234 protein-coding genes, 1 pseudogene, 1 riboswitch and 1 other annotated feature (2 of these 237 running past the window's edge) are annotated in these 230,686 nt (G+C 36.3%); of the genes and pseudogenes, 40 read left to right on the top strand and 195 right to left on the bottom strand.

Going from position 1 to position 230,686, the window contains the following annotated elements:
* From ACQVV1_RS06130 to ACQVV1_RS05835, 60 genes are all read right to left on the bottom strand, one after another.
* A protein-coding gene (locus tag ACQVV1_RS06130) for a ribonuclease J (RefSeq protein WP_063221064.1) crosses the window boundary here: on the bottom strand, positions 1-699 show its 5' end (the start). It extends 972 nt beyond the left edge of the window; only the first 699 of its 1,671 coding nucleotides appear in the window; it begins with the start codon at positions 697-699; the stop codon falls past the left edge of the window.
* 775 nt (positions 700-1,474) lie between these two features.
* Positions 1,475-2,353 carry a 4-hydroxy-tetrahydrodipicolinate synthase gene (gene dapA / locus ACQVV1_RS06125; protein WP_000564761.1) on the bottom strand — a complete coding sequence of 293 codons (879 nt, stop codon included), beginning with the start codon at positions 2,351-2,353 and terminating at the stop codon, positions 1,475-1,477.
* Between the two features lie 11 nt (positions 2,354-2,364).
* Entirely contained in the window at positions 2,365-3,597 is a 1,233-nt protein-coding gene (gene dapG, locus ACQVV1_RS06120; RefSeq protein WP_063221065.1) for an aspartate kinase, read from the bottom strand.
* 23 nt (positions 3,598-3,620) lie between these two features.
* A complete protein-coding gene (asd, locus tag ACQVV1_RS06115; RefSeq protein ID WP_063221066.1) occupies positions 3,621-4,667 on the bottom strand; it encodes an aspartate-semialdehyde dehydrogenase in 1,047 nt (348 codons plus the stop codon).
* 150 nt (positions 4,668-4,817) lie between these two features.
* Entirely contained in the window at positions 4,818-5,417 is a 600-nt protein-coding gene (gene dpaB, locus ACQVV1_RS06110) for a dipicolinate synthase subunit B (RefSeq protein ID WP_098555003.1), read from the bottom strand.
* Positions 5,414-6,316 (bottom strand): dipicolinic acid synthetase subunit A, encoded by a 903-nt coding sequence (gene dpaA / locus ACQVV1_RS06105; RefSeq protein WP_063221113.1) that lies wholly within the window; start codon positions 6,314-6,316, stop codon positions 5,414-5,416. The genes dpaB and dpaA overlap by 4 nt, the downstream gene beginning before the upstream one ends.
* A gap of 274 nt (positions 6,317-6,590) precedes the next feature.
* Positions 6,591-6,842 (bottom strand): YlmC/YmxH family sporulation protein, encoded by a 252-nt coding sequence (locus ACQVV1_RS06100; protein ID WP_063221114.1) that lies wholly within the window; start codon positions 6,840-6,842, stop codon positions 6,591-6,593.
* A 126-nt stretch (positions 6,843-6,968) separates the two neighbouring features.
* Positions 6,969-8,210 carry a M16 family metallopeptidase gene (locus ACQVV1_RS06095; RefSeq protein WP_063221115.1) on the bottom strand — a complete coding sequence of 414 codons (1,242 nt, stop codon included), beginning with the start codon at positions 8,208-8,210 and terminating at the stop codon, positions 6,969-6,971.
* 86 nt (positions 8,211-8,296) lie between these two features.
* On the bottom strand, positions 8,297-9,196 hold the full coding sequence (locus ACQVV1_RS06090) for a polysaccharide deacetylase family protein (protein ID WP_063221116.1): 900 nt from the start codon (positions 9,194-9,196) through the stop codon (positions 8,297-8,299).
* Between the two features lie 150 nt (positions 9,197-9,346).
* Positions 9,347-11,485, bottom strand: a complete 2,139-nt coding sequence (gene pnp, locus ACQVV1_RS06085) for a polyribonucleotide nucleotidyltransferase (protein ID WP_063221117.1) — start codon at positions 11,483-11,485, stop codon at positions 9,347-9,349.
* A gap of 160 nt (positions 11,486-11,645) precedes the next feature.
* Entirely contained in the window at positions 11,646-11,915 is a 270-nt protein-coding gene (gene rpsO / locus ACQVV1_RS06080; protein ID WP_001229392.1) for a 30S ribosomal protein S15, read from the bottom strand.
* 100 nt (positions 11,916-12,015) lie between these two features.
* A complete protein-coding gene (ribF, locus tag ACQVV1_RS06075; RefSeq protein ID WP_242252009.1) occupies positions 12,016-12,987 on the bottom strand; it encodes a bifunctional riboflavin kinase/FAD synthetase in 972 nt (323 codons plus the stop codon).
* Between the two features lie 43 nt (positions 12,988-13,030).
* The gene (gene truB / locus ACQVV1_RS06070; protein WP_242252011.1) at positions 13,031-13,954 is read right to left on the bottom strand and encodes a tRNA pseudouridine(55) synthase TruB; all 924 of its coding nucleotides are present in this window, start codon (positions 13,952-13,954) and stop codon (positions 13,031-13,033) included.
* Positions 13,955-14,040: 86 nt separating this feature from the next.
* A complete protein-coding gene (gene rbfA, locus ACQVV1_RS06065; protein WP_000776443.1) occupies positions 14,041-14,397 on the bottom strand; it encodes a 30S ribosome-binding factor RbfA in 357 nt (118 codons plus the stop codon).
* A 15-nt stretch (positions 14,398-14,412) separates the two neighbouring features.
* Positions 14,413-14,694 (bottom strand): DUF503 domain-containing protein, encoded by a 282-nt coding sequence (locus tag ACQVV1_RS06060; protein WP_000582364.1) that lies wholly within the window; start codon positions 14,692-14,694, stop codon positions 14,413-14,415.
* Positions 14,691-16,751 carry a translation initiation factor IF-2 gene (gene infB, locus ACQVV1_RS06055; protein ID WP_063221120.1) on the bottom strand — a complete coding sequence of 687 codons (2,061 nt, stop codon included), beginning with the start codon at positions 16,749-16,751 and terminating at the stop codon, positions 14,691-14,693. Before infB ends, ACQVV1_RS06060 begins: the two co-directional genes overlap by 4 nt.
* Positions 16,752-16,755: 4 nt before the next feature.
* Positions 16,756-17,067, bottom strand: a complete 312-nt coding sequence (locus tag ACQVV1_RS06050) for a YlxQ family RNA-binding protein (protein WP_001286522.1) — start codon at positions 17,065-17,067, stop codon at positions 16,756-16,758.
* Positions 17,068-17,340 (bottom strand): RNase P modulator RnpM, encoded by a 273-nt coding sequence (rnpM, locus tag ACQVV1_RS06045; protein ID WP_000071125.1) that lies wholly within the window; start codon positions 17,338-17,340, stop codon positions 17,068-17,070.
* 11 nt (positions 17,341-17,351) lie between these two features.
* Positions 17,352-18,458: a transcription termination factor NusA gene (nusA, locus tag ACQVV1_RS06040; protein WP_000102598.1), complete on the bottom strand. Its 1,107-nt coding sequence runs from the start codon at positions 18,456-18,458 to the stop codon at positions 17,352-17,354.
* 17 nt (positions 18,459-18,475) lie between these two features.
* Positions 18,476-18,946 carry a ribosome maturation factor RimP gene (gene rimP, locus ACQVV1_RS06035; protein ID WP_000359096.1) on the bottom strand — a complete coding sequence of 157 codons (471 nt, stop codon included), beginning with the start codon at positions 18,944-18,946 and terminating at the stop codon, positions 18,476-18,478.
* Between the two features lie 333 nt (positions 18,947-19,279).
* Positions 19,280-23,581 (bottom strand): PolC-type DNA polymerase III, encoded by a 4,302-nt coding sequence (locus tag ACQVV1_RS06030; protein ID WP_431168690.1) that lies wholly within the window; start codon positions 23,579-23,581, stop codon positions 19,280-19,282.
* 124 nt (positions 23,582-23,705) lie between these two features.
* Entirely contained in the window at positions 23,706-25,406 is a 1,701-nt protein-coding gene (locus ACQVV1_RS06025) for a proline--tRNA ligase (protein ID WP_309259249.1), read from the bottom strand.
* A gap of 109 nt (positions 25,407-25,515) precedes the next feature.
* Positions 25,516-26,772 (bottom strand): RIP metalloprotease RseP, encoded by a 1,257-nt coding sequence (gene rseP, locus ACQVV1_RS06020; protein ID WP_063221123.1) that lies wholly within the window; start codon positions 26,770-26,772, stop codon positions 25,516-25,518.
* Between the two features lie 17 nt (positions 26,773-26,789).
* A complete protein-coding gene (gene dxr, locus ACQVV1_RS06015) occupies positions 26,790-27,932 on the bottom strand; it encodes a 1-deoxy-D-xylulose-5-phosphate reductoisomerase (protein ID WP_431168689.1) in 1,143 nt (380 codons plus the stop codon).
* Positions 27,933-27,955: 23 nt separating this feature from the next.
* Complete coding sequence (gene cdsA, locus ACQVV1_RS06010; RefSeq protein WP_060631981.1) at positions 27,956-28,747, bottom strand: phosphatidate cytidylyltransferase; 792 nt, start codon at positions 28,745-28,747, stop codon at positions 27,956-27,958.
* Positions 28,748-28,764: 17 nt separating this feature from the next.
* Positions 28,765-29,541, bottom strand: a complete 777-nt coding sequence (gene uppS, locus ACQVV1_RS06005; protein WP_060631982.1) for an undecaprenyl pyrophosphate synthase — start codon at positions 29,539-29,541, stop codon at positions 28,765-28,767.
* An 85-nt stretch (positions 29,542-29,626) separates the two neighbouring features.
* Positions 29,627-30,184, bottom strand: a complete 558-nt coding sequence (gene frr / locus ACQVV1_RS06000; protein WP_000531504.1) for a ribosome recycling factor — start codon at positions 30,182-30,184, stop codon at positions 29,627-29,629.
* Positions 30,185-30,186: 2 nt separating this feature from the next.
* Positions 30,187-30,909, bottom strand: coding sequence for a UMP kinase (gene pyrH / locus ACQVV1_RS05995; protein WP_000042667.1), 723 nt, complete (start codon positions 30,907-30,909; stop codon positions 30,187-30,189).
* Between the two features lie 66 nt (positions 30,910-30,975).
* Positions 30,976-31,863, bottom strand: a complete 888-nt coding sequence (tsf, locus tag ACQVV1_RS05990) for a translation elongation factor Ts (RefSeq protein ID WP_001018584.1) — start codon at positions 31,861-31,863, stop codon at positions 30,976-30,978.
* A gap of 103 nt (positions 31,864-31,966) precedes the next feature.
* Positions 31,967-32,668, bottom strand: coding sequence for a 30S ribosomal protein S2 (rpsB, locus tag ACQVV1_RS05985; RefSeq protein WP_000111485.1), 702 nt, complete (start codon positions 32,666-32,668; stop codon positions 31,967-31,969).
* A gap of 346 nt (positions 32,669-33,014) precedes the next feature.
* Positions 33,015-33,794: a GTP-sensing pleiotropic transcriptional regulator CodY gene (gene codY, locus ACQVV1_RS05980; RefSeq protein ID WP_000421290.1), complete on the bottom strand. Its 780-nt coding sequence runs from the start codon at positions 33,792-33,794 to the stop codon at positions 33,015-33,017.
* 77 nt (positions 33,795-33,871) lie between these two features.
* Positions 33,872-35,263 carry an ATP-dependent protease ATPase subunit HslU gene (hslU, locus tag ACQVV1_RS05975; protein ID WP_242252015.1) on the bottom strand — a complete coding sequence of 464 codons (1,392 nt, stop codon included), beginning with the start codon at positions 35,261-35,263 and terminating at the stop codon, positions 33,872-33,874.
* Between the two features lie 22 nt (positions 35,264-35,285).
* Positions 35,286-35,828, bottom strand: coding sequence for an ATP-dependent protease proteolytic subunit HslV (gene hslV, locus ACQVV1_RS05970; protein ID WP_000526271.1), 543 nt, complete (start codon positions 35,826-35,828; stop codon positions 35,286-35,288).
* 42 nt (positions 35,829-35,870) lie between these two features.
* The gene (xerC, locus tag ACQVV1_RS05965) at positions 35,871-36,770 is read right to left on the bottom strand and encodes a tyrosine recombinase XerC (RefSeq protein ID WP_063221128.1); all 900 of its coding nucleotides are present in this window, start codon (positions 36,768-36,770) and stop codon (positions 35,871-35,873) included.
* A 65-nt stretch (positions 36,771-36,835) separates the two neighbouring features.
* Entirely contained in the window at positions 36,836-38,140 is a 1,305-nt protein-coding gene (trmFO, locus tag ACQVV1_RS05960) for an FADH(2)-oxidizing methylenetetrahydrofolate--tRNA-(uracil(54)-C(5))-methyltransferase TrmFO (protein ID WP_060631987.1), read from the bottom strand.
* Between the two features lie 50 nt (positions 38,141-38,190).
* A complete protein-coding gene (topA, locus tag ACQVV1_RS05955; RefSeq protein ID WP_060631988.1) occupies positions 38,191-40,275 on the bottom strand; it encodes a type I DNA topoisomerase in 2,085 nt (694 codons plus the stop codon).
* 144 nt (positions 40,276-40,419) lie between these two features.
* Positions 40,420-41,289 carry a DNA-processing protein DprA gene (dprA, locus tag ACQVV1_RS05950; RefSeq protein WP_063221129.1) on the bottom strand — a complete coding sequence of 290 codons (870 nt, stop codon included), beginning with the start codon at positions 41,287-41,289 and terminating at the stop codon, positions 40,420-40,422.
* An 87-nt stretch (positions 41,290-41,376) separates the two neighbouring features.
* Positions 41,377-42,279, bottom strand: coding sequence for a succinate--CoA ligase subunit alpha (gene sucD, locus ACQVV1_RS05945; RefSeq protein WP_000115179.1), 903 nt, complete (start codon positions 42,277-42,279; stop codon positions 41,377-41,379).
* A 19-nt stretch (positions 42,280-42,298) separates the two neighbouring features.
* A complete protein-coding gene (gene sucC / locus ACQVV1_RS05940) occupies positions 42,299-43,459 on the bottom strand; it encodes an ADP-forming succinate--CoA ligase subunit beta (RefSeq protein WP_001020788.1) in 1,161 nt (386 codons plus the stop codon).
* Positions 43,460-43,652: 193 nt separating this feature from the next.
* On the bottom strand, positions 43,653-44,426 hold the full coding sequence (gene rnhB / locus ACQVV1_RS05935; RefSeq protein ID WP_431168688.1) for a ribonuclease HII: 774 nt from the start codon (positions 44,424-44,426) through the stop codon (positions 43,653-43,655).
* Positions 44,427-44,477: 51 nt separating this feature from the next.
* On the bottom strand, positions 44,478-45,368 hold the full coding sequence (gene ylqF, locus ACQVV1_RS05930; protein WP_063221131.1) for a ribosome biogenesis GTPase YlqF: 891 nt from the start codon (positions 45,366-45,368) through the stop codon (positions 44,478-44,480).
* 20 nt (positions 45,369-45,388) lie between these two features.
* Positions 45,389-45,940 carry a signal peptidase I gene (lepB, locus tag ACQVV1_RS05925; RefSeq protein WP_060631992.1) on the bottom strand — a complete coding sequence of 184 codons (552 nt, stop codon included), beginning with the start codon at positions 45,938-45,940 and terminating at the stop codon, positions 45,389-45,391.
* A gap of 101 nt (positions 45,941-46,041) precedes the next feature.
* Positions 46,042-46,386 (bottom strand): 50S ribosomal protein L19, encoded by a 345-nt coding sequence (rplS, locus tag ACQVV1_RS05920; RefSeq protein ID WP_001186516.1) that lies wholly within the window; start codon positions 46,384-46,386, stop codon positions 46,042-46,044.
* 146 nt (positions 46,387-46,532) lie between these two features.
* Complete coding sequence (gene trmD / locus ACQVV1_RS05915; protein ID WP_242252017.1) at positions 46,533-47,267, bottom strand: tRNA (guanosine(37)-N1)-methyltransferase TrmD; 735 nt, start codon at positions 47,265-47,267, stop codon at positions 46,533-46,535.
* Positions 47,267-47,782, bottom strand: a complete 516-nt coding sequence (gene rimM, locus ACQVV1_RS05910; protein WP_242252018.1) for a ribosome maturation factor RimM — start codon at positions 47,780-47,782, stop codon at positions 47,267-47,269. Before rimM ends, trmD begins: the two co-directional genes overlap by 1 nt.
* Before the next feature lie 121 nt (positions 47,783-47,903).
* Positions 47,904-48,131: a KH domain-containing protein gene (locus ACQVV1_RS05905; RefSeq protein WP_060631995.1), complete on the bottom strand. Its 228-nt coding sequence runs from the start codon at positions 48,129-48,131 to the stop codon at positions 47,904-47,906.
* A gap of 14 nt (positions 48,132-48,145) precedes the next feature.
* Positions 48,146-48,418, bottom strand: coding sequence for a 30S ribosomal protein S16 (rpsP, locus tag ACQVV1_RS05900; protein ID WP_000268750.1), 273 nt, complete (start codon positions 48,416-48,418; stop codon positions 48,146-48,148).
* 101 nt (positions 48,419-48,519) lie between these two features.
* The gene (gene ffh / locus ACQVV1_RS05895) at positions 48,520-49,869 is read right to left on the bottom strand and encodes a signal recognition particle protein (RefSeq protein ID WP_000863460.1); all 1,350 of its coding nucleotides are present in this window, start codon (positions 49,867-49,869) and stop codon (positions 48,520-48,522) included.
* A gap of 12 nt (positions 49,870-49,881) precedes the next feature.
* Complete coding sequence (locus ACQVV1_RS05890) at positions 49,882-50,214, bottom strand: putative DNA-binding protein (protein ID WP_000891061.1); 333 nt, start codon at positions 50,212-50,214, stop codon at positions 49,882-49,884.
* A 133-nt stretch (positions 50,215-50,347) separates the two neighbouring features.
* Complete coding sequence (ftsY, locus tag ACQVV1_RS05885; protein WP_063221134.1) at positions 50,348-51,337, bottom strand: signal recognition particle-docking protein FtsY; 990 nt, start codon at positions 51,335-51,337, stop codon at positions 50,348-50,350.
* A gap of 15 nt (positions 51,338-51,352) precedes the next feature.
* Complete coding sequence (gene smc / locus ACQVV1_RS05880) at positions 51,353-54,922, bottom strand: chromosome segregation protein SMC (protein WP_431168687.1); 3,570 nt, start codon at positions 54,920-54,922, stop codon at positions 51,353-51,355.
* Between the two features lie 147 nt (positions 54,923-55,069).
* Complete coding sequence (gene rncS / locus ACQVV1_RS05875; RefSeq protein ID WP_060631998.1) at positions 55,070-55,807, bottom strand: ribonuclease III; 738 nt, start codon at positions 55,805-55,807, stop codon at positions 55,070-55,072.
* 58 nt (positions 55,808-55,865) lie between these two features.
* Positions 55,866-56,099, bottom strand: a complete 234-nt coding sequence (gene acpP / locus ACQVV1_RS05870) for an acyl carrier protein (RefSeq protein WP_000786062.1) — start codon at positions 56,097-56,099, stop codon at positions 55,866-55,868.
* Positions 56,100-56,168: 69 nt separating this feature from the next.
* Entirely contained in the window at positions 56,169-56,909 is a 741-nt protein-coding gene (gene fabG, locus ACQVV1_RS05865) for a 3-oxoacyl-[acyl-carrier-protein] reductase (RefSeq protein ID WP_063221136.1), read from the bottom strand.
* Complete coding sequence (gene fabD / locus ACQVV1_RS05860) at positions 56,909-57,853, bottom strand: ACP S-malonyltransferase (RefSeq protein ID WP_242252020.1); 945 nt, start codon at positions 57,851-57,853, stop codon at positions 56,909-56,911. Before fabD ends, fabG begins: the two co-directional genes overlap by 1 nt.
* A gap of 14 nt (positions 57,854-57,867) precedes the next feature.
* Positions 57,868-58,860 carry a phosphate acyltransferase PlsX gene (gene plsX / locus ACQVV1_RS05855; RefSeq protein ID WP_063221138.1) on the bottom strand — a complete coding sequence of 331 codons (993 nt, stop codon included), beginning with the start codon at positions 58,858-58,860 and terminating at the stop codon, positions 57,868-57,870.
* Complete coding sequence (fapR, locus tag ACQVV1_RS05850) at positions 58,857-59,450, bottom strand: transcription factor FapR (protein WP_431168695.1); 594 nt, start codon at positions 59,448-59,450, stop codon at positions 58,857-58,859. The genes plsX and fapR overlap by 4 nt, the downstream gene beginning before the upstream one ends.
* 88 nt (positions 59,451-59,538) lie before the next feature.
* Positions 59,539-61,587, bottom strand: coding sequence for an ATP-dependent DNA helicase RecG (gene recG / locus ACQVV1_RS05845; RefSeq protein ID WP_063221139.1), 2,049 nt, complete (start codon positions 61,585-61,587; stop codon positions 59,539-59,541).
* Positions 61,588-61,886: 299 nt separating this feature from the next.
* Positions 61,887-63,563, bottom strand: a complete 1,677-nt coding sequence (locus ACQVV1_RS05840; RefSeq protein ID WP_431168686.1) for a DAK2 domain-containing protein — start codon at positions 63,561-63,563, stop codon at positions 61,887-61,889.
* A 22-nt stretch (positions 63,564-63,585) separates the two neighbouring features.
* Positions 63,586-63,948, bottom strand: coding sequence for an Asp23/Gls24 family envelope stress response protein (locus ACQVV1_RS05835; protein WP_000021109.1), 363 nt, complete (start codon positions 63,946-63,948; stop codon positions 63,586-63,588).
* Between the two features lie 375 nt (positions 63,949-64,323).
* On the opposite strand from ACQVV1_RS05835, the gene rpmB reads away from it, so the two are divergent.
* A complete protein-coding gene (rpmB, locus tag ACQVV1_RS05830; protein ID WP_000124776.1) occupies positions 64,324-64,512 on the top strand; it encodes a 50S ribosomal protein L28 in 189 nt (62 codons plus the stop codon).
* A 73-nt stretch (positions 64,513-64,585) separates the two neighbouring features.
* Here the strand turns inward: rpmB and spoVM are convergent, their stop codons facing one another.
* From spoVM to ACQVV1_RS05745, 17 genes are all read right to left on the bottom strand, one after another.
* A complete protein-coding gene (spoVM, locus tag ACQVV1_RS05825) occupies positions 64,586-64,666 on the bottom strand; it encodes a stage V sporulation protein SpoVM (RefSeq protein ID WP_001213599.1) in 81 nt (26 codons plus the stop codon).
* A 66-nt stretch (positions 64,667-64,732) separates the two neighbouring features.
* Positions 64,733-65,413 carry a thiamine diphosphokinase gene (locus tag ACQVV1_RS05820; RefSeq protein ID WP_142332664.1) on the bottom strand — a complete coding sequence of 227 codons (681 nt, stop codon included), beginning with the start codon at positions 65,411-65,413 and terminating at the stop codon, positions 64,733-64,735.
* A gap of 100 nt (positions 65,414-65,513) precedes the next feature.
* Positions 65,514-66,158, bottom strand: coding sequence for a ribulose-phosphate 3-epimerase (gene rpe, locus ACQVV1_RS05815; protein ID WP_060632004.1), 645 nt, complete (start codon positions 66,156-66,158; stop codon positions 65,514-65,516).
* Positions 66,159-66,160: 2 nt separating this feature from the next.
* A complete protein-coding gene (gene rsgA / locus ACQVV1_RS05810; protein WP_063221142.1) occupies positions 66,161-67,042 on the bottom strand; it encodes a ribosome small subunit-dependent GTPase A in 882 nt (293 codons plus the stop codon).
* A gap of 280 nt (positions 67,043-67,322) precedes the next feature.
* Positions 67,323-69,296: a serine/threonine protein kinase PrkC gene (gene prkC, locus ACQVV1_RS05805; RefSeq protein ID WP_242252022.1), complete on the bottom strand. Its 1,974-nt coding sequence runs from the start codon at positions 69,294-69,296 to the stop codon at positions 67,323-67,325.
* A gap of 8 nt (positions 69,297-69,304) precedes the next feature.
* Entirely contained in the window at positions 69,305-70,057 is a 753-nt protein-coding gene (locus ACQVV1_RS05800) for a Stp1/IreP family PP2C-type Ser/Thr phosphatase (RefSeq protein WP_000648696.1), read from the bottom strand.
* 4 nt (positions 70,058-70,061) lie between these two features.
* Positions 70,062-71,150: a dual-specificity RNA methyltransferase RlmN gene (rlmN, locus tag ACQVV1_RS05795; protein WP_063221144.1), complete on the bottom strand. Its 1,089-nt coding sequence runs from the start codon at positions 71,148-71,150 to the stop codon at positions 70,062-70,064.
* A 4-nt stretch (positions 71,151-71,154) separates the two neighbouring features.
* The gene (gene rsmB, locus ACQVV1_RS05790) at positions 71,155-72,489 is read right to left on the bottom strand and encodes a 16S rRNA (cytosine(967)-C(5))-methyltransferase RsmB (RefSeq protein ID WP_431168685.1); all 1,335 of its coding nucleotides are present in this window, start codon (positions 72,487-72,489) and stop codon (positions 71,155-71,157) included.
* Complete coding sequence (fmt, locus tag ACQVV1_RS05785) at positions 72,486-73,430, bottom strand: methionyl-tRNA formyltransferase (RefSeq protein WP_242252026.1); 945 nt, start codon at positions 73,428-73,430, stop codon at positions 72,486-72,488. Before fmt ends, rsmB begins: the two co-directional genes overlap by 4 nt.
* 23 nt (positions 73,431-73,453) lie before the next feature.
* Positions 73,454-73,924 carry a peptide deformylase gene (def, locus tag ACQVV1_RS05780; protein ID WP_060632009.1) on the bottom strand — a complete coding sequence of 157 codons (471 nt, stop codon included), beginning with the start codon at positions 73,922-73,924 and terminating at the stop codon, positions 73,454-73,456.
* Positions 73,925-73,935: 11 nt separating this feature from the next.
* Positions 73,936-76,341: a primosomal protein N' gene (gene priA / locus ACQVV1_RS05775; protein WP_063221147.1), complete on the bottom strand. Its 2,406-nt coding sequence runs from the start codon at positions 76,339-76,341 to the stop codon at positions 73,936-73,938.
* Positions 76,338-77,543 (bottom strand): bifunctional phosphopantothenoylcysteine decarboxylase/phosphopantothenate--cysteine ligase CoaBC, encoded by a 1,206-nt coding sequence (coaBC, locus tag ACQVV1_RS05770; protein ID WP_242252027.1) that lies wholly within the window; start codon positions 77,541-77,543, stop codon positions 76,338-76,340. The genes priA and coaBC overlap by 4 nt, the downstream gene beginning before the upstream one ends.
* 172 nt (positions 77,544-77,715) lie before the next feature.
* On the bottom strand, positions 77,716-77,928 hold the full coding sequence (gene rpoZ, locus ACQVV1_RS05765; RefSeq protein ID WP_060632012.1) for a DNA-directed RNA polymerase subunit omega: 213 nt from the start codon (positions 77,926-77,928) through the stop codon (positions 77,716-77,718).
* Positions 77,929-77,930: 2 nt separating this feature from the next.
* The gene (gmk, locus tag ACQVV1_RS05760; protein WP_001257740.1) at positions 77,931-78,548 is read right to left on the bottom strand and encodes a guanylate kinase; all 618 of its coding nucleotides are present in this window, start codon (positions 78,546-78,548) and stop codon (positions 77,931-77,933) included.
* A gap of 13 nt (positions 78,549-78,561) precedes the next feature.
* Positions 78,562-78,825: an extracellular matrix/biofilm regulator RemA gene (gene remA, locus ACQVV1_RS05755; protein WP_001251456.1), complete on the bottom strand. Its 264-nt coding sequence runs from the start codon at positions 78,823-78,825 to the stop codon at positions 78,562-78,564.
* 67 nt (positions 78,826-78,892) lie between these two features.
* Positions 78,893-79,768, bottom strand: a complete 876-nt coding sequence (locus ACQVV1_RS05750) for a YicC/YloC family endoribonuclease (RefSeq protein WP_098555016.1) — start codon at positions 79,766-79,768, stop codon at positions 78,893-78,895.
* 99 nt (positions 79,769-79,867) lie between these two features.
* Positions 79,868-82,591 carry a calcium-translocating P-type ATPase, SERCA-type gene (locus ACQVV1_RS05745; RefSeq protein WP_063221151.1) on the bottom strand — a complete coding sequence of 908 codons (2,724 nt, stop codon included), beginning with the start codon at positions 82,589-82,591 and terminating at the stop codon, positions 79,868-79,870.
* 103 nt (positions 82,592-82,694) lie between these two features.
* Between ACQVV1_RS05745 and ACQVV1_RS05740 the strand changes: the two genes are divergently transcribed.
* The 3 genes from ACQVV1_RS05740 to ACQVV1_RS05730 all read left to right on the top strand — a co-directional run bounded on the left by ACQVV1_RS05740 (position 82,695) and on the right by ACQVV1_RS05730 (position 86,417).
* Positions 82,695-84,404: an Rqc2 family fibronectin-binding protein gene (locus ACQVV1_RS05740; RefSeq protein WP_242252028.1), complete on the top strand. Its 1,710-nt coding sequence runs from the start codon at positions 82,695-82,697 to the stop codon at positions 84,402-84,404.
* Between the two features lie 342 nt (positions 84,405-84,746).
* Positions 84,747-85,817, top strand: coding sequence for a M24 family metallopeptidase (locus tag ACQVV1_RS05735; protein ID WP_242252029.1), 1,071 nt, complete (start codon positions 84,747-84,749; stop codon positions 85,815-85,817).
* A gap of 135 nt (positions 85,818-85,952) precedes the next feature.
* On the top strand, positions 85,953-86,417 hold the full coding sequence (locus ACQVV1_RS05730) for a DinB family protein (RefSeq protein ID WP_242252030.1): 465 nt from the start codon (positions 85,953-85,955) through the stop codon (positions 86,415-86,417).
* Positions 86,418-86,449: 32 nt separating this feature from the next.
* On the opposite strand, the gene ACQVV1_RS05725 is transcribed toward ACQVV1_RS05730, so the two are convergent.
* Both ACQVV1_RS05725 and ACQVV1_RS05720 read right to left on the bottom strand, forming a co-directional pair.
* Positions 86,450-86,818, bottom strand: coding sequence for a YoqO family protein (locus tag ACQVV1_RS05725; protein WP_242252031.1), 369 nt, complete (start codon positions 86,816-86,818; stop codon positions 86,450-86,452).
* Positions 86,819-86,836: 18 nt separating this feature from the next.
* Entirely contained in the window at positions 86,837-87,202 is a 366-nt protein-coding gene (locus ACQVV1_RS05720) for a YoqO family protein (RefSeq protein WP_242252032.1), read from the bottom strand.
* 165 nt (positions 87,203-87,367) lie between these two features.
* Here ACQVV1_RS05720 and ACQVV1_RS05715 point away from each other — a divergent pair, with 165 nt between their 5' ends.
* The 3 genes from ACQVV1_RS05715 to ACQVV1_RS05705 all read left to right on the top strand — a co-directional run bounded on the left by ACQVV1_RS05715 (position 87,368) and on the right by ACQVV1_RS05705 (position 89,873).
* On the top strand, positions 87,368-88,753 hold the full coding sequence (locus ACQVV1_RS05715; protein WP_431168684.1) for a hypothetical protein: 1,386 nt from the start codon (positions 87,368-87,370) through the stop codon (positions 88,751-88,753).
* 165 nt (positions 88,754-88,918) lie between these two features.
* The gene (locus ACQVV1_RS05710) at positions 88,919-89,173 is read left to right on the top strand and encodes a YbeF family protein (protein WP_242252034.1); all 255 of its coding nucleotides are present in this window, start codon (positions 88,919-88,921) and stop codon (positions 89,171-89,173) included.
* 22 nt (positions 89,174-89,195) lie between these two features.
* Positions 89,196-89,873: an HAD family hydrolase gene (locus ACQVV1_RS05705; RefSeq protein ID WP_242252036.1), complete on the top strand. Its 678-nt coding sequence runs from the start codon at positions 89,196-89,198 to the stop codon at positions 89,871-89,873.
* A gap of 39 nt (positions 89,874-89,912) precedes the next feature.
* Here ACQVV1_RS05705 and pyrE read toward each other — a convergent pair whose 3' ends face one another.
* From pyrE to panE, 39 genes are all read right to left on the bottom strand, one after another.
* Positions 89,913-90,545, bottom strand: a complete 633-nt coding sequence (gene pyrE / locus ACQVV1_RS05700) for an orotate phosphoribosyltransferase (protein ID WP_000711449.1) — start codon at positions 90,543-90,545, stop codon at positions 89,913-89,915.
* Positions 90,542-91,258: an orotidine-5'-phosphate decarboxylase gene (gene pyrF, locus ACQVV1_RS05695; RefSeq protein ID WP_000083496.1), complete on the bottom strand. Its 717-nt coding sequence runs from the start codon at positions 91,256-91,258 to the stop codon at positions 90,542-90,544. Before pyrF ends, pyrE begins: the two co-directional genes overlap by 4 nt.
* Positions 91,243-92,172, bottom strand: coding sequence for a dihydroorotate oxidase B catalytic subunit (gene pyrD, locus ACQVV1_RS05690; protein WP_242252037.1), 930 nt, complete (start codon positions 92,170-92,172; stop codon positions 91,243-91,245). Before pyrD ends, pyrF begins: the two co-directional genes overlap by 16 nt.
* Positions 92,169-92,948, bottom strand: a complete 780-nt coding sequence (gene pyrK / locus ACQVV1_RS05685; protein WP_000983359.1) for a dihydroorotate oxidase B electron transfer subunit — start codon at positions 92,946-92,948, stop codon at positions 92,169-92,171. Before pyrK ends, pyrD begins: the two co-directional genes overlap by 4 nt.
* A complete protein-coding gene (carB, locus tag ACQVV1_RS05680) occupies positions 92,945-96,163 on the bottom strand; it encodes a carbamoyl-phosphate synthase large subunit (RefSeq protein ID WP_063221163.1) in 3,219 nt (1,072 codons plus the stop codon). Before carB ends, pyrK begins: the two co-directional genes overlap by 4 nt.
* Positions 96,148-97,245 (bottom strand): carbamoyl phosphate synthase small subunit, encoded by a 1,098-nt coding sequence (locus ACQVV1_RS05675; RefSeq protein WP_242252038.1) that lies wholly within the window; start codon positions 97,243-97,245, stop codon positions 96,148-96,150. Before ACQVV1_RS05675 ends, carB begins: the two co-directional genes overlap by 16 nt.
* Positions 97,242-98,528: a dihydroorotase gene (pyrC, locus tag ACQVV1_RS05670; protein WP_242252039.1), complete on the bottom strand. Its 1,287-nt coding sequence runs from the start codon at positions 98,526-98,528 to the stop codon at positions 97,242-97,244. The genes ACQVV1_RS05675 and pyrC overlap by 4 nt, the downstream gene beginning before the upstream one ends.
* Entirely contained in the window at positions 98,512-99,426 is a 915-nt protein-coding gene (gene pyrB, locus ACQVV1_RS05665) for an aspartate carbamoyltransferase (protein WP_242252040.1), read from the bottom strand. Before pyrB ends, pyrC begins: the two co-directional genes overlap by 17 nt.
* A gap of 148 nt (positions 99,427-99,574) precedes the next feature.
* Positions 99,575-100,858, bottom strand: coding sequence for a uracil permease (gene uraA / locus ACQVV1_RS05660; RefSeq protein WP_242252041.1), 1,284 nt, complete (start codon positions 100,856-100,858; stop codon positions 99,575-99,577).
* A 146-nt stretch (positions 100,859-101,004) separates the two neighbouring features.
* Positions 101,005-101,547 (bottom strand): bifunctional pyrimidine operon transcriptional regulator/uracil phosphoribosyltransferase, encoded by a 543-nt coding sequence (gene pyrR / locus ACQVV1_RS05655; RefSeq protein WP_001156490.1) that lies wholly within the window; start codon positions 101,545-101,547, stop codon positions 101,005-101,007.
* A gap of 204 nt (positions 101,548-101,751) precedes the next feature.
* Positions 101,752-102,660, bottom strand: a complete 909-nt coding sequence (locus ACQVV1_RS05650; RefSeq protein ID WP_431168683.1) for an RluA family pseudouridine synthase — start codon at positions 102,658-102,660, stop codon at positions 101,752-101,754.
* 4 nt (positions 102,661-102,664) lie between these two features.
* A complete protein-coding gene (gene lspA, locus ACQVV1_RS05645) occupies positions 102,665-103,123 on the bottom strand; it encodes a lipoprotein signal peptidase LspA (protein ID WP_063221166.1) in 459 nt (152 codons plus the stop codon).
* A 124-nt stretch (positions 103,124-103,247) separates the two neighbouring features.
* Positions 103,248-103,577, bottom strand: a complete 330-nt coding sequence (locus tag ACQVV1_RS05640; protein WP_001004659.1) for a TraR/DksA C4-type zinc finger protein — start codon at positions 103,575-103,577, stop codon at positions 103,248-103,250.
* A 154-nt stretch (positions 103,578-103,731) separates the two neighbouring features.
* The gene (gene ileS2 / locus ACQVV1_RS05635; protein ID WP_060632027.1) at positions 103,732-106,497 is read right to left on the bottom strand and encodes an isoleucine--tRNA ligase; all 2,766 of its coding nucleotides are present in this window, start codon (positions 106,495-106,497) and stop codon (positions 103,732-103,734) included.
* Between the two features lie 71 nt (positions 106,498-106,568).
* Positions 106,569-106,793: a binding site (T-box leader), on the bottom strand.
* A 51-nt stretch (positions 106,794-106,844) separates the two neighbouring features.
* Complete coding sequence (divIVA, locus tag ACQVV1_RS05630) at positions 106,845-107,351, bottom strand: septum site-determining protein DivIVA (RefSeq protein ID WP_001131611.1); 507 nt, start codon at positions 107,349-107,351, stop codon at positions 106,845-106,847.
* A gap of 89 nt (positions 107,352-107,440) precedes the next feature.
* Positions 107,441-108,208, bottom strand: coding sequence for a YlmH family RNA-binding protein (locus ACQVV1_RS05625; RefSeq protein ID WP_098555024.1), 768 nt, complete (start codon positions 108,206-108,208; stop codon positions 107,441-107,443).
* A gap of 15 nt (positions 108,209-108,223) precedes the next feature.
* Entirely contained in the window at positions 108,224-108,487 is a 264-nt protein-coding gene (locus ACQVV1_RS05620) for a YggT family protein (RefSeq protein WP_060632029.1), read from the bottom strand.
* A gap of 6 nt (positions 108,488-108,493) precedes the next feature.
* Positions 108,494-108,964: a cell division protein SepF gene (locus ACQVV1_RS05615; RefSeq protein ID WP_000119136.1), complete on the bottom strand. Its 471-nt coding sequence runs from the start codon at positions 108,962-108,964 to the stop codon at positions 108,494-108,496.
* Positions 108,965-108,983: 19 nt separating this feature from the next.
* The gene (locus ACQVV1_RS05610) at positions 108,984-109,658 is read right to left on the bottom strand and encodes a YggS family pyridoxal phosphate-dependent enzyme (protein ID WP_431168682.1); all 675 of its coding nucleotides are present in this window, start codon (positions 109,656-109,658) and stop codon (positions 108,984-108,986) included.
* On the bottom strand, positions 109,655-110,473 hold the full coding sequence (gene pgeF, locus ACQVV1_RS05605) for a peptidoglycan editing factor PgeF (protein ID WP_431168681.1): 819 nt from the start codon (positions 110,471-110,473) through the stop codon (positions 109,655-109,657). The genes ACQVV1_RS05610 and pgeF overlap by 4 nt, the downstream gene beginning before the upstream one ends.
* A 117-nt stretch (positions 110,474-110,590) precedes the next feature.
* Complete coding sequence (locus tag ACQVV1_RS05600) at positions 110,591-110,875, bottom strand: YlmC/YmxH family sporulation protein (protein ID WP_097950731.1); 285 nt, start codon at positions 110,873-110,875, stop codon at positions 110,591-110,593.
* A gap of 165 nt (positions 110,876-111,040) precedes the next feature.
* Positions 111,041-111,820, bottom strand: coding sequence for an RNA polymerase sporulation sigma factor SigG (sigG, locus tag ACQVV1_RS05595; RefSeq protein WP_000197753.1), 780 nt, complete (start codon positions 111,818-111,820; stop codon positions 111,041-111,043).
* Between the two features lie 157 nt (positions 111,821-111,977).
* Positions 111,978-112,697, bottom strand: coding sequence for an RNA polymerase sporulation sigma factor SigE (gene sigE / locus ACQVV1_RS05590; protein ID WP_000976948.1), 720 nt, complete (start codon positions 112,695-112,697; stop codon positions 111,978-111,980).
* Between the two features lie 19 nt (positions 112,698-112,716).
* The gene (gene spoIIGA, locus ACQVV1_RS05585) at positions 112,717-113,634 is read right to left on the bottom strand and encodes a sigma-E processing peptidase SpoIIGA (RefSeq protein WP_242252043.1); all 918 of its coding nucleotides are present in this window, start codon (positions 113,632-113,634) and stop codon (positions 112,717-112,719) included.
* Positions 113,635-113,913: 279 nt separating this feature from the next.
* The gene (gene ftsZ, locus ACQVV1_RS05580; protein WP_000888984.1) at positions 113,914-115,068 is read right to left on the bottom strand and encodes a cell division protein FtsZ; all 1,155 of its coding nucleotides are present in this window, start codon (positions 115,066-115,068) and stop codon (positions 113,914-113,916) included.
* Positions 115,069-115,107: 39 nt separating this feature from the next.
* Positions 115,108-116,415: a cell division protein FtsA gene (ftsA, locus tag ACQVV1_RS05575; RefSeq protein WP_001087553.1), complete on the bottom strand. Its 1,308-nt coding sequence runs from the start codon at positions 116,413-116,415 to the stop codon at positions 115,108-115,110.
* Between the two features lie 400 nt (positions 116,416-116,815).
* On the bottom strand, positions 116,816-117,586 hold the full coding sequence (gene divIB / locus ACQVV1_RS05570; protein WP_063221172.1) for a cell division protein DivIB: 771 nt from the start codon (positions 117,584-117,586) through the stop codon (positions 116,816-116,818).
* Positions 117,587-117,684: 98 nt separating this feature from the next.
* Positions 117,685-118,590: a UDP-N-acetylmuramate dehydrogenase gene (murB, locus tag ACQVV1_RS05565; protein ID WP_431168680.1), complete on the bottom strand. Its 906-nt coding sequence runs from the start codon at positions 118,588-118,590 to the stop codon at positions 117,685-117,687.
* Between the two features lie 61 nt (positions 118,591-118,651).
* Positions 118,652-119,746, bottom strand: a complete 1,095-nt coding sequence (gene murG / locus ACQVV1_RS05560) for an undecaprenyldiphospho-muramoylpentapeptide beta-N-acetylglucosaminyltransferase (RefSeq protein ID WP_016086554.1) — start codon at positions 119,744-119,746, stop codon at positions 118,652-118,654.
* A gap of 104 nt (positions 119,747-119,850) precedes the next feature.
* The gene (spoVE, locus tag ACQVV1_RS05555; RefSeq protein ID WP_060632038.1) at positions 119,851-120,942 is read right to left on the bottom strand and encodes a stage V sporulation protein E; all 1,092 of its coding nucleotides are present in this window, start codon (positions 120,940-120,942) and stop codon (positions 119,851-119,853) included.
* A gap of 90 nt (positions 120,943-121,032) precedes the next feature.
* Positions 121,033-122,385 carry a UDP-N-acetylmuramoyl-L-alanine--D-glutamate ligase gene (murD, locus tag ACQVV1_RS05550; RefSeq protein WP_431168679.1) on the bottom strand — a complete coding sequence of 451 codons (1,353 nt, stop codon included), beginning with the start codon at positions 122,383-122,385 and terminating at the stop codon, positions 121,033-121,035.
* Positions 122,386-123,360: a phospho-N-acetylmuramoyl-pentapeptide-transferase gene (gene mraY / locus ACQVV1_RS05545; protein ID WP_327799302.1), complete on the bottom strand. Its 975-nt coding sequence runs from the start codon at positions 123,358-123,360 to the stop codon at positions 122,386-122,388.
* A 22-nt stretch (positions 123,361-123,382) separates the two neighbouring features.
* Positions 123,383-124,858 (bottom strand): UDP-N-acetylmuramoyl-L-alanyl-D-glutamate--2,6-diaminopimelate ligase, encoded by a 1,476-nt coding sequence (murE, locus tag ACQVV1_RS05540; RefSeq protein ID WP_242252047.1) that lies wholly within the window; start codon positions 124,856-124,858, stop codon positions 123,383-123,385.
* Positions 124,859-125,066: 208 nt separating this feature from the next.
* Positions 125,067-126,983, bottom strand: coding sequence for a stage V sporulation protein D (locus ACQVV1_RS05535; RefSeq protein WP_063221176.1), 1,917 nt, complete (start codon positions 126,981-126,983; stop codon positions 125,067-125,069).
* Between the two features lie 82 nt (positions 126,984-127,065).
* Complete coding sequence (locus ACQVV1_RS05530; RefSeq protein ID WP_435817075.1) at positions 127,066-129,216, bottom strand: penicillin-binding protein; 2,151 nt, start codon at positions 129,214-129,216, stop codon at positions 127,066-127,068.
* 21 nt (positions 129,217-129,237) lie between these two features.
* Entirely contained in the window at positions 129,238-129,600 is a 363-nt protein-coding gene (ftsL, locus tag ACQVV1_RS05525; protein ID WP_063221178.1) for a cell division protein FtsL, read from the bottom strand.
* Between the two features lie 15 nt (positions 129,601-129,615).
* Positions 129,616-130,548, bottom strand: a complete 933-nt coding sequence (gene rsmH / locus ACQVV1_RS05520) for a 16S rRNA (cytosine(1402)-N(4))-methyltransferase RsmH (protein ID WP_063221179.1) — start codon at positions 130,546-130,548, stop codon at positions 129,616-129,618.
* 368 nt (positions 130,549-130,916) lie between these two features.
* Positions 130,917-132,533, bottom strand: coding sequence for a bacillithiol biosynthesis cysteine-adding enzyme BshC (bshC, locus tag ACQVV1_RS05515; protein ID WP_098555028.1), 1,617 nt, complete (start codon positions 132,531-132,533; stop codon positions 130,917-130,919).
* 79 nt (positions 132,534-132,612) lie between these two features.
* Positions 132,613-133,503, bottom strand: a complete 891-nt coding sequence (gene panE / locus ACQVV1_RS05510) for a 2-dehydropantoate 2-reductase (protein WP_242252048.1) — start codon at positions 133,501-133,503, stop codon at positions 132,613-132,615.
* Between the two features lie 375 nt (positions 133,504-133,878).
* Here panE and ACQVV1_RS05505 point away from each other — a divergent pair, with 375 nt between their 5' ends.
* Positions 133,879-134,352 carry an N-acetyltransferase gene (locus ACQVV1_RS05505; RefSeq protein WP_063221181.1) on the top strand — a complete coding sequence of 158 codons (474 nt, stop codon included), beginning with the start codon at positions 133,879-133,881 and terminating at the stop codon, positions 134,350-134,352.
* Positions 134,353-134,386: 34 nt separating this feature from the next.
* On the opposite strand, the gene ACQVV1_RS05500 is transcribed toward ACQVV1_RS05505, so the two are convergent.
* The 3 genes from ACQVV1_RS05500 to ACQVV1_RS05490 form a co-directional block, all read right to left on the bottom strand.
* A complete protein-coding gene (locus ACQVV1_RS05500; protein ID WP_242252049.1) occupies positions 134,387-134,893 on the bottom strand; it encodes an RsfA family transcriptional regulator in 507 nt (168 codons plus the stop codon).
* 129 nt (positions 134,894-135,022) lie between these two features.
* Positions 135,023-135,196 (bottom strand): 50S ribosomal protein L32, encoded by a 174-nt coding sequence (gene rpmF / locus ACQVV1_RS05495; protein WP_001984764.1) that lies wholly within the window; start codon positions 135,194-135,196, stop codon positions 135,023-135,025.
* Positions 135,197-135,257: 61 nt separating this feature from the next.
* Positions 135,258-135,758, bottom strand: coding sequence for a YceD family protein (locus tag ACQVV1_RS05490; RefSeq protein ID WP_000872144.1), 501 nt, complete (start codon positions 135,756-135,758; stop codon positions 135,258-135,260).
* Between the two features lie 153 nt (positions 135,759-135,911).
* Here ACQVV1_RS05490 and ACQVV1_RS05485 point away from each other — a divergent pair, with 153 nt between their 5' ends.
* Positions 135,912-137,153 carry a nucleotidyltransferase gene (locus ACQVV1_RS05485; RefSeq protein WP_286676875.1) on the top strand — a complete coding sequence of 414 codons (1,242 nt, stop codon included), beginning with the start codon at positions 135,912-135,914 and terminating at the stop codon, positions 137,151-137,153.
* A 25-nt stretch (positions 137,154-137,178) separates the two neighbouring features.
* On the opposite strand, the gene ACQVV1_RS05480 is transcribed toward ACQVV1_RS05485, so the two are convergent.
* Entirely contained in the window at positions 137,179-138,204 is a 1,026-nt protein-coding gene (locus tag ACQVV1_RS05480; protein WP_242252051.1) for a SepM family pheromone-processing serine protease, read from the bottom strand.
* The gene (locus ACQVV1_RS05475) at positions 138,197-138,988 is read right to left on the bottom strand and encodes a patatin-like phospholipase family protein (RefSeq protein WP_063221185.1); all 792 of its coding nucleotides are present in this window, start codon (positions 138,986-138,988) and stop codon (positions 138,197-138,199) included. Before ACQVV1_RS05475 ends, ACQVV1_RS05480 begins: the two co-directional genes overlap by 8 nt.
* Positions 138,989-139,101: 113 nt before the next feature.
* Between ACQVV1_RS05475 and ylbJ the strand changes: the two genes are divergently transcribed.
* Entirely contained in the window at positions 139,102-140,331 is a 1,230-nt protein-coding gene (gene ylbJ / locus ACQVV1_RS05470) for a sporulation integral membrane protein YlbJ (RefSeq protein ID WP_309259261.1), read from the top strand.
* Here ylbJ and coaD read toward each other — a convergent pair.
* Together coaD and rsmD are read right to left on the bottom strand one after the other, a co-directional pair.
* Entirely contained in the window at positions 140,323-140,814 is a 492-nt protein-coding gene (coaD, locus tag ACQVV1_RS05465; RefSeq protein WP_000200598.1) for a pantetheine-phosphate adenylyltransferase, read from the bottom strand. The genes ylbJ and coaD overlap by 9 nt on opposite strands.
* On the bottom strand, positions 140,811-141,377 hold the full coding sequence (gene rsmD, locus ACQVV1_RS05460; RefSeq protein ID WP_309259262.1) for a 16S rRNA (guanine(966)-N(2))-methyltransferase RsmD: 567 nt from the start codon (positions 141,375-141,377) through the stop codon (positions 140,811-140,813). The genes coaD and rsmD overlap by 4 nt, the downstream gene beginning before the upstream one ends.
* Before the next feature lie 586 nt (positions 141,378-141,963).
* Between rsmD and ACQVV1_RS05455 the strand changes: the two genes are divergently transcribed.
* Complete coding sequence (locus ACQVV1_RS05455) at positions 141,964-142,353, top strand: DUF7147 family protein (protein WP_001972633.1); 390 nt, start codon at positions 141,964-141,966, stop codon at positions 142,351-142,353.
* Between the two features lie 54 nt (positions 142,354-142,407).
* Here the strand turns inward: ACQVV1_RS05455 and ACQVV1_RS05450 are convergent, their stop codons facing one another.
* The 6 genes from ACQVV1_RS05450 to ACQVV1_RS05425 all read right to left on the bottom strand — a co-directional run bounded on the left by ACQVV1_RS05450 (position 142,408) and on the right by ACQVV1_RS05425 (position 145,952).
* Positions 142,408-142,674: a YlbG family protein gene (locus ACQVV1_RS05450; protein ID WP_002080814.1), complete on the bottom strand. Its 267-nt coding sequence runs from the start codon at positions 142,672-142,674 to the stop codon at positions 142,408-142,410.
* Between the two features lie 126 nt (positions 142,675-142,800).
* Complete coding sequence (locus ACQVV1_RS05445; RefSeq protein ID WP_000634353.1) at positions 142,801-143,253, bottom strand: YlbF/YmcA family competence regulator; 453 nt, start codon at positions 143,251-143,253, stop codon at positions 142,801-142,803.
* Between the two features lie 116 nt (positions 143,254-143,369).
* Positions 143,370-143,942, bottom strand: a complete 573-nt coding sequence (locus ACQVV1_RS05440; protein WP_060633175.1) for a histidine phosphatase family protein — start codon at positions 143,940-143,942, stop codon at positions 143,370-143,372.
* Positions 143,943-144,024: 82 nt separating this feature from the next.
* Positions 144,025-144,270, bottom strand: coding sequence for a YlbE-like family protein (locus ACQVV1_RS05435; protein WP_001200991.1), 246 nt, complete (start codon positions 144,268-144,270; stop codon positions 144,025-144,027).
* Positions 144,271-144,281: 11 nt separating this feature from the next.
* Positions 144,282-144,731 carry a YlbD family protein gene (locus ACQVV1_RS05430; RefSeq protein ID WP_309259263.1) on the bottom strand — a complete coding sequence of 150 codons (450 nt, stop codon included), beginning with the start codon at positions 144,729-144,731 and terminating at the stop codon, positions 144,282-144,284.
* A 186-nt stretch (positions 144,732-144,917) separates the two neighbouring features.
* Positions 144,918-145,952, bottom strand: a complete 1,035-nt coding sequence (locus tag ACQVV1_RS05425) for a CAP domain-containing protein (protein ID WP_242252056.1) — start codon at positions 145,950-145,952, stop codon at positions 144,918-144,920.
* 206 nt (positions 145,953-146,158) lie between these two features.
* Here ACQVV1_RS05425 and ACQVV1_RS05420 point away from each other — a divergent pair, with 206 nt between their 5' ends.
* The gene (locus ACQVV1_RS05420; RefSeq protein WP_063221190.1) at positions 146,159-146,524 is read left to right on the top strand and encodes a YugN family protein; all 366 of its coding nucleotides are present in this window, start codon (positions 146,159-146,161) and stop codon (positions 146,522-146,524) included.
* Positions 146,525-146,560: 36 nt separating this feature from the next.
* Here the strand turns inward: ACQVV1_RS05420 and ctaG are convergent, their stop codons facing one another.
* From ctaG to ctaB, 6 genes are all read right to left on the bottom strand, one after another.
* A complete protein-coding gene (gene ctaG / locus ACQVV1_RS05415) occupies positions 146,561-147,466 on the bottom strand; it encodes a cytochrome c oxidase assembly factor CtaG (RefSeq protein WP_431168678.1) in 906 nt (301 codons plus the stop codon).
* Between the two features lie 85 nt (positions 147,467-147,551).
* Positions 147,552-147,884, bottom strand: a complete 333-nt coding sequence (gene ctaF, locus ACQVV1_RS05410; protein ID WP_000985703.1) for a cytochrome c oxidase subunit IVB — start codon at positions 147,882-147,884, stop codon at positions 147,552-147,554.
* A 4-nt stretch (positions 147,885-147,888) separates the two neighbouring features.
* Positions 147,889-148,512 carry a cytochrome c oxidase subunit III gene (gene ctaE / locus ACQVV1_RS05405; RefSeq protein ID WP_242252058.1) on the bottom strand — a complete coding sequence of 208 codons (624 nt, stop codon included), beginning with the start codon at positions 148,510-148,512 and terminating at the stop codon, positions 147,889-147,891.
* Complete coding sequence (ctaD, locus tag ACQVV1_RS05400; RefSeq protein WP_179958627.1) at positions 148,512-150,347, bottom strand: cytochrome c oxidase subunit I; 1,836 nt, start codon at positions 150,345-150,347, stop codon at positions 148,512-148,514. Before ctaD ends, ctaE begins: the two co-directional genes overlap by 1 nt.
* Positions 150,348-150,407: 60 nt before the next feature.
* Positions 150,408-151,457 carry a cytochrome c oxidase subunit II gene (gene coxB / locus ACQVV1_RS05395; protein ID WP_000745271.1) on the bottom strand — a complete coding sequence of 350 codons (1,050 nt, stop codon included), beginning with the start codon at positions 151,455-151,457 and terminating at the stop codon, positions 150,408-150,410.
* A 93-nt stretch (positions 151,458-151,550) separates the two neighbouring features.
* Complete coding sequence (ctaB, locus tag ACQVV1_RS05390; protein WP_063221193.1) at positions 151,551-152,474, bottom strand: protoheme IX farnesyltransferase; 924 nt, start codon at positions 152,472-152,474, stop codon at positions 151,551-151,553.
* A gap of 498 nt (positions 152,475-152,972) precedes the next feature.
* Here ctaB and ctaA point away from each other — a divergent pair, with 498 nt between their 5' ends.
* On the top strand, positions 152,973-153,908 hold the full coding sequence (ctaA, locus tag ACQVV1_RS05385; protein ID WP_063221194.1) for a heme A synthase: 936 nt from the start codon (positions 152,973-152,975) through the stop codon (positions 153,906-153,908).
* Between the two features lie 80 nt (positions 153,909-153,988).
* On the opposite strand, the gene pyc is transcribed toward ctaA, so the two are convergent.
* The 3 genes from pyc to ACQVV1_RS05370 all read right to left on the bottom strand — a co-directional run bounded on the left by pyc (position 153,989) and on the right by ACQVV1_RS05370 (position 159,363).
* Positions 153,989-157,435 (bottom strand): pyruvate carboxylase, encoded by a 3,447-nt coding sequence (gene pyc, locus ACQVV1_RS05380; RefSeq protein ID WP_098555035.1) that lies wholly within the window; start codon positions 157,433-157,435, stop codon positions 153,989-153,991.
* Positions 157,436-157,768: 333 nt separating this feature from the next.
* Positions 157,769-158,950: a putative lipid II flippase FtsW gene (gene ftsW, locus ACQVV1_RS05375; protein ID WP_242252059.1), complete on the bottom strand. Its 1,182-nt coding sequence runs from the start codon at positions 158,948-158,950 to the stop codon at positions 157,769-157,771.
* A gap of 125 nt (positions 158,951-159,075) precedes the next feature.
* Positions 159,076-159,363 (bottom strand): Fpa/YlaN family protein, encoded by a 288-nt coding sequence (locus ACQVV1_RS05370; RefSeq protein ID WP_000135695.1) that lies wholly within the window; start codon positions 159,361-159,363, stop codon positions 159,076-159,078.
* 150 nt (positions 159,364-159,513) lie between these two features.
* On the opposite strand from ACQVV1_RS05370, the gene ACQVV1_RS05365 reads away from it, so the two are divergent.
* Complete coding sequence (locus ACQVV1_RS05365; protein ID WP_242252060.1) at positions 159,514-160,011, top strand: molybdopterin-binding protein; 498 nt, start codon at positions 159,514-159,516, stop codon at positions 160,009-160,011.
* A 47-nt stretch (positions 160,012-160,058) separates the two neighbouring features.
* On the opposite strand, the gene ACQVV1_RS05360 is transcribed toward ACQVV1_RS05365, so the two are convergent.
* On the bottom strand, positions 160,059-161,387 hold the full coding sequence (locus tag ACQVV1_RS05360) for a PhoH family protein (RefSeq protein WP_000358079.1): 1,329 nt from the start codon (positions 161,385-161,387) through the stop codon (positions 160,059-160,061).
* A gap of 246 nt (positions 161,388-161,633) precedes the next feature.
* Positions 161,634-162,089, bottom strand: coding sequence for a pyridoxamine 5'-phosphate oxidase family protein (locus ACQVV1_RS05355; RefSeq protein ID WP_063223161.1), 456 nt, complete (start codon positions 162,087-162,089; stop codon positions 161,634-161,636).
* A gap of 145 nt (positions 162,090-162,234) precedes the next feature.
* Between ACQVV1_RS05355 and ACQVV1_RS05350 the strand changes: the two genes are divergently transcribed.
* Entirely contained in the window at positions 162,235-162,435 is a 201-nt protein-coding gene (locus ACQVV1_RS05350; RefSeq protein ID WP_060632065.1) for a YlaI family protein, read from the top strand.
* 35 nt (positions 162,436-162,470) lie between these two features.
* On the opposite strand, the gene ACQVV1_RS05345 is transcribed toward ACQVV1_RS05350, so the two are convergent.
* The 3 genes from ACQVV1_RS05345 to typA form a co-directional block, all read right to left on the bottom strand.
* Positions 162,471-162,746 (bottom strand): hypothetical protein, encoded by a 276-nt coding sequence (locus tag ACQVV1_RS05345; protein ID WP_063223160.1) that lies wholly within the window; start codon positions 162,744-162,746, stop codon positions 162,471-162,473.
* Between the two features lie 14 nt (positions 162,747-162,760).
* Entirely contained in the window at positions 162,761-163,063 is a 303-nt protein-coding gene (locus ACQVV1_RS05340; RefSeq protein WP_063223159.1) for a YlaH-like family protein, read from the bottom strand.
* A 151-nt stretch (positions 163,064-163,214) separates the two neighbouring features.
* Positions 163,215-165,059: a translational GTPase TypA gene (typA, locus tag ACQVV1_RS05335; protein WP_063223158.1), complete on the bottom strand. Its 1,845-nt coding sequence runs from the start codon at positions 165,057-165,059 to the stop codon at positions 163,215-163,217.
* Between the two features lie 140 nt (positions 165,060-165,199).
* On the opposite strand from typA, the gene ACQVV1_RS05330 reads away from it, so the two are divergent.
* Positions 165,200-165,379, top strand: coding sequence for a DUF5325 family protein (locus ACQVV1_RS05330; RefSeq protein WP_000400129.1), 180 nt, complete (start codon positions 165,200-165,202; stop codon positions 165,377-165,379).
* Positions 165,380-165,423: 44 nt separating this feature from the next.
* Here ACQVV1_RS05330 and ACQVV1_RS05325 read toward each other — a convergent pair whose 3' ends face one another.
* Both ACQVV1_RS05325 and ACQVV1_RS05320 read right to left on the bottom strand, forming a co-directional pair.
* Positions 165,424-166,215, bottom strand: a complete 792-nt coding sequence (locus ACQVV1_RS05325) for an inositol monophosphatase family protein (protein WP_242252062.1) — start codon at positions 166,213-166,215, stop codon at positions 165,424-165,426.
* An 88-nt stretch (positions 166,216-166,303) separates the two neighbouring features.
* Entirely contained in the window at positions 166,304-166,492 is a 189-nt protein-coding gene (locus tag ACQVV1_RS05320; protein WP_001250168.1) for a hypothetical protein, read from the bottom strand.
* A gap of 206 nt (positions 166,493-166,698) precedes the next feature.
* Between ACQVV1_RS05320 and ACQVV1_RS05315 the strand changes: the two genes are divergently transcribed.
* Positions 166,699-167,325, top strand: a complete 627-nt coding sequence (locus ACQVV1_RS05315; RefSeq protein ID WP_431168677.1) for a YktB family protein — start codon at positions 166,699-166,701, stop codon at positions 167,323-167,325.
* Between the two features lie 80 nt (positions 167,326-167,405).
* Here the strand turns inward: ACQVV1_RS05315 and ACQVV1_RS05310 are convergent, their stop codons facing one another.
* Positions 167,406-167,675: a UPF0223 family protein gene (locus ACQVV1_RS05310; RefSeq protein ID WP_063223155.1), complete on the bottom strand. Its 270-nt coding sequence runs from the start codon at positions 167,673-167,675 to the stop codon at positions 167,406-167,408.
* 365 nt (positions 167,676-168,040) lie between these two features.
* Here ACQVV1_RS05310 and speA point away from each other — a divergent pair, with 365 nt between their 5' ends.
* Together speA and ACQVV1_RS05300 are read left to right on the top strand one after the other, a co-directional pair.
* The gene (speA, locus tag ACQVV1_RS05305) at positions 168,041-169,513 is read left to right on the top strand and encodes an arginine decarboxylase (RefSeq protein WP_242252064.1); all 1,473 of its coding nucleotides are present in this window, start codon (positions 168,041-168,043) and stop codon (positions 169,511-169,513) included.
* 75 nt (positions 169,514-169,588) lie between these two features.
* Positions 169,589-170,419 (top strand): protein-glutamine gamma-glutamyltransferase, encoded by an 831-nt coding sequence (locus ACQVV1_RS05300; protein ID WP_242252066.1) that lies wholly within the window; start codon positions 169,589-169,591, stop codon positions 170,417-170,419.
* 39 nt (positions 170,420-170,458) lie between these two features.
* On the opposite strand, the gene ACQVV1_RS05295 is transcribed toward ACQVV1_RS05300, so the two are convergent.
* The 4 genes from ACQVV1_RS05295 to ACQVV1_RS05280 form a co-directional block, all read right to left on the bottom strand.
* Positions 170,459-170,587 (bottom strand): GapA-binding peptide SR1P, encoded by a 129-nt coding sequence (locus ACQVV1_RS05295; RefSeq protein WP_063223152.1) that lies wholly within the window; start codon positions 170,585-170,587, stop codon positions 170,459-170,461.
* Positions 170,588-170,632: 45 nt separating this feature from the next.
* The gene (locus tag ACQVV1_RS05290; RefSeq protein ID WP_060632074.1) at positions 170,633-170,761 is read right to left on the bottom strand and encodes a GapA-binding peptide SR1P; all 129 of its coding nucleotides are present in this window, start codon (positions 170,759-170,761) and stop codon (positions 170,633-170,635) included.
* Between the two features lie 59 nt (positions 170,762-170,820).
* On the bottom strand, positions 170,821-170,949 hold the full coding sequence (locus ACQVV1_RS05285) for a GapA-binding peptide SR1P (protein ID WP_060632075.1): 129 nt from the start codon (positions 170,947-170,949) through the stop codon (positions 170,821-170,823).
* A 194-nt stretch (positions 170,950-171,143) separates the two neighbouring features.
* Complete coding sequence (locus ACQVV1_RS05280; RefSeq protein WP_060632076.1) at positions 171,144-171,440, bottom strand: DUF3055 domain-containing protein; 297 nt, start codon at positions 171,438-171,440, stop codon at positions 171,144-171,146.
* 127 nt (positions 171,441-171,567) lie between these two features.
* On the opposite strand from ACQVV1_RS05280, the gene ACQVV1_RS05275 reads away from it, so the two are divergent.
* Entirely contained in the window at positions 171,568-171,960 is a 393-nt protein-coding gene (locus tag ACQVV1_RS05275) for a DUF1885 family protein (RefSeq protein ID WP_097950712.1), read from the top strand.
* A 1-nt stretch (position 171,961) separates the two neighbouring features.
* On the opposite strand, the gene ACQVV1_RS05270 is transcribed toward ACQVV1_RS05275, so the two are convergent.
* The 5 genes from ACQVV1_RS05270 to pdhA all read right to left on the bottom strand — a co-directional run bounded on the left by ACQVV1_RS05270 (position 171,962) and on the right by pdhA (position 177,323).
* Positions 171,962-172,189, bottom strand: a complete 228-nt coding sequence (locus ACQVV1_RS05270) for a hypothetical protein (RefSeq protein ID WP_063223150.1) — start codon at positions 172,187-172,189, stop codon at positions 171,962-171,964.
* Positions 172,190-172,425: 236 nt separating this feature from the next.
* Positions 172,426-173,838 carry a dihydrolipoyl dehydrogenase gene (gene lpdA / locus ACQVV1_RS05265; RefSeq protein ID WP_063223149.1) on the bottom strand — a complete coding sequence of 471 codons (1,413 nt, stop codon included), beginning with the start codon at positions 173,836-173,838 and terminating at the stop codon, positions 172,426-172,428.
* A gap of 5 nt (positions 173,839-173,843) precedes the next feature.
* Entirely contained in the window at positions 173,844-175,133 is a 1,290-nt protein-coding gene (pdhC, locus tag ACQVV1_RS05260; RefSeq protein WP_242252069.1) for a pyruvate dehydrogenase complex dihydrolipoyllysine-residue acetyltransferase, read from the bottom strand.
* A gap of 93 nt (positions 175,134-175,226) precedes the next feature.
* On the bottom strand, positions 175,227-176,204 hold the full coding sequence (pdhB, locus tag ACQVV1_RS05255) for a pyruvate dehydrogenase complex E1 component subunit beta (RefSeq protein WP_000068166.1): 978 nt from the start codon (positions 176,202-176,204) through the stop codon (positions 175,227-175,229).
* 3 nt (positions 176,205-176,207) lie between these two features.
* Complete coding sequence (pdhA, locus tag ACQVV1_RS05250; RefSeq protein WP_000536893.1) at positions 176,208-177,323, bottom strand: pyruvate dehydrogenase E1 component subunit alpha; 1,116 nt, start codon at positions 177,321-177,323, stop codon at positions 176,208-176,210.
* 513 nt (positions 177,324-177,836) lie between these two features.
* Between pdhA and ACQVV1_RS05245 the strand changes: the two genes are divergently transcribed.
* Positions 177,837-177,983 carry a YjcZ family sporulation protein gene (locus tag ACQVV1_RS05245; protein WP_000274562.1) on the top strand — a complete coding sequence of 49 codons (147 nt, stop codon included), beginning with the start codon at positions 177,837-177,839 and terminating at the stop codon, positions 177,981-177,983.
* A 163-nt stretch (positions 177,984-178,146) separates the two neighbouring features.
* Complete coding sequence (gene def / locus ACQVV1_RS05240; RefSeq protein ID WP_063223147.1) at positions 178,147-178,701, top strand: peptide deformylase; 555 nt, start codon at positions 178,147-178,149, stop codon at positions 178,699-178,701.
* A gap of 59 nt (positions 178,702-178,760) precedes the next feature.
* On the opposite strand, the gene ACQVV1_RS05235 is transcribed toward def (ACQVV1_RS05240), so the two are convergent.
* Complete coding sequence (locus tag ACQVV1_RS05235) at positions 178,761-179,534, bottom strand: Cof-type HAD-IIB family hydrolase (protein WP_063223146.1); 774 nt, start codon at positions 179,532-179,534, stop codon at positions 178,761-178,763.
* 547 nt (positions 179,535-180,081) lie between these two features.
* Between ACQVV1_RS05235 and ACQVV1_RS05230 the strand changes: the two genes are divergently transcribed.
* On the top strand, positions 180,082-180,294 hold the full coding sequence (locus ACQVV1_RS05230; protein WP_060632082.1) for a DNA-dependent RNA polymerase subunit epsilon: 213 nt from the start codon (positions 180,082-180,084) through the stop codon (positions 180,292-180,294).
* 4 nt (positions 180,295-180,298) lie between these two features.
* The gene (gene rnjA / locus ACQVV1_RS05225) at positions 180,299-181,966 is read left to right on the top strand and encodes a ribonuclease J1 (RefSeq protein WP_060632083.1); all 1,668 of its coding nucleotides are present in this window, start codon (positions 180,299-180,301) and stop codon (positions 181,964-181,966) included.
* 38 nt (positions 181,967-182,004) lie between these two features.
* On the opposite strand, the gene ACQVV1_RS05220 is transcribed toward rnjA, so the two are convergent.
* From ACQVV1_RS05220 to ACQVV1_RS05175, 10 genes are all read right to left on the bottom strand, one after another.
* Positions 182,005-182,670, bottom strand: coding sequence for a potassium channel family protein (locus tag ACQVV1_RS05220; RefSeq protein ID WP_000504032.1), 666 nt, complete (start codon positions 182,668-182,670; stop codon positions 182,005-182,007).
* A gap of 83 nt (positions 182,671-182,753) precedes the next feature.
* On the bottom strand, positions 182,754-183,620 hold the full coding sequence (locus tag ACQVV1_RS05215) for a hypothetical protein (RefSeq protein WP_063223145.1): 867 nt from the start codon (positions 183,618-183,620) through the stop codon (positions 182,754-182,756).
* Positions 183,621-183,874: 254 nt separating this feature from the next.
* The gene (locus ACQVV1_RS05210; protein WP_063223144.1) at positions 183,875-185,005 is read right to left on the bottom strand and encodes an N-acetyldiaminopimelate deacetylase; all 1,131 of its coding nucleotides are present in this window, start codon (positions 185,003-185,005) and stop codon (positions 183,875-183,877) included.
* Positions 185,006-185,066: 61 nt separating this feature from the next.
* Complete coding sequence (dapD, locus tag ACQVV1_RS05205; protein ID WP_060632086.1) at positions 185,067-185,789, bottom strand: 2,3,4,5-tetrahydropyridine-2,6-dicarboxylate N-acetyltransferase; 723 nt, start codon at positions 185,787-185,789, stop codon at positions 185,067-185,069.
* A 71-nt stretch (positions 185,790-185,860) separates the two neighbouring features.
* A complete protein-coding gene (gene ccpC, locus ACQVV1_RS05200; protein WP_242252070.1) occupies positions 185,861-186,745 on the bottom strand; it encodes a transcriptional regulator CcpC in 885 nt (294 codons plus the stop codon).
* A 141-nt stretch (positions 186,746-186,886) separates the two neighbouring features.
* Positions 186,887-187,330, bottom strand: a complete 444-nt coding sequence (gene cbpB / locus ACQVV1_RS05195) for a cyclic-di-AMP-binding protein CbpB (RefSeq protein ID WP_063223143.1) — start codon at positions 187,328-187,330, stop codon at positions 186,887-186,889.
* A 169-nt stretch (positions 187,331-187,499) separates the two neighbouring features.
* On the bottom strand, positions 187,500-187,691 hold the full coding sequence (gene abbA, locus ACQVV1_RS05190) for an antirepressor AbbA (protein WP_063223142.1): 192 nt from the start codon (positions 187,689-187,691) through the stop codon (positions 187,500-187,502).
* A gap of 107 nt (positions 187,692-187,798) precedes the next feature.
* On the bottom strand, positions 187,799-188,317 hold the full coding sequence (locus ACQVV1_RS05185; protein ID WP_063223141.1) for a ribonuclease H-like YkuK family protein: 519 nt from the start codon (positions 188,315-188,317) through the stop codon (positions 187,799-187,801).
* A gap of 74 nt (positions 188,318-188,391) precedes the next feature.
* Positions 188,392-188,541 carry a hypothetical protein gene (locus tag ACQVV1_RS05180; RefSeq protein ID WP_063223140.1) on the bottom strand — a complete coding sequence of 50 codons (150 nt, stop codon included), beginning with the start codon at positions 188,539-188,541 and terminating at the stop codon, positions 188,392-188,394.
* Positions 188,542-188,747: 206 nt separating this feature from the next.
* A complete protein-coding gene (locus tag ACQVV1_RS05175) occupies positions 188,748-188,984 on the bottom strand; it encodes a YkuJ family protein (RefSeq protein WP_000055151.1) in 237 nt (78 codons plus the stop codon).
* A 234-nt stretch (positions 188,985-189,218) separates the two neighbouring features.
* On the opposite strand from ACQVV1_RS05175, the gene ACQVV1_RS05170 reads away from it, so the two are divergent.
* Positions 189,219-189,455, top strand: coding sequence for a glutaredoxin family protein (locus tag ACQVV1_RS05170; protein WP_000717880.1), 237 nt, complete (start codon positions 189,219-189,221; stop codon positions 189,453-189,455).
* A gap of 115 nt (positions 189,456-189,570) precedes the next feature.
* Here the strand turns inward: ACQVV1_RS05170 and ACQVV1_RS05165 are convergent, their stop codons facing one another.
* The 3 genes from ACQVV1_RS05165 to fadH form a co-directional block, all read right to left on the bottom strand.
* Positions 189,571-190,059: a DUF3993 domain-containing protein gene (locus ACQVV1_RS05165; protein WP_242252072.1), complete on the bottom strand. Its 489-nt coding sequence runs from the start codon at positions 190,057-190,059 to the stop codon at positions 189,571-189,573.
* Positions 190,060-190,241: 182 nt separating this feature from the next.
* Positions 190,242-191,459 carry an EAL domain-containing protein gene (locus ACQVV1_RS05160; RefSeq protein ID WP_000564300.1) on the bottom strand — a complete coding sequence of 406 codons (1,218 nt, stop codon included), beginning with the start codon at positions 191,457-191,459 and terminating at the stop codon, positions 190,242-190,244.
* 255 nt (positions 191,460-191,714) lie between these two features.
* A complete protein-coding gene (fadH, locus tag ACQVV1_RS05155) occupies positions 191,715-192,479 on the bottom strand; it encodes a 2,4-dienoyl-CoA reductase (protein WP_060632088.1) in 765 nt (254 codons plus the stop codon).
* Between the two features lie 244 nt (positions 192,480-192,723).
* On the opposite strand from fadH, the gene ACQVV1_RS05150 reads away from it, so the two are divergent.
* Both ACQVV1_RS05150 and ACQVV1_RS05145 read left to right on the top strand, forming a co-directional pair.
* The gene (locus tag ACQVV1_RS05150) at positions 192,724-193,581 is read left to right on the top strand and encodes a metallophosphoesterase (RefSeq protein ID WP_242252074.1); all 858 of its coding nucleotides are present in this window, start codon (positions 192,724-192,726) and stop codon (positions 193,579-193,581) included.
* A 97-nt stretch (positions 193,582-193,678) separates the two neighbouring features.
* Positions 193,679-193,915 carry a hypothetical protein gene (locus ACQVV1_RS05145; RefSeq protein WP_000283743.1) on the top strand — a complete coding sequence of 79 codons (237 nt, stop codon included), beginning with the start codon at positions 193,679-193,681 and terminating at the stop codon, positions 193,913-193,915.
* Positions 193,916-194,088: 173 nt separating this feature from the next.
* On the opposite strand, the gene ACQVV1_RS05140 is transcribed toward ACQVV1_RS05145, so the two are convergent.
* Together ACQVV1_RS05140 and ppx are read right to left on the bottom strand one after the other, a co-directional pair.
* On the bottom strand, positions 194,089-196,197 hold the full coding sequence (locus ACQVV1_RS05140) for a polyphosphate kinase (protein WP_063223138.1): 2,109 nt from the start codon (positions 196,195-196,197) through the stop codon (positions 194,089-194,091).
* Positions 196,198-196,305: 108 nt separating this feature from the next.
* The gene (ppx, locus tag ACQVV1_RS05135; RefSeq protein WP_242252075.1) at positions 196,306-197,844 is read right to left on the bottom strand and encodes an exopolyphosphatase; all 1,539 of its coding nucleotides are present in this window, start codon (positions 197,842-197,844) and stop codon (positions 196,306-196,308) included.
* 177 nt (positions 197,845-198,021) lie between these two features.
* Between ppx and ACQVV1_RS05130 the strand changes: the two genes are divergently transcribed.
* Complete coding sequence (locus tag ACQVV1_RS05130) at positions 198,022-198,480, top strand: YkyB family protein (protein WP_000804864.1); 459 nt, start codon at positions 198,022-198,024, stop codon at positions 198,478-198,480.
* Positions 198,481-198,511: 31 nt separating this feature from the next.
* On the opposite strand, the gene ACQVV1_RS05125 is transcribed toward ACQVV1_RS05130, so the two are convergent.
* Both ACQVV1_RS05125 and ACQVV1_RS05120 read right to left on the bottom strand, forming a co-directional pair.
* Positions 198,512-199,174: a YkyA family protein gene (locus tag ACQVV1_RS05125; protein WP_063223136.1), complete on the bottom strand. Its 663-nt coding sequence runs from the start codon at positions 199,172-199,174 to the stop codon at positions 198,512-198,514.
* Between the two features lie 649 nt (positions 199,175-199,823).
* The gene (locus ACQVV1_RS05120; protein WP_242252076.1) at positions 199,824-200,465 is read right to left on the bottom strand and encodes a diguanylate cyclase domain-containing protein; all 642 of its coding nucleotides are present in this window, start codon (positions 200,463-200,465) and stop codon (positions 199,824-199,826) included.
* 164 nt (positions 200,466-200,629) lie between these two features.
* On the opposite strand from ACQVV1_RS05120, the gene ACQVV1_RS05115 reads away from it, so the two are divergent.
* Entirely contained in the window at positions 200,630-200,863 is a 234-nt protein-coding gene (locus ACQVV1_RS05115) for an SPP1 phage holin family protein (protein ID WP_063223134.1), read from the top strand.
* Between the two features lie 31 nt (positions 200,864-200,894).
* On the opposite strand, the gene ACQVV1_RS05110 is transcribed toward ACQVV1_RS05115, so the two are convergent.
* Positions 200,895-201,395 carry a hypothetical protein gene (locus tag ACQVV1_RS05110; protein WP_242252077.1) on the bottom strand — a complete coding sequence of 167 codons (501 nt, stop codon included), beginning with the start codon at positions 201,393-201,395 and terminating at the stop codon, positions 200,895-200,897.
* 527 nt (positions 201,396-201,922) lie between these two features.
* Here ACQVV1_RS05110 and ACQVV1_RS05105 point away from each other — a divergent pair.
* The 3 genes from ACQVV1_RS05105 (at position 201,923) to metE (ending at position 207,142) form a co-directional block, all read left to right on the top strand.
* Positions 201,923-203,464 carry an MDR family MFS transporter gene (locus tag ACQVV1_RS05105; protein ID WP_000445746.1) on the top strand — a complete coding sequence of 514 codons (1,542 nt, stop codon included), beginning with the start codon at positions 201,923-201,925 and terminating at the stop codon, positions 203,462-203,464.
* Between the two features lie 151 nt (positions 203,465-203,615).
* Positions 203,616-204,197, top strand: a complete 582-nt coding sequence (locus ACQVV1_RS05100) for a PadR family transcriptional regulator (RefSeq protein ID WP_063223131.1) — start codon at positions 203,616-203,618, stop codon at positions 204,195-204,197.
* Positions 204,198-204,536: 339 nt separating this feature from the next.
* Positions 204,537-204,725, top strand: a riboswitch (cobalamin riboswitch).
* 128 nt (positions 204,726-204,853) lie between these two features.
* Complete coding sequence (gene metE / locus ACQVV1_RS05095) at positions 204,854-207,142, top strand: 5-methyltetrahydropteroyltriglutamate--homocysteine S-methyltransferase (RefSeq protein WP_063223130.1); 2,289 nt, start codon at positions 204,854-204,856, stop codon at positions 207,140-207,142.
* Between the two features lie 37 nt (positions 207,143-207,179).
* On the opposite strand, the gene comJ is transcribed toward metE, so the two are convergent.
* Together comJ and nucA are read right to left on the bottom strand one after the other, a co-directional pair.
* Positions 207,180-207,569: a competence protein ComJ gene (gene comJ / locus ACQVV1_RS05090; protein WP_060632097.1), complete on the bottom strand. Its 390-nt coding sequence runs from the start codon at positions 207,567-207,569 to the stop codon at positions 207,180-207,182.
* 36 nt (positions 207,570-207,605) lie between these two features.
* Positions 207,606-208,040, bottom strand: a complete 435-nt coding sequence (gene nucA / locus ACQVV1_RS05085) for a DNA-entry nuclease (RefSeq protein ID WP_063223129.1) — start codon at positions 208,038-208,040, stop codon at positions 207,606-207,608.
* A 236-nt stretch (positions 208,041-208,276) separates the two neighbouring features.
* On the opposite strand from nucA, the gene ACQVV1_RS05080 reads away from it, so the two are divergent.
* Positions 208,277-209,026: a DUF3967 domain-containing protein gene (locus ACQVV1_RS05080; protein WP_098555055.1), complete on the top strand. Its 750-nt coding sequence runs from the start codon at positions 208,277-208,279 to the stop codon at positions 209,024-209,026.
* Positions 209,027-209,064: 38 nt separating this feature from the next.
* On the opposite strand, the gene kinB is transcribed toward ACQVV1_RS05080, so the two are convergent.
* Positions 209,065-210,339, bottom strand: a complete 1,275-nt coding sequence (gene kinB, locus ACQVV1_RS05075) for a sporulation sensor histidine kinase KinB (protein ID WP_063223127.1) — start codon at positions 210,337-210,339, stop codon at positions 209,065-209,067.
* A 309-nt stretch (positions 210,340-210,648) separates the two neighbouring features.
* Between kinB and ACQVV1_RS05070 the strand changes: the two genes are divergently transcribed.
* Together ACQVV1_RS05070 and ACQVV1_RS05065 are read left to right on the top strand one after the other, a co-directional pair.
* Positions 210,649-210,849 (top strand): hypothetical protein, encoded by a 201-nt coding sequence (locus ACQVV1_RS05070; protein WP_000929285.1) that lies wholly within the window; start codon positions 210,649-210,651, stop codon positions 210,847-210,849.
* Between the two features lie 123 nt (positions 210,850-210,972).
* On the top strand, positions 210,973-212,136 hold the full coding sequence (locus tag ACQVV1_RS05065; RefSeq protein WP_063223126.1) for an aminotransferase A: 1,164 nt from the start codon (positions 210,973-210,975) through the stop codon (positions 212,134-212,136).
* Between the two features lie 13 nt (positions 212,137-212,149).
* On the opposite strand, the gene malR is transcribed toward ACQVV1_RS05065, so the two are convergent.
* The 4 genes from malR to ACQVV1_RS05045 form a co-directional block, all read right to left on the bottom strand.
* The gene (gene malR / locus ACQVV1_RS05060; RefSeq protein ID WP_063223125.1) at positions 212,150-213,172 is read right to left on the bottom strand and encodes a maltose operon transcriptional repressor MalR; all 1,023 of its coding nucleotides are present in this window, start codon (positions 213,170-213,172) and stop codon (positions 212,150-212,152) included.
* A gap of 282 nt (positions 213,173-213,454) precedes the next feature.
* Positions 213,455-214,297, bottom strand: a complete 843-nt coding sequence (gene malD, locus ACQVV1_RS05055) for a maltosaccharide ABC transporter permease MalD (RefSeq protein ID WP_001022595.1) — start codon at positions 214,295-214,297, stop codon at positions 213,455-213,457.
* Positions 214,298-215,599, bottom strand: coding sequence for a maltosaccharide ABC transporter permease MalC (gene malC, locus ACQVV1_RS05050; RefSeq protein WP_063223124.1), 1,302 nt, complete (start codon positions 215,597-215,599; stop codon positions 214,298-214,300).
* 64 nt (positions 215,600-215,663) lie between these two features.
* Positions 215,664-216,923: an extracellular solute-binding protein gene (locus tag ACQVV1_RS05045; RefSeq protein WP_063223123.1), complete on the bottom strand. Its 1,260-nt coding sequence runs from the start codon at positions 216,921-216,923 to the stop codon at positions 215,664-215,666.
* Positions 216,924-217,247: 324 nt separating this feature from the next.
* Between ACQVV1_RS05045 and ACQVV1_RS05040 the strand changes: the two genes are divergently transcribed.
* Positions 217,248-219,008 (top strand): alpha-glycosidase, encoded by a 1,761-nt coding sequence (locus ACQVV1_RS05040; protein WP_431168676.1) that lies wholly within the window; start codon positions 217,248-217,250, stop codon positions 219,006-219,008.
* Positions 219,009-219,047: 39 nt separating this feature from the next.
* Here ACQVV1_RS05040 and malL read toward each other — a convergent pair whose 3' ends face one another.
* Positions 219,048-220,724, bottom strand: a complete 1,677-nt coding sequence (gene malL, locus ACQVV1_RS05035) for an oligo-1,6-glucosidase (protein ID WP_199677476.1) — start codon at positions 220,722-220,724, stop codon at positions 219,048-219,050.
* 262 nt (positions 220,725-220,986) lie between these two features.
* On the opposite strand from malL, the gene ACQVV1_RS05030 reads away from it, so the two are divergent.
* The gene (locus tag ACQVV1_RS05030) at positions 220,987-222,087 is read left to right on the top strand and encodes an ABC transporter ATP-binding protein (protein ID WP_063223120.1); all 1,101 of its coding nucleotides are present in this window, start codon (positions 220,987-220,989) and stop codon (positions 222,085-222,087) included.
* 69 nt (positions 222,088-222,156) lie between these two features.
* Here ACQVV1_RS05030 and ACQVV1_RS05025 read toward each other — a convergent pair whose 3' ends face one another.
* The 3 genes from ACQVV1_RS05025 to ACQVV1_RS05015 form a co-directional block, all read right to left on the bottom strand.
* Positions 222,157-222,666 (bottom strand): SDR family NAD(P)-dependent oxidoreductase, encoded by a 510-nt coding sequence (locus ACQVV1_RS05025; protein ID WP_060632108.1) that lies wholly within the window; start codon positions 222,664-222,666, stop codon positions 222,157-222,159.
* A gap of 64 nt (positions 222,667-222,730) precedes the next feature.
* Positions 222,731-222,829: a flagellar motor protein gene (locus ACQVV1_RS05020; RefSeq protein WP_097950693.1), complete on the bottom strand. Its 99-nt coding sequence runs from the start codon at positions 222,827-222,829 to the stop codon at positions 222,731-222,733.
* 182 nt (positions 222,830-223,011) lie between these two features.
* Positions 223,012-223,467, bottom strand: a complete 456-nt coding sequence (locus tag ACQVV1_RS05015; RefSeq protein ID WP_063223117.1) for an RDD family protein — start codon at positions 223,465-223,467, stop codon at positions 223,012-223,014.
* 132 nt (positions 223,468-223,599) lie between these two features.
* Here ACQVV1_RS05015 and ACQVV1_RS05010 point away from each other — a divergent pair, with 132 nt between their 5' ends.
* Positions 223,600-224,031, top strand: a complete 432-nt coding sequence (locus ACQVV1_RS05010; protein WP_063223116.1) for a DUF3997 domain-containing protein — start codon at positions 223,600-223,602, stop codon at positions 224,029-224,031.
* A gap of 46 nt (positions 224,032-224,077) precedes the next feature.
* Here the strand turns inward: ACQVV1_RS05010 and ACQVV1_RS05005 are convergent, their stop codons facing one another.
* Both ACQVV1_RS05005 and ACQVV1_RS05000 read right to left on the bottom strand, forming a co-directional pair.
* The gene (locus ACQVV1_RS05005) at positions 224,078-224,842 is read right to left on the bottom strand and encodes a DUF5068 domain-containing protein (protein ID WP_431168675.1); all 765 of its coding nucleotides are present in this window, start codon (positions 224,840-224,842) and stop codon (positions 224,078-224,080) included.
* 37 nt (positions 224,843-224,879) lie between these two features.
* Complete coding sequence (locus ACQVV1_RS05000; RefSeq protein ID WP_242252081.1) at positions 224,880-225,608, bottom strand: DUF4184 family protein; 729 nt, start codon at positions 225,606-225,608, stop codon at positions 224,880-224,882.
* 328 nt (positions 225,609-225,936) lie between these two features.
* Between ACQVV1_RS05000 and ACQVV1_RS04995 the strand changes: the two genes are divergently transcribed.
* Positions 225,937-226,689, top strand: a complete 753-nt coding sequence (locus ACQVV1_RS04995) for an AAA family ATPase (protein ID WP_431168674.1) — start codon at positions 225,937-225,939, stop codon at positions 226,687-226,689.
* 30 nt (positions 226,690-226,719) lie between these two features.
* On the opposite strand, the gene ACQVV1_RS04990 is transcribed toward ACQVV1_RS04995, so the two are convergent.
* The 3 genes from ACQVV1_RS04990 to ACQVV1_RS04980 form a co-directional block, all read right to left on the bottom strand.
* Complete coding sequence (locus tag ACQVV1_RS04990; RefSeq protein WP_063223112.1) at positions 226,720-227,895, bottom strand: acetyl-CoA C-acetyltransferase; 1,176 nt, start codon at positions 227,893-227,895, stop codon at positions 226,720-226,722.
* 139 nt (positions 227,896-228,034) lie between these two features.
* On the bottom strand, positions 228,035-228,484 hold the full coding sequence (locus tag ACQVV1_RS04985) for an NUDIX hydrolase (RefSeq protein WP_063223111.1): 450 nt from the start codon (positions 228,482-228,484) through the stop codon (positions 228,035-228,037).
* Between the two features lie 107 nt (positions 228,485-228,591).
* Positions 228,592-228,885 (bottom strand): DUF3928 family protein, encoded by a 294-nt coding sequence (locus ACQVV1_RS04980; RefSeq protein WP_431168673.1) that lies wholly within the window; start codon positions 228,883-228,885, stop codon positions 228,592-228,594.
* Between the two features lie 177 nt (positions 228,886-229,062).
* On the opposite strand from ACQVV1_RS04980, the gene ACQVV1_RS04975 reads away from it, so the two are divergent.
* Positions 229,063-229,680: an ImmA/IrrE family metallo-endopeptidase gene (locus ACQVV1_RS04975; protein WP_431168672.1), complete on the top strand. Its 618-nt coding sequence runs from the start codon at positions 229,063-229,065 to the stop codon at positions 229,678-229,680.
* Positions 229,681-229,722: 42 nt separating this feature from the next.
* On the opposite strand, the pseudogene ACQVV1_RS04970 reads toward ACQVV1_RS04975, so the two are convergent.
* The 3 genes and pseudogenes from ACQVV1_RS04970 to ACQVV1_RS04960 form a co-directional block, all read right to left on the bottom strand.
* Positions 229,723-229,840: pseudogene (locus ACQVV1_RS04970) on the bottom strand (DNA-binding protein); the annotation flags it as partial.
* A 12-nt stretch (positions 229,841-229,852) separates the two neighbouring features.
* Positions 229,853-230,614 carry a DUF1129 domain-containing protein gene (locus tag ACQVV1_RS04965; RefSeq protein ID WP_431168671.1) on the bottom strand — a complete coding sequence of 254 codons (762 nt, stop codon included), beginning with the start codon at positions 230,612-230,614 and terminating at the stop codon, positions 229,853-229,855.
* A gap of 13 nt (positions 230,615-230,627) precedes the next feature.
* Positions 230,628-230,686 carry the 3' end of a DUF1129 domain-containing protein gene (locus ACQVV1_RS04960; RefSeq protein WP_431168670.1) on the bottom strand. The gene runs 709 nt beyond the window's last position, so only the last 59 of its 768 coding nucleotides appear in the window; its start codon lies off the right edge, out of view — the gene reads right to left on this strand; it ends in the stop codon at positions 230,628-230,630.

The following is a 230,686-nucleotide window of genomic DNA, read 5'->3' as shown; positions in this document are numbered from 1 at the left end:
TGCAAATGAAGCAACAATAATACGTCCTTCTGCTCCGTAGAACACTTTAGAAATTTCTACACCAACTTCTTTTTCAGAACCTGTATAGCCTGGACGCTCAGCATTTGTACTATCAGATAGTAAGCATAGTACGCCTTCATTTCCGATTTGCGCCATTTTTCCAAGGTCCGCTCCATTATTTCCAATTGGAGTTTGATCGAATTTAAAGTCTCCCGTATATACGATAGCACCTTTTGATGTATGGAAACAAACACCAACAGAATCTGGAATACTATGTGTCGTTCCAAAGAATGACACCGTTGTAGTATTAAACTCTACTGTTGAATTTGAATCGATTGTTTTTAAGTCTACGCGGCCTAACATACCCGCTTCGCCAAGTTTTTCTTGTATAAGCCCTACTGTTAATTTCGTTGCATACACTGGAATAGATAATTTACGAAGTACGTAAACAATACCACCAATATGATCTTCATGACCGTGAGTAATAAATAAACCTTTTACTCGCTCTTGATTTTCCACTAAATATGTAATATCAGGAATAACGATATCAATTCCAAACATTTCATCTCCCGGGAACATTAATCCTGCATCTACAATAAAGATTTCAGAATCAATTTCAACACAGTACATGTTTTTCCCGATTTCACCTACTCCACCAAGAGCAAATACTTTAACAGACTCATTCTCTTTTCTCTTCATGTTGTTGCCTGGTTTAAAAATCTTTCAAACACTGATTTCACTAAAATTGCAGAGACACCAGGGGAAACTCTACAACCACCATATATTCACCGTCCAAGACGAATGTCCTTACCGTTATGCGATATCATGTCCTTGTTTATTTTTTAAACCAGGTTTCACCTCTCTTTCATTATATAAATCAAATATCTTATTCGATATGATATGAAAATGTAATCAAATTATAATTTTTTACCAATTTTGCTAAGCATACCCGTACTAAGCTACTTAGCCATATTATACCTGATACAAGAAATAGAACACAAGTTAAATCGTGCGAAAGAAAAAGTAAAAGAACGGAATTACAACAAAAGTATCAAACATATTTCCTTTATGTTTACTTCGATTTTATACTTCATATTATTTTGAAGAAATATCCATAAATACTAAATTAATTTCATAATATGGATTTTCAAGACTTATTTTTCTAGAATCGAACAAAAACACTTACAAAATGTAGTTTTTGTTCGATTCCCGTCACATTTGAGGCAATTTCTGCAATAAACAAAATCGATAGTTTATTACGTTTATACAAATGTTTATTCTAAAATAACTATGATTTTTTGCTTCCTTTAAAGGGGTACGATTATTTTCTTATACATGTTGCAATACATAATGAAGAAGCGGCTAAACAGGTGCATAATATAGATTTTATAAGAAGACATATAGATGAGAATAGAGAGGAAAAGATTTTCATACCAATAAAAAATGACCTAGTTCTACACTAGGTCATTTTTTATTAACGAGGGATAGATTGCATAACAGATTGTAACGTTACTCTTTCTTCTTCTGTTAATGGAAGAAGCGGTAAACGTACAGAACCTACATCTAATCCAACCATTTGTAACGCTGTTTTTACTGGAGTTGGGCTTGGCGCCATAAATAATGAATCCGTTACTCTTACAAGTAATTGATGTAATTTTTGCGCCTTCTTAAATTCTCCTGCTTGGAATGCCGCAATCATTTCTTGCATTTCATTTCCGATAACATGAGATGCTACAGAAACGATACCTTTCGCTCCAACTGCCATAGCTGGTAACGTTAAACCATCATCACCGCTGTATACTGCAAAGTCGTCCGCTGTTTTTTCAATGATTTCTGTCATTGTTAACACATCGCCGCCTGCATCCTTAATCGCAACAATGTTTTCTATTTCTGATAAACGAACAACTGTATCAACGGAGATTTGTACAATAGATCGTCCTGGAACGTTATATAGCATAACCGGAAGCGGCGTGCTTTCAGCAATTGCTTTAAAGTGCTGATACATTCCTTCTTGGCTCGGTTTGTTATAATACGGTGCTACTAGCATTACTGCATCAACACCAACCTCTGTTGCCTTTTTAGTTAAGTCAATAGAAGCATGCGTATTATTGCTACCTGTTCCAGCGATTACGGGCACCCTTTTATCGACAACAGATACGACATGGCGATATAACGCTACTTTTTCTTCTGAAGTTAATGTAGGAGATTCTCCTGTCGTTCCTCCTACCACGATTGCTGTTGTACCGTTATCTATTAAATAATTTACCAATTTCGTTGTCTTTGCAAAATCGATATTTCCGTTTATATCAAACGGTGTTACCATCGCGGTTGCAATTGTCCCAAAATCTATCATGGTCTCACTCCTTATTGTTCCAGTTGCTTTTCTTTTGAAAGCTCAAACGCACTATGTAATGCATTTACAGCTTCCACTAAATCAGTTTCTTTTACAAGAACCCAAATTGTCGTATGGCTATCTGCAGATTGCAGAATTTGAACACCTTTTTCCGCTAAAGCTGTAACGATTTTCGCAGTAACCCCTGGGTATCCTGCCATTCCAGCTCCTACAATAGATACTTTTGCACAATGCTCTGTCACAATTGGCTCATATCCAAGGTTCTGTAATAATTCAACTGCACGATTTGATACATTATCACTCACCGTATAAGCTACCCCAGTAGGTGAAATGTTAATTAAATCGACACTTATTCCTTCATTCGCCATTTCTTTAAACACATGCTGCTGCAAATCAAATGCTGTTTCTTTTGCAAGCACTTTAATTTGCGTTACGTTTGATACGTGAGCAATACCTGTAACAGGGCGTTCTTCTACATCACGGCCTTTTGTAGCACCGTCAGATGCTGAAATAAGCGTACCTTCACTATCAGAATACGTAGAACGTACACGAAGCGGTACTTTAGCATGCATCGCAATTTCCACTGCCCGTGGATGAACAACTTTTGCACCTTGATATGCCATGTTACAGATTTCGTTATACGTTACTGTTTGAAGATGACGTGCATCTTTTACGATACGAGGATCCGCAGTCATAACACCTTCTACATCTGTAAAGATATCGATATATTCAGCATGAAGCGCAACACCTAAAGCTGAAGCTGAAGTATCGCTACCACCGCGTCCAAGTGTTGTCGTATCACCTTTTTTCGTTTGCCCTTGGAATCCTGTAACGACGATTACATCTACATTTTCTAACTCTTCATGTATACGATCGCAATTCATTTCAATAATCTTAGCATTCGTAAAATCAGCATTTGTTACAAAACCAGCTTGTGCACCATTGAACGCTGCCGCTTTTATACCGTTCTCATTTAACATATTAGAGAAGACGATTGCTGAGATTAATTCTCCGCATGATAATAATAAATCTTGCTCACGATTAGAAATGTGAGATTCCTCTTGATTTACAAGACTTAACAAAGTATCAGTTGCATATGGTTCACCTTTACGGCCCATAGCAGATACGACAGTAACTACTTTATAACCCGCATCTAGCGATTTTTTTATATGATGAAGCGCATGCTTACGTCCATTTTCATCACGTACGGATGTGCCACCAAATTTTTGAACAATAATTTTCATATTTTGCACCTTCTCTTAGCCGTTTACACTAATTGTAATTTTACTAAGCGCTCTGCAATTTGAACAGAATTCCATGCAGCGCCTTTTAATAAGTTATCAGATACGACCCAAAGATGGAATCCTTTATCGTTATTTAAATCTTTACGGATTCTTCCAACGAATACTTCGTTTTTACCTACTGCAGTAGCTGGCATTGGATATAACTGCTCTGCTGGGTTATCTTGCAGAACGATACCTTCCGCATTTGCAAGTAAGCTCTTTAATTCTTCTACTGTTACGCCTTCTTTTTCTACTTCGATGTAAACAGACTCAGAGTGACCTGATACAACTGGTAAACGTACACATGTTGCCGCTACTTCTAATTCAGGCATATGCATAATTTTTTTCGTTTCATTAATCATTTTCATTTCTTCAAACGTAAATCCATTATCTTGGAACTTATCAATCTGCGGAATCGCGTTGAAAGCAATTTGGAAATGTTTCTTATCACCTGATACAGGTAAAACATTCGCCTTCACTTCTTCGCCATTTAAGATTGCTTGTGATTGTTCATGAAGTTCTTCAATCGCTGCCGCACCAGCACCTGATACAGCTTGATATGTGGAAACGATTACTCGTTTTAAACCATATTGCTGACGAACTGGCTCAAGAGCTACTACCATTTGAATTGTAGAACAGTTTGGATTTGCAATGATACCATTATGTTCTTTTAAGTCGTTTTCATTTACTTCAGGTACAACAAGTGGCACGTTTTCTGTCATACGGAATGCACTTGTATTATCAACAACAATCGCACCGCGCTTTGCTGCTTCTGGCGCTAATTGTTTTGATACAGATCCACCAGCACTAAATAGTGCGATATCTACTCCTTCAAAACTTTCAGGAGTTGCCTCTTGAACTGTAAATTCTTCGCCTTTAAATACAAGTTTCTTACCTGCAGATCGTTTAGATGAAAGTAACGTTAACTTCCCGATTGGAAATTCTCGTTTCTCTAAAGTATTTAACATTTGTTCACCAACTGCGCCGGTTGCTCCAACTACAGCGACATGAAAAGTTTTTTGCTTTTCCATCACTATGCCCCTTTCTAGATACCAATCCTTCTATAACTTAGAATTAGAAGGAGTATAGAATACCCCTTCTAATCTTAATAACGTTAATTTTATCATATTCTACAGTAAGAATGATGGTTTCATCAAAAATTGTCCGTTTTTTTTCGTTTTTTAATTCATATATCTGAATTTTTCTACGACAACCGGTTGCAATTGCTTACCTTGCAGCGCTTCTAATACTGTATCTTCCAGTAACTCCATACGAGCTACCATCGAGTTTGGTTTTTTCTCTGGTGCATCTTGACCGAATGGGACGAAATAGATGTTTTTTGTCGCCATTAGGCGCATCAGATTTACTCCATTAAGTCCTAAAGCATCATTCGTCGAAACAGCCAATACGACAGGCTTGCCATTTCTTAGCGTCGCTTTCGCTGCCATTAATACCGGAGAGTCTGTCATTGCATTTGCAAATTTACTCATAGAATTTCCTGTTAATGGTGCAATTACCATACAATCTAGTGGGATTTTAGGTCCTAATGGTTCCGCACCAACGATTGAATTAATCGCTTTAAATCCTGTTACTTCTTCAATCTTTTTAATCCACTCTGCTCCCTCACCAAATCTCGTATTTGTTGATTGAACAGTGTAAGAAACAATGGGACGTACTTCTGCTCCCTCAGCAATTAATTTTTCTAAATGAGGCATTACTTCTTCGTACGTACAATGTGAACCCGTAAAACCAAATCCTATTCTTTTCCCTTTTAAATTCATTCCCCATTCTCCTTTCTTGCTATTACTTCTTCTGCCAGTAACTGAGAAAGAACGTTCGCTAAAATTTGTCCTGCTGTTTTTGGTGCAACAATACCGGGTAATCCTGGTGCTAATAGCGCTTTGACTCCTCTTTTTTCCGCATATCTAAAGTCGGTACCGCCTGGTTTAGAAGCTAAATCAATTACTAACGTATGAGCTGGCATTTTTGAAATGACATTCGCTGTCACAACGAGATGCGGAATTGTATTAATGACAATATCGATAGTCCCTACTTCTTTCTCAATGTCCTGCATATGAAAAGGAGAAAACATCATTTCTGTAATACGTGCAATATGTTCCGATCGTCTTGCTCCAACTTTGACATGGGCTCCTAATGATTGAAACGCTCTGGCAACACTCATCCCTGTTCTACCAAACCCTAAAACCATTACATTGGAACCATGAATTGTATAGTCGGTATGTTGAATTACCATCATTAATGTACCTTCTACAGTTGGAATAGAATTGTAGATTGCCACATCATCACGATCAAATAATTTAATAAGTTTGCGGTTTGTAGTAGATACGAGATTTTCCAAGTAAGGCGTACCAATACCTGAATATATAGTAAAATGTTCTGGTGTATTTTCAATTTGTTCTTTCGTTATAGAAACTTTTTCGTTTGAAAAAATAGTATCTACTTCTCCCTTGGCATTTGTACCTGCAACTGGCAAAATAATTGCATCTAAAGAAGTGAAATCTAAATTTTGTATACTTTCTTTTGCTGCCCCTGTGAAGCCATGATCTAACTGATCAAACCCTATCAATGAAAGTTTCGCATCCAATTCAACTAGCTTACGGATTACTTCTAGCTGTCTTGCATCTCCTCCTATGACAGCAATATGCATCTCAGTCAACATTCCCTAATTCACCTTCTTTTTCTTTCATTTATAAGAAAAGTGCCTACTTTTTCTTTTTCCTCCACATCATATGTAATGTACGAGTTTTAGGTGATTGAAAAACAAAAAGCACCCATCATTTATCCCGCTATTTGTATGCAGGAAGGCCCCCACCTCAAAATTCGATATATGAGAGAACTTTATGCTGGATTTTGATTTCCAGGAAAACATCGATTCATGCATGCTTTTACTCAGTGTAAAATGAACAAAAAAAGATGACCAAAATGGCCATCTTTCACTTCGAATTTAGACGATCTGTAATATCACAAAGGATCATATCATGCCCGACTTTCTTAATTTGGCTCCACGCTACTCTTACTTCTTGTGGTTCCTTTTTAAAACCTCCCCATTTCCCAGCAGGTATGATAAGAGCCTCTATTTGACCATCCTTCTCATCAATCTCTAAATCCACATAACCTAAAACTCCCATTTTTTCTGCTCTTTCTAGATTTACAATCTCTTTACCACTTAATTCACTTAATCGCATATACTCTCCCCCTACCGAAATTATTCATTTAAGTTATCCATAATTAGTACCTATTCTGTATATCCCCAAAAAATAACCGTATCTCATTTAAAAGAGATACGGTTATTTTTACATCATACAAAGCAATTATAGTTTTATTCCTTTTGGAAGTTTTCCATCTGGACTAATTAATGCTGCAGAGAATTCATCTGTAAACATGTTACGAATTAGCTCATCTACATTTTCTTTTGTTACAGTGTTTACACTTTCAATAATCTCATCAAGTGAACGATGCTTACGAAGTAGCAATTCATTTTTACCATTACGGCTCATGCGACTATTTGTACTTTCTAAACTTAACATTAAGTTTCCTTTTAATTGCTCTTTACTATTAACAAGCTCTTTTTCTGTAATACCTGTATTTTTCAATGTTTCTAGTGTTTCTTGCATTGTTTCATACAGTGTATCTAATTGTTGGCTACCTGTTCCACCATACAGTGTTAACATACCTGTATCTTCATAAGAAGAATGGTAAGAAAATACTGAGTAGGCTAACCCGCGTTGCTCACGTACTTCTTGGAATAAACGACTACTCATACTGCCGCCTAAAACGTTATTTAATACAATTAAGTTATAAATATCTTCGTGTCCCATTTGTAAGCCTTTATATCCTAAACATAAATGAGCTTGTTCTGTTTCCTTTTTACGTGCTACCTTATTAAAATGGAAAATTGGGCTATGTACTTGTTCACGGTTTGTTGTTCCTTCGTAACTACCGAAATATTGCTCTACCGTTTGTAAGAAGGCTTCATCAATATTTCCTGCAACTGAAACAACTACATTTTCAGGTGTGTAATGATCTTTTATATATTGGCGTAGCGTATCACCTGTAAACGTATTAAGCGTTTCTTCTGTTCCTAAAATAGGATATCCAAGCGGATGCGTTTCATATGTTGCTTTCGTTAACATATCATGCACAATATCATCTGGAGCATCTTCGTACATTTTAATTTCTTCACATACGACATTCTTTTCTTTTTTCAGTTCTTCCTCATCAAATGTTGAATTAAAGAACATATCTGCTAATACATCTAAAGCATATTTAGCATGCTCATCTAGCACTTTTGCATAGTAACAAGTATATTCTTTTGAAGTAAAAGCATTCACTTGCCCACCAATGCTATCAAATGATTCTGCAATTTCGCGTGCACTACGTGTTTCCGTCCCTTTAAAGAACATATGCTCTAAAAAGTGAGAAATCCCGTTATTTTTTTCATTTTCATTTCTTGATCCCGCATGGATCCAAATACCAATCGCAACCGATCTTACAGTTGGTATATTCTCCATAACTATTCTTACACCATTTTTACAAGTATATTTTTTAATCAAAAACTTTCCTCCTACTGCCAGTTTCTCTAAATAAATGCTATTATTTAATGATAACAAGTTTAAGGATGAATGTCATGCAAATGTATTTAATCCACACGTTTTTCATCCAGTAATTCTGTTATATTCCCTACTTTATATCCTTGTTCCTTCAATTTTGTAATCATTGTATCTAATGCTTCTGATGTAGATGACGTAGGATGCATTAATACGATAGCACCTGGATGTATTTTTCTCATTACTCTCTGCAATAGTACATCTGGCTCTGGTCGCTTCCAATCGATTGTATCGACAGTCCACATAATCGTTCCCATTTGGTAATCATCTGCAATTTTCACGACTTCATCCCGAAAACTTCCACTCGGCGGTGCAAACCATCTCACCTTTTGATTCGTAGCTGCTTCGATCATCCGATTTGTTTTTTGTAACTGATCTCGTATTTCATCAGACGATAGCGTTTTCATATTCGGATGTGTGTAAGAATGATTTCCGACTTCTTGCTTTGCATCGACAATCATTTTTGCGAATCGCAAATTTTCTTTCACCCAACGTCCTTCCAAAAAGAACGTCGCCTTCACATCATGTTTTTTCAATATCTCTAATATACGAGGCAAATACTCGTTTCCCCATGCCACATTGATTGTTAATCCTACCATTTTTTTATTTGGATGTCCCCTATAAATTGGTGCTGGTGCTAAATCTTCTAAGTGGACACTCGGTGATACTTCCTTGAATTCAAGATGTTTTTGATTAAATCCCTTTAGTTTCTTCATATTATTATAGGATGCTTCAATATCAACTTGTCTCCCATTATATCCCGGTGTTGCTTTCCATATCTTATCAATCATCGCATTTTGAGGTGCAATCTCATATTGTTTTGCATGCTTTTGAATTTCTTCATACAAGTTATCTTGTGCAAAAACGGAATAAGAGCCTACACTAATATATAAAAAGAATATACATATGTATGCCAATATACGAGCTTTCATATAAACCCTCCCATTAACTATATAAAAACATTTTTCTTCTTATCTTTGTTAATTTGAGCGTTATAATGAAAACTATACCTATACTGACATAAAAATATATATAAATCATATTTTTTACATAACAAAAAAGCCAGTTAAACTGGCTTTTACTTATTGCTGCTCTTGTTTGTTTTCTTCTTTAGCAGCTTCTTTTTCTTGCTCTTCTTTTAGCAATACTTTTCTAGATAGATTCACACGACCTTGCTTGTCAATCTCGATAACTTTAACTGTAATCACATCACCGATTTTCACAACGTCTTCTACTTTACCTACACGCTCTAGTGCAAGTTCAGAAATGTGAACTAATCCATCTTTACCGCTGAATAATTCAACGAAAGCACCGAATTTCTCAACACGTTTCACTTTTCCTTCGTAGATTTCACCTACTTGTACTTCGCGAACGATATCTTCGATAATTTTCTTAGCTTTGTCATTCATTTCTTGATTTATTGAAGAAATGAATACTGTACCATCTTGCTCGATGTCAATTTTAACGCCAGTTTCTTCAATAATTTTATTGATTTGTTTACCGCTCGGTCCGATAACGTCACGGATTTTATCTGGATTAATTGTCATTGTAATAATCTTTGGAGCGTACGCTGATAATTCAGTACGTGGCTCTCCAATAACAGATAACATATGATTTAGAATGTGCACACGACCAACTTTCGCTTGTTGTAATGCCTCTTCTAAAATTTCACGAGATAGACCATCGATTTTAATGTCCATTTGTAGTGCAGTTACACCTTGCGCTGTACCTGCTACTTTAAAGTCCATATCACCTAGATGATCTTCCATACCTTGAATATCAGATAAAATTGTGTAATGCTCACCAGTTTTAACTAGACCCATTGCAATACCTGCAACTGGAGCTTTAAGTGGAACACCAGCATCCATCATTGCTAAAGTACTACCACAAATACTTGCTTGTGAAGTAGAACCATTTGATTCTAAAACTTCAGATACAAGACGTACTGTATATGGGAAATCTTTTTCAGATGGAATTACAGGCTCAAGAGCACGTTCTCCTAGTGCACCGTGACCAATTTCACGACGACCTGGTCCACGCATCGGTCTTGTTTCACCAACACTAAATGATGGGAAATTGTAATGGTGCATAAAGCGTTTTGATTCTTCCACACCAAGACCATCTAAAATTTGCACATCGCCTAATGCACCTAATGTACAAATACTTAATGCTTGTGTTTGTCCACGAGTGAATAGACCAGAACCGTGAGTACGAGATAAAATGCCAACCTCTGATGCTAATGGACGAATTTCGTCACCTTTACGGCCATCTGGGCGGATTTTTTCAACTGTAATAAGACGACGTACTTCTTCTTTTACAATTTTATATAAAATCTCACTTACTTGTCCTAATGTATCAGCGTCAGCTTCCTGCGCTTCGTAATGCTCAATTACACGCTTTTTCACTTCATTAATTGCATTTTCACGTGCATGTTTCTCATGTACTTGAATTGCAGAATGCATATCCTTCTCAGCCATTTCACGTACAGCTTGGTTAAGATCAGCGTCAACTTCATAAAGTTTCACTTCTGATTTCTCTTTACCTACAGCTTGTACAATCTCTTCTTGGAATGCAATTAGACGTTTAATTTCGTCATGACCAAACATAATTGCTTCTAACATTGTTTCTTCAGGCACTTGATCTGCTCCTGCTTCAACCATGTTAATTGCATCTTTCGTACCAGCTACAACAAGGTGAATATCACTTTGTTCTTGCTGTTCTACCGTTGGGTTGATAACGAATTCGCCGTTAATACGACCAACTGTTGCACCCGCGATTGGACCTTCAAATGGAATATCTGAAATCGATAACGCTAATGAAGAACCAAGCATTGCTGCCATTTCAGAAGAACAATCTTGATCAACACTCATTACAATGCTGACAACTTGTACTTCGTTACGGAAACCATCTGCGAAAAGTGGACGAATTGGACGGTCGATTAAACGACTTGCCAAAATTGCTTTTTCACTTGGACGACCTTCACGTTTAATGAAACCGCCAGGAATTTTTCCGACTGCATATAAACGCTCTTCATAGTTTACTGTAAGTGGGAAGAAATCTACATTTTTTGCTTCTTTTGATGCAGTTGCTGTAGATAGAACCGCTGTATCGCCATATCTTACTAATACTGCTCCGTTTGCTTGCTTCGCAAGCTGACCTGTTTCAACTGTTAGCTGACGACCAGCTAAATCTATCGAGAAGACTTGCTTTTCTTGACTCATTTAAGTACCCCTCTCAATTTAAAGTATTCAATTCTTCTATGTAAATGGATAGTATATCACAATATTCTACCTCTAGTATTACCGAAAATGAAGTAAGCTATAAAGAGTAGAAGATATATTTTTACCTAACAAAAAAGCGGGAATATTCCCGCTTCTTTGACTATCGACGTAAGCCAAGCTTTGTGATTAATTCACGGTAACGTGTGATATCGCTATTACGAAGGTAAGTTAGTAAGTTACGACGTTTACCAACCATCTTTAATAGACCACGACGTGAATGATGATCTTTCTTGTGAGTACGTAAGTGCTCGTTTAGAGTGTTAATTTGCTCCGTTAGGACAGCAATTTGAACCTCTGGAGAACCAGTATCAGTCTCATGAGTTCTAAATTGTGCAATGATTTCATTTTTACGCTCTTGTGTTAAAGCCATCCTATTTCACCTCCTATTAATTAAACCCCCAATTACCTAGCAAGCGTCGGTGAGTCGCAATGCCAAGCAATGGTTGTCATAAAGTACATAACATAGAATACTACTTTTCATTTGAAAAAGCAAGTATATTCTTTTCGTTCGCAAAATATTCTTGTGCTGTTTTCTTATCTTTTGCGATTTGTTCAACTAACTCATCAATGCCATTGAATTTCTTCTCTTCTCTTATACGCATATGCCACTCTACCGTAACATTTTGATCATATATGTCGTTGTTAAATTCAAATAAATGCACCTCAATAGATAATTGACGCTCATCTTCTTTAAACGTTGGTTTATATCCAATATTACATACACCGTCGTACCATTCACCGTGAACTTTTAATCTCACTGCATAAACACCTACAGGTGGTAATAGATACTCATCACTTAAACCTACATTAGCTGTCGGAAAACCAATTTGACGTCCACGTTTATCACCGTGTACAACCGTTCCCCCTACTGTATATGCTCTACCTAAAATAGATGGAATTTGTTCCATTTCGCCATTTCGAATTAATTTTCGTAATGCTGTAGAACTTACTTTCTCTTCTTGAAATTCAACTTTTTCAATCACAGTCTGTGTAAACTCCCCTCTTGCATGAAATGGTAAAGTCTCCATCTTTCCTTTTCCTAAACGTCCATATGAATAATCAAATCCTGCTACTACATGCTTTACATTTAAACCAATAATATAATCATCTACAAATTGTTGTGGCAATAAGCCTGCAAATGATTCTTCAAATTTAACAACATATAATATATCGATACCTAGGTTTTCGACTATTTTTTCTTTATCACACATTGGTGTAATATACTCGGCATGCGCTTCTTTTTTACCTAAAACAACAGATGGATGCGGGTAAAATGTCATAACTGCACTTTTATATCCTCGTTCATCCGCTATTTTTTTCGCAGTTCGAATCACACATTGATGCCCTAAATGAATGCCATCAAAAAATCCCAATGCCATTACAGTAGGTGGCAATTCTAATTTATTTTGTTCATGTGGATGAGTTAAATGAATAAGTTTCACGCTTGAATTCACCTTTTTCTGTAATAATCCTTCCAATAATTCATTATAGCTTTAGTTCTTGATTATTCACAAGTACTTTCATCGGCTTTAGCATACCAGGGTGTTTTGGATGGTGCTCATAAATTGCAAGACAGCGATCATTTTTATCAAACACTGTTATAAATGGCGCTGTTATTTGCAATTCATTTTTTAAAAACATACCATTCTTTATTTTCTCTGCTTGCTTTTCATCTACAACCATTTTCGGGAACTTACTTAATGCTTCATCAATTGAAATGAAGATAGACTCTACTGTTCCATTTTGCACGTTTTCTTCAATTTCTTCAAATGATATGCAATCTTCTAATATAAATTCACCAGAAGCCGTTCTTACAAGGTGAGACATATGTGATGGAAAACCAAGTTTTTCACCAATCATTACTGCTAGCGTTCTTACATATGTTCCTTTACTACACGTTACACGGAAACGGAATGAAATATTTTCTCCTTCAAATACTTCTCTATCGTCTAATAATACAAATTCATGAATTGTAATTGTACGAACTGGACGTTCAACCTCTTGTCCTGCTCTTGCATATTCATATAATTTTTTTCCGTTAACTTTTACAGCCGAAAACATCGGAGGCATTTGCTCAATCGTACCTGTTAATGCCGCAAGAACCTCTTCCACTTCCTTACGAGTAATAACACGATCTATATGTTTCGTTTCCACAACTTCACCAGAAGCATCTTCAGTTGTTGTTGAAAAACCTAATGTCACTTCGCCTTCATATGTTTTCGTTTCACTTGTTAAAAATTGTGCAATTTTCGTTGCTCGTCCAACACAAATAGGTAATACTCCTGTTACATCTGGATCTAATGTTCCTGTATGACCAATTCGTTTCTCACGCAATATCTTTCTTAGTTTAAATACACAATCATGTGATGTCATGCCTTTTGGTTTATGTAATAATACTACACCTTCCATATATGTTCACCTCATCATATTTCTTTCATAATAAATATCCAAAACTTATTTTGCATTGAAAAAATGGATAGACAATTGTCTATCCATTATTCTTCACGTTTACCTTCTTTATTAATTTCATGTAAAAGTGTATCAATTCGATGACCGTACCCAATAGACTCATCAAATTCAAAGGAAATTTCTGGTGTTTTACGAAGACGAATACGTTGGCCAATTTCTGAACGAATGAAGCCTTTTGCCTTCGCTAAACCTTTTAATGTACTTTCTTTCTGTTCTTCGTCACCTAAAACAGAAATATATACTGTAGCAATTTGTAAATCTCCACTCACTTGTACATCTGTTACTGTAACAAATCCAACACGTGGATCTTTAATTTTACGACTGATAATGTCGCCTAATTCTTTTTTCATTTGCTCGCCTACACGGTTTGCACGTAATTTCATAACTCTTCACCTCATTCAGTACCATTCCAATTGTGTTATCGTACGTTCAATTTCAGGAAATGAATCGATGTACTCAAGTACACGATTCATTTCTTTTTCACAAATAACACGATTTGAGGATACGGAAACAATTGCAATTTCTGTACGTTGCCATACATCTTGATGCCCTACTTCTGAAACAGCAACGTTATAACGTTGCTTCACACGAGTTAGCACCCTTTGCAAAATTGCTCGTTTCTCTTTTAAAGAATGCACATCGTAAATCATACACTCGAATGAGAGTGAAGCGATAATCATCGCTTCACTTCTTCCATAATGTACGCTTCAATGATGTCCCCTTCTTTAAGATCATTATATCTCTCAATTGTAATACCACACTCATAGTTTTGTGCAACTTCTTTTACGTCGTCTTTGAAACGTTTTAACGTATCAAGTTGACCTTCGAAAATTACTATACCATCACGGATAATACGAACGCCACTATCACGTGTAATTTTACCGTCTATTACGTAACAACCTGCGATTGTTCCCACTTTTGTTACCTTGAATGTTTGACGAACTTCCGCTTGACCGATTACTTTTTCTTCGAATTCTGGATCAAGCATACCTTGCATTGCTAATTCAATTTCTTCGATTACTTTATAGATAATGCGGTGTAAGCGAACATCAACGTTCTCTAATTCAGCTGTACGCTTCGCGTTCACATCTGGACGTACGTTAAATCCAATTACAATTGCATTAGATGCAGAAGCTAAAATAATATCAGATTCTGTAATCGCACCTACACCAGTGTGAATGATTTTAACTTTTACGCCTTCAACATCAATTTTACGAAGTGATGCTGCCATCGCTTCAACAGAACCTTGTACATCTGCTTTTACAATTAAGTTGATTTCTTTTACATCGCTCTCTTGGATTTGTTGGAATAAATCTTCAAGGCTTAATTTAGATTTCTCACCACGTTGTGCAACTAACGCTTCTTGTGCACGTGATTCACCGATTTGACGAGCTTTCTTCTCATCAGCGAATGCCATGAAACGATCTCCAGCCTGTGGTACTTCATTTAAACCTGTAATTTCAACAGGAGTTGATGGACCAGCAACTTTTACACGACGACCAATATCACTTACCATTGCACGAACACGTCCGAATGAAGTTCCAACAACAATTGGATCTCCAACTCGAAGTGTACCGTTTTGAACAAGTAACGTCGCGATAGTTCCTTTACCTTTATCAAGTTGTGCTTCAATTACAGTACCAGTTGCATAGCGATTTGGATTTGCTTTATATTCTTCTACTTCACTTACAAGAAGAATCATTTCTAGTAAGTTGTCAATTCCTTCACCTTGAATTGCAGAAATTGGTACGAAGATTGTATCTCCACCCCATGCTTCTGGAACTAATTCATATTCTGTTAATTCTTGCATTACGCGATCAGGATTTGCCGCTGGTTTATCCATTTTATTCACAGCAACAATAATTGGTACTCCCGCTGCTTTCGCATGGCTAATCGCTTCAACTGTTTGTGGCATAACGCCGTCATCAGCTGCAACAACAAGGATTGTAATATCCGTTACTTGCGCACCACGAGCACGCATCGTTGTAAATGCCGCGTGACCAGGTGTATCTAAGAATGTAATCTTCTTATCATTTACTTCAACTTGGTATGCACCAATATGCTGAGTAATTCCACCTGCTTCGCCTGCAGTTACTTTTGAGTTACGGATAGAGTCAAGTAATGTTGTTTTACCATGGTCAACGTGTCCCATGATTGTAACTACAGCTGGACGTTCTTTTAAGTTCTCTTCATCATCTTGCTCATCGATGAATGTTTCAAATTCAGTTTCACTTACAACTACTTCTTCTTCTACTTCAATACCGTAATCAGTAGCAATTAACTCAATTGTATCTTTATCTAAATCTTGGTTAATTGTTGCCATAATTCCAAGCATGAAGAGCTTCTTAATAATTTCAGATGGCTCTTTGCTTAATTTTTTAGCAAGCTCGCCTACAGTAAGGCTTCCAGAGAAAGTAATTTTATCTGGTGTTTCTACTATTTGCGTTTGTTGTCTTCCAGCAAAGTTATCCTGACGTTTGTCTTCATTTCCTTTGCCTTTTTTCTTTTTCTTATTGCTGTTCTTTTTACTACGAACAACTTTTTCTTCTACTTCAAACTCATCTGCAACAGAAGGTTTTTCAGTTTGGTATTCATTATCTAATTTGTTTACTACTTCATCTTCTAACATTGTCATATGATTCGAAACCTCGATATTCATCTCTTTAAGTTTTGTCATAAGATCTTTACTTGAGATATTATTTTTTTTTGCATATTCATGTACTCGAATTTTACTCATACCTTCACCCCCGGTAATTTGTATCGAGCATGCTACGTAGCTTTTTCGCAAAGCCTTCATCTAACACAGCTACAACGACTCGCTCGTCTCTCCCAATCGCATGCCCTAATTGTTGTCGATTTTCGACTTTTTTCATTGGTACATTGTAGTACGTCGTTTTATCAGTGATACGTTTAGTAGTGTTCGCTGACGCATCTTCAGAAAGCAATACGAGCTTTGCTTTACCACTTCGTACTTCTTTTAAAACGAGTTCTTCACCCGAAATGATTTTTCGAGCGCGATTTGCTAGTCCTAAAAACGATTTCCAATCGGACACTTATTTCGACTCCTTCTCAACAAGCTCGAGAAGCTCTTCGTACAGAGAACTGTCGATTTTCGCTTTTAGATGATGTTCCAAAATGTTTTTCTTTTGGGCTTGCATAATGCATTCTTTATCTTTTGACAAATATGCACCTCGTCCTGATTTTTTTCCAGATAAATCAATAGACACTTCGCCTTCTTTGGAACGAACAATGCGAACGAGCTCTCGTTTTGATTTCATCTCTTGCGTCGCAATACATTTTCGTAACGGAACTTTTCGATTGCTCATACTCATCACCTCTATTCGATTTCGTCTTCAACTGAATCGAATCCGAATGCGATTACGCTATCTTCTTCTGTCACAATTCCAAGTTGTTTCGCATCAGACTCACTTTTAATATCAATTTTCCAACCTGTTAATTTAGCTGCAAGACGCGCATTTTGTCCACGCTTACCAATTGCTAATGACAGCTGGTGGTCTGGAACAACAACAGTTGTTGCTTTTTCATCTTCATCTACAAGTACTTTAACAACTTGTGATGGGCTTAAAGCATTTGCAACATATTCAACTGGATCATTTGACCAGCGAACGATGTCAATCTTTTCACCTTTTAGTTCATCTACAACGCGTTGTACACGTTGTCCTTTCGGTCCTACACAAGAACCCACTGGATCAACATCAATGTTTTCTGCATGCACAGAGATTTTAGAACGATCTCCTGCTTCGCGCGCTACAGAGCGGATTTCTACAGTTCCATCATAAATTTCTGGAACTTCCATTTCGAATAAACGTTTTAAAAGACCAGGATGTGTACGTGATACGTAAATTTGTGGTCCTTTTGTTGTCTTTTCTACTTTTGTAATAAATACGCGAATACGATCATGTGGCTTATATTGCTCATTCGGCATTTGCTCACTCACAGGTAATAAAGCTTCTACTTTGCCTAAGCTTACGTAGATGAAACGAGCATCTTGGCGTTGTACAATACCAACCATAATGTCTTCTTCACGATCACTAAATTCTGAGTAAATAACACCACGTTCTGCTTCACGAACTCGTTGTGTTACAACTTGTTTTGCAGTTTGCGCTGCAATACGACCAAAATCTTTTGGCGTTACTTCAATTTCTAGTACGTCGCCATCTTGGTAGTTTGGATTAATTTGTCTTGCCTCTTCTACAGAGATTTCAAGACGTGGATCAAACACATTATCAACAACGTCCTTACGTGCTAAAACTTGGATTGTTCCCACTTCTGGGTTAAAGCTCACACGAACGTTTTGTGCTTGGTTAAAATTGCGTTTATAAGCAGAGATTAACGCTGCTTCAATCGCATCAATAATAATATCTTTGCTAATTCCTTTTTCTGACTCTAATACGAGCAAGGCATCTAACAACTCAGTGCTCATGAAGATCCCCCTTCTAACTAAAACGTAACAGCAAGTCGCGCATTTGCAACTTTGTCCATTGAAATTTGGATTTCTTTTTTACGTGTTTTAATTGTTAATAATAGTGTAATTGTAGTACCATCGTAGGAAAGTAGCTTTCCTTCAAACATCTTTTCACCATCAATCGGCTCATATGTTTTAATTGCCACTTGTTTTCCTACCGCTTGCTGGAAGTCTTTCTCTTTCTTTAATGGGCGTTCCGCTCCAGGAGATGATACATCCAAAAAGTAAAGATGAGGAATTGGATCCTCTTTATCTAAAGCTTCGCTTAAACGTTCACTTACCGCACCGCATTCTTCAATGTCGACTCCCTTTTCAGAATCGATGAATACGCGTAAGAACCAGTCTTGTCCTTCTTTCACATACTCTACATCTACAAGTTCAAGATTTAACTCTTCAACGATTGGCTGTGCAAATGCTTCTACAACTTCTGTGACTTTCTTATCCATAAACAGCCTCCTTCCTGCCGCCATGTACCATTTACAAGAAAAGACCCCGTCCACAGAACGGTCTATCTTATTCTTTCTCGTTAGCTAACAAAAGCCCCTGCCGGTTAAGCAGGGAATATCTGTCTTAGTATTACCAAATTTAAGAAGTAAAACTTGTAACAAAATATGTATATACGACAGAAATTTCTTACCTCTCTACATCAATAAAATGTAGATAGTAACACGAAAGAGTGGGTTTCCCCACTCTTTTTTTCACACAATATACATGACATGGTTATCTCGGTTAATAGTATACCATAGCAAATATTGATTTGCAAAGACTTTTCCTACCTATTAGAACAGGGATAACTGGTTTTGATCCGGCAAATCTCCTAAACAACCTTGACTATCTAAATACTCAATAATTGTTTTCGAAACCTTACTGCGCTGCTGCAAGTCTTCTTTTGATAAGAAGTCTCCATTTTTGCGCGCTTCTACAATGCTTAAAGCTGCGTTTGTACCAAGACCAGGCACGGCATTAAATGGCGGTATTAATGAGTCTCCATCAATAATAAAGTCTGTTGCATGCGAGCGATACAAATCAACCTTTTGGAATGAGTATCCACGCTCACACATTTCAAGTGTCATTTCTAGTACCGTTAATAAACTCTTCTCTTTCGGCGCTGCATCCAAACCTTTTTGCGCAATTTCATCAATTCTTACACGTATAGATGCTGAACCTTTCGCCATTGCCTCCACGTCAAAGTCATCTGCACGAACCGTAAAGTATGCCGCATAGAACAGAAGCGCGAAATGCACTTTAAAGTATGCGATACGTACGGCCATAAGTACGTAAGCAGCCGCATGGGCTTTAGGGAACATGTACTTGATTTTCTTACATGAATCAATATACCAACCTGGGACGTTATTACTTTTCATGTCCTCTTCCCATTCTTCTGGTACACCTTTACCTTTACGTACCGATTCCATGATTTTGAAGGCTAATGATGGATCTAAACCTTGATAGATTAAATAAACCATGATGTCATCACGACAACCGATAACTTCACTCAGCGTACATGTACCGTTATAAATTAACTCGTTTGCATTACCAAGCCATACGTCCGTACCATGTGATAATCCAGAAATTTGGACTAACTCTGAGAATGTCGTAGGTTTCGTCTCTTCTAACATCTGCCTTACGAATTTCGTACCAAACTCCGGTATACCAAGTGTACCTGTTTTACAGTTAATTTGTTCTTCCGTTACACCTAACGATTCTGGTCCGGAGAAAATTTTCATTACTTCTGGATCGTCCGTTGGGATTGTTTTCGGATCAATACCACTTAAATCTTGTAACATGCGAATAACAGTCGGATCATCGTGTCCTAGTATATCAAGTTTCAATAAATTATCATGAATCGAGTGGAAATCAAAGTGTGTTGTTCTCCACTCAGCTCCTATTGAATCTGCTGGAAACTGTATTGGTGAAAAATCAAAGATGTCCATGTAATCTGGCACAACGATAATACCACCTGGATGCTGTCCAGTTGTACGTTTTACACCTGTACATCCTGCTACTAAGCGGTCAATCTCTGCATTTCGAATCGTTAAATTATGATCATTTGCATAACCTTTTACATATCCATAAGCAGTTTTTTCCGCAACTGTACCAATCGTCCCAGCACGATATACATAATCTTCACCGAACAGTACTTTCGTATAGTTATGGGCACGTGGTTGGTATTCCCCGGAGAAGTTCAAATCGATATCGGGTACCTTATCTCCTTTAAATCCAAGGAACGTTTCGAACGGAATATCATGTCCGTCTTTCACATACGGAATATTACATGTCGGACATTCTTTGTCTGGTAAGTCGAAACCAGAACCTACCGAACCGTCATTAAAGAACTCGGATTGCTTACAATTCGGACATACATAATGTGGTGGTAATGGATTTACTTCTGTAATTTCCATCATCGTTGCAACGAATGATGAACCTACCGATCCACGCGAACCTACTAGATAACCGTCTACTAATGATTTTTTTACGAGTTTATGTGAAATTAAATAAATTACGGCAAATCCATGCCCAATAATACTTTTCAATTCTTTTTCTAAACGCGCTTCTACAATTTCAGGTAACTCTTCACCATAAATGCTACGGGCCATTTTATAACTCATATCACGTGTTTCATCATCCGCACCTTCAATTTTCGGTGTATATAGATCATCTTTTACTGGATGAACATCGCCAATTAATGATGCAACCTTTTGCGTATTCGTTACAACAATTTCTTTCGCTGTATCTTCACCTAAAAATGAGAAACACTCTAGCATTTCATCCGTTGTACGAAAATGTACAGGCGGTAATGAATGTCGGTTTAACGGGTTTGCTCCGCCCTGTGAACTAACTAAAATTTTACGATACATTGCATCTTCTGGATCTAAGTAATGCACGTTCCCTGTAGCGACAACTGGTTTATCTAACGTCTCACCTAATTTTACTAAGTTAGAGATAATTGTTTTTAATTGCCCCTCATCTCGAACAAGTTCACGCTCTACTAAATGACGCAACACCTCTGGAGGCATTACTTCAATGTAATCATAGAACTGTGCAATTTCTTCTACCTCTTCAGGAGCTTTTTGCATCATCGCCTCAAACACTTCACCTTTATCACAAGCCGTTCCTACTAAAATTCCTTCACGATATTTTTTTAATAGTGATCTCGGTACACGTGGTACACGGTAAAAGTAATTCAGGTGAGAATATGAAACAAGTTTATATAAATTTTTCAATCCAACATCTGATGTAGCAAGTAATGTCATATGACTTGGACGTCCGCGCTTATACGCATCTCCTTGTCCCATGCTATCGTTTAATTGATCATGGTATTCAAATCCTTTTTCAATTACATCTTTTAACATTTTCACTAGTAAATATCCCGTTGCTTCTGTATCATAAATCGCACGGTGATGCTGCGTTAATTCAATATCAAGCTTTTTACACATCGTATTTAATCGATGATTTTTCATTTCCGGGAATAAGAATCGTGCAAGTTCTAACGTATCAATAACTGGGTTATTCGTTTTTTCTAGTCCAGCCTTTTTAAAACCTACGTTAATAAAGCCCATATCAAAGCTCGCGTTATGGGCAACAAGTGTATGGTCGCCCATCCATTCTTCAAACTTTTTAAACACTTCGTCTACTTCTGGTGCATCCGTTAACATATCATCTGTAATACCCGTTAATTCAATAATCGTCGCTGATAATGGTTGATGTGGATTTGCGAAAGATTCAAAGCGATCAATGATTTCGCCACCCTTTACTTTTACGGCAGCCAACTCAATGACTGTATCGTATACAGCTGATAAACCTGTCGTCTCAACGTCGAAAACAACATACGTTTCCTCTGCAAGTAAACGATGCGCTTCGTTATACGCTATTGGTACACCGTCATTAACTAAATTCGCTTCTACACCGTATATAACTTTAACTCCAGCCTTTTTCCCCGCAGAATATGCTTCCGGGAACGACTGAGCCACAGCATGGTCTGTAATCGCAATAGCCTCATGTCCCCATTTACCTGCTTGGGCAACAAGTCTAGAAACAGGAGTAACAGCATCCATTTGGCTCATCGGAGTATGAAGATGAAGTTCTACTCGTTTTTCACCTTCTGGCGCTTTATCTTTACGAGACGGTCCTGTTATTTCATTAATATCATTTGCAATCATTACTAAATCTCGAACGAATGTATCATTTTGGACAGAACCACGAGCCTTCACCCACATTCCTTTTTTCAAGGATTGTAGCATTGGAATATCTTCTTTATCACGTGAGAACATTTTAATCATAATAGAATCTGTATAATCCGTTATTTTTAAAGTTAATAACGTACGCCCACTACGAAGCTCTTTTGTCTCCACATGGAAGACATATCCTTGAACCGTTTTTCTTCTTTCTTCATCTTGAATTTCTCGCATCGGTGTAATCTCTTCATCTGGCTTAATAAGATAGCCGAGTGTGATCGGTCCTTCATGCACAACGCTGCTTTCTTCAGCTTGCTTCTTCGCCATTTCTTCCATAGCTTGTATAACACGCTCACGGTCTTCTTGCTGCGTTTGCTCACGAAACTTTTGCATTTCTTCTGTATTTTGCTGTATATGTGTGTCTAACTGGAAACGCGGGAATCCAAAAGCTTCGTATTGATCCCCTACTGGTTTCGCAACGTTTTTCTTTAAAGCAGTAGATTCTAGATCATTATTCACATTTATTAGCAACTTCACTCCATTCACCTGTGGAAGCTGTTTCTTTAAGTAAGCAAACATAGGTGAAAATGTAATTCGTTCCGTACAAAGCGGCCAATACGCCCTCACTTCTTCTTCTGTAAATTGTTTATTCTCTGTTTCTAATGCAAATGTTGTGCTTGCAATATGAGAAAATGATTGCTTAATCTTTGTTTCTAGCAATTCATATAATTCTGTAGGCAAAATACGTGGCACTTGTAAATCAAAATGCCAACTTTTATTCGTTTTATCGATAACGAGCCTTTCAATACCACCGCCTTGTAAATATTGATTTATAAGGTCGTCTGGTATTTGCAACTGCTGGAGCAAAATTTGAAATCGCTCTTGTTGTTCATTTGTTAAAGACATAAGCACTCTCCTTCCATTTGCTATTATAAATTGAAACGTACTACAAAGAAAGATTTCTCCCTTCTTCTTTTACAAAATACGTTTACAAAGAAAGAGAAGGTACCCCATTACGAGGTACCTCTTCTTATTTTAAAATATTAGCAATATATGTTTGAAGTTCTTCTACTTTTACTTCTTCAGACTCGCCTGTAGCACGTACTTTCACTTCTACAATACCTTCGTCTGCTTTTTTACCAACTGTAACGCGAACTGGAAGGCCGAATAAATCTGCATCTGCAAATTTAACACCTGCACGTTCTGCACGATCATCTAGTAATACTTCATATCCTTGCTCTTGTAATGAGTTATAGATGTTTTCACCCATTTCACGTTGTGCATCAGATTTCATATTTACTGGAATTACATGCACATGGAACGGTGCAACAGCTTTCGGCCAAACTAAACCGTTCTCATCGTTAAACTGCTCTGCAATTGCTGCCACTGTACGAGATACACCAATGCCGTAACAACCCATAATAAGTGGTTGTGTTTTTCCATTTTCATCTAGGAATGTTGCGTTCATTGCTTCACTATAACGAGTTCCTAATTTGAATACATGACCAACTTCAATTCCACGTGCGAAAAGAATTGTTCCGTTTCCGTCTGGAGATTGGTCTCCTTCTTGAATGAAGCGTAAATCTGTATATTGACTTACTTTAAAGTCACGTTCTGGATTTACATTTACATAATGGAATCCTTCTTCGTTCGCTCCTGAACATCCGTTAACAATTGATGCTACAGCGTGATCAGCAATAATTTCGATATCACCTGCTACACCAATCGGTCCTAATGAACCAACTTCACAATTTAATAATTCTTTTACTTCTTCATGAGAAGCAAGCTCAACAACTGAAGCGCCGTATACATTTTTCACTTTCACATCGTTTACTTCGTGATCACCACGAACAAGTACAACTACTAATTTCTCATCTACTTTAAATACCATAGACTTAATGCACTTGTCAGCTGCAATGTTTAAGAATGTAGATACTTCTTCAATTGCTTTTTGGTCTGGTGTCGCTACTTTTTCAAGTGCTTTCTCTTCTTCGTCACTCTTCGTATACGTAGCTACAACAGGAGCCATTTCGATGTTCGCTGCATAATTAGATGTATCAGAGTATGCAATTGTATCTTCACCAACATCAGATAATACCATAAATTCATGTGTATCTTTTCCGCCCATTGCTCCAGAATCAGCAATAACCGCACGGAAATTCAAACCACAACGAGCAAAAATGTTAGAGTATGCTTTGTATAAGCGATCGTATACTTCATCTAAGCTCTCTTGTGTAGCATGGAAAGAGTATGCATCTTTCATTAGAAACTCTCTTCCACGTAATAAACCGAAACGAGGTCTTTGCTCATCACGGAATTTTGTTTGAATTTGGTATAATGTTAACGGCAATTTTTTATATGATTTCACTTCATCACGCACAAGATCCGTAATTACTTCCTCATGTGTCGCCCCTAATGCGAATTCACGAGCGTTACGATCTTTCATACGCATTAATTCAGATCCGTAAGAATACCAACGACCTGACTCTTGCCATAATTCTGCAGCTTGCATTGCTGGCATTAATAATTCTACCGCGCCTGCGCGTTCCATTTCTTCTCGCACGATTCGTTCTACTTTGTGTAGTACTTTTAATCCAAATGGTAGAAAACTATAAATACCAGAAGCATTTTGACGCATAAAACCTGCGCGAAGTAATAACTGATGACTCTTAATCTCCGCATCAGCTGGAACTTCACGTAATGTAGGACTGAATACCATACTTTGTTTCATTTATTCGCACCTCTTCATTTTACTCTTACACGCAGTAAAACCCCTCACCTCGAGTTAGGTGAGGGATTTTATTCTACGGGCTTTATTTCATTATAAGTTTCACTTTATTTTACAAGAAAAACTTACGAATGTCATTCCAAGTTACAACTAACATAAGTAACATTAATAATGCAAAACCAATAAAGTGAACCATTCCTTCTTTTTGACGGTCAATTGGTTTCCCGCGCAATGCTTCAATTAAGAAGAAGAACAAACGTCCACCGTCTAAAGCTGGAACTGGTAATAAATTAAATAAACCAAGGTTAATACTTAATACTGCTGCTAAACTTAATACACGCGTAAATCCATAATCTACAACTTGATCTGTTAGATTATAAATTCCTACTGGACCTGACAACTCATTAATAGAAAATTGACCAGTTACTAATTTCACAAGAGACTCAAAAATTAGTTTCGTCCATTGGTATGTTTGTTCAAAACCTGATTTAATAGAACCCATTACTGTTTTCTCTACTGGAGAGTAAACACCAATTCTACCAACTTCTTCTTTACCTTCTTTATCGAGCGTTGGCGTTACTTTCACATTAAACTGTTCACTATCACGCTTTACTTGTAATGTAATCTCTTTATTCGGGTTTTCACGTACAATGGTAACAACATCTTTCCATGTGCTTGTGTTTTTCCCATCAATTGCTTGAATTGTATCATTTTCTTTTAATCCAGCTTGCTCTGCAGCACTATTCTCCATTACTTTTCCGACCATTGGCTTGTCAATAGGAACCCCTTGTACAAATCCAAGAATCACAAAAATAACAAAAGCTAAAATGAAGTTCATTGCAGGACCCGCAAAGATCGTTAAAGCACGTTGACCCAATTTCTTAGAGCCAAACTGCCTATTATACGGAGCAATTTGAATTTCTTCACCAGCAGTAATGATACGAGCCTTTTCATTCACTCGGAATGTTTGCAACTCTTCCTCATACTCTTCATAGCCCGAAATTGTTAGATTATGTTCTAAATCAGCTTGTTCGACTTCAATGACACGAACATTTGGATACTTTTCATATCCATCAAAAACTAATTTTGCAACTTCGTCTTTTTCATTTAATACAAGGCCAACCTTTTTCCCTGGCTTTAACTCCACTGTGTCTGCATCCTCGCCAGCCATTCTTACATAGCCACCAAGAGGCAGTAATCGAATCGTATACACCGTTTCATTCTTTTCAAATGAGAATATTTTCGGACCAAAACCAATCGCAAACTCGCGGCATAAAATACCTGCTCTTTTTGCGAAATATAGATGCCCTAGCTCATGGAAAAATACGAGTGCACCGAAAATTAATATAAAGGCAATCGCTGTATTCAATTCCATAACCACCTTTGCTAAATTTGTTCCATCACAAACTGTCTTGTGGCTGCATCAATTTCCAGAATTTCCTCTAGGCTCGGACGTGCAATGACATTGTGATGGTTCATTGCTTTTTCAATGAGGTCTTCCACTGTTAAGAAACCAATTCTCTTTTGTAAAAAAGCTTCAACAGCTACTTCATTCGCTGCATTCATTACAGCCGGCATACTTCCACCTGCTTTTCCAGCTTCATACGCAAAACGCAGGCAGCGGAAACGTTCTTGGTTCATTTTCTCAAAATGCAATGTGCCGATTTCCCATAAATTTAACTGCTTTGTGTCAGAAAGCGGTAATCGATCAGGATATGTAAGCGCGTATTGAATTGGTACTCGCATATCAGGTGAGCCAAGCTGTGCCATCACACTACGATCTTCAAATTCAACCATAGAATGAATAATACTTTCTTTATGTAAAACAACATCGATTTGCTCATAAGGGATACCAAAAAGCCAATGTGCTTCAATTACTTCTAGTCCCTTATTCATCATTGTAGCAGAATCAATTGTAATTTTCGAACCCATTGACCAGTTTGGATGTCGAAGCGCATCTTCTACGGTCACATGATGCAATTCATCTCTCGTTTTATCACGAAAACTTCCACCAGAAGCCGTAATAATTAATCGAGAAATTCTTTTTTCATTTTCACCATTCAAGCATTGAAAAATAGCTGAATGTTCACTATCTACTGGAAGTAACGAAACATTATGTTTTCGCGCTGCTTCCATTACAAGATGCCCTGCAGTCACTAACGTTTCTTTGTTTGCAATTCCAATTGTTTTTTTCGCCTCAATTGCACGTAGTGTTGGTAACAACCCTACGCTACCTACAACAGCGTTTACTACAATCCCCGCATCTGGATGTAATGCTACTTCTAAAAGTCCTTCACTACCATATACAATTTTTGTATTACCAGAAACAGCTTGTAGTTTTAGAACATCTTCCTCTCTTTGCACAGAGACGATTTGCGGAGAAAATTCTTGAATTACCTTTACTGCGTAGTCAATATTTTTCCCTACAGAAAAAGCAACGAGACGGAATTGGTCTGGGTGCGAGCGTAATACATCTATAGTTTGTGTACCAATTGATCCGCTTGCACCTAATAAACTAATGTTTTTCATTACTCCAACCCCTCGTTCATTCATTAATTATATTGTAATAAGAAGTAGAGAATTGGTAAAACGAATAACCAACTATCTGTTCGATCTAATATACCACCATGGCCAGGTAAAATTGTACCTGAATCTTTTACACCATAATGACGTTTAAATGCGGATTGTACTAAATCACCAATTTGTCCAAAAATAGAAATGATAATTGTCAACACAATTAAAATTCCTACATTAGCCTCAACTGGGAAGAAAATATTGTAAACAAGTGCCACAACAATTCCACAAACGATGCCGCCTAATGAGCCTTCAATCGTTTTATTCGGACTAATTTCTGGCCATAATTTTCTTTTTCCTAATGCTTTTCCTATGAAATATGCGCCTGAATCAGTAGCCCATATAACAAATAATGCGCAAAACACATATTTAATTCCTAATATTCTCGTTTCATTCAAATATAGGAATCCCATTGCAACATATGTTGTTGCCATTAGTAAAAATGAAGCATTGTCAAAAGTAAATGTATTCTTAGAAAGGACTGTATATGATAAAAGTAATAAAACAATCACAAATGTGATTTCTAATTTACCTAATCCAATCCAAGTAAACAGTTCTGATGCACTACTTGGAATTAAAATAACCCATAATAATACTGCAGCTAAAACTGTTGGTACTGAAATAAGCGTAAGCTTATTCATACGAATTAATTCATATAAACCTATAGAAGCCAGTGCATACACTAAAACCGTAAAAGGCACGCCACCGTAAATTACGATGGGAATGAATAGCGCGGCAGCAACCACTCCAGTAATAATTCTCTGTTTCACTACCAAACCCTCTCTTTCTACACGCCTCCGAATCTGCGCCCTCTATGTTGAAAGTCTGTGATCGCATTTAGCAGATGTTCTTCCGTAAAGTCTGGCCAATACACATCTGTAAACCAAAATTCCGAATATGCAATTTGCCATAACATGAAATTACTAATACGTAACTCTCCACTTGTACGGATCAACAACTCAGGATCAGGTAACGAGCTCGTCATTAAGTAGGAAGAAAGCATTTCTTCACTTACATCTTCAATACGAACCTTTCCTTCCTCACTATCTTTCATCATATGTTGCACAGCAGAAACGATTTCATCTCGACTTCCATAGTTTAACGCGAAATTAAGAATTAATCCCGTATTCTCTTTCGTATCTTCCATGGCCTTCTCCATCGCTCTGCGTGTATGCGTAGGAAGACGATCTTGTTGCCCTATTACTCGGACTTGTACGTTCTCTTCAATCAATTCTGGTAAAAATGTACCTAGAAATTCTTCTGGAAGTCTCATTAAATAGTCAACTTCCTTTTTCGGTCTTTTCCAGTTCTCAGTTGAAAAAGCATAAAGAGTTAATACTTTCACATTAAGTTTGCTTGCAAATTTTGTGATTTTCTTTACAACTTGCATGCCTTCATGATGTCCCGCAATACGAGGCATCGCTCTCCTCTTTGCCCATCTTCCATTACCATCCATAATAATGGCAATATGTTCTGGGATATATCCTTTTTTCACTTCTTCAACGAGATGATCAAACGATGCGACCTTTTTACTTTTAAAAAAAGGAAAGTTTTTAAACATCATTCATACCCTCCAGCAAGCAGACATATGCCTAAAAGTGTAAAAAGACCCCCTTAAGAAGAGGGTCATATTTGCGAAAGTATCGCTATTACACTTCCATGATTTCTTTTTCTTTGTTTTTTGCGATTTCGTCAACTTTTGCAATATATTTATCTGTTTCTTTTTGGATATCTTCAGTATATCCTCTTAAATCATCTTCTGTAATATCGCCAGCTTTTTCAAGCTTCTTAAGATCATCATTACCGTCACGACGTACGTTACGAACAGCAACTTTTGCTTCTTCAGCATATTTTTTCACAACTTTTACAAGATCACGACGACGCTCTTCTGTTAATGCAGGGAATGCAATACGAATTACAGTTCCATCATTAGAAGGATTTAAGCCTAAATCTGCTTTTAAGATTGCTTTTTCAATATCACCGATAGAAGTTTTATCATAAGGTTGAATTACAAGTAAACGTGCTTCTGGAACTGTAATGTTCGCTAATTGCACAACAGGTGTTGGTGCACCATAGTAATCAACTTGTACCTTATCTAATACAGACGAGCTTGCACGACCTGCGCGAACTGTTGCTAATTCACGAGAGTAAGCAGCAACTGCTTTTTCCATTTTTTCATTTGAAGACTTCAATACTTGTTGTCCCATATTTATTTCCCCCTTACAACTGTTCCAATATTTTCGCCTAAAACGGCACGTTTAATGTTACCTTTTTCCATAACCGAGAATACAATTAATGGAATATCATTGTCCATACATAAAGAAGAAGCTGTTGAATCCATTACACCTAAACCTTCTTTTAATACATCTAAGTAAGTAAGTGTTTCGTATTTCGTAGCTGTTGGATCAAGAGATGGATCTGCATTATATACGCCATCTACATTGTTTTTCGCCATTAAGATAACGTCTGCTTCGATTTCCGCTGCACGTAATGCTGCCGTTGTATCTGTAGAGAAATATGGGTTACCTGTACCTGCTGCAAAGATAACAACACGTTTCTTCTCTAAGTGACGAACTGCTTTACGACGAATGTAAGGCTCTGCTACTTGACGCATTTCGATTGAAGTTTGAACGCGAGTTTGAATTCCAATGTTCTCTAAGCTATCTTGAAGAGCTAATGAGTTCATAACTGTTGCTAACATACCCATGTAATCTGCTCCAGCACGATCCATTCCCATTTCACTTCCGATTTTTCCACGCCAAATGTTTCCGCCACCAACAACAACAGCAACTTCTACATCAAGTTCTGCAATTTCTTTCACTTGTTCCGCAACTGATTTTATAACAGATGGGTTAATTCCAAATCCTTGTTCCCCAGCTAACGCTTCTCCGCTTAGCTTTAATACGACACGATTATATTTCGGTTTACTCATAATGAACCTCCAATTGCTTACATCTTTATTTTAAAAAAGGGAACACAATGTGTTCCCTAATCTTTATTAGTTGCTACCTTTTACTTGGTTCATTACTTCTTCAGCAAAGTTGTCTTCGCGTTTTTCGATACCTTCACCAACAGCGTAGCGAACGAATCCTTTTAATGTTCCGCCTTTAGACTCAACGAACTGACGAACTTTCATATCAGGGTTTTTAACGAATGCTTGGTCAAGTAAGCAAATCTCTTCGAAGAATTTACCTAGACGGCCTTCAACCATTTTTGCAACGATTTTTTCAGGCTTGCCTTCGTTTAAAGCTTGTTGTGTTAATACTTGACGCTCATGCTCAACTTCTTCAGCAGTTACAGCATCGCGGTCGATGTATTTAGGGTTAACTGCTGCGATGTGCATTGCTACATCTTTAGCAGCAGCTTCGTCAGTAGAACCTTCAAGAACTGTTAATACACCAATACGTCCACCCATGTGTAGGTAAGCGCCGAATGCATCAGCATCAGTTTTTGATACGATTTCGAAACGACGAAGTGTAAGTTTTTCACCAATTTTAGCGATTGCTTCATTGATGTGCTCTTCTACTGTTTTGCCGCCTTCGATTGTTTGAGCCATAGCTTCTTCAATGTTAGCTGGTTTGTTAGCTAATAAGTGAGCAGCTAATTCTTTAATTAACGCTTGGAAACCTTCGTTTTTCGCAACGAAATCAGTTTCAGAGTTTAATTCTAAGATTAAACCTTCGTTACCGTTTGTTTCGATGAAAGTTAAACCTTCAGCAGCGATGCGGTCTGCTTTTTTAGCAGCTTTTGCAATACCTTTTTCACGTAAGAAGTCAATTGCTTTCTCCATGTCGCCATTAGTTTCAGTTAAAGCTTTTTTGCAGTCCATCATACCTGCGCCTGTTTTTTCACGAAGTTCTTTTACCATTTGTGCAGTGATTGCCATATTTTTCATCCTCCTAAAATATGTATTTATACCTTTTATAAAGGTGTTTATACCTTAAAAAAGGTGATAAAAGGCCGAACCCCTTATCACCTTTCCAAATTTGTTACGCAGTAACAGTTTCTTCACCTTGTTTTGCTTCAAGGATCGCGTCTGCCATTTTAGATGTAAGAAGTTTTACAGCACGAATTGCATCATCGTTTGCTGGGATAACGTGATCGATTTCGTCTGGATCACAGTTTGTATCAACGATACCGATGATTGGAATGTGTAATTTGCGTGCTTCAGCAACTGCAATACGCTCTTTACGAGGGTCTACTACGAATAATGCACTTGGAAGACCTTTCATATCTTTAATACCGCCTAAGAATTTCTCAAGACGCTCTAACTCTTTTTTAAGTTGAACAACTTCTTTCTTAGGAAGTACTTCGAAAGTACCATCTTCTTGCATTCTTTCGATGTCTTTAAGACGCTTGATACGCTTTTGGATTGTTTGGAAGTTTGTTAAAGTTCCACCTAACCAACGTTGGTTAACGAAGTACATACCAGCACGAGTTGCTTCTTCTTTAATAGCTTCTTGTGCTTGTTTTTTAGTACCTACGAATAAGATGTCTCCACCTTCAGCAGCGATGTCACGCATCGTTCTGTAAGCTTCCTCAACTTTTTTCACAGTTTTTTGTAAGTCGATGATGTAGATACCGTTACGCTCTGTGAAAATGTAACGCTTCATTTTTGGGTTCCAACGACGAGTTTGATGTCCGAAATGAACACCAGCTTCAAGCAATTGCTTCATAGAAATTACTGACATAATATAGTTCCTCCTAAATGGTTTTTGATATCCTCCGTTTACTTCATCTCTAAGCGAAACTACAAACGTAGCACCAACACTTAAATCAGTAAACGTGTGTACTTTGTACTGACACCACTGCTTACTATATCATACTGAAATATTACAATCAAGTCGAAAATGCGAACAATGTAAAACTTTCTTTATTCACACTCGAATTCTAGTATTACCAACCTGTATTTCTTTTAAGCAAAAAAGTGAAATTCAAATAATAGTTTCTAAAAAACATGATTATGGCGCTGTTCACAAACAACATCAACCTCTTATATACAAAAAACTCTCCTCAAGAGAGGAGAGTTTTTATAAATTAGTTTGTTTTTAATTTAGCAAGTTCTTGTAGAAACTTGTCGTTTAGCACTTTAATGTATGTTCCTTTCATACCTAAAGAGCGCGACTCAATAACACCAGCACTTTCTAATTTACGTAGTGCATTTACGATTACAGAACGAGTAATTCCTACGCGATCAGCAATTTTACTTGCAACAAGTAATCCTTCTGTTCCATTTAATTCTTCGAAGATATGCTCGATTGCTTCTAACTCACTGTAAGACAATGAACTAATCGCCATTTGAACAACAGCTTTACTACGTGCTTCCTCTTCAATTTCTTCTGCTTTTTCACGTAAGATTTCCATACCTACTACAGTTGAACTGTATTCAGCAAGGATTAAATCATCGTCTAAGAACTCTTGACCAAGACGAGCTAACACTAATGTGCCTAGACGCTCACCGCCACCAACGATTGGTACGATTGTAGTTAAACCTTGACCGAATAATTCTCTATTTTCTACCGGGAATGCTGTGTAAGCACTGTTTACATCTAAGTTAGAAGATGTTTCTGTAATGTTGAATAAGCTTTGTGTGTATTCTTCCGGGAATTGACGCTCTGCAAGCATTTGTTTCATACGCTCATTCTCAATTTGTTGGTGAATTGCATAACCTAGTAATTTACCACGACGGCTTACTACGAATACGTTCGCTTCGATTACTTCACACATTGTGTCAGACATTTCTCTAAAGTTTACAGGCTTTCCTGCTGCGCTCTGTAATAACGCATTTAATTTTCTTGTTTTTGCTAATAATTCCATTTCAAAAGTTCCTCCTACATGTTACTCACATATTTTTTCATCACTTGGAAACTAGGGCGAGTCACCTGATGACACAATTACAAAATAAACTGGCTCACATCTTTATTTTTAGCAATCGTTGCTAATTTCTCCTCAACGTATTGAGGTGTTATCGTTATTTTCTCTAACGTAATTTCAGATGCTTCAAACGATAAATCTTCAAGGAGCTTCTCCATAATCGTATGAAGTCTTCTTGCTCCAATATTATCTGTATCCTGATTAACTTGATAAGCAATCTCAGCAATCTTACGAATAGCTTCGTCTGAAAATTCAATTTCTATACCTTCAGTCGCTAATAAAGCCATATATTGTTTAATTAACGCATTGTCAGGCTCGATTAATATTTTAACAAAATCATCTGTAGATAATTTTGTTAATTCTACTCGAATCGGAAATCTCCCTTGCAGTTCCGGAATTAAATCCGACGGTTTAGACATATGAAACGCTCCAGCTGCAACGAATAAAATATAATCCGTTTTTACTGATCCGTATTTTGTCGCAACATTCGACCCTTCTACAATTGGTAAAATGTCACGTTGCACACCTTCACGTGATACATCTACGCTATTCGACTGCTTACCAGCAATTTTGTCAATTTCATCGATAAAAATAATCCCGAGCTGTTCAGCACGATAAACAGCCTCTTGTGTAACTTCATCCATATCAATTAAGCGCTGTGCTTCCTCATTTGTCAAGAGTTTTCTTGCTTCTTTCACAGAAAGTTTACGTTTTTTTGTTTTTTTCGGCATAAAACTTCCTAATGCATCTTGGAAATTCATTCCCATTTGTTCCATGCCAGTTCCTTGTAACATATCGAACATGGAAGACTGTTGCTCAGTCACTTCAATCGATACAATCTCATCTTCAAGAAGTCCTGCAGCAAGCTTTCTTTCTACATCTTGACGTTTCTTTTCAATTTCAACATCTTCCTGTTCATCAGATGTTTGATTCGAATTTTGAGCACCGCCAAATAGCATTTCTAATGGGTTTTTAAATCCAGATTGTTTCTCCTGACTCGGCACTAAAATTTCAACAAGACGTTGGTTCGCTTGCTCTTCTGCTTTGTCTTGTACTTTAATTACCATTTCTTCTTTCACGATACGAACTGACGTTTCTACAAGGTCACGTACCATCGATTCTACATCTCTACCTACATATCCAACTTCTGTAAACTTCGTAGCTTCAACCTTAATAAAAGGTGCTCCAACGAGTTTTGCCATTCGTCGTGCGACCTCCGTTTTACCAACACCTGTCGGTCCAATCATTAAAATATTTTTAGGTGCAATTTCATCACGTAGATTTTCAGCTAATTTACTTCGGCGGTAACGATTTCTTAAAGCTACAGCAACCGCTTTCTTCGCATCTTTTTGACCGATAATGTATTGATCTAATTTTTCCACAATTTGACGCGGAGTAAAATGTAAATGCATATAAAATGCCTCCCTTACGATTCTACAATTCTTCCACAATTATATTGTGGTTTGTATAAACACAAATATCGCCAGCAATGTCTAAACTCGCTTTCGCAATTTGCTTCGCTGTTAAATGTTCACTTGCATATTGCTTTAAAGCACGACCTGCAGAAAGCGCATAATTCCCGCCAGATCCAATTGCTAAAATACCATCATCTGGTTCAATCACTTCTCCTGTACCTGAAACAAGAAGCATAGTTGTTTTATCCATGACAATGAGCATCGCTTCTAGCTGACGTAACATTTTGTCGCCACGCCATTGTTTTGCCATCTCAACTGCAGCACGCTGCAAGTTCCCATTGTACTCTTCTAATTTCCCTTCAAACATTTCAAAAAGAGTAAATGCGTCAGCAACGGAACCTGCAAAACCAGCTAAAACTTTCCCTTGGAAAAGTTTACGGACTTTACGAGCTGTATGTTTCATTACAACCGCATTTCCCATTGTCACCTGGCCATCTCCAGCCATTGCACATTCTCCATTATGATGAACTGCAAATATCGTTGTAGCGTGGAAATTCCCCATAGAAAAAACTCCTTTATATGTTTTTATAGCTTTAAAAGCAATTTATGCCCGTGGGTGATGCTTCATGTAGACAGAACGCAATCTTTCTTTAGAGACATGCGTATAAATTTGTGTCGTCGACAAATTCTCATGACCGAGTAGCTCCTGTACAGTACGTAAATCTGCCCCTTCATCTAACATGTGTGTAGCAAATGTATGCCTTAACATATGGGGACTTATCCGCATTGTCAGTGAAGCCTTCTTAATGAGTTCATTTAATACATAACGTACCCCTCGACTTGTCAGCGGCGTGCCTTTCGCATTTAAAAATACCATATGAGAGTGTTCTTCAGTTTTTTGAGCTAACTGTTTTCTCCCGTTCTCTATATAAGTAATTAAAGCATCGTGTGCATAACTCCCGAACGGAATATATCTTTGTTTTTTTCCTTTTCCCATTACTAAAATTGTTCCCACCGCGAAGTCAATATCGGTAAGTTGTAAATTGACACATTCACTCACACGGATCCCAGTCGCATACATCAACTCTAATAAAGCTTGATTCCTTTGACCTAGCGGCGTTTCCGTGTCAGAAACTTCAAATAATTCCTCTAATTCTTCAGCATATAAAAACTTTGGGATTGACAATTCTTTTTTGGGGAGTGACGCAAGTGCAAACGGATTATCTTTCCGATAACCTTCACGCATCAAAAAACGATATAAACTTCGTAAGCTTGATACTTTTCTTGCGACAGATTTACGGGCTAACTTTTCATCATGCAACGTCGTTAAGTACAAACGAACATCCGCGTATGTAATATCTAAAAAAGAGGATATGCCTTCTCGCTCCATAAATTGCACAAAATGTTCTAAATCATTTTGATAACTTGCAATTGTATATTTTGAATAATTTCTTTCAATTTGTAAATATCCAACGAATAATTGTAACAATTTCTTCACATTCACACAATTCACCTCAATAAAGGCTACTAAATCGTATCACAACTTAGTAGCCTTTGCAAGAAATTTAACTAAATATTTACAAAATTTTGAATCGTTTCTAAAGCGCGTGTTGCATAGGCTTCATTACGTTCTGCTTTCCTTTTAATTTTCTTCTCTAACGGTGCAAACAGACCGAAGTTTGCATTCATTGGTTGGAAGTTTTTCGCGTTTGTCGCAGTAATATAATTCGCCATACTTCCCATTGCAGTTACAGGCGGTAATACAACTGGCTCTTCACCTTTCACAAGTCGAGCAGCATTAATACCTGCTAGTAATCCTGACGCCGCCGATTCAACATATCCCTCTACTCCAGTCATTTGACCAGCGAAGAATAAATCATCACGTTGTTTATATTGATATGTTGGACGAAGCAAGTTAGGTGAATTAATAAACGTATTGCGATGCATTACACCATAACGTACAATCTCTGCGTTTTCCAGCCCTGGAATCAACTGTAACACTTCTTTTTGTGGTCCCCACTTTAAATGCGTTTGGAAACCTACGATATTGTATAGCGTTCCCGCTGCATCATCTTGACGTAACTGAACGACAGCATATGGTGTTTTCCCTGTTTTCGGATCTTCTAGTCCAACAGGTTTCATCGGTCCAAATACTAGTGTCTGTCTTCCTCTACTTGCCATAACTTCTACCGGCATACAACCTTCAAAGAAAATTTCTTTTTCAAATTCTTTTAAAGGTACTGTTTCAGCAGCGATTAAAGCCTCGTAAAAACGGTCAAATTCCTCTTCTGTCATCGGGCAGTTTAAATATGCCGCTTCACCTTTATCATAACGAGATTTTAAATACACTTTATTCATATCAATGCTGTCTTTCTCAACAATCGGTGCTGCAGCATCATAGAAATAAAAATAGTCTTCACCTGTTAATTCTTTTAATTGCGCAGCAAGATCAGGAGATGTAAGTGGACCTGTCGCGATAACAGTAGGCCCTTCTGGAATTTCAGTGATTTCTTCATTCATCACAGTTACATTCGGATGGTTTTTCACATATTCCGTTACTTTTGCCGCAAATTCATGACGATCTACAGCTAAAGCCCCTCCTGCTGGTACAGAGCACTCATCAGCTGCACGAATAATAACAGAATCCATTAAGCGCATTTCTTCTTTAATAACACCAACAGCGTTAGTTAACGTGTTCGCTCGAAGCGAGTTACTACATACTAACTCTGCAAATTTATCTGTGTGATGAGCTGGTGTTTGCCTTACCGGTCTCATTTCGTATAATCTTACTTGGACACCACGTTTTGCAATTTGGTAAGCTGCTTCACTTCCTGCAAGACCTGCGCCAATGACGTTTACTACTTGTGTTGTCATATATATATCACCTTTCCTTTTCTTCCCGAAAAAAATGTGAGCAGTTACGCTCACATTTGTTGTTCTTCTTCATAATCACACGAAATACATTGTACTTGCACGCCTTTTTTCAACTTCTTCTCTACAAGCATACCTTCGCACTTCGGACATTTACGGCCAATCGGCTTATCCCAAGATACAAAGTCACATTCTGGATACGTACCGCACCCATAGAAAAGACGTTTCTTTTTATTACTACGACGTTCAATAATTTGACCTTTATCACATTTCGGACAAGTAACACCGATTTCTTTCACAATCGGTTTTGTATTACGACAATCCGGGAAATTCGAGCAAGCCATAAATTTCCCGTATTTACCCATTTTAAAGACCATTGGGTGATCACATAATTCACAGTCTTCCCCAGCTGGTTCATCTTTAATTTCCACTTCACGCATTTCTTTTTCCGCTTTTTCTAAACGCGGTTCAAAGCCTACGTAGAAATCATCAACAATTTTTACCCAATTCGCATTTCCTTCTTCTACTTCATCAAGACTTTGCTCCATGTTAGCAGTAAATTCAATGTTAATAATTTCTGGGAAAAACTCTAAAATAAGTTCAATTACTATTTCACCAAGTTCAGTTGGAACGAAGCGTTTATTATCCAAACCTACGTATCCACGTTTTTGAATCGTTTCAAGTGTCGGTACGTAAGTCGACGGTCTCCCAATTCCAAGCTCTTCAAGTGTTCTTACTAGACGAGCCTCTGTATAGCGCGGCGGAGGTTGTGTAAAGTGTTGTTTCGGTTCTAAATCCTTAGAAAATACTGTTTCCCCTACTTCTAAAGGTGGTAACATCTTATCCTTTTCTTCAGCCCCGTCATCTTTCGATTCTACATACACTTTCATAAACCCTGGGAACTTTACAACTGATCCACTTGCACGGAACTGAACATTATTATTAATGAGTCTCGCTGTCACAGTATCCATTATAGCAGACGCCATTTGACTTGCAACAAATCGCTCCCAAATCAATTTATACAACCTAAGTTGGTCACGACCTAAGAAACTCTTTAGTTCCTCTGGCTTTCTCATTACCGAAGTAGGACGAATCGCCTCATGCGCATCTTGTGCATTTGATTTTTTCGTTTCTTTCTTCTTTTCTGTTCCTGTTCCTATGTATTCCGTACCATACGCCTCAGTAATGTAAGTACGAGCCTCTGTTTGAGCCGTTTCTGAGATACGAGTTGAATCGGTTCTCATATACGTAATAAGACCTACAGTTCCTTGTTTTCCAAGATCAATTCCTTCATACAGTTGCTGCGCAAGCATCATTGTTTTCTTTGCTCGCATGTTTAACTTACGCGCTGCCTCTTGTTGCAAGGAAGATGTTGTAAATGGTAATGCAGGATTACGTTTTCGCTCTTTTCGCGTTACATTTTCAACTGAAAACGCATTTTCTTTCAACTGTTCAATTATTTCATTCACTTGCGTTTCATTCGTTAATTGAACTTTTTCTCCATCTACACCGTAAAAGCTTGCTTCAAATGTGTCTTTCCCTTTTACAAATTCTGTCTTAATTGTCCAGAATTCTTCAGGTTCAAAGCTTTGAATTTCTCTTTCACGTTCGATAATTAAACGAACTGCTACAGATTGTACGCGTCCTGCACTTAATCCTTTTTTTACTTTCTTCCATAATAAAGGACTAATATTGTAACCAACAAGACGATCTAGTATACGTCTTGCTTGTTGTGCATCTACTAAATCCATATTAATCGCACGAGGATGTTTAAATGATTCTTTTATTGCATCTTTTGTAATCTCATTAAACACAACTCGACAATCTGATTCAACGTCCACATTTAACGTATTTGCTAAATGCCAAGCAATTGCTTCCCCTTCGCGGTCTGGATCGGCCGCGAGATAGACTTTCTTTGCTTTTTTTGCCGCTGATTTTAAGTCTTTTAAGACGGGACCTTTACCACGAATGGTAATATATTTCGGGGTGAAGTTGTTCTTTACTTCTATCCCCATTTGGCTTTTAGGTAAATCGCGAACGTGTCCCATAGACGCGACAACTTTGTATTTTTTCCCTAAATATTTCTCAATGGTCTTCGCCTTAGAAGGCGACTCCACGATTACGAGGTAATCTGACATGCTAGTGCCTCCTTAAGAGGTGGATTCAAGTCTTCATTAATCTTATTGATTTCTCTTGTTTTTGTCAATCAAGAATGAATATACCATACAGCGCCTATCTACCATTTGTCAATAATTGTTTAATAAAAACATAAAAATATAAGGTTAATTTAACATCTCTTCTAGGATATCTTCTGCATTTCTTACTAGTTTCGCTCCTTGTTGAATTAGATGATTCGTTCCTGATGCACTCTCTATAAATATAGGTCCAGGAAGTGCAAATACCTCTCTATTTTGCTCTAAAGCAAGGTCCGCAGTAATAAGTGTTCCACTTCTTGATTTCGCTTCTACAACTAAAACCCCTTTACTTATACCACTAATAATTCGGTTCCTTTTTGGAAAATACCATTTTTTCGGTGCATAGTGTGGAGGATACTCTGTTAATAACAATATATATTCATTCCACGCCTCATATAAATATCGATTCTCTTTTGGATATATATACGATAATCCATGTCCTAGTATCGCAATAGTTGGGCAATGTAGTCTTACTGTAATCTCATGAGACATCGTATCTATCCCTCTTGCAAAACCACTTACAATAAGCCATCCTCTTTCTAATAATGGGTGTAAAATAAATTCTAAACTCTCCTGTCCATATAAAGTCGGTTCTCTCGTTCCAACAACCGCTAATTTATTCGATTTATTGAGAAAATCCTTCTTTCCTTTTCCATATAACACAAAGGGGGGATCTTGTATTTCACGTAAAAGTTGTGGATAATCTTCATCCCATATAGTCATATAAAAGATTCGATTTTTCTTTAAATAAGATATATATTGTGGGAGACTTGAACTTTGAAGAAAATTTACTAATTCTGAAGATTTTTGCGAGGATATTCCAGTATAATATTCAATTTGTTTTGCATTAAAAGCGTATATCCCTTTCAATTCTGGATCGACATATAATATTCTTTCCATCACCTTCCAATGATCTGCTAGCAAGTAATGAAGATGTAATAATCGTTCTCTTTTCATCTCAAATCTCCTTACCCATAATTTTTATTATGTAAACAATAATTGTGTAAAAAGACACCTTCAAGCAAGAAGGTGTCTTTCAAAAGATTAATAGTTTTTACAAGTCTCAAATAGACCTTTTTCTTTTAAGACAGAGATTAGTGTTTCACCCATAACCGCTGGAGTTTCCGCTACTTTAATACCACAAGCTTCCATTGTTTTAATCTTTTCTGCAGCAGTTCCTTTACCCCCAGAAATGATTGCCCCAGCATGACCCATACGTTTGCCTTCAGGCGCAGTTTGACCACCAATGAAGCCTACAACAGGTTTTGTCATATTAGCTTTTACCCATTCAGCTGCTTCTTCTTCCGCTGTACCACCGATTTCACCAATCATAATTACAGCATGTGTTTCTTCATCTTCATTAAATGCTTTTAACGCATCAATAAAGTCTGTACCGTTAACAGGGTCCCCGCCGATACCTACAGCAGTAGATTGGCCAATACCTTCTTGTGTTAACTGATGTACAGCCTCATACGTTAATGTACCAGAGCGAGATACGATACCTACATGGCCTTTTTTATGAATGTATCCTGGCATAATACCGATTTTACATTCATCAGGCGTAATAACACCCGGGCAGTTTGGTCCAAGTAAACGTGTATGTTTACCCGCCATATATCTCTTTACGTTTACCATATCTAATACAGGAATTCCTTCAGTAATACATACTACTAAATCAATTTCTGCATCAACTGCTTCCATAATTGCATCAGCCGCAAAAGCGGGTGGAACGTATACAACTGAAGCGTTTGCGCCTGTTGCCTTCACTGCATCTTCTACTGTATCAAATACTGGTACACCTTCAATATCAGTACCACCTTTACCTGGTGTTACACCACCGACAATTTTCGTACCGTATTCAATCATTTGCTTTGTGTGGAATAACCCTTGAGAACCTGTAATACCTTGAACAATAACTTTTGTATCTTTATTAACTAATACGCTCATTTTTCTCCCCCGCTTTCTATTAGCCCACTAGTGAAACAATTTTTTGTGCACCGTCTGCCATAGATTCTGCTGCAACAATATTTAAGCCAGACTCATTTAAAATTTTCTTACCTAACTCTACGTTTGTACCTTCAAGACGTACAACTAAAGGCAACTCAAGGCCAACTTGCTTTGTCGCTTCAATAACACCTTCTGCGATAACATCGCACTTCATGATGCCACCAAAAATGTTAACGAAGATACCTTTTACATTTTTGTCAGAAAGGATAATTTTGAATGCTTCTGTAACTTTTTCAGCTGTCGCACCGCCACCAACATCTAAGAAGTTAGCTGGATCACCATGGTAATGTTTAATGATATCCATTGTAGCCATCGCTAAACCTGCACCATTAACCATACAACCGATATTTCCATCTAAAGGAATGTAGTTTAAGTCATATTTAGAAGCTTCAATTTCTTTTGCATCTTCTTCTTCAAGATCGCGAAGTTCTAAAATGTCTTTATGGCGATATAATGCATTAGAATCAAAGTTTAATTTCGCATCTAATGCCATAACTTTACCGTCACCTGTTGTAACAAGTGGATTAATCTCAGCGATAGAGCAATCTTTTTCGATAAACGCACGGTATAAGCCCATCATAAACTTCACAGCTTGTCCTACAAGCTCTTTTGGAATATTGATGTTAAATGCGATTCGGCGCGCTTGGAAGCCTTGTAAGCCTACTGCTGGATCAATATATTCTTTAAAGATTTTTTCAGGTGTTTTTTCTGCTACTTCCTCAATTTCTGTTCCGCCTTCTTCAGACGCCATTAAAACAACTTGAGAAGTTGCACGATCTAACACAAGACCTACATAATATTCTTTTTTAATATCGCAACCTTCTTCGATAAGTAAGCGTTTTACTTCCTTACCTTCAGGACCTGTTTGATGTGTCACAAGTGTAGTTCCTAAAATGCTCTCTGCATATGTACGAACTTCATCTAAATTTTTTGCAACTTTTACTCCGCCAGCTTTGCCGCGTCCACCAGCGTGAATTTGTGCTTTTACTACACATACATCCGTTCCTAATTCTTTCGCTGCTTCTACAGCTTCTTCTACTGTAAATGCAACCTTCCCGTTCGGAACGCTAACCCCATAGCTTCTAAGGACTGCCTTACCTTGGTACTCATGGATATTCATGGTCCCATCCTCCCCTGTTTTCCTGTTTTACTCGAAAAGTTTTTTAATGTTTAAAAAACATTACATTGCCATTGTATAAGATGATTGGCACGCTGTCTACAATAAAGTGTCAGAAAACTGAAATCGCTTTATTCTTTTTTGAAAATAGTAATGTTTATATGTCAAAATAAAAAATAAGCTGCAAAAATACAGCTTATTTTTGAATCATATCTTTAATTGGTGCAAACGATTTCCGATGTTCTTCTAATACTCCATGCACTTCAATCGCTTCTAAATGTTGTTTCGTGCCATATCCCATATGTTGTTCAAATCCATATGCAGGATACTTTTCTCCAAGCTCTTTCATCATACGATCTCTCGTTACTTTCGCAATAATAGATGCAGCTGAAATAGAAATACTTTTCGCATCACCTTTAATGATGGATGTTTGCGGAATTGGTGTAGAAAGTTTCATCGCATCAATTAATAGATGTTCTGGTGTACAGGATAAATTCGCAACAGCATCTAACATCGCTTGTTTCGTCGCTTGATAAATATTTATCTCATCAATAACTTGTGGTGATACAATTCCAACTCCAATCGCAATTGCTTGTGCTTTGATTTCATCATAAAAACGCTCTCGCTTTACCTCACTTAGCTTTTTCGAATCATTTAACCCTGGAATATAAAAATCTTCCGGGAGGACAACAGCTGCCGTCACAACAGGCCCAGCTAGTGGTCCACGACCTACTTCATCTATACCTGCAATATATGCGAGGCCTTTTTCACGTAACGCATTTTCATACTTAGACATTTCTAGAAATTTTTCTTTTTCCTTTTGTGCTAACTCTTTTTGTTTATACCACCTCAAAATGAGTTTTTGTACCCCTTTTCGCTCATCCTTCATTAATACTTGAAAGCGGTCGTCCTCTTCACTCATAATTTCTTGCAGTAAATATTCCGCTTCTTGAATCGTCACTTTTTGCATTTATGCCACTCCCTGTATATACAAAAAAGAAAAGACGTACAAACGCACGTCTTATACTTCTTCTACTTTTTCTGCATCTTCTGTCTGCTCTGCAAACTCCTCTGGTGTTTCAAACGTCATTTTTCCAAGTTTGCCACCACGAAGCTCACGAAGTACAAGTTCAGATGTTTTATCATAATCAATCATTCCGCCGCCCATTAAGCAACCTCTGTTTTTTCCAATCGCATCAAATAACTCTACAATCTCTTCTGGAATGTCATTTAAATTATAGCGCTCTTTCAAACGTTCCGGATAATGTTTCTCCATAAAACGTAACGCATAAATAGCTACATCTTGCAGATTTAAAATAGAATCTTTAATTGCACCCGTTGTCGCTAAACGAAGACCCACTAATTGATCTTCAAATTTAGGCCATAAAATACCGGGTGTATCCAATAATTCCATTTCCTTCCCAACTTTAATCCATTGCTGAGCTGTTGTCACACCAGGGCGATCTCCTGTTTTAGCAATATTTTTCTTCGCCAATTTATTAATCAACGTGGATTTACCAACATTCGGTATACCTACAATTAATGCACGAATCGCTCTTGGTCTAATACCTTTTGCAACCATTTTATCAAATTTTTCTTTCACCAACACTTTACAAGCTGCTGCAATTTCCTTCATACCTTGTCCAGCTTGTGCGTTAATTGAAATTGCCATATGGCCTTTTTCTTTAAAATATGCGATCCATTGCTTCGTTAAATGATCATCTGCCATATCCGCTTTATTTAAAACAACAAGCCTCGGTTTATGTGTAATAATCTCATCGATCATTGGATTTCGAGAAGATAAAGGTAATCGAGCATCTACAAGCTCAATTACAACATCAATTAACTTTAATTTTTCTGTTACTTGGCGTCTAGCCTTTGCCATATGTCCCGGGAACCATTGAATTACCATGCTGCCACCTTCTTTTTCTTTTATTTCACAATACGTGCATCTTTTAACGGCCAATATAGTATATTTGCTTTTCCAATTACTTGGTCCATTGAAATTGTACCAATTGAACGACTATCTTTACTAAAACGACGATTATCGCCTAAAACAAATAATTGACCTTCTGGAACAGTTTTCTTCCCTGTCATTTCTTCAAGAGTAAAATCATATGTAAGCGGTCCGTCAGCAATTTGTTTTTTCTGCTTGTCTAAATACGGCTCCTCATAAGGCTTTCCGTTAACATATAGTTTATCATTACGATACTCTATTTCATCGCCTGGCAGGCCGATAATGCGTTTAATATAATCTTTATCTTCCGTTGCCCGGAATACAATAATATCAAATCGTTTCGGATCTCCTATGTGATAACCAATTTTATTGACAATCATTCGATCGCGATCATGTAAAGTAGACGCCATCGATACCCCATCTACGAGAATTGGCGCAAAGAAAAACTGTCTAATAACACCCGCTAATACAACAGCAATTAAAATTGCCTTGATCCATTCCCAAAGTGAACTCTTTTCTTTCTTCATGCATTTCCCCTCCACGATTATGTAAGCTGCTCGTATTATATCAAAATTTTATATAGATTGGAAAAAGGGAGCTTGTGCATTTACAAGCTCCCATACATGTCTTATCGAATTTCTTTAATACGTGCTTTTTTACCGCGAAGGTTACGTAAGTAGTATAACTTAGCACGACGTACTTTACCACGGCGAAGTACTTCGATTTTCGCGATTCTTGGCGTGTGAACTGGGAATGTACGCTCAACACCTACACCGTAAGAAATCTTACGAACTGTGAATGTTTCACTGATTCCGCCACCACGACGTTTGATTACAACACCTTCGAAAAGCTGAATTCTTTCACGAGTTCCCTCAACTACTTTTACGTGTACACGTAAAGTGTCTCCAGGACGGAATGAAGGAAGGTCAGTTTTTAATTGGCCTTTTGTAATTTCTGCGATTAATTGTTGCATATTAAATTCTCTCCTTTAAACAGATGCTCTTATAAAGTCTAAATAAATTACAGCGGAACATCGTTAATACGGCTACTGATTTCAGCAGCACAAGTGTTATAATAGCATATTGCTAGAACTGTTGCAATAGCAAATATATCAAGTCCTTATTTGCCTTCTTTAATCTGTTCTAACCATTTCTCTTCTTGCTTAGACAACTCTCGTTCTTCCAATAAATCCGGTCTACGCGTGTACGTACGACGTAGTGATTCTTTATGTCGCCATTCATCAATATTTTTATGATTTCCCGACATTAATACATCCGGCACCTTCATACCACGAAAATCAGCTGGACGTGTATAATGAGGATGCTCTAATAAACCTGTACTAAACGAATCCTCGACTTGCGAAGCATGATTCCCTAGTACTCCTGGCAGGAGACGTACAACACTATCAGTAATAACCATAGAAGCTAACTCTCCACCGGTTAATACATAGTCACCAATAGAAATTTCATCTGTTACGAGATGTTCACGAATTCGTTCGTCATATCCTTCATAATGCCCACATACAAAGATTAAATGTTCTTCCTCTGCAAGCTCTTCCGCTTTCTTCTGAGTGAATCTTTCACCCTGCGGACACATTAAGACAACTCTCGGCTTACGCTCTGTCTCTTTTGTTAAATCTTCTACAGCATCAAAAATAGGCTGAGGGGTCAATACCATCCCAGCGCCACCGCCATACGGATAATCATCTACGCTATTATGCTTACTCGTTGTATAATCGCGGAAATTGACAACACGAAGCTCTACCGCTTCTTTTTCTTGTGCTTTCTTTAAAATTGAAGATCCAAACACACCTGTAAACATATCTGGAAACAATGTTAAAATGTCAATTTTCATTATAGCAACCCTTCCATTACATGAATGGTTACTAATTTATTCTCAATGTTAACTTGAAGTACAACATCATCAATATAGGGAATTAACAGATCTTGACCTTTTGGACGTTTAATTACCCAAACATCATTCGCACCAGGTGATAAGATTTCTTTGATCGTTCCTAATGCCTCTCCCTCTTCTGTTACAACGTTACAACCAATAATTTCATGATAGTAGTATTCACCTTCAGCTAGTTCACCTAACTGCTCTTCTGGTACTTTTATTAAAGAACCTTTAAATTTCTCTACTTCATCTACATTTTTGTATCCTTCAAATGTTAATAAATCAAATGTCTTATGTTGACGATGAGAAGTTACTTTCACCGGAAGGTAATCTGTACTTTTCTCATTCGATATGTATAAAGTGTTTCCTACTTTATATCGCTCTTCCGGAAAATCAGTACGAGAAATCACACGAATTTCTCCTCTTACGCCATGAGTATTTACAATTTTTCCTACATTAAACCATTTTGTCATAAATAGTATGTCACCCCTGGTTTCCATATAAATTAAGCATCTCCATTTCACACATGGAACATGCAATTTCTCTTTAAATGTTAAAAAAGGGAGAGGATATAACTCCTCGCCCTTTTTACGTTTATTGAATTTCCAGTGTTACTTTTTCATCATTATGATGTCCCACTGAATACAAGAGCATTCGAATTGCTTTCGCAACTGTCCCTTGCTTTCCAATGACTTTTCCAACATCCTCAGGATGTACAGTTAATCGATACTTTATCTCTCCGTTGTAAAGTTCCTGTGTAACTTTTACATCTTCAGGATGATCGACAAGAGGCTTGACAATCGTCTCGACTAACTTCTTCATAGTCATTGCCTCAATTACTTACCTTGTTTAGATAAGTGGAATTTCTCCATGATACCTTGGTTAGAGAATAAGTTACGAACTGTATCAGATGGTTTAGCACCATTTCCTAACCATTTTAATGCTGCTTCTTCGTTGATCTTAACTTCAGCTGGTTGAGCAACCGGATTGTAAGTACCGATTTCCTCAATGAAACGTCCGTCACGAGGAGAACGAGAATCTGCAACAACTACACGATAGAAAGGAGTTTTTTTAGCTCCCATACGTTTTAAACGAATTTTAACTGCCATTTATAAAGCACCTCCGAATTTATTTCACACAGATAATTATATTAGCAAAAAGACTATTGCTTTGTAAAGTATTTTTTCTTAACAGAGCCATCTTTTTTTCCTTACATGAATGGAAACTTCAATCCACCTAGTCCCTTTTTCTTACCTTTTTGCATTCCCGTCATCGTCTTCATCATTTTTTTCATATCATCAAATTGCTTGATTAGACGATTGATTTCTTGTACCGTTGTACCGCTACCTTTGGCAATGCGCTTTTTGCGACTAGCATTGATTATTTCCGGTTGTTCTCGCTCTAATTTAGTCATAGAACGAATAATCGCCTCAATATGCCCAATTTGTTTTTCATCAACTTGTGCATTTTTCAGCCCTTTAATTTTATTTGCACCAGGAAGCATTCCTAACAATTCGTCAAGCGGTCCAAGTTGACGTACTTGTCCAAGTTGTTCTAGGAAATCGTCAAGCGTAAACGAAAGCGTACGCATTTTTTGCTCAAGTTCTTTTGCTTTCTCTTCATCAACTGTAGCTTGCGCTTTTTCAATTAATGTTAAGACGTCTCCCATCCCTAAAATACGGGATGCCATACGTTCTGGATGGAACGCTTCAATTGCATCTAGTTTTTCACCCATACCAGCAAATTTAATAGGTGTGTTTGTTACAGCCTTAATAGATAATGCCGCACCACCGCGCGTATCACCATCTAATTTCGTTAATACAACACCAGTTAAACCTAACTGCTCATGGAAACTTTGTGCTACATTTACCGCGTCTTGTCCCGTCATCGCATCGACAACTAGGAAAATTTCATCCGGTTTCGCAACTTCTTTCACTTTCGCTAATTCATCCATTAGTTCTTCATCAATATGCAGACGACCTGCTGTATCAATTAAAACATAATCGTGATGATCTTCTTTTGCTTTTGCAATCGCTTGTTTCGCAATTTCAACTGGACTAACTTGATCTCCTAAAGAGAAAACAGGCATGTCCAATTGCTTCCCTAATGTTTCAAGCTGTTTAATCGCTGCTGGACGGTAAATATCCGCTGCAACAAGCATTGGTTTACGATTATGCTTTTTACGCAGTAAATTCGCAAGTTTACCTGTTGTTGTCGTTTTACCTGCACCTTGCAGACCAACCATCATTATAACAGTCGGTGGCTTATTAGCAACAGCAATTTTACTTTGCTCTCCGCCCATAAGTTCTGTAAGTTCTTCCTGTACAACTTTAATTACTTGTTGTCCAGGTGTCAAACTTTTCATTACATCTTGTCCGACAGCACGTTCAGACACACGCTTTACAAAATCTTTTACTACTTTAAAGTTAACGTCCGCTTCTAAAAGAGCTAGACGAACTTCTCTCATCATTTCTTTCACATCGGCTTCAGAAACTTTTCCTTTGCCGCGGATTTTTTGCATTGTCTGTTGAAGTCGGTCGGCTAATCCTTCAAATGCCATATTGCCGCCCTCCTAATCTAATTTTTCGATAGCTTCAACAACTTGTTTCATTTCTTCATTCACATGCTCTTCTTCGCTGATTAGCTGTTTTAGCTTTGCAACAAGTCGCTGTCGCTCTTGAAACTTTTGAAGTAATACTAATTTATCTTCATATTCTTCAAGCATCGCTTCAGTCCGTTTAATGTTATCATACACGGCTTGGCGACTTACATCAAATTCTTCCGCAATTTCACCAAGAGATAAATCATCTAGATAATAAAGCGACATATAACTTCTCTGTTTTTGCGTTAACAACGATTGATAAAAATCAAATAAATAGTTCATTCTCGTTGTTTTTTCGAGCATGTTGGATCATCCTTTGTTAAGTGATTTCCCTTTACATCAATTAGTTTACATGGAGTACAAAAGAGTGTCAAGTTTTTTTCTTAACATCACATATTTTTATAGAAAAAGAAGCGGGAAATACCGCTTCTTTCACTTATACTTCTTCTGTTTCTACTAAGTTCGCAAATAAACCATACACATATTGTTCGGGATCAAACTGTTGCAGATCATCCATTTGCTCCCCTAATCCAACAAATTTCACCGGTACGTCCATTTCGTTTCGAATCGCTAATACAATACCACCTTTAGCAGTACCATCTAACTTCGTTAAAACAATACCAGTAACATTCGTTGCTTCACGGAATGTTTTCGCTTGACTTAAACCGTTTTGTCCTGTTGTAGCATCAATTACAAGTAATACCTCATGAGGAGCTCCTGGTACTTCGCGCTCAATTACACGCTTTACTTTCTCTAACTCTTTCATTAAGTTCACTTTATTTTGTAAACGTCCTGCTGTATCACATAGTAATACGTCTACTTTACGTGCTTTTGCAGCTTGTACAGCATCATACATAACCGCTGCTGGATCAGACCCTGATCCTTGTTTAATCACTTCTACACCAACGCGATCGCCCCATACTTCTAATTGTTCAATCGCTCCAGCACGGAATGTATCTCCTGCCGCCAATAGGACAGATTTACCTTCCGATTTAAATTTATGTGCTAGTTTACCAATTGTCGTCGTTTTTCCTACACCGTTAACACCGACAAATAAAACAACTGTTAATTGATCCTCTTGCATATTAATTTCGTTACTAAAGTCACTGTCACCTTTATAAATTCCTACTAACTTTTCTGAAATAACAGCTTGTACTTCTTTTGGATCTTGAATGTTACGACGTTGCACTTCTTCTTTCAATTGATCAATCAATTCCATTACTGTCGAAACGCCAACATCCGCACCGATTAAGATTTCTTCTAATTCTTCGAAAAAATCTTCATCTACTTTACGGTAACGAAACACTAAATCATTTACTTTATCTGCAAACGAATTTCTCGTTTTTTCTAATCCGTTTTTAAACTTCTCTGTTACCGTATCTGTTTGTTTTGAAATTTTTTCTTTTAACTTTTTAAAAAAGCTCATACTGTCCCATCCTTCCTATTTGCTTGCAACTAGTTCTTCTCCATCATCTAAACGAACCGAAACAAGTTTAGATACCCCTGACTCTTGCATTGTTACACCGTACAATACGTCAGACTCTTCCATTGTACCTTTTCTATGTGTAATTACAATAAACTGTGTCTCATCACTAAATTTCTTTAAATACTGGGCAAAACGGGCAACATTGGCCTCATCAAGAGCCGCCTCTACCTCATCTAGTACACAGAATGGGACTGGGCGCACTTTTAAAATACCAAATAACAGCGCAATTGCTGTTAAAGCACGCTCTCCACCTGACAATAAACCTAAGTTTTGCAGTTTCTTCCCTGGTGGTTGCGCTACAATATCAATACCCGTATTTAATAAGTCTTCTGGATTCGTCATGACTAAATCCGCTCTACCGCCTCCAAATAATTCAGAGAATACCGATTGAAACTCCATTCGAATTCCTTCAAACGTAGTAGAAAAGCGTTTTTTCATTTCTTCATCCATTTCAGTAATTAGTTGGTGCAATGTCGCTTTCGCTTCTTCTAGGTCATCTTTTTGCTCTAATAAGAATGTATGACGCTCTGCTACACGCTCATACTCTTCAATTGCTCCTATGTTTACTGTTCCTAGCTCTTCGATGGATAGTTTAATTAGTTTCACCTTTTTACGTGCATCCTCAGCAGGCATCGTCATTGTATACTTCAGTTTTGCTGCTTCAAATGAAATCGTATATGTTTCACGTAAATGTTGTAATCTATTTTCTAATTCTACATCAAGTCGGTTTATTTTTACTTCTTGATCTTTCAACATCTCAAGAATGTATTTATGTTTACCTGTTGTTTCTTTCAGATTACGCTCTAAATGTTCTACTCTCTCTTGTAAAGATACACGTTGTTCACGACGAGAGCGAATTAACTCTGAAGTTTGATTACGATCATATGCTTTCTTCTCAATCATATTCGTAATTTGTTCTTCACCACTTGAATTCGATGTCATTTCTTGTTTTAAGAATGCTAAATCCTCTTTCGTTTTGACAAGCGTTGCATCCGTTTCTTCTTTTTCCTTCGTCAATCGTTCAACTTTTTCTTTCTGATTAGATAAGCGTTGTTGCTTTTCAGCCGCCAACACTTTTAATTCAGTCATTTCTTTTTGAACTTTCTCTTTCGAAGAATGCTGCTCACTTTTTTGTTTTGTTAAAGCTGCGATTTTGCTATCTAATTCTGTAATCTCTGCTTGAAGAGTCGCTAAAATCTTTTCTAGCTCTTCTTTACGCCCTTGTATTTTCACTTGGTCTTGTAAGAAGCCTTCAATCTCTAAATCGTAAATAGATAAGCGATCATTAATACGGTGTTCTTCTAATTCTAAACGATTAATTTCTTCTCTTAATTTCTGTTCATCTATACGCTCTGCTTCTACACTTTGCCTTAGTTCGCGTATTTGCACTTCTTTTTCTTGAATCTCTTGTTTTACGGCTTTAACAAAGTTCTCTAACTTCGTTGTTTTTTCTTCCATATCAGTTAACTTTTTCGTCCACTCTTCTAGTTCACGTTGACGTCCTAATAAAGAAGATTTCGCCTGTTTTACCGCTCCACCTGTCATAGAACCACCAGGGTTCACTACATCACCTTCGATTGTTACAATGCGATAACGATATTGCAGTTGTTTCGCCAACTCATTTGCACCACGTAAATCTTTTGCAACAATAACAGTACCTAATAAATTTGAAACTACACTTTCATATTTATTGTTATATTGCACAAGTTCTGCCGCCACACCTACAAACGATGAGTGTTGATTTACAATACGTAATTGCTCAAATGATAACGATCTACTTTTAATAACAGCTTGCGGTAAAAACGTTGCTCGTCCATGTTTATTTTGTTTTAAAAACGCAATTGCATTACGAGCATGTTCTTCTTTTTGTACAACAATATGCTGCATCGCTGCACCTAGAGCAATTTCCATTGCAATTTCATATTCTTTCGGTACCGTTAGCAGTTCTGCAACAGCCCCCTCGATACCTTGCAACTTATTTTCTCTAGCTTTTAATACTTCACGTACCCCTTGATAGAAACCGGAGTAGTCTTCTTGCATCTCTTCTAACATTTCTTTTCGAGAACGTGCCTGTTGTACAAATTGATACGCTTGGTACAGTTTTGTTTCATTTTCACTATACTGCGCCTTGCATTTCCCAAGTGCCGCTTCTGTCTTTTGTATATTCGAAAGGATACCAGCTACCTTTCCTTTCACTTGTTCATAACTTTCCACAAGTTTCGTCTTTTTCGCTGTAATTTCCATACGTATTTCTACATATTTCGCATTTTCTTCATCAAGGCGTTCATTTTTAGAGTTTTGTTGTTTAGATTGTTCTTCAATCATAGATAATTCATTACGATGACTAGCTTGTTGATTTAAAAGTTCAATATAGTCACCTTTTAAATTCTCAATTTGTTCCTCTAAATTGTCAGCAAAAGTTGCAAGTAATCGCTCATTATCATGCAATTTTGTCTCCAAATCTTTCACTTGATTTACAAATTGCATCAACACTTCTGTACTTGATTCAATTTCACCATCATAACTTGTAGCTTTCTCTGTCAATTCAACAATTAACTGTTCGAGTTGCGCACAATGCGTCGTTGCATTTTGCTTTCTCTCTTTTAATAGCTCACGCTGTCCCTCTAACTTTTCTAGTTCTTTACTAGAAAGAAGAAGTACTTCTTGTAAGGAATCTACAGACTCATCTACCGCTTGTAATTGTCCTCGTAATTCCTCAAGCTCTTCTTCACCTTTTTGTAAATCCGTTGACATTTTAGCTGCTTCGTTTTTATTATGCCCAAACTGATTTCGAAGCGCTTCCCATTTCTCATGTAATTCTTCAATTTCATGTACAATAAGCGCCGCTTCTACTTTCTCTAATTCTTCTTTTTTCTCGAGATAATCTTTCGCAATAGAAGCTTGTCTTTCTAAAGGTTCTACTTGGCTACTTAATTCGTGAATTATATCTTGTACACGATTTAAGTTTTCTTGTGTGTCTGCTAATTTTCCTTCAGCTTTCTTTTTACGAAGTTTGTATTTCAGTACTCCCGCAGCTTCTTCAAATACACCACGACGTTCTTCTGATTTACTACTTAAAATCTCTTCAACTTTACCCTGGCTAATAATCGAAAAAGCTTCTCTTCCCATACCAGAGTCCATAAATAAATCAATAATATCTTTCAATCTACATGATTGTTTATTAATATAAAAATCACTATCACCAGAACGAGATACACGACGTGTTACACACACCTCATTATATTCAATCGGTAAACGTTGATCTTCATTATTTAAAGTTATTGTTACTTCAGCAACATTAACTGCTCTTCTCGTATCACTGCCTGCAAAAATAATATCTTCCATTTTTGCACCACGTAATGATTTTGCAGATTGTTCACCAAGTACCCAGCGAATGGCATCAGTAATATTACTTTTCCCGCTTCCATTAGGTCCTACTACAGACGTTACACCTGGGACAAAATCAACAGATACACGCTCAGCAAAAGACTTAAATCCTGCTATTTCTAATCTTTTTAAAAACACGAAAGGCCTTCCTCCTATTCTCCATTACTATAAATGTTGTTTATACAAAAACAAGCTATTATACGGATTCACTTTCCTTTCATTTACAAATGAAAGGAAAGTTTCATTCTATACACAAGGAATCCCCCTCATTCAAAGGGGGATTCCTTATCGTTGCTCTTTTAACTTTTTCAACGCTTCTGCAGCAGCTTGTTGCTCTGCTTCTTTTTTCGACTTGCCACTACCAAGACCTAAAGCCACGTTATTTAACGTAACACGTGACACAAATTCTCGATTGTGGGCCGGTCCTTTTTCTTGCAAAATTTGATACTCAATATTGCCACTACCATCACGCTGAATCAACTCTTGTAATTGACTCTTATAATCCATCACATGAGAAAAAGCACCTTCATTAATTTTAGGGTATACAATTTCTTTTAAGAATCCCCATACTGTTTCTAGCCCTTGATCAAGATAAAGGGCACCAATAAACGCTTCAAAGACATCCGCTAATAAAGCTGGTCGTTCACGTCCACCTGTCATTTCCTCACCTTTTCCTAATAAAACAAGGCTACCAAATGACAACTCATTTGCAAAACGAACAAGAGATGGTTCACATACAATAGCTGCACGTAGTTTTGTTAACTCTCCTTCGCTCATTGTCGGATATTTTTGAAACAGATACTGCGATACAGTAAGTTCCAATACTGCATCTCCAAGAAATTCGAGACGCTCATTGTCTTCATGCGGTTTTTTTCGATGCTCATTCACATACGATGAATGCGTAAATGCTTGAGTCAATAATTTTTCATCTGTAAACGTAATACCTATCTTTTCTTGAAATACTTTAAACGCTTCACGATATTTTGTTTCGTATTTTTTTTCTCTATATTTTCGGTACGGCATAGGTCCCTCCAGATATAAGCCGAGAAGCCCCGCTAAAAAACGGGACTTCATTCAAGCATTATAGATGACTCTCTATGTAAGTCACAGCATCGCCAACAGTAGCAATCTTTTCAGCATCTTCATCAGAAATTTCCATTTCGAATTCGTCTTCTAATTGCATTACAAGTTCTACTACATCTAGGGAGTCTGCTCCTAAATCTTCCTTGAAGCTTGCAGCTGGTACTACTTCAGTCTCTTCTACTCCTAAACGATCAACGATGATTTTTGTTACACGCTCTAAAACATCTGCCATTCCATTCACCTCCCCTCAAATATTATATTAAATATTATCCAAAAAAACTAGCTGAAATCGATTCTTTTATTACATTACCATACCGCCATCAACATTTAACGTTTGACCTGTAATATATTTGCTTTGATCAGAAGCAAAAAACGTTACAGCATTTGCGATATCTTGTGCTTCACCAAACTGAGCTGCTGGAATTAATTTTAACATCTCAGCTTTTATATTTTCATCCAATACATCTGTCATATCTGTCGCAATAAACCCAGGAGCAAGTGCATTTACAGTAATATTACGGCTCGCTAACTCTTTTGCTGATGTTTTTGTTAATCCAATTACACCCGCTTTAGCAGCAACATAGTTTGCTTGTCCTGGATTACCTGTTACTCCAACAACAGAAGCGATATTAATAATACGTCCATGACGTTGACGCATCATATATCGAGATACTGCCTTCGTACATAAGAATACACCTTTTAGGTTTGTATTAATAACTGTATCCCATTCTTCTTCTTTCATACGCATTAATAAATTATCTTTCGTTACACCTGCATTATTTACAAGAATATCAACTTGTCCAAATACATCTACAGTTTGTTTCACCATATTTGTAACGTCTTCAGCATTTGCAACATCTGCTCTTACTGCAATTGCATCCGAACCTAATTTCTTTATTTCATCAACTACTTCATTTGCCTTTTGCTCATTACCAGCATAATTTACTACAACATTTGCCCCTTGTTTCGCTAAATCAATCGCAATCGCACGGCCAATTCCACGTGAAGCACCGGTTACTAATGCTACTTTCCCTTTTAACATCAGTTTTCTCCTCTCAAATTTGAAATGGTATCTTTTAATGTCTCTTCATCGTATATCGCATATGCTTTCACTGATGAATCAATCGACTTCATAAGTCCAGCAAGCACTTTCCCAGGTCCAATCTCAATAAATGTGTCCACCCCTTGATTCACCATGTATTCAATGGATGGGTACCATAAGACAGGCGAATAGAGCTGTTCGATTAGCTTTTCTTGAATATGTGCACCACTTGTAATTACGTCTGCTGTTACATTTGCAATAACCGGAATATTCGTATCTTGAATTGTAATTTCATTTAAGACACTTTGGAATTTCTCCGCCGCTGGCTTCATTAACGAAGAGTGGAACGGTCCACTTACCTTAAGCGGAATTGCTCTCTTTGCACCATTTTCTTTCGCTCTTTGAGAAGCAATCTCTACTCCTTGTTTTGTTCCAGAAATCACAATTTGCTTCGTGCTATTCATATTAGCGATTTGTACTGCATATCCTTCACTTGTTACTTCTTCTGTAACTTGTTTCAGCATATGTGGATCAGCACCTAAAATAGCCGCCATTGCACCTTCTCCGCCAGGAACAGCTTCTTCCATATATTCCCCACGTTTCCTTACAGCATATACAGCGTCTTCAAAAGTTAATGCCCCCGCTGCTACAAGAGCGCTATATTCACCTAAACTATGCCCTGCGACAAAGTCTGGTGTAATATCATACTCTTTTAAAGCTGTCAAAATAGCAAAACTCGTTGTTAATAAGGCTGGCTGCGCGTTCGTCGTTAACGTAAGCTTCTCCTGTGGTCCTTCAAAAATCACTTCTGAAAGTGAATCTTGCAACACCTCATCTGCTTTTGCAAACACATTTGCAACCTCTTTATTATTCTCTGCTAACTGTTTACCCATTCCAACTGCCTGTGAACCTTGGCCCGGAAAAAGAAATGCTATTTTTCCCATTTCAAATCCTCCTCTTATTGGAGTGGCTCTTTCTCCATTACGCTTGAAATAGTAGGAATAACTTCTTTCGCTACCATTTCTCTCGTTTGACGAATCGCACTAAATATCGATTGTTCATTGGAAGAACCGTGAGCCTTAATGACAGGGGCTTTCAACCCAAATAATGCCGCTCCTCCATACTCCGAATAATCCATTTTATCTTTTAATACCATAAGTTTTGGCTTTAATACCGCTGCTGCTAATTTGCTCGTAAACGAACTCATTAACTGCTCTTTTAACATAGAGAATAATGCGAGCGCTGTTCCTTCTAATGATTTCAGCGCTACATTCCCCGTAAAACCATCACATACAACAACATCTGCTACACCTTGTAATAAATCTCTTGATTCAACGTTCCCAACGAAATTAATTGGGGCATCCTTAAGCATTGTAAAGACTTGTTTGGAAAGCTCGTTCCCTTTTCCATCCTCTGTTCCAACGTTTAAAAGGCCAACGCGAGGATTTTTAATTCCCCTTACTTTCTCAGCGTATACAGATCCCATTACTGCATATTGATATAAATGAATTGGTTTTGCATCAACGTTTGCTCCAACATCTAACATAACAAAACCTTCTCCATCAACGGTTGGCATTGTAGGGGATAAAGCTGGTCGCTCAATTCCTTCCATACGACCTACAACAAACAATCCTGCCGCCATTAAAGCTCCTGTACTACCAGCTGATATACAAGCATCCGCTACGCCGTCTTTCACTTGCTGCGCTGCTAGTACCATTGAAGCTTGTTTTTTTCGACGAACCGCTCTTACTGGTTCATCTGTCGATTCAATTTTTTCATCTGTATGAAGTATAGTAATTCGTTCTTCACTCGTTAAGTATTGACGAATTTCCTCTTCTTTCCCTACTAACGTAATATGTAAATCAGAGTATTCCTTAATAGCTTTCATTGCTCCTAATACGACCGCCTTTGGAGCATGATCGCCGCCCATTGCATCTATTGCGATTTTCATAAGTTGTTACCTTCCTCACTGTAATTACTAGATCGATACATTTCAAAAGTGCCTGTAAAAACAAGTTCTTCTCCAACGAAGCTACGCACTTTGACAACCGTCCGTCCTTTATCATTCTCTACATCTTCAACGAGCACTTTTGCAACAACACGCTCTCCTAATTTTACAGGACGAATGTATCGAATGATAGACTTTGCAGTTAAAGCTAATTCTTCATCAATAACCGCAACAGCTAGTGAGTTTGCTTGGGCAAACAAGTGATGCCCACGGGCAATTTGATTTCTTTTAAATACGTGTTCTATCTTCACTTCAAAGATAGAAATCGCGTGTCTATCTAATTCTATATCAATAATTTCTCCGACAACCTCTTCTAACGGTAAAGATTTCACATCTTCTTCATGTTGCTTTGTAGCTACATGTTTAATTCTTTCTCTTAATTCAGGAATAGATAATTCCATACGATCAAGACGTACGGTTTGTATACTCACTTGAAATTTTTCTGCTAAATCTTCATCCGTAATAAAAGGATTCGTTTCTATAGTTTGTTGTAATAATTCTTGTCTTTCTTTTTTACTTCTTCTTTTTTTCATACCGCACCATCCATTTTTATGACTAGGTACTAACAGTAGTATATAATCAATAAAAGTAGAATGCAACAAAAACTTTTGTTGCCTCCCTTTAATCGAGCTTCTCTCCCTGGAACACACCTGTCCCGTCAAGATACGTACGCAGCGAAGCATATTGATCATTATGCCAAAATGCTTCTGAATCTACTAGTAACGCCGCATCTTGTCTAGCTGTTTCTAACGCTCGATAATCATGTACCATATCAGCAACCTTAAATTCTGGTAAACCACTTTGCTTACTTCCAAAGAAATCTCCAGGACCTCTTAACTCTAAATCTTTTTCTGACAATACAAATCCATCATTCGTTTCGGTCATAATACGCATTCGTTCTTTTCCCGTTTCCGATTTTGGATCCGCGATTAATAAACAATATGATTGTTCACTACCACGCCCAACACGCCCCCTAAGCTGATGGAGCTGCGATAAACCGAAACGCTCTGCGTCATAAATAACCATTACAGTCGCATTCGGTACGTTCACACCTACTTCAACAACTGTTGTCGACACAAGAATTTGCACTTTATTTTCACTAAATTGTCCCATTATCTCTTCTTTTTCTTGAGATGATAATCTTCCATGCATTAATCCGACTTGACATTTCCCTTGATAATGATGAGTCAGCATACTATGTAAATCGATAGCATTTTGTACATCAAGTTTCTCAGATTCTTCAATAAGGGGACAAATTACATATGCTTGTCTTCCTTTTTTTATCTCCTTCTCCACAAAACCGAGAACACGGTCTAACATATCATGTTTTGCCCAGTATGTTTCAATTACCTTTCTACCAGCTGGCATCTCATCGATTATAGAAACATCCATCTCTCCAAATGCAGTAATTGCTAACGTACGCGGAATTGGGGTCGCCGTCATAAATAATACGTCTGGACTTTCACCTTTCTCCCTTAAAACTCGTCGCTGTGCTACACCAAATCGATGTTGTTCATCAGTAATAACGAGACCTAACCTATGAAAGATAACTTCATCTTGAATTAAAGCATGTGTTCCAACAAGGATATCTATTTCTCCTTGTTCTAATTTCGCCAAAATTTCCCGACGTCTCGCGCCTTTAACAGAACTTGTTAACAATTCAACCTTCATACCAAAATGCGAGAACGTCTCTGCGAGCGATTGATAATGTTGTTCTGCTAAAATTTCTGTAGGAACCATTAAAGCACCTTGATAATGTGCTAATTTTGCTGCATAAAGGCCAATGGCTGCAACAACTGTTTTCCCGGAACCTACATCACCTTGCAACAGACGATTCATCCGATAAGGAGATGTCATATCGTTCATAATTTCATCTACAACCCGGCGTTGCGCGCCAGTTAATGGAAACGGAAGTGCATCGATAAACTCTTGCAATTCTGCTAAAGGGATTTCTTTTTTCGTCCCTTTCGAATTTTCCCTCTCCATTTTCCGTAATGTTTGCATTTTCAGCTGAAATAAGAAAAACTCCTCATATACAAAACGGCGACGTGCTTGTTTCAAATCTTCCTGTCCTGCCGGAAAATGCAACGCCCGAAGCGCTTCATAACGCGGCAATAATTTATATCGACTTAGCAATCCATCAGGTAACACTTCAACTATAGAGTCTCCATACTCCTTAAACGCTTGTGCAATAAAACGGCGCATCTGTTTTACTGTAAGTTTCCCTTTCACTGAGTATACAGGCTCTACTTCTTGTTGACGTACTACTGGTCCAAAATGAAGCTCTGATACCGCAATCGTTTGACGGTGCTGATCCCATTTACCAGTAATCGTTACCGTTTCATCTAAATTTAACTTCTGCTTATAATACGGCCTATTAAAACATACAGCTGTAATTAAATAACGACCGACGAGAACACGAACCGTAAGACGCGACTTCTTCTTCCCATAATATTGCAGCAAAGGAGCACTATGAACTTTCCCCTCAACCGTTACACGTTCATCATGCTTTACTTCAGCAAGATCTTTCATCGCATAATCTTCATAACGGTACGGAAAATGTTCTAATAGATGAGAAACTGTATAAATTCCCATCTCGTGTAGTAATTCAGATGTTTCTCCTCCGATTCCCTTTACATCCGTAACAGGAACTTGTACAACTTCATTCAAGATTCTCACGCTCCTTCACATTATTTTCTTTGATTCATTCCATTCATTATCCATTAACATGATTGGCATCTGTAATCGCTCTCTTTCACCCTATATATTCTATCATAGGCATTCTAAGAGAAACTACTCAAATCCCTCATAAGCAACACGAAAGAAAAGAGCCTCACTTTTAGCAGCAAGGCTCTTTTTTATCTTCAATATGCTAGCCTTTTGAATAAAAACTAGTAATAAACTTCATATTACTACTTCTTATCCATTAGCAAATAAGTAATCCATTTATTTTCAAAACGAATTTTTTCTTATTCTACAGAGAAGATGAAAGAATACACCGGTTGGTTTCCAGCATGTACTTCTACTTCTGCATCTTCAAAATTCTCTTCTACAAATTCAACTAGCGTAGCTACTTCTTCGTCAGTTGCATCTTCACCTTGTAGAATCGTTACGATTTCAGAATCTTCATCAATAAGTGCTTCTAGTAATTGCTTCGCAGCTCCTACTTTTTCAGCATTTGTTGATACGATTTTTCCATCTGCGATACACATGAAATCATCTTTTTGAATTGCTACACCATCAATTTCCGTATCACGTACAGCATACGTAATTTGACCGGTTTTCACATGAGATAAAGCTTCTTTCATGTTTTCTTCATTCTCTTCTAACGTTCCAACTGGATTAAATGCTAACATTGCAGCCATACCTTGAGGAACTGTTTTTGAACGAATTACAATCACTTCTTGATCCACAACTGATGCCGCTTGTTCTGCTGCCATCACAATATTTCCGTTGTTCGGTAAAATAATGATTTTTTCAGCATTCGCTTCTTCAATCGCCTTCACAATATCCTCTGTACTTGGATTCATCGTTTGGCCACCTTCGATAACTTTCGTCGCGCCAATGCTCTCAAATAAAGTTTTGATACCAGATCCCATAGCTACAGTTACGATCCCGTACGGTTGTTTCTCTTTAGACTGGCTAGTTGGTTCAGGCATCATAGCAGGCTCATCTAATAAAGCAGTATGCTGTTCACGCATATTTTCTACTTTAATTTTAATTAAACTACCATAGCGTTGTCCGTAGTTCATAGGATCTCCAGGATGTTCCGCATGAATATGAACCTTAACAACCTCATCATCTGATACAACAAGTAGTGAATCTCCGTATACACTAATATCTTCACGGAATTTTTGTTCAGAGAAATTATGTTCCTTCATTTTTTCAGGCTCTAATTTCACCATGAATTCCGTACAATATCCATACTTTATATCTTCTGTACTCAATTGGCTTTGTACACTACGGTGATGTTCTGCGCGTACCATGTCATTCATTGATGGTTGGGCAGACACATTAGAAGAAATCGTTTCTCCTTTTAAGTCAGCTAAAAATCCTTCATATACAACAACAAGACCTTTACCACCGCTATCTACAACGCCAACTTGTTTTAATACAGGTAATAAATCTGGCGTACGATTTAACGATGCATTCGCTTCTTTCACAACGTCTTCCATAAACAAAACAAAGTCGCGCTGTTTTTTCGCAACTGTCACTGCATATTTCCCCGTTTCTCTTGCAACCGTTAAAATCGTTCCTTCAATCGGTTTCATAACCGCTTTGTAAGCCGCTTCTACCCCAGCATCTAAAGCTGCAGCAAAATCAACTGTTGTTAATTCTTCTTTTTGTTCAATGGATTTAGAGAAACCACGGAATAACTGAGATAAAATAACACCAGAGTTACCACGAGCTCCCATTAATAATCCTTTGGCTAAACTTACACCAACTTTACCAGCGTGCTGTGAAGGATTTGCTTTCACTTCACGTGCGCCTGAAGTCATGGATAAGTTCATGTTTGTACCGGTATCGCCATCTGGAACTGGAAATACGTTTAATGCATCAACAAGCTGAACATTATTTGTTAAATTATTCGCTCCTTGCATGATCATTTGTGATAAACGTTTCCCATCAATTTTTTGAATTGACACAGATTTTCCTCCTTAATGCACATTACAAGTTTATTACTTTAACTCCTTGTACGTAGATGTTTACAGAATCTACTGCTAGTCCTACAGTTTGATCTAATGTATATTTCACTTTCGTCTGCACGTTATGTGCTACTTCTGAAATTTTCGTACCATAGCTCACAATAATATACATATCAATATGTACTTCATCTTCATCTTTACGAACAATAACACCTCTAGTGAAGTTTTCTTTTCGTAAAATGTCTGTTAAACCATCTTTTAACTGATTTTTTGATGCCATACCTACGATACCGTAGCAATCTACTGCGGCACCTCCAGCAATTGTTGCAATTACATCTGTACTAATATCAATTTGACCATACTTCGTTTTAATTTCAATTGACATCTCGTTTCCCCCTTCATAAATGGTGAAAGTGAGCTAGACTACTTTAGTTACTATCATATAATCTTTTTAAAGAAAATTCCATCGTTCTTTCTTTTCACTCTCATATTTTATGTTTTAAATCACATTTTTTATGATGAGCAAAATAGTCCATTGTTATTATACAACATGTACCACTATAATATGTCAAGCAATTTTTCTTGATTTCAACTTTTCATCATCAACATATAGTGTCAAGTAATTTTTCTTGATTTCTTTTTTCTACGGTGTTGCATTCTCTTTTTAGTTGTGTTAAATTATAGTAGTGTTTTTAGCATCGCAAAAAAGACTAACATTGAAAAATTACGTATGGTAAGGTATCAAGGGAGGGAAATATAAATGGCTCGTGTTTGTGCTATCACTGGAAGAAAAGCTCGTTCTGGTAACTCTCGTTCTCACGCAATGAACGCTACAAAACGTAAATGGGGCGCTAACCTTCAAAAAGTTCGCGTACGCATCGACGGAAAAGTTCAACGTGTTTACGTTTCTGCTAGAGCATTAAAATCTGGCAAAATCGAACGTGTTTAATAATAAAAAAAAGAGCCGCTAGGCTCTTTTTTTACTATGACAATGGAAAAAGCACCGGTAATAGGTGCTTTTTTTAATCTTTTTTGAAGGTATTTAACATGGCACGAACAATTCCACCAAGAAATTTAGGTAACTTAATTGTATAAAATCTCATGGTTTCCCTCCTAATCCCCATTACTCCACTTGTTCACTATATGATGTAAGGAGCAAAATTGTTTCTTCAATCAGTGCTTCTTATCACCATTAATATGCCAGAAGTAAATGAAAAAGTACCTTTTTCCTTAACGAGTTCATTACTAATACAAAGTGTTGATCCCCATTCTATTGTTTTATTAGTTAGAGGATACTTAAAACCAAGTAACGTAATCCCTTCCACTATTTCAGTAACCGGTACAAAAGATACATAAGGGAAATCTTTATTTTCTTCAATTATATGTGTACCTACTTTTTTCACGCTTATTTCATTTTTATTGTCTACAATACACATTTCTATCCCTACTTCTAACCCTTTTAAAAGCATCTGGATATTCGCTAAACCGTGATCCAGCCTTCCGCCAGTAGCACCAAAAATACGAATCAATGTTGGATTTTGTTCTAAGGCCCAGTTAATCGCAATTTCTAAATCTGTTTGATCTTTTTCACGAGGAACAATATGTAAGTCATTTGTTTGCTGTCCCATCCATACTAATTCCTCTTCAGTAACCGAATCGTAATCTCCAAACGCAACAGTTGGAGTAATTCCTCCTTTTAATAAACGATATACACCTCTATCAACTGCAGCCCACACTACTTTCTCATTTTCATATCGAGAAAAATCTGCACAATATTCCGCAGGTCCACCCGCTAAAATATGAATAATCATGTTTCCTTCCCCTTCTATTGTAAAAAGGCAATCTGCCATTCGGTAGATTGCCTTTTTACATATTTTTTCTCTATCCTTTATAAATTAGTGAAAACTTACTACACTAGAAGATTCACTGGGATAAAGACTCGTTCATTCATTATCCACGAATGACACGAATTGCTTCACCGCGATCTTTTTGATTGTATACTGCTGATCCAGCTACAAGTACATTTGCTCCTGCTTCAACACAAAGTCGTGCTGTTTCAGCGTTTACACCACCATCAACTTCAATTTCTACTTCTAGATTGCGCTCTTTAACCATTTCTGCAACTTGTTTAATTTTCGGTAATACAGAATGGATAAATTTCTGTCCACCAAATCCAGGGTTTACTGTCATAAGTAATACCATATCGATATCTTCTAATACATGCTCAATCGTTGAAACTGGCGTATGCGGATTTAATACAACTCCCGCTTTAATGCCATGAGATTTAATTAACTGAATTGTACGATGCAGATGAGGGCATGCCTCTACATGAACAGTAATAATATCCGCTCCCGCTTTTGCGAAAGTCGGGATATAGTTATCAGGATTTTGAATCATTAAATGCACATCTAATGGTAACGATGTAATCGGACGGATTGCTTCTACAATTAATGGTCCAATCGTAATGTTCGGTACGAAATGTCCATCCATTACATCGACGTGAATGTAATCCGCTCCGCCTTTCTCTACATCTTTAATCTCTTCCCCTAATTTTGAAAAATCTGCTGATAAGATCGATGGTGCAATTTTAATCATAACTAATACCTCGGCTTTCTCTCTCTAATTTCTTCTACGAATTGTTTGTAATTCTTATAACGATATTCTGTAATCTTCCCTTCTTCAATCGCTGCCTTCACAGCACATTTCGGTTCAGAAAGATGTGTACACCCTCTAAATTTACAGTATTGGCTCGCTTCTTTCAACTCTGGAAAACAATATGTAAGATCTTCTACTTCTATATCTATGAAATCAAGTGAACTAAAACCAGGTGTATCTGCAACTAGTCCGCTTCCAATCGCAATTAATTCCACGTGTCTTGTCGTATGTTTCCCGCGCCCTAAATGCGAGGAAATATCATTCGTTTTCAGTTCTAACTCTGGACGTAAAACGTTAAGCATAGAAGATTTTCCAACACCAGATTGCCCTGCAACGACAGAAACACAACCTTCTAAGAATGGTTTTAAAATATCAATACTTTCCGATGTATTTATAGAAGTAAATAATACATCATATCCCATCTCACGATAATCATTTGCATAAGATTCAACAGTCTCTCTCATTTTTTCATCCACTAAATCCATCTTACTAATGCAAATAATCGGCTTAATGTTATGATATTCAATCAGCACTAAAAATCGATCTAACAGTCCCGGATTAAAATCTGGTTCTACTGCAGAGAAAACAAGAATTGCTTGATCAACATTAGCAATAGGAGGCCTAACAAGTTCATTTTTTCGATCGAATACTTCAAGCACATATCCTTCACTTGGATTATCAGCTTGAAAGACAACTTGGTCTCCTACCAGTGGTGTAATTTTATTTTTTCTAAACACACCACGCCCGCGACATTGTGTAATCCCTTCTTCATGCTGTACATAATAAAACCCGCTTAGAGCTTTTACAATTTTTCCTTCTGGCATATAATTCTCCTTTATTTTGTATAAAGTGAAGCTGTAATTAATATGGGATGTAATATGGAATGGATTAGAATTCTTTAAATAATGATTTCAAAACCCGTCATATATACAAGGTAATATATTTAATCTACCATCAAATTTAAAATATTATTTATAACAGTATCACTTTTATAGCTTTTTGAATCATATATTTTTGCCTGTTATACAGTCCACTATATGTAGAGAGCATAACAGGCAAGAGTAATACATTCCATCCTCTCTAAAAAGAAAATGGAATTCATTATTATTGAGTTGGGTATGGTACTTCTTTGTCGATAATCGTTACACCATCTCGTACAATTTTATAGTGTCCTTTTGTACCTTCTTGAATTACAAATTCTAATGAAATAGTTGCCGACTCTGAAATTGTTCTAGTTTCAATTGGTCTATCCATTTTTTGTTGCATATCTTCTTTATAAATTTCTATCGTTTGCGGTTTTTTCTCACCTATTATAGAAGACTCATACGGAATAGAAATATTATCTACTTTCACAGTTTTCGTTACTTTCGGCTTAGGACCCTCTGAGATGATAATCGTCACTTTATCTCCTTCTTTTAACGGCGTTCCTGGTTTTGGAGATTGCGAAATTACAAGTCCTTTATCAACAGTATCGGAATACTCTCGTTTTATATCTGGAGTTAGTTTTCTCTCATTCAAATAACCATTTACACTATTTTCAGTCCATCCTGAAAAATCACCTGGTCTAATTTGATAAGGACCTTTACTTACCCAAATTTTCAGTTCTTGTTCCGCTTCTACTACCATTTGATCCGGCGTCGGAATTTGCTCAACGATTTCACCTTTTGGTCTATCATTTTCAATATAGTTTATTGTAACTTGTTTATATTTTTCTTCTAATTCAGATCTTATGCTCTCAAAATCTTTTCCTGTGAAATCACTCATCTTACTTTTCTTTTTTCCACCTGATTGATAGATAGTAATTTTAGAGTTTTCTTTCACGACTCTTCCTGCCACAGGGTCTGTTTTTATCACATCACCGGTTTCAACATCATCAGTATATACAATATTAGGTTCCGTAACCTCAAAACCCTTTTCAACTAATGTATTTACTGCTGTCGTATATTTCATACCAGCCACATCAGGAACCTTCACATCTTTTGGAATAAAGAATCCCGGAATAACAGTAAGCGCTAACGTTATTCCAATCGCTAAAAGTAAAAATGTCGTAATTAAAACTTTAAGCCATTTATTACTTCGTTTTTTCTTCTTATTTAAATCAGTTTCTTCTTTTCTTTTCTGTTCATCCACTTTACTTCCTTTTAAAACAATTGTTTCATCAGTTACATTTTCGAATAATTGTTCCTGTTGAATAATCGGAATCGCTTTTGTCGCTTCCATATCTTCCGGTATGTAAAATGGCTGCTCATTTATCCTCTCTGGATATAGCGCAGTTTCAATATCTCGTTTCATCGCATTAGCAGATTGATATCGATGAAACGGATCTTTCGCAGTTGCCTTTAATATAATATTCTCGACACTTTGCGGAATATTTTCATTCCATCTTTTTGGTGACGGAATTTCACTTTGTAAATGTTTTAAAGCTATAGCAACAGCAGATTCGCCAGAAAACGGTTGTCTTCCTGTTAACAATTCAAACATAACAATCCCTAGGGAATAAATATCTGATTGTTTATTTGCTATCCCGCCGCGTGCTTGTTCTGGTGATAAGTAATGCACCGAACCGAGTACCGAATTTGTATGTGTAATTGTTGTTGCACTTGTAGCTGTCGCAATTCCAAAATCTGTTACTTTTATTACTCCATCAGCTCGAATTAAAATATTGTGCGGTTTAATATCACGATGCACAATTTCAAAATGATGGGCGTGTGCCATGGCGGATGTTAACTGCTCCATTATATCAAGAGCTTCTCCTATCGGTAACATCCCTCGCTCAATTATGTATTGCTTCAATGTTTGTCCTGGTACATACTCCATTACAAGATAATATATACCATCTTCTTCTCCGACATCATACATATTCACAATATTTGGATGCGACAACGTTGTAACAGACTGCGCTTCTCGATGGAAACGTTTAATAAACTCTTCGTTATTTGAATAGTCGAGTCTTAATATTTTTACCGCTACATCCCGGCCCAGTATATCATCATGAGCTAAATACACATTGGCCATTCCACCGCCACCTATCATTTTCAGCAGCTTATAACGGTCATTTAAGCGTTTTCCAATCAGCACGTTGCACTTCACCTACTTTCGTTTGTCGAACCCGCATAATCAATAAGAACAAGGGTGATATTATCTTCCCCGCCACGATCATTCGCCAATTGAATGAGACGTTGTCCCTTAGTTTCAAGCTGTTCATTTAACTGTAAAACTTGTTGCATATCAGCGATAGAAACTTTATTAGATAATCCATCAGAGCAAAGAAGTAACTGATCATCTTCCTCAAGCACCAATGTTTTAACATCTAATCCGACTTTTTCTTCTGTTCCTAATGCTCTTAACAAAACATTCTTTTTTGGGTGATATTCTGCGTCTTCTTTTGAAATTTCACCATGTCTCACAAGTTCATTCACAAGTGAGTGATCTTCCGTTACAAGCGAGATTTCCCCTTCTGATACCATATAACAACGACTATCTCCTATATGACCTATTGTCACAAAATTCGGCGTACAAATCGCTATTATAAGTGTTGTTCCCATGCCATTACATTCTACATGTTGCTTGGAGTACTCATATATACGCTCATTAATAATCCCAACACTAGTATGTAACCACTCTTCTACTTTTTTTGGCTCATTCATATTATGCGTTTGCTTCCAATAATCATGGAATAATTGAATGGTCATCGAGCTAGCTACATCACCAGCTCGATGACCTCCCATTCCATCTGCTACTACCGCTAAAATATTTCCATCTAAATTGTGAAAAACTCCTGCACTATCTTCATTATGTTGACGAACTTTTCCTTTATCTGATAGAAACACGGCCTTCATCTCGTCACCTCGTCTCTTCTTTACGCTCCTTCGCACGCAACTGACCGCAGGCTGCATCAATATCATGACCTTGTTCACGGCGAATTGTTACATTCACTCCACGATCTTTTAACGTTTTTTCAAACAAGAAAATTTGTTCACGTGGCGTACGTACATAATCACGTTCAGGTACGTAGTTTACCGGAATTAAGTTCACATGACATTTTACACCTTTTAAGAGTACAGCAAGCTCTTCAGCATGCTCAACTTGGTCATTTTCGCCTCCAAATAGTCCATATTCAAAAGTAATACGACGCCCTGTTCTATTTACATAGTATTTAATAGCTTCCATTAAATCAGGCAGCTTATAAGCACGGTTAATCGGCATTAATTTTGAACGTAATTCTGAGTTTGGAGCATGCAATGAAATCGCAAAATTAATTTGTAAGTCTTCTTCAGCGAACTTATAAATTTTCGGGATAATTCCACTCGTCGAAACTGTCATATGTCTTGCACCAATATGAAGTCCTTTCTCATGGTTAATGATGCGTAAGAATCCCATTAAATTATCGTAGTTATCAAATGGTTCTCCAATTCCCATAACAACAAGAGAACTTACACGTTCTTCTGATTCATCAAGTGCACGCTGCACTTCAACTACTTGTGCTACAATTTCTCCAGCTTCTAGGTTTCGCTTTAAACCGCCAAGCGTCGAAGCACAGAACGTACAACCAATACGACAACCCACTTGCGTTGTTACACAAATGGAATTTCCATACTCATGTCGCATTAATACCGTTTCAATAGAATATCCATCATATAATTGGAATAAGAATTTAATTGTTCCATCCGAAGACGTTTGTTTTACTAACGTGTTTAAAGTAGTAATATCAAAGGAATTCGACAATTTATCACGCAATCCTTTAGAAAGGTTTGACATATCCTCATAATTTTTTACACGTTTTTTATATAACCAATCAAAAATTTGTCCAGCACGGAATTTTGGTTCTCCTTGTTCCTTTAACCAATCTTGCATTTCATGGAGTTGTAAAGAGTAAATTGATGGTTTTTTCGTTTCTAAATTTTTCTTTTGTTTTCTCACAGTCGTTTCCACGATGCTACACCTTCTTCCTTAAACAAGCAATATAAAAGCCATCTGTTGCAAAATAATGCGGTAAAATTTGTACTTGACCTTCATCAATATACTGACTTAACTTTTCTGGCATACGCTCTTTTATCGTAGTATCCCACTCAAATTCAGGATGCTCTTGTAAAAATCGTTCTATTACTTGTTCATTTTCTATTTTCTCAATTGTGCACGTACTATAAACAAGGCGACCACCTTGTTTTAATAACGGTGCTATTTTTTCTAGTATTGCAAGTTGAATCGTCGATAATCTTTCACTATCGCCTTTATCTTTACCTAATTTAATATCAGGCTTACGTCTAATTACACCAAATCCAGAACATGGTGCATCTACTAATATTTTATCAAACGTTTCATTCGCAAAGTGTTCTTGCACTTTTCTAGCATCTAGTGCTTTTGTTTCGACATTTTCTAGACCAAGTCGCTCTGCTTGTTGTTTAATTAAACGTACTTTGTGCGCATGTAAATCAAGAGACATAACTTTACCAGTTCCTTTTAATCGCTCTGCGATGTGCGTTGTTTTTCCGCCCGGAGCAGCACAGCTATCAAGAACTACATCTCCCTCATTCGGTTCTAAAGCGCGTGCTACCAGCATAGAACTTTCATCTTGAATAGAAAGAAAACCTTTTTTGAACGCATCTGTATGCGCTACATTCCCTCTTTCAATTTGAATTGCATCATCTGACAAATCGCCACGCTTCGCTTCTATACCTTCACTAGCCAGCAACTCAATTGCTTCTTCTACTGTTATTTTATCAACATTTACACGTGCTGTTGGTACAGGTGGTAACATGTTCACTTCACACATTTTCTCTGCAGTTTCTAAACCAAATTCTGAAGTCCACTCTTGGACAAGCCAAACTGGATGACTTGTTGCAATTGCCAGACGTTCTACTGGATCCTTGATTTCATCTACAGAAGGTACCCCTTCTCTCTGAATCGAACGTAGTACACCATTTACCATACCAGCAATTCCTTTATGCCCGCGACGCTTTGCAATCTCAACCGCTTCATGAATAGCCGCTCTTTCGGGCACTCTATCTAAATAAATCATTTGATATAAAGATAAGCGAAGCAATACTCTTACCCACGCCTCAACCTTCTTTTTTAAAAAGGGCTGTAAATAATAATCTAATGTGTCACGGCGTTGAATCGTTCCATATACAATTTCAGTTAATAAACCAATATCTTTTCTATCAATTTCATTTTTTTCAATTAGATTATTTAAAAGTAAGTTACTGTATGCACCACTTTTTTCTACTTGAATTAAACCATCAAGAGCTAATTCACGAACATTTTTTCTCATGCATTTTCTCCTAACTTCGTTCCAATTTCAGGTTTTGTACCACGTAAAAATTGCGAACAACTCATACGCTTTTTACCAGAAGGTTGCAATTCAGTAATTTTAACACCTGTTTCATTACCAGTTGCTACAACAAAGCCATCTTCTTCGATCGCAACAATCGTACCAGCTTCAGCCGCTTTCGTTACAGGTACTTTTTCTCCCCACCATACTTTCACAACTTGTCCTGCTAAAGTTGTATAAGCAACTGGCCATGGATTCAATCCGCGAATGTGATTGTATACTTCTTCACCTGTTTTTGTCCAATCAATTTTCTCTTGCTCACGTTTTATATTATATGCAAACGTTACTTCTTCTTCATTTTGTTTAATTGGTTCTAACTTACCTTGAATTAATAAAGGTACTGTTTTGGATAGAAGGTGTGCTCCTGCTTCACTTAACTTATCGAATAACGAGCCTGTCGTTTCACGCTCTTCAATTTCCACTTCTACTTGCGTTAAGATATCACCAGCATCCAATTTTTCTACCATATACATAATTGTAATACCCGTTTTTTCTTTACCTTCCATAATTGCATAATGGATTGGTGCACCACCACGAAGTTCTGGAAGTAAAGAAGCGTGGACATTTATACATCCGTACTTCGGTGCTTCTAAAATTTCATTTGGTACAATCTGACCGAACGCAGCTGTTACAATTAAATCTGGCTCTAATGCCAATACTTTTTCATATTCATCTTTTTCACGAATTCTTAGCGGTTGTAACACTGGAATACCGTGTTTTTCTGCTTCAACTTTAACAGGTGTTGATGTTAATACTTTTTTTCTCCCTACTGGACGATCTGGTTGCGTCACAACACCTATTACATCATAGCCATCTTCAATAAGACGACGAAGCACCGGCACTGAAAAGTCCGGTGTTCCCATAAATACTACTTTTATCATTTAAAAACCGCTCCTTTTAACACCTATTCTAATTCGTTTTCCTCATAGTATCTTGTCACTTTCGATGTAAATAACACACCGTGTAAATGATCGATTTCATGTTGAATTGCACGCGCTAAAAACCCTTCTGCTTCTAGTAAAAACACTTTACCTCGGCGATTTTGTGCACGTACTTTAATATAATCCGCACGTTCCACTTCACCATAAAGTCCCGGGAAGCTTAAACAGCCTTCGGGACCTACTTGTTCACCACGTTTTTCTAATATCGACGGATTGATTAACTCAATCTTTCCAGTATCATCACCGATATCAACTACCGCAACTTGCAAGCTTACACCTACTTGAGGCGCAGCTAAACCGACTCCGTCCGCAATTAACATTGTTTCATGCATATCTTTCAACAATTTCACTAACTTTTTATCAAAGTTAATTACTCTTTCACACGGTGCTTCTAACACTTCATTTGGATGCTTTACTATTTCTAAAACTGCCATATTTCCCTCCGCTACATTAACATTGTTGGATTAAAATCAATTGAGATTTGTAGCTCTTTTTGCATTTCTGCTTGATAATGTTCATTTACCATTTTGAGCACGTTCTTTAAGTTTGGTTCCCGTTTGTATTTTATCATGCATTGATAACGATATCTATCTTTTATCCTTGGAATTGCTGAAGCAACCGGTCCTAACACCATTGTTTGCTCTGTGCAGTGTGACCGTAAATGACCGACAATTTTTTCCGTCACTTGTACTGCCTTTAATAATTCCGGGTGAGATACCGTCACAAGTACAACATAGTAATAAGGTGGATATTGTCTCGTTCGTCTCATCTGCATTTCTTGGTCAAAAAACACATCATATTGTTGGTTCTTTGCTAACTCTATACTGTAATGTTCTGGCGTATACGTTTGAATTATAACTTCCCCTGGTAATTCATGTCTGCCTGCTCGTCCACTTACTTGCGTCAACAACTGATAAGTCTTTTCACTCGCCCGAAAATCTGGTAAGTGAAGCATCGTATCTGCAGTTAAAACTCCGACGAGTGTTACTTTAGGAAAATCTAATCCTTTCGCAATCATTTGCGTTCCAAGTAATATATCTGCTTTTTCTTCCCCGAACGCCTTTAATAATTTTTCATGCATTCCTTTGCGACTTGTCGTATCTACATCCATCCGAATGACTCGTGCTTCTGGAAATAGTTTTGTAATTTCTTCTTCTACCTTTTGTGTACCTGTACCAAAGAAACGAATATATGTACTTTGACAAGCAGGACACGCAGTCGGCATATTCTCTTCGTAACTGCAATAATGACATTTTAAACGATGGTTCATTTTATGATATGTGAGCGAGATATCACAATGCGGACATTGTACAACATACCCGCAATCCCGGCACATAACAAATGTAGAATGACCTCTTCTATTTAAAAAGAGCACCATTTGTTCTTTCTTTTCTAATCGATCTGCTATTTTTTCATGCAGTGCCTTCGAAAACATGGAACGATTCCCGTCACGAAGTTCTTCACGCATATCAACAATTTCTACTGTCGGTAAGGCTTGTTCGTTCATACGCTTTTCCATCGTTAGTAATTCGTACACACCTTTTTTCGCTCTTGCAAACGATTCAAGTGTCGGTGTCGCACTACCAAGAACGATAGGACATTTATGATACTGTCCCCTCCACACAGCTACATCCCTTGCATGATACCTCGGATTATCTTCCTGCTTATAGCTCGATTCATGCTCCTCATCAATAATAATAATCCCTAAATTTTCAAAAGGAGCAAATACAGCTGAACGTGCACCAACTACGACTTTCACTTCTTTTCTTAAAATCTTACGCCATTCATCATATTTTTCTCCAACAGACAGCGCACTATGAAGAACCGCAACTTGCGAGCCAAATCTACCTTTGAAACGATCTACCATCTGAGGTGTTAGTGCAATTTCAGGAACAAGCACAATCGCTTCTTTTCCTTTCTCGAGCACCTCTGCTATAGATTGTAAATATACTTCTGTCTTTCCGCTTCCTGTAACACCATATAGTAAAAATGGATTGTAAGTTTCATTTGCAATTGATGATAAAATTGGTGCAATAACTCGCTCTTGTTCCTCCGTAAGTGGGAATGGTTTCGTTTGTTCAAAATCATCATCGTCATATGGATTCCGATATACTTCCACATACTTTTCTGAGATTAGCCCCTTTTTAACAAGTGCTTTAATTGGAGCATCTGTTATTTGCAACTCTTCTGTTATCACTTTCAACGGCACACTTTTATAATTTTCCACAAAATAATAGAGTACATCTTGTTGTTTTTTACTTTTCAGTTCAAATGCTGCTAATTCTAATTTATCTTCTGGCAACTCCGGTTGAACAACTCTTTGTTTCTTCTTTTGCACTTTATCTTTTACCTGATAAACAACTTCAATCGTACCATTTTTAATTTCTTGTTGAATTGTGCGGTATAGATGCGGCTGCGTCTCAATCGCTTCCCATTCTATCGCCTCTTTATTCTGAAATAAAAACAGTAGTTCAGGCGCTACTTCTTCTTGTTTACGAAGTTGTAGACGCTTTTTATATGTTGCTTTTATCGCTGTTGGAAGCATGACTTGAAAAGCTGAAATCATATAACATAACGTTTCACTTGTAAGCCAATATCCAAGTTTTAATAATTCCTCGTTCAAAACCGGCGTTACATCTAATATTTCATGGATTGTCTTTAACTTCTTGCTTTCTACTTCAGCCGAATCTTTGATCCCAATAATAAAACCTTGCAATTTCCTTGGGCCAAATGGAACTACTACACGCATGCCTGTCTGGACAATATCTTCCCATTTTTTAGGGATAATATAATCAAATGGTCGATCTGTCTGACGTGCAGGTACATCAACAATTACACTTGCAAATTTCATAGACGACCATCTTCTAACATCATTTCAATTTGCTTTAATATTTCACGCGCAACTTCTTTCTTCGTTAAAAGTGGTAACTCGATAATCTCTCCATCTTTTCTATACATTGTTACAATATTCGTATCTGTACCAAATCCAGCTCCTTGCGCTTTTACATCATTCGCAACAATCATATTTGCATTTTTTTCACGCAATTTTCTCGTTGCGTATTCTTCTACATTTGTCGTTTCAGCCGCAAAACCGATAAGTAACTGTTGGTCTTTCTTTTCACCTAACGTTTTTAAAATATCTACTGTTCTCTCTAGTTCAATTACAGCATCACCATTTTTCTTTTTCATTTTATTATCATGAACATATTTCGGGCGATAATCTGCAACTGCTGCTGTTTTAATGACAACATCTACGTTCTGATAATGTTGAAGTACTGCCTCTAACATATCTTGTGCAGATTCCACTTGCACTGTCGTTACATGTACTGGTGGATTTAATGCTGTCGGTCCCGAAACGAGTATGACATCAGCACCTAAGTTCGCTGCCACTTCTGCAAGCGCATATCCCATTTTTCCAGAAGAAAAATTGGTCATAAAACGAACTGGATCAATCTTTTCACGAGTTGGACCAGCAGTTATTAATATCTTTTTTCCTTGCAATGGTTTTTTTTCTGAAAAGGCCTCTTCTAACTCTGCAATAATCGCTTCTGGTTCTTCTAATCTTCCCTTCGCTACATAACCACAAGCTAAAAAACCTTCTCCAGGCTCAATAAATGTATATCCTAACGTTTTTAACGTCATCATATTTTTTTGAACAATTTTATTTTCATACATATGCACATTCATAGCAGGTGCAATCCACACTGGGGCTGTAGTAGCTAACAAAGTAGTTGTAATCATATCATCTGCAATACCGTTAGCTAACTTTCCAATACAATTAGCTGTAGCTGGTGCAACAAGTACAACATCTGCCCAATCTGCTAAATCGATATGAGCAATAACAGCTGAGTCTTTCTCATCGAATGTATCCGTATATACATCATGGCGAGAAAGCGCTTGGAATGTAAGAGGTGTAACAAACTTCATTGCTGACTCACTCATCATTACTTTTACAATAGCACCAGCTTGTGTCAATTTACTCGTTAATGCAGCCCCTTTAAAGACTGCAATGCCTCCTGTTACACATAAAAGTATCTTTTTCCCTTTTAGCATATGGCTCGTCCTCTTTCTTTTTCAAACTTATAATACTGAAACAAAATTCTCAGCTCGTCAGTACCAATATTTCTTTCCTACCGTAAAAAAATAACAACCTACTTGTAAATAGGTTGTTACCGTTACATAGAAAATTATAAAGTCTATGTTTTAATTTGTCGAAAAGAAGGTCTTAATCAATTATTTTGCCTTCACTTGGTACATATTTTAATACTTCTGCATCGATTTCTTCTAATGATTTACCCACACATTTATGAGAAACAGGCTTTTCAATAACACAATTGTCCGCAAGTTGCATTTCACGTGCACGCTTTGCAGCTACTGTTACAAGTGTATATTTAGAATCGATTTTTGTTAATAATGAATCAATTGATGGATTTAACATAATTATAGACCCTCCGTCATTTCTTTATAATATTTTGCTACTCTTTCGCGGCGGCAATGTTCACCAACCACAATTGCTTTAATTCTTTCACAAGCTAATTCAACTTGATCGTTTTCTACAACATAGTCGTAAGCGTCCATCATTTCGATTTCTTCTTTCGCTACCGTTAAACGATTTTCAATAACATCTTCAGTTTCTGTACCACGGCCGACAATACGGTTCTTTAGTTCAGATAAACTTGGGGGTGCTAAGAAAATAAATACACCTTCTGGGAAAGCTTTCTTAACTTGAATTGCTCCTTGCACTTCAATTTCTAAGAATACATCTTTTCCTTCTTGTAATGTTTTTTCAACATAGTCAATCGGTGTTCCGTAATAATTACCTACGAACTCAGCCCACTCAAGTAATTTTTCATTACGAATCATTTCCTCAAATTCTTCTCTCTCTTTAAAGAAATAATCCACACCATCCACTTCACCTTCACGTGGCTTACGTGTCGTTACTGAAATGGAGTACTGAAAACGTGTATCCTCATGACTAAACAGCTCTTTTCGAACCGTTCCTTTACCAACCCCAGAAGGTCCTGAAAGAACGATGAGCAATCCTCTTCTACTTCTCATAAATATGTAAAACCTACCCTTCCTCACTTAAATCTTCTTTATTATTCAAACGATGTGCAATCGTCTCTGGCTGAATTGGACTTAATACAACATGCCCATCATCCATAACAATAACCGCCCTTGTTTTTCTCCCATACGTAGCATCAAGTAAAGCATTATGTTCGCGTGCTTCCTGTACTGTTCGTTTAATAGGAGCTGACTCCGGACTTACAATAGCAATAATTCGATGAGCAGATACAATATTTCCGTATCCAATATTTAAAAACCGCATGGCCATAGTTTGCGCCTCCTAGTAAGTCTATCCGATTTCTCCACCACGTATAACTTTATATATTTTTTGAAAGCTACTCAATATTTTGTACTTGTTCACGAATTTTTTCAAGGTTATTTTTCATTTCTACAACATATTTTGAAATTGTTAAGTCATTTGCCTTAGAACCAATTGTATTAATTTCTCTATGCATCTCTTGCACGATGAAATCCATTTTTCTTCCAACAGGTTCTTCAATCTGCAGTGTTTCACGAAATTGCTCTAAATGACTTTGCAAACGAACTAACTCTTCGTGAATATCACAACGTTCTGCAAAGATTGCGACTTCTGTTAACAATCTTTGTTCATCTAGATCTTGATTATGTAATTCTTTTAAGCGATTTTCTAATCGTTCACGATATTTTTGTGTAACAATCGGTGCATGCGGAATAACTGCATTTACACAATTGTGAATCTCTTGTAAACGATACGCTATATCTTTATGTAATCGTTCTCCTTCGCCATCTCTCATCGTTTTTAACATATGAGCAGCTTGGCGAACAGCCTCATATAAACTGTTCTCAAATTGTTCATTTACATTTTCAGCTTCTTCAATCGCTGTTACTTCTGGCATTGCCATTAATTGCCCGAGTGTAATAGAATCTTGTAATTGAAATTTTCCTTTTATATCTTCCATAATCGATTGGTACTGCTCAAGAAGCGACCAATTCACACTTAATTTTCTTTCAACAAGCCCTTCACCCGTTATACTAATAGACACTTCAATGCGTCCACGTCGAACTTGCTGTGCAATTATTTTACGAATTTTGTCTTCAAATACCATCATTTGCTTCGGAAGTCGAATACTCATCTCTAGAAAACGGTGGTTCACTGATTTCATTTCTACTGTAATTTGAAAAGTACCATTTTCCACTTTCGACCTTCCAAATCCTGTCATACTACAAATCATTTTTATCACATCCAAGCCATGAAATAACTCAATGAAAAAGGTAATAGAGACAAGGCTCTACTACCTTCTGTAAATTATATCACATTTTCATATCATTGACTATTTCAAGTTTAATCCCTTCTTATATAATACTGGCTTTTCTTTCTTCCCCTTTTTCCCTGTTAATAAAGAACCTACTAATAAGAAGGTCGGAATTGATGACAAACCTCCAATTAACAACCAATCTCTTGCTTGTATTGGCATCGTGCTAAAAATCGGTTGTAACGGTGGGTAATATATAACGACGAGCATGAGTAGTAATGAAATGATAACCGCCCCTACTAAATACACATTTCCAAATGGATTGCGGTGAAAAACAGAATGCTCACTTCGGCAATCAAATACATGAATAAGCTGAGCAAGTACCAACGTCGCGAATGCTACAGTTTGTGCATATTTCAGTTCATTTGGATGTTGATTATATGCAATAATAAACGCCACTAACGTCACTGCTCCAATTAGAAAGCCACGGCTTAAAATTTTCCATGCAAGCCCTCTAGCAAATACCCCTTCTTTCGGATGACGCGGCGTTCTCTTCATCACGTCTCCTTCAGCCTTATCCAAACCTAGTGCCATCGCCGGTAAACCGTCAGTAACTAAGTTCACCCATAAAATTTGGATTGGAACCATCGGCAGCGGCAATGCAAGTAACATCGCAAATAACATGACTAAAATTTCTCCTACGTTCGATGCTAATAAATAACGAATAAACTTACGTATATTCTCGTATATATTTCTACCTTCTTTAATTGCTGATTTAATCGTAGCAAAATTATCGTCCAGCAAGACAAGAGATGATGCTTCTTTCGCAACGTCTGTCCCTGTAATTCCCATCGCAATCCCAATATCCGCTGTTTTTATAGCTGGAGCATCGTTCACCCCATCACCTGTCATCGCTACTATATGTCCTTTATTTTGCAAAGCCTTAACAATTTTCAATTTATGTTCTGGTGATACACGAGCAAATACATACGTATCTTCTACAACATTTTCTAGTTCTTCTACATCCATATTTGCGAGTTCTACTCCTTCAACAACGCGTCCACCTTGTGGTAAAACCCCTAATTGTTCCGCAATCGCCATTGCTGTCACTTTATGATCACCTGTAATCATCACTGTTCGAATACCAGCTTCTCTGCACTCTTTTACAGCCTGCTCTACTTCTGGTCTTGGTGGATCAATCATACCTTGTATCCCAACTAACATAAAATCCTTTTCAACGTCTCTTTCATGTTCGGTAGAATCTGTTACTTTTAATGGTTTAAATGCAACTGCAATTGTTCGCAGCGCTTGACTACCTAAACTATGAATAGCCGCCTGTACTTCTTTTCTATACAATTCACTTATTGGTTGCTGCTTATCTCCCCATAAAATCGTTTGACTCATTTGCAGAAGGACATCTGGTGCTCCCTTCGTAACGACAAACTTTTTCCCTTCTCTATCTCGTACAATCACACTCATCATTTTTCGAGTTGAATCAAACGGAAATTCACGAATGATTTCAAATTTCCCTTTCAGTGCCTCACGCGTTATCCCCGCTTTCATTGCTGCAGCTACAAGCGCCCCCTCTGTTGGATCTCCATCTAATACATACGCCTTTTTCTTTTGAATAATATTTGCATTGTTACATAGTGAACCAAATGTGAGTAGTTGATATAGTGCTTTCGTCTTAGCTGGATCAACTTCTTTTTCACCTTTCAGAAAGGATCCATTAGGTTCATACCCTTGACCTGTCACTTTCCACAACTCTCCACCTGACCACATATGTGTTACCATCATTTTGTTTTGCGTCATCGTCCCTGTTTTATCAGAGCATATAACAGAAGCACAACCTAACGTTTCTACCGCTGGTAATTTCCTTACAATCGCTCTCTTTTTTATCATACGCTGTACACCAAGCGATAAAGCTACTGTAACAATTGCTGGCAATCCTTCTGGAATAGCAGCAACAGCTAGCGACACGCCAGCTAAAAACATATGATATACTTCATTCCCTTGATACACACCGGCTAATACGACAAGCGCTGTCAAAACAAGAGCCACAATAATTAATATTTTTCCGAGTTGTTCTAATCTTCGTTGCAGTGGTGTTTCCATTTGCTCTGCATTTTGTAACATATTTGCAATTTGGCCCATCGCTGTATTCATACCAGTTGCTACAACGACCCCTGTTCCAGCTCCTCGTGTAATCATCGTACCCATAAAAGCCATATTTTTTTGATCACCAATTGAAACATCTTGCCCTTGCAATGCTTCTACCTTTTTCTGCACCGGTACTGACTCCCCTGTCAAAGCTGATTCTTCGATATATAAACTCGATGCCTCAACAAGACGTACATCAGCTCCAATACGATCGCCACTAGAAAATTTAATAACATCACCTAAAACGAGTGCTTTAGACGGTGCCTTTACCCACTTTCCATTCCGCAGTACAGTAACTTGCGGGGCGGCTAGCTCTTTTAAAGCTTCCAATGACTTTTCAGCCTTTCTTTCTTGGAAAAATCCGAGAATACCGTTGATAATAACAATTGCAACAATCGCAATCGAATCAATGTATTCCCCTAAAAAAGCCGAAACGATTGTTGCACCAAACAAAACAAGTACCATGAAATCTTTAAATTGCGCTAAAAAGACCATTAGTGCAGAAGGCCTTTTTGCTTCATCTAATTCATTTGTACCAAATTTCTTTATTCGCCCTTCTGCTTCTTTCTCTGTAAGTCCAACCTTCACATTCGTATTCGTTCTTTCTTCCACTTCATGTGCGCGCATTCCATACCAGTTCATCCTGCTATCGACCTCCTGATTCCAGACATACTCTATTGAAAGCTTATTCAGCCTCGTCCAAAAAAATGCTATAATTAACTTTTAGTTAGAAAGGAGTGTTTTTATGGCATTCGATGGATTATTTACAAGAGCAATTACACATGAAATTGCAAATTCTCTTTACACGGGGAGAATTTCCAAAATATATCAACCTTCAAAATATGAGATTTTATTACATATTCGAGCAAACGGAAAAAATCAAAAACTGATTCTTTCCGCTCATCCGACATATGCACGTTTACACTTAACAAATCAAAATTACGATTCACCTGCACTTCCGCCAATGTTTTGTATGCTTCTCCGTAAACATCTAGAAGGTGGATTCATTGAAAAAATTGAACAAATTGATTTAGAGCGTATTATTCAAATCACAGTTCGCAGCAGAAATGAAATTGGTGATGAATCGCTAAAAACATTAGTAATTGAAATAATGGGACGACATAGTAACATCATTTTAGTAGACACAAAAACAAACAATATTTTAGATAGCTTAAAACACGTTTCTTTAGCAGTAAACCGACATCGAACTGTATACGCTGGAGCTGAATATGTTGCGCCACCGGCACAACATAAAATTAACCCACTTCAGATTGAAACAAATGAGGAATTTATTAGACCGCTAGACTTTTTATCTGGAAACATGGATAAACAGCTTGTCGGCACCTTTACGGGAATATCGCCGTTATTCGCAAAAGAAGTCGTGAAAAAAGCTGGCATGGTAAATGAAAAAGCATTGGCGGACGCATTTTTCTCCATACAAAAACCATTATTAACTCATACATATTCACCTACGATGACTACTTCAAATGGGAAAGAATTCTTTTATCTTTTCCCTCTTGCACACTTGCAAGGTGAAAACAAGACGTTCTCATCTGTTAGTGAATTGCTAGACCGTTTCTTTTTCGGAAAAGCAGAGCGCGACCGTGTAAAACAACAGGCTCATGATTTAGAACGCTTTATGCAAAACGAAAAAAATAAAAATGAGAAAAAACTCATTAAACTAGAAAAAACATTACAAGATGCCGGAAAAGCAGATAAATATCAACTATTTGGAGAACTACTTACAGCCAATATGTATGCTTTGAAAAAAGGTGATAAAGATATTGAAGTCGTTAACTATTACGATGAAAATGGCGGAACTGTAAAAATCACATTAGATCCTTTAAAAACGCCATCTGACAATGCGCAACGCTATTTCCAAAAGTACCAAAAAGCGAAAAATTCAGTTGTTGTTGTAGAAGAGCAAATCGAAAAAACAAATGAAGAAATTCTTTACTTTGATAGCCTACTTCAACAAATGGAAGCTGCTTCTTCAAAAGATATTGAAGAAATTCGTGAGGAATTAGCTGAAGAAGGTTATATGCGCAATCGTAAAACGAAAAACGCAAAGAAAAAGCCTACTAAACCAGTATTAGATAAATATGTAGCAAGTGATGGCACAGAGATTTTCGTTGGTAAAAACAATAAACAAAATGATTATTTAACAACGAAATTTGCCCGCCGCGATGAAATTTGGCTACATACGAAAGACATACCTGGTTCTCATGTTGTCATTCGTTCTTTAGAGCCTGCTGAAGAAACTTTACTAGAAGCTGCAAAAATTGCTGCCTATTACAGTAAAGCAAAAGAGTCTAGCTCTGTACCTGTTGATTTCACCAAAATACGCCATGTCAAAAAACCGAGTGGTGCAAAACTTGGTTTTGTTACGTACGACAATCAGCAAACCGTATATGTAACACCGGATGTTGATACTGTAATGAAATTAAAAGCTTAAATACAAAAATGCGTTGCTCATAAGCAACGCATTTTTTATATATTTTCAATTTAGTTGCTATATCCATTCAATATTGTCAAAAAAATTGACAGTGTCATTTCACATTTGTATAAATTTTTTTACAGCATATAAATAAAGTGCACGTGTAAATCCAATCAATATTTTTTCATCCCCTGCCATTTATTGAAGCAATCTGGATTTTATGAACAAAAAGTCTCCCACAAATTGCGGGCTATTTTTTCATCTCCCCTAAAATATATGTTTTCCCTACCATCCTTTCTTCAAATATACACTTTGGCACACTATTTGCTTTATTCAATACTATGAATAGGGGGAATTAACATGACTTTAAAAATTAATAAAATCCAAAATCAACTACATAATTACGGAATTGACGGATTACTCATTACCAAAAAAGAAAATCGCCAATATGCAACAGGCTTTACTGGTAGTGCTGGCGTCGTCTTAATCTCTGCGGATACAGCTGTTTTTATAACTGATTTTCGCTATGTAGATCAAGCGAAGTCACAAATAAAAGATGTGGAAATCATTATGCATAAAGGAAATTTAGAAAAAGAAATTGCAAATCAAGTATCGAAATTAAACATTCAAAAACTAGGAATTGAAGAAAACAACATAACATTGCAACAATATAAAAACTTACAAAAATACGTACATGCGGAAATGGTTCAAGTGTGCGAAATCATCGAAAATATTCGTATTATTAAAGACACTCCTGAAATAGAAACAATGAAAATCGCTGCTAATATCGCTGACGAAGCATTTCACCACATCCTTACGTTTCTAAAACCAGGACTAAGTGAAAATGATGTACGAGATGAGTTAGAATTTTTCATGCGAAAAAAAGGGGCTACATCCTCATCATTCCAAATTATTGTAGCTTCTGGCGTTCGTTCTTCTCTTCCTCATGGAGTTGCATCAAATAAAATAATTGAACGAGGAGACATCGTCACATTAGATTTCGGTGCACTTTACGACGGATACTGTTCCGATATAACTCGTACTGTAGCGATTGGGGAACCATCGGAAAAATTCAAAAAGATATACAGTGTTGTACTTGAAGCATTAAAACGTGGAACGGAAGCAATTAAACCTGGAGAGACTGCGAAAAGTATCGATGATATAACAAGAGATTACATTACAGAGCATGGATACGGTCAATATTTTGGACACTCCACTGGACATGGTCTTGGGTTAGAAATTCATGAACCACTCCGCCTATCCCAAGAAAGTAAGGCTACTCTAAAAGAAGGTATGGTTGTTACAGTTGAACCAGGTATTTACATACCAAACTGGGGCGGTTGTAGAATTGAAGATGATATCGTCATTACAAAAGATGGCTATGAGGTTATTACAAAATCAAATCGGGAACTAATTGTTATTCCTTGTTAAAATCATGCCCCTTTTTAAAAGGAGTTTTTCTCTACACATAGAATTCTTTCTCTGGATTCATCGTTTAAAGAGGGGGGAAATTTTGTAATCGACAAGATAGATGGTTTACAAGTTGAATTTTCCAAACTTGTTTCCATGATGAATTACGCACGCTATACAACAATGCAAGCGGTGGAAGGTTTAACAATGGAAGAACTTGATTATTTATATGATGAGGAAGCAAATTCAATTGGCATGTTATTACACCATATGGCCGCTATTGAATTTTACTACCAGATTCATACTTTTGAAGACCGTGAACCAACGGAAGTTGAATTGGAACGTTGGTTACCTGCTATTGAGTTAGGAGATCTTGGCCGCGAGAAAATAAAAGGAAACTCGATAGAATTTTACATAAACACATTACAAGAAGTACGTTCCAAAACGATCGAGACTTTTCAATCGTTACCTGATGAATGGTTATTTAAAACGACAGACTTTTGGTATGATAAACCAGCCAACAACTACTTTAAATGGTTTCATGTTTTTGAAGATGAAATCAATCATCGTGGACAAATTCGTTTAATTAAAAAAATGCAAAAAGCTCATTCAGTAAAGTAAGAAAATGCCACCGAATAAGGTGGCATTTTCTTTTATTCATTAACGAATAACTTTTCGTTTACTTTTTTAGCGACTACCGCTATCGAAATTAAAATGCATATTAAATATAGCAATTTCACAATAAATACCCCCCCTTGAAACATTACAATACCATCTATTATTTCATTTCCTTTCAATAACAAAAACGGAATCGTGCTAATTATAATGACGAACTCGATGCTGAAAACAATTTTCTTTTTTCGACTACATGCTTTCCACTCATCCCAGCGATACATAGAAGCAAAAATCAATACTCCTATACATAATATAACTGGTACCCATTCACTTTTAAGAAATTGCCCTGAAATAACTGATAATAGTAAACAAACGAGCACACCATAATACCCTATTTTCTCTCTCATTCGTACTCCTCCCCCATTCTACTTTGCCTTTAATATGTAACTTGCTATGCTTATAACAATTCTTAGAAAAATAACAACTACAATTACAATATAAAGACCTTTTGCAGAAGACATCCATTCTTGAAAAATAGACATTTTCGCCATCTGTTTCTGCCCTTCTATTAAAATAAACCCTATGAAAAATGAGCAAACAACAATGATACCTATCATAATCCCAATACTTTTCTTGCTATATTGTTTTATATCATCCCAGTTATATAACAGAACAAAAACAAATCCGAAAACTGGTAAGATACTTATCCATTCATTGTTTGTAAACAGATTTAAAATGATTAATAGACTACAAGATATGATGAATCCCCAAAATCCAATTTTTTTGCGCATAAACCCTCCTTAAATTCCATTTTTAGGATTAATTGTATTGTAACATCCATTTTCTCTCCTTACCATTACAGTACATGAAATTTCATTTTTTCTTTTTCCTAAACTCACATACTTTCACTGCTTTCATACAATAAACTACACGAATGCCTAAAGGATGTGAATGTTATGGGAGTTGAATTAACGCTGTTGCACGCTCTCTATATTCTTTGTTTACTCACTATTATTACCTTTTTTATTCTCCGAAAAGATACGACTATTATTTGTATCGTTTTTATCTTTTTATTAGCATTAACCGCTACAAGCTCTATCCCTCTTGCTATTAGCGGTATTTTTCAAAGTTTCATTTACGCCATCACTGAGCTATTACCAACTATATTAATCATCTCCATTATCGTATCCATGAGCAATCTACTCGTTCATACCGGCATAAATGATACGATGATTTCACCATTTACAAAGATGATTCGTACACCTACCCTCGCCTACTGGATTATCGGCCTTTTAATGATGACAATTTCTTTCTTCTTTTGGCCTTCTCCAGCTGTCGCCTTAATGGGAGTTATTTTATTACCGATCGCTGTACGCGTCGGTCTTCCGCCAATTGGAGTGGCAATTGCTATGAACTTATTCGGTCATGGGATTGCTTTATCCGGCGACTTCGTTATACAAGGCGCACCAAAATTAACCGCAGACGCTGCTGGTCTTCCTGTTTCTAGCGTTGTTTCTGCCAGTGTTCCGCTCGTAATTGTTATGGGCATTGTGACAACTTCCGTCGCATTTTTCTTCTTACGAAAAGAATTTCATACAGGACTATCCTTGCAAGATTCCTCTTCATCAACTGAACCGTCTAAAACTACTATTTTATTATCTCCTCACATAAAGAAATGGCTCGCCATATGTATCCCTATCATATATACCCTTGATATTCTTTGTATGATTCAATTTAAACTACAAGGAAGCGATGCAACTGCACTTATCGGTGGAACGACTGTTATTATGATTATCATTATTTCTCTCATCGCCTACAAAGGAAATGGATTAAATAAAACGACCGATTATTTCATAGAAGGGCTTCAATTTGGATTTAAAATTTTCGGACCTGTTATTCCAATTGCTGCACTTTTTTATTTAGGAGATAGCGGCTTTGTGAAAATTATCGGGGACTATTTACCGAAAGGTTCCCACGGAATCATTAACGACTTAGGAATCGCCTTATCTCAAACTGTTCCTTTAAATCAATATGTATCGGCAGGGACATTAACTATTGTTGGTGTCATTACCGGCTTAGATGGATCTGGTTTTTCAGGTATATCACTTGCTGGTTCAATTGCAAATCTTTTCGGCACAGCACTCGGTCATGGAACAGCTACATTAACAGCACTCGGGCAAATTGCAGCAATATGGACCGGGGGCGGGACGTTAATCCCTTGGGCGCTTATTCCTGCTGCTGCCATTTGCAAGGTAGATCCATTTGAACTTGCACGCCGAAACTTTTTACCAGTTGTGATTGGCTTAATTGTCACCACGATCGTTGCGATGTTTATTCTATAACGTAGGCAAGTATTCTCTTTCTTACGTTTTTTCTTGTAAAATTCATCATGAATTACTCGTTTTCAAGAGGGATTCGTTATTACTTAGCGAAGTTATATTAGGAGAGTATTTATTTCAAAACGTTTACGAGAACAGATTACTGCAATTAGAAAAGGGGACATACCTATGAATGAATTGATTTTCGTCTTATTAATTTGTCCATTACTTATCTTTATCGTTTCTGTTATCGGAACACGTAGAACGAAAACGTATTACGTAATGCCGGTTGTAACGTTTGCTAGTTTTTTAATAATAGGTGTTATCGCCTTTACTCCAAAATTTTTCTTTTGGGTTGGCATGTATAGCATCTTCTCATTTATCGTTTCTTACATGACGCTCTTGTTTGTGAGAGGATATGAGGTTGTGGAAAACGCTAAATAGCTATTAACGAGGAGATTGTCATATGATTTTCTTTGATGTCGATGGAACTTTACTTGATTATGAGGCCGCTGAAAGAAATGGTATTATAGATTTCTTTCAAGTATATAGTACTATTTTTTCAGGTAATGAATTAGAGGCCACGAAAGTCTGGCATGAATTATCCGAAGAATATTTCAACAAATTTTTATCCAAGGAATTATCTTTTCAAGAACAACAAGGGATGCGAATATACCATTTATTTAAAACATATGGAATAAACTTATCACCCGAGGAGTCTCAGCACAGATTCAATCAATATATAGAACTATATAAGAACAACTGGGCCGCGTTTGAAGATGTACACTATACATTACAGACCTTAAAGCAAGAAGGGCACTCATTAGGTATCATTAGTAATGGTGACTATGAACAACAAGTCGAAAAATTAACTGCTCAAAACATTCTACAATATTTCAATTACATATCTACTTCTAGTGAAATTGGTGTATCGAAACCAGACCCTGAAATTTTTCAAAGAACTGTATTACAATTGAATCTTGAAATGAAAGATTGCTATTATATTGGTGATCGATTAGAAACAGATGCAATTAGTAGTACAGCAGCTGGAATGCAAGGGATATGGTTAAATCGGGATAACTTGCAACTCAAATGTGATGTTCCTACTATCTGTTCGTTACATGAAATTATAACAATGATATAAAAAGACGACCACGTTCCCCCGCGGTCGTCTTTTTTCGTGTTACGCTGTGATCCAAGCTTCATTAGCTGGATTTTTACGCCACTCTTGTAATTTTTTCGTTTCAGCTTGTCCGATCATACCTTTTTCTGCTGCAACTTCAGTTAATGCACTGTAATCACTTAAAGAATATGATGCTACGTTCGCTGCTTCTAGTTTTTCTTTTCCTGCTTCAAGCTCGTATGTGAAGATTGATACGATTCCTAATACTTCACAGCCAGCTTCGCGAAGTGCTTCTACACATGTAATTGCACTACCGCCAGTTGAAATTAAGTCTTCTACTACTACTACTTTTTGACCTTTTTCAGCTTTTCCTTCGATTTGGTTCCCTTTACCGTGACCTTTTGCTTTACTACGTACGTAGCACATTGGTAAATCCATACGATCGCTTACCCATGCAGCGTGCGCAATACCAGCTGTTGCTGTTCCTGCAATAACTTCTACAGTTGGGAAGTGCTCTTTAATTAACTCTTCTAATCCAGCTGCAATCGCTTGACGTACTTTTGGATAGGATAAAGTTAAACGGTTATCACAATAAATTGGTGATTTCATACCTGAAGACCATGTGAATGGATCATTCGGTTGTAAAAATACTGCTCCAATTTCTAATAAATGCGATGCGATTTCTTTTTTCATACTGTTACACCTTCCCACTGTTGTTTTACTGTTTTATACGCTTCAAGCGGATTTTCTGCTTTTGTAATACTACGTCCAACTACGATGTAGCTTGAGCCAAGTTCCCTCGCACGTTTCGGTGTTGCTACGCGCACCTGATCATTTACATCATCGCTTGCAAGACGAATCCCCGGTGTTACTGTTACAAATTCATTTCCGCATACTTCACGTAATTTTGGAACTTCAAGCGTTGAGCAAACAACGCCATCCAGTCCACTTTCTTTCGTTAATTTTGCATAATGAGCAACCGCTTCTTCTAACGTTTTCTCAATGCCGATCTCTTTTTTCATCATAGCTTCCGAAGTGCTTGTTAGTTGTGTAACTGCAATACAAATCGGTCTCTCTTTTCCTTCTTGCTTACCTTCCTCTAATCCCTCAATCGCAGCTTTCATCATACTGCTTCCCCCAGCAGCATGAACATTTACCATATCAACATCTAGACTAGCTAGGCTACGCATAGCGCTTTTTACCGTATTTGGAATATCATGAAGTTTTAAATCTAGAAAGATCTTATGCCCTTTTTCTTTTAAGTACGTAATAATCGCAGGGCCTTCTTTGTAAAATAACTCCATACCAACTTTGACAAATAACTCTTCCCCTTCAAAGTGGCGCAAGAATTGTTCTACATCTTGTTTCCCCGGAAAATCTAGTGCAACGATTAACGACTGTGACATGTTTGCTTCCAGCTCCTTCCTTGACATTCCGAAATGTGATCAAATCCTAATTCATCTAGTAATGCTGGTAACTCTTTAATAATTGTCGGACATACGAACGGATCGATAAAGTTCGCTGTACCAACTGCAACTGCGCTTGCGCCAGCGTAGAAGAATTCAATTACATCTTCCGCTGTTTCAATACCACCCATTCCGATAATTGGAATGTTAACCGCTTGGCTTACTTCATGTACCATACGAATTGCTACTGGCTTAATCGCAGGACCTGATAATCCGCCTGTACGGTTTGCTAAAATTGGTTTAGCTGTTTTTAAATCTAGACGCATACCAAGCAATGTATTAATCATCGTTAAACCATCTGCACCTGCATTTTCAATCGCTTTTGCAATTTCCACAATGTTTGCCACGTTCGGTGACAACTTCACATATACAGGTACTTCAGAAACCTCTTTTACTCGCTTCGTTAAATCAGCAGCAATTTCAGGATTTGTACCAAAGGCGATACCACCTGTTTTTACGTTCGGACAAGAAATGTTTAATTCTAGCGCATGGACATTAGGCGCTTTAGAAATTTCCTTTGCAACCGCCACGTAATCCTCAGCTTGTGAGCCTGCAACGTTCGCAATGATTGGAAGATCAAATTGTTCGAGAAAAGGTAATTCAGAATTCATTACTTTTTCTAATCCTGGGTTTTGAAGTCCGATTGCATTTAACATGCCGCCCGGTGTTTCAGCAACACGAGGCGTCGGATTTCCATAGCGTGGTTGTTCTGTCGTCGCTTTGATCATGATTGATCCTAGTACACTTAAATCGTAAAACTGTGCATATTCACGACCAAATCCAAAGCATCCAGATGCCGGTATAATTGGATTTTTTAATGATAATCCTGGTAATTCAACTTGCAATCTGTTCATAGTACAACCTCCCCGATTGGAAATACTGGTCCGTCGCTACACACCTTCTTGTAAGAATGTCCACTTGGATCTTCTTGTAAGTGGCATACACATGCGAAACAAGCTCCAATACCACAGCCCATACGTTCTTCTAATGAAATATAGGCTTTTTTCTCTTTGTAACGTCCTTCTAATGCACGAAGCATCGCTAACGGACCACATGAATAAAGAATATCAAAGTCAATTCCGTAATTATCAATTACATCTGTGACAAATCCTTTTGTACCGTGTGTACCGTCTACTGTCGCAACGTACGTATCACCAAGTTCTGCAAATTTTTCTTCATAGAAAACAACATCTTTCGTTTGAAAACCTAAGATGTGAATTACGCGTACACCTTTTGCAACGAGGCGCTGTGATAATTCATAAAGTGGTGGTACACCAATTCCCCCGCCTACTAGTAAAGCTGTTTGACCAGCTTCTGCTTCTTCTACAGGAAAACCGTGTCCTAATGGTCCTAGTACGTCTACCATTTCACCTTGTTTTCTAGTTGCTAATGTTTTTGTCCCTTGTCCTTCTGCACGATATAGCATTGTAAATTCGTTCTTCTCTTGATCTACATTACAAATACTAATCGGGCGGCGCAGAAGGGGCGCAATGCCCTCTGCTACCTTAATGTGCACAAACTGCCCTGGTTCGTTCATTTGCTGTACTAAAGTTCCTTGAAGCACTAATTCGTAAATGTTTTTTGCGATTTCTTTTTGATTAACGACGATCATATTTTGCTTTTGCATCATGCATGTACCACCTCGTGACGCTTTGTTTGCGTAATTTCTTTCATTGAATGAGCTGAGAATGTCATAGATTCTAATACTCGTAAGATTGCTCTCGTTGTATCAAGTGATGTTAAGCAAGCCACACCATTTTCTACTGATTCACGGCGAATGCGGAAACCATCACGCGCTGGTTGTTTGCCTTTTGTTAATGTATTGATTACAAACTGTGCTTTTCCTTGACGGATAATATCAAGTAAGTTGTATTCTTCAGAATCAATTTTATTAACAACTTGCACTGGAATGTTTTGCTCTGCTAACGATTGTGCTGTTCCAGCTGTTGCTAATAAGTTATAGCCGATTTCGTGGAAACGTTTTGCAATTTCCATTGCTTCTTCTTTATCTTTATCCGCTACAGTGATGATTACTGATCCGTGCGTTGGGATGTTAATTCCTGAAGCAACTAACCCTTTGTATAATGCTTTTTCAAGTGTTAAGTCTTTCCCCATTACTTCCCCTGTTGATTTCATTTCAGGTCCTAATGTTGTATCAACCGAACGTAGCTTCGCAAATGAGAATACCGGTGCTTTTACATACACTTCTTTCTCTTCTGGGTGATAACCAGTTCCATATCCTTGTTCTACAAGATCTTGACCTAAAATAACTTTCGTTGCAACATTCGCCATCGGTACGCCTGTAATTTTACTTAAGAATGGTACTGTACGGCTCGCACGTGGATTTACTTCAATTACATACACTTCATCTTTGAATACTACAAACTGAATGTTTAGTAATCCAACAATGTTTAAACCTTTTCCAAGTGCAATTGTATGCTCAATAATTTGTTCTTTCAGTTTTGCAGATAAGCTTTGTGGTGGATATACTCCGATTGAGTCACCAGAGTGAACTCCAGCGCGTTCAATATGTTCCATAATACCTGGAATGAATACATTCTCACCGTCTGAAATTGCATCTACTTCAATTTCTTTACCAACCATGTATCGGTCGATTAATACTGGGTGATCAGCGTGAACTTTAACCGCATTTTTCATGTAGTGCAGCAGTTCTTCTTGACGATATACGATTTCCATCGCACGTCCACCTAGTACGTAAGATGGTCTTACTAATACTGGATAACCAATTTTGTCAGCGATTGCTACCGCTTGCTCTACAGTCGTTGCCGTTTTACCAACTGGTTGCGGGATACCAAGCTGTGTTAGAGCTGCCTCAAACTTATCACGATCTTCTGCACGGTCTAAATCTTCAAGTGATGTTCCTAAGATTTTCACACCATGAGCCTCTAATTTAGCAGCTAAGTTAATTGCCGTTTGTCCACCGAATTGGACGATAACACCTTCTGGCTTTTCTAAATCGATAATGTGCATTACATCTTCGATTGTTAATGGTTCAAAGTATAATTTATCAGAAATACTGAAGTCTGTTGAAACTGTTTCTGGATTGTTATTAACAATGATTGCCTCATAGCCAGCTTCTTTAATTGCCCATACAGAGTGAACTGTTGCGTAGTCAAACTCAACCCCTTGACCGATACGGATTGGACCAGACCCTAGTACAACAACACTCTTACGATCTGTTCTAACCGATTCATTCTCGTCACCATATGTGCTGTAGTAGTATGGTGTTGCAGATTCAAACTCTGCCGCACAAGTATCTACCATTTTATAAACAGGAGTGATATTGCTTTCTTTACGCATATCGTAAATTTCACGCTCTGTTTTGTTCCAAGCTGCTGCAATGTAGTGATCGCTGAAGCCCATTTCTTTCGCAGTTTGTAGTACTTCCATATTTCCTACATTCGCTTTTACTTCACGTTCCATATTTACGATGTTTTCAACTTTTTGTAAGAAGAAGAAGTCCATTTCACACCAATCGTTAATTTCTTCTTTCGTTACACCTTGACGAATTGCTTCTGCTACAATAAACAGTCGCTCATCATCAGCTTTTATAATACGTTTTTTCATTGTTTCTTTATCAAGTTCTTTTAAATGCTCTAATTCTAAGTGATAAACACCAAGTTCTAAAGAACGAACCGCTTTTAATAATGACTGTTCTAAGTTACGTCCGATTGACATAACTTCACCAGTTGCCTTCATTTGCGTACCAAGTGTTCTGTTTGCTGATTCAAACTTATCAAATGGCCAGCGTGGTATTTTTGAAACAACATAGTCTAATGCTGGCTCGAAGCAAGCGTATGTTTTTTGTGTTACTGGGTTTATAATTTCATCTAACGTTAAGCCTACTGCAATTTTCGCTGCTAATTTCGCAATTGGATAACCAGTTGCTTTAGATGCTAGTGCAGATGAACGACTTACACGTGGGTTTACTTCGATTACATAGTACTGGAAGCTATGTGGATCCAGTGCAAGCTGAACGTTACATCCACCTTCAATTCCTAATGCACGAATAATTCGTAATGAAGTGTTCCGTAACATTTGATACTCACGGTCACTTAACGTTTGGCTCGGCGCTACAACGATAGAATCACCTGTATGAACCCCAACTGGATCGATATTTTCCATATTACATACTACAATCGCATTATCATTCGAGTCACGCATTACTTCATATTCAATTTCCTTACAGCCAGCAATACTTTTCTCTAATAAACATTGTGTCACTGGACTATGTTTTAAACCACCTGATACAATTTCAATTAATTCTTCTTCATTACTACAGATTCCGCCACCTGTTCCACCCATTGTAAATGCTGGGCGAACAATAACTGGATAACCAATTTCTTTTACAAATTCATGTGCTTCTTCTAGCGTATGAATAATGGTACTAGATGGAATTGGTTCATTTAATTCCTGCATTAATGTACGGAATAAATCACGATCTTCTGCTTGCTCAATTGCTGATAATTTTGTTCCTAAAATTTCAACTCCACATTCTTCAAGTATGCCTGATTTCGCAAGTTCGACAGCCATATTTAAACCTGTTTGACCACCTAATGTTGGCAGGATTGCATCTGGACGTTCTTTACGAATGATACGGCTTACGAATTCTAGTGTTAATGGTTCTATATATACTTTATCTGCTGTTGCAGTATCTGTCATAATTGTTGCTGGGTTAGAGTTAACAAGGATTACTTTGTAACCTTCTTCTCTAAGAGATTGACAAGCTTGTGTACCAGAGTAATCAAACTCTGCTGCTTGCCCAATTACAATTGGTCCTGATCCGATTACTAAAATTGTGTTAATGTCTAGGCGTTTTGGCATAACTCTTCCCCTTCTTTCTTGAAGTTTTCAATCATTTCTAAGAAATCTTCGAATAAATCATTTGCATCTTCTGGTCCTGCTGAAGCTTCTGGATGATACTGTACTGTAAATGCTGGGAACTTCGTATGACGAAGACCTTCTACTGTTCCATCATTTAAAGCGACATGTGTAATTTCAAGTTCTGTATTTTTAACTGATTCTTCTTCTACTGCATAACCATGGTTTTGAGATGTAATTGCTACTTTTCCAGTTGCAAGATGTTTTACTGGATGGTTTAAACCACGGTGACCAAATTTTAACTTACTTGTATTCGCACCAGATGCTAGAGCGAATAGTTGATGTCCTAAGCAAATTCCGAATAAAGGAACTTTACCGATAATGTCTTTTAACATTTCAATCGCTTCTGGTACATCTTTTGGATCTCCAGGTCCGTTACTTAACATGATTCCATCTGGGCTAAGGCGTAAAATCTCTTCTGCTGTTGTATTGTAAGGTACTACAATTACATCGCAGTCACGTTTATTTAATTCTCGTAAAATACCATGTTTCATTCCAAAGTCTACAAGTACAACGCGATGTCCACGGCCTGGGCTTGGGTATGGATCTTTCGTTGATACGCGTTTCACGTGATCTGTAAATACTGTCGCTTTTAATTGGCTCACGATGTATTCTACATCTGCATCCATGTTACATAGACGTCCACGTAATGTACCGTATTGACGAATTTTTCTCGTTAATTTTCTTGTATCAATTCCTGCTAAGCCTGGGATGTTTCTTTCTTTTAAGTAATCATTTAACGAAATTTCATTACGGAAGTTTGATGGGTGATCACAAATTTCGTTTACGATTAAACCATTTACAGATGGGTGAATCGATTCAAAATCGTCACGGTTAATGCCGTAGTTTCCGATTAATGGGTACGTGAATGTTACGATTTGACCGCAATATGATGGATCAGATAATGTTTCTTGATATCCAGTCATTCCTGTTGTGAATACAACCTCACCTGACTTTTCAATTGCTCCTCCGAAACCTTTTCCAATTAATACTGTTCCATCTTCTAAGATAAGTTGTCTTTTCATACTAATGCACTCTCCTTTTGCCATGCGATCTTACCACCAACGATTGTCATTACCGGCCATCCTTGGCATTTCCAACCTGCGAATGGTGTATTTTTTCCTTTTGATAGGAATGTTGCTGGGTCAATCTCTTCTTCTTGTTCTAAATCAATGATTGTAATATCAGCTGTTCTACCTTCTTTCAGGCGACCTGCTTCTAAACCAAATGTATCAGCTGGCTTTTCTGTTAAGAATTGAATTAACTGCTCTAGTGTAATGATTCCTTTTTTCACAAGGTTTGTGTAAAGAAGTGGGAATGCTGTTTCAAAACCAGTAATTCCGAATGGTGCTCTTTCAATTCCTTGTGCTTTCTCTTCTGCTGTATGCGGTGCATGATCTGTTGCGATCATATCGATCGTGCCATCTAATAAACCTTCAATTAGTGCTGCGTGATCTTCTTTTCCACGAAGCGGTGGGTTCATTTTAAAGTTAGGATCAGCTGATGGGATATCATCTTCACATAACACTAGGTGATGAGGTGTTACCTCTGCAGTTACTTTAATTCCAGCGCGTTTCGCATCACGAATTACACGTACTGATCCTTTTGTACTTACGTGACATACGTGATAGTGACAATCTGCCGCTTCAGCAAGCAGTATATCCCTTGCAATATGTACAGATTCACATACTGATGGGATACCGTTTAATCCGTGTTTCTCAGAAAACTTCCCTTCATGTACACAACCTTTATTAATAAGAGTATTCTCTTCACAGTGCGCAACTACTGCCATATTTAATTTCGCTGCACGCTTCATAGCAGCTAACATCATGCTAGCATCTTGTACGCCTACACCGTCATCTGTGAAAGCAAATGCTCCAAGTTCTTTTAACGTTTCGAAATCTGTCATTTCAGAACCCGCTTGACGTACTGTAATTGCTCCATATGGTAGTACGTTGACATGCGCTTTTTCTTTAATACGATTTTGCAAGTCTTCCATATGTTCTCTGCAATCTGGTACTGGGCGTGTATTTGGCATTGCACAAATTGTAGTGAATCCACCTTTTGCCGCTGCTAGTGTACCTGTTTCAATTGTTTCTTTATGTTCACCACCTGGTTCACGAAGGTGTACGTGTACATCTACTAATCCAGGTGCGATTAACTTTCCGTTCACATCGATTACTTCAGCATTATCTGCCGTAATATTTTCTGCTACCTTAGCGATTTTACCGTCTTGTACGAGAAGATCCGTTGCTACGATTTTTCCTTCTTCATTCATATAACGACCATTTTTAAACAAATAATTCATGTTTCATTCCTCCTAATACATTTGGTAAGGCGCGTTTTAGTACAGCCATTCTTACGTAAACTCCATTTTCCATTTGTTTAAATATGCGTGAACGCTCACACTCAACAAGTTCACTTGCAATTTCAACATCACGGTTTACAGGAGCTGGATGCATAATAATGCTTCCTTCTTTCATACGATTTTCTCTTTCCACTGTTAATCCGTGGTTCTCATGATACTCTTTCATAATGTCTGTTTCATAATGATCATGACGCTCATGTTGTACACGAAGTAACATCATTACATCCACTTCTGGAACAAGTTCATCTAATGGTTTGTATGTTCCAAATGTGTTGTCTTCATCTTTCCACTCTTCTGGACTTGCAAAGTAAATTGTTGCACCCAGCTTCGTTAATGCTTCTGCATTAGAACGTGCTACTCGGCTATGACGAACATCTCCTACTATTGCAATCTTCAAACCTTCAAATCTTCCAAACTCTTGTTTAATTGTAAGAAGGTCGAGTAGGCACTGTGTTGGGTGGTTTCCACATCCATCTCCAGCGTTTAAGATTGGAATATTCACCTGTTCTTTTAGTTCATCGAAGTAGCGATCTTGCTCGTGACGGATGACCACTGCTTTTGTTCCGATTGATTCTAGTGTTCTTATCGTATCGTATAAAGTTTCTCCTTTTTGTACGCTAGATGCATCAGCTGAAAAGTTTAAAACATCAAGTCCTAATCTCTTCTCAGCAACTTCAAAGCTAAATCTCGTTCTCGTACTATTCTCAAAGAACAAGTTCGCAACAAAAGTTTGCTCTGTCGTTTTGCTCTCTTTCCCATTCGCGAAATCTTCTGCGTCTTTTAGGATTTCTGAAATTTCTACTTCCGATAATTCGCTCATCGTTAACAAATGGCTCATCGTCATCCCTCATCTTTCTGGTTTTTATGTTACCACTTTTGTATTTTTATAACAACCTTTGCATAAAAATACCCTAGTCATGTGAGACTAGGGTGCAAGAAAGAAGCCACCCTTTCCAGTCTCACAGGACTGAATTAAAAGGTTATTATTATGAAGCAATCTGCTTAGATTGGTTTATTTGTTTTGTTTCCGGTAGTAGTAGATTTAACAGCACACCTACAATTGCTGCTAGTGCCATTCCTTCTACTTGGAATGATTCCCCTACGTGAAGTACCGCTCCACCAATACCGATTACTAGTATTACTGATGCAATCATTAAGTTTCGTTTGTCACTTAAATCTGTTTTATCGTCTACCATCATGCGTAATCCGCTTGATGCGATTACACCGAATAGTAAGATTGATACACCACCCATAACTGGTGTTGGGATCGAATGAATCAGTGCAGAAATCTTACCGATAAATCCGAACATGATTGCGAATACTGCTGAACCGATGAATAAGTATACACTGTACGCTCTCGTAATTGCTAGCACACCGATGTTTTCACCATACGTTGTATTCGGTGGCCCACCGATTAGTGATGCGATTAATGTTGCTATCCCATCACCGAAGATTGAACGGTGTAAACCTGGTTTTTCAATTAAATCTCTTTTAATAACATTTCCTAGTACAATTTGATGTCCGATATGTTCTGAAATTGTTACTAGTGCAACTGGTACCATCAAGAGTACAATCTTCCATGAAAACTCTGGTGTGTATGTTACAAATGGTACTGTGAAATCTGGTACAACAAACCATTTCGCCTCAGCTACCGGCTTTAAGTCTACTAGCCCTTGGAAGTAAGCGAAGATATATCCGCCGATAATGCCAAGTAACACTGGTATGATACTGAAAAATCCTCTTCCGAATATCGAGCATATAATTGTAATTGCTAATGTTACTAATGCTACTGAAAAGTGTGTAAAGCTATATTTGCCATCCGCACCGTTCATCGCCATGTTCACTGCTGTATGTGCTAAAGCTAGACCGATTACCATTACTACTGGACCAACTACGATTGGCGGAAGTAATTTCATAATCCACTCTGATCCTGATTTCTTAATTCCGAGTGAGATTAAGATGTACACAAGTCCTGCTAGCAAACCACCGAGCATTGCTGCTCCAGGTCCCCCTGCTGTTTTCGCTGTAATAATCGGTGCGATAAAGGCGAATGATGATCCTAGGTAGGCCGGTACTTGACCTTTCGTTATAAGAAGAAACGCTAACGTTCCTAATCCACTTGATATTAATGCTACTGACGGATTCAATCCTGTTAAAAACGGAACAAGCACTGTTGATCCAAACATCGCGAACAAATGTTGTATACTTAAAAATAACCATTTTCCCGGTTTCGGTACTTCATTAACATCTAACACTGGCTTTTGTTCCATTGTTACATCCTCCTTCAGTTTAATTCTTTGCAATAAAAAAACTCTTTGTGCCTGTGCACAAAGAGTCCTACACTTTCGTATGCCAAATTTGACATATGAAAGCCAAGACCCTTTGGCAGCCTCACAGGACTACATTTAAAAGGGCTTTACTTATCGTATATGCTTACTCGATCTTGTTGATCTGTCTCTTGCAAATCAACTTCGATACGCTCTTCACTTGATGTTGGAATGTTCTTTCCTACATAATCAGCGCGAATTGGTAGTTCACGATGACCTCTATCAACAAGAACTGCTAGTTGGATTTGTGATGGTCTACCTAAATCCATAAGAGCATCCATTGCTGCTCGAACTGTTCTGCCTGTATATAATACATCATCCACAAGGATAACTTTTTTCTTCGTAATATCTACAGGGATATCAGAACCTTTTACAAGTGGTTCTTCATTTTTCGATTGTAGCGTTAGATCATCACGGTATAACGTAATATCTAACTCTCCAACTTCCATTTCTTTTCCTTCAATTTGACCAATTCGTTCTGCCAAACGTTGTGCAATAAAAATTCCACGAGTTTTAATTCCGACAAGAACACAATTATCGACACCTTTATTTCGTTCCACGATTTCATGACTAATTCGTGTTAAAGCGCGGCGAATCATTTGGTCATCTAAAACGACAGCTTTCTCTTGCATGCTCTACACCTCCAAGCTTTTTTTCTTGCGTGAGAGTAATGGTATAAAAAAAGTCCTCTCAGCGTGTGCGAGAGGACTTTTGAAAAAAGGGTAAAGCATACCCTAAGTATTTCAAACCGTTACCTTCTCAACCTCACGGGGCTGTGTTAAAGGATCATTATTTAACTGTTGTCAGTATCTCAGTTTTCTTATGATTTGTCAATACTATTTCCGTAAAATATTTAATGCATCTTCAAACACTTCTGGAATCGGTGCCTCAAACTGAATATATTCACCAGTACGAGGGTGGTCAAATCCTAAAATACCTGCATGAAGTGCTTGTCCATTCATGTCTAATGTTTTCTTTGGTCCATACTTTGGATCTCCTGCAAGTGGATAGCCAATATATTTCATATGAACACGAATTTGGTGCGTGCGTCCTGTTTCTAAGCGACATTCTACAAGTGTGAAATCTTTGAAACGCTCTAACACTTGGAAGTGAGTAACAGCGTTCTTACCGTTTTCATCAACTGTCATACTTTGACGCTCTTTCTTATCGCGACCAATCGGAGCATCAATCGTTCCCTTATCATGCGGGATAACACCGTGTACAATCGCTTTGTAACGTCTTGTTACTGTTTTTGCTACAAGTTGATTTACAAGTGATTCGTGTGCCATATCATTTTTAGCAACCATTAATAGGCCAGATGTATCCTTATCAATACGATGCACGATACCAGGACGCATTACACCGTTAATGCCTGATAAATCTGTACAATGATGCATAAGACCATTTACAAGTGTACCACTTGTATGACCTGGTGCTGGATGTACAACCATACCACGTGGCTTATTTACAACAAGCACATCTGCATCTTCATAATAAATTTCTAAGTTCATATCTTCTGCTTGAATATCTAACGCTTCTGGCTCAGGAATCGTTACTGTAATTTCATCATTTTCTTTAACTTTATAATTTACTTTTACCGATTTCCCATTAACTGTTACAACGTCATCTTTAATCCATTGCTGTACTTGTGAACGTGACCATTCACTGTTTATTTCTGCAACGAATTTATCAATTCGCTCATTTTTTTGCTCTTCTACAACTGTTACTTGTACTACTTCACTCATTCAATTACTCCTTCGCTTTCTTGCCTTCTAATAATGTTTGAATAATAATTAATACAACACCAATACATAATGCTGAATCAGCTATATTAAATACTGGATAGTTGTACGAGAAAATATACACGTGAATGAAATCCACTACTTCTTGTCTAAATACACGATCAATAAAGTTACCAATTGCTCCGCCTAATATTAGACCTAATGAAATTCCTAGAAGCTTGTCTGTTTTTGCATATTTTTTCATATAAAATACGATAAATACTACAAAAATGACTGTAATAATGTAGAAGAACCACATTTTATTTTCTAAAATCCCCCAGGCAGCTCCTCTATTTCGATGTGATGTTATGTATAATACATTATCGATAATCGGAATGCTCGTACCCAATTCCATGTTTTTTACAATTAGCCATTTCGATATTTGATCGATGGCAATGACGAATAACGCTATTACATAATATATCATTTTCATTTCCCCCACAAAGACAGTGTACCTCAAAATTTTAGCATAGCTGCAACCTTTTCACAATGAACCTTTATAGAAGAATAAAATAAATTAAAAAAAGGTAATATAATATCGTTGTGCACATTCATACATTTACTTTTTCATAGAAAAATTCATGGATAGTACGGGCAGTCGGCATCGTTTTCATTTGTTTTACCGAAATTACTCTCCCTGTTTCTTCACAAATACCATACATATCTATTTCCATTTTAAATAATGCACGTTCTACATCTTTTAAATCCTCTTTTATATCATGTAATAGCAGTTTTTTCTTTATCTCTTCCTTAATTTCATATCCAAGCTCTTCGCTAAACTCTGTATCATATTTGTGCATGACCTCTTTAGCTAGTCTCTCTTGCAATTCTTTTCTCATCAATTGCAATTCTTCTTTTATTTCCATATACATTTCATTCACGTGTACATTCCTCCCAGCTGCAATGTACGATTAGTGTGTCCGAAATTTATATGCTTACCTCTCACACATTTTTCCTTCATAGGAAAGAGAGTGAAAGTTATTTCGATATACCATCAACATAAAAATGACTGCACTTTACGTGCAGTCATTTTTATTATTTTACATAATTTTCTTTAACAACTGTTGCACAACGCTCACATAATGTTTCATGTTCAGCATCTTTACCAATTGTTTCTGAAACTACCCAACAACGTTCACATGTTTCACCAGTTGCTTGAGCAACAACAACCGCTGTATGTTCATACTTAGGCGCATCTGCTGGCGCTTCTTCCATCAGACCACCAAGCTTATACTCAGAAACGATGAATAATTGCTTTAAGTCTTCGCTAATAGACTCTAGCATAGCTTTCATTTCTGCAGTTGGATATAACGTAATGCTTGCATTTAATGACTTACCGATTACTTTTTCATTACGTGCTACTTCTAACGCTTTTAATACGTCATCACGTAATGTCATGAATGCATCCCATTTTGTTTTCAATGCTTCCGCACCATCTAATTGTACAGCTTCTGGCATATCAGTTAATTGTACGCTTTCTTCTGTTACACCTGGAACATATGGCCATACTTCGTCAGCTGTATGCGGTAAGATTGGTGTTACAAGTTTTGTCAATGCAACAAGAACATCATATAATACCGTTTGAATTGCACGACGATCTTCATGGTTTGCACCTTCAATGTATAAAATGTCTTTTGCAAAGTCTAAGTAGAATGAACTTAAATCAATTGTACAGAAGTTATGAATTGCATGATATACAGCAGCGAAGTCGTATGTTTCATATGCTTCTTTTACTTTTGTAATTAAGTCATTTAATTTCACTAACATGTAACGATCTACTTCACGAAGTTCAGCTACCGCTACTGTATTTTCACTTGGCTTAAAGTCATCTAAGTTTCCTAATAAGAAACGGAATGTGTTACGGATCTTACGATACACTTCTGCTACTTGTTTTAAAATATCATCTGAAATACGTACATCAGATTGATAGTCAACAGAAGATACCCATAAGCGTAAAATGTCCCCGCCTAATTGATCCATAATTTTCTTCGGTACGACGATGTTTCCAATCGACTTACTCATTTTACGTCCTTCACCATCTAATACGAAACCATGGCTTAGTACGCCTTTATATGGAGCTTTACCTGTTACAGCAACTGCTGTTGATAATGAAGAGTTAAACCAACCACGATATTGGTCAGATCCTTCTAAATATAAATCAGCTGGACGTTGTAAGTCTTCGCGCTCTTCTAATACCGCTTGGTGAGAAGAACCTGAGTCGAACCATACATCCATGATGTCTGTTTCTTTACGGAATTCACCATTTGGGCTACCTGGATGTGTAAATCCTTCTGGTAATAGATCTTTCGCTTCACGCTCGAACCATACGTTAGAACCGTGTTCACGGAATAAATCTGCTACATGGTTAATTGTTTCATCTGTAATAATTGGATCACCATTCTCAGCATAGAATACAGGAATTGGCACACCCCATGCACGCTGACGAGAAATACACCAGTCACCACGGTCACGAACCATGTTATGAAGACGAGTTTCGCCCCATGCTGGTACCCATTTTGTTTCCGCAACAGCTTCTAATAACTCTTTACGGAATGCTTCAATAGATGCAAACCACTGAGCTGTCGCACGGAAAATAATTGGTTTTTTCGTTCTCCAATCATGTGGGTATGAATGCGTAATGAATGTTAGTTTCAGTAACGCGCCTACTTCTTCTAATTTTTCTGTAATTGGCTTGTTAGCTTTATCATAGAATAGGCCTTCAAACCCAGGTGCTTCCTCTGTTAATACACCTTTATCATCAACTGGGCAAAGTACTTCTAATCCATATTTTTTACCAACAACGAAGTCATCTTCCCCGTGTCCTGGTGCTGTATGAACACACCCTGTACCTGCATCTGTTGTTACGTGATCTCCTAGCATAACTAATGAATCACGATCGTAGAATGGATGTTTTGCAACTGTATACTCAAGTTCGCTACCTTTTACAGTTTTCACGACTTCAGCATTTTCCCACTCTAATGTTTTTGCAACTGTCTCAAATAGTTCAGAAGCAATAATATACTTTTCATCATTTACTTTTACAATGCTGTATTCAAGTTCTGGGTGAACAGAAATACCTAAGTTTGCAGGTAACGTCCAAGGTGTTGTTGTCCAGATAATGAATTTCTCATCACCTTCTAATACGTTCTTTCCATCTTTAACAGGGAATGCTACGTAAATAGATGCTGATTTTTTATCTTGGTATTCAATTTCAGCTTCTGCTAAAGCTGATTCACTCGTTGGAGACCAGTAAACTGGTTTTTGCCCTTTATAGATATAACCTTTTTTCGCCATATCACCAAACACTTTAATTTGTTGTGCTTCATAAGCTGGCTCTAAAGTAATATATGGGTTATCCCAATCAGCACGTACACCTAAACGCTTAAATTGTTCACGTTGACGTTCTACTTGTTCATATGCATACTCTGCACATAACTTACGGAACTCAGCAACTGTCATTTCTTTACGCTTTACACCTTTATTTGTTAAAGCTTGCTCAATTGGTAAACCGTGCGTATCCCAACCTGGAACATATGGTGCACAGTAACCAGTCATTGATTTATAACGAACAATAAAGTCTTTTAATACTTTATTTAATGCATGTCCCATATGAATGTCACCATTTGCATATGGAGGTCCATCATGCAGTACGAATAAAGGACGACCTTTTGTATGTTCTTGTACCTTTTCATAAATATTCATTTCAGCCCACTGTTCTTGCATTGCAGGCTCACGTTTTGGTAAATTCCCACGCATTGGGAACTCTGTTTTTGGCATTAGTAATGTATTTTTGTACTCCATGCTCAATTCCTCCTTACATGTATAAAAGAAAGACTTAAAAAACGGAATAAAAAAGAGACTTTCTCATCCCAAAAAGGGACGAGAAAGTCTCCCGCGGTACCACCCTAGTAGATCCTATACGTATGTATACAATCCTCTTTATATTCTTAACGCGAATATACGCCTACGCTTACTCTATTTGTTCAGCGCGGAACTCCAGGGTGATATTCCCATTATCTCCTTATCCTGAGCTTACACCGTCCTCAGTTCGCTATATAAGGTATGAAAAAGGTACTTATCCCTATCTTCGTTTTTCTTAATCAATATGTTGTTTAAAATTATATGTAATAATGAGAAAAACGTCAAGCTTACACTGTTTCTTCTTTTTTCAACAGCTCATCTACTTCGTCTTCTAACTCAATTAATTTATCCCAATCATCGTTGTTTAACATTTCAAGCTGTGTTTCTAATAACATACGGAAACGAGTGCGGAATACTTTCGCTTGTTTCTTCAGCTCTTCAATATCAAAAGCAACCTTTCTTGATTTTACTAATGCTTCGTTAATAATACGGTCTGCATTCTTTTCCGCTTCACGTACGATTAATTTTGCTTCTTTTTGTGCATTACGTTTTACTTCTTCCGCCGCTTCTTGTGCAACAACGATAGATTTGTTTAACGTATCTTCAATATTAGAAAAATGATCTAACTTTCCTTCTAATTGCGCAACTTTTTCTTCTAAAGCTTTCTTCTCACGAATGACTAATTCATAATCTTTGATAATTTGATCAAGAAACTCATTTACTTGATCCTCATCATAGCCACGGAATCCGCGACCAAATTCTTTGTTATGAATATCTAATGGTGTTAACGGCACAACGCCACCTCCAAGTAGTTATCTAAATTTCCTCTTTCAATTATATCTTTTCTTCGACAAAATAGGAGGATTTCCTTCTAAAAAACCAATCATTTTAGTATACCATACAAAATTCTCCATTTGTCGCGCTTTGTTCTACCTTCTACAGAAAACAATTTACTTCGTCCATATCCTCTCACTGAAAAAACATCTCCTGGATAACATTCATAAGAGGTTTGCTCCACTGTTTTCCAATTCACTTTTACTAGTCCATTTTTTATGAAAGGTTGTACTTTCTGTCTGGATATATGTAACATTTCAGCTAACATAACATCTAAACGAAGTGAAGAAACCGTTCCAGATTTCTCTCCCCACGTTTCTTGCATCTGTAGAATTTTTTCTCCTTGCACTGATGATAAGGAGACTTTCACTTTCCCTATCGATTGTAAGTTCATCTCAATATAAGATACAACTTCTTTCGCGACTACAATTTGGGCACGATTTTCTTGAAGCAAAATATCTCCACATTTTTCTCTCGTTAAACCAAGAGACATAAATGTACCTAATATTTGCCTATGTTCTAGCGTATAAAACTTGGAAGGATAGTCAATTTCTAATACCTCTACTTGAAATTCCTCTTCATTTACTACTAGATAGTCCGGATAAATGAGTGCTCTTTTACGCTCTGCATGAGGCGTTGCACCATCAAACTGTACAGCAACATCCCCTTGTCCTATTACCATATTGACAATTTGTTGTTGTCTTGGATCAAGGAAATCTGTTAGTTTCACTTGATGGTACTCCGCTGCTCGCTTCCACTCTAACACCTTATCCACAAAGACCTCTTCATCGGGTCTGAAATGTTCATAGATGCTCATGTATTTAACCTCTTACTATAAGAAATAGCGGAATATACTTACTAAACCATTCGTAGCAAGCTTTAACGCAAAAATCGCAACGAGTGGAGAGATATCAATCATACCAAGCGGCGGAATAAATCTGCGAAATGGTTCTAAATACGGTTCACAAATACGCGCAAGAAAATCTCCGAAAGTTGATTCCTTTGCACCCGGGAACCATGATAGGAGAATGTAAATAATAAGTGCCCACGAGTAAATCTCGATAGCAGTAATTAAAACGTTTAAAACTGTTACCATGGCGTATTACCACCTCTTTATATTTGTGTCTTCTTCTTCACCGAATAACTCTGAAATTGCACCAACAATATCTACATTTTCAGGCGTACACATAAATGTTTTCGGTCCTATTTTTTGAATGTCCCCGCCTATAGCGTATACAGTACCACTTAAAAAGTCAACGATACGTACAGCTTGATCAGTAGACATTCGTTGTAAATTAATCACAACAGCTCGTCTACCTTTTAAATGGTCCGCAATCCCTTGCGCTTCCGAATATGTGCGTGGTTCTAATAAAACAACTTTTGAAGATTGCTTTGCTGTTTCAATGCTCACAACATTTTGTTTCGGTTGCGCTTTTGGAAACGTAACATCTTGTTGTTCTGGCGGATCTTGCTGCTTCTTCATGTCTGTTTGCTCCTTTTCATAACTATATTGAGCTGCTTCTTTTTCTTCCGGTGTATCAAAAAAGAAGTACTTTACTTTTGACCAACTCATAATAAGATTCTCCTTCCTTTTACGCTTTTCCTACTAAAATCGTCCCCAAACGAATATATGTAGCACCTTCTTCAATCGCAATCGTGTAATCATTAGACATTCCCATTGATAATTCTTTACATGGCGCATGTAATAATTCTAGCTCCTGTACCTTTGTTTGTAGCATACGTAACTCCTTAAAACAGCGTCTGATTTCTTCCTCTTCTTCTGTAAACGGAGCCATTGTCATTAGTCCCACCACTTCAATCTTATCCAATTCTTGCAAACTTTGAATAAAAGAAATGGTTTCTTCTATTGCCAACCCTTGCTTTGAATCTTCAGATGATGTTTTCACTTGAATAAAACATTTCACTTTCTTATCCGCACGTTTTTGAATTTCTTTTGCAAGTGAAAGACGATCTAACGAATGTAAATAATCGATTTCATTAATGATTTCTTTTACTTTTCTCGTTTGTAATGATCCAATAAAATGCCAATTCACTTTTGAACCGAAATGCTCGTACTTCTGTAAGAAACCTTCATTTCTATTTTCACCTAAATCGATAATTCCAGCTTCAATTACTTCGTTTGTTTTTTCAATTCCTACCGTTTTTGTAACCGCAACGAGTTTAATATCTTGCAACGAACGTCCCGCTCGTGCGCAAGATTGTTTAATTGCTTCGTTTACAGTTGTTAATTTTTTTTGTACTGTCACTTGCTTTCTTCCTCCTTAAAACCTATGAAACTCAACATTCTCCCTGTCTTACCCTGATCACGACGATGAGAGAAAAATAGTTGTTCTTCACAGCTTGTACAAAGAGATGACATTACAATATTCTCTTCTTTTATGCCTGCTTGTACACATAATATACGATTAATTTCTTTTAAATTAATTGCATACTGCCCATCAGAAATTTTTTTATAAGGGACAGAACCGTTTACTACTTGTTCTGCCGCTGTTAACACTCGATCATCAACAACGTAACAACAATATCCAATTGCTGGTCCAATTGCAACATGAATTTCATCACTTGAAATCCCTTCTGCATTCCATTTTTGAATCATTTCTTTTGCAATCTCTTTTACAGTCCCTTTCCATCCAGCATGTGCAAGACCTATCATACCATGTGATGGTGCATAAAAATAGAGTGGAACACAATCCGCGTAACAAGATGTTAGAAGAACATCATTATTAGTCGTATAAATGCCATCTGTTTTTGAAATGCCGTCTTCATATGAATAGACGCCGCTTCCTTTTTCCTGTTGTCCTACTTTTTCAACATGATGATCATGAACTTGTTCAGAGCAAATCCAGTTTTCTAATGGTTTTTGTAACTTATTAGCTAAAATGCGTCTGTTTTCATGAACGTTCTCCACGATATCATTCACATGTAATCCTAAATTCATCGCATGAAAGGAGCCGGTACTTATCCCACCATCTTTTGTCGTAAATCCAGCAGTAATGTTTCCAAGTTCTTTCCACGCTTGTAAATACAGTATACCGTCCACATATTTAAATGGTTCTCTCATAAAGATGCTCCTTTTAATTAAAATAACAGAAAAAAGCATGGTACTTCCTGTCTATTTTACCATACTTTTATTTTTTCATAATCCTAACAGAAAAAAAAGAGGAATTTGTAATATTCTTTATGAAATTGTCGGTGTTTGTATTGATTCTGTTACAGAATTAACAGGATTTACTCTAACAAGTATGACATCTTCCCCAATTTTCATAATTTCCTCCCAAGGAATTACAATTTCTACATCTTTCCCAAAAATCCCTAACATACGTGCCTGTTTGGAAATGATAATAGATTTAATCTTCCCTGTGTTCATATCGATTTCGATATCTCCAATATTTCCAAGCCTTTTTCCATCTGACACATTTATTATGTCTTTCATCTGCAACTCCGAAATTCGTATCACTTTCATCCCCTCCCTTATATATGACGAATAAAAAAATACTGTTTCTCAAATTAACAGGAAGCACCCTCTACTAATTCCATACTATTTTCATTATATGAACACAGCTACCCTACTATGAGCGTAAACAAACTATATGACATATAAAAAGGTCTCACCATAAATGGTGAAACCTTATCCTTGAATCGTCTTATTCATTTGTTTAATAGCTGATTTCTCTAAACGTGACACTTGTGCTTGAGAAATCCCAATTTCTTCTGCAACTTCCATTTGCGTTTTTCCTTGGAAGAAACGTTTTCGAATAATCATTTTCTCACGATCATTTAAACGCTTCATTCCTTCTTTTAGTGCTAATTCTTCAACCCACTGCTCGTCCTTTTGTTTTTCATCACTTAACTGATCCATAACAAAGATAGGATCTCCTCCATCGTTATAAATCGGCTCAAATAATGAAACTGGATCTTGAATCGCATCTAAAGCAAAAACAATTTCTTCATGAGTCACTTCAAGCACTTTTGCAATATCCATTGCTGTTGGTTCTTTTGAATTTTCTGCAATCAACTTTTCTCTTACTTGTAACGCTTTATACGCAATATCTCGTAATGAGCGAGATACGCGAATTGGATTGTTATCACGCAAATATCTGCGTATTTCCCCAATAATCATCGGCACAGCATACGTTGAAAATTTTACATTTTGGCCTAAATCAAAGTTATCAATGGATTTCATAAGTCCAATGCAACCAACTTGAAATAAATCGTCAACATATTCTCCTCTGTTATTAAATCTTTGGATGACGCTCAGTACAAGACGTAAGTTTCCATTCACTAATTTCTCTCTTGCGCTTATCTCTCCACTTTGCATTTCACGAAATAATTTACGCATTTCATCATTTTTTAGTACGGGAAGTTTAGCTGTATCAACACCGCAAATTTCTACTTTGTTTCTCGTCAAAGTGTTCCCTCCTATCGGGAGTTGCTGTACAGTGTAAAGTATTTCCTTTGAAGGGGATTTTATGCATGCGGTTTTCTCTTCATTTTTCATTTTAGTTTTCTCTCCTCATACAACTAAAGAGAATAAGACCAGCCTAGATAACGGCTGGTCTTATTCTTTACACCATTTTATTAAATTCTTTTCGTAATCTTTTTATGATTCTTTTTTCTAAACGCGAAATGTATGACTGTGAAATCCCAAGCATATCCGCCACATCTTTTTGCGTCTTTTCCTCTCCTCCAGCAAGCCCAAATCGAAGTTCCATAATTTGTTTTTCACGATCATTTAATTGATGTAATGCTTTCATTAGAAGATGACGATCAACAGTAGCTTCTAAATCTTTTGTAATAATATCATCGTCTGTACCTAATACATCAGATAACAAAAGTTCATTCCCATCCCAATCAATGTTAAGCGGTTCATCAAAAGAAACTTCTGAACGATTTTTGTTATTTCGGCGCAAATGCATTAAAATTTCATTTTCTATACAACGTGAGGCATATGTTGCTAATTTTATTTTCTTTTCTGGATTAAATGTATTGACTGCTTTAATAAGACCAATTGTTCCTATACTAATTAAATCTTCAATATTTATCCCTGTATTTTCAAACTTTCTTGCTATATATACAACTAGCCGTAAGTTGCGTTCAATTAGTAATGATCTTGCTGCCTGATCGCCTTTTGGCAATTTATTCAAAAGAACTTCCTCTTCTTCTTTCGTTAACGGCGGTGGCAAAGCTTCACTTCCACCAATATAATAAATTTCATCGGTCTTAATTCCTAATTTCAACAATACTTTATACCAAAGATATACTAAATAAAATTTTAATTTCATCATATTATCCCGCCTCCCATTATTAAGCAATTACCATTTTTTGCGAAATTAACATTTTCGGATGCACAATACATTGATACTCTCCATTGGTTGACAACTGTTGTGTATTTAATCCAATCAATACTTTGTTCACGGCAATAGAACTACCTTCATGATAAATTTGCACACTGTCTGGCTTAATTGCCCATAAAAATTGATTCTCTACTCCTACTGCTCGGAAAGGAATTAAGCGTAATTTTGTTGCCCACCCAGAATCATTTTCTGGTATTTGAGGAATCTCTGTTTTGGAATAAATTTGTTCTGTTAACCAAGCTGGTAAGCAATGTTCTAATGATGAAATATGCATAATCATAACGGGTGTTTTCGTTAACGGGTCGTAAAGTTGGTTCCCACTATCAATTAAACCTGCGAGTTCTAGTTCCTCTTCAGCTAATTGAATTTTCAATTTCACAATTTGATCATAGTGTATTTTTGTAACCTCTACGCTTTCAATACGCTTTTTAGAAAAATAATAAATTACCGGAAAACCAAAAACAACAAACAACCAGCTAATTGGATCACCGTAAGAAATTGATTGAGATTGGACCAATCCACTTACCATTTCATTCGTTTGCAAAAAGAAATGAGTGCCAATTAACCCTCCGCCAACCATAAAGGTGACAAAGTAAAAAGTAAAAACAGTTTGTGTATAATTTCTAAACGTTGTAAACCCAAATGCTGTATACACAATAAGTAACGAGTACAGTAGTTTCATAATTGGATGTGTCATCATAGAAGCAAAAGGAGTAAAGGCAAAAATAACAATGGTTGAACCTATAAATGCGCCTAACACAAGCCTCCATCTTTTGATCTTCTTTTTTAACACGGTGGCTGATAATAAAAGTAAAAGAAAATCAATGCAGGCGTTTAACAACCAAACAACGTCGGCGTAAACAACCAAACAATTCACCTCTTTATTTAAGTTGAGACTAGTATAATGCATATCCAATAGGAAAGTGTGTCAATTTGCGGAGGTGTTTTTTTGTTATTTTGTGATTTCTAGACATAATCTGTCGTTAAAAAATAAAAGTATATTTTTCATAGAATCATATACTGTTCTACTTACATATAAATGATTTCCTGCAACTTAAAAATTAAGATATATAAAATAAAAAAAGACCTGCTTAGCAGATCTTTTCCCTATATAAAACAAAAAAGGAGCATAAAAGCTCCTTTTCTTTTATCGTCTACGACGATTACGTAAGAATGCTGGAATATCGATATCATCTGAATCTGAATGACGTTCATGTACAACCGGCTCTTCACGCTTCATTTCACGTTTTACTTCACGTTGTTTTGAAGGTTGAGCTACTGGCTGTTGCTGTTGTTGCGTGTGATTCGCATTTGGACGGATAATTGGTTTTGGTGGTTGAGTTGCAATGCTATCATCAAAACCAGTTGCAATTACAGTTACAACGATATCATCTTTTAATCCTTCATTAATAACCGAACCGAAAATCATATTTACTTCTGGATCTGAAGCTGAAGCTACAATGTCTGCCGCTTCTTGTACTTCATATAAGCTTAAGTTAGCTCCACCCGTAATATTCATGATAACACCTTGAGCTCCATCAATAGATGTTTCTAATAACGGACTAGAAATCGCTTTTTTCGCAGCTTCAGCAGCACGATTTTCTCCATTACCAGAACCAATACCCATTAAAGCAGAACCTCTATTAGACATAATTGTCTTTACGTCTGCGAAGTCTAAGTTAATTAAACCTGGTGTTGCAATTAAATCAGAAATACCTTGAACACCTTGACGTAATACGTTATCTGCTTCACGGAACGCTTCTAACATTGGCGTATTTTTATCAACAATCTCTAATAAGCGATCGTTTGGAATTACAATAAGTGTATCTACATTTTCTTTAAATGCCGCAATACCAGATGCTGCTTGTGTTGCACGCTTACGTCCTTCAAATGTAAATGGACGTGTTACAACACCAACTGTTAATGCACCTAATTCTTTTGCAACTTGAGCAACAACTGGAGCTGCACCAGTTCCAGTTCCGCCGCCCATACCAGCAGTTACGAAGACCATATCTGCACCACGAAGTGCTTCTTGGATCTGTTCTTTACTTTCTTCTGCAGCTTTTTTCCCTACTTCAGGGTTTGCACCTGCACCAAGTCCACGTGTTAATTTTCCACCAATTTGCATTTTTGTTTCAGCTTTTGATAGATTTAATGCTTGTGCATCAGTATTCACAGCGATAAAGTCTACACCTTGTACACCGTGTTCAATCATACGGTTTACAGCATTGTTTCCGCCACCGCCGACACCGATAACTTTTATATTCGCTAATTGATCTTGAGTAGTATCAAACTCTAACATGTCGAAATCCCCCTAGAACCTCATTTTTCGTGTCCAATTTTAATCCCATAAATAACGGAATACACGTTTTACTTTTGACATCATACGGTCATCATTTTGATTATTATTGTTTTGATTACGAGTTTTTTGTTTCGCAGGTTGCTGTTGTACCGGCGTTGGTGCTGGAGCTGGTACTGGTTCAAAATGCTCTTGCTTTTCCTGCACATTTTTCCCACGTAATTTAGCTTTTTGATAAGAATGTTTAATTAATCCCACTCCACTTGTATATTGGGGCTCACGCACACCAATATAATCAGGAGTTGCTATACGAACATTTTCATGTAAAATATCATATGCAAGATCAAGGACACCTGGCATAGAAGCAATTCCACCAGTTAGCACATAACCAGAAGCTACTTGCTTTACTCCTAGCTTACGCACTTCATCTTGAACAAACATTAAAATTTCCTCTACACGAGCCTCTATTATATCCGATAATTCCAACTGAGAATATTGTTCTGTTTGATCGCTTCCCATAATAGGAACCGTAAACATCTCTTCTTCAGATGCTGTATCATAAAAAGCATGTCCATATTTCAACTTAATTTGATCTGCATTTTCTGTTGAAGTTTTCAACCCAATCGCAATATCCTTCGTTATATGGTCTCCACCTAATGGTAATACGCTCGTCGCTTGTAACTCTCCATCTTTAAAAATAGATAAAGTTGTAGATCCTCCCCCCATATCAACAAGGGCTACTCCTCTATTTTTTTCATCTGAAGATATAGCAACTGTTGCAGCCGCTAAAGGTTGAAGACAAATATCAACAATTTCAAGACCTGCTTTTTCTACACAACGAAGTAGATTATGTAGTAAAGTTCTCGAGCCTGTAATAAGTGTACCTTCCATTTCTAATCTTACACCGATCATCCCGCGTGGATCGTTAATCTCGTCAAGACCGTCTACGATGAACTGTCGAGGTACCACATCAATAAACTCACGTTCTGGAGCAATTGACACAACTTGTGCTGCATCTAGAACGCGTAAGACATCTTCATTCCCGATTTCACGATCTTCATTTGAAACAGCGACTACTCCGTGACAAGGAAGTAGCTGTACCTGGTTTGCATTGACACCTACTACAACTTGCTCAATGTGGATCCCCACCATGCGCTCAGCTTGTTCAATTGCTTTTTTAATTGATCGAACAGTCTCGTCTATATCAACTATCGATCCCTTCTTTAAACCATTTGATTTTACATTTCCAACACCAATAATGTTTAAGCTGTCATTAACCATTTCACCAATGATGACTTTAACATTGGATGTACCGATGTCAAGACTAACATATATTTCATTGCTGTTCATTCTTTGGCACCTCCTTCTTTATTTATACCATACAACTCAATATATGGAACAACAATCGCAACTTTACTATTTATAAGAAAAATATTCAACGTCTTTATACGTTTCCCTTTTTTAACCCTATATTTTTCTTATTTTTATTTAACATTCATTTAAGAATATCGCAGTAAACTGTGAATATCTGCTTATCTTGAAATAATTCTATTTCAAGTGTAAAGATTACCGCCAAGTATAAGTCTACACTAAGATGTACTCATAGAAAAGTGAAACTTGTACCAATCCTAGTATGAATCTAAGAATTTTTACATCTTTTTCATCAAATGAACCATTCTAGTAAATTTAGACGCATCAAGCAGAACGTTCGTTTTGTTTTTTCTACGATAACGCAGTGAAAACTATCGTTCTATTCTTTTTTTTCTTCCGCTTCTAATTCTTTCGTATATGCCCCTACTTCTAAGTCAATTAATACCTTTTTGCCTGGCTCAATTGTTTTTAAAATAAGCGGATAGGTTTCCATACGTTTTGCGAAATTTTGAATCGTAGTGCTCACTTCATACCCTTCATTCATATATAAAGTAAGATGGTCTTCATTCGCATTCGTCGGTGAATAACGAATTTCAGAAATAGACCTTAAAATAGTTGGTGTTAATTTTTCAAGCTCAGCAATTAACTCCTTCATTTTCTCCTCTTTAAAAGGTTCAAAAATTGGCGCTGCAACAGGAAGTTTTCCGTTCGGGAGGACATCAAGTGTTTTCCCGTTCTCTAATAGCGGTTGTAATTTCCCATCTTTGTTTATATAACCAATCGTTAAATATTCTTCAATATGAACATCAATTTTATTTGGAAAACGTTTTTTTACATTTACTGCTTTAATTTCTTTTCGTTTCGTTAGGTTTTCTTCTGCTTTATGTGCTGTCACTCGGAAATAACTTGTATCATACGTCACACCTGATTCCTTCATCACTTGCTCATCTGTCATATAATGATTTCCAAACACACTTATCTTTTTAATATTGCTAAGCGGAGACCGAAAATAAATTAAAAAGAGCACTAATAAAAATAAAATTGATATGTATAAAATCAACCGATGATTAACATTTTTTTTGTTTTTTTTCTGCTGATTTTTTAACTTTGGTACACGATCCTGTAGTTTAATCACTTTACTATTTTTCATGTACGATCCCCCTACGTAACATAAAGAACGGCATGTTCCTCATGCCGTTCTTATCTTCTTATTATAACATAAATGATAATGAGCGGAACGAATAACCGTTATCTTCCAATGATTTCTACTTCTGTATGCATTTCTACGCTAAATTTATCCTTGATTGTTTGTTTTATTAATGCAATTAAAGATAAGACATCTTGCGCGCTGGCTCCCCCAGTATTAATAATAAAATTCCCATGCATTTCAGAAATTTGAGCTCCACCTATTTGATAACCACGAAGCCCGGCCTTTTCTATTAAATCTCCTGCAAAGTATGGAATTGGATTCCGAAATACACTTCCTGCACAAGGATGATTCCATGGCTGTGTTTCACGGCGGTAATCTTTATTCTTTTGCATGAGACTTACGATTCCCTCACGCTCTCCTATCTGTAATTGAAACTCAGCTTCCAAAACAATACCAGGACGTTTCGTTTGTAATATAGATGTACGATAGGAAAACTCCATTTCTCCATGCATTAACCAGTCAATTGTTCCGTTTTCAAACAAAATAAGAGCTTTTGATAATATGTGTGCTATATCCGATTTATGTGCTCCTGCATTCATATACACTGCACCACCAACACTTCCTGGAATACCACTTGCAAATTCCAGACCGGCTAACCCTTGACGACTCAGTAAAGTTGACAATTTAATAAGGGGATACCCACCACCAACTCTTACTCTATGTTTTTCGACTTCTAAATGGTCTAATCCTTCTCCTAAACGAATAACGACACCTTCTATACCTAGATCAGATACAAGAAGGTTCGAACCGCGACCAATTACAGTCCACTTTGTTTTATATTTTTTTACTAACTGCAAAGTTTTTTCAATACCGGCAATATGCTTTGGCACAATTAAAATATCAGCTGGCCCACCTATTTTCATAGTGGTATAACGCGCTAACGGTTCATTCACTAACACGCGACCAACATTTGCTTCTATAAGCTCATTTACTAATTGCTCCATAAACAATCTCCCCCATACTAAGTATCCTTATTACAGTAGTATGCAGGGCGTTCACCTAACGTTATTTTTTTACAAGCTTATTCATTACTTCATACAGCTTATTTGCTGCATCTGGAATACCTAATTGTGTAGCAGCTAGCTTCATATTTTGTAATGTTTGTGCATCTAATAAAATCTCATCAATATCACGAATAAGCGTTTCAGCTGTTAAATCTTTTTCAAGCAACATTTTTGCTGCCCCTTTATCGACAACAGAACGTGCATTTTTTTCCTGATGGTTATTTGTTACGTAAGGACTCGGAATTAACACACTTGGCTTTCCTAATGCGGTTAATTCTGCAAGTGTTGTTGCCCCAGCTCTTGAAACAACAAGATCTACCCCTGTAAGTACCTCTGGCATATTATGAATGAAAGGTTTAATAATCACATTATTCGGATTCCCTTTTTGCTTCACTGCTTCCATTACTTTGTCATAATGAACTTCACCTGTTACATACAATATTTCGTAACTTTTATTTCCAAACTGTTCAATTGCTTCTACGAAAGCATCGTTAATCGGTCTAGCCCCACGGCTTCCCCCAAAAATAAGTACGGATTTTTTAGGAAGAGATAAACCTACTGAACGTTTTCCTTTCATTCCATTCTGATCCATTACTTCTGATGCTCGTGGATTTCCTGTCATGACAACTTTTGACTGTGGAAAATGTTCTGCAGCCGCTTCAAAACACACCGCAACTTTATCAACATAGCGACTTAAAAATTTATTCGTTACACCAGGTACACTATTTTGTTCATGTACAATAGTTGGAATACCTAATTTTGCCGCAGCATACACAACTGGTCCACATACATATCCACCCGTTCCAATCACAATATCCGGATTAAAACGACGAATATATCGTTTACTATCTTGTACACCCTTTAGGAAACGCATCACCGTTTTCACGTTATCTAACGATATTTTACGCTTAAATCCACTTATAACAATCGATTGAAACGGTATACCTGCTTTTGGAACGATTGTGCTCTCTAATCCATTCTCCGTACCAATATATAAAAACCTTGCTTCCGGATTTAACTTTTTTATTTCTCTTATTAAAGCAAGAGCCGGATAAATATGACCTCCAGTGCCCCCACCACTTACTAATACTCGCACTACTAACTCCTCCGCTTCTCTTTTCTTATTTCAGTCGTATTTATTTCTATATACATCATGTTTCTTCGCGCACATACGAAAAACCCTGTCTTATAAAACAGGGTTTAGTAGCGAGAATGGCGACTTATATTTAATAATACACCTACTGCCATTAACATTAATGTCAAACTCGATCCACCATAACTTAAAAACGGCAAAGTAATACCCGTAACAGGCATCAATCCTGTTACAACACCCACATTAATCATTACTTGAATCGCAATCATCGCCACAATACCTACTGCTAAAAACGTACCATATAAATCTGGCGCTCCTAAAGCTATACGAATCCCACGCCATAATAATAGACTAAATAATAATAACACAAATGAACCACCAATAAAACCTAATTCCTCGGATAAGATTGCAAATATAAAGTCTGTTTGTGGTTCAGGTAAATAAAGAAACTTTTGTCTACTTTGTCCAAGTCCGAGCCCAAATAATCCACCAGGCCCAATTGCGAGTAACGATTGAATAATTTGAAATCCACTTCCAAGCGGATCTGACCACGGATCTAAATATGATGTAATACGTTTCATTCGATACGGTGCTGATGCAATTAGCCCTACAAATCCTGCTATACCTAGCAAACCAAACATTGCAAAGTGAAAGACCCTTGCTCCCGAGATAAATATCATAATGATACATGTCCCAACCATTACCGTTCCTGTGCCAAGATCTGGCTGTAACATAATCATCCCAAAAGCAAGAAATACAAAACCAAGAGCTGGTAGTAAACCACGTTTAAAAGAGGTAATTAATTTTTGTCGTTCCGCTAAAAATTTTGCTAAGAAAATAATCATCGCAAACTTCATAAATTCTGACGGTTGAATGGAAAATGCCCCGATTCCAATCCAACTTCGCGCTCCTCCTCGGACAAGTCCTACCCCTGGAATAAGAACAAGAATAAGAAGAATGAAGCAAACTAGCAAAATTACTTTTGAATACGTACGCCACACCCAATAATCAATTTTCATGATAAAAAACATAGCCATTACACCAAGACTTGCAAATAACAATTGCCTTTTTGCAAAAAAGAATGAGTCCCCCATTTTATAAGAGGCCCAAACCGCACTCGCACTATACACCATAATCATTCCGATTGTTAACAACGCAAGTGTAACGATGATGAGAATAAAATCAGGCGTTTTCTTCATTACCCATAAACACCACCTCTTTAGGCAGAAACTTTTGCCCTATGTAACAAAACATCAGTAGGTGTCAGCCTACTGATGTTTTGATTTACTTTATATAAGTTTATGCACAGCTTGTATAAAAATGTCTCCTCTTTCTTCAAATGTTTTAAATTGATCCCAGCTTGCACATGCTGGAGAAAGAAGAATTACATCGCCATCTGTAGAATGAGCATAAGCTTTCACTACCGCTTCATCTAAAGTATCGACACTTTCAATTGTACCTAATCCCGCTTTTTCTGCAGCTCTTACTAATTTTGGAGCTGTTTGTCCAAATGTTACAATTGCTTTTACATTTTTGAAATACGGAATTAAATCATCGAATTCATTTCCACGATCAAGCCCACCTGCTAATAACACAATCGGTTGTGTAAACGCAGATAAAGCTTTCTCAGTCGCTAACATATTCGTTGCTTTTGAGTCATTATAAAACTTACGGTTGTTAAGAGTTGTTACATATTCTAAACGATGTTTTACACCTGTAAAACGTTTTAACACCGCCGTAATCGCTTCATTAGAAACACCCAGTAATTTTGCGATACTCATCGCCGCTAAAATATTTTCTAAATTATGCTGACCAGGTAAAACGATATCGCCTACTTCAACAACTTTTTCACCTTTAAAATAAAGAGCATTATCTTGTATACACGCACCATCTTCAATTTCTTTCGTTGTCGAGAATAGTACTTTTTGTCCTTTACTATAAGCAGATAGAGCCATCACATCTGCATCATCTGCATTTATTACACTATAATCATTTTCTGTTTGGTTTTTAAAAATATTTGCTTTCGCTAAACCATATTCCTTCTTCGTCCCATGATAATCTAAGTGGGCCTCAAATAAATTTAAAAACGCAGCAATTTTAGGTTGGAACAATTCTACTCCCATCAATTGGAACGATGAAAGTTCTGTAACTACAACTTCATTTTCTTTTGCATCCTGTGCTACTTCACACGCTACAGTTCCAATGTTCCCTGCAATTACAGGATGCTTTTGTCCTTCTTTTAGCATTTCAAATGTAAGCATTGTCGTCGTCGTTTTACCGTTAGATCCCGTAATCCCAACAAATGGCGCTTCTGCGATACGATATGCTAATTCAACTTCCGTAACAATTGGAATTTGCTTTTCTTTCGCAGCAACTAATATTGGATTAGAATACGGGATTCCTGGATTTTTTACTACAAGAGAAATATTTCTCTCTAATAACTCTAAAGGATGACCACCGCATACAACGTCCATTCCTTTTGCTTGTAATTCTGCAGCAAGTACATTTTCTGCTAAAGGCTTTCCGTCATTTACAATAACATTTGCCCCTAATTTTTGTAACAACGTAGCTGCTGCATAACCACTTTTTGCAATGCCTAATACAAGAATATTTTTATTTTGAAATTCAGTTACAGTTTTCAATTACATCCACACCCCGATATAAATTCCTAACACAGCTAATAAAAATCCTACAGACCAAAACGTCACAACAACACGCCACTCTGACCAACCACATAATTCATAATGATGGTGTAATGGACTCATTTTAAAGACACGTTTTCCTGTTGTTTTAAACGAAATAACCTGAATAATAACAGATAAAGTTTCCATTACGAATACGCCACCAATAATTACAAGTAGCAATTCTTGTTTTAATAAAATTGCTACAGCTGCAATGGCTCCCCCTAAAGCTAAGGAACCTGTATCTCCCATAAACACTTTCGCTGGATTTGCATTAAATACTAAAAATCCAAGTACAGCTCCTACAACTGCCATACAGAATATCGCTACTCCAAACTGCTCTTGTGCTACAGCAATAATACTAAACGCTCCAAATGCAATAGCCGCTGTTCCTGATAATAAACCATCTAAACCGTCAGTTAAGTTAACTGCATTTGATCCACCAATAAGCATAAATAGTACAAGTACAAAATAAGCCCAACCTAATTCAAACTTAACATCCGTCCCCGGAATCATGATGTATGTGTAGAACGCTTGCCCTTTTCCAATTAAAAAGAATGCAATAGCAATAACAAGCTGACCTACTAATTTTTGTTTTGATGTTAAACCAAGGTTTCTCTTCTTAACTACCTTTATGTAGTCATCTAAAAATCCAATTAATCCGTAACCAAATGTCACTAATAATAATAACGAAACCTCTGCACCTAAATGATTAAACTTAATCGCCATAATAAGTGAAGTTACCATCATAGATACATATATGACAATACCACCCATTGTTGGAGTCCCTGATTTTTTTTGATGTGACTTTGGTCCCTCATCACGAATGCTCTGTCCGAACTTTAATTTCCTTAAAAATGGAATAAACAATGGCGAAAGGGCAACAGAAATTAAGAATGCTACCCCAGCCGTTACTAATAAACCTTGCTCAAGCACATGTAGTCCTCCTCTCATGTTGTTACTCTTCGTTGTTTAAACGCTCTGTAATTGCTTCTTTAGCGACTTCACGATCGTCAAAATGATGAACGTCTTTTCCAATAATTTGATACGTTTCATGACCTTTACCAGCAATAATAATGATGTCTTCAGCTTTCGCGTTAGCAATTGCATGGCATATCGCTTCTTTTCTATCAATAATCACTTCATAATTATTCCCATTTGCACCCTGTACCATATCATCTAAAATAGCCCCCGGCTCTTCACTTCTTGGATTATCTGAAGTGTAAATTGCATGAGTTGCATATTTTGTTGCGACACTTGCCATGATTGGTCTCTTTGTACGATCTCTATCACCGCCACAACCGACGATACAATATACGTCACCTTTTGCAAACTGTTTTGCTGTTTTCAATACATTCTCTAAGCTATCTGGCGTATGTGCATAATCAACAATAACTGTATAATTTTGTCCACCATCAACCACTTCAAAACGTCCTGGAACTCCAGCTAGATTCTTTATCACATCAATGACCGTTTCTAAACTTACACCGGAAACAAGTCCTGCCGCTGTTGCCGCTAGTACGTTATATACATTAAATTTCCCAATCAATTTCATCGTAACATTTACACTTTCATACGGTGTTACAAGCGTAAACGTAGTTCCACCACTCGTCATAACGATATCTTTGGCCATAATATCACTTGTTGTATCAATTCCATACGTTACAACAGTTGCTGCAGTACTTCTCATGTACTCCTCTGTTACAGCATCATCGTTATTCAGTACCGCGTACTTTTCACGATTATGGTTATAACTATTGCCAAGTTGTGCAAATAACAACCCTTTGGCATGTTTATATTCTTCCATCGTTTTATGATAGTCTAAATGATCTTGTGTTAAATTTGTAAACACTGCTACATCGTAATCACATCCGTGTACACGACCAAGATCTAAAGCATGCGACGAAACTTCCATTACTGTGCTATCCACACTGTGTTCAACCATTTTTGAAAACGTCTGTTGAAGTGTTAGTGCATCTGGCGTTGTATTTTTCACCTCAAATGTTTCATCACCGATTTTCATATTAATCGTTCCAATTAGCCCTGTTTTATGACCATGTGCGCGCATAATCTCATCCATAATATGCGATGTTGTTGTCTTTCCATTTGTACCTGTAATTCCGATTAAATGTAACTTGTGCGTTGGTTGACCATAAAAATAATCAGCTAAAACCGCTAACGAACGAAAAGTATTTTTCACAAGTACAACTGGAACGTCAACATCAATTGGTCTTTCCGCAACAATAGCAGCCGCTCCTTGTGCCGCTGCTTGCTTAGCAAAATCATGGCTATCAACCGTATACCCTTTCATACATACAAATAAGCTTCCTTCTTTCACTTTACGTGAATCAGCTTCTATAGATGTGATTTCTGGATTTTCTTTTGGAACAACTGGAAAATCATGCAAACATGATACAAGTGTATGCAACTTCATTTCACTAAACCCTCTCTACATTGTGTATTTATCTCTTTTTTTAATAAGCAACACGCTACCTCCTAATTATGTGAAATAGGAGGTAGGTGCTACTGTGTCTAATAAATAGACCTATTTATAACTGAAACCCTTACGGCCTCAAATTAAGTAACTCTTCTATAAAGAACTCACTTCCACCAATTGTACCATAAAACGTACTAGGTTACCTTTAATTCCCGAAGTAAATTCTAATTTTTGAGCCTTCTTTCACTTTAGCTCCTGCTTCTGGGGATTGTTTAATGACTTTCTCTCCATCTCCACTTATATCAAGCTTCAAATCGACGAGTTGCGTCTGTAAGTCTTTCTTTTTCATACCAATTAAATTCGGAACTTCCACAGTTGGTATATCGCCCCATTTATATTCTCTCTCAACTTGTTCTTTTCTCGGTTTCACTCCCATAACAGGAAGTGCATCCCGAAGAATATTCCCAACAATTGGAGCTGCTACTACTCCACCAAATTGCGTTACACCTTTCGGATTATCAACAGCAACATAGACAACAATTTCCGGATCATCTGCTGGAGCAAAGCCGATAAAAGATACTATATAATTATTCTCTAAATATTTACCATCTTTCACCTTTTGAGCCGTACCTGTTTTTCCACCTACACGATACCCATCAATGAAAGCACCTTTACCAGATCCCTTTGCTACAACATTCTCTAATGCATACCGAACTTTTTCTGAAGTTTCCTTGGAAATAACTTTTCTTTTTTCCACAGGTGTCTTTTTACTTACAACTTGATTATTTTTCGGATCAATAAATTCTTTAGCTATATACGGTTGATACAATGTTCCACCATTTACAGCCGCCGCTACTGCTGCTACTTGTTGAATTGGTGTTACAGAAACGCCTTGACCGAATGAAGTGGTTGCTTGTTCGACTGGACCGACTTTATCTAAATTAAATAAAATCCCACTACCTTCACCTTGCAAATCGATTCCGGTTTTCTGCCCAAAACCGAAATTACGAATGTATTTAAACAATCGGTCTTTACCAAGACGATCACCCAGTTCAATAAATCCCGGGTTACAAGAGTTTTGAACTACTTCTAAAAACGTTTGGCTACCATGGCCTCCCGCTTTCCAGCATTTCAATCTAGCTCCACCAACTTCAGCTGCTCCATCATCATAAAACGTATCTTTCTCTAAGTCTACTAAATTTTCATTCAAGGCTGCGGCTAACGTAATGATCTTAAATGTTGAACCAGGCTCATACGTACTCCATACCGGTAAATTTCTATTATACACTTCTGGAGAAACACTTTGAAAATCCGCTGGATCAAAGCTCGGCCGACTCGACATACCTAAAATTTCACCATTTTTCGGATTCATTGCGATCGCAATCATACCATCTGGATTATATGTCGACTCTGCAATATTCATTTCTCTTTCCATAATTCTATTAATACGTGCATCAATTGTTAAACCTAAATTCAAACCAGCTTCTGGTTTTTTGAAATCATCGCCAACATTAGGCATCCTTTGTCCTTTTGCATCCGCAAAAAAACGCACATGACCATCATCACCATTTAGCTCTTTATCATAATATTTTTCTAGTCCCATAAGACCTTGGTTATCACTACCTGCAAACCCTAATACGTGTGATAGAAAGTTTCCAAATGGATAGTACCGGATAGAGTCCTCTGCGATATAAACACCTTTCAAACTTAATCCTCGTACCTCTTTCGCTTTATCATGTGATATTTTCCTTCCGCCTTTATCTAACCTTACAATCGATTCTTTTTTTGTAATTCGCTTATAAACCTCATCTTTTTCCACACCTAATACTGCAGCTAACTTCTCTGCAGTCTCTGCTGGTTTTTCAATTTGCCTCGGTACAACAAAGACAGTTGGGGCACTTTTATTTGTGGCAAGTTCCACACCATTTCGGTCTAAAATTTTCCCACGTTCAGGTTCAAAAGTAATATTACGACTCCATGAATCCTTCGCACGATCCGTTAACATATTGCCAAGAAAAAATTGCACATATCCAAGACGAATATCGATGATAGTGAAAATAAGTATACCTGATATGAGTATAAAAATAAGTCGTTTTCTAACTGTTACATTTGATACACGCATATTGGAACAAGCCTCCCTTACGCCTAGCTTGTTCCAAATATATGCTTGTACTTATTTAATTAGAACTTCTTCTCTTTTACCATTACGGTTTTTCTGCTTCTTGTTGTGGTTCAAGTGGCGGTACAAGTGTTACACCTAACTCTGTACCAGGTTGTAACAATGTTCCTTCTGCCACACTTTGTTCGGTTACATATCCGGTACCAGTAGGTTTTAGGTTAAGCTTTAATGTTTTTGCTAAATTCATAACATCACGCAGTGCCCAGCCTTGTATATTTGGCATTGTAGGTTTATCTCCTACTAAGAAAACTCGGTCACCCTTCAATGTTTGCTCAGTCGCTTTCGGTACTTGTTGCTGTACTTTCCCTTCACCTAATACGATTGGACGAAGTTTTGCCTTTTCAATGGCTTTTTTCGCTTCTTCCATCGTTTTTTCTGTTACATCCGGAACAGCAGTTTGCTGCTCTTTCACATATTTCTTCGGATCTTTCACTTCATTAGGCTTAATCTTTAAATACTCTAAACTATTTTTTGTTACATATTTAAAAATATCAGCTAAAGGCTGTGCGCCATTCTCATCATCTTTCAATTTTGGCTGTTTAACAGCTACATACACAACAAGTTGTGGATCGTCCATAGGTGCCATCCCTAAGAATGAGAATATATAATTCTCTCTTCCTGTCATATAGCCACCTTTTCCATCCGGAATTTGTGCTGTCCCTGTTTTACCACCAACTGAATATCCATCGACTTTATAAGCAGTTCCTGTTCCTTTCGGCGATGTAACAACGCGTTCTAATAACTGTCTTACTTGCGCTGCTGTTTCTTTTGTAACAGGTTTCCCCACTTCTTCTGGCTTATGTTCTAATTTTACTTCTCCTGTTATTGGATCTACAATTTTATCAATTGTATAAGGCTTCATCATTTTCCCATCATTTGCAATAGCAGTTGCAGCTTGTACAAGCTGAATTGGTGTTACAGTAGAACCTTGCCCAAAAGCTGTTGTTACCTGCTGTATTTGCTGATCGAATACAATGGTATTTGAACCTTCACCAGGTAAATCAATATTCGTTTTTTCATCTAATCCAAAGCTATGAATATATTTCCGGAAACGTTCTGGACCAAGTTTTTGATCCCCTAAAATTGCAAACGCTACGTTGGAAGAACGCTCTACCCCTTCATCAAACGTGATAGATCCCCATCCAGCACCGCCGTTATGATCTTTTATTTTTCGGTTCCCGACAGGATATGTACCAGACTGATAATAATCTTGTCCCTTATACACACCTTCATTAATAGCTGCTGCTAGCGTGAAAATTTTCATTGTTGATCCAGGTTCAAATGCATTTGCAATTGCGTCATTGAAGAAATATTCAATTTGACGATCATTTGGATCATAACTAGGTTTACTAGACATCCCTAATATTTTTCCTGTTTTTGGATCCGCAACAATCCCTATTAAATTTTCTGGTTCATAATGTTTACTCGCTTCTTTCATCGCATCTTCTAAATAACTTTGAATACGTTGATCTATCGTTAAATACGCGTTATCTCCGTTTTTAGGTGCCTCTACGTTCACTTTTCCACCATCTAGCGATACACCCTTACGATCCCCTGTATAAGCTACTTTTCCGTTAGAAGCACTTAAATATTTATCCAAACTTTGTTCTAAGCCAAATTGACCTACCGAGGTTCCCTTTTCATTCGGCTTCGCATGACCTATAACGTAAGATGCAAAATCACCGTTTGGATACACTCTTGCATTTTCAGTAATAAAAGATATTCCCGGTAATTTCAATGCTTCTATTTGTTCTTTCTGTTCTTTCGTCAAATCTTTACCTAGCGTTCCAAATTCGACTTGACTTTTATCTTTTTTATTTAATGTAGCTAAAATCTTCTCTTCATCTTTTCCGAGTACTCCCGCAATTTTCTTTGCAGTGTCCTCTTTATTCTCAACCGGCTTCGTACCTTTTAGTTCCGCTACAAGTTTATAAGAGTTTGCATCTTGCGCTAACACATGACCGTTTTGATCATAAATCGTCCCGCGGTTTGCTTCCAGTACTCCTGTTTTACTATGTTTTTGCTTAGCAAGTTCATTCAAATCCTGATTATGCACTGTTCCTGTCGCTTGTATGTAAAAAAATCGGGCTAATAACAGCAAAAAGAGCAGGAGGAATAAAATCATAAAATACCCTGCTCCCTTATTGGTATGAAATTTAGTCATATTTCTATTCATTTTCCCTTCACACCTATTGCCTTATTTGAGGCCTTTCACATTATTCGCATTAATTTCTAGCCCGTGTTTTTTTGCAACTTCAGCGATTCGTTCATAACGACTTAACTTCTCTACTTCAGCCTGTAATTCTTGATTTTCTTTTTGCTGCTGCACAATTTTTTGTTCTATCGTCGCTGCTTCTACATTAACTTGATAAAGGCCTGCTTTATTTCCAATAAACGCTACACAGGCATACAATAAAAAGCCAATAAACGCTACATACAACAGTTTTTCGATTCTTGTAATCTTCGCTTTAGCTTTTGGCTGGGCCATCTGCTGTGGGGGCGTTTGAATCTGTACCTCTTCTTGCGCTTGTTGTTTGTACTTTACAGCTAAGTTACTCATACCTCTCTCCCCTTTTTATCGTTTTTCAGCGATTCTCAATTTCGCAGAACGCGCTCGATTATTTTCTTCTAACTCTATATCAGAAGGTAAAATCGGTTTTCTTGTAATAAGCTTTAATTTCGGTTTAAATTCATCAGGAATAATTGGTAATCCTGGCGGCAATTGTGGCGTTGTACTATTTCTCTTAAACGTTGTTTTACAAATACGATCTTCTAAAGAATGGAATGTTATAACACTAACCCTTCCACCTGGCTTAACCATCTCAATTGCAGATTCCAACGCTTCCTCAAATACTTTCAATTCATCATTTACAGCAATACGGATTGCTTGGAACACTCGCTTCGCAGGATGTCCGCCCGTTCTACGAGCAGGAGCTGGAATCCCCTCTTTAATTAGTTCTACTAATTCCCCTGTCGTTTCAATAGCTTTATTCTCACGATATGCTTCAATTTTTCTTGCTATTTGTTTTGAAAATTTCTCTTCCCCATACTGGAAGAAAATTCTTACAAGTTGTTCATATGACCAGCTATTTACAACATCATATGCTGTTAATGGGGCATCTTGATCCATTCGCATATCTAACGGTGCATCATGATGATAGCTAAAGCCACGCTCTGGTGTATCTAATTGTGGAGATGAAACTCCTAAATCAAATAAAATACCGTCTACTTCTGTTATACCTAATTCGTGTAGTTTTTCAGATAAATAACGAAAATTACTCTTTACTGTTATGAATTGCTCACCGTATGAAGAAAATTTTTCTTTCGCATTTTGAATTGCTATCTCATCTTGATCAAACGCGATTAATTTTCCACCTTCAGTTAATTGGGATAATAAATAAGAACTATGTCCTCCTCCCCCCAGTGTACAATCTACATATGTACCATCTGGCTTTATATCTAAGCCGTCTACTGTTTCCTTCAAAAGCACTGTTACGTGTTTAAACATTGTTGCACCTACTCTTTTTCCAATTAATTATGTTGAATGCATCTCCTCCTCTAAACGCATATTTCACGATTAGAGAACGACATACTATGAAAGAACGACTCATTTAACTTGCCTACAAAGGCAGCATACTATACAAATCGCTATTTTCTTTTATTATATACTAAATTTTATCATCTTTTGCGGGAATTTAAACAAAAAACTGTCGAAAAAGATAATAATACGTTTACATTTTGTGCTATTTTGTCATATATTTAAGTATCCTGCATAATTACGATATTCACCATTTTCAGATTGATAATTCAGAAAAATTTCACTTCACAGTAAATTCAACGAGATAAAAATAAAATCCTGCTCCGAAGAGCAAGATTCTATAGTTTTATCACATGATGTTTTCCATCCCAAGAAAACGTTTTTTCCATTACACGATCAATGAAATCCAAACCGAACTGATTTAAATAGTAACATACATTCCACACTCGCTCTTGCGGCGCTTCTAATGGACGAAGTGCAAATTGTATGCGGCGGAATTTATTTAGCTGTACTTCATGTTTTTTCTCAACATTTCTTTTCAACATTCTTTCCAACAGCTCAATTTGTTCATTAATTTTGAATTCATTTTTCCCTGCAAACCCACTTAACCCCGGATCTATTTTCTTCACAAACTGTTGTAATGACGCATGAATATCCATTATTTCTTTTTTCGCCTCTACAAATCGTTCATCTATCGGTTCCTCTATTTGATTAGATAGCCAGTTTTCACGCAAATTATCTATGTTATTTACAAACGGATCACTCTCTTGCAATTGTAAATCGTGTAAATCTGTCGCTATATCCCTCTCTATATAAGTGATTGTAATACGCGGAACGACAGGTGGCATTCGGAAACCGATAGTATGGAAGACTTGTTGCAATTCACTCCAATAAGCTAATTCCCCCGGACCTCCAATAAACGCCAGCGTAGGGAATACATACTCTTGCATAAGGGGGCGCGTTACAACATTATTACTAAAACGTTCCGGGCTTCTTTCCATCTCTTCAATCAATTCTTCATACGAAAAGGAATACGCTCCATCTTTCCCAACAAACTTCCCTTGATCGTCTTCAAGTAACACTCGCTCGTCATCAATTTCCATGAATATATGCACTGCATTAGACTTCGTTTCAATAATCGGTTTATATCCTAATTCTTTAATTACTTCCTGTTGGTTATGAAGCCCCTCTTGCACTTCTTTATACTTACCTACAATCTGTTTGAAAAACGGCAATTCTAATTTTCTTAATTCTGGATGATGCGAATCGACAAGAATTAAACCAGAATTCACGAACATTTGCATAATAAGATGAGCAAAGAAATCTACATACGTATTCGATTTCCCTAAAGAATCATCAATAAATTGCAGTACATCCTTTGTAAAATTCGTTTCAGGGTATGTTTTGAAAATTTCTTCAATCCACTTTCTACAGTCTTCCAGAGAAAGCTCGGACTCTGAAGCACTCGCTTTTTTCGGATTACGATCATGAAAAATAGTCTTTTTTATTTTTTTATTCTTCGTTACAAAAGTATGATTAATTTCATCCATATCATGGTCTTCACCAGCAATCCAGAAAACAGGAACAACTTTAACACCTAAACTTTCTTCCTTTTCCCTCGCAAGCTGTAAAACTGAAATAATTTTATGAATTGTATAAAGTGGTCCAGTTAATAACCCGGCTTGTTGTCCAGCTATAACAACATATGTATTTTCATCTCCAAGCGCTTTTACATTTTGAATTGTAGCTTCTCCCGCTTGTAATTTTGTATTATATTCTAATAAATGCGCTACTAAATCTTGGCGGAAAAACTCCCTCTCACGCAAATCTTGTACACGTTGTTTAAAAGCATCTTCTGTTAACATATAATCAAAACACGACTGTATCTCTTTTTTACCGTTCATATAGTCCGCTACAACACCTTGTTGCGGAACAGAGATTTCTTTTATCTCCATATAATTCTTCCTTTCGTATCCTGTTCTCTCACCAATCCACATTGTAGTCAATGTTTCACGTAAAAGCAAAGAATTACACTTATACTTTTACTTCTAATCCTTTTATTGCATCGAATAAAAATTGAAGTGTCGGAACGGATTGTTGTTGTTTCTTAGCTTCTTCTAATACATATCCAACAATCGCACCAATTTCCGTTTGTCTATTCGCTCTTACATCCGCTAGCATAGACGATGTATTATGAGACGTTCTTTCACATACGTGACGTACCATTTCCCACACCATTTCTTTTTCTTCTTTAACAAGAAAAACGACTTCCTGAAACACTTGCTCCATCATCCGATGAAAAAATGGGTTCGTAATCAGCTCTCCGTTCTGGACTTGTAATAATGCTGTCAACGGATTGATACATACATTAACTACTAATTTTTTATGCATAACATCCTTCCAATCATCTTCTATTCGAATCGGAAAATGAGAAAAAGGAAAGCAATTAAATATTTTTTCAAAATGTATAGACCGGCCGTGCACGATTCCAAACTTCGTTACACCTATCCCTGTATGATAAACGGTATGTCTTTCTTCTTTTTTTGCACCATGCTCTACAATTCCAACTGCAATATTTTCATTCCCTATTTCCTGCATAGCATGAAGGTGCGACATTCCGTTTTGTAAAAAGATTAATGAGGATTCCCCTCGTACAAAAGGTAGTATGTCAGTTATATGATATTGCTTAACAGCAATAAATATATAATCTAGCTGCTGGTCTAGCATGCTTTCTATTGATAAAACAGGTGGGAATACCGTTTCACGTTTCCCCTCCCTAATACAAGTTATACCCGTTGCATTCAATTCCTCAGCCTGTTTAGCTGTCCTTGTAAACAACGTAACATCTTGATTACTTTTTTGTAAATAAAATGCATACAATAGACCGATAGCTCCTGGTCCCACAACTCCGATTTTCATTTTCACACAAGGAACTCATATGAACACGATATATAAGTCCCTTTCCCTCCCCCTTTTTATCACGCAAACGTCCACTTGGTGCGGAATAATAATTTAACTAAGGACAAACAAATTCCACCTATGAAAGTTTTACTTTATCTTCCTAAATTACATTAACACAGTTTACAACTTCATTGCTCTTTACTAAACAAATGCAATCTCATCTTTCAATATGTATATACTACTTATTAATATGCTTCTACTCTTAGTTTAACAAATCCTCAAAAAAATAATAAAAGAAATATACTATCATCTTCATAAAAATAAAAAAATGAGTTATAATATAATTATAAATATTTTTACTTTTCTGCATTCAACGAGACAAGAAAAGGATGTGATGTTATGGGATTCCCAAAAGTTGAGCGCTTGCTCATCAATTATAAAACATTAGACGAATTTAAAAAATTTAAAGGTTGCGGAGCTCAAGAACTATCCATGTTAGAAGAATTACAAGCAAACATTATCGAAAACGATAGTGAATCTCCATTTTACGGTATTTATTATGGTGGATCACTAATTGCACGTATGAGTTTATATATGAAAAGGAACGGCGGGGAACCATTCGAAATTACAGGTACTTACCTAGAACTCTATAAACTTGAAGTGTTACCAACTTTCCAAAAACAAGGATTCGGAGAAATGCTTGTAAATTATGCGAAGGGGCTACAATTCCCGATTAAAACGATTGCACGTATCCATTCAGCTGGTTTTTGGGATAAATTAAATTTCCAACCTATATCAGTACCTGATGGTGATTTTTATGTTTGGCAACCAGAAACAAATTTGAATGCGGTTACAAATGAAGAATCTGCATAAGAAATAAAAAAACAGCTACATAGCAGCTGTTTTTTTATTTCTTTAACTTCTCTAATTTCCCATTTGACCGAACACTATTTCTTTCTGCTACTATTACACTTCTTTTTTGATCAATATAATCGAGCAATGTTCTATATTCTTCCTCATATACTGATAATCGCTCCAAAAGACGCTCTTTCTCTGTTTGTAACGATTCAATTTGCTGTTGCAACACCATTAAAGAGTTTTCATCTTTATAATTTTGCAAGAAATCAATAACATCATTTAATGTAATTGACGTAGGCTCCAATACCTTCGTCTCTTTCACTTCATAATTTTCTACTTTACGCAGTTGCTTCGCTTCTTCAATACGTTCTTTGTATTGCTTTCTAACATAAGAATTCCACCTAAAGCCACATGCTGCTGGTGTACGAGATAAATGTCTTCCCACTTCTTTAAAGGCAGATAATTGCGTTCCGCCTTCTTGAATATGCCGGAGTACTACTTCTGCCAGAAGCAAATCTTCATCATCAGTCCAAGCATCTTGTCTTGTTGTCGCCATCTCTCTAGTCCTCCCTATGCATTTTTTATTAAGCATATGCAGTTACTAGAAAAGATAGAATACAACAAATAAAGAATAAGACAAAAAAAATAAACGTAGAAGATATCTTCTACGTTTATTTTCCCGCAATTACTTGCTGATTACTTCTTTACCTTTGTAAGTACCGCATGCTTTACATACACGGTGAGCTAATTTCGCTTCACCACAGCTTGGGCACTCTACCATACCAGGTACTGATAATTTGAAATGCGTACGACGCTTTCTTTTTACTGTTTTAGAAGTTCTTCTAAAAGGTACAGCCATTCTTCCCACCTCCTTAAAAGAAATAGTTATTTTCATATGAAGGCCTGAACCAGTCTTCCGATTATTTGTCAAAAAACTTCGCAAGTCCTGCCAATCTTGGATCAACAGTCTTTTCTTTGTTTTCTTCCGAAATCACTTGCCAGTCTTGACCTTGCATCGGTGCTCCACCAGAAACATCATCACTGAAAATTTGCATTGGAATCTCCAAAAGTATATTTTCCTTGATTACGGGCAGTAAGTCAAGTACTTCTCCTTCTAAACAATGAATTTCAGCTTCAGTTTCAAATTCTTCTTGTGAAGTTTGGAACACCTCAGTTGTTTTAATGTCAAATGGTAATGTCACATCTACTAAAGAGCGAGAACATGGTAAAACCATGCTTCCAGTTATATGTAGATGGAACGTAAACTTGCCGGAGCCAAAATCAACTCTTCCTGTTACATGAACAGGATTAATTTCACGAATATCTTTCTCGACCTCTTTTAGCTCACTTACATCTACCATCTCATCCAGTGTCAATCCTTTATTTCTCAATTTATTCAATTGATGGATGGACCATTTCATATCATATCACCTCAAGGCAACAAACAAAATTATAGCTAGCCATTTTATATTTGTCAATGTTTTTTCTTTACACTATAATGAAGTCATCATAGTAAATAATATATAGAGTATCACGTTTTCCAAAAAGATGCTACATCGAAAGGAGAGATTCCCATAAAAGCCAGTGGTATTATTGTTGAATATAACCCTTTTCATAACGGTCATGATTATCATGTGCAACAAACAAAAAAGTTAACACAATCTGATATTACAATCGCTGTTATGAGTGGCCCTTTTTTGCAGCGTGGTGAGCCGGCACTCATATCCAAATGGTATCGCACCAAAATGGCCTTAGCATGCGGTGTAGACCTTGTTGTAGAGCTTCCATATGCCTTTTCAACACAAAAGGCTGAAACCTTTGCAAATGGTGCTATTTCTATTTTAAACGCCCTGCACGTTTCTGAAATTTGTTTCGGTAGTGAAGATGGACAAATCGAAAATTTTTATAACACCATCTCTGTGCAACAAAATGAAGAAGAGACTTTTAATCGTCTTGTAAAGCAATTTATGAACGCAGGTAATAGTTACGCAAAGGCTACTTCTGAAGCTTTTCTACACATTTTACCTTCTGAAAAAAACATAGATATGTCACAACCGAATAATATTTTAGGCTTCCAATACATGAAAGCAATTCTGATGCAAAATAGTTCTATGCAGACACAAACGATAAAAAGATTCGCATCTCATTATCATGATGAAACATTTAACGACCAACATATTGCAAGTGCAACAAGTATTCGCAAACAACTTTTTAGCGAAAATAGTTCCTTTACAGAAATTGAGCCTTTTATCCCAAAAGCGACTGCTTCTCTTTTAGCAAGTTACAAACAAAACTACGGTATATTACATAATTGGGAACAATACTTTTCATTTTTTAAATACAAACTCATGACGATGTCTCCAGGGGACTTACGACATATATATGAAATAGAGGAAGGTTTAGAGCATCGTATTTTATCAAAAATACAAACCAGCTCCTCCTTTCATTCATTTATGGAAGCATTAAAAACGAAACGTTATACGTGGACTAGATTACAAAGAGCTTGTACACACATTTTAACAAATACAACAAAAGAAGAAATACATAGCGCAAATATAGAACAGCATGCACCGTACATTCGTCTACTAGGCATGTCACAAAAAGGACAAACTTACCTTTCAAAAAACAAGAAAAAAATAGGGCTCCCAATCCTTACCCATACAAAAACATTTGATCATCCTACTTTACACATAGAGCGAAAAGCCAATTCTGTATATTTCTCCATCATGCAAGAACCATTACGAACACAACTACTAAAACAAGATGCAACACATCATCCAATTCGTTATGATGAAACAACTGCAAAATTCCTATAAAAAAACCTCTCTTTTTCAGAGAGGTTTATTTTTTCCCACCCATTTTTTCCAAATACTTCAATGCATCATCCAGTGTATCAACTGGCACAACTTTCATTTTTGTTTTAATATCTTTCGCAGCCTCAAGCGCATCTTTATAATTCGATTTCTCCGCACCTTTTTCATTTGGTGCAAAGAACACTTCAGCACCAGCGTCACTTGCGGCAACTACTTTTTGCTGAATACCACCAATTGGGCCAATTTCTCCTTTTTCATTAATCGTACCTGTTCCAGCTATTTCATGCCCTCTTGTTAAATCTTCTTCCACAAGTTGATTATATATTTCTAATGTAAACATTAGGCCTGCCGATGGTCCGCCTATTTCATGAGAATCAATTTTCACTTTCGGATCTACCACTAATTCTCTTTCCGTAACGATAGAAACACCTATACCAACACGTCCATTTCCATTTGGAATGTTCTTTACATTTAAATTTTCTTTTAATTGTTTTCCATTCCTCTTGTACTCAATATTTACTGTGTCTCCTTCCTTTTTCCCTTTCATATATTCAATAAATTGCTCTGTTTTTTCAAATGCTTTTCCGTCAACAGCTATGATAACATCTCCAAGTTTAAGCTTTCCTTCTGACGGCATCCCTTTCGCTACACCAGCAACCAATACACCTTGATTTTCAAAAGAAACAGTACGATTTGCACGTTTATAAGCATTATAGATCGCTGCATTTTGCGAATCTTTCATCGCATAATTTTGGCGGAATTGATATTCTTCATCACTCTCACCTTTTTGCAATATTTCTTCCGCTTTCGAAATATGTGTATATTTATTAAACTGTGCCGCTATTAAATTCACTACATTTGCCGGTCCCATTGAAACCGTAACAAGCATAAAATCACCAGATTCTTTTGTTCCCCCCTCAACTTGAACGTAAGGCTCTAGTTTGGCAGCCATTCCTGGTTTTGTTACATAATACGGCAGGCGTACGTAAACAAGTAACATCGCCAATATAACCCCTATTAAAATTGCATATATAAACCGAAAACGCTTAAACATTATGTTTCTCCTTCCACTGCTCAATTAATAAATAAATATTTGCAACATGTTTTTCTGCTTCTACCTCTCCAACTCGAATAATGTCTTCAATGTTTGTAAAAGCACGTGAACTAAACTGTTCTACAGCTGGTCGCATCATTAAATCAGATGCAATTTGCCGATTCATCACAAGCTCATGTTGCATAATTTCAATACTCTGCATAATCACATCATAAATAGACGTAACCTCTCCATTTACTTCAATTGGGGATACATCAACAGCAATTACAATATCGGCACCTAACTCTTTCACAACCGATACTGGAATGCGATCAATCACTCCGCCATCCACCAATAACCGTCCATCTATTTTCTCTGGTACAAACACTCCAGGTACAGATATGCTAGCTCTCACCGCCTCTGCAACAGGACCACTTGTAAAAACTACTTTTTCCCCCTTCAAGATGTCAGTAGCCACAACAGCCGTCGGGATATCTAACTCTTCTAAATTTTTATTATATGTAAACATTTTAATCATATCTTTGACACGTTTTCCAGCAATAAATCCCATTTTCGGAACCGTAAAGTCTAAATAATATTTCCTCTTAAAAACATTTGCCAGTTTATACAGTCTTTCAACGTTTGAGCTCGCTGCATAAAATGTACCTACTAAAGCCCCCATACTACTTCCTGCAATCATGTGAATCGGTATACCATTTTCTCTTAAAACTTTTATAACACCAATATGAGCAAACCCTTTTGCGCCCCCAGATCCAAGAGCTAAGCCAATTTTCGGTTCTTTCATTTTTCTCACCCTTTAATTTTTTTCATTCCTTTTTCATACTTATGGTCTAAATTCACTACGTATCCACGTATACTGAAATGAACGTTTTTTGGGACAAAGGGGGATTTACTTACATGTATGAAAAATGGAAAACGGCTTTCCTTACCATATCAACATTGTTTTTAACCTTTTCTCTTGTACTCCACCCCCAAGCTGCTTTGCAAGCTTCCATTCGAGGGTTAAATATATGGTGGGAAGTTGTATTCCCTTCACTTTTACCTTTTTTCATCATTGCGGAACTTCTAATTAGTATTGGTGTTGTAAAATTTATAGGAGTTATATTAGAACCACTCATGCGACCACTTTTTCGCGTTCCAGGGATAGGTGGATTTGTTTGGGCAATGGGAATGGCTTCAGGATTCCCTGCTGGCGCCAAATTAAGCGCTAGACTGCGTAAAAGCAATCAACTAACACAAATCGAAGCAGAGCGCCTCGTATCTTTTACAAACTCATCTAATCCACTTTTTATTTTTGGAGCTGTTTCTATCGGTTTTTTCAATAATCCAAAATTAGGAATCGTATTAGCTGCTGCACATTATTTAAGTAACTTTGCCGTTGGGTTACTGATGCGTTTTTACGGCAATAACAAAATTTCCAAGAATGATAAACATACTACTAAAAAACGCCCTTTTCAAAACCCTTTTTCAATCCTACACGAGACACGCATGCAAGAAAAAAGGCCAATAGGAAAATTACTTGGGGACGCTATCGTTTCTTCTATTCAAACGCTACTTATGATTGGTGGATTTATTATTTTATTCTCTGTTTTAAATAAAATGATTACTGTATTTCATATTACAGCAGCCCTCTCTTTTATTATGCAACATATTTTATCATTCTTCCAACTAACTACCGAATTTAGTATTCCGATATTATCTGGCATTTTTGAAATGACTCTCGGAAGCCAAATGATTAGTCAAATAAATGAAACACCCCTCCTGCAGCAAGCTATGGTAACAAGCTTTATTTTAGCATTTAGTGGCCTTTCTATTCAGGCACAAGTTGCTAGCATATTAGCTGAAACAGATATCCGATTTAAGCCCTATTTTTTCGCACGAATTATCCAAAGTATTCTTGCCCCTATTTTTACTTTTATATTTTGGAAACCATTTTATGAAAAAGTAAGCTCTTTTTCACCTATTCAAAAAGATATCCCCGTCTTTTTATCGAATCATTCTTCTATACTACATGAAATTTGGACATCTTTTGTACACTATGGACCGATATTTACATTATTTTGTTTATATGTATATGTTATCTTATTATTTTTTCGTAGCCACAAAGAAAAACCCCGTTCACTTTAACGGGGTTTGAAACTTTTCTTTTAAAGCACGTTCTACAACAGGAGGCACAAGATCTACTACGCTTCCTCCATATCTCGCAACTTCTTTCACAATGCTCGAGCTTAAAAATGAATATTGGTTGTTTGTCATAATGAAAAATGTTTCAATGTTTTCATCTAATTTTCGATTCATAGAAGTAATTTGCATCTCATATTCAAAATCAGAAACCGCTCGCAACCCACGTAAAATCGCGTTTGCATTACGCATTTTTGCATACTCCACTAATAGTCCACTATGTGAATCTACTTTTACATTCGGGATATCCTTTGTTGCTTCACGAATTAAATCTAGGCGTTCTTCAACCGAAAAGAACGGTTTTTTTGATGAATTGTTTAAAACGACTACGTACACTTCATCAAACACTTTCGCTCCCCTTTTAATAATATCCAGATGTCCAAGGGTAATTGGATCAAAACTCCCTGAAGAAATAGCTATACTTGTCATTCTGTCTCCTCACCTTCATACTTATAAATCGATATTGCTGTAATCCCATAATTTTCAGCTCTTACTTTTACAAGATCACCTATAGAATCAGGTAAAACCACATCATTACCGTGCTCTGACATAATTAATCCATCTCTATGTAGCAATCCATGTTGATCCATCACACTAATTAAAGATACAATTTTTTGATCTTTATATGGAGGATCTATTAGTATAAGGTCGAATGACATTTCACGCTTTATGAGCGCTTTGACCGCACGCTCTGCATCATTTCGATATACTTCAGCTTGTTCCTGTATTCTGCAACTTTCTAAATTTTGATGAATGACTTTTATCGCTTTATTATCTCGATCAACAAAGATTGCTTTATCAATCCCTCTACTTATCGCTTCGATTCCAAGACCACCACTACCCCCAAATAAATCAAGAGCAGTACCACCATCAAAATAAGGACCTATCATATTAAAAATTGATTCTTTTACTTTATCTGTCGTTGGACGTGTTGTATTACCTGGCACCGCTTTAAGTGGGTGCCCTTTACATTTTCCTGAAACTACTCTCATCTGTTGTCACTACCTTTATTTCAATCTAACGAGCAATTATAGAAAACCCTTCTCCATTCAGTAACCGCTACCAAACCATACTAGTCTGTTCATCTTTCAACGAACACTAAGAGAACTTAGCTTAAAATAACCGCTCTGCATTTTTATGTATTCATCTCACCATTCGCTAACACGAATCCATTATGTATATTCGTTTCACTTTATCCCGCGTTAACGCCCAATTGGTGAAGGCTAATAATCAGCAAGGAATACCCCGTCGATTAAAGTTTCACTTTACCTTTTTTATCCTATCATAAAATAAAAAAAAGAAAAATAAAAAGCCCAACATAAAATTTAATTTGATGATGTATATCTTCATTTAGATTGGACATAAATAATTATAACAACATCACCTTCGATGTTGTTGCCAACCGCGGAGAAGACTTACGTTTCCCCATAAGTTCTTCCTCCGGTTTCTCCTCTCCCTTTGCCTTCTTACTAGTACATGCTAGTATAAGAAGGGCCCTGCTTTGCAGGGTTTTTTTTATTTGTCTACTTTTCATTTAAAAAGCGAGATGATACAGTAAAAGAAAGAGGAGGAAAAAATATGATTCAACGCTTTATAGAACTCGGAGAAGGCTACTCTGATTTATATGAATTACTTGAAATTGCCAAAGCAAATCAAGAACGTATAGCACATATGTTACAATTTGAAACGATTAAAAATGAAAAAAAAGTGTGCTCACTTGTTGTAATATTAAAACCAACTACTACTGGTGATTTCCAACCATTATACATATGTCGTGAAGGCATTCCTGTACTTGAAAATAAAAAAAGTAAACGCGTCATTTTATTTGAAGAAACGGCAGAACAACTAGGGAAAAAAGTAACTACCTTTACGGTAAAACCATCCACAACTTTCCCAGAAAAAGAACTGTTTTTCAACCATTTAATTGGTATTTTACGAATGAATAATTTCATTCCTCCAATGAAATAAAGTGTTATTTCAAGTAAAAAATCCCCCACTAAAATTAGCAGGGGATTTTTTCTATTAGCTATAATCGTATTCCTTTGCCCGATCAGGACGTGAATTTTCAAATTCCGTTTTTAAGTACGGGCGGTACGACTGTTCTATCTTTTTCACAAAAGGAAGTTTATTCAACTTTTGCATCATATGCTCAATTTGTTCCATATCACAATATACTACTGCGTATTTTAAGCGTTTTGATATGTAATGTATGTTACCATATTTCCTTAAAATCTTGGCATGTTTCAATGAATGTAAATAAACAATCATACTTTGTCGTTGCCCGAACATAATCTTCTCCATCTTCTCCTTTTAAAAACATATATTTTATATTTTATGAAAACCAATCAGAAATTTATAACATTACAGGACAAACTCTGTATACGTTTTCTTCTATCTTCTAAAAAACGGGGTAAATTACCCCGTTTTTTTACAGCCGCAACCTCCGCCGGTACCACAACCGCCACCACAGCCACCAGCATCAAAAAATGGATTTCCTGTTGGAACTTTGATGGAAGAAGACACCTCAGAACCGATTGCTACACTAACTTCATCTAACAACTTTTGCAAAGCCGTTTCTACTCGTTTAAAAGCTGCAATCTTATCATGTAAGTCTACAGAACGCTTTAACTCCCTCATTTTCGTCGAAACAAAAGTATAGTCAGGATGGTATTTACCGAAACGTTGCACTTCTTCATATCGTTCTTTCATCGCTGTAAATTGCTGAATTAACGTCTGAACTTCCATATCTTCATGCAATTCTTTATAACACTTACGATAATCTTCTGCTATATCTGAACAGATGATCGCTTTTGCAAGCTGCTCTGCCTTATCTAATATTAATACGCTTTCTAGCGTCGCTACAATCATGAGAGACACCTCCGAGTATTCATCATACCACATTTAGAATAGAACTACTAATTGAAGTGTCTCACTAAATAGAAAGACATCATTCTAACTATTTTTTATATAATGTCAGCACACACTTATACGTTAATATGTTCCGCAATATTATATTTAAGAACATCCCATTTCCCACTATTTTCGTTCACATAACTAATACATGCGTTTTTTAACGGTGTTTTAAACGTAATATCTTCTGGTGCAATTGCATGTAAAATTGCTTTTATCGCATGTGAATGGGCTACAATGATAATACGTTTGCCAGAATGAGTTTCTGCAACATCTTTTACCGCAGCAAAACAACGAGCTACAATCTCTTCATCTTGCTCCATACCTTCTACTTTACCTTCTGCAATTAATTCCCTAACAGTCGCAACCGGCTTCCCAGAAGCTTCACCAAAATTACGTTCAACAAATCGCTCATCTAATAAAATCGATTGTAACCCAGTAGCCCCTGCAATTTCCTTAGCTGTTTCTTGCGCTCTAATTAATGGGCTACTTATAATTATATCCCATGCCTCTGCTTGCAAAGCAGCCGCACTTTGGCTCGCTTGCTTCTTCCCTACTTCATTAAGTGGAATATCTTCACGTCCCTGAATAATCTCTTGAAAATTCCAATCAGTTTGTCCATGTCGTACTAAACAAATTTCCGTCATGCTCATGCTGCAACTCCTTTTTAAATAATCCGCTTCTATTGTATCAAAAGTTCTGCATGACGGACATAGTTTTCCCTTCCAATTATGTTGTATTTTGCTGCTTCATATACTGAAACATATCGATCATAATGGAAGCAACTGCCAATTGATTTTGAAATTTCTCAACTTTATCTGGTATCGTTTTTTTGAAATGTTGCATGGCCGCTAACTCAAATGCCTCTTTTTCTTCAGGGTTTCGCGTTAGTTTTCTATACCAGTACGGTTGCTCCCTAATATAGCGAGATAAATCCTCATCAGCCTTTATAAACTCCATAATTTCTGCTCTCATCCGCTTTCCCCCTAATCCTTCTGAAAGAAAAATGGATTATTTTCGGAAGTACTTTCTTCTTGCTGTGTGCGCTTTCCTTGAAATTGTTGAAAAACTTGTTGCACACTACCAATAGCACTCGTTACATTGGCTAAATGGTGTTGCATTTGTTCTACATCTAGCTTTTTAAAGAAAGAAAGCATTTGTCCCATCACATCAGCAGTTTTTTCCTCTTCAGTTCGATTATCTTTTTCTTTTTCTTTTTCTTTTTTATTTTCTTTTACCGAAGAAAAAGCAGGCGCTCCATCAGGTCTAAAAGTTGCCCATATCGGATCTTCTTCACCAAGTAAGTACCATTCCTCATAAAACTGTTGCCAAGTTTTGTGACCACTTCTAACTTCATGAACCATTTTAGGGTGATGGTTTACAAACTCTTTAAACTGTTGAACCGATGGATGTAACGGTCCTTTTGTTGTTGGCATAATCCTCACCTCTTCATGTATATCTACTATATAGTAAGAAAAAAAAGGCGCATGGTTCGCCTATTTTTAGACGATTCATGCACCTTTTTTTTCTTCTATTTGCATAGGATAAGTTTCGCACCTACAATTCATTGAATACAAAGCAATTATCCGGGAGGTGTCCCAGCCACAACTTACAATTTCACTTTACTTCCGAATAAAGTTTTGTGTATAAAACTTATCGTATACACCAACACCTAATCCTGTAAATTGTTCATTCAATAAATTCTTTCTATGTCCCTCACTATTTAACCAACCTTGCAACGCCGCAATTCCATCACTATGTTGCGCCGCTATGTTCTCACCAGCAAGTTGAAATCCTACTTTCCCGCGCTGCAAACGATCTCCTAACGTACCTAATGTAGGTGAATCGTGTGAAAAGTAATTATTATCCTTCATATCTTTACTATGACCAATTGCCACATCTGCTGTTTGTTGATCCCAAGCTAACAACGGTAACTTATGACGGCTTCGAATAATATTTGTTAAATCAAAAATTTGTTGCATATTCCCATTCTCTATTTGTTTCAGTTTATCTGGAGTCAATGGTTGCTCTGCTAGTAATTCACCTGAATAAACAAGCTGATACGGTCTTTGACGTAATAATGTTTCGTCATCCATATAACGAACACCAACAAGCTCATGTGTAAAATGATCAAAATATAATTGTGCCCAGCCATCTTCTACAGGTATTAATGGTTGTTCCATCACTTCGGTATCAGATAACTCAAATTGATAACTATTTTTCCCTCTTTTTAACGAAATCTCATGAGAGAGTGGATTCTTTTTATACACGTCTTCATACTTTTCATTTATATAATAGGGCGGCACCTTAACTTGCTCACCAGCAACATACGCCGTTACAACTTTACGTTCAGCAACCCCAAATTGAACATACTGAGCTAAATCTTGACTGTATACCCACCATTCATATCCGTAAGCAGATGGCTCTATTCGAGAAGGTTCGCCCCATTTTGCTAATAAATTTTCAGAGTCCCCACCAATCATATTTAAAACAGTATCGGAAGAGTCTTCATTTACTTGTTTTTTCTTTTTCACAATTTTATTTTCTTGCTTTGATTGAGATGGGGTTAATATATATTGTGAAACGAGTAATTTCCCGTATAAATCAACAGCTAAAATTAAAAATGTAATCATTACGATACGCAATAATTTCTTCAATCGATATACCTCCTGCACAAAACATAAAATTGAGATATACACAAATCCTTTTCTTTCCTTTTTTGTGTGTACCGTACTCTTTTCACTATATCATATTTTCGCAAAAAAAGTCTGGATTATCCCTTTTCTCTCAATATGAATTGCACTTTCTTATTATTCATACTATTATAAAAATAATGATGTAACATTAAAAGAGGAGGTATTATATGCAATTTACAAATACGAAATTTAATGGGGCAGTCGTTGATTTAACACTATTAACAGAGATTATGGAAAAGAACCATTTTGTACTTGCTGGACAGTGGGATTATGAACGAGTTACATACGATTATAAATTTGAAATATTAAATGATGTTTATTATTTGCGTGTACAAGGTTTAGCTGTTGAAGGTGACATTGGTAGTAGACACGCTGAAATAAAGCTACTTCCTCCCTTATTAGGTAAACATTATTATCCTCACGGCGTTGAATATGGTGATGGCGAAACTTTCCCAACGAATGTACTTCAAAAAAGTGAACAGCTCCTACAAAATATCGAAAAAGAGTTAAAAGAATTCCAAATCATTGAATAAAATAAAAGTGAGTGCATCAATATGATGCACTCACTTTTATTTCGTTTGTAAATACGGCGGTAATTGCTGCAACTGCTCTTTATCCTTTTCACGCTCTCGACGCGCCCATCGAAAGAATACATAGCCGATAATTGTACCATACACTATTTCCTGGACAATTTTCATGATGATGCCGCCTGTTTGTTGATCTTGTACAACTGGCATCCAGTGTAAAAATTCTGGTCCAGTTATATTTAAATCTGATAAAGTTCCTGCTGGTACACATAATTCCATCGCCTTCATCCAAGCAGCCGGATCCGTATATGTTGCAAACAACGGTGCAGTCGCAAAAATGATTAACGCGCAAGCTGGCGTTAATAATATACCATTAGCAAACATGTAACCAAGTTTCTTTATATCACTTAACGTTTGATATTCTGGTAATGGATTTAGCATCGGCCACCACATCATGATCGCCGTAAAGAACAATATAGCTAGACAAATAGGATGAGCAATTTGACTTTGTTTTACTGCATCAAAAACAATTGGTAAATGATAAAAAGAAAACAGGCCATTAAATACAAACAATGCAATAAGTGGCTTAGCAAATACCTTTAATATAATTTGAACGAACTTAAAGGAAGTAATATAACGATATAACCAAACTGGTATACCAAGCAACAATAACGGCGGAACTGCAATATACATAACTGCCATTTCAAACATATGTGCACTAAATATAATATGACCAATTAAATCAATAGGCCCTCCCTTTACAAAATACAAAAGAACAATACCGGTCGTAAAATAGAAAACTTGCTTCTTACTTACCTTCGTCGCATGTTCAAATCGCATTCTATATGGCCCAATAATTAAAAAATACCCAATAAGGATCGAAAGCATAAATAATAAAAAGATTGGACTCCATAGAGCTTGAAAACCAAATATCCACAAGTTACTCATTGTCACACCTACCTTCTTAAGGTTATCCTTTCACATAATATGAAGAGGGAGCTGTGACAACACAAGCTCCCTTATTCTTCACTTTTCAAATCCACACAATTGTCATAAAAGCTAAAATTGTAATTAACCCGATTAACAGACCAGAATAAAGAAAGAAACTTGCCGCTTCATGTCCTTTATGACTCATATGCATAAAATAATACAATTGAAAAATTACTTGTACCACTGCTAATAGTAAAATAAATGGTACTGAGAAAGTCGGACTAAACGTTTTCGGATATGCTACTGCTACAAACGCAACTAATGTTAAAAAAATCATTAATGCAAATGTAATAACTTGATGCTTCATTTCCTCTGCACTTTTCCTCTTCCGATAAACAAGATCAACTTTAGGATTATTCGTTTGCTTTATCGCCATTTGTTTATCCCACCATTCCCATTAAATATACTACAGTGAAAATAAACACCCAAACTACGTCAATAAAGTGCCAATAAATCGATGCAACATAAAACTTCGGTGCATTGTATAAATTTAGACCCCTCTTCGCATTTCTACAGATTAATGTTAAAATCCAACACAACCCAAACAATACGTGGAGTCCATGTGTACCAACAAGAGCATAAAACGCGGAACCAAAGGCACTACTTCTCATAGTATGCTTAAATTCATGCGTATAATGATAAAACTCATATATCTCAAACCCTAAAAACCCTAAACCTAGCAACACTGTTACTAACAGCCAAAGTTGCATTTTCTTAAAGTTAAAGTTTTTCATATGATACATCGCATATACGCTCGTTAAGCTACTCGTTAATAAAAGCATCGTCATAATGAAAACAAGTGGCATTTGGAACATCTCTTGAGATGTTGGTCCACCATTTGTAGAATTCTTTAACGCTAAATATGTGCCAAATAAGGAAGCGAACAATACTGTTTCGCCTCCAAGAAATAACCAAAAACCGACAAACTTATTTTTTCCCTCAAGGGTTGCTTTTTCAGGCTCTGCTGGAAATGTTTCATTCGTTAATTTTTCATCTACATGCATTATGCCTTGCCCCCCTTATCTTCTAAATCTTCCTTATGAATATGATATCCATGATCATCGATTACTGAACGTAGGAACATTGCGCCAAATGTGATAATTAAACCAATAATTGCTACTAATAACCAAAACTTATCTTTTCCACCCTGCATATACATTGCACCGAATGCCGCTATAAACAATCCTAAAGAAATGATAAATGGTGAAAATGATGGATTTGGCATATGAATATCACCAACTGGTTCCGCCGCTGTCATCTCTTTATTCCCTTCACGTTTTTCAATCCAAAACGGATCTAACCCGCGAACAAATGGTAATTGTTTAAAGTTATATTCTGGTGTAGGTGCTGGCATCGTCCATTCTAACGTTCGTGCATCCCATGGATCACGACCAGCCTTTTCTTTTGATACTGTTGTTTTAATTACATTGAATAGAAGAACAATCGTTCCAAGAGCCATAAACACCGCTCCAATAGAACTAATCATATTCCCCATTTCCAACCCTTGACCTTCAAGGTATGTGTAGTAACGACGCGGCATACCGATCAACCCAAGGAAATGCTGAATGAAGAACGTTAAATGGAAACCGATAAAGAATAGCCAAAATGTTATCTTTCCTAACGTTTCATTTAATACTTTATTAAACATGAGTGGCCAATAATAATGAGCTCCTGCAAGTAAACCAAATACAACACCGCCGACGATTACATAATGAAAATGAGCTACTACGAAATAGTTATCATGAAATTGATAATCAGCTGGTGCAGATGCTAGCATAACACCTGTAACTCCCCCCATTACGAATGATGGAATGAAAGCTACTGCCCACATCATCGGTGTCGTAAAACGTATACTTCCGCCCCACATTGTAAAGAGCCAGTTGAATATTTTAATACCGGTCGGAACCGCAATCGCCATTGTTGCAACTGAGAAAATAGCATTCGCAACTGGACCCAGCCCAACAGTAAACATATGATGCGCCCATACCATAAATCCTAAGAATCCAATTAATACTGTCGCAAACACCATTGACGAATAACCAAATAATCGTTTTTTCGAAAATGTGGCAAAGATTTCTGAGAATATTCCGAAAGCTGGGAGTATAAGAATGTATACTTCTGGATGACCGAAAATCCAGAATAAATGCTCCCATATAATTGTATTCCCGCCCAGTGCTGGATTAAAGAAACTTGTTCCAAATAAACGATCTAACATTAAAAGTCCTAATCCTACAGTTAACGGCGGAAAAGCGAATAATATTAGTGAAGATGTTACAAATGTCGTCCATGTAAACATCGGCATACGCATATATGTCATCCCTGGCGCACGCATATTAATAATGGTTACAAGGAAGTTAATACCTCCAATTAATGTACCTATACCGGAGATTTGCAAGCCGAGTACATAAAAATCAACACCATGGCCTTTAGAGGCTAAAGCTAAAGATGCATAAGATGTCCATCCTGCATCAGGTGCTCCACCTAAAAACCAACTTAAATTTAAAAATACTCCACCAAAGAAAAATAACCAAAATCCGAGTGAATTCAAAAACGGGAACGCTACATCACGTGCACCAATTTGAAGTGGTACAGCGGCGTTCATAAATGCAAACACGAGTGGCATAGCTGCGAGGAAAATCATTGTTGTACCGTGCATGGTTAATACTTGATTATAAGCATCCCCAACAAGAAAAGCGTTGTTAGGAATCGCTAATTGAAGGCGAATAAATAAAGCTTCTATTCCGCCTATTATAAAAAACAATCCACCTGCAATTAAATAGAGAATGGCAATCTTTTTATGGTCTACTGTCGTTAAATAATCCCATATGACAGCACCCATCCCCTGTTTTTTTGCTACAGAACTCACGTTTTCAACCTCCCCTTCGCGAATAATCCCTCTTTACTTTTCAACTTTTAACGTTTGTAAGTATGCATTTAATGCATCAATTTGATCATCCGTTAAGTTGCCATATTTACCAGTCATTTTATTTCCTGGTTTCATATTTTCAGGATCTTTCAGCCATTTTTTTAAGTTTTCTTCATTGTTTTCGGCAATGCCGGCAACTGTATCGCGATCCGCAAAGTTTGCTAAGTTTGGTGCGATACGAGCGGAAGGTGGTCTACTATCATTAGATCCTACTGCGTGACAACCAATACAGCTTTTATTAAATATTTCTTGGCCCTCTTGCGCCTTTGTTGAAGCTACTTCTTTCTTCCCATCAATCTTCTTCATATCAGCAAGCCACTTTTTGTACTCGCTTTCATCTAAAGCTTTCACTTTGAATTGCATTAAAGAATGTGATGGGCCGCAAAATTCTGTACAAAAACCATTATAAGTGCCCGATTTATCTGCCTTTAACCACATTTTGTTCACATTGTCTGTATTTGTATCCATTTTTCCAGCTAAAGACGGAACCCAAAATGAGTGTTTAATATCGGCACCCTTCAAATTCAAATACACTTTCTTACCTGTGGGGATGACTAAATCTTGAGAAGTTACTATTTTTTCTGATTTATAAGAAAATTCCCACCAATAAAGATTCGCTGTTACATCAACAACGATAGTATCTTTATCAATATTCTTTTTCTCCATCGCACTTACATCAGCAAGTTTGAATGTATATGTAACCGTCGGAACAGCTAAGATTAGTAAAAGAATAATCGGAATAACTGTCCATATAATTTCTAGCTTGTGATTCCCTTCAACTTGCTCTGGAATATAATCTTCCTGACCTTTCTTTTGTCGGAAACGCACAATTACATACAAGAAAATAATAGTAACTACTAGTACTACTCCTACCATGATTGCACTCGCTAATAAGAGCAAATCATATTGCATTTTTGCTACTTCTCCTTGCGGAATTAAAGTAGATTGAAAGGCTTTACCGCATCCCCCTAACAGTAAAGCCAGCAGTGAAACGAACGAAAGCAGTCGCCACTGTTTCTTCATACAAACAACCCCCACTTTCCTTGTGAATTAGATTGTACTTTATAGTTAAGTAAAGTAAATCTCAACGTAAAGAAATCCAATTATGTCGTTGTCTTAGAAGAATGTAACTACAATCATTAATACAAATAAGATTGTTAAATAATTTAGGGAATAAACAAACATTTGTACAGACCATTTGATGTCATCTTGCTTACGGAAGCCATAAAATCCTAAAACGATCCAACCGATGTTAAGCAATGTTGCAATTACCATAAATGTTATCCCTAGTCCACTCATATAAAATGGTAGTGGTAATAAACATACTGTCCAAATCATAATTTGGCGTTTCGTAATTTCAAATCCATGAACTACAGGAAGCATTGGAATTCCTGCATTTCGATATTCATCAACACGTTTCATCGCTAATGCAAGGAAATGTGGGATTTGCCAAATAAACATAATTAAAAATAGCATCCAAGCAATTGGATGGCCTAAAGATGGATCGATTGCTGCCCATCCAATTAAAGGTGGAACTGCCCCAGATATACTACCTACAACAGTATTTAGTGTATACTTTCTCTTTGTCCATAAAGTATATAGAACAACATATGTGAAAGCACCAATAAATCCCATTAATACTGCCATTGGTGTTGTTAATAATAAAAATACAAACCCAAGAAGTAATATAACTAATCCAAATGTAAGTGCAAATCCTGGTTTATACTTTCCAGTAACCGTTGGACGGGTCTTTGTTCTTTCCATTAATGGATCGATGTCTCGATCAATGTAGTTGTTTAAACAACATACCCCTGCCATAACTAATCCAGAACCAACGATTGTAAAAAATAGCTTATCCAGATTATCCATTACACTTAATCCATTAAAGTGTAACGCCAACCAAAATCCTGTAAATACAGTAAGTGTATTTGAGTTTACAATCCCCATTTTAACGAGTGCTTTTAAATCTTGTAGCCGAGTTGTTTCCGGTACGCTTGTAACAGCAGACTCATCATGCAGCTCAGTTGTTGCATGGTTCATCACTTTAACCCCCTCTTAAAACTTTCATCTTTCTTTTTTGCGTCTATTTCGAATGAAATAATTCGCTTTTATATAGCAATATTATTACAGTAGAAATATTGTTAACCCATTCTACTACTAATCTACGCCCATACTCCAATATATTAAATCATATTTCCCGAACATTTTGTGAAGAAAACATGAACTTTTTGTGTCGAATATAAAAAACTGAATTCTGACTTATCCTTATCATAACATGATGTTACCTTCTATAATAAACTTTTTTGTCATATTTAACACGTATTCTCCCCATTTCTTTTCAAAATAGCCTGTTTTTCAACCAAAAATTCCCTTATACATTCTATTTCCACACCGATTTTCTCTCCCCTGTCTACACCCGCCATTTCTTTGCTATTTTATTATTTTTTATATATCATAGGAACTAGCGCGTTTTATTCTATACATAATGGAATGAAAATATTTCGCAATAACTTCATAGCAGAAAGATGGTGAAAGAGATTGCAACGCTTTATTAAATGGTTAGCAGTCATTACAAGTCTTGATTTATTAATAGTTTTATTAGGAGGCGCTTTAGTTACAAAAACAGGTTCCGGCCAAGGCTGCGGTAAATCATGGCCACTTTGTAACGGTGAATTTGTTCCATCTAATTTATCAATGGAAACTATTATTGAACTAAGTCACCGCCTTACATCAGGATCAGCAGGAATTCTTGTCACTCTCCTTTGTATTTTGTCCTGGAAATATTATAAACATGTGCGCGAAACAAAAACGTTAGCAATTTTATCCTTCGTATTTTTAGTTGCACAAGCATTAATGGGAGCCGCTGCAGTTGTCTGGGGGCAAATGCCAGCTGTACTTGCTATCCATTTTGGTATTTCCTTAATTTCATTTGCTTCTGTCATTTTATTAACGTGTCTCATCTTTGAAATTGACCAGAAATTTGATGCACGTTCACTTATTATGGACAAAAAAATGAAATTTCATATTTATGGTGTAACAATTTACTGTTATCTCGTTGTCTACACAGGAGCTTTAGTACGTCACGAACGAGCTAGCTTAGCCTGTCCAGACTTCCCTTTATGTAGCAAAAATAGACCTATGCCGACTCAACTACATGAGTGGGTTCAAATGGGACATAGATTGGCAGCCATGTTAATCTTTGTTTGGATACTATACGCGATGATTCTCGCTATTCGCCATTACAAGCAGCAGCCTGTCGTATACTGGGGATGGATCATTTCATTTATCCTTGTTACACTTCAAGCCATAGTAGGAATTTTAGTCGTATTTACAAATGCTAGTTTAGCAATGGCATTATTACATTCCCTATTCATTTCTTGCTTGTTTGCTGTACTATGCTATTTAGTTATGTTAGGAACAAGAAGTAAAGTGAATGCAAAAGAAGCTGAATCAACTTCTAAACAAACAAAATAAATTAAAATACCTTGCCGAATTGGCAAGGTATTTTTTTACAATAAAGAAAAAGAGCTGCATTTCCACAGCTCTTTTCTATTTTAGTGATCTAATTCAATGAGTAAGTCACCCGTTTGAATTGCATCTCCATCGTTAACATATACTTTTTTCACTTTACCATTGAACGGCGCTTGAACTGTCGTTTCCATTTTCATCGCTTCAGTAATTGCCATAGAATCGCCTTTTTTCACTTCATCGCCTTCTTTTACAACGACTTTAATAACCGTTCCTGGCATTGTTGCACTAATGTGGTTTGGATTTTCACGGTTTCCTTTCACACGTTGTGCAACTGTTGCTTTCACACTTTCGTCTTTCACAACAATCTCACGTGGTTGACCATTAAACTCCAAGTAAAGAATACGATTTCCATCTGCCTGAGGCTCTCCGATTGACACTAGTTTAACCATCAATGTTTTACCTTGCTCAATTTCCACATCGATTTCTTCACCAAGTCTCATACCATAGAAGAATGTCGGTGTATCAAGCACAGATACACTTCCATAAAGCTCAGCAACTTTTTCGTAATCCATAAATACTTTTGGATATAATGCATATGCAACGACATCAAAAATCGTCACTTCGCGCCCAAGTTTATGGAATAGCTCTTCTTTTAACGCATCGAAATCTACTGGCTCTAATAATTCACCTGGTCTTACTGTTAATGGTTCTTTCCCTTTTAAAATAATTTCTTGTAACTTTTTCGGGAAACCACCGTATGGCTGCCCCAAATCTCCTGAGAACATTTCAACGACAGACCCTGGGAAGTCCATAGAATGCCCACGCTCTAAAACATCTTGTTCTGTTAAGTGATTTTGAACCATAAATAATGCCATATCACCGACAACTTTAGATGATGGCGTTACTTTAACAATATCACCAAACATGTCATTCACACGGCGGTACATTACTTTCACTTCATCGAATCGATCTCCTAAGCCAACCGCTTTCGCTTGTTGTTGTAAATTACTATACTGTCCGCCTGGCATTTCGTGCATATATACCTCTGTATGAGGAGCATTCATACCACTTTCAAACGGTGCGTAGTATTTACGTACATCTTCCCAGTAATGAGATAGTTTTTCTAATGAATCTATATTAACATCTGGCTGTCTTTCGTTTCCACCTAACGCATAGTATAGCGTGTTCGCACTTGGCTGTGACGTTTGCCCAGCCATAGAACTTACTGCTACATCGACAATGTCAACACCTGCTTCAATTGCTTTCGTATACGTTAATATACCATTTCCACTCGTATCGTGTGTGTGCAGGTGAATCGGAATCGATACCGTCTCTTTTAATGCTGAAACTAAATCATATGCTGCGTTTGGTTTTAGTAAGCCCGCCATATCTTTAATACCTAAAATGTGAGCTCCTGATGCTTCTAATTCTTTTGCTAAATTTTTATAGTAATTTAAATCATATTTACTACGTAACGGATCATGAATATCCCCTGTGTAGCACATCGTTGCTTCTGCAATTTTACCAGTATCTCGTACAGCATCAATTGCAACTCTCATACCTTCTACCCAGTTTAAGCTATCAAAAATACGGAACACATCAATTCCAGCTTGAGCAGAACACTCCACAAACTTTTGAATTAAATTATCCGGATAGTTTTTGTAACCAACTGCGTTTGAAGAACGAAGTAACATTTGGAATAAAACATTTGGCATTTTTTCACGAAGATCTAGTAATCGTTCCCATGGATCTTCTTTTAAGAAACGATATGCAACATCAAACGTTGCACCGCCCCACATTTCCGCTGAGAATAAATTCGGTAACATTCTCGCTGTCGGCTCTGCAATTTGATGTAAATCTTTTGTACGAATACGCGTTGCAAGTAATGACTGATGCGCATCCCGGAATGTTGTATCCGTTAAAAGTACACGTTTTTGATCTTGTACCCATTTTACTAATCCGTCTGCTCCACGCTCATCCAAAATTTGTTTCGTTCCATTTTGGATCGGCTCTGAGTGTAATACATTCGGTATACGAGCATCCGGGAAAATTGGTTTCTCTTTTTTCCCTACTCCCGGGAAGCCATTTACTGTTACTGTCCCGATGTAATTTAACATTTTCGTTCCGCGGTCTTTACGTTTCGGGAACAAGAATAATTCAGGTGACGCATCAATAAATGAAGTGTCATATTCCCCTGATAAGAAGTTTTTATGTTTTACTACATTCTCTAGGAATGGAATATTAGTTTTAATACCACGAATACGGAATTCTTTTAAGTTACGTTCCATTTTTGCAGCAGCTTGTTCAAAAGTAAGCGCCCATGTTGTAACTTTTACAAGTAAAGAATCATAGTACGGTGTAATAACAGCACCTTGGAAACTATTACCTGTATCAAGACGAACTCCAAAGCCACCACCTGATCGATATGCCATAATTTTTCCAGTATCCGGCATGAAATTATTTAGTGGATCCTCAGTCGTTACACGAGATTGTATTGCAAATCCATGTACAACAACTTCCTCTTGCTTTGGAACACCTACCAATTTGCTATGTAATGCATGTCCATCAGCTATTAAAATTTGTGATTGAACGATGTCAACTCCTGTAATCATTTCTGTAATTGTATGCTCTACTTGAACACGCGGATTTACTTCAATGAAATAGAAATTATCATCTTTCACAAGGAATTCAACTGTTCCTGCGTTTAAATAATTTACATTTTTCGTTAACTTAACAGCAGCATCACAAATACGCTGACGTAAATCATCTGAAAGTGATACACTTGGTGCTATTTCTACAACTTTTTGATGACGACGTTGTACAGAACAATCTCGCTCGTATAAATGAACAACATTTCCCTCTTCATCTGCTAAAATTTGAACTTCTATATGTTTAGGTTTTTCAACGAATTTTTCAACGTATACTTCATCATTACCAAAGGCTGCTTTCGCTTCTGACTTCGCTCGATTATACGATTCTCTTAATTCTTCACTAGTACGTACAATACGCATACCACGGCCGCCACCACCAAGGGAAGCTTTAATTATAATCGGGTAATCATACTTTTCAGCAAATTCTTTAACTTCTTCTACCGAATCTACTGGACCATCACTACCAGGAATAACTGGAATTTGTGCTAGCTGCGCTTGTGTTCTTGCTTTCACTTTATCTCCAAACATATCTAAATGCTTACTTTTTGGACCGATAAAGATAATTCCTTCTTCTTCACAACGTTTTGCGAATTGAATATTTTCTGACAAGAAACCATATCCAGGGTGAATTGCATCTACATGATTACTTTTCGCAATCTCAATAATGCCCTCAATATCTAGATAAGCATCAATTGGCTTTTTCCCTTCCCCAACTAAATAGGATTCATCGGCTTTATAACGATGATAAGAACCACTATCCTCTTTAGAATAGATTGCAACTGTTTTTAATCCAAGCTCCGAACAAGCTCGAAACACACGAATTGCAATCTCTCCACGGTTAGCTACCAATACTTTTTGAATACGTTGCAGCTTTGTCATGATTTTCCCCCTCTACTTTCCTACCACTCTAGAGATAAAATATATACACACCCTAAAGAGCGTGAAGTTCTTCACTTTCTACATTATATTATACTTAGAAAGCTTCACTTTATTTTTATCCATCATACCTTATTTTTTAACAAATGATAAGTTTTCTGTGGAATTTGTTTCACAAAAATAGTATAGCATACCTCTTCCTTTTCTAACAACTTAATTGTATATCACATTTGATTTAATGTGATATATTTTTTATTATAAATACCAATTAATGTATCATATTTAATATTTCTAAAAAATAAAAAACACATCGCGCTCTAAAGCACAATGTGTTTTTTATTTTACAACTACAAGACGTGGTCCATCTTGTTCTCTTTCTTTCATTTCCTCATTTTGCTGTTTCTCTTTTCGTTTTACATGACTAGCAATATTTAATAATATACCCATCGCGATTAGATTAGCCAATAAAGAACTACCACCATAACTAATAAACGGTAAAGGTACCCCTGTAAGCGGTATTAATCCAGACATACCACCAACATTAACAAATGTTTGTATTCCAATTAAACTTGCAATTCCGATTGCAATTAAACTTCCAAATGGATCTTTACATTTTTGTGCCACTCTAAACGAACGAATGATAATAAGTAGTAAACAGATTAAAATGATAGCTACACCTATAAAACCTAGTTCTTCAGATATAATCGCCATAATAAAATCCGTTTGCGGCTCTGGTAAGTAGCCATACTTTTGTATACTATTTCCTAATCCTCTACCATTTAACCCACCTGAGGCAATTCCAACAAATGAATTTATTAATTGAAATCCATCCTTTTGTGGATCACTAAATGGATCAAGGAAAACTGAAAATCGCGCTTTTTGGTATTGACTCAATTTATAGTTTCCAATAAAATACAACGCTGGAATCCACACGACAGATGTTAATAAAAATCTTTTTATCCACAAGTTAACATTAACTCCTGAACAGAAGAACATAATTAACACTGTTCCACCTATTAATATGTCAGTCCCTAAGTCATTTTGTAATAAAATTAATACCATCGATCCACCGACAACAAATAAGGGAGGTATTATCCCTTGAAAAAAAGGGGTTTGCCTCTCTTGTTTCTTAGCAAAAAAACTTGCTAGCGTAATAATAACTGCTATTTTTACAAACTCAGCTGGCTGTATACCTAGTATCCATCCTTTTGCACCATTGATTACCTTACCGAAAAGGAAAGCTGCTGTTAGTAAACCAATACTTCCTAACCCCATCGCTGCAAGAACTATTTTTTTCCTCCACAATTTGTAAGGGATTATAACTACAATCACAAGTATTACCGTTCCAATAGCAAGAGCAACTAATTGTTTTTTAAAAAAGTGATCTGCTGGCCAGTTATTTTTCGACGAAATCGCGACAATGGAACTAGAACTATATACCATTATAACTCCCAACACACATAAGATAACAAGAGGAAGTAATAATGAATAATCCATTGATTTCCATACTCTTTTCATTTCATTTCCTCTCTCTGTTTCAATTTAATTATTGTTGTATTCCATATGTACATTGATTCTTCCTGCTTTATTATACAAATAAAAAGCCCAAACTTTTTCAGTTTGAGCCCCCTTATTTGAACCCGTTATTGTTGTTTATTTGTAAATGCTTCATGAAGTGCAGATAACTCACGTTCAAGCTCTCCTAACATTGCTTTCCCTTGTTCTTCTGCAATAAGACCAAGGCGAACTGCAAAATCGACTTCGCGGGATAGTCCAAACATTTGTGTGTCTAACACTTCTTCATATAATGGACATTGCGGCATTGTAAGATGGTCCATTTGCACCTTAATAAGTCTTAAAATCTTCTCCGCATCCGCTTGTAGAAGGGCTAGTGCCTTTTCCTGATGATTTGATACTGTCTCAGACGCCAAATTGATTCCCTCCGTTTCCGTCCTACTCTCTCCTATCTATTAATATTAGCGATAGTTTTAATAAATTGCAATAGAAACATTTTTTGTGACAATAGTGTCTAATACTATTATACTGAAAAGTGGGAGTATAACACAAATGGGGGAACAACAATGAGCGAAATTTTATTTATCAATGGAAAAGTTCGTTTTCCAATCACTATCGATCCAACCGTTTGGATCTTTGATGATCGAAAAGTAGATTTGACAACTTACTTTGATGAAACGAGAGAAAACACTTCAGAACTAGAAGCTTATTTAAAAAACACTTCAGAACATTGGGATCGCGAAATCCGTGATGGTGCTGCCTTCCCGCCGATACAACAAAGTGTAAAGAAATATAAAAAAGAACAGTTAATTACTGGAACGTTCGGTATACCATTCCATCCTTTTCTTGCTAACGCCGAAATTTCAGATGACGCTACGCAAGTCGAGATTGAAACAGCAGATCATACAATAACGCTTCCACTAGAAACTGTCAAAGATGCTATTCTTGGTTTTTCAAAAGAAGGAAAACCATTAAAAGAAGATGGACCTGTTCATTTATATTACAATGATGGATCTAATAGACAAAATCCAATCCGTAACATCCGTACATTTACAATTATTTAAAGTGTATACTTGAAAGAAAAAAGGAGTGAGCCTCGGCTCACTCCTTTTTATAATAAATCTGCAGCTAGTTGAGCTAAATTAGATCGCTCCCCTTTAACAAACTTTACATGACCACTAATACGTTGCTCTTTAAACTTCTCTACAACATATGTTAAACCGTTATTATATTCATCCAAATACGGATGATCAATTTGCTGAGGGTCTCCCATTAGTACGATCTTACTTTTTTCTCCTACCCTTGTTAATATCGTTTTCACTTCATGCTTCGTTAAATTTTGCGCTTCGTCAATTATTATGAACTGATCTGGAATACTTCTTCCGCGTATATACGTAAGAGCTTCTACTTCAATCGAACCCATTCCAGCTAAAATAGCATCTAACTCTCCTGGCTTTTTCGTATTAAATAAATACTCTAGATTATCAAAAATCGGTTGCATCCACGGTCTTAACTTTTCTTCTTTTTCTCCTGGTAAATAACCGATATCTTTTCCGACTGGAACAATTGGCCTTGCAACGAGTAGTTTTTTGTATAGTCCTAAATCTTCCGTTTGCATAAGCCCTGAAGCTAACGCTAGTAATGTTTTTCCTGTACCTGCTTTCCCTGTTAATGTTACTAGCGGAATATCTTCACGAAGTAATAATTCTAATCCCATAATTTGCTGCACATTTCGTGGTCGTATCCCCCATACTTGTTCATTGTGAAAAATAAGTTTCTTTACCTTCTTACCTAAGTGATCCACAATGCCAAGTGCTGAACTAGATCCGCCTAATGCATCTTTCATTACTACAAACTGATTTGGATAAAAAGGATGATTTGCAATTTCAGATAAAGGCAATTCACCTTTTTCATAAAAATAATCCAATTGCTCTTTTGATATATACCCTTCTAAAAATCCTGAATATATATTATCTACTTCAATTACACGATCACTTAAATAATCTTCCGCCTTCAAACCAATTGCATCAGCTTTTACCCTTACGAGCACGTCTTTACTTACTAAAATAACAGACTTCCCGTCCTCTTTTTCTTGTTCTTCTAAAGATAAATTTTTTGCTACAGCTAAAATTCGATTATCATTTGTTTTTTCTACAAAAATATCTTGTAGTTGAACAAATGAACGATGATTTAATTCAATACGAAATGTACCGCCGTTTTCTAGCGGAATACTTTCATGCAGCTTTCCTATTTCACGAAATTTGTCTATTAACTTAGATACATAACGAGCGTTTCGTCCTACTTCATCCATATAACGTTTTTTCGAATCAACCTCTTCTAATACAACTGCTGGAATCACTACTTCATTGGTTTCAAATGAAAAAATAGATAAAGGATCCTGCAAAAGTACATTCGTATCTAACACATAAATTTTATCCAACCTGTTACCCCCTGACTCCACTTTTAAATTTGTAGAACAAGGGTTTCATCCAAAAAATATGGACGAACCATTGTTATAATTATATGTACCGTATAAACGAGGTAGAATCGAAATTTATAGCCATTAAACCTTTTATTTATTTTTTATTCATTTCTATTCAATATATTACTTTTAATTATAATTATTAACATAAAATCACAATAACTAATTACAAAAGTTACTAACTGGCTTTCTTATTTATCACATTTATAATTCTTTCATTCCTACTAACACTTGGTTATCGAGCTTTTTTGCTGCCCGAAGATCATATGTTTTTTCATATGTTGGTTCAGTTGCAAGTTTTGCACCATAAAACATAACATCACGTACTTCTTGTACATTTACTTCTATTACAGTTAATTTTAGAGGAATGCCTTCCATTCTATCAGTCAAAATTTCACCTGCACCACTTATGGAAAATACGGAATCATTCGCCATTATAGTCAATACCACCCCTGTACTATGCCGCATATTTTCCACAATACGTGAACGTTGATCTACTGCAAATCGAATACTAGTTTTACTCACTGCATACACCCAAGAAATAGCACTTACGTTAGGAACTTGTTTTTCAAAATCTGTTGTTGCTACCATAACAATACACTCTTTACGTAACGATTGTACTAAATCATCTGTTAATGTAGGCTCTACTACATTCGCCATATTTCCACCTCCAAATATACTTAATATATCCTTATCATAACTTATTTTTCGAATTGCGAAAATATTATTTTTTCCCGCTATTATTCAAAAACATTACACTTCCATGATATACTTATACTGATAGAATTCGTATTGAGGTGACGACATGAGAGTCAAATGTATGATTTGTGATAAAAAAGATATGTTAGATGATGAAAATCCTATGGCAAAAAAACTGCGTAATCGCCCTATTCATACATATATGTGCATGGAATGTTCGGAACGAATTGCAGAACGTACGATGGAACGTCATGCAAGTGGTAGTTTCCGATTATACCGTGATAAAAAAGTCGAAGACGATTGGTAAAATATAAATAAGTCCTTAATCATATAGATAAGGACTTATTTATATTTTTCAGGCTCACGATTCATCTGATCCAAGAAACAATCAATAGCTTCTAACGGAAACCTTGCAGATTTTCTTTCTCCATTCATTTCATATGTAATCAAATACATTTCCTCGTTCTTTTTAACTTCCACATTCCTCAATTTGTGTTCTTCATATATCATATTTTGAAATAACAAATACGTTTCTTTTGCAGCACTATCATCCGGACGTGCTTCTGCAACTGTTTTAATTGTTAACCAATTATATAATGCATCTTGTACTGAACGCATAAAATTTTGCCTCCTCATCCTGCTTTTTGTTGTCTTGCTTGATGTAAACGCAACCTATAAATCCCAAGTACAATTGCCGCTACAACAAGCCCCTCCCCAACAGGTAAAAAAACTGCAAAGAAAGTTAACACTGTACACCCTATCGCTAACGATATATATATCACTATATTTTTTATTATTGATAGTTTTCTTGCAAAACCTAAATTATACACAAGTGCACTTAATATAATAATGATGCCATACAGTAACCACATCCCTAGTTCTGGGTTTTCATCAACTTTACATAATTTCGCAAAAAATGACATTCTTTCTAACACTATTTATCCCCCTTCTCATAAAAACAAAATTTCTTTATGTACTTAATACAAGAGTAACCCGCGAAAAAAATACTGTCCACTAAAAAGAGTAAATATTCTAAAAATAAATACAAAAAACAGCTACCTTAATTTAAGGTAGCTGTTCTATTCTTTACGCTTCTACAGATTTCTTTTTCTTAGCAGCTCTTTCACGCTCGCTCTTATCAAGAATCTTTTTACGTAAACGAATTGATTCTGGAGTTACTTCACAGAACTCGTCATCGTTTAAGTACTCTAATGACTCTTCTAAAGTCATTAAGCGTGGTTTTTTCATTGTTGAAGTTTGATCTTTCGTTGCAGAACGAATGTTAGTTTGTTGTTTCATTTTCACAACGTTAACTGTTAAGTCGTTCTCACGAGTGTGTTCTCCTACGATCATACCAGCATATACTTCTGTACCTGGTTCAACGAAGATTACACCACGGTCTTCAACTTGCATAATACCGTATTGTGATGCTTTTCCTGTTTCAAGTGAAACTAGAACACCTTGGCGACGTCCACCAACTTGTCCAGCGTGTACTGGTTGGTAGCAATCGAATGTATGGTTTAAAATACCGTAACCACGAGTTAATGTTAAGAATTCTGTTGTGTAACCAATTAAACCACGTGCTGGAACCATGAAAGTAAGGCGAACTTGACCGTTTCCGTTATTCACCATATCTAACATTTCACCTTTACGTGCACCCATAGATTCCATAATAGAACCAGTGTATTCTTCAGGTACATCGATTTGTACGCGCTCTACAGGCTCACATCTTACGCCATCAACTTCTTTAATGATTACTTCTGGTTTAGATACTTGTAACTCATAACCTTCACGACGCATGTTTTCAATTAAGATAGATAAATGTAGTTCCCCACGTCCAGATACGATCCATGCATCAGGAGAATCTGTATTATCTACACGTAAACTTACATCTGTTTCTAACTGTGAACGAAGGCGCTCTTCAATTTTACGAGATGTAATGAATTTACCTTCACGACCTGCAAATGGGCTGTTATTTACAAGGAATGTCATTTGTAGTGTTGGCTCATCAATACGTAATAATGGTAAAGCCTCTTCATGCTCAACCGGACATACCGTTTCACCTACGTTAATGTCTTCCATACCTGAAACAGCTACTAAATCTCCAGCTTTTGCTTCTTCAATTTCTTGACGTTTTAATCCAATGTAACCAAATAATTTCGTTACGCGGAATTGTTTTACACTTCCGTCAACTTTCATTAATGCAACTTGTTGTCCTACTTTCATTGTACCACGGAATACGCGGCCAACCCCGATACGACCAACATAGTCATTGTAATCAAGAAGTGCTACTTGGAATTGAAGTGGCTCTTCGCTGTTATCAACTGGTGCTGGAATATGTTCAATAATTGTGTCAAACAATGATTTCATATTCTCTTCTTGATTTGCTGGATTTGAATCTAAGCTTGCTGTTCCGTTCATTGCTGATGCAAATACAACTGGGAACTCTAATTGATCTTCGTTTGCACCAAGTTCGATGAATAAGTCAACTACTTCATCAACTACTTCATCAGGGCGAGCGAAGTCACGGTCAATTTTGTTTACAACAACGATTGGAGTTAAGTTTTGCTCAAGAGCTTTCTTTAAAACAAATCGTGTTTGTGGCATACAGCCTTCATATGCATCAACAACAAGTAGAACACCATCAACCATTTTCATGATACGTTCTACTTCTCCACCGAAGTCAGCGTGACCAGGTGTATCTAAAATGTTAATTCGTTTATCTTCATAGTGAATCGCAGTATTCTTCGCTAAAATTGTAATACCACGTTCTCTTTCTAGATCGTTTGAGTCCATTGCGCGTTCTTCAATATGTTCGTTCGCACGGAAAGTCCCCGCTTGACGTAATAACTGGTCAACAAGTGTTGTTTTACCATGGTCAACGTGGGCAATAATTGCTATATTACGTAAATCTTGTCGTTTTTTCAACATGTCCAACTCCTAATGTCTTTTTAATCCTTCTCTATTATAAGAGCGAAGGGGATACAATAGCAATTAAAATAAAATCAAGAATGAAAATATAGTTGTATTCTTACTTTTGTGAAAGTAAAATGAGATTGGAGGGTGAAGAAATGGAACACATTCAATATCGCTTTTTATTAACTGCAATTATCGGTGTTATTTTCTTAATCGGTATCGGCATTATGGTTGCTGAAAATAGTCCCATCGGTATTATTATTTGCATTATCGGCACATTTGTTACAGTTGGATACGGTTTTGTAACAAAAAGAAAAATGCGTAAATCGCAATAACGTCAAAAAGTAAGAAGCGTGTATACAGCCTCTTACTTTTTTTGTTACTTAGATATAAATCGTAACACCTCTTCATACACCCCTGGTTTTGCAACTAATACGCTGCTTTTCTCTACGATAGAAAGCGGGGCTCCAGAAAATGTTGTCACCTTGCCCCCAACTTCCTCTACAATTATCTGTCCCCCGCCAAAATCCCACGGTGATAATCTCGGCGTTACATATGCATCTATTCTTCCTGTTGCAACGTATACCATCTCTAACGCTGCACAGCCATATGATCTCGTGCCTCTTGCTTTCTTAACAAGTGCCATCATACTTTCCATATTAAGCAATGGATTGTCGGTAAGCCATATCGCATTTAAAGCTACAATACCTTGCTCTACAGTCCCTTTTTCCAATAAAGTTATTGGTACTTCATTACAAAATGCTCCAGTCCCCTTTAACGCATGATATAATTCATCATGAACTGGATCATAAATAAGTCCAATCTTTCCGATACCGTTCTCATAAATTCCAATTGAAATTGCAAAATTTCTCTTTTGATGAACAAAGTTCATTGTGCCATCAATTGGATCAATTAACCAAACAACCCCATCAGAAGAAGTTACCTCATCTCCATAACCTTCTTCCCCTAAAATACTATGATTCGGGAATGTTTCTTTAATTTTCCCAATTAAAAACTGTTCTATTTCTCGATCCATATTTGTTACTAAATCAGCTGCATTGGATTTCGTTTCTATAATAAGTGCTTTTTTCATTGATGCCATTAAACGCTCTCCCGCATCTCGAATCCACTGCTTGGCGTGTGCATCGATGTCTTTCCATACTTCTTGCATGTTTAAACACTCCGATCTATACTGTTCACAGAAAAAACGAACCCTTTATAAGGTTCGCACCAACTAATTTTTTATACATATACTATTATTACGCTTCTAAACGAATCATTTCAAGTCTTAACACTTCTAACTTTTGTACACACTCTTCTTTTTTCTGTTTATCATTTTCCATCATCGCATCGTATAAAGTCGCTAATTCATAATCTAGCTCCAAACGTAGCACCGGTATTCTCTTTTCAGCATCTGTTCTCTTTAACGCATTAATCACCTGTCTCATATTATTTGCCTCCTCCCAATATTCGTCTGCCCTCGGACTAGAATTAATTTAATTTTCTGATTTTTTGTTTTATACTATACTATGTTGGAGAAATCATCTATGCAACAAAATTATATTTTTTTATTTAAATTTTTTTGTGCTGTTCTTTTTATGAATAGTACAAGCTATGCTAAAATAAAAGCAAAATAGGAGTTGGAGGAACAATCATGACACTAGAAACATTCAAATCAACTGATTTTGAGGTCTTTACAGTTGATGGTCTCGAAGAACGAATGAGTGCAATTAAAACGAACATTCATCCTAAGCTAGAAACTTTAGGGGAACAGTTTGCAACGTATTTATCCAAACAAACTGATGAGAACTTTTTTTATCATGTAGCAAAACATGCACGTCGCAAAGTCAATCCACCAAACGATACTTGGGTTGCTTTTTCAACAAATAAACGCGGATATAAAATGCTACCACATTTCCAAATTGGACTATGGGGTACTCATGCCTTCATATACTTTGGTTTAATCTATGAGTGTCCACAAAAAGTGGAGACGGCTCACGCCTTCTTAGAACATTTAAATGATTTAAAAACAAATATTCCAAATGACTTCGTTTGGTCCATTGACCATACTAAACCAAGTGTAAAATTACATAAAACACTTGAAACAGAAGACTTACAAAAGATGGTTGAGCGTCTAGCTACTGTGAAAAAAGCAGAATTATTAGTTGGTATTCATATATCACCAGAGGAGTTTTCAGCAATGACCAACGAACAATTCCTTGCTAAGATTGAATCTACGATGCAATCACTCCTTCCTTTATATGCACTTTGTAATCGATAGTAGAAAACGGACAATTTATATTGTCCGTTTTTAGTTGTTATCACATTATATCACTTCAGTTTTTATTTTTCAAAATATTTTTACATTTTTACAAGCTTTTGTTCTTCGATTTCTTTAGCCCTTTGAATCGCACGGTATATAGAATACCCACTTACTTCTTGAAACTCTTTATCAATTTTCTTTTCTTCTGCTTTCGATGGAACAATCTCTTTAAAACGACGATATAATCCCATTAACTCTTCTCTTATAATTCCTTTTTCATATGCTTTCTCAATCGCTTCATAAAACTTCACAATTGCAACCATTTCCTCATTTGACCAATCATAATCTAACGGATATTGATATTCCATTTTGCACCTCATTTACCATTTCTTCTTATTTCAATACGCTATTTTAAAGAGATTTTTTCTTCTTCACTATAGCCACTTTGCATTATACACTATTTATTCATTCTAATGGAATTGTCTTCCTCTAGAAGTTAGTAGGGAACAACTATTTAACATACTCAGCGTAAAAATATTTTTTGCTATACATCTATAATTATTGGTGATATAATGCTTTTGTTTTATAGAAAATAAAGTGAAGCTCCCATCTCAGAAAAGCTTTTGTGAATGGCAGAAAAACAAGTCTCATTCTAAAAAAGAACTTAACTTTTTTAGAACAAGATTATATAAAACAAACTCTAATAAATATAAAAAAAGAAGGGGTGTATAGATTGTCCCAATACGAAACACCATTGTTTACCGCTTTAGTTGAGCACAGTAAGCGAAATCCAATTCAATTCCATATTCCAGGTCATAAAAAAGGACAGGGCATGGATCCTGAATTTCGCGAATTTATTGGGCATAATGCATTAGCAATTGATTTAATTAATATTGCGCCGCTCGATGATTTACATCATCCAAAAGGTATGATTAAAGAAGCACAAGATTTAGCAGCCGCTGCATTTGGTGCGGATCATACTTTCTTTTCTATTCAAGGTACAAGTGGCGCAATAATGACAATGGTGATGAGCGTTTGCGGTCCTGGTGACAAAATACTAGTGCCACGAAACGTGCATAAATCAGTAATGTCAGCTATTATTTTCTCAGGTGCAAAACCTATTTTCATGCATCCTGAAATCGATCCAAAACTTGGTATTTCACATGGAATCACAATTCAATCTGTCAAAAAGGCACTTGAAGAGCACTCAGATGCGAAAGGCTTACTTGTTATTAATCCAACATACTTTGGCTTTGCTGCAGACTTAGAACAGATTGTACAATTAGCACATTCTTACGATATCCCTGTACTAGTTGATGAGGCACATGGTGTTCACATTCACTTTCACGATAAACTACCGATGTCAGCGATGCAAGCCGGTGCAGATATGGCAGCAACAAGTGTTCATAAATTAGGTGGATCTTTAACTCAAAGTTCTATTCTTAATGTAAAAGAAGGTCTTGTAAACGTAAAACATGTTCAATCTATTATTAGCATGCTTACGACTACATCAACTTCTTACATCTTGTTAGCATCCCTAGATGTTGCTAGAAAACGTCTTGCTACAGAAGGAACGGCACTCATAGAACAAACAATACAATTAGCGGAACAAGTTCGTGATGCTATAAATGCTATTGAGCATCTTTACTGTCCTGGTAAGGAAATGCTAGGTACGGATGCTACTTTTAACTATGATCCTACAAAGATAATTGTATCTGTGAAAGATTTAGGTATTACAGGCCATCAGGCTGAAGTATGGCTTAGAGAGCAATATAACATTGAAGTAGAACTCTCAGATTTATACAACATACTATGTCTTGTCACTTTCGGGGATACAGAAAGTGAGACAAATACACTTATTGCAGCATTACAAGATTTAGCAGCAACATTTAGAAATAAAGCTGATAAAGGTGTTCAAATACAAGTAGAAATTCCAGAAATACCAGTGCTAGCACTTTCTCCTCGAGATGCTTTTTATTCAGAAACAGAAGTCATCCCATTTGAAAATGCAGCAGGTCGTATTATAGCTGATTTCGTTATGGTTTATCCGCCAGGGATTCCAATCTTTACTCCGGGGGAAATTATTACACAAGATAACTTAGAGTATATTCGTAAAAACTTAGAAGCGGGTTTACCTGTACAAGGTCCTGAAGATATGACATTACAAACATTACGTGTGATTAAAGAGTACAAGCCTATCAGTTGATAGGCTTTTCTTTCACCCTTTTTCCCTTTTCTCATACGATATTGAGTAATGTAATGTATAGGTGGGGATACTATTATGATTGTAATAGGCCGTTCTATTGTACATCCTTATATCACAAATGAATATGAGCCATTTGCAGCTGAGAAACAACAAATTTTATCTATAATGGCAGGAAATCAAGAAATTTATTCCTTCCGAACATCTGATGAACTCAGCTTTGACCTAAATTTACGAGTTAATATTATTACTTCTGCATTAGAACTTTTTCAAAGTGGATTTCAGTTTCGCACATTTCAGCAATCCTTTTGCAACCCTCAGTATTGGAAAAGAACGTCCCTTGGAGGATTCGAGCTCCTTCCAAACATACCCCCTTCCATTGCCATACAAGATATTTTCAAAAACGGAAAACTATATGGAACTGAATGCGCCACCGCTATGATCATTATTTTTTACAAAGCTTTACTCTCATTGTATGAGGAAGAAACTTTCAATCGTCTCTTTGCAAATCTTTTACTTTATACGTGGGACTACGACCAAGATTTAAAGCTCATAACAAAAATGGGTGGCGATCTTGTCCCAGGTGATCTCGTTTATTTTAAAAATCCACAAGTGAATCCAGCTACAATTGAGTGGCAAGGAGAAAATACAATTTATTTAGGAAATTTCTTTTTTTACGGACATGGCGTAGGTGTAAAAACAAAAGAGGAAATTATATACTCGTTAAATGAACGACGAGTCCCTTATGCTTTTATTTCGGCTTTCTTGACCGATACTATCACCCGTATTGATAGCCGTCTCATGAGCCACTACACCTCTCCTAGCACTCCACAGACATCCATAGGATTTATTCCGATTAGAGATGATGCAATCGTTGCAACAATAGGTCATACGACTACAATTTATTAAAAAAAGCACCTACACATGTAGGCGCTTTTTTTCTTATTATTAAGCTTTTGTATGTTCTTTATGAGTACAGTCGCAATGAGATCCGCATTTCCCGTATAGCACTGTTGATTTTTCATCTTCAAAATGTCCGATTGTTCCTTCACATACTTGGCATACGATTGTTCCCATTTTTCATTTCCCCCTGAGTTTTTATAGTAATTTACTTATTTATCATTAAGCTTTCGCATTATCTCTATTAGCACAGTCACAATTTGTTCCACATTTTCCGTAAAGTACTGTCGTTTTCTCATCCTCAAAATGTCCGATTGTTCCTTCACATACTTGGCATACGATTGTTCCCATTTTTCATTTCCCCCTAAGTTTATGGTCCTAAAAACTTTTAGCTGTCCATTTCCTATCCATTATTGGGCTTTTGTATGCTCTGTGTGATCACATCCGCAAGATCCACATTTCCCGTAAAGTACCGTTACTTTTTCATCCTCGAAGTGCGCAATTGTACCTTCACATTCTTGACATACGATCGTTCCCATTTTTCATTTCCCCCTAAGTTTATAATCCCAAAAACTTTTGTAACCGCTTAACTTTCTGTCTTTATTTTAATATGTTATACTTTTTACGTCAATAGGTTTTTAGTATAACACATTAAATATTTTATTTTTTAATTAGTATGCGATATTCAAATAAAAAAACAGCCATATTTATACGTACGACTGTTTTACATTAATTATTCTTCATATTCCGCATGCAAAGAAGTAGATGGAACTAGGAATGAGAAAAACTGAGCTAATTCCGCCGCTTCACCTTCTGATCCTAATTTGAAAATTTCCTGCAAATATTGAACATTCTCTACATCATCTCGTCCAAGTAAAGTAGATCTTCCTGTTTGCATGCAAACAATGAGTGGCTTTCCAAAAAACATATTTGTATAAATAATACCAAAATCATAACGAGTATCATGTGTCATAAACCCCAAAAATCGTACCTTCACACTTTCATGCTCATCATACAATTTTTCAAACATTGGTTTCCACCTTTCCATATCACCTTTCATTAGTATATTAAACAAAAAAAGGAATACTCCTTTTAATTGTCAAAAAATTCAGTAGGATGTAAAATAATAGTATTCTACTAAGTTAGGGGGAACTTATATGCAACATGCCTTTATTACGCTTGTACCTAAATCCAATCAACAATCTGTTTCAATAGATGATATAAAACAACTTTTTCATTATTATAAAACAGTTACTTCCAAAACTGGTGTTCAAATTAATTACACTTATACAAATACCGCTTTTCCTTATGAAATTTTAGATACATCAGCAACAACATTAAAACTACAATCTACTCACGATCGATATGACTCCATTTATGTTGGTGTTGGTATAGAAAAGGAACAATCTTTTATTCAGATTTCTTTACCACCTAATGCAACATTTGGTGATAAAGGAAAAGCAAATGAATTTTGCCGTTTTCTAGCGAAGAAATTAGAAGGAGAGTTACAACTATTTAATGGAAGAACAATGTATTTCTATAAACGTTAATTTAAAAAATAGAAAATATTATTAAAAAGAGTATACAATTCGAACATGTAAGAAATAAAGCTTGCTTCCTTATGTGTAATACAAAACATGCTATCACATATGCTAAGTAAAGGAATACGAAAAAAAGAATAACTTTATAATGAAACTTATCACCATTCGATAACGTTAATACAACGGAAAAACCACTCCATAATAAAAAATGATAAAATATAACATGTAATATTCTCATGGAACCTTCTCCTTTGACATGCTCTATTTTATTAATATATGGGATTAAGTTTGAATCAATTACATATTATACGAAAGCATATATACAGCTTTTAGATTAATATATGTTCTAACGATTCATTTAAAGTATTATATATTCATTCGACAAGTACATATAAAGACCTTGCAAGCCATTTTATTAAAATAAAAAATAGCCCATCTCTTTAAATAAGAGATGGGCTATTTTCATTACTTAAATTATTTTACAATGTGAATTGGCATTCCAAGAGCAACTTCAGCTGCTTCCATTGTGATTTCACCTAATGTTGGGTGAGCGTGGATTGTTTGAGCGATATCTTCTGCTGTCATTCCAGCTTCGATAGCTAAACCAATCTCAGAAATAATATCAGAAGCGCCTGCACCTGCAACTTGAGCACCTACAAGAAGACCGTCTTCTTTACGTGTTACAAGTTGTAAGAAACCGTCAGTGCTGTTTAATGATAACGCACGACCGTTTGCAGCGAATGGGAACTTAGATACAGATACTGTCATTCCTGCTTCTTCAGCTTGTTTCTTAGTGTAACCAACAGATGCTAATTCTGGATCAGTGAAGCATACTGCAGGAATTCCGATGTAATCGATTGCTGATGCATGGCCACTAATTGCTTCGACAGCTACTTTACCTTCGTAAGAAGCTTTGTGAGCTAATGGTGGTCCAGGAACGATATCACCGATTGCATAGATGTTTGGTACGTTTGTACGACATTGCTCATCGATTTCGATGATGCCGCGGTCAGTCATTTTAACTCCAACTTGCTCAAGACCGATTTCTTGAGTGTTTGGACGACGACCTACAGTTACTAATACGTAATCTGCTTCTACAGTTTGGATTTCACCTTTAACTTCGAAGCTAACTTTTACGCCAGTTTCTGTTTCTTCAACGCCTTTAGCCATAGCTTTTGTATGGATATTTACGTTACCTTTCTTTTGAAGAGCACGTTTAACAACAGAGCTCATAGCTTTTTCGAAACCAGCTAAGATTTCGTCGCCAGCTTCTACTACAGTAACTTCTGTACCGAAGTTAGCATATGCAGTACCTAATTCCATACCGATGTAACCGCCGCCGATTACAACAAGTTTTTTTGGAATTTCAGGTAAGCTTAAAGCGCCTGTAGAGTTGATAACACGTTTAGAGTATTTGAATCCTGGAATTTCGATTGGTGTAGAACCAGTTGCAAGAACAGCATTTTTAAACGTATAAGTTTGAGCTGCATCTTCAGTCATTACGCGTAATGTGTTAGCATCTACGAAGTAAGCTTCACCGCGAATGATTTCAACTTTGTTACCTTTAAGAAGGCCTTCAACACCGCCAGTTAATTTCTTAACTACGCCGTTTTTCCATTCTTGAACTTTTGTAAAGTCAACTTTTACGTTCTCTGCAGTGATACCCATGTCATCAGAATGCATTGCATTCTCATAACGATGACCTGCATTGATTAACGCTTTTGAAGGAATACATCCAACGTTTAAGCATACGCCACCAAGGTTAGCTTTTTCAATGATTGCTACCTTTTGACCTAATTGTGCTGCACGAATTGCCGCAACGTATCCACCAGGACCTGCACCAACAACGACTGTATCTAATTCAATTGGGAAATCTCCTACTACCATTGTTATTACGCCTCCATTACTAATAATTGTGGGTCATTCAATAGACGTTTAATTTGGTTTAATGCTTTTTGAGCAGTTGCGCCGTCAATTAAACGATGGTCAAAGCTTAGAGATAATGCTAATACTGGAGCTGCAACGATCTCACCGTTTTTCACAACTGGTTTCTCAGCAATACGGCCGATACCAAGGATTGCTACTTCTGGGTGGTTGATAACTGGAGTGAACCATTGTCCACCTGCAGAACCAATGTTTGTAATTGTGCAAGAAGCGCCTTTCATTTCAGCAGGAGCTAAACGACCTTCACGTGCTTTACCAGCAAGATCATTGATCTCGTTAGAAATTGTGAAGATAGACTTGCGATCTGTATCTTTAACAACTGGTACTAATAGACCTTTGTCTGTATCAGCTGCGATACCGATGTTGAAGTAATGTTTATGAACTACTTCTTGAGAAGCATCATCTAAAGAAGTGTTTAACATTGGGTATTCACGTAATGCAGATGTTAAAGCTTTAACAACGTATGGAAGGTAAGTTAATTTAATACCTTTGTCAGCTGCAACAGCTTTGAACTTCTTACGGTGAGCAACAAGTTCTGTTACATCTACTTCATCCATTAATGTTACGTGAGGAGCTGTGTGTTTAGAGTTAACCATTGCTTTCGCAATTGCTTTACGGATACCACTCATTTTCTCACGAGTTTCTGGATATTCACCAGCTGGGATTGGTTGTGCTTTTGGTGCTTCTTCTTTCGCTGCTGCTGGAGTAGCTTCTACTGCTGCTGGAGCCTCAGTTGCTGCTACTGCTTGTCCACCATTTGCAAATGCATCGATGTCAGCTTTTACGATACGACCGTTCTTACCAGAACCAGCTACTGTATGAATGTCTACACCTTTTTCACGAGCATATTTACGAACAGATGGCATAGCGATTACGCGCTCATTTACTACTTCTGCAGTTACTGCTGGAGTAGCTTCCGCTGCTGGAGCTTCTACTGCTGCTTCTTCAGCTTTTGGAGCTGCATCATGGTCGTCACCTTTAAATTTAAGGTTTTCGTATCCAGGAGCATCAAATTTAATTAATGTATCTCCTACAATTGCTACTGTTCCTTCTTCTACAAGTACTTCAAGTACTTTACCTTTAACAGGAGAAGGGATTTCTACTACTGCTTTATCATTTTGTACTTCAAGAAGTACATCGTCTTCGTTTACTTCATCGCCTGGTTTAATAAACCATTTTACGATTTCACCTTCGTGGATACCTTCACCGATATCTGGTAGTTTAAATTCAAATGCCACGGAATTCAGCCCCCTGATTCATTTCATTATTATGGAATATGTACAAAAGAAACCAGCATGTGCTGATTTCTTTTGCACATGAAAAGCTAAAAATTAGAAGTTCATTACTTTGTTAACAGCTTCAACAATATCTTTATGGTTTGGTAACCATACACTCTCAGCTTGAGAGAATGGGAATACTGTATCAGCAGCTGCAACACGTACAACTGGAGCTTCTAAGTTTAAGATTGCACGGTCGTTAATTTCCGCTACAACGTTAGCTGCAATACCAGCTTGTTTTTGTGCTTCTTGAACTACAACTACGCGGCCTGTTTTTTCAACAGAAGCGATGATTGTTTCGATATCTAATGGTTGAACTGTACGTAAGTCAACAACCTCTAAAGAGATACCTTCTTTTTCAAGTTCTTCAGCAGCTTTTAATGCAGCGTGAACCATAGCACCGTAAGCGATAACAGATACATCTGTACCTTCACGTTTGATATCAGCTTTGCCTAAATCAATTGTGTATTCGCCTTCTGGTACATCTTGACGGAATGAACGGTACAATTTCATATGCTCTAAGTAGATAACTGGATCGTTGTCACGAATCGCAGAGATTAAAAGACCTTTTGCATCGTATGGAGTTGATGGAATAACAACTTTTAGACCAGGTTGTTGAGCCACTAATCCTTCTAAGCTATCAGCATGTAGTTCAGGAGTATGAACGCCGCCACCGAATGGAGAACGAACTGTTACTGGAGCAGTCCAACGTCCACCAGAACGGTAACGCATACGAGCTAATTGACCAGAAATTGAATCCATTACTTCATAAACGAAACCGAAGAATTGGATTTCTGGAACTGGACGGAATCCTTCAAGTGCAAGTCCAACTGCAAGTCCACCAATACCAGACTCTGCAAGTGGAGTATCCATTACACGATCTTCACCGAATTCAGCTTGTAAACCTTCAGTAGCACGGAATACACCGCCGTTTACACCAACGTCTTCACCAAACACAAGTACGTTAGGATCATTTTTCATTTCAACGCGTAAAGCATCAGTGATTGCTTGAATCATTGTCATTTGAGCCATGGCTTACTTCGACTCCTTTTCTTTGTAAATTTCATATTGTTCAGCTAAGTTGTAAGGCATTTTTTCGTACATGATTTCCATTAAATCAGTAACTTTTTGTTTTGGAGCTTGGTCAGCCTTAGCGATTGCTTGTTTGATATCTTCTTTCGCTTCTTCGATTACTTTCTCTTCAACTTCTTGAGACCATAGGCCTTTGTTTTCTAAGAAAGCACGGAAACGTACGATTGGATCTTTTTGTTCCCATTCGTTTTCGATATCTTTTGTACGGTAACGAGTTGGGTCATCACCAGCCATTGTATGTGGACCGTAACGGAATGTTAAAGTCTCGATTAAAGTAGGACCTTCACCATTTACTGCGCGCTCACGAGCGAAAGCAGTTGCTGCGTATACAGCTAATGGATCCATACCATCTACTTGAATTCCGTAAATACCTGCTGCTACTGCTTTTTGAGCTACAGTTTTAGCTGCAGATTGCTTTTCTACTGGAGTAGAGATTGCATAACGGTTGTTTTGTACAACGAAGATTGCTGGAGCTTTGAATGCACCCGCAAAGTTCATACCTTCGTAGAAGTCACCTTGTGAAGCACCACCGTCACCAGTGTAAGTAATTGCAACAGATTTTTTACCACGTAGTTTCATACCTAACGCAACACCAGCAGTTTGGATGATTTGCGCACCGATAATGATTTGTGGAGCAAGTGCATTTACGTTCTCAGGCATTTGGTTACCCATGAAATGTCCACGAGAGAATAAGAATGCTTGGTATAATGGTAAACCGTGCCATACTAATTGTGGCACATCACGATATCCTGGTAAGATGAAATCTTCTGCTTCAAGTGCGAAATGACTTGCTAATTGAGAAGCCTCTTGTCCAGCTGTTGGTGCGTAGAAACCTAAACGTCCTTGACGGTTTAAAGAAATAGAACGTTGATCTAGTACGCGAGTATACACCATACGGCGCATTAATTCTTTTAATTGATCATCAGATAATTCAGGCATAGCTGCTTCATTCACAACTTCGCCTTTTTCATTTAAAATTTGTAATGTTTCAAATTGAGCTGCGATAGCTTTCATTTGCTCATCAACATTAAATAGGGTCTTTTTTGTTTTAGTACCCATTCCGTTCACCTCTTCCTCTCTTGAACCATATTCTGAAACGCTTTCACTATCTATTAGCTAGACTGAAAACGCAACAATGTAAACCAACAAATTTATTTGTCGGTTGAGAATAATTTTGTGTACCTAACAATCTGTACTAATGTTTTTTCAGAAACATATTAATACAATCTTGATCACGTTTTTTAGTTTACAACTATTCTAATTACGATGTCAATTACTTTGAATACGTTTTTTTATAAATAATCTGCAGGTTTCTTCTACACAAACGTGTTTTTATTTTTCACATCTGTATTAGTAAGCATTGACCTACTGTTATATTATTCCCTTTTTAACTTGTTTTTTCTCTTAGAATAATATGTAAACGATTTAATTCTCTTTAGTTTTTCTCTCTTCTTAACAAAAATATACAAACTCTTCTTCCTTTTATAGGTAATTACCCATACATTTCTCCCTTTCCCTCCATACATTATAGTAACCGCAGTATTAGCGGGAAATGATAAAGGAGGTCATCTCATGTACGGATACTCTTATTGCTATCCAACTTGTTCATATCCTTCCTACGGTTATGGCGGTTCTTGTGGCGGGTCTGGACGCGGCTTCGCCTTAATTGTTGTGTTGTTTATTCTTTTAATTATCGTTGGTGCTGCTTGCATTCGCTAATGTAAAACGAAACAACTATGGAAAGAAACAGACGGCTTTGCCGTCTTTTCTTTTTATTACATACATATTCTATAGTAGAACGCTTTCCAAAGCGCTTCCCCTTACTTGCCGATGACTTTTTCCATCTCCTTTGGTAGACTAAGGGGGAAAGGAGAGATTACATATGCTTACAATGAAAGATGTAATTCGCGAAGGAGATCCTATTTTGCGAAACGTTGCAGAAGAGGTAGTAATGCCAGCGAGCGAAGAAGATTCAAATACACTTAAAGAAATGATTGAATTTGTAATAAATAGCCAAGATCCTGAAATGGCTGAAAAATATAGTTTACGCCCTGGAATCGGATTAGCAGCTCCACAAATCGGTATTTCAAAGAAAATGATTGCGGTTCATGTAACAGATACGGACGGTACGTTATATAGTCATGCATTATTCAACCCAAAAATCATTAGTCATTCTGTTGAACGTACATATTTACAAAGTGGTGAAGGCTGTCTATCTGTAGACCGTGAAGTACCTGGTTATGTCCCTCGTTATACAAGAATTACAGTGAAAGCAACATCTATCAGCGGTGAAGAAGTAAAATTACGTTTAAAAGGTTTACCAGCAATCGTATTCCAGCATGAAATTGACCATTTAAACGGTGTTATGTTCTATGACCACATTAATAAAGAAAATCCATTTGCTGCTCCTGACGATTCAAAACCTCTGGAGCGATAATAAAAAAAGGCGGAGTTAATCTTCCGCCTTTTTTTATATGAAATGGGTTTCATATTTATTTATAACAATCCAGCCCATTTTAATCCATGATATATGCCGTCTTCACTAACATCTTTTGTCACGTGATTTGCCAGTTTTTTTAAGTCCTCATGACCATTCCCCATGACAATACCTGTCCCAACTGCTTCAATCATTTCTAAATCATTTAAGCCATCTCCAAATGCATACACTTGGTCACGGTTAAACCCTAACTTCTCAATGAATTTCTCAATCCCTTTTGCCTTAGATCCACCATTTGGAATGATATCCATTGAATACGCATGCCAGCGAATAAAATGAAAGTCCGGGTACTCATTAATAAACTTTTCCTCTTCATTGACTTCACAGAAAAGCAGAGTTTGATAAATATTACGCTCCTCATAAAAATCAGGTTCATATGCCGGATGTTCAAAGTTTAAACTCCCAAAACCTTCTTTCACATAATCATGATATTCTACTGACGCTCTCATTTCTTGATGATCAAGATATACAAGTGGATATCCTTCTTGTTTTGCAAACTGAGTAAACTTATGCAGGGCAGCCGGATGTAACGGATTATTAAATACTACCTCATCCTCAAATACAACGTATTGTCCATTAAAACTAACATAATTATGTATATTAAGTTCCTTACGAATATCTTCAAACATAAATGGCGCACGTCCTGTCGCAATTGCTACATGCACACCTTTTTCTTGTAAATGTCTTACTGCATCTCGTGTAGATTGCGGAATTTTTTTATCATGATCTAATAATGTTCCATCAATATCAAAAAAGACAATTTTATCATTCATTTTTCAAAATCCTTTCTGTTACTCTATATTCCTATTTTGATTATCGCTTTTCAAATGCTAAAAAAAAGTATAACATATTAAACATCTGTGAAGAAAGCGTTCACTTTCTGACCTTATTTACGAAACCTGCATATATATATTAGTAAAAAATGTGGATACTTGTTCGTATGAATTTTCTTTTCTATTCTTTCTCATACTATACCTATAACTAACGGCTACTAATCGTTACTATAGAATAACTTTCCCTGTATGAGGAAGGACAAGATTCAACATTCACTTTTGTCCTCTTTCTTATATCAGAGACGGAGTTTTCACTAGTAATATGCATGTTTAAAATAAGGAAAGGAAGGAGTAATCATGCTGAAGAAGCTGAAGAAAAAGCTCAAGCGTTATTTAAATGATCTAGTCCGTAAAAAGACAATCGCTTAAATTGTGCCCATTTCGGGCTTTTTCTTCATTCTCATTCGAAAAAACATGAAAATCGTGACTGTTTGCTTTATAATAAGTAACAGATAATGCAAAACATAGACAAGGAGAGGTTTTCCAAATGATTTTTAAAGTATTTTATCAAGAAAAATTAACTGAGGTTCCAGTACGTGAAAATACAAAAGTTTTATACTTAGAGGCTACGTCTCAAAAGGATGTTCGTAAAAAATTAAATAAGTTCGCATATAATATTGAGTTTGTTCAGTCTGTTACTGGTAATCATCTTGAATATGAAAAACAAAACGCTGATTTAATATTAGCGGAAATCGTATAGTCATATGAAATTTCTAAAGAATGATCAGGCTGCCGTTTTTGCTTTAGGTGGACTTGGTGAAATCGGTAAAAATACATATGCTGTTCAATTTCAAGATGAAATTATTATAATTGACGCTGGAATTAAGTTTCCAGAAGACGAACTCCTCGGAATCGATTATGTAATACCAGATTACACTTATTTTGTGCGAAACGAAGATAAAATTAAAGGATTATTCATTACACATGGTCACGAAGATCATATTGGTGGAATTCCTTACCTATTACGTCAAGTGAACATTCCGATTTATGGCGGAAAATTAGCAATTGCACTAATCAAAAACAAATTAGAAGAGCACGGATTACTTCGTAAAGCAAAACTTTATGAAATTCAAGAAGATGATGTTATTAAATTTAAAAAGACATCTGTTTCCTTCTTCCGTACAACTCACAGTATCCCAGATTCATACGGAGTTGTTGTGAAAACACCTCAAGGACAAGTGGTTCATACTGGCGATTTCAAATTTGATTTCACTCCAGTTGGTGAACCAGCGGACTTAACAAAAATGGCTGAAATTGGAAAAGACGGTGTACTTTGTCTCTTATCTGACAGTACAAACAGTGAAGTTCCAAACTTTACAATGTCTGAGCGCCGTGTTGGTGAGAGTATTCAAGATATTTTCCGCAAAGTAGAAGGACGTATTATCTTCGCAACCTTTGCATCAAATATCCATCGTCTACAACAAGTTGTTGAAGCAGCAGTTGAAAATAATCGTAAAGTGGCTGTATTTGGTCGAAGTATGGAAGCAGCGATTGAAATTGGACAAAACCTCGGTTATATTCGCTGTCCAAAAGATACATTCATAGATACTTCCCAACTAAACCGCCTACCAGCTAATAAAGTTGTTATTTTATGTACAGGTAGTCAAGGCGAACCAATGGCAGCACTTTCACGTATTGCTAATGGTACTCATCGTCAAATTCAAATCATTCCTGGCGACACAGTTGTTTTCTCTTCTTCACCAATCCCTGGTAATACAATTAGCGTAAGCCGTACAATTAACATGTTGTATCGTGCTGGTGCCGATGTAATCCACGGAAAACTGTCAAACATTCATACGAGTGGACATGGCGGACAAGAAGAACAAAAGCTAATGCTTCGTCTAATTAAACCGAAGTATTTCATGCCAATTCATGGTGAATATCGTATGCAACGTATGCATATGAAGTTAGCAAATGATTGTGGTATTCCAGAAGAAAACTGTTTCATCATGGATAATGGAGATGTTCTTGCCTTGCGTTCTGATGAAGCAAGTGTAGCTGGTAAAATACCATCTGGATCTGTCTATATTGACGGAAATGGTATTGGAGATATCGGTAATATCGTATTACGCGATCGTCGTATTCTTTCTGAAGAAGGACTTGTTATTGTAGTTGTAAGCATTGATATGAAAGAGTTTAAAGTTGCAGCAGGACCTGATATTATCTCACGTGGTTTCGTTTATATGCGCGAAAGTAGTGATTTAATTAACGATGCTCAAACATTAATTACAACTCATTTAGAAAAAGTAATGGAACGCAAAACAACACAGTGGTCTGAAATTAAAAATGAAATTACAGATACATTAGCACCATTCCTATACGAAAAAACGAAGCGTCGCCCAATGATTTTACCAATCATTATGGAAATATAAGAAAAAGGACAATACCTTCATGGTATTGTCCTTTTCTCTTATCTTAAAAAGTGTTTAAAACGATCCACTTCATCATCATGACCAATTACAATTAATATATCTCCCGCTTGAATATTTTCCGTAGCTCGAGGAGATACAATAACTTCTTTACCACGTTTAATTGCTACAATATTCAATCCAAACTTCGCACGAATATCTAATTCGATTAAAGAATGACCATCAATTTTTTTATTTGCAATAATCTCTACAATACTATGCTCATCTGAAAGCTCAAGATAGTCTAATACATTACTTGATGCAATATTATTAGCAATCCTTTTTCCCATATCACGCTCTGGATGCACAATGTGATCTGCACCTATTTTACTCAAAACTTTTTCATGATAATCATTCTGAGCTTTTACAGTAATATTTTTTACCCCCAACTCTTTCAGAATTAACGTTGTTAAAATACTTGAATTTAAATTATCTCCAATAGCAACGACTACATGATCAAAATTACGAATACCAAGACTTTTTAATACCATCTCATCTGTTGAATCTGCAATTACAGCATGCGAAGCTATATTTGCAAACTCATTAATTTTATCCTCATCTGAATCAATTGCCATTACTTCCATACCTAATTGAGCGAGTTCCCGGCAAATACTTCCACCAAAACGTCCAAGCCCAATGACAGCAAATTCTTTCTCTTTTTCACCCACAGGAATTCCTCCAATAACATCGAATACTATGTATTTTTATTGTAACATACTTTATATTTGCTACAAAAACCTGTATATCATGCTTATTTTTGTTTTTGCATATAAAAATACTGTTGTAAATAAAATGCGATACTGAAAATTAACATTCCAAATACAAATATGTTTCCAAATGAACTAAATGTTTCAAAAACGAATAATAACGTTTCTTGTCCGAAGAAAGCAAACAATAGTTGTATAAATGCGAATAGCAATGCCAATATATAATGATGTTGATGGAATAAATAATGCGTTGCGCCTAAAAAAGCGATAAACGAAATGATGAAAATCCACCAACTTTCTAAAAACAGTTGCCAATTAGTAAATTGATATCCATTCACTAATATTGCAATAATTCCTATAACAGCCATCGTTGGCACACTCCATAACAATGCACGCCCTCTAAAAAATTGCGTACCTTTTACATCTCCCTTTTCATTTGCAATGTATGTTAGCACGACAGTACTTATATACAAAACAGAGAAAATTGTTAAAACAATTATGAGCCAAAAATGCAACTGATAATATTCATGTTCTATATTCGTCACGATAGCAGCTAGCATACACGGTATTAGCATTCCCGTCCAACCATCTACTTTTCTTTCATTCCAAAATACCGTGTTACCGATCCGTATTCCTAACAACATAAAAATAATGATACCTAGTACAAATAATGTCGTTTTATTCCCTACTAAGCTCGTTGAGAAAGCAATTAATCCAATAAATAAAAAGAGAACAAATCCATTCATAATTTCTAATACAGGTGATAAATATCTCTTCACCCATTTATATGTTTCGTCATATTCATGATTATCTACTAAACGGTAGGCATAAAAACTTATCCCAAAATACACCGCCGCAATAATAACATACGCATATAAGACGAAACACAACATTGCACTGCTAATTTGCACGTAATTCCCCACCCTTTTTTCTATGTTTCACCTTGATTTTACACATTTTCCACACGAAATGTAAACATATATAAGCTAGTTAACTAATCATCTTCTCAATAAGCGATAATGAATAATGAGCAGCGGCTCAAAACCACTGCTCATTATTTTATCCATTTGTATGCCGATGTCTATGCGAAGCAAATATGAAAGATGTTTTCGCCTTGAAACTAACACGTACCCACTTTAAATTTTTGCAAAGTTAGTGAGCAAGTTCACTTTCTAGTTCCTTTCCACTTCACATATTGATCTAAAAATACAATAGCTTTCTCAATTGCCTCTTCATCTGGTTTTAATTTTGCGTGGTGTAAACCATATTCTGAATTTACCCCAAGCCAAAACATAAATCCAGGAATCTCTTGAAGCATATAACCAAAATCTTCACCTGTCATTGCCTCAGTACATGTAATTACATTCATATCAGTTTGTTCACTTACAAATTGCATAAACTCTCTCGTTAATGCTTCATGGTTATATACTTGATGATACATTGCTCCGTAATCAATAACCGCTTCACATTGGAAAGAAGCTTCTATACCTGCAACAATCGCCTCAATCCTACTTTTAACACGACTCATTGATTCCACTGATAACGTTCGGATCGTTCCTTCTAACCGAGATTTTTCTGCTATGATATTTTGAACTGTACCGCCTGTTATTTTTCCGATTGTAATCACTGCACTATCAAGAGGATTCACATTACGACTAATAACGGATTGAAGTTGTGTAACAAGGTGACTTGCTGCAACAATCATATCATTTGCAGTATGCGGGTAGGCTGCATGTCCACCTTTCCCTTTTAAATCAACATATAACTCAGATGTATTCGCAAATAATAGCCCCTCTTTTGTGGCAATTGTTCCTACAGCGTATTCAGGTGCAATATGGAGACCAAGGATGATATTCGGCTTCCATTCTTTTAACTCTTCACTCTCTAACATAGGAAGAGCCCCTCCTGGTCCTTCTTCAGCTGGTTGGAATAGAAACACAAGGTCATCATCTATTCTTTCTGTTACAGCTGCTGTCAGAAGGCCTAAACCGATTGTTGTATGCAGATCGTGTCCACATGCATGCATCATTCCTTCATGAATAGAAGCAAATTCATATCCAGTTTCTTCTGTAATTGGCAAACCGTCTATATCTGCTCGATAACCTATAATTTTTTCTGGATTTTTTCCATTTACTTTAACAATGACACCCGTTTTCCATACTTTCACTTCCACATTTTCATTCGAAAGCGTTCCTATGTAATCTAAAATATACTGTTGTGTTTTCCACTCTTTAAATCCAATTTCCGGTATTTTGTGTAGGTCTCTACGAATTTGAATGAATTTGCTTACTGCCATTTTTGCACCTCTATCTATAAAAAGCGTAAGAGCCTTTTTATGCTCTTACGCTTTTTTGTTTTTATTTCTCTGGGTTTAATTGACGAAGCTCTTGTTTAATTTCAGTTTTTGCTTTTGTCTTCTCATCAATCTCTTTAATTACGCGTGCTGGAGTACCCGCAACAACTGTATATGGAGGTACATCTTCTGTTACAACAGCTCCTGCTGCTACAACTGCACCTTTACCTACTGTAACTCCCTCTAACACAACTACGTTAGCACCAATTACAACATCGTCTTCAACGATAACTGGTTTTGCTGAAGGTGGCTCAATAACACCTGCAAGTACTGCACCTGCACCTACGTGACAGTTCTTACCAACAGTTGCACGTCCACCAAGTACCGCGTTCATGTCAATCATAGAACCTTCACCAATTACAGCACCGATATTAATTGTTGCATTCATCATAATAACAGCGTTGTCGCCGATTTCAACGTGGTCACGAATAATCGCGCCTGGCTCAATACGAGCTTTAATACCTTTTAAATCAAGCATTGGAATTGCAGAATTACGACGGTCATTTTCAACAACGTAATCAACGATGTTCTTGCTATTTTCATCAAGAATTGTCTTAATTTCAGACCATTCTCCAAATAATACACCAGACTTTTTATTTACAAATGCTTGTACCGTTTCAGGGAATGTTACTTCTTTTAAATCCCCTTTTATGTATACCTTTACAGGAGTTTTCTTTTCACTTTTTTGTATAAACGAAATAATTTCGTTAGCGTCCATCATTTTCATTCTTGTTGCCTCCTAAATCCATTTATAATGTTACTCTACCAAACGATAGAGCGAGTAGCAAGATAATAATCCTATTTTTCCATTTGAATTTCTTCTATAATTTCTAAAAATGCTTGTACTTGCTTTAATTGTCTAGCTGATTCACTCGTCAATAACCATGTTTCTCTCGTTAATTGAACAGGTGTTTTATACATATTTTCCTGTACCTCTTTTAAAACAGTAGAGGGTAAAAGGGCATAACCTATACCATTTAAAACGAGTTGTTTGCACGTCTCAATTTGATCAACGACAATTGTTCTCTTAGGTGGATTAGAAAATAAACCATACCACCAATTTTGTATTTGTCCATAATAAGTCGAATCACTTTTAAATTGAATAAATGGTCTATTTGTTTCTTTTAACATCGAAATATCTTTTATTTCTTTATCCACTAAATAAAGTTCATCTTCAAATAATTGTTGCTTCTGACCTTTATATTCTTGTGTTCCTCTCAATATAGCAACATGAACGTCTCCTTCATAAAATTGCTTTTGCACTTCACTACTCCAGCCAGTAAACAGCGATATTTTCACAGAAGGATATTTATGCACAAACTTCTTCAAAACAGGAGGAAGCCAATATTGACCAATAACTGATGCAACAGCTATTTTTAACGTTCCGTGAGTTTCTGTTCTAAAAACAGCTAGCTCACTTTTAATATCCTCTTCCTTTTGTAACATTTCTTTTGCATAATTTGCGACTTTTTCCCCTTCAGGTGTAATTGTCAATCCTTTTTGCGAGCGAATAAAAAACTTCATTCCCCATTGTTTCTCCATAGATTGTAATCGTTGACTAAGCGCAGGTTGTGAAACAAATAAACGTTCCGCCGCTTTTCTCATATTTGATTCCTGAGCTAACACAACCATCATTTGAAAATCATCAATTTGCAACTTTCTCCCTCTTTCCTTAGCTTCCATACACCTTATCTCAATAAGCTTTTCATCCTTAATTTAACTACATACTCTTATATTTTTTATCTTTTTAAATATAATACATACACAACTGATATGCACGAAAAAAAGTGACTTCTCAGTTTCTATGAAGTCACTTTTCTCACATTATCGATTATGTTGCCTTACTTTTTTATTCAACAATTTTAAAATAGCTCGACGTGTTAAAATTCCCTCAAAATACCCCTCTTCGTTGACTGCGCAAATAAAAGGATGATCAATTGTCATTTCTAAAGCTTTTGCAAACGAATCTTCTAACTTAAGTACCGGAATGTCTTCCTTCATCACCTGTTCTACTTTCATTTCTTCAAGTCTTTCAAACTCAATGCGTTCTAGCCCTAACATACCGTCTAAAATCATAGCAGTACTAATTAATCCGTGCAATTTATACATCGGGTCCAAAACAGGTATCGCCGAATATCCAGATTTCACAAGTACGAGTAACGCATGCTCTAAACCATTCCCTATTTGGACATGTGCTACTTTTTCTGATGAAATGATTAAATCTTTCACAAAAATTTGTTGAAACTCGTCTTTCGGAATACTAATCATGTTACATCCCCCATTTTTCCTTTTTCCTGCTTATAATCACCGGCTCTATCCATATTTTATGACAGCGTTTTCATATTATTATTTTGTCCTTACATTATTTCAATAAAAACAAAATTACACAGCTATTTTAGCATACAACACAAAAAAAAGACTACCATTTCGGTAGCGCTTAATACCCTTTATTTTTTAATCTGTAAAATAACCTTGTGATTTTTTTATATTGCATCACATCTGTCTTTTTTAAACCATTCTCAATATCTGTAAGTTCCACAGATAAAATTTCACTCGCATAATTTTGCTGAAATAAAATATCTAGTAACAAACTTTCCTCTTCTTCAGTTAAAACAAATTCCCTTTTCATATACCCCTCTCCTTATACTCGCATCGTTACTCTTATTATATAAAATTTCCAGCCTATTTAATAGATGTAATATTCAGTTTTTATTGAAAGATATATAAAAATTGTTTTTATTTCGTATATCGATTTGCATAACTAAATGCCGCGTAAGCATCCGGCTTAATTTTTGCAGTTAATCCCATCGCTTGAATTTTCGTTGTCATATCTAGAATAAATTCTTTTGTTAAACCATCATTTCCGATATCCAAGTGAATTTCCATTATAAATCCAGCACCATCTTGCGCATATGGATGCAATAAATCCCATATTGTTTGTATATGGTTTGGAGTAAATAGACATGCGATTTCTTGACTAAATTGCGTCTCTAAATATATTTTCTCACGTAAAGTTGCCGGCTTATCTTTTACTGATTTATGGTGTAAGCACCCCCAAGCTCCTTTTCCAACGCGATGAATATGAATTGCCGTAATAAACCTCGTATCCTTTTGATGTGCTTGTGAGTCTGTCCCAATGGATAAGCGATATAAATTTCGTGGATCCTTTTCAATGAAATTACAAATACGGGTAAAGACCATATCAAAATTTAAATGTCTCTCTGAAACATTATAAAATTTATGTTCCCCGGCCACATAGTCACGTCCTTTCAATTAGACAGACTTTTCGTATTCTCATTGTATGGGACAAAAACAAAAATTATAACTTCCTACCCTTTATTCGTTTCAATATTCCGAATTACATAATGGCAAACCTGGCATGTATAAATTACATTTTGATTAGATTGAGCCGTTAATACATGAATAATCTCAGTAGAATTGTGACAATTAGGACAAATCACCACTGGTAAACGTTCCATACAGCACACCTCCTCATTATTTTCATCCCTCTATTTACTATCCCATTAGTGATGGCTAATAAACATTATAGGACGAAGATTCTCCACTGATTACAATTTCACTTTATTACCATTGTAGGAAAAATTAAAAATCCCTATACATATATACTAAAAAGTAATAGAACTAAAAAAGGTGCTGCCATATGGCAACACCTTTTTTATATGTATCAAGAAATGATATCGTAAATCTCAATTGCAACCATGTCGATATTATCGAATTGATACACTTGAGGTTTTTCACCTTGTTGATACACTTCTAACTCATACATTTCACTTTTATCGAAAAATTTCACGCTACATTTGCGCTCACCGTTCACTTCAAAATAGCGTTGTGCTACTTCACCGCTTTCAGCTTGTTCTTGTAGACTAACAAGTCGAGTTAAAATTCCTTGGAGTAGAGACATGAAATCTCTCCTTTCTCTGATCTTCCTAACAATAGGTTTTACAGCTATACTCATTCTATCCGTCATAACAGAAAAAATGTTCCACACTCTAGGATAAAGGTTATTGGCCAGAAACTCAACTAAAAATTTGTCGAAATACAAAGGAAAAAAACAAAAAGAACATCTTTTCCCTTCTTTATTGCGATTTTTATACTGGAAGAATATAATAAAAAACAGAAAAAAGGAGGAATTACAATGAAAAAAATTGAGGTTTACACACAACCTGATTGTCCGCCATGTGTCATTGTGAAAGAATTTTTAAAGCATAATAATGTTGTATATGAAGAATTTGACGTAAAAAAAGACGCCGCTGCACGCAATCGTCTTTTATATGACTATGATTCTTATTCAACTCCAACAGTTGTAATTGATGGCGAAGTTGTTGCTGGTTTTCAAATTGAAAAATTACAACAGCTACTCAATATAGAATAGGAATAGGTGTAAAGACCTATTCCTATTCTTGTCCCGCTATTTTCGGAAAATAAACACCCGATTGAGGCGGGATAATAATCAGCGGGAGATGAACCCCACTGATTAAAGTTTCACTTTATAATTGTTGTAATCTTTTTATTTCAGTTAAAAGTTCTTGGCTCTCATGATATCCGGCCAATTTCCATTTCCCTTGATCTCTTTGCAATGTTACAATTTGATATTGTCCACTTTTCGCCCGCTCATATACATATAAAATTTTATGCTCTTCATCATATGACATTTTCGTTTCTGAATTAAAAGAAAACGGCGCTTCTTTTGCTGGAAGTAAATATTCACCACTTTGTTTATCACTTCTACTATTTTCATCTGTAAATACTTGAAGGAAATTCTCTGTAAAATACGGTGATAACGTTTCTATCATCTTATTCATCGGCAAATGCTTCCCACGAATTGAAAATTGGGTTTCATAGCCATTTTGTATCGTTGTAAACACTTCTTTCCGATCGACCTTCACTTCCTCTTTTCCTAAAACAGTTGTAACACTATAACCAACTAGAAAGGCAATGCATACAAATAGAACTAACCATATTCCATATTTCCTCATTTTCTCACCTTCCTTTTAAGAAAACTTGTCTTTGTAGTATTCATTGTAACAATGATTATGCACAGACAGGGCTGGTTTCGTTCGTAAAATCTTTACAACGATAGACAGCATTTTCATCACCATTTTCACTATTTCCAATTTATGATAAAAACAAACAAAAAATGCACGAATTTCTTCGTGCATTAAAATAAAACATCTTCTTCATATAAATATTCATACGATAAATCTATAAATAAAAAGTTTTCATCATCAATTGGGAAAGAAAATGTTCGTACCATCTCACCAGTTTCAATATCAGCATATAAATCTGATAGTCTTGCCTTATTCTCAAAACGCATTTTCATAATATTTTCTAGAAAATACGGACGCCAACTCCAGTTCTTCATATAATACTCAGGCATCACAATCCATTCCCCATCTTTTTTCATAACGTTTCCTGATTGTTGGAAACCATCTTCGTTACAAATAAATATGCGAAAACTACACTGTGATACACTTTGGCTAAATTGTAATAACCAATCGTTTATATCTTCATTCTTTTTCTGTTTGGCTAGAACATCACCAATTCGATCGCGTAACATTTCTGTTAAATTATAAATTTTTTGTAACTTCTTCTTCTCATGTTGAATAAATTGATGACACTCATTACCAAGTCGTTCTTTCAAAACGTTCGTTTCAATAAAATCAGGCAAGCATTCTTTCAAATAATTCCCTTGATAGTATCTACCACCGTTTTTCCAAGCATATTGCAGTTGATAAAAAGCATCTATTTCTTCATATAACAATGTCGCACCAATTCTTCTAGCAAGTAATGATAAAGAATATAAAATATCTTGATAAGATTGTAAAAGTGCAGTTTGCCTTAAGTTTGTTAAATCTACTTTTAAAATATCCGGTGCTAACACGCTAATACGTTCTAAATTACTTGTACCCGTTCCGACTTTATTAATCGAAATTTGAATACCATATGTACGATAATACATAAGTAAATGATTAAATTGCTCTATATCTTCTTTGCATTCATGTTCTGTAATCTCTAAAACAATGTGTTTCAAATTTAAACCTTGCTCTTCATACATCAATAAAAGTTGAAGCAAACTTTCATCATCATCGTTCATTAATACGTTAGCATTCCGATGTATAAATAATAATAATTTTTGATCACTTTCTAAATAACGATTTAAAGCTTTTTCTACTATAATGTTATCGGCTTCCAGTTGAAACTCACTCGGAATAGAATCATCATGAAAGAAAGAAGCTAAACTTTGTATGCCCTCTTCTGTTTGAATACGTCCTACTACTTCATATCCAATTACAGTATGCTCATCAGCACTAAAAATAGCTTGATAATAAGGAAGGACTTTATCCAAGTTACTCATTACATCTAATGCATCTATCAACGTGCTTCCCTCCCTTTACTTTTCAAAAATTATAACATGATATTTACGGAAAAATAATAAAAAATCCCTTCAGTTTTCCTGAAGGGATTAGAGGGGTAAAATGCTAAGGGGAATTAGCAATTCTACTATGAAGAAAAAAGAGGTCTTAAATATAACGTACATATGACCTCTTGTAAATACTTTTCTTTCATATGTCACAATTCCGTCACATTTAACCGTAAAAAAATGAATCAAACATTCATTTTTTTACCCCTTTTAAAATGGATATTGATGCAAATGTTGTCCTCCATCCATTGTCATGCAAGTTCCATTTATGTAGGCAGCTTCATCTGAACATAAATAATAAGCTAGACCTGCGATTTCTTCTGGCGTACCCAGCCTTCCAAGCGGAACACTTTGTATCGTACGCTTAGCCATTTCTTCTGAAATCCATAATTTATCAGCACCACCCGTACGTTCAATTGGTCCTGGCGCGATAGCGTTAACTCGTATTCCATATTTACGTCCCCACTCAACAGCAAGCGTCTTCGTCATTGCTAAAACTCCAGCCTTCGCTGCAGCCGAATGAATAACTCCCGGACCTGCATCCCATGCATATGTTGCTACCATGTTAATGATATTCCCTTTTATACCTTTTTCAATCCAATATTTCCCGACAGCTTGGCTACAGTAAAATGTACCATTTAACACAATATTAATTACCGAATTCCAGCCATTCACGGATAAATCTTCTGCTGGACAAATAAAGTTTCCAGCTGCATTATTTATTAAAATATCAATTCGCCCAAACTTCTCATCAATCTGTTCAATCATTTTCTGAATATCTTCCGTATTTCTTACATCCATTTGTACAGGTAATATTTGTCCTGGAAATTGTTCAATTTCCAACTTTGTTTCTTCTAGTTTTTCCTTTGTACGTCCTGTAATAACTACTCGTGCCCCTTCTTTTGCAAAGCGAGTCGCCATTCCTTTTCCCATTCCGCTTGATCCACCTGTTATAATAACTACCTTTTCTTTCACATACATCCCCTCCAAAAAATGAATACACATTCATTTTATCATTTTATTTAATAGAAATCTTTATATTTTTAAACTTTTCTGATATTTTAACGTAAAGAGGTGTCTTTTCATTCATTTTTTTCGTAATCTATACTACTTTTTTATTATTTAAAATATATTTTTAATAAACTGAAAGGAGATTTGAGTAACCTGTATATGTAACAAAAACATGCGCTATAAATCAAATAGGTATACTCATATTTTTATGAAGAAAATTACAAGAAGAGATTTTTTAAAAACTGGAATGCGCACTTGTCTATATTCACTTATAACCACTAGCATCGGATACTATTACGCTAAATATATTGAGCCACATCTACTCTCTTTTACAGAGCATACACTTAAATCACAACTCATACCAAAAAGTTTTCACGGTATGAAGATTCTTCAATTCAGCGATTTACATCTCGGATACTATTTCTCTCTCCACCATTTATCTCAAATCGTTTCTAAAATTAATGCTGTAAAGCCCGACATTGTTCTTTTCACTGGTGATCTCATTGATAATTATCAAACATATACTGACACTCCTTTCGTTGCATCCATTTTAAAAAATATACAAGCACCCTTCGGTAAATTTTATATTTATGGTAACCATGATCACGGCGGATATGGAACAGAATACTACGAACACATCATGCGTGAATCTGGATTTGAACTATTACTAAATGGCGAAAAGAGAATTCGTCTACTGGATAATAGTGAAATTTCAATTTTCGGTCTTGATGATATACTACTAGGCAAACCAAAAATAGAGGAGACACTACAACACGCGAGGCAAAACACTTATAACATTGTTCTTGTTCACGAGCCAGATATTGCACCGCAAATTGCTAACTATCCAGTTAACTTACAACTTTCTGGTCATAGCCATGGCGGACAAGTACAAATTCCTTTTTTAGGCGCTATTATTACCCCAGCACTTGCTAAAAACTATGTTGAAGGTTTCTATACGATTCAAGATTTAACTCTCTATGTCAATCGAGGCCTTGGAAGAACACGTGTCCCATTCCGATTTATGTCAAAACCTGAAATTACGATTTTCACGCTCCAACATGCGTAATAATCCGCCTATTTTCTTACATATCCTTTCTTGTACGCGCTCATCCACGTTTCATTTACCATATGATAAAAGTGAGTCCAATAAAGGAGGTTTGTTCATGTATCCATATTATCAACCAATCCCAGTCCGTTCAGCACCTATTGGTCCAGTAGGCGACTCACGCTTCTTTCCATTTTTTGGCGTTCCATTTCTAGCTGGCATTGCTGGTGGACTGCTCGGCGGAGCATTAGCTTTCGGTCCTAGACCGTATTACCCACCATATCCACCACCTTTCCCACCGCCAGCACCTTATCCTTGTTATGGTGGACCTTGTCAACAACCATACTATTATTAATGTACCGCAACAATTCTACCAATGTTATTCCCTCTCTTAACCGATTCATAATCCATTAACATGCTTACAATAAAAACTATTCTCTCTACTCATGCTTCTATTTTGAGAACATACAATAAGTAGAGAACGAAGTAAAAACCTCTTTTTAAAAAGAGGTTTTTACTTCGTTCTCATTATTCAGCATCTGTGTTTTGATACGCCATCTTAAACAACTTCACTTGGCTATCAATCTCTTCTGCACCATTATTAATAACATAATAATAGTCACCGTCTTTATTTTGTTCACGCGTTTTCACATTATCAGCTAAAGTAAGCTGTAAAATCGCCTTAATTCGCGCCTTCATTTCAATATCTAATATCGGGAAAGATATTTCTACGCGCTTCTCCATATTCCGCGTCATCCAGTCAGCTGAAGATAAGTATATTTTCTCTTCCCCATTATGATGGAAATAATAAATTCGGCTATGTTCTAAATATCTCCCGACAACACTAACTACCCGAATATTTTCACTTACATTTGGAATACCAGGTCTTAAACAACATGTTCCTCGAACGATGAGTTCAACCTTTACTCCAGCTTGTGATGCTTCATACATTTTTTTAATGAGTGGTTTATCAGTTAACGAATTCATCTTAGCGATAATATATCCATTTCCATATTGTCTATGGTAACGGATTTCCTCATCTATTAAATCCATAAATTGCTCTCTTATATCAAATGGCGCAACCGATAAATGATGAAAATGCGGTTTTGTTGTATAACCACTCAAATAATTAAAGAAATTTGTTGCATCGACCCCAAAGTCTTTTCGTGATGTAATATAGCCAAAATCAGTATATAGCTTTGCGGTTGCATCATTATAATTTCCGGTCCCAAGATGTACGAACCTTTCAATTTTTCCGTTTTTTCTTCTTACAACTAGCGTAATTTTACTATGTGTTTTCAAATGACTTACACCGTAAATAACATGACAGCCTGCCTTTTCTAACTCTTTAGCCCAATGCACATTATTTTCTTCATCAAATCTTGCCTTCAATTCAACTAATACTGTCACTTGCTTCCCTTTTTCAGCCGCTACCTTTAGCGCCTGAATAATCGGCGAATCCCCACTTACTCGATATAATGTTTGTTTAATTGCAAGTACATTCGGATCGTCTGCCGCATCACGGACAAAATCAACTACTGGCTGAAACGATTCAAAAGGATGATGTAATAAAATATCATGCTCAATCGCTTTTTCAAATACATCTTCCGCATCACCTAAGTCTTGAGGCCGTTGCGGAATAAGAGCCGGATATACTAGATGTTCATATAAAGGAGCTAGTTTTTTATATAAAGAAAATAGACATGTTAAATCTAACGGTCCATCCATTATATACACATCTTCATCCTTTACTTCCAACACCTCATATAATAATGCTAATACTCTTTCATCAATATGCTCTTTGCCAACTTCTAAACGTACAGCAGCTCCCCACTTACGCTTTTTTAATTCTTTTTCAATTACCTTTAATAAATCTCTCGCACCTTCTTCGTGAATTGTTAAATCCGCATTGCGTGTAATACGGAAACGAGTAACAGATGATACTTTATATCCTGTAAATAATTTATGAGTAAAACTACTAATTACGTCTTCTAATAAAATAAATTTATGCTTTTGCCCTTCACTCGGTAAAAATATGAAACGTTCAAGTAGTGAAGGAACTTGTACAATTCCTAACTTCGTGCGGTTTTCTTCTTCCACTTGTTTCTCATCATATAAAAGAGTAGCTAAATTTAAACTTTTATTTAATAACATCGGAAATGGACGATATGCATCGATAGCCACAGGTGTTAAGACTGGGAAAATTTGTTCATCAAAATACTCTTCTATAAATTCTCTCTGTTCTTTCGTCAAATCATGGAACGTTAAACGCTCAATCCCCTCTAGCTCCAACGCTGGCAACACATAATTTTTAAACGTACCATATTGTACGGTCATTAATTCATGTGCTTTTATCGCAATTTTATTTAATTGCTTTTTTGGTGTTAAGCCGGCCTTATTTTCTGGTTGGTTAAACCCAGCACTCACTTGATCCTTCAATCCTGCCACGCGTACCATAAAGAATTCATCTAAATTTGAGCTGAAAATGCTAATAAACTTTAACCTTTCTAAGAGCGGATTCGTTTCATCTTGTGCTTCTTGTAGTACACGTTCATTAAATGCTAACCAACTTAATTCTCTATTATTGTAATAAGCTGTATCATTTAAATTTACTGTATTCCCCTTCAATAATTCCATCCCCTTCACACTTCCCCTTGAAACTTTTTTACTATAATTTAGTTACTTTCATTTTAGCAAATTACAATATTCCAAAGTGTTAATTTTTCGTAAAGACATCCGTACAACTTAACGTTTTGATTCGAAGGATAAGTTAATAGTCGTTTTCAATACTCTTTCTAGCTGCTTTTTTTGCTTTTCAGCTTGCACTTTTTCCGCTAATGCTGATTGCTCACATACAATTTTAAATGTTAATCCTTCTTTATTTTCTGTTATAGATATTGATTCCACAAGTGATCTTTGTCTTATATTTAGAGCTGCTGAAAATTGTAAAACAGCCCCTAATAGGCGAATTTTCTTTTGTTCGTTTTTATCAAACCATCCTTCAAATGGAGACAAATGTTGTTTGAATAGCATTTTTGATTTATAAGACGCAATAAGCGCTAATCTAACTCGCTCTTTATGCATCATACCATCAATTGTTTTATTCGCTAATAAATAAAACGTATGTAAGCGGCTCGCTTCTTCGTCTATATATTTACCTATATTAAATACTTTCGCTGCTTGATGGAATACTTCCCAGTCTTTTACCGACATTGAAATCAATCCTGTTTCTTCAAGCTGTTGACAAATCAATCTTCCCTGCTTTATAAGCTGCATTACAAATTCCATATCCATTTCATATTCATGTGACAATAAATACAAACTTTCTTCAACTACGTTCGGATAATATGAAATCCCCAAATTTTTTGTCAACTCTTCATAGAAAACACCTTCTCGTAACCCTTTTCTACTTAATACAAATGCTGGTGCCTTTATAACATTAACAAGCGTATGAAATACTTCGACTGCTGGAATAATTGTATCTGCTCGATCTTTTGCCAATCCTTCCATTTTTTGAAGTTCTATGAACGACAATGCTTCCAATTCTTCTTTCACATTTTTAATATCTTCTTCTTTCATCTTGTATAAATGTACCCCTGCTATAGGATAACAAATTAAATTTTGATGAATTTTTACTAAGTTCCTCGCACTACCACCAATTGCAATAAGAGGCAATTTCTTATCAATTAACCATGGTAATGTTCGAAATTGATGTTCTAAGTACGTTTGAATCTTTTCCAACTCTTCTTCAGTAGGTATATCCTCTTTAATAAATTGTTGCTTTAAAGAAAGTGCCCCAAAAGGAAAGCTATGATACTCTAAAATCTCTCTATTACGAAAGTATGTAACTTCCGTACTCCCTCCACCAATATCTACTGTAATCCCTTCAGAGAACGAAGTTGAATTCATAACTGCTAAATAGCCGTAACGTGCTTCTTCATATTCTGATAATACTCTAAGAGTAAAGTCTGTTTGTCCTTCAACAAGTTTTTTAATTGCATCTTGGTTCTCAGCCTGTCTGATTGTCGCTGTTGCAACACAAAGTACATGATGCAACTGATGGAATCGTGTACTTTCTTGAAATTGAAATAATGTTTGTAACAATACCTCTATTCCTTCTTCAATTAACATACCATCGACTAAGTAATTTCTTAACCGAGCGACCACTTTCGTATTTTCAATCTCTTTATAAAAACCTCCATTTTGCTTTTCATAAATAACTAAACGCATTGTATTAGATCCAATATCTATAATGGCATATTGTTGTTTTAATATTTCTTTCAAACTTCTCACTCTTTCATTATCAAATTTCTAAAACACATTCTATTACTATTATACAAAATAGTTGTTTTTTGTAACAATATTGCTTTAATATTGAAAATATATACAATCACTTTTTGCATATAATAAAAACCTATTTTATTTATGGTATAATAATGAAAAATTGAAAGGAGATTCAATATGAAACCTTCACAACCACAATCTCAATTACAAAACCAACATTCTATTAATCGACTAGCTCAATCTATTTTCGTTGTGAATCGTCATGCTAAAGCTGCAACTAACCCGAAGTATTTATACTGGTTAAAAAAGACTGCTTTAGAACGCTTAATTGCTGAAAAAAAAGCTATTAAAGAAGGATTGCATTTTTCTAGAAATCCACGTTTTAGCCAACAACAATCTGATGTTCTTATACGTTTAGGTGATTATTTTTTCCATATTCCTCCTACAAAAGAAGATTTTCGAATCCTACCACATCTTGGCCATCTTGAATCCTCCTATCGAAATCCGAAAACAACCTTATCTTTAACAGTAGCAAAAAAGACACTTCAAGATTACATTGGTCCTGAAGCACTGAAACAAGAAAAAAAATTAAGTGAACCTGTTCCATGGTATAGTCGTACTTATACAAAAAAATAAAACAGTTTGGCCCATTGTAGGCCAAACTGTTTTATTTTTTCTCTTCTTTAATTTTAATATTTGCTTGTTTATAAAAAGCTATTTTTTCTGTATTATAAGATTTCGTGAATTCATTAAACTTATCTTTTTCTGATTCAATATCCTTATAAGATTGATTTACTACTTTTACTTTTTCACTTATATCTTTTAATTTTGTACCTTTATCTTGTAACATTGTATATAATTCTTTTTCTTGTTTTAATGATTTATTATAACTATCATACATCTTGTTAAATGAATCGTGTCGTTTCTCATATGTGCTTTTCACTTTATCCGCTTGCTCTTTCAATTTCTTATCTTCAATTTTCTTCACATATTTATCTGCTGATTTCACTTCTTCTTGTGCCTTATTTAAAGATTCTTTTTCTTTTTTAAGCACTTTTTCTCGTTCATCTGTATTTTTCACTGCTTGGTTCAATTTTTCCTTAACAGTTTGATTATTATCTTTTCCTTCTTGAACAATCTGGTTATATAATTCTTGTCCCTCTTTTTCTAAAGTTTCAAGTTTCTTTGCATCTTCAAACATTGTTTTTTCTTGCTTTGCAGCATTTTCAAAAGCAACATATAATTCCTCTTCTGGTTTCGGTCCGAAACAACCTGCTAGTAAAGTCATTGATAATGCAGTTACAATTGCTAATTTACTATATTTCAACATCTTTTTCCTCCTACTTATATACGATCATCGTGTAAAAAGCTATGAAATTATATATCCTTCTATAAACTCCACACTCGCACCTTTTTTACGAAAATCATTTATATTGTTTGTAATGCTTGTACAAATTGTATTACTTAAAATTACATTTTACGTTTTTGAACTCAATAGCAGTTTCATATCCATCTTTTACTAGGCACTTTTTAAAACCTGTTCATACTATGTATTACATAAAAGTACAACGGAATTCATCACAGCCATCATAATTTGAAGAACAACAGTAATCATTCACCTGATAAAAGATGATCGTTGTTCTCTCACGTCTATCATTCTATCATTCCCTTTCCCGCTTTCTATCAAATAATCTCTTCGTTCATTTTACACAGTATAAACGCTATCTTGCAACAACTTACAATTACTCTTGTCATTCCCTAAAAAGGAAAAGTGTAGAGTATGTTTTCCTCTACACTTTTAAAATGAAACACATTGTGCAAAATGCATTGACACATCCATCATAATTATATGCTTATTCCATATATTTTTAAAGACTTTTATTACAAAAAAAGTTGTTTTTGTAATAAAAGTCAAAAAAATGTTACATTCAAAACTTCTTCATTTCATATTTCTTTAAATCAAAGTTTTTCTTATTTCCTTACAAATTCCTATGCTGGTACAATTGATTTTGTGCCTTTCTTAACAATTCTTCAAAAGTTTTTCCTTCTATTGGATAACTAGCTGCTCCAAATAATAGAGTCATACTTAACAAGCCATTTTCTATTTCACTTTCAATATTTTTCATTAAACGATTTGTTATTGTCGACTTTTCATGTCCGTTATCAATCGCCACAATAACATACTTATTTTCATCCCACCTAGTAACGACATCCCCTTTACGAATTGTCTTTACAATCGCACTCTCCAATTTTTGTACTAACACCTCCAATTTTTTTTCTTGCACTGTTTCTTTTAGTTCTTTCCATTCTTTCACAGAAAGAATGTACACTGTAATATTATGAGAATCCCGTTCTGATAACGCAGCTACTTTCTCAAAGAAATCAACTACAAAATCATTACTCGCCATTCCCCCTACTTCCGTATCCATGCGCCCACTCGCTCTTTTATCATACCAATGTCCAAAATAATAGCTGAGTATCATTTGCAATATATAAATAATAAAGACGGTATAAAACGATCGCGAATCCAGTTTTGTAATTACATCCTGAAGCGCAATCCATTCTGTAACTGCCACTGTATTCCCAAGTAGTAATCCACTAATTTTTCCTTTATGTTTCATACTTCTCCTCCCTTCTATACCAATATATGTTTCTATAGCAATTATGTTTTTCTACAAAATAAAAAATGTACATATTGGGTGTACATTTTCGCTTAAACTTGTCTACCATTTCTATTCTATTTCATATATATACTATATATCGTTTTTAGAAAGGGGTGACCTATATGCTGCAAAAAGAAAATCTATCAGATATTATGCGTTTACTAGCAGGTTTTCTGTTATCATTAAAATTACTATTTAACTCTTTCGGAATAAACTTTATTACAAACGATCAAATTGACGCTATTGTAAATGTTGCTTCCTTCCTTTTCATTCTATATTTTGGTTATAAAAATAATTATGTAGGAAAAAAAGGAATCGAGCAAAAAAAAGTACTCAAAAAGCACAACCTTCACTAAAAAAGGAACCTTTCATACAGGTTCCTTTTTATCATTGCCGCACAACAACTTCATTGGTTTGCAGCGGACCATATGATAATCCTTTATATTGAAATGTATATGTAGCCTGAAATAATGCGTTTTTGAGTGCTTTATCTTTATTTGCTTTTATTTTACAAATTAGTTCTACCTTCTCATTCGGTAATAAATTATCGATTCGCCACCTTACAAGCTGGAACAGAAACTCGCTCATCCCCTTATCAACCTTTAATGAATTTGGAATATAGGCAAAATAATCTCGAATCATATGACTTACTACAACTCGTGAAATCATTTCCATCCCTTTATTTTCGACTTCAATTCGAATAATAAGTATGTCGTTTACATCATAGGTCAGTTCATATGAAAATTTTTCTTTATACATACTACGGATTTGTAATGTAACTTCTAGATTAGGACATTCGTTTTCCTTTTTTGAGCCATCAATCCATAATACCGGTTGTAGCGGTATTGAACGCCTTCCTTGATCCGAAATTCGTTTCCATATTTTCATAATAATATTCACCTCATTTCAGATGCATCATCCATACGACCTTATTCTGCCTCTCTACACGATATTAATAAAGCTTGTTACAAATTGTATATAGTTATTACTCTTCCTTTTATCCTATTCGACAATATAAAGAAAAAACCATTTTTCCTCTGTTAACAGAAGGTATTCTTACTGAAATATTTTTTTACAATTTCCTTCATTGACTTTATCCCACTATTTGCCGAGCAGTAAGACCCCCATCTCAAAACTCAGAGAAAGTAAAGAAGCTAGGTGGGGGATGAACAAAACCTCCACTGATTAAAGTTTCACTTTATACCAATAATAAGTATTACTCAGTCTTTCGCTGCCCATACAACAGAATATTTTGACGGAAGAAAAAGTTTGCCTTTTAGTCAAATTTGACTATAATATTCTTTATGGCTTTGTCAGTGCACTTGTGGCAATTGATTTGAAAGAACTATATTAATTTTTTATGCACTGCACTCAAAACTTAATATAGTTTACTTATTATTAAAGGAGGGTTATATTTGGAATCTCAATTATCAAAAAAAGACTCCAACAAGACAAAATTTGTTGTTGCTGGTTTACTACTTGGTATTTTAATGGCGGCAATGGATAATACAATCGTTGCAACAGCAATGGCAACGATTGTTGGAGACCTAGGAGGATTTGACAAGTTCGTTTGGGTCACGTCTGCATATATGGTAGCAACAATGGCAGGGATGCCTATCTTCGGAAAACTTTCTGATATGTACGGACGGAAACGCTTTTATATTGGTGGCCTCATTCTTTTCTTATTCGGTTCTGCACTTTGCGGAACAGCATCTAGTATTGAGCAGCTAAGTATTTATAGAGCAATTCAAGGAATCGGTGGCGGCGCTCTTATGCCTATCGCTTTCACAATTATGTACGATATATTCCCACCAGAAAAACGCGGAAAAATGACAGGGCTATTCGGTGCGGTTTTTGGGACATCTAGTGTATTTGGACCTTTATTAGGTGCTTATATTACAGACTATATAAGTTGGCATTGGGTCTTCTATATTAATATTCCATTAGGACTTATCTCCTTCTTCTTCATTACGAAATACTACAGTGAATCTCTAGAATTTAGAAAACAAAAAATTGATTGGGCCGGCGCTATTACACTTGTTATTAGTATCGTTTGCTTAATGTTCGCCTTAGAACTTGGTGGTAAAGAATACGCATGGAATTCCACTGTAATTATCGGTTTATTTACAACAGTTGTTATTATGCTTATTATTTTCTTCTTCGTCGAACGAAAAGCAACTGAGCCTATCATTTCGTTCCATCTATTTAAAAAACCTTTATTCGCAGCTAGCCAAGGAGTTGCCTTTTTCTATGGCGCCGCTTTTATCATCTGTACCGTATATATTCCGATCTTCGTTCAAGGTGTTCTCGGCGGTTCAGCCTCAAATGCTGGATTGATTTTAACACCTATGATGGTCGGCTCTGTAATTGGAAGTCAAACAGGTGGACAGTTAGCTTCTCGAACAAGTTATCGTAACATCATGATGGCATCTGGCGTTTTCTTCGTTCTTGGTATTTATTTACTAAGTACTTTAACAATGGACACACCACGTCTACTCGTAACGCTATTTATGGTTCTCGCTGGACTTGGAGTTGGTTTCTCATTCTCAGTTTTAAGTATGTCTTCTATCCACAAATTAGAAATGAGAGACCGTGGTTCTGCTACATCAACAAACTCATTCTTCCGTTCACTCGGTATGACTCTTGGTGTAACGATTTTCGGCACAATTCAAAATCATATTTTTACAGATAAACTAAACACTTTGTTCCCTCCTGAACTAGCTAAATTAGCTCCAAAGGGCGGAGACACAAGTTTCTTATTATCACCAGGTGCTACTGATAAAATACCAGCTGAAATATTAACTGGTATTAAAGAAGCTCTCGCTACATCTATTGCCAGTACATTCTTCTGGGCACTTATCCCGGCTGTACTAAGCATTATTTGTATTTTACTTATGGGAAATGAACGCCTCTTTACAGGTCCAAAAACGAAACAAAAACAAAAGCAGGTAAGTTAGTATAGAAAAAAGAAACGGCATATCCTTTATGAAAAAGGGTATGCCGTTTATAATATATAAAGTAAATCTTTAATCAGTAAGGAACCATTCCCACTGATTATTATCCCTCACCAATCGGGATAAAGTTTCTATATACAGGAGTTGAGACAGAATGAGCATGAAATTAGTCATTCTCGGCTTGCTACTCGAAGGGGATAAACATCCATATGAAGTGCAACACATCATGAAAGAAAGACAAATGGATTGTTATATTAAATATGCAAAAGGATCACTTTACTACGCCTTCGAGCAATTAGAAAAGCAAGGTGCAATTAGTATTACAACTATTGTTCGAGATACGAATAGACCAGATAAAACAATCTTTCATATAACAGAAGAAGGTAAACGGTTATTTCACACGTTACTATTAAAGCAATTCGAAGCAAAAAATCAAATATATAAACCAATTTATTCAGCACTCTCTTTCGCTCATTTTGGTGACGATCAAGAGTTAGTTCCTATTTTAGAAAAGAAGAAAAATGATACCATTCAATATTTACATAATATGCAAACTATTTATGATTGTAGCAAAGGACAAATTCCACGTGCTCAATTATATATTTTACAAAGCGTTATTGAACATATTACAGTTGAATTACAATGGTTAAACACCCTCCTTACAGATGCAGTTGCAGGGCGGCTTTCAGAAATTGATATAGATGAAGATAAAGAAAAAGCTGTAAAAAGACAATAAAGTTATTTAATTTTAAAACCTAAAATAAGCATAACCCCGTTCTAATTTAGGACGGGGTTATCATATTATTGTTTAATTTTCGATATAAGATACTATTTCGAAATGAACCATCCAATCCCCTTCCTTATTCCAGAATACGGACTAATTGTTAAACAACACAACTAGCGTCTTATCTCTGTACAAGTACACACTTTTTTATAAGTTTAATCCAATCCACTCCTCTTCATTAATCAGAAAAATAAAAATGAAAAACTTTAGAATTTTCTTATTTCAAAACAGTAGACAAAATTCCAAAAATTGTGTTAGAATTTGTTTCAATATCATATTGCTTGTTAACTTCCTTTCAAAAGGAAAATAGGTACACGAACATTTCGTTTCGTGTTTAAAAGGGAAGCTTGGTGAAACTCCAACACGGTCCCGCCACTGTAAATGCTGAGATTTCTTTTTTAGAGCCACTGTGAAAACGGGAAGGTGAAAGAAATTATATGACGCATAAGTCAGGAGACCTGCCTGTTTTAACAACACTGATAGATTCACGGATGATGATGAGGTGTTAAAACAAAAAGGAAGGCTTATTTTCTGTGCCTTTGTACTTTTTGTTATAGGTATTTCCTAGTAAACGGAAATGCTTACTTTCAATTAGGGAGGAATTTGAAATGGCAATTCAAACAAGTAACTTAGGTTATCCACGTATCGGACTACAACGAGAGTGGAAAAAAACATTGGAAGCTTTTTGGTCCAATAAAATTGATAAAGAACAATTTTTAACAACGATGAAAGAAATTCGCCTTCAACACGTAAAAGTACAGCAGGAAAAAGGGATTGAACTCATTCCAATTGGCGATTTTACATATTATGATCACGTTTTGGATACTGCTTATATGCTAGGATTTATCCCATCACGTTTTTCTGAGTTTACATCTTACCTTGATGTATATTTTGCAATGGCGCGTGGCTCTAAAGATCACGTAGCTTCCGAAATGACAAAATGGTTTAATACAAACTATCATTATATCGTTCCTGAATATGAAGAGGGATTACAAATCTCTTTAAAAGATAACCGTCCACTTCGCTTATACGAAGAGGCAAAACAAGAATTAGGAGTAGATGGAAAGCCTGTTATTTTAGGACCATATACTTTCTTGAAATTAGCTAAAGGTTATACACAAGAACAATTTGCTACTATTTTAAAACAGTTAGTTGCACCTTACGTACAACTGCTTTCAGAACTACATGCAGCTGGTGCACAAGTCATTCAAGTTGATGAACCAATTTTCGCTTCTTTAACGAAAGAAGAAATTCAACAAGCAAAAGAAATTTATGAAGCTATTCGTAAAGAAGTTCCAAATGCGACTCTTCTTTTACAAACATATTTTGATAGTGTAGAAGAAAACTATGAAGAAATTATTACATTCCCAGTATCAGGTATTGGATTAGATTTCATTCATGGTAAAGAAGGAAATCTACATGCTATTTCAAAATATGGATTCCCAGCTGATAAAACTTTAGCTGTCGGTTGTATAGATGGCCGTAACATTTGGAGAGCTGACCTTGATGAAGTTCTTACGTTATTTACAACGTTACAAAAACAAGTCCAAACGAAAGATTTCATCGTTCAGCCTTCTTGTAGCTTATTGCATACACCAATCGATAAAACAGAAGAAATTCACTTATCGACCGAGCTATTTGATGCGTTAGCATTTGCAAATCAAAAATTAGAAGAGCTAGTTCTCATTCATTCTGCTCTGACTCAAGGTATAGAAAGCATTAGTAATGAGCTGGAAACATATCGAAACGTACATCATACAATTCGTTCATCTGCTGCACGTAACCGAGAAGATGTTAAAGCAGCACGAACAGCACTAAAAGAAGAAGATTTTTCACGTCCTCTTCCATTTGAAAAACGATATGAATTACAACAAGTTGCCCTAGAGTTACCGTTGTTACCAACGACAACTATCGGTAGCTTCCCGCAAACAACTGAAGTTCGTCAAACGCGAAAAGAATGGCGTAACGGTGTTATTTCAAATGAACAATATGAACAATTTATTGAAAAAGAGACAGAAAAATGGATTCGTTACCAAGAAGAAATTGGTCTTGATGTTCTTGTTCATGGCGAGTTTGAAAGAACTGACATGGTTGAATATTTCGGCGAGCGCCTTGCTGGTTTCTCATTCACTAAAAACGGTTGGGTACAATCATACGGTTCCCGCTGCGTAAAACCACCTGTTATTTATGGTGATGTAGCCTTTATTAACGGAATGACTATTAAGGAAACTGTTTATGCACAAAGCTTAACAGAGAAAGTTGTAAAAGGAATGTTAACTGGACCTGTTACGATTTTAAATTGGTCCTTCGTTCGAAATGACATTCCAAGAAAAGAAGTTTCGTATCAAATCGCATTAGCTCTTCGTCATGAAATTGAACTACTTGAATCTTCCGGAATTCGAGTAATCCAGGTCGATGAGCCAGCACTTCGTGAAGGAATGCCACTAAAAGAAAAAGATTGGGACGCTTATATTACATGGGCAGTACAATCCTTCCTTTTAGCAACTTCTTCTGTAGCAAATGAAACACAAATTCATACTCATATGTGTTACAGTAACTTTGAAGATATTGTTGACGCAATTCGCGCATTAGATGCAGATGTGATTTCTATTGAAACATCAAGAAGCCATGGCGAATTTATTGATACATTAAAACATACAACATATGAAAAAGGCATCGGTCTAGGTGTATATGATATTCATAGCCCACGTGTACCAAGCAAAGATGAAATGTATAAAATCGTAGAACAATCTTTAAAAGTATGCGATCCTAAATATTTCTGGATTAATCCTGATTGTGGTTTAAAAACGAGAAGAACAGAAGAAGTTATTCCAGCTCTAGAACATATGGTGCAAGCAGCAAAAGATGCTCGTTCCCTACTAAAAACAAACGCATAACAAAAATGGGTTATCCTCAAAAAGGATAACCCATTTTTTATTCTTTACTTTCAAAAAAGAATTCGTATTGTATTTTATATAATTCATCATCCGTTGGTTCTTCAAGAGGAGTTGCTTGTAAGACAACTGTATACTCACCATTTGGAATAGGGATTTGAAATTTATTTGAAAGAATACTTGTTACAACGATACATTCATTTTCAACTGTAAAAGGAACTGTAACTGTTCTAACCACTTCTTCTTTCTCAATATGTTTCCCGCAAGTTACTTTTATTTCACAAGTATAATCAGAAAGTGCTTCAAAAATAACAGTTCCATCCGCCTTCGCATAACCTCTTTCAAAATCTTCATCCGTCCAGTCAACGTAAGGCTGCTCACCGTCATAGTTCATCAACATTAATTGCGAATACGAAATTGTTAACTCCATCGTTCCCCTTCTCCTTCATTATGAAATATACAACTACTACTTTACGTCAAATTTCACACGCGTACCATCTGGGTATTTATCTAGCTTATTCCCTACCCAAGACCCTGCTCCGCGGTTATCTGCTGGACTTATATATTCGATATGTGCTCCTTTTCCGCCTTCTTTACACATCGCCATTGGCCATTCATCACGATCGTACCCTTTTTTTGATGGGTATGGAGCTAACGATAATTTTCTTCTATCCGCAGCACCACCACGGTCGATTGTACAAACTTCTGAATGTCCTTCTTTTATCGCATCCGTAATATGTTTCCCGGTTTCTGGATATCTCTCTTTCGGAAATTCTAGAACTTGATCATACGCATTTGTTTTTTTTGTACTTGTTTCCTCTGGAATAAGTACTTCATAAACCGCTACTACAATAGAAAGAATTGCAATAATTGAAATGATAATACCTTTTAATTGCTTCATGTATACCTCCATGATTCTACCAGTTTCTTTTCCTCAGTTATTATAACAAACTTCTCCCGTATATGTTTTCAGACATTATTTTAGCTCTTCTCCGCTATTCCGCCAAAAACTCTCATTTTTCTTCACCTTTTCACTAATGCTGTAGAAAACTAATAACCTTCCGACATTCTTTTTCAAAGGAAGTCCTCATAAAAGATTGAAATGATATATACGATACTTTTTGGGGAGGAAATATCATGGAAGCTATCTATAAAACGAAAGATGTCACGAATAAAACAGGCATCCCAAAACATATAGTTCGCAAATATAGTCAACTGTTAGAGGAACATGGTTATATGATTTCCAAAACAGCTGATGCCCGTATTTATAAACTGGATGATTTAAAACTATTGAAATCTATACATGAAAGAGCTGCTACATTGCAAGAAGATATTTCAGAAACGATACCAATTATTTTAAAAGAAAAAGAGGCCCCACCTGTACCAGTTATACAAGATAAGCAAGAAATACAACCGAAAGAAAAAGAAGATGGGCGTAACTTTGAGGAGTTCATGTTAAAACTTGAAATGCTCGCTCAATTAAATGAAGCAATTATTCATCAAAATTCTACCCTTATTACCCAAAATCGTTTAAAAGATGAAAAGCTAGATGAATTAATGCAACAAGTTTATGTAAAAGAAGGCTCTCAAGAAAAAATGCTACAAGAATTAGTGGATCATGCTGCTCAAACAGATGCCCTGCAGAAAGAAAAGATGGACTTATTAATGAATCATATGTATAAACGAGAATCTAAGCAAGAAGAAAAAATGAATAAACTCGTAAATCAAATTTATAACAAAGATAGTAATCGTGATGCACAACTTATGCAAGTTATTCGTGAAATTCAAGAAACAAAAAGAATGGTTGCTGCCTCAAAAGAGCAAGGATTCTTGCAATCATTTAGAAGCTTATTTAGCCGAACAAAACAAGAAAAAACAAATGAATAAACAATATAAAATAAAAAGTTACCTTTCAACGGTAACTTTTATTCCTTATTTCTTACAGCTGGCAATATAATAATCGCTTCAGTGCCTTTCCCACTTTCGCTTTTATATTCCAGCGTACCATTATGCGCTTGTAAAATACTAAATGTTACCATAAGCCCTAATCCTGTTCCTTTTTCTTTTAAAGAATAATACGGTTGTCCCAGCCTTGCTAACTGTTCTTTCGTCATTCCAACACCACTATCTTTAACTCTTATTACAATCGTTTCATCTTTTTGAATAGCCGTTACTTTTAAATATCCTTTATTTCCTTGAATTGCTTCAATACCATTTTTAACAACATTCATAATTGCTTGCTTTAATTTCGTCTTATCACCAATCGTATAAAGGCTTTCAGAAATCTCAACTTGCAAATATACACCTTGCATCGCTGCAAATGATGACATAAGTGTAGTCATTTCTATTAATTGTGCTGATAAACAAATGTGTTCCTTTTTCTCAATTTGTGGCCTTGCTAAATTCAAATAATCTGAAATAATTTGTTCTGCTCGGTCCAATTCGGCTAATACGAGACGCATATAATCCTTATTCTTCACATCTTCCGTACTTTCTAGCAATTGAATAAAACCACGAACAACAGTGAGCGGGTTTCGAACCTCATGTGCAACACTTGCTGCTAACTCACTTACAATATTAAGCTTTTCTGACTTTTGCATCTCTGTACGTAGTATTGCATTTTCATTTAAATATTCTGTTAAGTACACCTGAAATACCATTGTCATAACCATAATAAGCGAAGCAAATATATATCCGCTATATAGGTGCGAAATATACGGTGTAAACCCCGTTTCTAACAGAACGGTAATCATTCCAATTACTAAAGAAACAAGTACGTACAATGATGAAATCATAAATGCAAAAATTAGTTTCTTCTCCCTTGAAAATAGAGACCATTTCTTTGATAAAAATAATGGGACTATCAATAGAAATATTACTTCTATGATTGGAAGAAGGCTCATTCCCTTTAGTGCCCATTCATATGCAACAAAAATCACGGCCGGGACTAAACCAACAATCCCACCATATAGAAAACCACTAACAATCGGGATTGGGTGAAAGTTATACCCACAAACGTCACCAAAACAAATAGAGTATGTCATGGAGAGAACGAGTGTAATACTGGATAAAAACATAATAAAGTAGCGGTTAGGCTTCGGAGGCATTTCTTGATAACGATTTAAACGAATCGCTTCATATAAAAATAGCGGCAAAATAATGATGGCAATTTGGATCATTAAATCACGGATCAGCTCCATAGCCTTTCATCCCCTATATGTATTTTGATATGATTATATCATTTTACGGGTTTATTTGTTTTAAAATTTTGATTTTTCTTAACATATTTGTTAATTCTTTGTTAACAACACATAATAATTGTTACAGATTTTCGAAATGAATGTAAACCCTGTACCAAATTTCTGCCCGGCAGTATACAATGAATACGGATTACAAAGAAAATAAAAAATACTTCATGAGACGGACAACTATAGCAAAATACAGCATATAATCCATACTATCTATGTTTACAAATAAGTGATCATTATTTTAGTAGGAGGAAGATAAATATGGCGGGTACTACGCTTGTTTTAAAAGAAGAAAATTTGGTCGTTCTAGAAAATGTTGAAAAATCAGTATATGAAGAGTTACAGCATAAAACGGGAGAAGAAAATTGCACATGTGCTGTTAATGAATCCGTTGTTCACCTTGGCAAAGTATCCTCTGTACTTTGGAATGAAGATGAAATAGATTGGGAGTACGGATATTAAAAAGTCGCTTACAGCGGCTTTTTTTCTATTATCCCTCTCTTTCTACATAACATATACGCAAGCGAAATTATAGAAAATATGATAAAATGGACTTAATTTTCAAACGGAAGAAAGGGAGATACAATGGAACAATTCATTAACCCTAGAGTGAAGGACATCCAAATTTCTGGAATCCGTCAATTCTCTAACATGATTCAAAACTATGATAATCTTATCTCTTTAACAATTGGTCAACCTGATTTTCCTACACCTTCTCTTGTAAAAGAAGCGGCAAAACGGGCTATTACAGAAAATTATACAAGCTATACACATAACGCTGGTTTACTAGAATTGCGCAAGGCAGCTTGTAACTTTGTAAAAGATAACTACGATTTACATTATTCACCTGAAAACGAAACCATCGTTACAATCGGTGCCAGTGAAGCAATTGATGTTGCATTTCGAACGATTTTAGAGCCAGGAACAGAAGTCATTTTACCTGCCCCTATTTATCCAGGATACGAACCGATTATTCGCTTATGCGGCGCTACACCTATTTTTATCGATGTTCGTGAAACTGGCTTTCGTTTAACAGCCGAAGCACTAGAAAATGCTATTACTGAAAAAACAAGATGCGTCGTACTGCCGTATCCTTCTAATCCAACTGGTGTAACTTTATCGAAAGAAGAACTGCAAGATATTGTAGATGTTTTAAAAGATAAAAACATTTTCGTCCTTTCTGATGAAATTTATAGCGAACTTGTATATGAACAAACGCATACATCTATTGCTCATTTCCCAGAAATGCGTGAAAAGACTATCGTCATTAACGGTTTATCAAAATCTCACTCTATGACTGGCTGGCGTATCGGTCTATTATTCGCACCAAGCTATTTAGCTGGACATATATTAAAAGTTCATCAATACAACGTAACGTGCGCTACTTCAATTGCTCAATATGCTGCAATTGAAGCATTAACAGCTGCTAAAGATGCACCAAAAATGATGTGCCACCAATACAAAAAACGCCGTGATTACGTATATAATAGACTCATTCAAATGGGCTTAACAGTTGAAAAGCCAACAGGTGCATTTTACTTATTCCCATATGTTGGACATTTAACATCTTCATCATTTGATTTTGCACTTGACCTTGTCAAAGAAGCTGGACTCGCCGTCGTTCCTGGAACAGCATTTTCTGAATATGGTGAGGGTTATCTTCGCTTATCCTATGCGTATAGTATCGAAACTTTAAAAGAAGGCTGTGACCGTTTAGAAGCCTTCCTACAACAAAAAGCTAAGAGTTAAACTCTTAGCTTTTTTATGCATAATGATCACAAGTTTGACGCTTCAGTAATTTATGCGGAATAATAATACACTTTGCAGTAGATTCTGCATTCTCTACTTTATCAACTAAAGCTTTTGCTGCTTCATATCCTAGTTGATATATATTCACATCAACTGTCGAAAGTGGCGGACTCGCAATTTCTGATAATAAAGCATTGTTGAAGCTTACAATAGAGACATCCTTCGGTACAACGAAGCCTTTTTTAGAAAGTGCACTTAACACACCAAGTCCAATCAAGTCATCCGTTGCGATAATTGCTGTCGGCGGTTGCTTCAGCCCCATTAATTCCTCCACGGCTTGTTGACCACTTTCTCTTGAAAAATCAAAATGTAAAATATACTCTTTCGGCAATATAATATCAGCTAATTTCAAAGCATCACTCATTCCAGCCAAACGATCTCTCGTTACAAGTAAATCAGATCCACCGCCGATGAACGCGATTTGTTTATGACCTAATGAAATCAAATATTCTGCTACTTCTCTTGCAGCTGTATAATTGTCATTATCTACATATGTAATTTCTTCTTTTCGATCATATGGTTTCCCAATTAATACAAACGGGAAATTTTGTTTATGCAAATATTGAATAATCCGATCATTCTCTCTTGAATATAAAAGAATAATGCCACCAATTTGGCGCCCCTGCACCATCTTTACAACACCATTAAAAATTTCATCTTCCGTTTCACCTGTCGACATATAAAGTGCATACCCTTCCACATGTGCAAATGAACTAATCCCTCTTATAACTTCTGGGAAAAACGGATTTTGAAAAGCTTTACTTGCAGAACTTGGCATAACAAGACCAAGTGTTTTTGTTGTTTGGTTAGCTAGGTTTCTTGCGTTTAAATTGGGATGATACCCTAGTTCACTCATTACTTTCCGAACACGACGCTTTGTTTTTTCACTTATACTTGGATTATCAGCAATTACACGAGAAACGGTAGATGGTGCTACATTCGCCTTCTTCGCCACATCTTTAATTGTAACTGTCATAAAAATCCCCCTCCTCTCAATTCTCTGCCATTTTTCATATATTTTTATCTTGCACCCGTTGCAAGTTATAGGAGAAGTCATAAACTTTCATTAATTCTATCTTGCAAAACCTATCATATTCTCCCTCTCCATGTATTGTAAGGGATATAGCTCTTTTTTCCTATACTATAATATACTATTTATTTCACTTCTTTTCACATATGATGTCAAATCTCTTTTCATCTCCCTATAAAATATTTTATAGGGAGATGAAAAGAAAAATGGGACGTAATGTCCCATTTTTCATCCTTTCGTACCTCCAGCAGTTAAACCAGAGATAAAGTATTTTTGTAGTGATAGGAATAAAATTGAAATTGGGATTGCAATCAATACTGAACCTGCTGCAAACGTTGTAAATTCATTACCAAATTTCTTCGCTACCATTTCATATAATCCAACTGCTAAAGTATAATTTTCTGGTGTGCGCAAAATAATACTCGCTAAAATGAAATCTGTAAATGGACCGATGAAAGTGAATAGCGCTACAACTGCTACGATTGGCTTTGCAAGTGGCATAATGATTTGCCAAAAAATACGGAAATGTCCTGCCCCATCCATACGAGCTGACTCATCCAATTCTTTCGGAATTGTATCAAAATATCCCTTCATAAGCCATGTATTCATTGGGATTGCCCCGCCTACATAAATTAAAATTAATGCAAGGTGCGTATCAATTAATCCTGTTAACTGCGCTAATACATATAGAGCGATTAACGCTGCAAAGTTTGGAATCATTTGCAGAATTAAAAATGTTAATAAACCATTTTTTCTTCCTACAAAACGGTATCTTGAAAATGCATAAGCAGTAAAGCTAATTGCTAACACTGAGAAAATCATCGTTAAAACACTTACTTTTAATGTGTTTTTATACCATAGTAAATAATTACTATTCTCTAAATCTAATAACTTACGATAATGATCTAACGTTGCATTTTGTGGGATAATACTTGATCCAGATAAACTATCACCCGGATTAAACGATGAGCCAATAATCCATAATAATGGATAGAAAATGATGGCACACATTACGAAAATAACGAAATAACTTAATGAGAGACGTAACATCTTTTGTCTTTTAATATTCATTTACATCATATCCTCTTCTTGGAATGATTTTGTTCTCTTAAATTGCCATAACGCAACTGTAATAACGATTAACGATAATATCATTGTAAGAGCTGCTGCTTTCCCATACTGCGCTGAAGTCATCGTTAACTTATAAATCCATGAAATTAAAATATCCGTTCCACCTGCGTCTTGTCCAGCTACAGCAGGACCTCCGCCGTTAAATAGATAGATGATACTAAAGTTATTAAAGTTAAACGTATATTGCGTAATTAATATTGGTGCTGTTGCATATAGAACAAGTGGCAATGTAATTTTTCGAAACTGTTGCCAAGCTGTAGCTCCGTCTACTGTAGCAGCTTCATATAATTCTCCTGGAATCGATTGCAATATACCTGTCGTCATTGCAAAGACGAACGGGAATCCAAGCCACGTTTGAATCATAATTAAAGCTACCTTCGCCCAAAATGGATCTGTCATCCAAGCAATCTTTTCAATTCCGAATAAAGCCAATACTTGATTGTTAATTGCTCCAAATGTCTCATTAAACATACCAGAGAAAACAAGAATAGATACGAATGCTGGGACCGCCCACGGTAAAATGAAGATTGTTCGAATAATTGCCTTCCCTTTAATACCAGGCTGATTTACGATAATCGCTAAGAAAATACCAAGCGCAACTTGTAATGTCGTTGCAACGAATGTCCAAATGACAGTCCAAGAAAATACACTTAAAAACGTCTCTCTCCACATCGGTAATGTAAAGATATCAATAAAGTTTTTAAACCCTACCCAATCTACTAGTTTAGCTGGAGGAGAATGATATAAATCATAGTTCGTAAATCCAATTAAAATTACGAAGATGATTGGGAATACAACTACAAAGATAAGTAATAGAAAACCTGGTGAAACCATTAAATATGGAAAACCTTGATCTAGTAAATTACGGTATTGCTCTTTTACAGAGTTTAACGGTGTTCCTATATCACGTTTCTTCCCGTTTTGGTATGCATCATATAAATTAAACCCATATATTCCGAGGCCAAACACGATGACGATGAGTGCTAAGATTCCTTCTACTAATAGAAAGACAGAATGGTCACGTGGAACTTCTGTACCAAGCGTTACAATTCCCCATAATCCCATATTTAATAAATCAGCAAAGGCTACAATAAATGAACCTGTTAATACTAGAAAAATAAGACCTTTTACAAATTGTTTATTATACATTTGGCCCACGCCTGGAATGATAGATAACATGGTTGCCATTTTCCTATGCTTTGAACCATTTAAGCCGTTTGCTGGTTCCATAGATGTTTGCATGTTCCTTCCCCCTTTTTTCTGGGAGAGAATTCGTGCCCCTCATATTAGAGGCACGAATTTCACCTTATTTTTTCTTACTATGATTTGCCTCAATATTACCTTTAATTTGCTTTACTGCATTATCAAGCGCTGCTTTTGGTGCCTCTTTATCCGTAACAACTAATTGAAGCGCATCTCCAGCTGGTTTCCATACTTCTTGCATTTCTGGAATGTTCGGCATTGGAATCCCATTTTCAGATTGTGTCGCAACTGCTTTTGCAGCTTCATTATCTTTAATAATTGGATCTTCCATTACTGCTTTTACTGGAGGAATTTCTTTTGTTTTCTCAAATCGAATTTTTGCGTTTTCTTCATTCGTTACCCATTCAGTGAATTTTGTAGCTAAATCATTTTCTTTAGAGAAACTTGTTACATGCCATCCTTTAACCCCAACAAACGTTTTCATTGGTTGACCATTTGGTAATTTCGGCATTGGAGCAACCCCATAATCAATTCCGTTCTTTTCCATCGCTTGGAATGCCCATGGTCCATTCATAATAGATGCTGCTTTCCCTTCATTGAATAGTCCATCAGCAGCAGGTCCACCAGATTCACCGATAATACCTTTCGGGAATAACTTTTCTTTGTACCATTTTTGAAGGTATTCAGCACCTTGCACTGCTCCGCTATTATTTAATCCAACATCACTTGCATTTGGCTTTCCATCTTTTTCACCAAACACATAACCACCCATACCTGCCATGAATGCATTAGCAAAGTAGAAGTTATCTCCTAATGTTAAAAATCCGTACTTGCCATCCTTGGTAAATTCTTTTGAGAAGTTAAACAGCTCGTCCATCGTTTCTGGTGCTTTTGGCATTAATTTTTTATTGTAAATAAAGATTGGTGTCTCAATTGCTTTTGGTAAACCATATAATTTTCCGTTATATGTCTGTGCTTGTATTGATAAATCAGTAAATTTACTCTTTACAGCATCATCAGCTTTCACTTCAGAAAGTAAACCTTCTGTTACTGCGTTTCCGATTTGATCATGTGGTAATGTTACAACATCTGGTCCCGTCCCCGCTGGTCCATCAAGACGTAACTTCTTCACTTGATCCGTCATTTGCATTTCAACAACTTTTACTTTTACTTTATATTTTTCCTCAAAGCTTTTTACTGCTGGTTCTAAACCAACGCCTTTTTTATCATCTTCCCAAACAAGAAGATCATAGTCTTTCTTCGCTTTACTTTCCTCTTTTTTTCCCGAATCTTTCGGCCCACATGCAGATAACATACCAATTGATAATGCCGAAACCGTTAATAATGATAATGCTTTCTTCATCCCAAAAACCTCCCTAAATTGTATATGTACCTTAATAATTGAAAACGTTTGCATTGAATAGTTTAATAGAAGCGCAAACAATATCTCAATCTATGAAAACGTTTGCGCTATTTGTCTATCATTATACATTCTTTTATTCATTTTGCAAATATTAATTTAAAAATATTATTTACTATACTCTTTATATATTGACTTTATATGAAATGAATACTACTCTTATAAGCAATATTAAAGTTATGCAAAAAGCAATCGTTTGCAACATATACTTTATTATTATACTTAAGGGAACAATATGCATGGAGATAGTAAAGGGGGATTTTCTATATGCTTAAAGAAGCCATTTATCATAGGCCAAAAGATAATTATGCATACGCTTACGATGAAAAAACGATTCACATCCGAATACGTACTAAAAAAGACGATGTTCAAAGCGCCACTCTTATTTACGGTGATCCTTATGAATGGAAAGACGGGAAATGGATTACATCAAGTACACCGATGAAAAAAACTGGTTCTACTACATTGTTTGATTATTGGTCCATTTCCATTGAGCCAAAATTTAAGCGCTTACGTTATGGATTCGAATTAAAAAACGATGCAGACACTCTTATTTATGCAGAGCGAGGATTTTTTTCTACCATTCCAAATGATGACGTTGGTAACTTTTTCTGTTTTCCATTTATTCATGCAAATGATGTATTCAAAGCGCCTTCCTGGATTAAAGATACTGTTTGGTATCAAATTTTCCCAGAACGATTTGCAAATGGAGATCGTGTACTAAATCCAGAAAATACCCTCCCTTGGGGCAGCACTGAACCAACTCCAACTAATTTTTTCGGAGGAGATTTTGCTGGTATTATCCAAAACCTTGATTACCTTGTTAAGCTTGGAATTTCTGGAATATATTTTACACCTATTTTCAAAGCACATTCAAACCATAAGTATGACACAATCGACTACATGGAAATCGACCCACAATTTGGTACAAAAGAAACTTTCAAAGAACTCGTTCAGGCATGTCATACACACGGTATAAAAGTAATGCTCGATGCCGTATTTAATCATAGTGGATACTTTTTCGATAAATTTCAAGACGTACTAGAAAATGGTGAGCAGTCAGCATATAAAGAGTGGTTCCATATTCATGAGTTCCCAATTAGAACTGAGCCACTTCCGAATTATGATACTTTCGCGTTTACACCGTATATGCCTAAATTAAATACAGCACACCCGGATGTAAAAGAATACTTACTTGAAGTTGGGCGTTATTGGGTAAGAGAATTCAATATAGACGGTTGGCGCCTTGATGTGGCAAATGAAGTCGACCATAGCTTTTGGAGAGAATTCCGGAGTGAGATCAAGGCATTAAATCCTGAAGTATATATTTTAGGCGAAATTTGGCACGATGCACTTCCATGGCTACAAGGGGATCAATTTGATGCTGTAATGAGCTATCCTGTTACAAATGCTCTACTGTCTTACTTTGCTAACGATTCCATTAAAGCAAATGAATTTATGAAACAAATTACAGAATCTCTACATTCCTACTCTATGAATGTAAATGAAGCAGCATTTCATTTATTAGACAGTCATGATACACCGAGAATATTGACAACATGTAATGGAGATAAAAACAAGTTAAAGTTACTTTATATATTCCACCTTTCTTTCATCGGCTCTCCTTGTATTTATTATGGAGACGAAATTGGTATGGACGGCGGTATGGACCCAGATTGCCGCAAATGTATGATTTGGGACACGAAAGAACAAGACCATCTATTATTTACACATGTACAAACATTAATTTCATTACGAAAGCAATATAAAGCATTTGGCGGACATGGTACTTTCCAATTTATCGAAGCAAATGATGAACATAATTATATTTCTTATACGAAAACATATGAAGATGAAACTATCTTTTTCGTTTTAAATCCGACTGGTAGTGATATTACAACTTCACTACCTCTCCATGTCACCGGAAAGAAAATCATTAACATTTATACAGACGAAGAATTTTCAGCGGAAGCAAGTGTATTACAAGTTACACTTCCTCCATATGGATTCTCCATATTAAAATGGTAACCAAAAAATCCTTATACCGAAGTGGTATAAGGATTTTTCTTATTTCAATTTGAATACCATTGCTTCATACGGGCGTAATGGTATGCTTTCTACCGGTCCATTCTCTACATCGTAATTGTGTATTAATAACTCTAATTCACTATAAACAATGTCCTTAGGTAATTCAAATACACATTCATCCGCAGTAAAGTTTGCAATAACAAGAAGTTTTTCTTCTCCATATGTTCTTACGTATGCAAAAATAGAAGGACTATTCTCTAATATTAAATCATATGATCCATACACAACTATTTCATTATTTTTGCGTAGCTCAATTAATTTCTTATAGTAATAAAAAATTGAATCTTCGTCTTGGAGTGCTTGTTTCACATTAATCTCTTTATAGTTAGGATTTACAGTAATCCAAGGTTCACTTGTTGTAAATCCAGCGTGTTTCTGATCATCCCACTGCATCGGAGTTCTAGCATTATCACGACCCTTTATATAAATAGATTCCATTACTTTTTCTATATCTTCACCATGGTCTATCACTTTTTCTTTATACATATTTAATGTTTCAATATCTCGATATTCATCAATTGATTCGAATCGAACGTTCGTCATTCCAATTTCTTCTCCTTGATAAATATATGGCGTTCCCTTCATCATATGTAGAACTGTCGCTAACATTTTTGCTGATTCAGTACGATAGATTCCATCATTACCAAAACGAGATACAACGCGAGGCTGATCATGGTTATTCCAATACAGACTATTCCATCCTGCATGCTCTAATGCTTTTTGCCACTTCGTTAAATTCTCTTTTAAAGTAAGGAGTGAACATGGTTTTACATCCCATTTTCCGCCTTCTCCTGAATCTAAATCCATATGTTCAAATTGGAATACCATCTGCAGTTCTTTTCGTTCTTCCCCGGTATACAATTTCGCTTCTTCTGTCGTTACACCAGGCATTTCACCAACCGTCATAATATCATAATGAGACAATACTTCTTCATTCATTTCATGTAAGTATTTATGAATGTTTGGACCGTTCATAAAATGCTTATGACCTGAAACATACCCCTCTTCTTCTGTTTCAACAGCTGGTAACCCCTCTTCTTTAGAAATAAAATTAATAACATCCATGCGGAAGCCATCAATTCCTTTTTCTAACCAAAACTTCATCATTTCATAAACATCTTGTCTTACCTTTTCATTATCCCAATTTAAATCTGGCTGTTTTTTAGAAAACAGATGTAAATAATATTCATCTGTCATTTCATCATACTGCCATGCTGATCCACTAAAAGCTGCTCCCCAGTTATTCGGCTCTTTTCCTTCTTTTCCAGGGCGCCATATATAGTAATCTCTATATTTATTATCTTTTGATTTACGTGATTCAATAAACCAATTATGTTCATCAGAAGTATGATTAACAACTAAGTCCATCATAAGTTTCATATTACGTTCATGCATTTCATGTAATAGCTTATCCCAATCGTCCATTGTTCCGAACTCATTCATAATTTTACAATAATCACTTATATCATAACCATTATCGTCATTTGGAGATTCATAGACTGGCGATAACCAAATTACATCAATCCCTAATTCTTTTAAGTAATCTAACTTTGAAATAATACCGCGAAGATCACCAATACCATCACCGTTGCTATCCATAAAGCTACGAGGATAAATTTGATATACTACACTTTCTTTCCACCACTGTTTTTCCATTATGCTACCCCATTTCATTAATAATTCGATTTTCTCTTTTTTAAGGCGCAAACGTTTTCATTAATGAATGATAACAGATTCTATCTTAATTTAAAATAGCGCTTACAACTTTTATTCTTATTTTTCTAAGAAAACATAAGAAATTTACTAATATTCTTCTAATGTATGAAAACGTTTTATTTTTTTGTTTATTTTTTGAATCTATTAGTTTATAATGAACTCAAAGAAAACGTTTGCATAATTATTTCTAGGAGGAAATACCATGGCAGAACTGAAATTAGAAAATATTTATAAAATATATGATAATAACGTAACAGCTGTAACAGACTTCAATTTACACATTCAAGATAAAGAGTTTATCGTATTTGTCGGTCCTTCTGGATGCGGAAAATCTACAACATTACGAATGGTAGCTGGACTTGAAGATATTTCAAAAGGAGAGTTTTCAATTGATGGTAAGCTAATGAATGATGTCCCTCCAAAAGATCGCGATATCGCAATGGTCTTCCAAAACTATGCTCTATATCCACATATGAGTGTGTATGATAATATGGCGTTTGGATTAAAACTTAGAAAAATACCAAAAGATGAAATCGATCGTCGTGTGAAAGATGCAGCAAAAATTTTAGGACTGGAACAATATTTAGATAGAAAACCGAAAGCGTTATCGGGTGGACAACGTCAACGTGTTGCGTTAGGTAGAGCAATTGTTCGAGACGCGAAAGTGTTCTTAATGGATGAGCCATTATCAAACTTAGATGCAAAACTCCGTGTTGCAATGCGATCAGAAATTTCTAAGTTACACCACCGCCTTGGAACGACAACAATTTATGTAACGCATGATCAAACTGAAGCAATGACAATGGCTTCTCGACTTGTTGTTATGAAAGACGGAAAGATTCAGCAAATCGGTACTCCAAAAGAAGTATATGAAACACCTGAAAACATTTTCGTTGGTGGATTTATCGGCTCTCCAGCGATGAATTTCTTCCGTGGTAAATTAACTGAAACCGATTTCGTTATAGACAATGTAATAAAAATCAAAGTAACTGAAGGAAAAATGAAACTATTACGTGAACAAGGCTATGTAAATAAGGACATCGTTTTAGGTATTCGTCCTGAGGACATTCATGATGAACTATTATTTTTAGAAGCTTCACAATCTACTGTTTTCACAACAAAAATCGAAGTTGCTGAATTATTAGGTGCTGAATCTATTTTATATATGAAACTTGGAGACCAAGACTTTGCAGCACGTGTTGATGCAAGACATACATTTTCACCTGGTGACCAAATTAAACTAGCATTCGATATGAATAAAGCACATTTCTTTGATAGTCAAACTGAACAACGTATTCGTTAAAAAATAATTTCCTTCTACAATAACACACAAAAAAACCGTCCACATTTATACTGAGGGCGGTTTTCATTATTATACTAGGGCTTCAACTGTATGAAATGATTGTCCTTTCGTGCTAATAATGCCGAATATCGGTAAATCACTTAGCACCACTTCTTCTTGCTGTTTCATAAAAGATGACGTTAATTGTTTTATCTCTATCCATACGTCATTAATACAAAGTACATTGGAATCGTTCTCTTGTTGGCGTGAAAAAATAGAATCTATTTTATATAGACCAGCATTTTGAAAAAGCATATCAATACGGCTGAATGCATTCAAAGTAATACTGATAACGCGTTGCCAATCTCCTTGCTTTCCCATATCATAGGATACAAAAAGTGCTTCTCCGCCTAGATTCGTAATTTCCTCTACTGTTGCTTGTCCACTTTCTTGATCAATGTCCGTCACAATTACTTTTGCGCCTTGTTTAGCCAACAAAAGAGCTGTATTACGTCCAATACCGATGCCGCCGCCAGTTACGATGGCAACTTTTCCTGCAAGCTTCATTTTCATTACCCCTTCTATAAGTCTTACCGTCATTCAGTATACTCCTTTATGAGATTAGTCTGCAAGCAAGAAAAGTTGCGCATCCACTTGTAAGCGGTTACTCTTTTACTCCTTCTTTTTTCTTACTATTACGCTGATCGAAAACTAAACCGATGAAAATTAAAATCCCCCAAAAGATTACGCTACCTCCAGTCATTTCGATTTCCCCCTTATTATATAAAGATATTATTTCAATTATTATAACATTTTCTTAATTTTCAATCTATTAAATTCAAAAATGATATGGATTAACTTTTTCCTTATTATATATCAATTAAAATATATTTGTATAATAAAGAAAGACCTTCTTATTTTATATATAAAAAGGTCTCTTTTTTGTTATACAAGACTTATTACTTTCGTTTTTGTAATTAAATCCTGAAAACCACAATTATCTTTGCGGAATAACATCATATATACGTTACATAATATCGGAATTCCAAGTAGTAATATGTTTGGTAATAACAATACAAAAAATCGTATTGTTAATGTTTGTAATGTTAACTTTTCACTCTTCAATGAAATTAATTTTATTCTCGTTACCTTTTTACCAAGTGTAACACCGTTCCAAATAAAGGGTAGCAAAATAAAATATATCGCCATTAATATAAAAACTACTGCAAGATCATATCTATAATCACCAAAACTAATATTAAAGCGATTAAAAATAGCACTATAATTTCCGGTCATAATAGCTACTACTGCACCATACATAACCGAGATTAAAAACATGTCAATTAGGGAAGCACCTATGCGATTCATTACAAGCGCTGGACGATGCATCTTTAACTTCATTTTTATGTCGACTCCTTCATATCCTTCTTTACCCGTCTCATCGTACCACTTCTAAAAAACATTGTAAACTAGCGTTTCTCTTACTTTTCTTGTACAATGTGTTACAACAGCATTGTAAAGGAGGTTCCCATATTGAAAAAATGGATAATCCTATTCGTCGCATTCCTATTAGCCGGTTGTGCTGGAAATACAAATCATATAACTTATACGATTAACGATGAATACGAACTCATACGTACTTCTGGAAATGCATTTGAACTTTTCCCATCACAAGATGCTGTATATGCCACACAATACATTCCTGCAAAAATTACAGACATTGCTTGGGATGATAAATACATTATTGCAAAACAAACCGAGGAAAAGTCAGATCCGAATAACCCTGACGCTGCAATTGCAAATAAAAAAAGTGAGCATTATTGGATTATTGACGTAAAGCATAATAAACGTTTCGGCCCCTATAATGAAAAGCAATTTAATGAACAAAAAGATGCGTTTAAAATTAAGGTACCTTTTCAAAATGTAGATTCATACATAAAAGAACAGAAAAAACAGTCAGCATAACATTTTAAGTGCTGACTGTTTTTTCTTACATGTTTTTAAAAACATCTTACTCAGAAAGTGGAATGTTAAAAGTTTCTGGCTCTTTTACAACATCTTGTGTTTCTGTATCTCCTGCCACTGCACCATCTGTTGTAAACTTAATATCCTTTACCTTTTCTTTTCCATCATCAAGTATTAAACCGACAATACCATCTCTTGTTTCACCAGGCTTATAGTCTTCTCTTGATACATTTTTCGTACCAACTAGCGTATCCTCATCATATAAAAAGTTTTGAGTCGCTACTTTAAAATGTTGCTTATCGTTAATCGCAACATCATTCATAGAGAAAAATTGCATATTTTTATTCCCGCTATTTTCCACCTTATATGTAATTTCAACGTAACGAATCGTATCACTAATCTCTGTTCCACTTAGCGATGCATATAATTCTGCATCTTCTTGACTTACTTTATCTCCTAATCTACGCTTTACTTCTTCAGGAGTTAATGCCGTATATACTTTTAATGTATTTTTTGCCTTTTCACTCATCTGTGATAAAGAGATTACTTTCACCTCTTGTACATGAATTTTCATTGGTGCTACTTCAAATGTTTGATTTACAGAATGAATCTGCTCTAACTTAAAAGTACCCCATCCTGTTTCTTTCACTTTTTGTCCTACTTTTTTCAGCTCACGCCCACCATATTCTTTCGTCTCAGGAATAGATTCTTTCTTCTTCGGTTCAACTTTCTTTTCTTCTTGATGGAAGCAACCACTTAACATAAGAAGAAAACTACATAAAACAAAAATACTTTTCCATGCTTTCATCATTTAATTTCTCCTAACACTATCATTCATTAATATAAAATTAGTCCCTAGCCTTGTAAACTATAGAAACAATAAGAAGTCCACAAAACGAACTTGTCAGTCCAGATACTATTATACCCCCTATTTGGAAAATATGAAAATAGGGATTTACGAACGCGTGAACGATAAATGTAATAGTTGCCACAATGATTGCCGAAATCCAATACTTCCTTTTTTCTGAAGCTATAATAATATCTTTCCCTGTTTCATCTTTATACTTCCATAGTACGTATACTAGTAATAATAAACCAACACATGTACTCCCGTGTTGCATATATTTATACACTGGAATACTATGTAATTCTCTTTGTAAAAATGGTATTTTCATAACAAAGTAGCCCATGTTATGAGTAAACGCATCCCAAACGACATGCGTAAGCATACCAAATAAAGCGGAATAGCAAAATACAAAGAAATCCTTCCATGTATGAAGCCCCCACCTTTTATCTACTGCATATATATAGTAGCCAGCAAATGGTTTAGGTAAATGCGTTATAAACGGCTTTTTTAAAATGTAATGATATATGTATGTTAACAAAAATACGAGCGGTAAATTTAAATATACGAACCCAAGCCATGTATGGCCAATAACACCATACGGTCTAAAGTGTAAAAAATATTCAAAGTCAGGCGCCATACTCCCTAATATAAGAGCCGTTACTGAAATATATTGAGAATGCTTTTTCGCAAAAGGAAGAATTGCTGCTGGATGTGCAAATGTAAACGGCATGTTGTAACTCCTCTTCATATTTTCAATAGAATACCATCTATCATAACGAGAGAATTGATCTTGATGCAATATTTATTTTCACATTGGAATATGATAGTTTACATGTTATAATCCACATAAAATATTCAGAAAATAAGGCGTTGCATATTCTTAACACTTGTCTTTTTTCCTGTTCCGTTTATCTTCTATGTAAGTACATACATCGGCTTTTTTCTATGGAAGCATTTTAAAGTAGTAGTATACATTCCGGACTTAGTCGGTTTCATTATTACCCTTGTATTTGTTGCTTTGTTACAATCAAAATCCGTTATGAATTGAGGTTTTTATATTGATTGACGTACCCTTTTTAAGAAATGTCACATTAAAAAAAGAAAATATCCCTAGTTTCTCCGCATATCCTTACTGTTTACCCGCTATCCGAACATTACAGTCACTAGCTTTCCATCCAAATGTAACATTCATTATTGGAGAAAACGGAACGGGTAAGTCAACATTACTCGAAGCAATTGCAATCGCTTTAGGATTTAATGCAGAAGGTGGAACAAGGAATTTCCGCTTTAGCACAAACGATTCACATTCATCTTTACATGAATACCTTCGAATTTCCAAAAGTTTCAATACACCAAACGACGGTTTCTTTCTTCGCGCTGAATCATTTTATAACGTTGCTTCTTATATAGATGAAATAGATGCCGATAGAGAAGCACGTGGAAATCCAGTTATCAACTCCTATGGTGGTATCTCACTACACAAACAATCACACGGTGAATCATTCTTTTCATTATTCATGAACCGTTTTTCAGGACAAGGTTTATATATTTTAGATGAGCCTGAAGCAGCTTTATCACCGATGAGACAACTTTCCATGCTCATTCGAATGCACGAATTAGCGGAACAAGGTTCACAATTTGTTATCGCGACTCACTCGCCTATTTTAATGGCTTATCCTGAATCCACTATATATTCTTTAACACAAGAAGGGATTCACGAATCCACATTAGAAGAAACAGAGCATTACCAAACGACGAAACTTTTCTTTGAAAATCGCGATCGATTATTCCATCATTTATTTGATTCTTAAAAAAAAGAAGCAGCGATTGCTGCTTCTTTTTTATAGTGCTTCTATAAATAATGCTACCCCAATACCGCCGCCGACGCATAGAGAGGCAATTCCTTTTTCTAAACCGCGTCTCTTCAATTCATGAATTAAACTTACAGTGATACGAGCTCCTGTACAACCGATTGGGTGCCCAAGTCCTACACCACTACCGTTTACATTTACTTTCTCACGGTCTAAACCTAATTCTTTCTCTACAGCTAGGTATTGTGCAGCGAAAGCTTCATTAATTTCAAGTAAATCTGCATCTTCTAATGACCAATCTACTTTTTCTAATCCTTTACGAATTGCTGGTGCTGGTCCAATACCCATAATTTTTGGATCTACTCCAGCTACTGAATAGCCAACAATTCTAGCTAACGGTTGTAGGCCTTTTTCTTTCGCTTTTTCTTCGCTCATTAATACTAGAACCGCACTTCCGTCATTCAGACCAGATGCATTCCCTGCCGTTACAGATCCATCTTTACGGAAAGCTGGTTTTAACCCTGCTAATTTTTCCGCTGTAATGTCAGCACGTGGATGTTCATCCTTCGAAAATACTACTTCTTTTCTACGTTCTTTTATCGTAATAGGAACAATTTGATCGTCAAAGTATCCAGACTCGATTGCCTGCAGTGCCAATGTATGACTGCGAAGCGCAACTTCATCTTGTTCCTCTCTTGTAATTTCATATTGGTCAACTAAGTTTTCCGCTGTTTCCCCCATCATAATATGATGAATCGGATCTTCTAACACTTCCCACACCGTATCACGAATTTCTCCGTGTTGTAGACGTTGTCCCCAGCGGTGCTGTTTCAATGCATAAGGGCTTGAACTCATTGCTTCTACTCCACCTGCAATAACAACATCACTTACACCTAATTGAATTTGCATTGCAGCTGACATAATTGCTTGCATACCTGAAGAACATTGGCGTTGGATTGTATAACCCGTAACTGTGTCAGGAAATCCTGCCGCTAATGCAGCCGTTCTCGCCGTATTTGCTTCATCAGTTCTTTGAATACAATGACCTAAAATCACTTCATCAACTTCATGTGGTTCTACCCCGCCTCGTTTTACAGCTTCCTGAAGTACAGGAACCGCTAATTCTACTGGCGTTACATTTTTTAGCGCTCCTCCAAAAGTTCCAATTGGCGAACGAACTGCAGCTGTAATAACAACATTATGCATTTTGCACTTGCCCCTCTCTTATGTACCCTAGTCAGTTTTTAGGTGAAATTCCATAAGATGTATGTCTACAACTATCATACTATAAACATACTAAAAAATCAAAATATTTAATATAATAAAAATAGAAGGAATTACCCTTCTATTCTGTTAATGCATATAGGAATTTTTGTAAAATTTTCTCTGTAGTTTTATTCAAATTCGGTAACTTATCTACTGGAAAATATTGAAGCTGTAATCCTTCATGATCAAGTTTAACTTCCCCACTCACATGATGCCCCTGATACAGATGAATGACATTAAAAATTTCATCTCCATTTGGATATTGGAAGTACACTTCTTTTCCCGAAAGAACCCCGATAAATTGCATAATTTTCGCATTTAGTCCCGTCTCTTCAAATAGTTCTCTGCGAGCAGTTTCTTCTGTCGTTTCTCCTAACTCCATCGCCCCGCCAGGTACACCCCAATCATATGTATCTGAACGATATTGAAGCAATACTTCTTGATTATCATTTAAGATAATAATTGCTGACCCTACTAGAATAAGCGGCCTTGTACCAACGACTTTGCGTAACTCTTCAATATACCCCAATATGTAAACTCTCCTTTCCTCACCCTCCCTTATCATAACAAAATTTTTCTCCTTTTGTTGATGTAATTTTAAAGAAAAAAAGGAAGCTTCCGCCTCCTTTTTTACCTTTATTTCTTAAAACTTTCATATTTTACAGTTTCAAAAGCTTCTTCTATTTCATCATTACGATAATGGACATATGTAAAACGACCTAATTCTACCAATCTTGCTATTTCCTGTAAAACTTTATGCTGCTCATATGTTTCTTTCAGCTTAATATGTACATAAAACTTCATTAAAGGATGTTCATATAAAGGTTCTCCCACCTCTACATATACATCTTCAACCCCTTGTACAACTCTTACATAACTTGCAAATTGATAAAGTGCTTCTCTGTCTGAAACGATTTTTAATGTATACATATATTCTCCCCCTTTCCTTTACTATATCAAAAAGACAGCCACACCATGTTATAGAACTATGAAAATTTTTCGACTTGTCATCTATATATTCATGTAATTAAAAAGGCGTTTATCCATACATAGCACCTTTTTTCCACATATATTATAGGAAGAATTTTTTCAGTTGAGGTGTTCCTTATGGATCCATACGTCAATATATGTATTTGCATTACTCCAGGCGCCAATATTTCTGATGATCGTATTGCAAAAGATTTAGCTGTTGCAGAATCAATTTGGCACCCCATTACATTTCAAATTCAAGAAGTAATTGTTTTAAATGAGCTTTTCCGTTTTTCTGACCGTGAAATTAGTTATAAAAATTCTATTCAAAGTCAGGAAAAATTAGCATCCTTTTTCCAAACATGTGTAAATGAAGCTCCTGAATGCGACCTTTACATTTGTTATATTGGCAGTGATTATTTTAAAGAAACAGCAGTAATTGCCTGTGCTTACTCTTTAGCAAAACAGCAGCAACTTACAGGGTATATCGTTTTAACAAACTCGGCTGCTCCCATAAAAAATATATATACGCTCGCTCACGAAATCGGTCATATTTTATTTACAAGACGTGTTCACGGAAAACTTACTCACGCTGATCCTCATTCCCCAATTGGTTCGGAGCACCATCCTTCTCCAACAAATCTTATGTATCCGATAGTCCCGCGCCCAGAAAATGTTCATATTCAGTCTCTATTAACGAACGAACAAAAAGCACTCTCTTTACAAAGCTCTTTATTGCAAAGAAAAAAACAGTAACGACATTGTTACTGTTTAAAACAATATATTCCAATCAATAAACTAAATTCCGGCTGCAACGGATGCAAATATACAACTAAACATAAATACAATTACTCTAAAAATCTCTATATAATATTTCTTTGGAAATAATTTTTTTGCATATCCAGAGCAGCCACTTTTTATTGAACTTCTAGTTTACACTTTTTCTCTCTTCAATTCTTAAAGACCATCTCATCAATCCATATATACTTCCATACATAAGTAATATCTTTGCAATTCCCCAAAATACATTTTTTCCTTCTAATTCTTTAAATATAAACATAATCGCTAAAGGAACAATTAGCACTAAAACACCCATCCAACCAAGAACGTACACTTCTCCAACGAAAAGTAATAAAAAGATACTTGCTGCTAATATATATGTTTGTATTGTCGACAATTGCAAAATAGGTGCACCGTACCATTTATCAATAAACATCAATAATACTAATAATAAGATGGGAACCATTACTATTACGTAAATAATCCCGAACTCTACAAACTTATTTTTAAAAGAAGACATTCTAAATGCAACAATTGTTCCAATAATTGTAATGATTAAGACGATAGGATAGCCGATTAACTGTATATTTGTTAGTGTGAATTGCTGATTCGGATTATTAAATAAAATATGAGTTAATATCCAATACCCACCAATACCAATTATCATCGCAAGAATACTCTTTATACTCCCGCCTTTATCCTTCTCCATCTCTTTCGCTAATTCTTCCGCATACTCTTTTGGCGAATCACCAAATATATCACTTACCGTCTTCCCCTCTTTTTCGCCTTCTATTAAATGAAGTTCTGCATCTTCTATAAAAGCGTCCACATCTTCTTCTTTAATTCCTTTTGTTATTAAATACACTTTCGTATCGATTAAAAACTTTTTTCCTTCTTTAGAAATCTGCATGATAACCCCTCCCTTATTTAACCGCTTCTCTTCTATTTGTCTTCATCATAATTTCAAGGAAAATTAAAATAA

Origin of the sequence: Bacillus basilensis (assembly GCF_050630465.1) — a bacterium.
Classification (GTDB): domain Bacteria; phylum Bacillota; class Bacilli; order Bacillales; family Bacillaceae_G; genus Bacillus_A; species Bacillus_A basilensis.
This window is presented reverse-complemented; position numbering and strand designations above follow the sequence as displayed.

Bases quoted from the DNA above. Each gene is read 5' to 3' on its own strand.
- ACQVV1_RS05270 (WP_063223150.1), bottom strand. From the start codon at position 172,189: ATGAGAATATTACATGTTATATTTTATCATTTTTTATTATGGAGTGGT.
- ffh (WP_000863460.1), bottom strand. From the start codon at position 49,869: ATGGCATTTGAAGGATTAGCCGACCGACTTCAACAGACAATGCAAAAA.
- ACQVV1_RS05145 (WP_000283743.1), top strand. From the start codon at position 193,679: ATGTATCCATATTATCAACCAATCCCAGTCCGTTCAGCACCTATTGGT.
- ACQVV1_RS05800 (WP_000648696.1), bottom strand. From the start codon at position 70,057: ATGAAGGCCGTGTTTCTATCAGATAAAGGAAAAGTTCGTCAACATAAT.
- malR (WP_063223125.1), bottom strand. From the start codon at position 213,172: ATGACAGTTACAATTAAAGATGTGGCGAAGAAGGCGAATGTAGCACCA.
- def (WP_063223147.1), top strand. From the start codon at position 178,147: ATGCTTACAATGAAAGATGTAATTCGCGAAGGAGATCCTATTTTGCGA.
- malC (WP_063223124.1), bottom strand. From the start codon at position 215,599: ATGCAAACATCTATGGAACCAGCAAACGGCTTAAATGGTTCAAAGCAT.
- ACQVV1_RS05070 (WP_000929285.1), top strand. From the start codon at position 210,649: ATGGCGGGTACTACGCTTGTTTTAAAAGAAGAAAATTTGGTCGTTCTA.
- dapG (WP_063221065.1), bottom strand. From the start codon at position 3,597: ATGAAAATTATTGTTCAAAAATTTGGTGGCACATCCGTACGTGATGAA.
- malD (WP_001022595.1), bottom strand. From the start codon at position 214,297: ATGAATATTAAAAGACAAAAGATGTTACGTCTCTCATTAAGTTATTTC.
- rplS (WP_001186516.1), bottom strand. From the start codon at position 46,386: ATGCAACAATTAATCGCAGAAATTACAAAAGGCCAATTAAAAACTGAC.
- ftsZ (WP_000888984.1), bottom strand. From the start codon at position 115,068: ATGTTAGAGTTTGATACTACTCAAGATCAATTAGCGAATATAAAAGTT.
- ACQVV1_RS05120 (WP_242252076.1), bottom strand. From the start codon at position 200,465: ATGAAACATAAAGGAAAAATTAGTGGATTACTACTTGGGAATACAGTG.
- ACQVV1_RS05490 (WP_000872144.1), bottom strand. From the start codon at position 135,758: ATGAAATGGTCCATCCATCAATTGAATAAATTGAGAAATAAAGGATTG.
- ACQVV1_RS05245 (WP_000274562.1), top strand. From the start codon at position 177,837: ATGTACGGATACTCTTATTGCTATCCAACTTGTTCATATCCTTCCTAC.
- rnpM (WP_000071125.1), bottom strand. From the start codon at position 17,340: ATGAGCAATCGAAAAGTTCCGTTACGAAAATGTATTGCGACGCAAGAG.
- murE (WP_242252047.1), bottom strand. From the start codon at position 124,858: ATGAAGTTGCATACACTTGTATCATGTTTGCATGATTTTCCAGTTGTT.
- pyrD (WP_242252037.1), bottom strand. From the start codon at position 92,172: ATGAACAGATTGCAAGTTGAATTACCAGGATTATCATTAAAAAATCCA.
- ACQVV1_RS05025 (WP_060632108.1), bottom strand. From the start codon at position 222,666: ATGACGGTAAGACTTATAGAAGGGGTAATGAAAATGAAGCTTGCAGGA.
- hslU (WP_242252015.1), bottom strand. From the start codon at position 35,263: ATGCATTTACATTTTACTCCGCGTCAAATTGTGGAAAAATTAGATCAA.
- rnhB (WP_431168688.1), bottom strand. From the start codon at position 44,426: ATGCAAAAAGTGACGATTCAAGAAGCGGAATATTTACTGCAAGAAATT.
- ACQVV1_RS05040 (WP_431168676.1), top strand. From the start codon at position 217,248: ATGCTTAAAGAAGCCATTTATCATAGGCCAAAAGATAATTATGCATAC.
- remA (WP_001251456.1), bottom strand. From the start codon at position 78,825: ATGGCCATGCGGTTTTTAAATATTGGATACGGAAATATTGTATCTGCT.
- ACQVV1_RS05030 (WP_063223120.1), top strand. From the start codon at position 220,987: ATGGCAGAACTGAAATTAGAAAATATTTATAAAATATATGATAATAAC.
- dxr (WP_431168689.1), bottom strand. From the start codon at position 27,932: ATGAAAAACATTAGTTTATTAGGTGCAAGCGGATCAATTGGTACACAA.
- ctaD (WP_179958627.1), bottom strand. From the start codon at position 150,347: ATGGGTGCTGTCATATGGGATTATTTAACGACAGTAGACCATAAAAAG.
- pyrB (WP_242252040.1), bottom strand. From the start codon at position 99,426: ATGAGCCATTTGTTAACGATGAGCGAATTATCGGAAGTAGAAATTTCA.
- dpaB (WP_098555003.1), bottom strand. From the start codon at position 5,417: ATGAATTTAAAAGGGAAAAGAATAGGATTTGGTTTTACGGGTTCACAT.
- ACQVV1_RS05455 (WP_001972633.1), top strand. From the start codon at position 141,964: ATGATTCAACGCTTTATAGAACTCGGAGAAGGCTACTCTGATTTATAT.
- ACQVV1_RS05430 (WP_309259263.1), bottom strand. From the start codon at position 144,731: ATGCCAACAACAAAAGGACCGTTACATCCATCGGTTCAACAGTTTAAA.
- ACQVV1_RS05045 (WP_063223123.1), bottom strand. From the start codon at position 216,923: ATGAAGAAAGCATTATCATTATTAACGGTTTCGGCATTATCAATTGGT.
- def (WP_060632009.1), bottom strand. From the start codon at position 73,924: ATGGCAGTTTTAGAAATAGTAAAGCATCCAAATGAAGTGTTAGAAGCA.
- coxB (WP_000745271.1), bottom strand. From the start codon at position 151,457: ATGAAGAAACAGTGGCGACTGCTTTCGTTCGTTTCACTGCTGGCTTTA.
- ACQVV1_RS05170 (WP_000717880.1), top strand. From the start codon at position 189,219: ATGAAAAAAATTGAGGTTTACACACAACCTGATTGTCCGCCATGTGTC.
- trmD (WP_242252017.1), bottom strand. From the start codon at position 47,267: ATGAAAATTGACATTTTAACATTGTTTCCAGATATGTTTACAGGTGTG.
- rpmB (WP_000124776.1), top strand. From the start codon at position 64,324: ATGGCTCGTGTTTGTGCTATCACTGGAAGAAAAGCTCGTTCTGGTAAC.
- ACQVV1_RS05065 (WP_063223126.1), top strand. From the start codon at position 210,973: ATGGAACAATTCATTAACCCTAGAGTGAAGGACATCCAAATTTCTGGA.
- fabG (WP_063221136.1), bottom strand. From the start codon at position 56,909: ATGTTAAAAGGGAAAGTAGCATTAGTAACCGGTGCTTCACGTGGAATT.
- codY (WP_000421290.1), bottom strand. From the start codon at position 33,794: ATGGAATTATTAGCAAAAACAAGAAAATTAAATGCGTTATTACAGAGC.
- ACQVV1_RS05310 (WP_063223155.1), bottom strand. From the start codon at position 167,675: ATGGAATATCAATATCCGTTAGATTATGATTGGTCAAATGAGGAAATG.
- rsmH (WP_063221179.1), bottom strand. From the start codon at position 130,548: ATGTTTAAACACGTAACAGTGCTTTTGAAGGAAACAGTAGACGGCTTA.
- ACQVV1_RS05620 (WP_060632029.1), bottom strand. From the start codon at position 108,487: ATGGTAACAGTTTTAAACGTTTTAATTACTGCTATCGAGATTTACTCG.
- ACQVV1_RS05750 (WP_098555016.1), bottom strand. From the start codon at position 79,768: ATGATTTGTAGTATGACAGGATTTGGAAGGTCGAAAGTGGAAAATGGT.
- ACQVV1_RS05295 (WP_063223152.1), bottom strand. From the start codon at position 170,587: ATGGGAACAATCGTATGCCAAGTATGTGAAGGAACAATCGGACATTTT.
- pgeF (WP_431168681.1), bottom strand. From the start codon at position 110,473: ATGAGAGAACCATTTAAATATGTGGACGGTATACTGTATTTACAAGCG.
- ACQVV1_RS05720 (WP_242252032.1), bottom strand. From the start codon at position 87,202: ATGCGCAAAAAAATTGGATTTTGGGGATTCATCATATCTTGTAGTCTA.
- lpdA (WP_063223149.1), bottom strand. From the start codon at position 173,838: ATGGTAGTAGGAGATTTCCCAATTGAATTAGATACAGTCGTTGTTGGT.
- pyrE (WP_000711449.1), bottom strand. From the start codon at position 90,545: ATGAAAAAAGAAATCGCATCGCATTTATTAGAAATTGGAGCAGTATTT.
- ACQVV1_RS05300 (WP_242252066.1), top strand. From the start codon at position 169,589: ATGATTGTAATAGGCCGTTCTATTGTACATCCTTATATCACAAATGAA.
- ACQVV1_RS05675 (WP_242252038.1), bottom strand. From the start codon at position 97,245: ATGAAAAGACAACTTATCTTAGAAGATGGAACAGTATTAATTGGAAAA.
- ACQVV1_RS05445 (WP_000634353.1), bottom strand. From the start codon at position 143,253: ATGATTGTAGCGACGCTAGAAAGCGTATTAATATTAGATAAGGCAGAG.
- ACQVV1_RS05600 (WP_097950731.1), bottom strand. From the start codon at position 110,875: ATGAAAGTGATACGAATTTCGGAGTTGCAGATGAAAGACATAATAAAT.
- ACQVV1_RS05165 (WP_242252072.1), bottom strand. From the start codon at position 190,059: ATGAGGAAATATGGAATATGGTTAGTTCTATTTGTATGCATTGCCTTT.
- ACQVV1_RS05625 (WP_098555024.1), bottom strand. From the start codon at position 108,208: ATGAGCATCTATGAACATTTCAGACCCGATGAAGAGGTCTTTGTGGAT.
- rpsB (WP_000111485.1), bottom strand. From the start codon at position 32,668: ATGTCAGTAATTTCTATGAAGCAATTGCTTGAAGCTGGTGTTCATTTC.
- ACQVV1_RS05000 (WP_242252081.1), bottom strand. From the start codon at position 225,608: ATGCCGTTTACATTTGCACATCCAGCAGCAATTCTTCCTTTTGCGAAA.
- ACQVV1_RS05115 (WP_063223134.1), top strand. From the start codon at position 200,630: ATGCTGCAAAAAGAAAATCTATCAGATATTATGCGTTTACTAGCAGGT.
- dprA (WP_063221129.1), bottom strand. From the start codon at position 41,289: ATGAAAAGAGAACGATTATTACATCTTCATTACTTGCTAGCAGATCAT.
- ctaB (WP_063221193.1), bottom strand. From the start codon at position 152,474: ATGAACCATGCAACAACTGAGCTGCATGATGAGTCTGCTGTTACAAGC.
- divIB (WP_063221172.1), bottom strand. From the start codon at position 117,586: ATGAAAAATAGTAAAGTGATTAAACTACAGGATCGTGTACCAAAGTTA.
- rpsP (WP_000268750.1), bottom strand. From the start codon at position 48,418: ATGGCAGTTAAAATTCGTTTAAAACGTATGGGAGCTAAAAAAACTCCT.
- ACQVV1_RS05150 (WP_242252074.1), top strand. From the start codon at position 192,724: ATGAAGAAAATTACAAGAAGAGATTTTTTAAAAACTGGAATGCGCACT.
- fmt (WP_242252026.1), bottom strand. From the start codon at position 73,430: ATGATAAAAGTAGTATTTATGGGAACACCGGACTTTTCAGTGCCGGTG.
- ACQVV1_RS05175 (WP_000055151.1), bottom strand. From the start codon at position 188,984: ATGTCTCTACTCCAAGGAATTTTAACTCGACTTGTTAGTCTACAAGAA.
- topA (WP_060631988.1), bottom strand. From the start codon at position 40,275: ATGTCAGATTACCTCGTAATCGTGGAGTCGCCTTCTAAGGCGAAGACC.
- ACQVV1_RS05500 (WP_242252049.1), bottom strand. From the start codon at position 134,893: ATGGCGACAACAAGACAAGATGCTTGGACTGATGATGAAGATTTGCTT.
- ACQVV1_RS05725 (WP_242252031.1), bottom strand. From the start codon at position 86,818: ATGAGAGAGAAAATAGGGTATTATGGTGTGCTCGTTTGTTTACTATTA.
- rsmD (WP_309259262.1), bottom strand. From the start codon at position 141,377: ATGAGAGTAGTTTCAGGAAAATGTAAAGGGCACCCACTTAAAGCGGTG.
- ACQVV1_RS05345 (WP_063223160.1), bottom strand. From the start codon at position 162,746: ATGCGTTCAGTACAAGATGCATTATATAATTGGTTAACAATTAAAACA.
- ACQVV1_RS05710 (WP_242252034.1), top strand. From the start codon at position 88,919: ATGAATGAATTGATTTTCGTCTTATTAATTTGTCCATTACTTATCTTT.
- ftsL (WP_063221178.1), bottom strand. From the start codon at position 129,600: ATGAGTAACTTAGCTGTAAAGTACAAACAACAAGCGCAAGAAGAGGTA.
- sigE (WP_000976948.1), bottom strand. From the start codon at position 112,697: ATGATGAAATTAAAATTTTATTTAGTATATCTTTGGTATAAAGTATTG.
- kinB (WP_063223127.1), bottom strand. From the start codon at position 210,339: ATGGAGCTGATCCGTGATTTAATGATCCAAATTGCCATCATTATTTTG.
- ACQVV1_RS05450 (WP_002080814.1), bottom strand. From the start codon at position 142,674: ATGTTCGGGCAACGACAAAGTATGATTGTTTATTTACATTCATTGAAA.
- asd (WP_063221066.1), bottom strand. From the start codon at position 4,667: ATGGAAAAGCAAAAAACTTTTCATGTCGCTGTAGTTGGAGCAACCGGC.
- ctaG (WP_431168678.1), bottom strand. From the start codon at position 147,466: ATGAGTAACTTGTGGATATTTGGTTTTCAAGCTCTATGGAGTCCAATC.
- metE (WP_063223130.1), top strand. From the start codon at position 204,854: ATGGCAATTCAAACAAGTAACTTAGGTTATCCACGTATCGGACTACAA.
- ACQVV1_RS05140 (WP_063223138.1), bottom strand. From the start codon at position 196,197: ATGGAATTATTGAAGGGGAATACAGTAAATTTAAATGATACAGCTTAT.
- fabD (WP_242252020.1), bottom strand. From the start codon at position 57,853: ATGGGAAAAATAGCATTTCTTTTTCCGGGCCAAGGTTCACAGGCAGTT.
- ACQVV1_RS05475 (WP_063221185.1), bottom strand. From the start codon at position 138,988: ATGAAAGAACCGAAAATTGGCTTAGCTCTTGGATCTGGGGGCGCAAAA.
- comJ (WP_060632097.1), bottom strand. From the start codon at position 207,569: ATGGAGTTAACAATTTCGTATTCGCAATTAATGTTGATGAACTATGAC.
- rncS (WP_060631998.1), bottom strand. From the start codon at position 55,807: ATGCCGTACCGAAAATATAGAGAAAAAAAATACGAAACAAAATATCGT.
- ACQVV1_RS05080 (WP_098555055.1), top strand. From the start codon at position 208,277: ATGGAAGCTATCTATAAAACGAAAGATGTCACGAATAAAACAGGCATC.
- ftsW (WP_242252059.1), bottom strand. From the start codon at position 158,950: ATGAAAAGAGTATGGAAATCAATGGATTATTCATTATTACTTCCTCTT.
- rsgA (WP_063221142.1), bottom strand. From the start codon at position 67,042: ATGCCAGAAGGAAAAATTGTAAAAGCTCTAAGCGGGTTTTATTATGTA.
- plsX (WP_063221138.1), bottom strand. From the start codon at position 58,860: ATGAAAATCGCAATAGATGCAATGGGCGGCGATCATGCTCCAAAGGCG.
- ftsY (WP_063221134.1), bottom strand. From the start codon at position 51,337: ATGAGCTTTTTTAAAAAGTTAAAAGAAAAAATTTCAAAACAAACAGAT.
- ACQVV1_RS05015 (WP_063223117.1), bottom strand. From the start codon at position 223,467: ATGAAGTTAAAGATGCATCGTCCAGCGCTTGTAATGAATCGCATAGGT.
- ACQVV1_RS05130 (WP_000804864.1), top strand. From the start codon at position 198,022: ATGAAACCTTCACAACCACAATCTCAATTACAAAACCAACATTCTATT.
- ctaF (WP_000985703.1), bottom strand. From the start codon at position 147,884: ATGGCGATAAAGCAAACGAATAATCCTAAAGTTGATCTTGTTTATCGG.
- rbfA (WP_000776443.1), bottom strand. From the start codon at position 14,397: ATGAAATTACGTGCAAACCGTGTAGGCGAGCAAATGAAAAAAGAATTA.
- ACQVV1_RS04980 (WP_431168673.1), bottom strand. From the start codon at position 228,885: ATGTATACATTAAAAATCGTTTCAGACAGAGAAGCACTTTATCAATTT.
- ACQVV1_RS06030 (WP_431168690.1), bottom strand. From the start codon at position 23,581: ATGTCTTTAACAAATGAACAACAAGAGCGATTTCAAATTTTGCTCCAG.
- sucC (WP_001020788.1), bottom strand. From the start codon at position 43,459: ATGAATATCCATGAGTACCAAGGTAAGGCAGTCCTTAGAAGCTATGGG.
- ACQVV1_RS05820 (WP_142332664.1), bottom strand. From the start codon at position 65,413: ATGGCAGATTGCCTTTTTACAATAGAAGGGGAAGGAAACATGATTATT.
- ylbJ (WP_309259261.1), top strand. From the start codon at position 139,102: ATGTATGAAAAATGGAAAACGGCTTTCCTTACCATATCAACATTGTTT.
- pyrK (WP_000983359.1), bottom strand. From the start codon at position 92,948: ATGATGCAAAAGCAAAATATGATCGTCGTTAATCAAAAAGAAATCGCA.
- uraA (WP_242252041.1), bottom strand. From the start codon at position 100,858: ATGGAACAAAAGCCAGTGTTAGATGTTAATGAAGTACCGAAACCGGGA.
- ACQVV1_RS05705 (WP_242252036.1), top strand. From the start codon at position 89,196: ATGATTTTCTTTGATGTCGATGGAACTTTACTTGATTATGAGGCCGCT.
- carB (WP_063221163.1), bottom strand. From the start codon at position 96,163: ATGCCAAAACGCCTAGACATTAACACAATTTTAGTAATCGGATCAGGA.
- ACQVV1_RS05535 (WP_063221176.1), bottom strand. From the start codon at position 126,983: ATGCGTGTATCAAATGTAACAGTTAGAAAACGACTTATTTTTATACTC.
- cbpB (WP_063223143.1), bottom strand. From the start codon at position 187,330: ATGATTAGTATTCCGAAAGACGAGTTTCAACAAATTTTTGTGAAAGAT.
- nucA (WP_063223129.1), bottom strand. From the start codon at position 208,040: ATGAAGCAATTAAAAGGTATTATCATTTCAATTATTGCAATTCTTTCT.
- pyrF (WP_000083496.1), bottom strand. From the start codon at position 91,258: ATGTCACAGTCGTTAATCGTTGCACTAGATTTTCCGGGGAAACAAGAT.
- ACQVV1_RS05315 (WP_431168677.1), top strand. From the start codon at position 166,699: ATGACACTAGAAACATTCAAATCAACTGATTTTGAGGTCTTTACAGTT.
- ACQVV1_RS05745 (WP_063221151.1), bottom strand. From the start codon at position 82,591: ATGAACTGGTATGGAATGCGCGCACATGAAGTGGAAGAAAGAACGAAT.
- lepB (WP_060631992.1), bottom strand. From the start codon at position 45,940: ATGAAGAAAGAAAAGAGTTCACTTTGGGAATGGATCAAGGCAATTTTA.
- ACQVV1_RS05355 (WP_063223161.1), bottom strand. From the start codon at position 162,089: ATGGCGAATGTAGTAGAGCCTACATTAACAGATGATTTAGTACAATCG.
- spoVE (WP_060632038.1), bottom strand. From the start codon at position 120,942: ATGAAGAAAACGCCTGATTTTATTCTCATCATCGTTACACTTGCGTTG.
- ACQVV1_RS05505 (WP_063221181.1), top strand. From the start codon at position 133,879: ATGGGATTCCCAAAAGTTGAGCGCTTGCTCATCAATTATAAAACATTA.
- hslV (WP_000526271.1), bottom strand. From the start codon at position 35,828: ATGGGGAATTTCCACGCTACAACGATATTTGCAGTTCATCATAATGGA.
- malL (WP_199677476.1), bottom strand. From the start codon at position 220,724: ATGGAAAAACAGTGGTGGAAAGAAAGTGTAGTATATCAAATTTATCCT.
- acpP (WP_000786062.1), bottom strand. From the start codon at position 56,099: ATGGCAGATGTTTTAGAGCGTGTAACAAAAATCATCGTTGATCGTTTA.
- ACQVV1_RS05420 (WP_063221190.1), top strand. From the start codon at position 146,159: ATGCAATTTACAAATACGAAATTTAATGGGGCAGTCGTTGATTTAACA.
- ACQVV1_RS05005 (WP_431168675.1), bottom strand. From the start codon at position 224,842: ATGATGAAAGCATGGAAAAGTATTTTTGTTTTATGTAGTTTTCTTCTT.
- ACQVV1_RS05480 (WP_242252051.1), bottom strand. From the start codon at position 138,204: ATGTTTAAGCGTTTTCGGTTTATATATGCAATTTTAATAGGGGTTATA.
- ACQVV1_RS05100 (WP_063223131.1), top strand. From the start codon at position 203,616: ATGAGCATGAAATTAGTCATTCTCGGCTTGCTACTCGAAGGGGATAAA.
- tsf (WP_001018584.1), bottom strand. From the start codon at position 31,863: ATGGCAATCACTGCACAAATGGTAAAAGAACTTCGTGAAAAAACAGGC.
- ACQVV1_RS05715 (WP_431168684.1), top strand. From the start codon at position 87,368: ATGGGAGTTGAATTAACGCTGTTGCACGCTCTCTATATTCTTTGTTTA.
- rimP (WP_000359096.1), bottom strand. From the start codon at position 18,946: ATGGATAAGAAAGTCACAGAAGTTGTAGAAGCATTTGCACAGCCAATC.
- rimM (WP_242252018.1), bottom strand. From the start codon at position 47,782: ATGACAAAATGGTTTAATGTAGGAAAAATTGTAAATACTCATGGCGTA.
- murB (WP_431168680.1), bottom strand. From the start codon at position 118,590: ATGGAGCAATTAGTAAATGAGCTTATAGAAGCAAATGTTGGTCGCGTG.
- ACQVV1_RS05275 (WP_097950712.1), top strand. From the start codon at position 171,568: ATGCAACATGCCTTTATTACGCTTGTACCTAAATCCAATCAACAATCT.
- sucD (WP_000115179.1), bottom strand. From the start codon at position 42,279: ATGAGCGTATTAGTTAATAAAGATACAAAAGTTATTGTTCAAGGTATT.
- ileS2 (WP_060632027.1), bottom strand. From the start codon at position 106,497: ATGGAGTACAAAAATACATTACTAATGCCAAAAACAGAGTTCCCAATG.
- ACQVV1_RS06090 (WP_063221116.1), bottom strand. From the start codon at position 9,196: ATGAAAGCTCGTATATTGGCATACATATGTATATTCTTTTTATATATT.
- lspA (WP_063221166.1), bottom strand. From the start codon at position 103,123: ATGATATATTATGTAATAGCGTTATTCGTCATTGCCATCGATCAAATA.
- ACQVV1_RS04990 (WP_063223112.1), bottom strand. From the start codon at position 227,895: ATGCATAATGTTGTTATTACAGCTGCAGTTCGTTCGCCAATTGGAACT.
- ACQVV1_RS05350 (WP_060632065.1), top strand. From the start codon at position 162,235: ATGAGAGTCAAATGTATGATTTGTGATAAAAAAGATATGTTAGATGAT.
- gmk (WP_001257740.1), bottom strand. From the start codon at position 78,548: ATGAGAAGTAGAAGAGGATTGCTCATCGTTCTTTCAGGACCTTCTGGG.
- rsmB (WP_431168685.1), bottom strand. From the start codon at position 72,489: ATGAGAAAAAATGTTCGTGAATTAGCTCTTGATGGTTTAATTCAAGTA.
- ACQVV1_RS05290 (WP_060632074.1), bottom strand. From the start codon at position 170,761: ATGGGAACAATCGTATGCCAAGTATGTGAAGGAACAATCGGACATTTT.
- ACQVV1_RS05110 (WP_242252077.1), bottom strand. From the start codon at position 201,395: ATGAAAATATGGAAACGAATTTCGGATCAAGGAAGGCGTTCAATACCG.
- nusA (WP_000102598.1), bottom strand. From the start codon at position 18,458: ATGAGCACTGAGTTGTTAGATGCCTTGCTCGTATTAGAGTCAGAAAAA.
- rpoZ (WP_060632012.1), bottom strand. From the start codon at position 77,928: ATGTTAAATCCATCAATTGATTCATTATTAACAAAAATCGATTCTAAA.
- ACQVV1_RS05730 (WP_242252030.1), top strand. From the start codon at position 85,953: ATGATGAATTACGCACGCTATACAACAATGCAAGCGGTGGAAGGTTTA.
- dapD (WP_060632086.1), bottom strand. From the start codon at position 185,789: ATGAAAATGATGGACGCTAACGAAATTATTTCGTTTATACAAAAAAGT.
- ACQVV1_RS05365 (WP_242252060.1), top strand. From the start codon at position 159,514: ATGAGCGAAATTTTATTTATCAATGGAAAAGTTCGTTTTCCAATCACT.
- ACQVV1_RS05650 (WP_431168683.1), bottom strand. From the start codon at position 102,660: ATGAGTGAAGTAGTACAAGTAACAGTTGTAGAAGAGCAAAAAAATGAG.
- ACQVV1_RS05740 (WP_242252028.1), top strand. From the start codon at position 82,695: ATGGCATTCGATGGATTATTTACAAGAGCAATTACACATGAAATTGCA.
- pyrC (WP_242252039.1), bottom strand. From the start codon at position 98,528: ATGAATTATTTGTTTAAAAATGGTCGTTATATGAATGAAGAAGGAAAA.
- ACQVV1_RS05180 (WP_063223140.1), bottom strand. From the start codon at position 188,541: ATGGAACGTTTACCAGTGGTGATTTGTCCTAATTGTCACAATTCTACT.
- rnjA (WP_060632083.1), top strand. From the start codon at position 180,299: ATGAAATTTCTAAAGAATGATCAGGCTGCCGTTTTTGCTTTAGGTGGA.
- ACQVV1_RS06100 (WP_063221114.1), bottom strand. From the start codon at position 6,842: ATGCGATTAAGTGAATTAAGTGGTAAAGAGATTGTAAATCTAGAAAGA.
- trmFO (WP_060631987.1), bottom strand. From the start codon at position 38,140: ATGACAACACAAGTAGTAAACGTCATTGGCGCAGGTCTTGCAGGAAGT.
- abbA (WP_063223142.1), bottom strand. From the start codon at position 187,691: ATGAAAAGGGAATTTGTTTTAACTGAAGAAGAGGAAAGTTTGTTACTA.
- ACQVV1_RS05835 (WP_000021109.1), bottom strand. From the start codon at position 63,948: ATGTCAATTGAAATTAAAACGAAGTATGGTCAAATTGATATTAGTACA.
- ACQVV1_RS05330 (WP_000400129.1), top strand. From the start codon at position 165,200: ATGGAACACATTCAATATCGCTTTTTATTAACTGCAATTATCGGTGTT.
- ACQVV1_RS05125 (WP_063223136.1), bottom strand. From the start codon at position 199,174: ATGTTGAAATATAGTAAATTAGCAATTGTAACTGCATTATCAATGACT.
- ACQVV1_RS05905 (WP_060631995.1), bottom strand. From the start codon at position 48,131: ATGAAGAAGTTAGTCGAGACGATTGTCAAGCCTCTTGTCGATCATCCT.
- dpaA (WP_063221113.1), bottom strand. From the start codon at position 6,316: ATGTTGACTGAGATGCATATTGCTGTCATAGGAGGAGATGCAAGACAG.
- pyrR (WP_001156490.1), bottom strand. From the start codon at position 101,547: ATGCAAGAGAAAGCTGTCGTTTTAGATGACCAAATGATTCGCCGCGCT.
- ACQVV1_RS05020 (WP_097950693.1), bottom strand. From the start codon at position 222,829: ATGACTGGAGGTAGCGTAATCTTTTGGGGGATTTTAATTTTCATCGGT.
- uppS (WP_060631982.1), bottom strand. From the start codon at position 29,541: ATGATGTTTAAAAACTTTCCTTTTTTTAAAAGTAAAAAGGTCGCATCG.
- ACQVV1_RS05890 (WP_000891061.1), bottom strand. From the start codon at position 50,214: ATGCTCGAAAAAACAACGAGAATGAACTATTTATTTGATTTTTATCAA.
- ACQVV1_RS05320 (WP_001250168.1), bottom strand. From the start codon at position 166,492: ATGAGACAGGTGATTAATGCGTTAAAGAGAACAGATGCTGAAAAGAGA.
- ACQVV1_RS06025 (WP_309259249.1), bottom strand. From the start codon at position 25,406: ATGAAACAAAGTATGGTATTCAGTCCTACATTACGTGAAGTTCCAGCT.
- ACQVV1_RS05325 (WP_242252062.1), bottom strand. From the start codon at position 166,215: ATGCAAGAAGTATGGAAAGACATCGATGCACACGCCAAGCAGTGGATT.
- rpe (WP_060632004.1), bottom strand. From the start codon at position 66,158: ATGATTAAAATTGCACCATCGATCTTATCAGCAGATTTTTCAAAATTA.
- ACQVV1_RS05440 (WP_060633175.1), bottom strand. From the start codon at position 143,942: ATGACGGAAATTTGTTTAGTACGACATGGACAAACTGATTGGAATTTT.
- ctaE (WP_242252058.1), bottom strand. From the start codon at position 148,512: ATGCATGTAGATGAAAAATTAACGAATGAAACATTTCCAGCAGAGCCT.
- pdhB (WP_000068166.1), bottom strand. From the start codon at position 176,204: ATGGCTCAAATGACAATGATTCAAGCAATCACTGATGCTTTACGCGTT.
- ACQVV1_RS04975 (WP_431168672.1), top strand. From the start codon at position 229,063: ATGGATCCATACGTCAATATATGTATTTGCATTACTCCAGGCGCCAAT.
- coaD (WP_000200598.1), bottom strand. From the start codon at position 140,814: ATGACAAGTATAGCTATTTCTTCAGGGAGTTTTGATCCAATTACCCTT.
- ACQVV1_RS05285 (WP_060632075.1), bottom strand. From the start codon at position 170,949: ATGGGAACGATCGTATGTCAAGAATGTGAAGGTACAATTGCGCACTTC.
- spoVM (WP_001213599.1), bottom strand. From the start codon at position 64,666: ATGAGATTTTATACAATTAAGTTACCTAAATTTCTTGGTGGAATTGTT.
- ACQVV1_RS05280 (WP_060632076.1), bottom strand. From the start codon at position 171,440: ATGTTTGAAAAATTGTATGATGAGCATGAAAGTGTGAAGGTACGATTT.
- ccpC (WP_242252070.1), bottom strand. From the start codon at position 186,745: ATGGAAGCTAAGGAAAGAGGGAGAAAGTTGCAAATTGATGATTTTCAA.
- ACQVV1_RS06060 (WP_000582364.1), bottom strand. From the start codon at position 14,694: ATGATTATCGCTTCACTCTCATTCGAGTGTATGATTTACGATGTGCAT.
- pdhA (WP_000536893.1), bottom strand. From the start codon at position 177,323: ATGGGTACTAAAACAAAAAAGACCCTATTTAATGTTGATGAGCAAATG.
- pyrH (WP_000042667.1), bottom strand. From the start codon at position 30,909: ATGAGTAAACCGAAATATAATCGTGTCGTATTAAAGCTAAGCGGAGAA.
- ftsA (WP_001087553.1), bottom strand. From the start codon at position 116,415: ATGAACAGCAATGAAATATATGTTAGTCTTGACATCGGTACATCCAAT.
- ACQVV1_RS05615 (WP_000119136.1), bottom strand. From the start codon at position 108,964: ATGAGTTGGTCAAAAGTAAAGTACTTCTTTTTTGATACACCGGAAGAA.
- priA (WP_063221147.1), bottom strand. From the start codon at position 76,341: ATGAAATTTGCAAGTGTAATTGTTGATGTACCTGCACGTCAGACAGAT.
- ACQVV1_RS05435 (WP_001200991.1), bottom strand. From the start codon at position 144,270: ATGAGAGCAGAAATTATGGAGTTTATAAAGGCTGATGAGGATTTATCT.
- ACQVV1_RS05530 (WP_435817075.1), bottom strand. From the start codon at position 129,216: ATGAATAGAAATATGACTAAATTTCATACCAATAAGGGAGCAGGGTAT.
- infB (WP_063221120.1), bottom strand. From the start codon at position 16,751: ATGAGTAAAATTCGAGTACATGAATATGCAAAAAAAAATAATATCTCA.
- typA (WP_063223158.1), bottom strand. From the start codon at position 165,059: ATGTTGAAAAAACGACAAGATTTACGTAATATAGCAATTATTGCCCAC.
- ACQVV1_RS05235 (WP_063223146.1), bottom strand. From the start codon at position 179,534: ATGAATGATAAAATTGTCTTTTTTGATATTGATGGAACATTATTAGAT.
- frr (WP_000531504.1), bottom strand. From the start codon at position 30,184: ATGGGACAACAAGTATTGAAGTCTTCAAATGAAAAAATGGAAAAAGCA.
- fapR (WP_431168695.1), bottom strand. From the start codon at position 59,450: ATGAAAAAAAGAAGAAGTAAAAAAGAAAGACAAGAATTATTACAACAA.
- dapA (WP_000564761.1), bottom strand. From the start codon at position 2,353: ATGATAGATTTTGGGACAATTGCAACCGCGATGGTAACACCGTTTGAT.
- ACQVV1_RS04965 (WP_431168671.1), bottom strand. From the start codon at position 230,614: ATGCAGATTTCTAAAGAAGGAAAAAAGTTTTTAATCGATACGAAAGTG.
- rpsO (WP_001229392.1), bottom strand. From the start codon at position 11,915: ATGGCTTTAACACAAGAGCGTAAAAATGAAATCATTGCACAATTTAGA.
- ACQVV1_RS05230 (WP_060632082.1), top strand. From the start codon at position 180,082: ATGATTTTTAAAGTATTTTATCAAGAAAAATTAACTGAGGTTCCAGTA.
- coaBC (WP_242252027.1), bottom strand. From the start codon at position 77,543: ATGCTAAAAGGGAAAAAGATACTTTTATGTGTAACAGGAGGCATTGCA.
- pnp (WP_063221117.1), bottom strand. From the start codon at position 11,485: ATGAGTCAAGAAAAGCAAGTCTTCTCGATAGATTTAGCTGGTCGTCAG.
- ACQVV1_RS05210 (WP_063223144.1), bottom strand. From the start codon at position 185,005: ATGGCAGTAAGCAAATTCATTCAAATTCGTAGAGACCTACACAAAATA.
- rpmF (WP_001984764.1), bottom strand. From the start codon at position 135,196: ATGGCTGTACCTTTTAGAAGAACTTCTAAAACAGTAAAAAGAAAGCGT.
- pyc (WP_098555035.1), bottom strand. From the start codon at position 157,435: ATGACAAAGCTGCAACGTATTCAAAAAGTATTGGTAGCTAACCGTGGA.
- ACQVV1_RS05735 (WP_242252029.1), top strand. From the start codon at position 84,747: ATGACTTTAAAAATTAATAAAATCCAAAATCAACTACATAATTACGGA.
- bshC (WP_098555028.1), bottom strand. From the start codon at position 132,533: ATGGAGATAAAAGAAATCTCTGTTCCGCAACAAGGTGTTGTAGCGGAC.
- ylqF (WP_063221131.1), bottom strand. From the start codon at position 45,368: ATGGTAATTCAATGGTTCCCGGGACATATGGCAAAGGCTAGACGCCAA.
- truB (WP_242252011.1), bottom strand. From the start codon at position 13,954: ATGGAAGGTGTAGTATTATTACATAAACCAAAAGGCATGACATCACAT.